The organism is Pseudonocardia sp. CA-107938, from assembly GCF_050936315.1.
Taxonomy (GTDB): Bacteria; Actinomycetota; Actinomycetes; order Mycobacteriales; family Pseudonocardiaceae; genus Pseudonocardia.
In genome coordinates, this window is record NZ_JBNJNA010000001.1 from 614747 (window position 1) to 836886 (window position 222140).

The following is a 222140-nucleotide window of genomic DNA, read 5'->3' on the forward strand; positions in this document are numbered from 1 at the left end:
GCGCATCGCCCGGCGCACCGCCGCGGACCGCGTCATCTCCACCGTCGACCCCGACGCCCGCCATGCCCACAAGACCCGCAACCGGCGCCAGGACGGCTACAAAGCCCACCTCGTGGTCGAACCCGACACCGGGATCATCACCGCCACCGCCCTGACCCCCGCGTCCGGCCCAGACAACTCCGACGCCACCGTCGGGATCGACCTCCTCCACCGCGACCTCGACCAGTCCCCAACAACACCCGAGACCACGCCCGACGCGGTGGAGGTGCTGGCTGACTCTGCCTACGGCACGGGGGACATGCTCGCCGCGCTGGCCAATGCCGGGCACCGCGCGGTGATCAAACCCTGGCCGCTGCGCCCCCCGGTTCCCGGCGGGTTCACCATCGACGACTTCACCATCGATGAGACCACCGGCCTGGTGACCTGCCCCAATGGGATGACCGCTCACATCACCCGAACCCGCAACGTCACCTTCGGCCGCCGCTGCCGCGGCTGCCCCCTCGCCTCGCGCTGCACCACCTCGGCCACCGGACGAACGTTGCGGCTGCACCCGCACGACGCACTGCACCGCGCGCACCGCGCCCACGCCGCTGCTGCCGATTTCGGTGAGATATACCGGCGGCACCGACCCATGGTCGAACGCAGCATCGCCTGGCTCACCCGCGGCAACCGCCGCCTGCGCTTCCGCGGCACCCGAGCCAACGACCTCTGGCTGTCCCACCGCGCGGCCGCGCTCAACCTGCGCCGACTCCTCGCCCTGGGCCTGCACCGCACCACCACCGGATGGGCGATCACCTAAACCCGCCTTGACGGTCACCACCCACACCACCACGCTGCCCACCGGGCGGAGTGACCTCTTGTCGCACCCACGGGTGCTGACCCTCGCAGCCTGACTGCCGAGGCGCCCTGCCCACCGAACCCGCCTTCTTCAGCAGTCTCCTAGGAGGGTCCTATTTCCGGCGCAGGACACTAGCTCCGCTTGAACCAGGCCCGGTAGACGCTGGTGGCGGCCTTGTTGACGGCGCTGATGGCGTCGTAGACGCCGTCGGCGGTGCGGTCGTGCACCTCGCGCACCCGCTCGGACGACTCCCGCGTGGCGCCGAACGAGCCCAGGATGTCGAACGGGATGTCGGAGATCGCGCGGTGCACGTCGCGGACGCCGGTGGTGCCGACGTCGAGCACCGCGGCCAGCTCCTCGGCCAGTTGCGCCTCGGCCTCGGCGGCGTGGACCGCGCGTTCACGCAGGTGCTCGAGCCGTTCTGGCGCGGCCGCGCAGCGGTCCAGGACCGCGGCGAGCCGCGCGTCCACGTCTCGGACGACCACCAGTGCCGCGACTGCCAGCAGCAACCCGAGCACCGCGACGGCGAGCAGGACCGTCATGTCACTGGGGCTTCGCGGGCAGCACCGGCGCGACGACCTTGACCTCCGCCTCGACGCCCTGCGCGCCGAGCTGGCGGCTCATCTGGGTGGCTGCGCGGGCGGCCACCTCACGGACGACGAGCCGCGGCACGAGCGCCCCGAACCGGCGCGCCGCCCAGGACTCGCGGGCGGCGAGCTCGGCCGCGTTGAGGATCTCGACGGACAGCAGCGGGTTCAGCGCACCGCCGGACGGGATGCCGGCGAGCTCCGCCTCCAGCTCCTGCTGGGCCGCCTCGACGGCCCGCATGCGGGCACGCACCCGCCGGACGCTCATCACCAGCAGCACGCCCACGACGAGCTCGAGGACGAGCACCACCAGCACGACGATCTCCATCGAGCGCCTCCGCCGCAGTCCGGGTCTGCGGGAGCGTACCTGCCGGTAGTCAGTCCCGGCGGCGGCCGAGCAAGGCCAGCCCACCCAGCAGGCCCGCCACGGCGCCGGCGCCGAGCAGCCCGGCCGCGGCCCGGCTGCTCGGCCCGTCGTGCACGACGATCTCCGACCTGATCACCGCTGGTCCGGGCACCGGGACGGGGAAGCGGGCCTCGTTCTCCCGCGCGGTCGCCGCCCAGGCCGTCACGAACAGGATGAGCCGCGACACGAAGAACGCGAACACGAGCAGACCGACGAACGGACCGATGAGCCGGCCGGTCGGGGAGTCGACGACGATGCGCAGGTAGATCGTGATGACGTTCTTGAGGACCTCGAACCCGACCGCGCCGAGAACCGCGGCTCGCGCGGCGCTGCGGAACGTGGCGTGCTCCCGCGGCAGGCGCGCGATCACCCACAGGAAGATCAGCCAGTTGGCGACGAGTCCCAGCACGACGCCGAGCACCTGCAGCAGGACCACCGCCCAGGTCTGCTCACCGATCCCGACGGCGTCCAGCACTGAGCTCGCGAAGCCACCGGCGAGGCCCGTGATCGCGAACGAGCCGACCATGGCGACGCCCAGGCCGAGCAGGGTCAGCAGGTCGAAGACGAGCCGCTTGTAGATCGGCGGGGCCTGCGGGACCTGGCCCCACTGCTCCGACAGCGCCTCGCGGAGGCTCGACATCCAGCCGACCCCGGAGTAGATCGCGCCGAGCAGACCGATGATCCCGATCGAGCTCCGGTTCTCGATCGCGTTGTCCACGATCGGCAGCAGCAGCGCGTCCAGCCCGGGTGGGACGTTGTTCTTGATGCCGGTCTTGAGCTGGTCGAGCAGGTCGGGCTGCAGGAACAGCGCGTACCCGAGGCCCGAGACGGCCACCAGGATCAACGGGAACAGGGCCAGCACGCTGAAGTAGGTGATCGCTCCGGCGTAGTGGTCACCGTGCCGTTCGGTGTAGCGCTCACCGGCGCGGACCATGTGGTCGAGCCACAGATGGCGGTCCCGCAGTCGCTGGAACCACGACGGCGGCGCGTCCGCCGCCGTCTCGGCGGTCGTCCCGGAACTCGTCACGCCCTCACCCCCCGCATTCGGCTCGATCGGGCGCCGATCCTCCCGCGAACGGGCCGCGGTGTCGCGTCGGGGATCGCCCTCCGTGCTGCTCGTGCAGATGCACGCTCATGTGTAAACCCGCTTCTTGCCACGTTTCCGCAGGTCAGAGGTTTGTGTCGAGATGGTTACACAGGGTGAGTTACCCCGTAAGGGCCCACTTCCGGATGACTCCGTCCTGAGGCATCCCCGGTTCCGCGCTGCGCCGGTACCGTCACCGTCGGTGCCGGATCTCCGGCACTTCCGTCGAGTGTGCCGACGAAAGGGTGCCGATGCCGCTCGATCAGCCGATCGCGGTCGCCGAGCAGCTCGGATCCGAACCAGGATCCGCCGGCGCGGAGGAGAACCCGTACCTGCTGGGGATCTTCGCTCCGGTCGACACCGAGATCGCGGCCGACGAGCTGGACGTGATCGGCGAGATCCCGCTCGACCTCAACGGCGTCTACCTCCGCAACGGGCCGAACCGGCGGTTCGCGGCCGAGGGCCGCTACCACTGGTTCGACGGCGACGGCATGGTGCACGCGATCTCCTTCGAGGACGGTCGGGCGCGCTACCGGAACCGCTGGATCCGCACCGCCGCCTTCGAGCGCGAGGCCGTGGCCGGGCACGCGCTGTGGACGGGTGTCATGGAGCCGCCGCACGGCAACCCGATCGGCACGGCGCGCGGCCTGCCGTTCAAGGACAGCGCCAACACCGACCTCGTCCACCACGCCGGCAGGGTGCTCGCCACCTGGTACCTGTGCGGGCAACCGGTGGCGCTCGATCCGCTGTCGCTGGAGACGCTGGGCGCGGAGACGTTCCTGGGCACCCTGCGCGGCGACATGATGGCCCACCCGAAGGCCGACGAGCGGACCGGCGAGCTCATGTGGTTCGACTACGGCGCCCGGGACCCGCTGCTGCGCTACGGGGTGGTCGGCCGCTCCGGGCAGGTGGAGCACGAGGTGGCGATCGACCTGCCGGGGCCGCGGCTGCCGCACGACATGGCGATCACGCCGAACTGGTCGGTGCTGATGGACCTGCCTCTGGTGCAGGACCGCGACGCCGCCCGGCAGGGCCGCTACAAGATCACGTTCGACCGGGAGACGCCGTCGCGGTTCGCGGTGCTGCCGCGGCGCGGCGACGCCGCTCAGGTGCGCTGGTTCGAGGCCGACCCGTGCTACATCTACCACGTCGTCGACGCATGGGAGGACGGCTCGACGATCGTCATGGACGTCTGCCGGATGACCCGGCCGGAGCCGCGCCCCACCCGGCCCGGGCCGCTCGGCAAGCTGCTGGGCTACCTGCGACTGGACGCGCGGCTGCACCGGTACGTCTTCGACCTCGCCACCGGCACCTGCACCGAGACACCCCTCGACGACGCGAACGTCGAGTTCCCCACCATCGACAGCCGCCGCACCGGAACGGGCGGCCGCTACGCCTACGCGGCGAGCATCGCCGACGCCGAGACGGTGCTCTTCGACGGGCTGGTGCGCTACGACCGGCAGACCGGTGAGCGCACCCGGCACGACTTCGGGCCCGGCCGGTTCGGCAGCGAGGCCCCCTTCGCACCGCGCGACGGCAGTACCGGCGACGCCGACGGTTACCTGGTCAGCTTCGTCACGGACGCCCGGGACGATCGTTCCGAGGTGGAGATCCTCGACGCCGCCGACATCGCCGCCGGCCCGGTCGCGCGCGTCCGGTTGCCGCAGCGCGTCCCGGTGGGGTTCCACGCCACGTGGGTACGGGCAGATCAGCTGGCGTCGCGGTGATGCGACCGAACGCCGCGACGGCTCCCCTGATCCGGCCCGCTGGCTCGACCGTGCCGGCCCGGGTACGGAAAGATGTGCCGCCGTCGTCGGGGGAGGGGCGGGCGGTCCCGCCGTGGCTGCGTCGCGAGCTGGAGGCGGTGCCGCAGTTCGACACGTTCGCGACGGTCGACGAGATCGCCGAGATGACGTGCCGGATCGCGGCCCAGCACCCCGACGTCGTCTCCCTGCGCCGGGTGGGCACGTCGGCGCAGGGTGAGCAGCTGACCTGCCTCACGATCGAGCCCGGCAGATCGGCGCCGGACGCGCTCGTCGTCGGGCTGCCGCACCCGAACGAGCCGATCGGCGCGCTCACCGCGCTGCACCTGGCCCGACGGCTCGCCGGCGACCCGGAGCTGCGGGCCCGGCTCGGACACCGCTGGCACATCGTCGCGTGCATCGATCCCGACGGGCTGCGGCTCAACGAGGGCTGGTTGAAGGGGCCCTACACCCGCGAGCACTACGCCCGGCACTTCTACCGGCAGGCCGGACCCGAGCAGATCGAGTGGTCGTTCCCGCTGGAGTACAAGGAGGTGTGGTTCGACGCGGTGCTGCCGGAGACGTTCGCGTTGATGCGGCTGATCGACGAGCACCGGCCGGCCCTGCTCGCGTCGCTGCACAACAGCGAGGTCGGGGGCGCCTACTACTACCTCAGCCGGCCAGAACCCGGCCTGCATCCGGTGCTGCAGGCGATCCCCGGCCGGATGGGCATCGAGCTGGACCGCGGCGAGCCGGAGGCCCCGTGGATGCCCGCGATCGACGACAGCATCTTCCCGCTGATCGACGTGCGCGACGCCTACGACCACCTGGAGGAGGTCGGCGCGCTGCAGGCGTTCTCGGGCGGCAACTCCACGGGCGCGTACGCGAGCCGGCACGGCACCCTCACCCTCGTCTGCGAGCTGCCGTACTGGACCCACCCGGAGGCGCTCGACACCACCCCGTCCGACGTCGGGTACGCCGACGCCCTCCGGGCCAACGCCGACGAGCTGCGCACCCTCAGCGACATCCTCAACCGCTCGCTGGCCACGATCAGCCCGCACATGCAGCTGGAGACCCCGTTCCTGCGCGCCAGCCGCTACTACGCCCCGGTCATCGGTGAGCAGGCGAGCGCGACCGCCCGGCGGGCGGCGAAGGCGTCGGCAGCAGCCCGCAAGGCGACCGTGGCGGAGCTGGCGTCGATGGCCGACACCGTGCACATGTTCCGGCTGCGCTACGGCGGCATGCTGCTGCGCGCGCTCGACGCGGAGGTGGCGGGCGGCAACGTCCGTCCCCCGGTGCGCACGGTGCGCCGCGAGCTCGCCGCCCTGCACTCGGCGTGGTGCGCCGCAGCCGCGGGCACGTCGGCGGTCACGCTGCCGCTGCGCTCGCTGGTGGCGGTGCAGTACGGCTCGGTCCTGGCAGCAGCCGCCCACCTGCACACGAAGCGCTGAAACGCGCGGTCGGCCCGTTCACCGCGCGAGTTGCCCGGATCGGGACCGCGAGTTGCCCGGATCGGCACGGCGAGTTGCCCGGATCGGGACCGCGAGTCGGCCGGCCCGCACGAGTGGTCGCCTGCCGAACGGGCCGACTCACCCTGTCGAGACGGCCAACTCGCGGGTCAGTCGTTCGCGTCCGTGTCCTCGTCCGGGGCGGCGGGCGGTCGCCGGTGCACCTGCACGACGTTGTTCTCCAGGTCGATCTCGCCCAGGCGGAAGGGCTGGCCGTCGCCTGCCTCGCTCGACGTGTCCTGGATCTTCCGGCCGGGAAACAGCTCGCCGAGGACGCCCATGCTTGCGAGGCTACGCGCGTGGGGGACGGGGTCGAGGAGTTCTGGCGGGAGTTCTGCGCGGTGTCCGGGACGGATCCGGCGACCCGGCACGACGTCTACGCGTTCGGCGACTCCCCCGCCCTGTCCGACGAGCTGCTCGAGCTGGTGCTGAACGGGCCGAAGCGGGCCACCGCCGGCCTGGTCGTCGAGTACGAGCGGGCCGGGGACCCGCTGCCGGAGGCCGGCACGCTCTCGGTGGTGCTCGACGGTGCCGGGCGGCCGCGGTGCGTGCTGCGAACCACGCAGGTGCAGGTGGCGCCGCTGGGCAGCGTCGACGCCGCGTTCGCGCACGACGAGGGCGAGGGTGACCGCTCGCTGGAGTGGTGGCGAGCGGCGCACGAGCGGTACTTCCGGCGCGCGCTGCCCGCCATGGGGATCCCGCTCGACGGCGTCGACCTGTGGGCGCTGGACTGCGTGTTCGAGCGCTTCGAGCTCTGCTGGGTCAGGCCGGCGCGATCGTCGACGTGATCCGGGGGATCACCGAGCTCCCGCGGCCGGGCTCCCGCGTTGATCATGGGCAGAACGTCGTAGTTCGATCTTGGAGAGCGACGTTCTGCCCATGATCAACGCCATCTGACGCGCCGGGTCAAGCAGGCGTCAACGGCAGCAGCCGGGGTGTGGACCGCAGGGCCGGCTCGAGTCGCGCGACCGGCTCGCGGTAGGTGGTGCTGCGCTGGCGCACCGGGCGGCCGGCCGCGGTCGCGATGGCCGTCAGCTCCGCGACCGTGCGCGCCGACCCGTTCTCCGAACCGGCCATGCGGCTGATCGTCTCCTCCATGAGCGTGCCGCCCATGTCGTCGGCACCCCCCTGCAGGATCCGCGCGGACAGGTCGTCGCCGAGCTTCACCCACGAGCACTGGACGTGGTCGATGCGCCCGTGCAGCGCCAGCCGCGCGAACGCGTGGACGGCGATGTTGTCGCGCCGCGTGGGGCCCGGCCGGGCGAGGCCGGCCAGGTAGATCGGCGCGTTGGTGTGCACGAACGGCAGCGGTACGAACTCGGTGAACCCACCGGTCTCGTCCTGCACGGACGCGAGGGTGCGCAGGTGGCCGAGCCAGTGCCGCGGCTCGTCGACGTGCCCGTACATCATCGTGGACGAGGACGGGATGCCGAGCCGGTGCGCCGTCGACACGACCTCGATCCACTGCGCGGCCGGCAGCTTGCCCTTGGTGAGGACCCAGCGCACCTCGTCGTCGAGGATCTCCGCGGCGGTGCCGGGGATCGAGCCGAGCCCGGCCTCCTTCAGCTCGGTGAGCCAGTCCTCGATCGACACGCCGGCCTTCGCCGCCGCCGACACGATCTCCATCGGGGAGAACGCGTGGACGTGCATGCCAGGCACCGCCTCGCGCACGGCCCGCACCAGGTCGGCGTAGAACGACGTGGGCAGCTGCGGGTCGATGCCGCCCTGCACGCACACCTCGGTGGCGCCGGCCTGCGCCGCCTCCACCGCGCGCTCGGCGATCTCGTCGAGCGAGAGCCGGAACGCGTCGGTGTCGCGCTCGCGCTGCGCGAACGCGCAGAACCGGCAGCCGACGTAGCAGACGTTCGAGAAGTTGATGTTGCGGTTGACCACGTAGGTGACGTCGTCGCCGACCACGTCGCGACGCACCGCGTCGGCGAGCCGGGCGAGCTCGTCGAGCGCGGCCCCGTCGCTGGTCAGGACGGCCATCGCGGCGGCGTGGTTGGCCGGGTCGAGCAGCGCGGCCGGGTCGGAGGCGGCGATGTCGAGGCCGGCGCGCACGTCGGAGTCGAGACGCTCCGGCGCCGACTGCTGCTGGCGGGCCAGCTCCTCCTTCAGCTCGTCCCAGTCGCCGTAGACCTCGGAGAAGTCGCTGCGCCGGTCGTCGGTGCGGCCCGTGGTGTCGATCGTGGAGTTCAGATCGGTGCGGCCGGAGCTGGCGAACCCGCCGTCGGGCTCCTGCCACGGCCGGCCGACTACCGGTGCGTCCTCCCGCGCCAGCCCGGTCTCCGGGTCGGCGAGGGCGGCGACGTGCCCGTGCAGCCGGGTGTCGATCCACGGCGAGCCGGCCAGCACGTACGGCGGGTAGGCGGTGAGCCGCTCGCGCATGGTGAAGCCGGCGGCCGCGGTGTGCGCGGCCAGCTCGTCGATCGCGGGCCAGGGCATCTCCGGGCTCACGTGGTCGAGCGTGACGGGCGAGACGCCGCCCCAGTCGTCGATTCCGGCGCGCAGCATCAGCGCGTACTCGTCGCCGACGAGGTTGGGTGGGGCCTGCACGCGCATCTTCGGGCCCATCACCAGCCGCGTGACGGCGATGGTGGCGGCGAGGTCGTCGAGGTCGGCGTCGGGGTCGTTCGCCATCGCCGTGTCGGGCTTGGCCCGGAAGTTCTGGACGATGATCTCCTGGATGTGCCCGTGCGCGCGGGACGCGCTGCGCATCGCGAAGATCGACTCGGCGCGCTCGGTGCGGTTCTCGCCGATGCCGATCAGGATCCCCGTCGTGTACGGGACGCCGACGCGGCCGGCGTCGGTGATCGCGCGCAGGCGAACCGCCGGCTCCTTGTCGGGGCTGCCGTAGTGAGCGCCGCCCTTCTCGCTCCACAGCCGCTCGGCCGTGGTCTCCAGCATCATCCCCATGCTGGCGGCGACGGGCTTGAGCCGCGTCAGCTCCTCCCAGCTCAGCACGCCGGGGTTGAGGTGCGGCAGCAGCCCCGTCTCCTCCAGCACGGCGATCGCGGACGCACGCACGTAGTCGATCGTCGAGGAGTACCCGCGGGCCTCCAGCCACTCGCGGGCCTGCGGCCAGCGGTCCTCCGGCCGGTCGCCCAGGGTGAACAGGGCCTCCTTGCAGCCCGCCGCCGCGCCCTTGCGGGCGATGTCGAGCACCTCGTCGCGCTCCAGGTACGCGGCCGGCAGGCGGTGGGGCACCGTCGCGAACGTGCAGTAGTGGCAGCGGTCGCGACACAGCCGCGTCAGCGGGATGAACACGTTCTTCGAGTACGTGACCACGCCGGGCCGCCCGGCGGCGACCAAGCCCGCGTCGCGCACGCGCGAGGCGGCCGTCAGCAGTTCGTCGAGCTGGTCCCCGCGAGCCGCGAGCAGCACGGCCGCTTCGGTGACGTCGAGCGTGGCGCCATCGCGGACCCGGCGCAGCGCGCGGCGCAGGGCGGATGGGGAGATGATCTCGGGGTCGGGCACGACTGCACAGTAGGTCGGCAAAAGCAAGCAGGTCGAGGCTCGGCGGGGAGGATCGACGAACCCACCGCGAACGGGAATATCCCGCCGCTCCAGCCTGTTAAGCGACGTCCGCCGCTTGCCCGCCCGTCACGGCGACGAGCTCGTCGAAGGTCGTCGGGAACACCGCGGCCGGGATGCCGCCGGCCGCCCACACCTCGTCGTACGCGGCGAGGGCGCGGTCGACCAGCGTGCGCAGCAGTGCCGGGTGCCCGACCGGCGCGACGCCGCCGATGACCTGACCCGTGGCCTCCTTCACGAACGCCGGCTTGGCGCGGCGGATCTCGTCGGCACCGATCACGGCGGCCACCACGACCGGGTCGACCCGGTGCGCGCCGGAGGTCAGCACCAGCAGCGGCGTCACGGCCTCGCCCGTGACGGCCTCGAAGACCAGCGAGTTCGCGATCTGGCCGACCTCCACACCCAGTGCCTCCGCGGCTGCCGCAGCCGTGTGCACGCCCTCCGGGAGCACCTGCAGGCGGGCGACCCGGGCGGGATCGGCGCCACCGTCGGTGAGGGCGGCGGTCACGCGGGCGACGTTCGGATGGACGGCAGTGGTCATGCCCCGGATTCTGCCGGCCTCTCAGGAGACCAGCCGAGCGCCCGTCAGCTGGCCGCCGTCGTGCGCCTGGAGCAGGCAGATCACGGTGCGGCCGTTGAAGGACCCGCCGGACGACGGGGTGCTGAACTGCTGGTCGCTCGGGACGAGCACGACGACGTCGAGCTTGGCCTTGTCGGCGCCGCCGACGAGCGCGGAGCCGAAGTACAGCTGGCAGGCGCGCTCGCCGTAGTCGGACAGCGGGTCCTCGCCCGGGTACGGGAGGGTGGTGGAGGTGTCGAACGGGGACAGCGCTGCGAAGACCTCGGCGTCGTGCGGCTGGTCGCAGCTGACCGACGCCGACGACGGGAAGGCGCGACCACTGGCGATCCGGCCCTGCACGCAGCCCGTGCTGGTCGACTCGAACTCGGGGATCTGGCCGCCCGTGCCGTAGGTGAAGTGCGCGGGTGCGCGGTCGAGCCCGAGCGCCGCCAGCACCCCGAAGGTGAGCACCGCACCCAGCGCGGCGCCGGCCGCGAGGAGACCGAAGGCGCGGCCCCATCGCCGCCGCGCGGCCGTCGGCTTCGTGATCGTGCTGGTGGGGCCGTAGCCGGGCTGCTGGTCGACGGTCAGCATCGCCGCGGCCTGCGGCCCGGTGAGCCGGGCCTGCGGCGACCGCTGCAGCAGCCCGCCGACCACGGCGCCGAGGACGCTGCGGGTGCGCAGCGGCGGGATCGGGCCGTGCAGCACGGCGGCGATCGTGGCGGGCGTGGTCTCGCGGTCGAACGGGGCTCTGCCGGACAGCGCGTGGTGCAGGGTGGCGCCGAGCGCCCACATGTCGGAGGCGGGGGTGGCCGGTTCCCCGTCGAGCCGTTCCGGGGAGAGGTACGCGGGCGACCCGATGATCGACCCGGTGGTGGTGAGCCGGGGATCGTCGGCGGCCTGGGCGATGCCGAAGTCGGTGAGCTTGACCCGGCCGTCGGCGCGGACGAGCACGTTGCTCGGCTTGACGTCGCGGTGCACCACGCCGTTGTCGTGCGCGGCGCGCAGCGCCGACACGAGCTGGGCGGCCACCGACAGCGCCGCCTGCTCGTCGAGCGGTCCCGACCGGGCGACGACGTCGGCGAGCGTCGGCGCGTCGACGAGCTCCATGACGATGTGGTCGACGCCGCCGTCGGTGACGACGTCGTGGACGGTGACGATGCCGGCGTCCGAGAGGCGGCCGGCCGTGCGCGCCTCGCGCAGCAACCGGTCCCGGAACAGCCGCCGCTCCTCGGCGGGCAGGCCCGCGGGCAGGTGCAGCTCCTTGACCGCGACCTGCCGGTTCATCACCCGGTCCTCGGCCCGCCACACGATCCCCATGCCGCCGCGGCCCAGCTCGGCCAGCACGACGTAGCGGCCGCCGATCACGCGGGTCGGAGCAGCCGGGTGCATCCTGTGAGGATCTCTCAGCCGCAGTCGGTGCCCGACACGAGGGTCAGGTGGTCGGCGGAGGCCCAGTACCCGCCTCTGAGCTGACGGAAGCCGTTGGTCGGTCGGCCGACGGTGTCGACAACGGTGCCGTCGGCGAGGGTGCCGCGGATCGTCCCGTTGGCCTCGGGTGTGGCGCGGACGTTCAGGGACCCCGACGTGGTGACCTTGAACTGGCACCCGGTGGAGCCGTCGGCGGCGGGCACCAGCGGAGTCGGCGCCAGCCGCCCGCTGTCCAGGATCGCGATCGCCGCCAGCACCAGGCCTGCGACCAGCACGAAGAACCAGCTCTTGAACGTGGAGCTGGTCGGCTTCTTGATCTTGATGCTGAGCTTGGCCACCGCGGGCGCCCCCGATGCGAGATGGAGCATCCACCGTAGCGGACCAGGTCCCCACTGCGAGGGGATAGCGTGTCCCACGAGCGCGTTTCCCCGGTCGATCTTGGAGCAGGCAGAGCAATGAAGGTCATCTACACCTACACCGACGAAGCGCCCGCGTTGGCGACGCACTCGTTCCTGCCGGTGATCGAGGCGTTCGCGGGCAAGGCCGGGATCGATGTCGAGACCCGCGACATCTCCCTCGCCGGCCGCATCCTCGCCGCCTTCGACCTCGTACCCGACGCACTGGGCGAGCTGGGCGACCTCGCCACCACGCCCGAGGCCAACATCATCAAGCTGCCCAACATCAGCGCGTCGATCCCGCAGCTCAAGGCCGCGATCGCGGAGCTGCAGGCGGCCGGTCACGCCGTGCCGAACTACCCGGAGAACCCGCAGACCGACGAGGAGAAGAAGGCGCGCGCCGCCTACGACGCCGTCAAGGGCAGCGCGGTCAACCCCGTGCTGCGCGAGGGCAACTCCGACCGTCGCGCGCCCGCGTCGGTGAAGAACTACGCGAAGAAGCACCCGCACTCGATGGGCGCGTGGTCGAGCGACTCCGCCTCCCACGTCTCGACGATGAGCGACGGCGACTTCCGGCACTCCGAGAAGTCGGTCACCATCCCCGCCGCCACCACCCTGCGCATCGTGCACACCGCGGCCGACGGCACGGAGACCGTGCTGAAGGACGGGTTGCAGGTGCGGGAGGGCGAGGTCGTCGACGCCGCCGTCATGCGCACGTCCGCCCTGCGCGCGTTCCTGGCCGAGCAGGTCGCCGACGCCAAGGACAAGGGCGTGCTGTTCTCGGTGCACCTCAAGGCGACGATGATGAAGGTGTCCGACCCGATCCTGTTCGGGCACGCCGTCACCACCTACTTCGCCGACGTCTTCGCGCAGTACGGCGACGACCTGGCCAGCGTCGGCGCGAACCCGCGCGACGGCCTCGCGAGCGTCCTCACCGCGATCGAGCAGCTGCCCGCCGACAAGAAGCAGGCCATCACCGACGCGATCAACGCCGGCTACGAGAGCGGCCCGGCGCTGGCGATGGTCGACTCCGACCGCGGCATCACCAACCTGCACGTCCCCAGCGACGTGATCATCGACGCGTCGATGCCTGCGGCCATCCGCTCGTCGGGGCAGATGTGGAACGCCGCCGGGAAGCTGCAGGACACCAAGTACGTCATCCCGGACTCGTCGTACGCGGCGCTCTACGCCGAGACCGTCGCGCACTGCCGCGAGCACGGCGCGTTCGACCCGTCGACCATGGGCACCACGCCCAACGTCGGGCTGATGGCGCAGAAGGCCGAGGAGTACGGCAGCCACGACAAGACCTTCGAGGTCACCGCCGGCACCGTCCGGGTGCTCGACGGCGAGACCGTCCTGCTGGAGCACGAGGTCGGCGACGGCGACATCTGGCGCGCCTGCCAGACCAAGGACGCCCCGATCCGCAACTGGGTAGAGCTCGCCGTGGGCCGCGCCCGCGCCACCGGCGCCCCCGCCGTCTTCTGGCTGGACGAGACGCGCGCGCACGACGCCGAGCTGCTCAAGAAGGTGCGCGCCCAGCTCGACTCGCTGGACACCGACGGGCTGACCATCGAGATCCTCGACGTCGCCGCCGCTACCCGCTACACGCTGGAGCGGGCCCGGCGCGGTGAGGACACCATCTCCGTCACCGGCAACGTGCTGCGCGACTACCTCACCGACCTGTTCCCGATCATGGAGCTGGGCACGAGCGCCAAGATGCTGTCGATCGTCCCGCTGATGAACGGCGGCGGCCTCTTCGAGACGGGCGCCGGCGGTTCGGCGCCCAAGCACGTGCAGCAGCTGGTCAAGGAGAACCACCTGCGGTGGGACTCGCTGGGCGAGTTCCTCGCGCTGGCCGTCTCGCTCGAGTTCCTGGCCGACGCCACCGACAACCCGCGGGCCAAGCTGCTCGGCCAGACCCTGGACGCGGCCACCGGCGCGCTGCTGGAGAACGGCAAGTCGCCGTCGCGCAAGGTCGGCGAGATCGACAACCGCGGCAGCCACTTCTACCTCGCCCTCTACTGGGCCCAGGCGCTCGCCGAGCAGACCGACGACGCCGAGCTGGCCGGAGTCTTCGCGCCCGTCGCCGAGCAGCTCGCGGCCGCGGAGGAGCAGATCGTCGCCGAACTGGCGGCGGTGCAGGGCGAGCCGGTCGACCTGGGCGGCTACTACCTCGTCGACCGGGCCAAGGCCGACGAGGTCATGCGCCCCAGCGCCACGTTCAACGGGGTGCTGGCCGGGCTCAGCTGAGGCGACCGCCCGCCCACCCACTCGTCGAGAACGACGTTGTGGTGATCAACAAGGCTTTTCGATCACCACAACGTCGTTCTCGACGATCCACCCCAGCAGCTCAGGCAGCCAGCCGGCAGGCAGATCGTGTCGGTGCCGATGTGACACTGCAGGTGCAGCACGTCGCGCCCCCGGCATCCCCGCGGTGGATCCCGTCCCACCACCGACGCGCCTCGGTGCCGACCTCGGCAGCACGCTCGTTCATCAGCTCGTCGCTCGGAGAGCTCAGACGTTGAAGCGGAACTCCACCAAGGTGCGCAGCCGAACAACGTCAGGCAAGAGCAGGGACGAGGAGCGTCCGTTCAGGCAGCGCCTGCACCAGCCCCTCGTCCAGCGTCGCCAACCGCGCGTCGGGTCGACCCGCGGCCAGGCTCACGAGGTAGGCGTCGGTGATCTGCCGATGCCCGCGAACGTGATCCAGGTCCGCAGCTGCGTACGACAGCGAGTCCGGCCAGAACTCGCACGACGGGAGCGCCTGAACTGCGCCGAGCACCTGTCGCGCGACGCCGGCGCTCTCCCCCACACGGACCAGGAAACGAACCAGCGCGCCCTCGACCACGGGACAGATCGCGAACCTCGTGATCCCCGACGCCCACACGGATGCCCGCGCATGGTGCTCGTGATCGGCGACAGTGAGGGCGATCAGCACGTTCGCGTCAAGGAGGTAGGTCGTCACTCCTCGTCCAGCGCAGCCGCGACCTGTTCCGAGGTGACCCGACGACCGATCGAGATGACCGGGAAGCCGGATCGCTCGTCCGTGCCGATCACGACCGGTTGATTGAGCTGCGCCAGACCGCGGACAGTGAGGTCGGCGATGACGGCCGACAGCGACCGGCCGGTGCGCTTGGCGATCTCCACGGCGCGCTTATGCACGGTCGGAGGCAGGTCGACGGTGGTACGCACGTCTGCATCGTACGCGCATCAGCTCTGATGCAGCTACCCGTTGAAGTGGAACTCCACCACGTCGCGTGATCGATCAACACCACCTGCTGCTGCCCATCAGGCGGCGAGCGCCGCAACGAGCAGATCACCGACCAGCCGCACGTCGTCGACGTTCACGTCCCGCCCTTCCGGCACAGCCCGGATCTTCATCAATGATCGGTCGGCCGTCTCATCGAACCACCGCCGAGCGTGGAGGAGCGCATCCGCGCGAAGCTGCGCTTCGGCCGACTCGAGCTGGTCTCTCGACAGCGGTCCACAGTCACGATCGAGCGTGATCCGGAGGATGTCCAGGAGGTCGGTGGCTTCCTTCGCCGCTCCGCGATTCATGATCGACTGCAGCTTCATCGCGATGATCGGACCCGGCTCGGCAACGCGGACGCCGAGCGGATCGATGCCATCCACGCTGATGGTCAGATCGGAGGCTGTCGCCGCAGCCCAAGCATGAGATTGAACGTGCAATCGGTCTGTCGGGTCATCCGGAAGATCGTCGAGCTCAGCATCGGTCACCTCGAGGACGTCGACCTGGACATCACCCCGCGGGGTGCTCACGAGGACTCCGGATGGGCCGCTCGGCACGGCACCGGCCGATACAAGCAGTTCGAGCTGGGGGACCTCCGTGGTTCGCCTGCGGTTCACCATGTCGAGATCGGTCGTGACCCGGTACGGGATCGACAGCCGACACATGACGGCGAGTCCGCCCACCAGCACGACCGCGCGGCCCGTCTGCTCGGTGATCACCGGAATCGCACCCACCAGCCTGGCCATCGCGTCTCCGGCAAGGGAAACGCCCCGAGGCTCACCAGACACGGTTCCACGGCCTCGCCGGCGTCCACGCTTGCAGGATCTCCCGACCGCGCCCCGGATCCTGGGCCAGGTCGAGCGCGACGAACAGCGGGTTCGCCAACGGCCAGGGCTCCCGCGCCCACGAGGTCGCGTCCACTCGGCGGTCACAGACCAGCGGGACCGGAGCCACGCGCACTCGGCAGGCACGCGACGACGCCGATACCGCCGGCCCCAGCAGGTGTAGGGCTCGGCGAGCCGTCGTCTGGTCAGGAACGTAGAAGTCAGGCGGGTGACCAGATCGCATCGAGACCGGCGCGCCGTAGACCGATGCAGCGACCGTGTCGGTCAAGGCCCATCCAAGAGTCGACTCGACGTCGTCGAGCCCCAGGCGAAGCGCATCGTTGTCACGCCCAGGGCCAGGACCAGGGATGCTCGCCAGGTCGTGGCCGACCGGTCGCCAACGCTCAGCGAGCGCCCAGAAGAGATCCGGCACCACAGGCTTGCGTTCCGAGTCGACCAGGCCGGCGGTCAGCATGGCCGTGAACGTTTCGGAGATCGAACTCGGCGCGCGCGACAGGATCGCCGCCGCGGCACGAACCCCGATCCTCCGGGTCGGATCGAGCAGAAGCAGTGCGGCAAGCTCGACCCCGACCCGTCCGTCGAGACCCTGACGATCCGGACCCGGACCTGTCAGCGCAGGGACGTCCGTGTCGACGAAGACGCCAGGTCCCGTCAGCCGGAGATGGCCCCGCAGATCCAGCCAACTCCATCCCGCCTGATTGAGATCGTCCCGCCCGCCGGCCGTGATCCGGTCCGCAACGACGACGCCGACCACATCTCCGGCCAGACCTTCCGACCAACGCCGCCGTTGGCCGGGCGCGCTGTCGGAGGTCACGATCGACGCCGACTTGACCTGGACGGCGATCATCTCGCCGGTCGGAAGGACGACGACGATGTCATCCCTGCGGTCAGCCTCGACGTGGGGTTCGACGCGCGCCTGGAGTCCCACCGACGACACCGCATCGACAAGCGCGTCCGCCGCACCCTGGTCTCTCGGACGGGTACTCATGCCAGCAGGATCACGGCCATTCGGTGTTCGGTCAATACCGAACACCGAACACCCCGTCGCTCGGAGAGCTCAGACGTTGAAGCGGAACTCCACCACGTCCCCGTCGGCCATGACGTAGTCCTTGCCCTCCATGCGCACCTTGCCCGCGGCCTTGGCCGCGTTCATGGAGCCGGCCTCGACGAGGTCGTCGAACGAGACGATCTCGGCCTTGATGAAGCCGCGCTCGAAGTCGGTGTGGATCACGCCGGCGGCCTGCGGGGCGGTGGCGCCGCGCTTGATCGTCCAGGCGCGGGACTCCTTCGGGCCGGCGGTGAGGTAGGTCTGCAGGCCGAGCGTGTGGAAGCCGGCACGGGCCAGTGCGCGCAGGCCGGGCTCCGGCTGCCCGATCGACTCCAGCAGTTCGGTGGCCGACTCCTCGTCCAGCTCGAGCAGCTCGGACTCGACCTTCGCGTCGAGGAACACCGCGTCGGCCGGCGCCACGAGCTCGGACAGCTCCTTGCGCCGCGCGTCGTCGGTGAGGACGGCTTCGTCGGCGTTGAACACGTACAGGAACGGCTTGGTGGTGAGCAGCGACAGCTCGCGCAGCAACTCCCGGTCGGCACCGGCCTGGAACAGCGTCTTCCCGCCGTCGAGGGTGGCGACGGCCTGTTCGGCCGCCTCCAGCAGCGGGCGGCGGTCCTTCTGCATCCGCGCCTCCTTCTGCAGGCGCGGCACCGCCTTCTCCAGGGTCTGCAGGTCGGCGAGGATCAGCTCGGTGGAGATCGTCTCGATGTCGGCGGCGGGATCCACCCGGTCGTCGACGTGGACGACGTCGGGATCGGAGAAGACGCGCACGACCTGGCAGATCGCGTCGGACTCGCGGATGTTGGCGAGGAACTTGTTGCCCAGCCCCTGCCCCTCGGAGGCGCCGCGGACGATGCCCGCGATGTCGACGAACGACACGACGGCCGGCACGATCTTCGCCGAGGAGAACATCTCGGCCAGCTTGTCCAGCCGGGGATCGGGCAGCGGCACCACGCCGACGTTGGGCTCGATGGTGGCGAACGGGTAGTTCGCGGCCAGCACGTCGTTGCGGGTGAGCGCGTTGAACAGCGTCGACTTGCCGACGTTGGGCAGCCCGACGATCCCGAGGGTGAGTGACACGAGGCTCCAGGGTAGTCGGCCCGACCGGTGCGCTCAGTGACCGGGCGCGGGCACGTCCACGACGGCGACGGGCGGCCCCGACTGCGGCGGGATGAGCGTGATCAGCGCCGCACCCGTCACCCCGGCCAGCACGGCGGACGCGACGGCGAGCAGCAGCTTGCGCGGCCCGCTGTCGCGGCGGTGCCGGGCGGCGCGCCGGTGCGCACCGCGCCGGCCGCCGCGCGCGGCACCGGCGAGCTGGCGGGCCACCGTCGCCGCGGACGGGCGCGCGTCCGGATCGGGCTCCGTCATCCCGCGCAGCACGGCGGCGAGGTCGGCCGGCAGGTCGGCGGGCAGCTGCGGGCGCCGGTGCAGCCGCGCCACCGCCGCCTCCACGGCGGTTCCCGGGTACTCCCGCCGGCCGGTCAACGCCTCCAGCAGGACCAGACCCAGCGACCACACGTCCGTCGGCGGGCCGACCACCTCGCCGCGCGCCTGCTCCGGCGACAGGTAGGCGACGGTCCCGACGATGCACCCGGTGTCGGTCGCGACGGTGCCGTCGATGGCGACGGCGATGCCGAAGTCGGCGAGCCGCGCGTGCGTCCCGTCACCGAGCAGCACGTTCGCCGGCTTGACGTCCCGGTGCACCACACCGGCCGCGTGGACGTGCGCGAGCCCGGCGGCCAGCTGCGCGCCGATCCGGCGCACCTCGGCCGGGTCGAGAGCCCCGTCGCGGATGCGCCGGGCCAGCGTCGGCCCCTCCACCAGGTCGGTGACGACGAACGTCTGGTCGCCGTACGCACCGCCGTCGCGCATCCCGACCAGCCCCGGGTGGCGCAGCCGCGCGAGCAGTTCAAGCTCGCGACGCTGCCGGGTGCGGTCCTGCCGCGAGCACTCCGCGTTGAACAGCTTGATCGCGACCAGGTCGCCGTCGCGCAGGTCACGGGCGCGGCGCACCTCGGCGGACGAACCTCGACCCAGCACCCCGCCCAGCTCGTACCGGCCCGCGACGGGCTCGGCGGCATCCGGCGGCTGCTCCGTCGCGGTCACCCCGGCATGTTCCCCCGATACGCCGATTTCACACCTCAACCGCGCCGCATGTGGGGGTCATGGTTCCTGCGGACAGGTGAGGACGGCCGCCGCAGCCATGTCCGAATACCGCCAGTCTGCGGGTGTTCACGGTGGCAGAGTCTTCTGCGTGGTACTCGACACCGACCGTTGCTACCGGGCCGTCGCCTCGCGCGACGCCCGCTTCGACGGGCAGTTCATCACCGCCGTGAAGACGACGGGCATCTACTGCCGCCCGTCCTGCCCGGCGACGACACCGAAGCGCGCGAACGTGGAGTTCCTGCCGACCGCGGGGGCCGCGCAGCAGCGCGGTTACCGCGCGTGCCGGCGGTGCCTGCCCGACGCCGTCCCCGGCTCGCCGGAGTGGAACGTGCGCGCCGACCTGGCCGCCCGCGCCATGCGGCTCATCGCCGACGGGGTCGTGGAGCGCGAGGGCGTGCCGGGGCTGGCGAGCCGGCTCGGGTACTCCGAGCGCCAGCTGAACCGGGTGCTCACCGCCGAGCTCGGCGCCGGCCCGCTCGCGCTGGCCCGCGCGCACCGCGCGCACACCGCCCGGCTGCTCGTCGAGACGACGCCGCTGGCGATGGCCGACATCGCGTTCGCGGCCGGGTTCGCGAGCGTGCGGCAGTTCAACGACACGGTTCGCGAGGTCTACGGCGTCCCACCCACGGTGCTGCGTTCGGAGGCCGAACGCCGCCGCGGCGCGATCGCGGCTGTCGCCGGCACGGTCGTGCTGCGGCTGCCCTACCGGCCGCCGTTCGACGTCGGCGGCCTGTTCGCGTTCTTCACCGCCACCGCGGTGCCCGGCGTGGAGTCGCTGGTCGACGGCGTGTTCCGCCGCACCATGCGGCTGCCGCACGGTGCCGCGACGGTGGCGTTGGAGCCGCGCGACGGGCACGTCGTCGCCACGCTGCGGCTGGCCGACCCGCGCGACCTCGGGCCCGCCGTGGCGCGGCTGCGCCGGCTGCTCGACCTGGACGCCGACCCAGTCGCCGTCGACGAGGCGCTGTCCGCCGACCCGCTGCTGGCCCCCGCGGTCGCGGCCGCGCCGGGCATCCGCATCCCGGGCGCCGTGGACGGGCCGGAGACGGCGCTGCGCATCGTCATCGGCCAGCAGATCTCCACGGCGGCGGCACGCACCGCGTCCGCGCGGCTGGTGGAGGCACTGGGCGAGCGGCTGCCGCCCGCCCTCGCCGCCGACGGGCCCGACCTGCTCTTCCCCACCGCCGAGACGATCGCCGAACGCGGTGCGGAGGTCCTGTACGGGCCGACGCGGCGGATCGCGACGGTGCTCGGCCTCGCCACCGAGCTGGCGGAAGGCCGGCTCGTGCTCGATCCCGGCTGCGACGCCGGTGAGCTGCGCAGACAGCTGGTCGCACTGCCCGGCATCGGGCCGTGGACGGCCGGTTGCGTGGCCATGCGGCTGCTCGGTGACCCCGACGAGCTGCTGGCCTCCGATCTCGCCGTCCGGCGCGGCGCCGGCCTGCTCGGCCTGCCGTCGGATCAGGCGGCGCTCGTCGCCCACGCACAGCGCTGGGCACCGTGGCGGTCCTACGCCGCCAACCACCTCTGGCGCACGTACCTCGAAGGAGTCCCTGCATGAGTACCCACGCGACCATCCAGACCGCCATCGCCCCCTTCACCGCCATCGTCGACGACGACGGCGCCGTGATCGCGGCCGGCTGGACGGCCGACGTCGACGCGCTGCTGCCGGTGATCCACCCGGCGCTGCGGCCCGCGGAGGTCGTCGAAGGGGACATCGGCCCGGTCGCCGACGCGATCGTCCGCTACCACGACGGCGACCTCTCGGCCATCGACGCCGTGCCCGTGCGGCAACGCTCGGGGCCGTTCCTCGAGCACGCGTGGGACGTGCTGCGGACGGTGCCGGCCGGCGCACCCGTCACGTACACGGAGTTCGCGGCGAAGGCCGGGCGACCGGCGGCGATCCGCGCGGCGGCGTCCGCCTGCGCGAAGAACGCGGTGGCGCTGTTCGTCCCGTGCCACCGGGTGCTGGGCACCGACGGCACCATGCGCGGCTTCCGCTGGGGCACGGACGTCAAGCGGGCCCTCCTGGCCCACGAGGCGCAGGCCTGAGGGGTCGGTGGGCCATGGTTGGGCCATGGCCCACCTCACCCTCACCACGATCGTCGTCGACGACTACGACGAGGCGATCGCCTTCTTCACCGACGCGCTGGGCTTCGAGCTGGTCGAGGACTCCCCGTCGCTCACCAACGACGGCCGGCCCAAGCGCTGGGTGGTCGTCCGGCCGGCGGGCGCCGAGACGGGGATCCTGCTCGCCCGGGCCGACGGGGAGCGGCAGGCGGCCGCGGTCGGCCAGCAGCACGCCGGACGCGTCGGGTTCTTCCTCCGGGTCGACGACTTCGCGGCCGCCTACGAGCGCATGCGCGCGGCCGGCGTCACGTTCCTCGCCGAGCCGAGGACCGAGCCGTACGGGCAGGTCGTCGTCTTCCTCGACGTCGCCGGCAACCGGTGGGACCTCCTCGGAGCTAGCCCGGCCGGGTGATCTCCGGCGGGTGTGCGCATCCGTTCGTTCGACGGTCCCGACCACGGGTCACGTGCCGCAACGACCGCTCGAACCGCTGTTCGACCGTTCACCGCATCGGGGCACGTTCCGCGGCGCGCCTGATCGGAACCGTCGGTCCGGCTGTGCACGCTGGCTGCCATGGACATCGCCGCACTGCTGGTCGGCCTGCTGATCGGGCTGGCGCTCGGCTGCGCCGGCGCGTTCCTCGTGTTGGCCGCCCGCAACCGGACGGCCGCTGCCGAGTCCGCGCGAGCGGTCGCGGAGGGCAACGCGATCCTGCGGGCCGACGCGGCGGGGCTGCGCGCCGAGCGCACCAGCCTGCTGGAGCGGCTCGACGAGCTCGGCGAGGCGCACGACCGGGCCGCCGAGCGGCTGCGCCGGGCCGAGTCCGAGGCGGCCGCGGCGCAGGCGGCGCTGCGCGCCGAGCGGGAGGCGGGTGCGCGGCGCGAGGAGCTGCTGGCGCGCCGCGACAGCGAGTTGAAGGAGGCGTTCGCCGCGCTCTCCGCCGACGCGCTGGCCCGCAACAACGAGCAGTTCGTCGCGCTCGCCGAGGCCCGCATCAAGGAGGCCACCACCGCGCTCACGGCGAAGGCCACCGCGGACGACGCGGAGAAGACGCACGCCGTCGGCAAGCTGCTCGACCCGGTGGCGGCCACGCTGGCCCGCGTCGAGGGGCAGCTGCGGGCGGTGGAGAAGGAGCGCGAGTCGGCGTACGCGGGCCTGCGCGAGCAGGTCAGCGCGATGCGCCTGAGCTCGGACCAGCTCAAGAGCGAGACGAAGCAGCTGGTCAACGCCCTGCGCGCACCGCAGGTGCGGGGTCGCTGGGGCGAGCTGCAGCTGGAGCGCATCGTGCAGCTGGCCGGCATGGTGGAGCACTGCGACTTCTCCACGCAGGTCGTCGCGCAGACCGCCGACGGCGGTGTGCGGCCCGACCTCGTGGTGCACCTGGCCGGCGGCAAGCAGGTCGTGGTCGACGCGAAGGTGCCGTTCGCGGCGTACCTGGAGGCCGTCGAGGCGGGCGACCACAAGGTGCACACCGAGCGCCTCACCGCGCACGCCCGGCAGCTCCGCCAGCACGTCGACCAGCTGGCGGCCAAGGAGTACTGGGCGGCGTTCTCGCCGTCGCCGGAGTTCGTGGTCCTCTTCGTGCCGGGCGACCCGTTCCTCGAGGCGGCGCTGCAGGCCGACCCGTCCCTGCTGGAGCACGCGTTCACGCAGAACGTCGTGATCGCCACGCCCACCACGTTGATCGCGCTGCTGCGCACGGTCGCGTACACGTGGCGGCAGGAGGCGCTGGCCCGCAACGCCGCGCAGGTGCACCAGCTCGGCAAGGAGCTGCACGGGCGGCTCGCCACGATGGGCACGCACGTCGCGAAGCTGGGCCGGGGCCTCGACGCGGCCGTCGAGTCCTACAACCGCACGGTGTCGTCGCTGGAGGCGCGCGTGCTGGTCACCGCGCGCAAGCTCACCGAGCTGCACGTCTCCGACGAGGAGCTGCCCGAGCTCGCCCAGGTGGAGCGGTCGCCGCGCCGGCTGTCGGCGCCCGAGCTGATCGCGTCCGCGTCCGAGTCGCTGATCGACCTCCACGGGATCGCCGACGGCACGCACGGCTGATCGCGCCGTGGAGTGACGCGCGCCGCGTCGGCAGCGCGGCAGGCCCCGTCCAGGAACTATCGTGCACCGGTGGCACCCAGCAGCAGCGACCCGTGGACCGTGGGCGAACGCTCGATCGTCCCGTCCGTGCTCGGGCTGTCGTCACTGGTCGCGGTGGCGATCGCGGCCGCTCTGACGCTGCTCGGCGTGCTCGTCGACCTGATGCGGCAGGGCACGCTCGGCTTCGTCTTCACCGTGCTCTACATCGCAGGCTGCGTGCTCGCGATCGCGTGGGTGCGCCGGGACGGGCTGTTCGGCCCGCTCGTGGCGCCGCCGCTGCTGCTCGCCGTCGCCGTGCCGGCGGTGGTGCTGATCGCGGGCGACCCGAAACCCGGCACCGGCATGGCGGAGCGCGCGCTGCAGATCGGGGCGCCGCTGGTCAACTCGTTCCCGATCATGGCGGGCACCACCGCGTTCGTGCTGGTGGTGGGCGTGTTCCGGATGGCGACGCAGAAGCTGCGCCGCACCCCGTCGCTCGACAAGAAGCCGGCGCGCGAACCCGCTAAGCGCGAGCCGGCCGCAGCTCGCGGGGCAGCGAGAAGGTCAACGTCTCCTCGGCGGTCGTGAACTCCTCGACCTCGTCCCAGCCCTGCTCGGCGAGCAGGTCGAGCACGCCCCGCACCAGCACCTCCGGCACCGACGCGCCGCTCGTGACGCCGACGGTGGTGACCCCGTCGAGCCACTCGGGACGCACGTCGCGCGCGTAGTCGATGAGGTGGGACGCGCCGGCGCCGTTCTGAAGCGCGACCTCGACCAGCCGCACCGAGTTCGACGAGTTCCGCGAGCCCACCACGAGCACGAGGTCGCACTGCGGAGCCATCGCCTTCACCGCGACCTGCCGGTTCTGCGTGGCGTAGCAGATGTCGTCGCTGGGCGGGTCCTGCAGCGTGGGGAAGCGTTCGCGCAGCGCACGGACGGTGTCCATGGTCTCGTCGACGGAGAGCGTGGTCTGCGACAGCCAGACGACCTTCTCCGGGTCGCGCACCGTGACGGTGTCGACGTCGGCCGCGGACTCGACGAGCTGGATGTGCTGCGGCGCCTCGCCCGAGGTGCCCTCGACCTCCTCGTGGCCGGCGTGGCCGACGAGCAGGATGTCGAAGTCCTCGCGGGCGAACCGCTTCGCCTCCTGGTGGACCTTCGTGACCAGTGGGCAGGTGGCGTCGATGGTGTGCAGGTTGCGCTCGTCGGCCTGCGCGCGCACGGCCGGCGACACGCCGTGGGCGGAGAACACCACGATCGCGCCCTCGGGCACGTCGGCCGTGTCGTCGACGAAGATCGCGCCACGGGCGGCGAGGGTCTCCACGACGTGGACGTTGTGCACGATCTGCTTGCGCACGTAGACGGGGGCGCCGTGCTTCTCCAGCGCCCGCTCGACGGCCTCCACGGCCCGGTCGACGCCGGCGCAGTAGCCGCGCGGTTTGGCCAGCAGGACGCGCTTGCTGCTCGATCCGGACATGGGTCCCAGCGTACGGACCGCCCCGTCGGCAGGCCCGACGGTGTGCGGAGTGGAACACTGAGGGCCATGACGCCGCTTCCGCTGCCCATCCGGGTCGCCGCCGGTCTCGTCGCGACCGCCGTCGAACAGGCGCGCGACCTGCCCCGTCAGCTGGCCGAGCTGCCGATCACCGCCGTGAGCCAGACGCTGCAGGCCGGGATGCGGGTGCAGCAGAAGGTCACCGAGCTGGCCATCAAGGGTGATCGCGCGCTGTCGGTGCTGCAGCCGGTCGAGGAGAAGCCGAGCTGGGCGACGTTCGACGACGACCTCGATGTCGATTCGGCCGAGTCCTACGGCACCGACCCGTCCGACGCCGCCACCGAGGAGTTCGCCCGCAACGGGGCCGCCCCGTCTCGGCCGCGCACGGTCACGCCGATCGACGTCGCCCGCGAGACCACCCCGCCGCCGGCGCCGGAGCCCGTCGACCGGATCGACGCCGTCGACGACCTGGACTCGCTCGACGACGCCGAGGCACTCGCGCTGATCGAGGACGCCGAGGACGAGGAAGGCGGCGCCGCGCCGGCCACCCCGCCCGCCGGTCCGCCGGCGCTGGCGGAGTACCCGCAGCTCTCGATTCCGCAGCTGCGCGGGCGGCTGCGCTTCCTCACGCTGAACGACCTGCGGTCGCTGCTGGCGTGGGAACAGGCGAACGGTGCGCGTCCGCCGTACGTCACGATGCTGCAGAACCGGATCACCACGGTCGTCGAGGGCGGGTGAGCTCTCCGTCCACCCCGGAGCAGCCGTGGCCGGTCCGCACGGTGGCCCGCAAGATCGCCGAGTGGGTCGACCGGCTGGGCGCGGTGTGGGTGGAGGGACAGCTCGCGCAGGTCGTCGCGCGGCCCGGCACCGGCACCGCATTCCTCACGTTGCGCGACCCGGCTGCCGACGTGTCGTTGCAGCTCACCGCGCCGGTCGCGCTGATCCGCGAGGGCGGGCCCGCGGTGGCCGAGGGCAACCGGGTGGTCGTGCACGGGAAGCCGAGCTTCTTCCTCGGCCGCGGCACGCTGTCGCTGCGGGTCACCGAGATCCGCGCGGTCGGCATCGGTGAGCTGCTCGCCCGCATCGAGCGGCTGCGCCGGCTGCTCGCCGCCGAAGGGCTGTTCGACGCCGCGCGCAAGCGCAGGCTGCCGTTCCTTCCGGCAGGGATCGGGCTGGTCACCGGGCGCGCGTCGGCGGCGGAGCACGACGTCGTCACCAACGCGCAGTCCCGCTGGCCGGCCGTCCGGTTCCGCATCGAGCACGTGGCCGTGCAGGGCGCGCTGGCCGTCCCGCAGATCGTCGACGCGCTGGGCGTGCTCGACCGCGACCCGTCCATCGACGTGATCGTGCTGGCCCGCGGCGGGGGCAGCGTCGAGGACCTGCTGCCGTTCTCCGACGAGACGCTGTGCCGGGCGGTCGCCGACTGCCGCACCCCGGTGGTGTCGGCGATCGGGCACGAACCCGACACCCCGCTCGTCGACCACGTCGCCGATCTGCGCTGCTCCACGCCCACCGAGGCCGGGCGGCGCATCGTGCCGGACGTGCGCGAGGAGACCGCGCGCATCACCGACCTGCGCGGACGCGCCCACCGCGCGCTGGCCGGGTGGGTGGACCGGGAGCTGCGGTTGCTGCAGGCGCTGCGCGCCCGTCCGGTGCTCGCGGACCCCCTGCAACGCCTTTCTCGTCACCACGACGAGATCGAGCGGATGACGGCGGCCGCGCGCGCCGCCGTGCTGCGCGGGCTGGACCGTCGGGACCACGACCTCGAGCACGTCCGCGCCCGGCTGGCCACGCTCGGCCCGGCCGCCACGCTCGCCCGCGGCTACGCGATCGTCCAGCGGATCGACGGCGAGGAACGGCACGTCCTGCGCTCGGTCGGCGAGGTCGCCGAGGGCGACCAGGTGCGCATCCGGGTGGCCGACGGCGCCGTCGCCGCGCGCGTCGAGAGGATGGACGCGTGAAACCGGTGGAGGAGCTGGGCTACGAGGCGGCCCGCGACGAGCTCACCGAGGTCGTCCGCGCGCTGGAGGCGGGCGGGCTCGGCCTCGACGAGTCGGTGGCGCTGTGGGAGCGCGGCGAGGCACTGGCCCGCCGCTGTGAGGAGCAGCTGGCCGGGGCGAGGGAGCGCGTCCAGAAGGTGCTCGACGACGCGTCGAGAACGAACTTGTCGTGATCAACAGGGCTTGTTGATCACCACAAGTTCGTTCTCGACGGATCACCGGGGGGCGACCGGGGCCGCCAGAGCGGCTGCGGCCAGAGCGCGGAAGTCCGCCTCCTCCGCGCTCCCGGTGATCAGGAGGCGGGTGGGGCCGGTGTCGGCGACCCAGATGGGCTCGGTGTCGCCCGTCCCGCCGTAGACGACCCAGCGGGTGCCGCCGACGTCGACGGGGCCGCGGGCACCCACCGCCTTCGTCCCGACCTGGACGCGCAGCATCTGCTCCTCCGGCACGTCGCCCTGCAGCAGGCGGACGAAGCGGTGCCCGGACGTCAGGTACCCGACGCGCACCACGCGTGCGGTGCTACCGCCGCCGACCGGGTCGACGCCGGACGAGTTCGCGCGCCAGCCCGCCGGCACCGCCGGCACCCGCACCGCGAACGGCACCTCCTTGGCGTACCGCGCGAGATCGGCCGGCGCGTCGACGGTGGGCAGCTTGTCCTGGTCGACCTGCGGGCCGCCCGGCGCGAACGCGCACGACCGGCCCAACCCGGCGACGACCAGCGCCAGCACGACCAGCACCCCGACCGCGGCCGCCATGTCCCGCACCGACAGCGCGCTCCGCGGAGGTTTGGACATACTCACAGTTCAAGTGTGTCAGGCCGACAATCTGCGAGGATCGGACCATGACCCCCGGCTCGCAGCGGCGCCGTGAGGCGCCCGACCGCAACCTGGCCATGGAGCTCGTCCGCGTCACGGAGGCGGCGGCCATGGCCGCGGGCCGCTGGGTCGGGCGCGGCGACAAGAACGGCGGAGACGGCGCGGCCGTGGACGCGATGCGCCAGCTGATCGGCACCGTGTCGATGCGCGGGATCGTCGTCATCGGGGAGGGCGAGAAGGACGAGGCCCCGATGCTGTTCAACGGCGAGGAGGTCGGCAACGGCGAGGGTGCCTGGTGCGACGTCGCCGTCGACCCCATCGACGGCACCACGCTGATGGCGAAGGGCATGCCGGGATCCGTCGCGGTGCTGGCGGTGGCCGAGCGCGGCGCCATGTTCGACCCGTCCGCGGTCTTCTACATGGAGAAGCTGGTCACCGGCCCGGAGGCGGCCGGCGTCATCGACATCCGCGAGCCGGTCGCGGAGAACATCCGGCGGGTCGCCGCAGCCAAGCACACCGACGTCAACGACGTCACCGTCTGCGTGCTGGACCGGCCGCGGCACGCCGACCTCGTCAAGGAGATCCGCCGCACCGGCGCGCGCATCCACTTCATCTCCGACGGCGACGTGGCCGGCGCGATCTCGGCGGCCCGTCCGGGCACCGGCATCGACCTGCTGTACGGGATCGGCGGCACGCCGGAGGGCATCATCGCCGCGGCCGCCATGAAGTGCATGGGCGGGGCGATGCAGGGCAGGCTCTGGCCCCGTGACGACGACGAGCGCAAGAAGGCCCTCGACGCCGGACACGACCTCGACCGGGTGCTCGACCAGGACGAGCTGGTCCGCGGCGACAACGTGTTCTTCTGCGCCACCGGCATCACCGACGGCGAGCTGCTGAAGGGCGTGCACTACCGGGCCGGCGGCTGCACCACGCAGTCGATCGTGATGCGGTCCAAGTCGGGCACCGTCCGCATGATCGACGGCTACCACCGGCTCACGAAGCTGCGCGAGTACGCCACGATCGACTTCGACCTCTCCGACGAGCAGCTCGCCGCGGACATCCCGCCCCTGCCCTGACCGCGCGCCCTGTTGCGGTGCGGCCGCGGTGCCGCGATCCTCGACATCCGGGGTTCGGGGGGTCGTCATGCGCGCGATGCGGGTGCTGCTGCTGGTGGTCGTCGTCGGCGTGGTCGCGGCGCTGGTCAGCGGGCCGGGCACACGCCCGGCCACCGTCGGGGGTGCGGCGCGGCCGATCGCGGAGATCGCGCCCGATCTCGGCGCCACGATCAACGCCGCGCTGGCCCCGGTGGCCGACGTCGTCGAGCGGTTCCCCGCCGTCGTGCCCGGCACCCCATGCCTGAGCACGGCCAGGGCGTGCATCGACCTCTCCGCCAACCGGTCGTGGCTGATCTCCGGCGGCAAGGTGGTCTACGGACCGGTGCCGATCACCCACGGCCGCCCCGGCTGGCGCACCCCACCCGGCACCTTCCGCGTCGCGTTCAAGAGCATCAACCACAAGAGCACGATCTTCGACGACGCCCCGATGCCGTTCTCGGTGTTCTTCAACGGCGGCATCGCCTTCCACCAGGGCAGCCTGCGGGTGCCGTCGCACGGCTGCATCCACCTCTCGCCGGCCGCGGCGCGGCAGTACTTCGGCACGCTGCAGCGCGGCGACATCGTGCAGGTGGTGCCCTGACCCGTCGACGTCGACCCAGGTCGGCGAACAGCTCGTCGATCAAGAGGGCGAAGCCGGGGAGGAGGGGGCTGGCGAGCGTGTCGCCGGGGCCCACATCGACGCCGTCGTCGAACGCGGCGCCGTCGGCGCCGCGGCGGAACACCAGCACCGTGCTGGACGGCAGGTCGACCAGCCACAGCTCACGAGTGCCGGACGCCTCGTAGCGGCGCAGCTTGGGGCCCACGTCGAGCGCCCACGTGCTCGGCGAGCGCACCTCGATCGCCAGTTCCGGCGGCCCGGCATGCCGGGAGCCGCGCGGCGGGTGACTCGTCCACCACACGTCGGGCTTGTAGACGTTGCGGTCGGACAGCACCCAGTTGCCCCCGAACCCGGCGCGGCCGAGGGCACGGCCGAGTGCCCAATCGCGAAGCGCAGCCAGCAGGCGCGCACACACCTCCTGGTGGTCGAACGCCGGGTCCATCACGTGCACCACTCCCTCGACGAGTTCGGAGCCCGTCGGGAAGTCGCCCGCGAGGAACTCGTCCGCGGTGATGCGGTGGGGTGCGACGTCGGCCGTCATGGCTGTCATGGTCGCACTGTGGTGGGACCCACCGACAGTTCTGCCCCGAGCAGGACGAGACTGGGAACCATGAGCGACGAGGCTGCCTTCCGCATCGAGCACGACACGATGGGCGAGGTCCGGGTCCCCGCCGACGCGCTGTGGCGCGCGCAGACCCAGCGGGCCGTCGAGAACTTCCCGATCTCCGGCCGCGGCCTGGAGCGGGCACAGATCCGCGCGCTCGGCCTGGTCAAGGGTGCCGCCGCGCGCGTCAACGGGCGGATCGGCGTGCTGGACGGGGCGCTCGCCGAGGCGATCGCCGCAGCCGCGGACCGGGTCGCCGCGGGCGAGGTGGACGACCAGTTCCCGATCGACGTCTTCCAGACCGGCTCCGGCACCAGCTCCAACATGAACGCCAACGAGGTGATCGCCACCCTGGCGAAGCAGGCGGGCACCGACGTGCACCCGAACGACCACGTCAATGCCTCGCAGTCCTCCAACGACGTGTTCCCGACGACCATCCACCTGGCCGCCACGGAGGCGCTGGCCACGGATGTCGTCCCGGCGCTGGAGCACCTGGCGGCGGCGCTGCGGAGGCGCGCCGTCGACTGGGCGGACGTCGTCACCGCCGGGCGCACCCACCTGATGGACGCCGTGCCCGTCACGCTCGGGCAGGAGGCGGGCGGCTGGGCGACGCAGGTCGAGTACGGCGCCGCGCGCGTCACGGACACGCTGCCGCGGCTGGGCCAGCTGCCGATCGGTGGCACCGCCGTCGGTACCGGTCTGAACGCGCCGGACGGGTTCGGTGCGGGCGTCGTCGACGAGCTGCGCGCGGCCACCGGCCTGGACGTGCTGTCCGAGGCGGCCGACCACATCGAGGCGCAGGGCGCCCGGGACGGCCTGGTGGAGGCGTCCGGCGCGCTGCGCACCGTCGCCGTGAGCCTCTACAAGATCGCCAACGACATCCGTTGGCTCGGCTCCGGCCCGCGCACGGGGCTGGCCGAGCTGCACCTGCCGGACCTGCAGCCGGGCAGCTCGATCATGCCGGGCAAGGTCAACCCGGTGATCTGCGAGGCCACGATGATGGTGGCGGCGCAGGTGATCGGCAACGACGCCACCGTCGCGTTCTCCGGCAGCCAGGGCAACCTGCAGCTCAACGTGATGATGCCGGTGATGGCGCGCAACGTGCTGGAGTCGGCGCGCCTGCTGGCCAACGCCGCCCGGCTGCTCGCCGACAAGGTCGTGGACGGTGCAGAGGCCGATCGCGAGCGCACCCGCGAGTTCGCCGAGTCGTCGCCCTCGATCGTCACCCCGCTCAACCGCTACATCGGGTACGAGGAGGCGGCGTCGATCGCGAAGCAGTCGTTGAAGGAGCGCAAGACGATCCGCGAGGTCGTCCTCGAACGCGGGCACGTGCCGGGCAAGCTCACCGAGCAGCAGCTGGACGAGGCGCTCGACGTGCTCGCGATGGCCAGGGGCGGCAAGCGCTGACGGCTTGACCTGAACCCGGCTCGAACGAGCAGGGTCGGGTCCATGGTCTTCACCGACGCCGAACGCTCCTACCTCGCCGCGCGCGATCTCGCGCGCCTCGCCACCGTCGGCCCGACCGGGGCGCCGCACAACCAGCCGGTCGCGTTCTGGCTCAACGACGACGGCACCGTCGACATCGGCGGACCGGCCCTCACCTCGTCGCAGAAGTACCGCAACGTCGTGGCCGATCCGCGGGTGTCGCTGGTGGTCGACGACAACGCCCCCGAGCCGGTGGGGCCGGGCGGGCAGCGCGGACGCGGCATCGAGATCCGCGGGACCGTCGAGGTCGTCCGGCTGCCGGAACCGTTGATCTCCGGCTTCACCCGTGATGTGCTGCGCGTGCGCCCCCGGCGGATCGTGACGTGGAACGTCGGCGAACCGGGCGGTCGCGGCCGCGACGTTCGGGCCTAACGAGCAACTGAACGCGCAGATGTACGTGCAGCTGCACGCATCACCCCTTCAGACCAATTTCGCTCCGAAGCGTCACCAATCCTCGTAGTCGATCATGAAAACCCGCTCGCGCATGGTCCAATGGGCGCGGCCGACCAGCGGGAGGGTGACGATGAGCGAGGACGGGCGCTTCGCCTACGAGCCGCTTCTCGACGTCATCGACGGGCGCCCGGCCGGTGTCGAGGTGCTGCGCCGCCGCGACCGCGACCGCACGGCGCTCCTCGCACCGCGGGTGGTCTGGGGCACCAGGCAGATCGCGGAGTTCGACGCCGGCATCGCGATCACCTCGGTGCTGCACGACCCCAGGTACGACTCGACGGTGCCGCTGCACGTGGACATCTGCGCCGACGCGGTCGTCGCCGCGCGCCCGCGCATCGTCCAGCTGCCCGGTGTCCTGCGGGAACGGATGGACGGGATGCCGATCCCGCCGATCGTGCTGGAGATCGGCCCGGCCGTCTCGGCGGCTCCGGCGCCCGCCTTCGCCGAGGGCGTCGCCGAGCTCCGCGCGGCCGGTTTCGCCATCGCGTTCGACGGGGTGGGGCGCGGGTTCGGCCTGGACCTCGTCGCGGAGCTGCTCCCGCATTCCGTCAAGATCGACGCCGAGCTGGTCGCCCGGCTGGGCGTGGATCCGGCCGCCGACGCCGTGGTCGCCGCGATCTGCGACGTGGCCCGCGCCTGCGGCATCACCGTCTCCGCCGTGGGCGTCACCCACCGTGACGAGCTGGCCGCCTTGCGCGACCACGGCATCACCCGCGCCCAGGGCCCGCTCCTCGCCGCCATGCAGCAGCACCCCGGCGTGGCCGGGCTCGCCATCCCCGTCGAGCTGATCCCGCGGGTGCAGGCCGCTCGCGAGGCCGCCCCGCTGCGGACGGTGCTGCCGTCGGTCGCGTCGATGGCGAAGCCGGCGCTCTCCCTGCCCGACACGGTCACCGCCGACGTCGTGCGAGCCGCGTTCGCTGCGCACCCGCACGCGGGGAGCGTGCTGCTCACCGACTCGGCCCGCCGCCCCACCGGCTTCATCGACCGCAACCGCTTCATGATGGCCATCTCCGGCCCGTACGGGCACGCGCTGTACGGCCGCAGGCGGGCCGACTCGCTGGCCGATCCGCCGCGCACCGTAGGGCCCACCACCGACCTCGCGGCCGCGCTGGAGTACTGCCTGGCCGATCGCTCCCGCGCCTGGGACGACCTGGTGCTGCTCGACGGCTCGCTCTGCTGCGCCGGCGTCGTCCGCGTCGACGACCTCATGCAGGTCGCCACCGGCATGTACACCGAGGCCGACGCCGGCTCGGTGGCCTGAGCCCGGCACCTGCGGTTCCCGTACTGTCGGCGCGGTGCTGAGGGTGGTGCTGGTCGACCTGGTCGACACACTGGTGGTGGACGGCGCGCCCGCGCCCGCCGCCACCGACGCGCTCGCCGTGCTGGCCGAGCTCGACGCCGCCGACGGCGAGCCCTTGCGCGTCGCGGTGCTCGGCGACCCGCAGACCGCGTCCGTCGTCGACGACGCCGGGCTGCGCCGCTACGTCGAGACGGCCCCGTCGGCCGGCTTCGAGGCCGCGCTGGCCGCGTTCGGCGCCGAACCCGCCGACGCGCTCGCCATCACGGCCGTGGCCGAGCGGGCCGCGGAGTCACGCGCGGCTGGGCTGCCGGTGGTGTGCCTGGGCGTGGACGTGCCGGACTGGTCCGGCGTACCCGCCGTCGTCGCCCGCCTCGTCGACCCGGACGGGGTGGAGCAGGCCACGTTCGTCCGGTCGCTGCGCACCCACGGCCAGCTCGCGGAGCCGGGCGCGGACGCCCCGGATGCGACGCACAGCGTCGACGACGAGGGCAGGATCCGCCGCGACCGCTTCCGCTCCATCTAGTGCACCTCGCACAGGACGGTCGGCACTAGGCGAACGCCACCCGCCGCACCTCGCGCCGCCCGTCCCGGTCGACGACGGCGTGCGTGGGCCGCACCTCGGCGGCCGTGGTGGCGTCGAGGGCCAGCTGCCCGTGGTCGATCAGCGTGCGGACGAACCGCTGCGCCTCCTCCGGCGCCACGCCCGCCCGCGGCGCGTGCAGCAGCGCGGCCGTGGCGCCCGACTCGCCCACCAGCGCCGGCACCGTCGCCGGGCAGCTCACGCCGCGCAGGCGGTCGTCGACGTCGTCGAGCGGGACCTCGACCTGGAAGCTGACCTTCGCCACCTGCGTGCCGCCGAGGTCGACGACGCTCACCGACACCGGGGCGTCGGCGCCGGTGTCGAGGCGGCGACGCAGGTCGGCGATGGTGTCGTCGGCGACCTCGACGCCGCGGCCGGGGCCCTGTGCGGCCACGATCCGCGGCGGTTCCCCGGCCAGCGCCAGCTCCGGCGCGACCAACCCGCGCGAGCCCAGCGCCAGGCCGTGCCCCGCGAAGGCCCGCCCGATCGCCGCACCAGCCGGCGTGGACGGGCCCGCCGCGATGACCATCTGACGCCCGATCGACCGGAAGAACCGCGGCACCTCCGGCGCCTCGGCCGCGCCGGCCCAGAACAGCGCGGCCGCCTGCCGGGCCGCGGCCAGCAGACCGGACTCGCCGCGGTCGGCTCCGGCCGTGAACAGCCCCCTGACCAGGTCGTAGAAGCACCCGGACAGGATCCGCGCGATGCTGTGCACCTCACTGATGAGCACGTCGGGGCCGCCGTCGGCAGGCAGGGTCTCCGGCAGCTGCCACCGGAACGTGTTGAGCGCCCGCCGCGGCTTCGCGGCGGGGTGCTTCGAGCCCAGCACGATCGCGACACCGGCCGAGAGGTCCTCCGCCGTGGCCTCGACGAAGTTGGCCGTGCCCAGATCGGGGCTCACGGACAGCAGCTCCTCCCGGGTCTCCCGGTCGGACAGCGCCGTCAGCACGGCCGTGATGTCGCCGAACGCCTCGTGCGCGCCGCCGACCTCGATCAGGTTGGTGTCCCACAGGTCGGGGCGCAGCGCGTCGAGGAGGGCGTGCCCGGTCTCGTGCGCGACGACGTCGGTGCTGGCGCCGGAGTACGTGACGTGGTCGCCGGTCTGCTGGTGGAAGAACGAGATGCCGGTGCGATCGTAGAAGGCGTTCAGGTCGACGCCGGCGTCCGGCCGCACCTGCAGCGGACCCTTCACAGCGGATGCCCAGGACGCGATCGGCCGGCCGAGCGCCGCCTCCCACGCCTGGACGGCGAGGATCGCGGCCTGCCGCGTCTGCCAGCGCAGGAACCCGGCCGTGCCCGGCGGGTACACCCCCTCCGCCGCGCCGCCCGCGACCGTGAACGCTGCAGTGCCAGCCGGGCGGTCGGGTACCGCGGCCACCTCGCGCAGGGGGAGCTCCCCCACGGCCGGGTCGTTGGGGATGAAGTTGATCATGACGTCCTTCGGTCGGCAGACGGGTGCCTCATTCTGGCGACAACCGGACGCGGATGGCGGCCGAACGGCCGGACTCCACCCTCCCAGGCTCCTCCCGTCCAGCTCGAACTGTCGGGGTGGCCTGCCAGGATGGCGCCATGTTGCTCGCCGACGTCGTCGCGGCGTCCGCCGCCGTGGGGGCCACCCGTGCGCGCACGGCGAAGGCCGCCGCGTTGGCCGAGGTGCTGCGCGCGGCTGCGCCGGAGGAGGTGGAGCCGGCCACCGCGTGGCTGTCGGGCGAGACGCTGCAGGGCCGGCTGGGCACGGGTTGGCGCACGCTGGCCGCGCAGGGTGGCCGGGCGGCCGCGGAACCCTCGCTCACGGTGGCCGCGGTCGACGCGGCGTTCACCGCGCTGGCCGGCACGTCCGGCGCCGGGTCGACCGCGCGGCGCGCCGAGCTGCTCGGCGGGCTGTTCGACGCCGCCACCGCGGCCGAGCAGCAGTTCCTGCGCAGGCTGCTCACCGGCGAGATGCGGCAGGGCGCGCTGGAGGGGGTGATGCTGGAGGCCGTCGCGGCGGCGTCCGGCGTGCCGCCCGCCGTCGTGCGCCGCGCGTTCATGCTCTCCGGCCGGCTGCCGGCCACGGCGCGGCTCGCGCTGGAGGGCGGCGCTGCGGCACTGGAGGCGGTCCGGTTGGAGATCGGCCGGCCGGTGCGCCCGATGCTGGCCTCACCGGCGTCGTCGCTCGACGGGGCTCTGGGCGAGCTGGGCACCGAGGTGAGCGTCGAGTACAAGCTCGACGGCGCGCGGATCCAGGTGCACCGCGCCGGCGACGAGGTGCACGTGTGGACGCGCACGCTGCGCGAGATCACCGAGCACGTGCCGGAGCTGGTCGATGTGGTGCGCGGGCTGCCGTGCGAGCAGGTGGTGCTCGACGGGGAGACGCTCGCGCTCGCCGACGACGGGCGCCCGCGCCCGTTCCAGGAGACGATGAGCAGGTTCGGCTCGGAGGTGCACGAGCTGCTGCTGCGGCCGTGGTTCTTCGACTGCCTGCACCTCGACGGCACCGACCTGCTCGACGAGCCGCTCGAAGCGCGCCTGGCCGCGCTGGAGCGGGTGGCCGGCGAGCACGTCATGGCCGGCGTGCGGCGGCCGTCTGCGGAGGAGGCGGCGGCCCTGCTCGACCGGGCGCTCGACGCCGGCCACGAGGGCGTCATGGTGAAGTCGCTCGCCGCCCCGTACGCAGCGGGGCGGCGCGGCAAGGCGTGGCAGAAGGTCAAGCCGGTGCACACGCTCGACCTGGTGGTGCTCGGTGCGGAGTGGGGCTACGGGCGGCGCACGGGCAGCCTCTCCAACATCCACCTCGGCGCCCGCGACCCCGACGGCGGCGAGCCGATCATGGTGGGCAAGACGTTCAAGGGCATGACCGACGAGCTGCTGGCCTGGCAGACGGCCACGTTCCCCGGGCTGGCGCGCAGCGAGGACCGGCACACCGTGATGCTGCGTCCTGAGCTCGTCGTCGAGATCGCGCTCGACGGCGCCCAGCGCAGCACCCGCTACCCGGGCGGGGTGGCGCTGCGCTTCGCGCGGGTCGTGCGCTACCGGCCCGACAAGACCCCGGCGGAGGCCGACACGATCGACGCGGTGCGGGAGCTGCTGCGGGAATGAGCGAGCGCGCGCAGCTCCGACCGAGCGCCGGCGCGGGAGGGCGATGAGCCTGCTGTGGTCGTTCCAGCCGCCGGCCGCGTCGCTGAGCTGGAGCGCGACGGTCGCATCGTGGGCAGGGTGCGGGAGGTCCGGTCGTCGCCGCGTGACCTCGCTGACGTCGACGGGTCGCGGCCTGCATGAACGGGCCGCGCACGCGTACAGTTCTCTTTCCGTGCGCTACCTCGACGGGCAGGACCCCTCCCAGGATCTGACGTACGACGACGTCTTCCTGGTTCCGTGCCGTTCCGACGTGACCTCGCGGTTCGACGTCGACCTCACCGCTCCCGACGGTTCGGGCGCCACCGTGCCGGTGGTCGCGGCGAACATGACGGCGGTGGCGGGGCGGCGGATGGCGGAGACGCTGGCCCGCCGCGGCGCGCTGACGGTGCTGCCGCAGGACGTCGCCACGGACGCGGTCGCCGAGATCGTCGCGTGGATCAAGCAGCGGCACCCGGTGTGGGACACCCCGCTCACCCTCGGCCCGGGTGACGCGGTCGCCGAGGCGCTGTCGCTGCTGCCGAAGCGGGCGCACCACACGGTCGTCGTGGTCGACGACGGCGGGCGCCCGATCGGCACCGTCGACGAGGCGGCGTGCACCGGGGTGGACCGCTTCACCCGCCTCTCCGAGGTGCTCGACCCCGTCGGTGTGGCGTTGCCGCTGAACACGCCGCCGCGGGAGGTGTTCGACGCGCTCGGCGGGCGCGGCGTCGCGCTCGGCGTCGACGCAGACGGGCGGCTGGCCGGCCTGCTCACCGCGCTCGGCGCGCTGCGCGCCGGCATCTACCAGCCCACGCTCGACGCCGAGGGCCGGCTGCGCACCTCGGCGGCGATCGGCATCAACGGTGACGTCGCGGTGAAGGCGAAGGCCCTGCTCGACGCCGGGGTGGACGTGCTGGTGGTCGACACCGCGCACGGCCACCAGGCGAAGATGCTGGAGGCGCTGCGCACGGTGCGCCAGGTCGTCACCGACTCCGGCGCGGCGGTGCCGGTGGCTGCGGGCAACGTCGTGACGGCCGAGGGCGTGCGTGACCTGGCCGCGGCCGGCGCCGACATCGTCAAGGTCGGGGTGGGGCCGGGCGCGATGTGCACCACCCGCATGATGACCGGGGTCGGGCGCCCGCAGTTCTCGGCCGTCCTGGAGTGCGCGGCCGCCGCGCGCGAGCTGGGGGTGGCCGTCTGGGCCGACGGCGGGGTGCGGCACCCCCGCGACGTGGCGCTGGCCGTCGCCGCGGGCGCGTCCGCCGTCATGATCGGGTCGTGGCTGGCCGGCACCTACGAGTCGCCCGGTGACCTGCTGCGCGACGAGGCCGGCCGCCCGTACAAGGAGTCGTTCGGGATGGCGTCGAAGCGGGCGGTGTCGGCCCGCACCCGCGGCGACGGCGGGTTCGACCGGGCCCGCAAGGCGCTGTTCGAGGAGGGCATCTCGGCGTCGCGGCAGCTGCTCGACCCGCAGCGCCCCGGCGTCGAGGACGTGCTGGACGGGATCTGCGCGGGCGTGCGCAGCGCCTGCACGTACACCGGCGCCCGCACGCTGTCGGAGCTGCACGAGCGCGCGGTGGTGGGCGTGCAGACCACGGCCGGGTTCACCGAGGGCACCCCGCACGGCCTGTAGTCAATCGGTCGTGGGCCAGTCCCAGCCCAGCTGCAGGAACATCCCGAGCCGGTCGCTGACGGCCCGGAGCTCGACGATCCGGCCGTCGCGCACCGTGCAGATCCAGATCTGCTCCACCTCGAACACGCGCCCGGTGGGGCGGGGCATGCGCGGGTGCGCCCCGGTGTGGCGGCCGCGCACGATCAGTCGGGCGACCACCGTGTCGCCTTCCGCGATCAGCTGGACGGGCCGGAGTGTGCACTCGCCGAAGGCGGCCAGCTGGGCGCGGAAGGCGTCGAACGCGGCCCCGGGCACGTCGGGCTCGCCGTGAATGACCTGTTGTGGTCGATCACATCGGCGGCCAGGTAGCGCGGCAGGTCGGCGACCCTCCGCTCGGAGAGGGCGGTGAGGAGATCCCGGACGAGCTGCTTGTTCTCCTGGCTCACGGCCACCTCTCTTACAGCGTAAGTGTTGTTGCGGACGATTACTCTTACGGCGTAAGTTTCGACAAGTGGCTCCTCGACGTACCCGCGGCGAGCGCGTCGGTCTCACCCGCGCCCGCGTCATCGACGCCGCACTCGCCATCGTCGATCGCGACGGACTGGCGGCGCTCTCGATGCGCCGCCTCGGCACGGAGCTGGGCGTGGAGGCGATGACGGTCTACCACCACGTCCCCGGCAAGGAGGCGGTCCTCGACGGCCTCGTCGAACGGGTGCTGGCCGGCGCCGGCGAGATCGAGGGCGACGAGTGGTCCGGCGCGCTGCGCACCTACGCCGTGTCCCTGCGCGCGGCCTTGCTGGCACACCCCGGCGTTCTGCCGCTGGCGTTGTCGCGTCCCGCGACGACGCCCGAGGCCCTCGCACTGGTCGAGCGCGGGCTGCACCTGCTCACCACGTCCGGGTTCGAGATCGGCCGCGCGCTCGACCTGCTGAACGCGCTCACGGTGCTGGTCGTCGGACACACCATCGCGGAGGCCGCGATCAGCGACGCCCCTGCCGCGGACTACGCCGACCTTCCCCTGCTCAGACAGGCAGCGCTGATGGGCGTCGGAACGTCGGACGAAGCGCGGTTCCGGTTCGCGGTGGACGCGCTGCTCGCCGGCGCCGCACCGCGACGATGACACCTCACACAGCGGCGGGCCCCTTCACACACGTCCGGACGTGTGTGAAGGGGCCCGCCGGTGTGTGACGTCAGCTTTCGGGGCCCTCCAGCATCTCCGTCACCAGCGCCGCGATCGGGCTCCGCTCGCTCCGCGTCAGCGTCACGTGGGCGAACAACGGGTGGCCCTTCAGTGCCTCGATCACCGCCGCGATGCCGTCGTGCCGGCCGACGCGCAGGTTGTCGCGCTGCGCCACGTCGTGGGTGAGCACGACGCGGCTGGCCGTGCCGAGCCGGGAGAGCACGGTGAGCAGGACGTTGCGCTCCAGGCTCTGCGCCTCGTCGACGATGACGAACGCGTCGTGCAGCGAGCGGCCGCGGATGTGGGTCAGCGGCAGCACCTCGAGCATGCCGCGGGCGATGACCTCCTCGAGGACCTGCTCGCTCACCAGCGCGCCGAGGGTGTCGAAGACGGCCTGCGCCCAGGGCGCCATCTTCTCGCTCTCGCTGCCCGGCAGGTAGCCGAGCTCCTGCCCGCCGACGGCGTAGAGCGGCCGGAACACGACGACCTTGCGGTGCTGCTGGCGCTCCATCACCGCCTCCAGTCCGGCGCACAGCGCGAGCGCCGACTTGCCGGTGCCGGCCCGGCCGCCGAGCGACACGATGCCGACCTCGGGATCGAGCAGCAGGTCGAGCGCCACCCGCTGCTCGGCGGAGCGCCCGTGCAGGCCGAACGCCTCCCGGTCGCCGCGCACCAGCCGCACCCGCTTGTCCGACCCGACCCGGCCCAACGCGGCCGAGCCGCCGCCGGTGAGCCGCAGCCCGGTGTTGGTCGGCAGCTCGCCGGCCGCCGGCAGGTCGACGACGCCGTCGCGGAAGAGCGCGTCGATGTCGGACGCCATGACCTCGACGTCGGCCATGCCGGTCCAGCCGGACGGCACGACGTCCAGCGCGTGGTACTCGTCGGCGGTCAGGCCGACGGATGCGGCCTTGACCCGCAGCGGCACGTCCTTGGTGACGAGGACGACCTCGCCGCGGCCGTCGGCGCACCGCTCGGCCGCGAGGTTGAGCGCGCAGGCCAGTATCCGGCTGTCGTTCGCTTCGGTGCGGAAACCTGCTGGTAGGACGTTCGGATCGGTGTGGTTGAGCTCCACGTGCAAGGTGCCGCCGGCAGTGCCGATCGGGATCGGGCGGTCGAGACGGCCGTGCTGGACGCGCAGCTCGTCGAGCATGCGCAACGCCGTTCGCGCGAACCAACCCAGTTCGGGGTGGTGGCGCTTGCCCTCCAACTCGGAGATGACCACGAGCGGGAGGACCACTTCGTGCTCGTCGAACCGGGTCAGTGACCACGGGTCGGCGAGCAGGACCGAGGTGTCCAGCACGTAGCAGCGGACTTCCGAGGCGGGGGCGTTACGACGATCAGTCACGTGGGCTCCCTCGTGGGCGCGACACCGCGCCCACTCTCTGGTGGGCCGGCCGGCCCTGGCGGGACGTGATCGACGACCTGGAGCTCGCCGCCGATGACGCCCGCGAGGGCCGGGTGCCGGCCCCCTCGGGTGCTAACACCACGACCAGGGCCTCCCCGGGCGGTCCGATCGGGACGGGCCGCCGAGGAGAACGCTACCGGCGGTCACCCGGGTGCGGTCAACTGCAACTCGGTGGACGGTCATGATCGGAAACCGCGAATTAACCCGCGGTTCGTCCGTTCGTCGCGCTAGGCCAACCGCCCAACCTGTCGCCCGTCTGCCGCATGGACGCATGCGCTGAGCCACACGGAGCAGTCGTCGCACGGTCGCCCGCTGGGCCGCACCGGGCACCACCCGCAGAGGTTACGGCTCGATCGGGTGGTTGTCGGCTACGCACGGTCAATACCCGCGCCTCCGCCATTGAATGGCGCCGATTCGTTGTCGCCTCAAGGTGGTAGTAACCGAACCCAACGTATTCGACACACCCGATGGTGGTACGAAGATTGTCTCACCGAGATCACAGAGCTAGCTTTTCCTACCGTCAGCGCCGGCTCCCCCCAGTTGCGCTGATCGTGAAGGAAACGACCGCGGTCGGATCCGCTCGACCCAACAGGAGATAACGTGCTGAAGAAGGCTGGAATCGTCGTGGCCGGCGCCGCCGCCACGCTGCTCGCGGTGAGCCCGCTCGCCTTCGCTGGCGACAAGGGCGGTGACGACCACCACGGTCACCACCACAGCAGCTCGGCCACCAACAACAACGGCAAGTCCTCGAAGGGCGGCCTGCTCAACGTCTCGGACAACCAGTTGGTCGTGCCGATCCAGGCGTGCAACAACGACGTCCCGATCCAGGGCGGGCTCGGCCAGCTCCAGGTGCCGGTCAAGGAGGTCACGGGCGCGCTGAGCGGCGCACTGGCGCTCTTCGGCACCGCGGACTCGGACGTCGTCCAGACGACCGACAACTCGCGTGAGTGCGGCGACAACACGGGCACGGCCGGCGACAACTTCGACCAGGACGTCGACTGACCTCCCGCCACGCCTGAAGAAGGGCGCCGGATCCTCGGATCCGGCGCCCTTTTTCGTGTGTTCCGACCAATGGCGAAGACATATCCGGCCGGACGGCGTCGGGGTACGCGACACGCCGGGGCCGATCGGGGGTTCTCCTGGTCTCCTTGGGGGACCCATCGATCACGCACTGTCGAGGATCCACCCGTGATCGGGCGCCGCCACCCTCGTCCGGGACCGCCCGAACGAAGGCGCATCCGCACGGAAAGTATTTCCTTCACACGAAGGTGGTAATGAACTTGGAACGGCATTGAGAGAGCCGTTACGTTCTTTGCGGTCGACGCGGGCTCCCCACTCGAGCGTCGATCCCGAAAGGAATCCGGCCACGGCCGGGTCCGCTTGACTCAACAGGAGATAACCGTGCTGAAGAAGGCTGGAATCGTCGTGGCCACCGCGGCGGCAGCGCTGCTCGCCGTGAGCCCGCTGGCGTTCGCCCACGACGCCGACACCAACAACAACGGGTCCAACTCCAGCGGCCTGTTCAACGTGTCGGACAACAACGGCGCGTTCGCCGGCCAGGTCTGCAACAACGACGTCCCGATCCAGGGCGGCGTTCTCCAGGGCCAGGTCCCGGTCAAGGAGATCACCGGTGCACTGAGCGGCGCGCTGGGCATCTTCGGCTCCGGCACCGCGGTGACCGACCAGGACACCGACAACTCGCGTGAGTGCGGCGACAACACCGCCGACGCGGGCGACGACGCCACCCAGGACGTCGGCTGATCATCAGCTGATCGCCTGAAAGGGGCGCCCGACCACCAGGTCGGGCGCCCCTTTCGCGTGTGCGGGGTCAGGAACCGAAGCGCCGGTGCCGGGCCGCGTAGTCGCGCAGGGCCCGCAGGAAGTCCACCTTGCGGAACGCCGGCCAGTAGGCGTCGCAGAACCAGAACTCCGAGTGCGCCGACTGCCACATGAGGAAGCCGGAGAGCCGCTGCTCCCCCGACGTGCGGATGACGAGGTCGGGGTCGGGCTGGCCGGAGGTGTAGAGGTTGGCCGCGATGTGGTCGACGTCGAGCACCTCGGCGAGCTCCTCGATCGACGTGCCGCTCTCCGCGTGCTGCAGCAGCAGCTTGCGCACGGCGTCGGCGATCTCCTGGCGCCCGCCGTAGCCGACGGCCACGTTCAGCTCCAGGCCGACGCGACCGGCAGTGCGCTCCGCCGCGGCGGACAGCCGCTCGGCCATCGGCCGCGGCAGCAGGTCCAGCGCACCGACGACGCGCAGTCGCCACCGCCCGTTCGGGCCCGCGAGCTCGTCGACGACGTCGCCGATGATCTCCAGGAGCGGCTGCAGCTCCTCGTCCGGCCGGTTGAGGTTGTCGGTCGAGAGCAGCCACAGCGTTACGACCTCGACGCGCGCCTCCTCGCACCACGCGAGCAGGTCCGCGATCTTCGCCGCGCCGGCGCGATGGCCGTCGTTGACGTCCAGCAGCCCGGCGTCGCGGGCCCAGCGGCGGTTGCCGTCGAGCATGACCGCGACGTGCCGGGGTCGCTCGGCGACGGTGCGCAGCTCCCGTCCGAGTCGACGCTCGTAGAGCGAGTAGAGCAGGTCCCGCGCCGCCACGGTGGACCACACTAGTCGGTGGGTTCCCGGAGCGCGGACGCGCGGATCGTCGGAGGTAGGTCCGGTCACACCCGTGGGCAACCCAGGCGCGGCGCACTACCCTCGCAGGGGTGACCAGCGGGACCATCGACACCGGGACCCCGGTGCTGGTCAAGCCGCGGCTGCGCGGCTGGCTGCACCTGTGGTCCTTCGCCGTCTCCATCGCCGCCAGCGCAACGCTGATATCGCTCGCCGCCTCGCTCGTCGGCGGGGGCGCAGCGCTCGCGACGGCCGTCTACAGCACCACGATCCTGGGCCTGTTCGGGATCAGTGCGGTCTACCACCGCCGGACGTGGCGCACCGAACGCGGGCGCTTCGTGATGAAGCGCCTCGACCACTCGATGATCTTCCTGTTCATCGCGGGCACCTACACCCCGATCGCCGCGCTGGCCATGGCACCCGCGACGGCCCGCTGGGTGCTGATGGTCGTGTGGATCGGCGCGCTCGCCGGCGTGGTGCTGAAACTCCTGTGGCCGCACGCGCCATCGTGGTTCGCCGTTCCCGTCTACATCGCGCTCGGGTGGGTGGCGGTGTTCGTGCTGCCCGACATCCTCACCCACGGCGGGGTGGCGGCCCTCGTGCTGATCCTGGTCGGCGGGCTGGCCTACACCGCCGGCGGGATCTTCTACGCCACCCGCTGGCCGGACCCGTGGCCGCGCGTCTTCGGCTACCACGAGTTCTTCCACGCCGCGACCGTCGTGGCGGCCATCTGCCACCACGTCGCGATCTGGCTGGTGCTGTTCCGCTAGGAGCGTCGGACGGCGCGGGAGAGCACCGCCGTCGCCAGCATCAGCACCGCCGGGATGAACAGTGCGCCGGTCAGGCCGACGAAGCCGACGGCGCCGCCGATGACCGCGGGTGCGACGAAGCTGCCGAGGTAGCCGAGGGTCGTCACCCGGGCCACCGCCACACCCGTCCCGACACCCGGCTGATGGCCCGCCGCGCCGATCGCCAGCGGCAGCATGGTCGACAACCCGAGCCCGAGCAGGCCGAACCCGACGAATCCGGCCGCCACGTCGTCGACGAGCAGCGCGCCGATCAGGCCCGATCCGCCGACGACGGCGCTGACCGCGAAGAGCCGCTGCTCGCCGAGTCGATCGCTCAGGTGGTCGCCGAGCAGCCGGCCGGCGGCCACGGCGGCCAGGAAGACGGTGATCACGGCGGAAGCGACGGCGTTGGGCGAGCCGAGCTCGTCGCGCAGGTAGACCGCACTCCAGTTGCCGGCGGCAGCCTCGGCGAACGTGAGGCAGAACGCCGCGACGCCGAGCAGGAGCAGCGGCCGGGTCCACCCGTGCCGCCAACCGGACGGGGCGGGTTGCGCAGCCGTCCGCGACGGCCGCTGCGCATCGGGCGTCGTCAGGCCCGGGCCGGCGTCCGACTCGAGCACCGGGGGCAGGAGGACGCGAGCGGTCAGCAGCCCGGCGACGACGATCGCCGCGCCGGCGCCCATCAGGTGGGCGGTGCGCCCGACGTCGAGGGCAGCGGCCCCCACGCCCACCGCGGAACCCGCGATGCCGCCGACGCTGTGCATGGCGTGCAGCCGGGAGAGCAGTGGCCGGCGCAGCGCGCGCTGCGCGGCCACTCCCGACGAGTTGATCGCGATGTCGACGACGCTGTTGACCACGGCGAACGGGACGACCGCTGCGGCGAGCAGGAGCAGGTCGGGTGCCAGCCCGAGCAGGGCGAGCGTGCCGCCGAACAGCGGCATCGACCAGCGCAACGCGGCGCGGCTGCCGCTCCTGGGCACGAGCCGCCCACCGAGCTGCAGCCCGAGGACCGCGCCGATCTCCAGCAGGACGAACGCCACCGCGAGCTGGGCGACGGTCAGGCCGAGATCGGTCTTCACCGCCGGGACGCGGCTCGCCCAGGTGCCGTAGCCGAAGCCGGTGAGGAAGAACATCCCCGCCGTCGCCCACGTCGCGCGCACCGTGATCCGGTGCCATCGCCGGGCCCGCTGCTCGCGCAGCGCCGTGACCCGCGCCTCGGACGTGCGCCGATCCACAGCCACGGCTCCCCCACCTCGTGACGGCGATACCCGTCGGGCGGAGCGGCAAACCCTGGCTACTGCGGGTCGGAGTCCCCGGTCGGGCCCTTGCTCCGCAGCTCGTCGACCTTGGCCATGGCCTCGCGCAGCTCCGTGAGCCACTCGTCGGCGTGCTGGCCGACGAGCCGGACGGCCCAGGCGAGCGCGTCGGAGCGGGACCGGGCCACACCGGCGTCGACGAGGGTGTCGAGGACGATCCGCTCCGGCTGGCGCAGCCGGGTCATGACCGGCACCGAGGCCACCGTGAACAGCTCCTCGACGTCGCCGATCCGCGCGCCCCAGGCGACCTTGCGGCCGTAGCGGTGCTCGGCCTGGCGGGCGATCTCGATGCGCTCGTCGCGGGTGGACTCGCGGAAGCGGGAGATGCGGCCGGCCGCGGCCGCTGCTCGTTCGGCGCGTCCGGTGTCGGTGTCGGCGTACTCGCCCTCGACGGGCGCCAGCTCACCGACGATCAGGATCTCCTCGCGGTCGATCGTGACCTCGGGCGCCGAGGTGAACCACCCGTCGGGGAGCCGCCCGGCGAACCACGCCTCGACGTCCTCCGTGCCGGGCAGGTCGGCCTGCTGCCATCCGCCGCGGCCGGGACCGCGTCCGCCGCGCCCGTGTCCGTGCCAGCCCCTGTGCATCCGTCCCGTCATCTCCACGCCTCCCGTATCGCGTGATTACGAGATTACACAGATGCACGCGTAACGGGGCCCCGTTCACCGCAGGCGAACCAGAGCCTCCGCCACCTCGGCCGCGGTCGTCACGGGCCGGTCGCACACGAACCCGCGGCACACGTACGCCGCCGCCACGCCGTCCACGAGCGGGCGCCCGGCGAGCAGCGGCACCCCCGGCTCGTCGGGGTCACCCGCGACGACGACGCTGCCGCCCGGCGCCGCCCGCCGCGCCGCGGCCACCAGGTCCGGGCCCGCCCCGACCACGGCGACCTGCAGCGGCCCCCGCAGCAGCGCTTCCGCCACCGTCAGCCAGTGCCCCGCGAACCGCGGGTGCCGCCCGAGGATCGCCCCGGCACCGCGCAGCGCCGCCTCGGCCCGATCGCGGTAGTGCCCGCCGTCGTGCACCAGCACCGACGCGGTGAGCAGCGCGGACGCCAGCGCCGAGCTGCCGCACGGGGTGGCGTTGTCGGTGATCTCGCGGGGCCGGTGCAGCAGCTCCTCGGCGTCGTCGGCGGTGTCGAAGAACCCGCCCGGCACGTCGGGATCGGCGAACCGCGCGAGGGTGACGTCCAGCAGGTCGGTGGCAGCGGCCAGCCAGCGCCGCTCGCCGGTGGCCTGGTGCAGCGCGAGCAGCGCGTCGGCCAGGCACGCGTGGTCCTCCAGGACGCCCGCCGCGGTGCCGACCCGGCCCTGCCGCGACGAGCGCCGCAACCGCCCGTCCACCAGGTGCAACCGCAATAGCAGCTCCGCCGCCTCGACGGCCGCCGCGACCCACGCCGGGCGCTCCAGCGCCGCGCCTCCCTCGGCCAGCGCCAGCACGGCCAGCGCGTTCCACGCGGTGACGACCTTGTCGTCGCGCGCCGGCTGCGGACGCCGTGACCGCGCGTCCAGCAGCGCGGCCCGCACCCGCTGCCAGCGTGCCGGATCGTCGGGGTCGGTGCGCAGCTGCAGCGTCGACGAGCCGTGCTCGAACGTGCCCGCCTCCGTGACGGAGAGCAGCTCCGCGGCCCAGTCACCGTCGGCGGTGCCGAGCACCTCGCGCAGCTGGGCGGGCGTCCACGCGTAGGTCAGGCCCTCGACGCCGTCGGCGTCGGCGTCGAGCGCGGAGGCGAACCCGCCCTCGGCCGTGCGCAGGTCGGCGAGCAGGAACGCCGCCGTCTCGTCGGCGACGCGCAGAGCGAGCGGGTCGCCGTCCAGCCGCGCCCGGTGCGCGTACGCGCGCAGCAGCAGCGCGTTGTCGTAGAGCATCTTCTCGAAGTGCGGCACCACCCAGCCGGCGTCGACGCTGTAGCGGGCGAACCCGCCGGCGAGCTGGTCGTACATGCCGCCGCGGGCCATCGCGCCCAGGGTGGCGGAGGCCATGTGCAGCGCCGGTTCGGATCCGGTGCGCTCGTGGTGGCGCAGCAGGAACTCGCACGTCATCGACGGCGGGAACTTGGGCGCACCGCCGAACCCGGCCGCCGCGTGGTCGAACTCGCCGGCCAGCGTCTCGACGGCGGTGGCGACGGCGTTCTCGTCGACGGGCGTCGGTGGCAGCGCGGCGCCGGCGTTGTCGGCGAGCCGGCCGGCGATCTGGCCGGCGGCGCCGCGCACGCGCGCACCGTCCTCCCGCCAGGCCCGCGCGATCGCGTCGAGCACCTGCCGGAAGCTCGGCATCCCGTGCCGCGGCTGCGGCGGGTAGTAGGTGCCGCAGTGGAACGGCTCGCCCGCGGGGGTGAGGAAGCAGGTCATCGGCCAGCCGCCCTGGCCGGTCATGGCCTGGGTGGCGGCCATGTAGACGGCGTCGATGTCGGGCCGCTCCTCGCGGTCCACCTTGATCGCGACGAAGCCGGCGTTCACCAGCCGGGCGGTCTCGGCGTCCTCGAACGACTCGTGCGCCATGACGTGGCACCAGTGGCAGGCCGCGTACCCGACGGAGAGCAGCACCGGCACGTCCCGACGCGCCGCCTCGGCGAACGCCTCGTCCGACCACTCCCACCAGTCGACGGGGTTGTCGGCGTGCTGGAGCAGGTACGGGCTCGTGGCGGTGGCCAGCCGGTTCGGCATGCCACCAGCCTCTCAGGAGCCCTTGTGCTCGGCATCCTCGGCGGACTCGCCCTTCTCCGGCGGGTCGAAGCTCTCCGGCAGCCGCTTGATCCGCTTCGTCATGCCCCGGATCAGGAACACGGTGGCCACCGCGAGCAGCAGGATCACCACCAGCGCGACGGGCGAGGCCTTGCCGAACTCCTCGCCCTTGCCGGGCGGCGGCTCCGGGTTCTGCGCAGGGACGAGCACGGTGGTCGCGGCCCACGGGCCGGCGCCGGGCTCGATCGCGACGAGAAGCACCGGGTCAGGGTACGCGGGCCGGGAACAGCTCGTAGACGTGCCCGTCGGGGTCCTGCACGTAGAGCCGCCGGGCGCCGTCGGCGGTGTCGACCTGCCCGTCCCACCCGAAGCCGGGCCCGCGTCCGAACGGGATGCCCGGGCGCTCGGCCAGGAGCGCGAGCGCCGCGTCGAGGACGGCGTCGTCGACGCGGAACGCCCAGTGCCCCGGAGCACCGACCGGGACCCGGTCGTCGAAGTCGAGCGTGGTGTCGGCGTTCACGTCGACCGGGACGAACGGACCGGTGGGCTCGCCGGCGATCAACCCCAGCAGCTCGGCGAGGAAGGCCGCGCCGGCGTGCCGGTCGGTCGTGCGCACGATCGCGTGGTCGAGGGCGATGGCCATGACAGCTCCTTTGCGTGCGTTTCGCACCCAATATACATGCGATCCGCACGCGATAGGCTCGCGTCGTGTCTCGTCCCGACGGCGGCCCCGCCCTGTTCCGCCTGGTCCGCTTCTGGTCCCGCCGCTGGTCGACGCCGCCGTCGCTGGCCGACGAGCGCGTCCGCCACGTGGAGGTGCTCGCCGCCGTCACGGCCGCGGGTCCGCAGCCGACCATCGGCGCCGTCGCCCGACAGCTCGGGATCGACCGGTCGGGAGCCGGCCGGTTCGTCCGCGACGCGGTGGAGGCCGGCCTGCTGGAACGGCGTGCGGCCGACCCCGACCGCCGCCGGGCCGCCGTCGCGCCCACGGCGGAGGGCACCGCCCTGCTCGACGCGGCGCTCGACTGGCAGCGCGCGGCCTTCGCCGAGCTCACCGCCGGATGGGAGCCGGCCGATCGGGACCGGTTCGCGGGCTACCTGCAGCGCCTCGCCGACGAGCAGGGCGCCTGACTCACGGCGCCGCGACGAGCCGGGTCAGCGCGTCCCCGTCGAGGCGCATGACCTCGATCTCGTCCAGCCCGCGGGCGGCGAGGCGGCGGTAGAAGCGCAGCGCCGGCTCGTTGGTGCGCAGCACCCACCACTCCAGCCGGCCACCGCCACGGGCCACCGTCAGCTCGGCGAGGTGGCGCAGCAGCGCCAGCCCGATGCCGGCGCCGCGGAACTCCTCGGCCACGTACAGGTCCTCGAGGTGGATGCCCGGCCGTCCGACGATCGTCGAGTACGTCGGGTAGTGCAGCGCGAACCCCGCCGGAACGCCACCGACCTCGGCGACGACCGCCTCGGCCACCGCAGCCGGGCCGAACAGGGCCGCGGTCAGGCCGTCCGGGCGGGCGGTCACCTCGCCCGGGAACTCCTCGGTCGCCGCGAGCTCCACGACGAACCGGTGCAGGGTCGCGACATCGGACGGCACGGCCGGGCGCAGGATCAGGTCCACGTCGCGATCGTCACACGGGCTCGCCGGCGCGCCTGACCGGGCGTGCAACGCTGAGCCCATGCCGAAGAAGGTCGTCATCGACTGCGATCCCGGACACGACGACGCCATCGCGATCCTGCTGGCCCACGGCAACCCCGAGATCGAGCTCCTCGCGGTGACCACCGTGATGGGCAACCAGACGCTGCCGAAGGTCACGCGCAACGCGCGCGTCGTCGCCACGATCGCCGGGATGACGGGCGTGCCGATCGCCGCCGGCAACGCGCGGCCGCTGGTCCGCGAGCTGGAGGTGGCGGAGTCGATCCACGGCGATTCCGGCCTCGACGGGCCCGTCCTGCCCGAACCGACCGTCCCGCTCGACCCGCGGCACGCCGTCGACCTCATCATCGAGACGGTCATGCGCGAGCCCGCCGGCACGGTGACGATCGTGCCGACGGCGGCACTGACCAACATCGCCATGGCCGCCCGGCGCGAGCCGCGCATCGTCGAGCGGGTGCGCGAGGTGGTGCTCATGGGCGGGGCACTCGCCGGCGGCAACTGGAGCGCCACCGCCGAGTTCAACATCGTCACCGACCCCGAGGCCGCGCACATCGTCGTGCACGAGCCCTGGCCGGTCACGATGATCGGTCTCGACGTCACCCATCAGGCACTGGCCACCCCGGACGTGCGCGAACGCATCGCCGCGATCGGCACGGCGCCGGCCCGGTTCGTCGGCGAGGTGCTGGACTTCTTCGCCGCCACCTACCTCGCAGAGCAGGGTTTCACGCACCCGCCCGTGCACGATCCGTGCGCGGTGGCGCGCGTGATCGACCCCGCGGTCGTCACGACGCGGTTCGCGCCGCTCGACATAGAGCTCTCCGGCCGGCTCACCACGGGCATGACCGTTGCCGACCTCCGCGGTCCGGCCCCGGCCGGCTGCACCACGCAGGTGGGCATCGGGCTGGACCGCGACCGCTTCTGGGACCTCGTCGTCGACGCGCTGGAGCGCATCGGTGAGGTCAGTGCAGCTCCACCGGTCCCGTCGGGGTCTCCAGCACCGCGGTGAACGTGCGCGGGCCGGCCGCCACCGTCAGGTCGGCGCGCACACCGAGCGCGTCCAGCCACGAGGCGACGGCGGCGGGGTCGGGATGAGTGGCGCGCAGGTCGACGAGCCGCGCACCCGGCGCCGCGGACGCCGCCGGGTGCGGGGTGTCGGCCCAGTCGATGAGGAACGGCACCAGCCCGTCCAGCTCGGGGGCGGGCGGCGCGGTGAGCCGCCACGCGAGCCGGACGCCGTCGGGCCGGTCGCGATGCATCTCGTGCGCCGGCCCGGGATCGTGGCCGGCTGCGCGCGCCGCGGCGATCGCGGCGTCGATCCCGTCGACGCGGACCGCCCAGGTGAGCAGCCGCTCGCTGGTCAGCGTGTCGATGCCGAAGGGCCGTGGCCCCTCGGGAACGGGTTGCTCGAGATCAGGTCCGATCACCTCGAGGTAGGCGCCGCCACCGAGATCAGCCAGGTGGTTGCGGGTGCCGAGGCCGACGTGCCGGCCGCCGGGCGAGAGCGCGACGCCGAGCGCGGAGAGCCTGGCGACGGTGCCGGCGAGCTCGGGCGTGCCGTAGACGAGGTGATCGATCACCGATCCAGTCAAGCACCCGCTATCCTTGTCCACGATAGAGACAACGTTGCGGAGGTTGCGATGACCGCGTACCACTTCCTCGGCTCACCTGCCCTCGCCGAGGCGTTCGGCGTGCACCCCGAAGCCGTCGCGACCTGGCGGAAGCGCTACCCCGCCGGCAGCCCGCACGCGTTCCCCGAACCCGACGTCGACATCGACGGCGACCCCGGCTGGGCGCCCGAACGGCTGCCCGAGATCCTCGACTGGCGCGCCCGCCTGCCGCGCCGCACCGAGGAGGTGTTCCCGCTCGTCTCGCAGGGCGCGTACCTCGAGGCCGCCACCGACCGCGGGCTCTACCTCTACGAGGCGACCAACCTGCTGCGCGCGCTGGCCGAGGAGCGACCCGACCTCGGCGAGCAGGAGCTCGCCGGGTGGATCGTCGACCGCTGGAGCTGACGGCTACCGGCGGCGGGCCGGCAGGTGCCGGGCCACCACATCGGCGAGGCAGATGACGACCTGACCGATCACCACGCACGTCAGCACGGCCGCCAGCACCGGCTCCCGGGTGCGCAGCACCAGCGCCACCGCCGCCACGACGGCCACCAGGCCGAGCGTGCCGACCCGCAGCCACACGTCGGCGCGGGCCTGGGAGTCGATCGGGCTCAGGCGACTCTGGAAGAGGCTCATGGTGTCTCCGCAGGGGGCGTCCGGAGCACCAGTGTGGCACGTATCGTCGCGATCATGACCGATGACGGGCTCGTCGAGAGCCTCCGCGCGGCGGAGCGCCGGCTGCAGGCCGCCCAGCTCGCGTCCGACGTCGACGTGCTCGACGAGCTGATCGACGACGAGCTGCTGTTCACCGGGCCGGACGGGAGCCAGCACACCAAGGCCGACGACCTCGCCGCCCACCGGGGCGGACAGCAGCAGCTGGAGCGCGTCGAGGAGGTGGACCTGCGGGTTCGCCTGGCCGGGTCCACCGGCGTCACGTGGTTCCTCGGCGACCTCACCGGCACCCTCGGCGGCGCGCCGTTCGCGGCGCGGCTGCGCTACACGCGCACCTGGGCCCACGGGGACGCGGGCTGGCGGCTCGTCGCCGCGCACGCCACGATCGTGCCGTCGGACGGGTAGCGGGGGCTCTATCGTTCAGCCATGTCGAACCGGGACGCCGTGATCCGCGACCTCGAGCTGGCGGCCACGGCGCTGGAGCGGGCCGCCGCGCACTGCCGCGCGGCCGCCGAGTACCTGCAGCACGGTGACGCGCCGAAGATGGGCGTGCACGCCTTCGCCGCGCACGGCGACGCCCGCCGCGGCCTCGACGCGCTCGGCTGCGCGGCCATGGCGCACGCCGCCACCTCGCGGGTGGCGGGCGACGACTGAGGGGCGTCAGCCTCCGGCGATCGCCAGAGCCAGCTTCCGCATCGCCGAGGCCGCGCTGTCGCTGACCGACGGCCCGAGCACGGCGAGGCTGGACATCAGCGCCGCGATCTCGGGCAGATCCAGGTGCACCGGAACCGGTCGGGTTCCGTGAGCGAGCCGCACCCCGCCGCCGCGTCCCGGCCGGACCTCCAGCGGGACGCCGGAGAGCCGCAACCGCTCCACGTCGCGCGCGACCGTCCGCTCCGACACCCCGAGCTGCTCGGCGAGGGCCCCGGCCGGCAGCAGCCGCCCGTGCGCGGCGTGCAACCGCTCGATGAGCACCTGCTGACGCTCCACCCGGCGCAGGGCGAGATGGCCGTCGCGGGAGCTCGCGGCCAGGTCGGTGCGCGCGTTCATCCCGTCATCAAACACGTCACCGGCGTGGCAGGGTTGCGCCATAGCGTCGCTCCCATGAACGACGACACCGTCACCGAGTTCTTCAGCGCCTACCGGAAAGCACTGCTGGACAGGGACACCCGGGCCGTGACCGGGATGTACGCGGTACCTGCACTGATCGTCTTCCCGGGCAACTCGATCGCGGTGACCGACGCACAGCAGACGGCGGACTTCTTCGCCTCGGCGTGGAAGCAGTACGACGGCGTCGACGACGCCGAGCCCACGATCGCGGTCATGGCGGAGGCGCCCGGAAGCACCTGGGTCGACGTCACCTGGACCCACGGCGGCCGCGCGCAGGAACGCTTCTGCTACCAGCTCGTCGAGGAGGGTGCGGACCTGCGGATCGCCGTGCTCACCCCGATGGCACTCCCCGGCACGTAGATCGCTGACTAGAGTCAAGGAATGATCGACGCCGTGGCGCCGGGCCGACGGTTCGACCGCACGGTCCCCCAGCGAGTCGGCGCCCTCCACTCCGGCCGGTTCGTTGCTGGTGGCGACGCCGCACGGGGCGAGCCGTACGCGCACCACTGGTTCGAGAAGGAGATCTGATGCTGGAGCGCGTCGCCGCCCTCACCACGGCGCACGTCGCCGACGGCTGCGTCCGGGCCGGCGTGCCCGTCCGGTGCGGCCCGGCCGGCCTGCACGCGGTCGTACCCGGCCACCGGGTCGCGGGCCGCGCCTGCTCGGCACGCGGGCAGCGTCGACGTGTTCCTGGAGGCGTACGAGCTGGCCGGACCGGGTGACGTGCTCGTCGTCGACAACGCCGGCCGGTTGGACGAGAGCTGCGTCGGCGACCTCGCCGTGCTGGAGGCGCAGGCGGCCGGGCTGAGCGGCCTGGTGGTCTGGGGGCTGCACCGCGACACCGCCGACGTGCGCGCCATCGGCCTGCCCGTCTTCAGCCTCGGTGCGCTGCCCACCGGCCCGTTGCGGCTCGATCCGCGCCCGGACGGCGCGCTCGTGCAGGCTCAGGTCGGGGATTGGACGGTGACGCGCGACGACGTCGTCATCGGCGACGAGGACGGGGTGCTGTTCGTCCCGCTCGCCCGGCTCGACGAGGTGCTGGGCCTGGCCGAGACGATCCGCGACACCGAGCGCCGGCAGGCCGAGCGCATCCGCGCCGGCGACACCCTGCGCGACCAGGTCCGGTTCGCCGAGTTCCTGGAACGGCGCCGCACCGACCCCGGCTGGACGCTGCGCGACCACCTGCGCGCCGTCGGCGGAGCGATCGAGGTCTGACGCCGTCACCAGCCCAGTGGCTGCTGCCGCCAGCGCCGGTCGTAGCGGTGTTCCCGGTAGGCCTCCGCCAACGGCCGCCACAGCACGGCCACGAGCACTGCGACACCCAGGAGCCACCGCTTGCGTCCGATCAGGGCCACCAGCAGCACGAGGAAGGGCGGCCACGCGGGCAGGCGGTCGTGCGGCGACGGCAACACAGCGCCGCCGTAGAACTGGCGCTCCACCGCCACAACCGCGGAACCGTCCGCCATCCCGTGCCCACTCTCGACCGCCGCGCGAGACCGCGGGGGGCGATCTCCGCGACAGCGTGCCCTGCGCTAAGGCCGGTACGGCCGCTCAGCGGCAGGCTTTTACCGGGAATTTGCCCTGGACGGGCCGCGGCGCCGCGTCCCGCGATCGGCGTCACACAGCGTGACGCCGGCCGGACGGACAGCTGCGGCCGACGCTCACGAGGTGAGGTGGGCCACGAGGCGGACGAGGGCGTAGGCGCCCAGGCAGATGCCGACGACACCGAACCCCAGGCTCTCCGCAGTGGCCATGCGCTTCACGTGCGCGGCGTCGTCGTGACCGAGTGCCAGATCGCCCAGACCAGCGGCGCGATCAGGACGGGCAGAGGACCGCGTACCCGGCCAGGTCCCGCGGATCGACCAGCAGGACGACGGCGACGATGCCGAGCGACGAGACGACGGTCGACAACCACGCGAGACCGGCGTAGACCTCGCCCGGGAACATGTCCACCTGCGCGGCCAGGCGGAACGACGCGACCGCCGCTGCCGCCACGACGACGAGCACCGGGCCGATCCACCAGAGACCGCTCGGGCCGCTGACGGGCGACGTGCCCGCCAGAAACAGGAAGATCGACACGCCGACGCTCCACGCCAGGTCTCACGGCGGGAGTCGGCACACCACACGAGATCGACCCCTGCCCAGCTTCGCGCTGGTCAGGGGCCGATCTCGGAGGTGGTGGCGGGTAGAGGATTCGAACCTCTGTAGCTTTCGCGACGGATTTACAGTCCGCTCCCATTGGCCGCTCGGGCAACCCGCCGGGTGCGCCGTGGGCGCGGGAGCGAGCATACGACAGCCGGTCGAGGGGGTTTTGCAACACCCCCACCGGCAGGGAGGCAGGCATGGCGGATCCGTCGTTCGACGTGGTGAGCAAGGTCGACCGACAGGAGGTCGACAACGCGCTCAACCAGGCCGGCAAGGAGCTGGCGACGCGGTTCGACTTCCGCAACACGGGCAGCGGCATCGAGTGGAGCGGCGAGGAGGCGATCACGATCTCGTCGGACACCGAGGAGCGCGCGAAAGCCGCGATCGACGTCTTCAAGGAGAAGCTGATCAAGCGCGGCATCTCGTTGAAGGCGTTCGAGGTCGGCGAGCCGGCGCTGTCGGGCAAGACGTACAAGGTCACCGGGTCGCTGGTGCAGGGCATCTCGTCGGAGAAGGCCAAGGAGATCTCCAAGGCCATCCGCGACGAGAAGCTGAAGGGCGTGCAGGCGCAGATCCAGGGCGACCAGCTGCGCGTGTCCGGGAAGAAGAAGGACGACCTGCAGGCGGTGATCGCGCTGCTCAAGAGCCGCGACTTCGGCATCGCGCTGCAGTTCACGAATTACCGCTGAGGCGTGCCCGGCCGGCAGCCACGAGCTGGGCCGCGCCGGGTGTCGGGTAGAAAGCAGCGCATGACGGACGGTCCGTGGCAGTGGTCGACGAACGTCCCGCGCGGCACGTCCACGTGGTGCCACGCGTGCGAGGGCAAGGGTGCCGTGCTGATGCCGCGCATGGGCATGGCGGACGGCGAGGCGATCCCGACCGCGCAGATGCAGGAGTGCCGCGTCTGCGACGGCTCCGGGCGACTGGCCGGGTTCCAGGCCCCGGTCTGACGTGCGGAGCATCTTCGCGCGGATGACGTGGCCGTGGCCGCACGGCGCCCTGCACGTCTACGCGCTGCCGGGCGAGCGGTTGCAGGCCGCGCTGGAACCGTTCCACGAGCCGATCGCCGCGACGGGGTTCTGCGCGCCGCAGCCGCCGGAGTTCCTGCACGCGACCATCACCCGCTTCCCCTGGTTCCTGGACGATCCGACGATCCCGGCGATCGCGGACGTCACGGCGGCGGTGGCCGACGTGGCGTCGAGCCATGCCCCGTTCACGGTGGAGCTGAGCGGTCCGGGGATCACCGAGTACGGGGTGGTGGTCGACGCGCCGCCGCCCCCGCAGTGGGACGCGCTGGTCGACGGCGTGCGGGCGATCCCGGCGCGCCTCGACCCGGGCCGGGAGATGCCGAACCGGCCCTACGCGCCGCACGTCAGCGTCGGCTACGGCGTCGCCGAGGGTGACGGCGAGGTGCTGCGCGCCCCGCTCGCCGCGGTGCCGGCGCCGGGCCCGTTCGTGCTGGACGTTCGCGAGGTGCACCTGCTGGCCGTGCGCCAGGAACCGGAGCGCGGGATCTTCAGCTGGGACCCGATCGCGGTGCTGCCGCTGAGCGGGTCCGGCAGCTGAGGTGGTTCCTCGCCTCCGGGATGGCAGCCGACGGAGGGGTAGGGCAGGCGCCGCCCGCAGCGCAGACCAGCCTGGGCGCCGAGATCCCGGACCCTCAACTGCCGGGCCCTCCCCGAGTAGGGAACGCTGACGGGCATGGCCCGGCGCACCAGTTCCCGCAAGGCACCGAAGCTGCGACCGGATCCGCCGCTGGGCCCCGAGGAGTTCGACCCCGCGCCCGCGGAGGTGGAGTCGGGCGCCTTCTGGGACTGCGTCGAGGCCGGCCCGGACCTGGTCGTGCCCGAGCACGTGCCCGGATGGCGGGTGCAGGAGAGCCGGCTGGTGGGCGTCGACCTGGCCGGACGGCGGCTGAGCGGGCTGGTGATGCGCGACACCGAGCTGGTGCGCTGCGACCTCTCCGGCGCCGTGCTCGACGGGGCGGGCCTGGAGCGGGTGGCGTTCACCGGGTGCCGGCTCACCGGCACCGTGCTCTCCGGCACGCGCCTGACGGACGTGCTGATCGCCGACTGCCGGGCCGACCTGCTGAACCTGCGCATGGCGGACGCGTCCTCGCTGGTGGTGGAGGAGTCGAACCTGCGCGGCGTGGACCTCTACGAGCTGACCGCGCAGAACTGCGCGTTCCTCGGCTGCGACCTCACGGGGGCCGTGCTCGACAACGCCAAGCTCACCGGCACCCGCCTGCACCGCTCGACGATCGCCGACGTGCGCGGCGCGCTCGCGCTGCGCGGCTGCGTGATCGGCCCCGACCAGCAGTTGCCGGTGGGTGTGGTGCTGCTCGACGCGCTCGGTATCGATGTGACCGACTGATCAGGCACTCATCGGCGCCACCTTCCGCCGGCACGCCTGCGCGTAGGCGACCGGGGTGAGGCCGATGGCGCGGGTGAAGTCGCGGATGAAGTGCGACTGGTCGAAGTAGCCGAGCTCGGCGGCGACCTCGGCCCACGGCCGGTCGTGGTCCTCCGCGAGCCGCGCGGCCGCCTCGTGCAGGCGGTAGCGGCGCAGCACCCACTTCGGGCTGACCCCGACGTAGCGCGCGAACAGCCGCTGCAGGCTGCGCATCGGGATGCCGAAGCGCTCGGCGACCTCCTCGACGCGGGTGACCTCGCGGTCGACCAGCAGCGAGCGCACGATCCGCTGGACGAGCTCGACCTGCGGGTCGGGCGCCGGCCACCGCGCCGCGAGGAACGCCTCCGCCAGCGCGACCAGGCCGTCGAGCGCCGGTTCGGCATCCAGCGCCACGGCCAGCTCCGCCGCGTCGGGACCCCAGAGCCGTTCGGCCGGCAACGCGCGCCCGAACAGGTCGGCGATCGGCGCACCGAGGAACGGCAGGAACCCGCCGGGCCGGAACTTGATGCCGAAGACGCGTCCGCGGCCGCGGTAGGTGTAGGTGAACCGGTCGTGCGTGACGCCGTAGACGGTGAGCCGGCCCTGGTCGAGCACCACGTTGACGCTGGGGTTGGGCAGCAGGACGACGTCGGCGCTGCGGCCCGCCGGCACGTCCCACGTGACCCGCCAGAAGTGCTCGACGAGCGTGGCGAGCGGCGGGGCGGGCGGCACGCGGTCGAGCGTGAAGTCGACATCGCGAACGCCGAGCACGCCGTACTCGCTCATCGTGCTGAGTTCGGGGTCGGCCACGGCCCCATCATGCCGCGCGGCACCGACGGAACCTGTTGACAAATTTTCTTGTCAATGCGACCGTCGAACGGTGCTCGACCTCGACGTCATCACCGATCCGGCAGCCGCCGGGATCTCGCTCGACCCCGTCCGGGCGCGGATCCTCGCCGAGCTGGCGAGCGCGCCGGGCTCGGCGTCGAGCCTGGCCCGGGCGCTCGGCATCCCCCGCCAGAAGATCAACTACCACCTGCGTCAGCTGGAGGAGCACGGGCTCGTTCGCCTTGTCGAGGAACGCCGCCGGGGCGGCCTCACCGAACGCGTCCTGGAGGCCACGGCGGCCACCTACGTGATCTCCCCCGGCACGCTGCCCGGCGTGGCGCCCGACCCCGACCGGGCCCCAGACCGGCTCTCCGCGCGCTGGCTCGTCGCGGTCGCCGCCCGCACCGTCCGCGAGGTCGGCGAGCTGCTCGCCGGCGCGGCCGCCGCGGGCAAGCGACTGGCGACGTTCACCGCGACCACCGAGGTCCGCTTCGCCAGCGCAGCCGATCGCGCCGCGTTCGCCGAGGAGCTCGCCGCGGCCGTCACGGCGCTGGTCGGGCGCTACCACGACGAGAGCGCACCCGCGGGCCGCCCGCACCGGGTCGTGCTCGCCATCCACCCCACCCCCCACCGAGAGGAGCCCTGATGGGCCGCGAGTTGCGCAAGCAGATCGAGCTGGATGCCACGCCGGAGCAGGTGTGGGAGGCCGTCGCGACGGGTCCCGGCATCGCCACCTGGTTCGTGCCGAGCGCGGTCGAGCCCCACGTCGGCGGCACGGTCGCCCAGGAGTTCGGCGGACAGCTGACCGCCACCGGCACCGTCACCGCCTACGAACCCGGACGCCGGTTCGCCTACGAAGGGCCGGAGACCGACGGCCCGCGGTACGCGTTCGAGTTCCTCGTCGAAGGGCGCGACGGCGGCTCGACGGTGCTGACGTTCGTGCAGAGCGGCTTCCTCGACGGCGCCGACTGGGACGGCGAGTACGACGGCTTCGACAAGGGCTGGGACCTGTTCCTCGGCAACCTGCGCAGCGCGCTGGCGCACTTCCCCAGCCGGCCGGCGCAGACCGTCGTCGCGGTCGTCTCCACCGCGGGCTCGCGGGACGAGGCCTGGCCGCCGCTGCTGAGAGCGCTCGGGCTGGCCGGGATGCCGGCGCTCGGCGACGAGGTCACGCTGGCCGGTCCCCAGCCGGTCACCGGCGTCGTCGACGTAACCACGCCGGAGTTCCTCGGTGTGCGCTCCGCCGAGGCGCTGCACCGCATCGGCGCCGAGGGCGACGACGGCTGCGGGGTCAGCGCCTACCACTACTTCTACGGTGCGCCCATCGACCGCGCCGCCGTGACCGCCGCCTGGCAGGGCTGGCTGGACGGTCTGTTCCCGCAACCGGCGCGGACGTGAGCGAGCCATGGTGGGCCGGTCTGAAGAGCATCACGCTGCAGGTCGCGGGCGAGTCGCCGCGGCTGTGGCCGCCCACTGCGTCGGCGGAGTACCGGGCGGCACGCACCGAGCTGCTGCGCGCCGAGCAGGCCCTGCGCGACCAGGTGGAGGCCGTGGCCCAGCTGCGCCGTGAGCTGCCTCGCGGTGCCGCCGAGCCGGACCGCACGTTCGTCGGCGAGGACGGACCGGTCACCTTCGCGGAGCTCTTCGACGGCCACGACCAGCTGCTGCTCTACCACCTGATGCTGCACCCCGAGGACACCGACGCGTGCGCGGCCTGCTCGATGTTCGTCGACGGCCTGCGCGGCGTGCTGCCGCACCTCGCGCAGCACTGCGGGTTCGCGGTCGTCGCGCCGGCCCCGATCGCGACGCTCGCGGCGTGGGGGCGGCGGCGCGGCTGGGCCGGCGTGCGGCTGGTGTCGGCGCACGGCACCGGGTTCGTCGAGGAGCTGGGGCTGGCCGGCTCGCGGGGCGCGCTGTTCCCCGCGGTCAGCGTGCACGCCCGTGACGACGCGGGCCTCCGCCACGTCGTCACGGTCGCGGCGGACTTCCCCGACGGCACCTGGCGCGGCATGGACCTGCTCAGCCCGGTGTGGAACGCGCTGGACCTGCTGCCGTCCGGGCGCGGGGACTGGGACCCGGGGAACGGTTAGGAGCGCGGGCGGCGGGCCATCTCCTCGAGCCGCCGGATGCGGTCCTCGATCGGCGGGTGCGTGGAGAACAGGCGGGTCAGCTGCTCCCCGGCCCGGAACGGGTTGGCGATCATCAGGTGCGACTGGCTGGCCAGCTGCGGGTCGGGCGGCAACGGCGCGAGCTGGGTGCCGCGCTCCAGCTTGCGCAGCGCGGAGGCGAGCGCGAGCGGGTCGTGGGTGAGCTCGGCACCGCTCGCGTCGGCCTGGTACTCGCGCGACCGGCTCACCGCCATCTGGACGACGCCGGCGGCGATCGGGCCGAGGAACGCGATGAGCAGCGCGGCGATCGGGTTGGGCCGGTCGTCGTCGCTGCCGCCGAACAGACCGGCGAACATCGCCAGGTTGGCCAGCAGCCCGATCATCGACGCCATCGCGCCGGCGACCGACGAGATCAGGATGTCGCGGTTGTAGACGTGCGACAGCTCGTGGCCGAGCACGGCCCGCAGCTCGCGCTCGTTCAGGATGGCGAGCAGGCCGGTCGTGGCGCAGACGGCCGCGTGCCGGGGGTTGCGGCCCGTGGCGAAGGCGTTGGGCGCGTCGGTCGGGCTGATGTACAGCCGCGGCATGGGCTGGTGCGCGGTCTGAGCCAGCTCGCGCACGGCCCGGTACATGGCCGGCGCCTCGGCCTCGGTGACGGGCCGGGCGTGCATGGCGCGCAGTGCGATCGTGTCGGACCGGAAGTACGCGTAGCCGTTCATCCCGATGGCGACGACCGCTGCGATCAGCAGGCCGTTGCGGCCGAACAGCGACCCGAACAGCAGCACCAGGGCGCTCATCCCGCCCAGCAGCAGAGCCGTCTTCAGCCCGTTCATCTGCGAGTGCACGCCGATCCCGACCTCTCCCTCTCGTTCCGGTCAGAAAACGAGCGACGGCCGGGCGGTGTTCCGTAAACGGCTTGTGGTCGACGTGGCGTCAACCACGACGATGGGCCCATGACCAGCATGATCACCGCGCTCGACCGCGACGGGTTCGTCGTGCTCGACGCGCTCCTCGACGCGGGCGAGCTGGCCGCCGTGCACGCCGCGGCGATCACCGCGCTGCGGGCGGCGGCCGACGACGGGCCCACCGGCACCGGCCACGGCATGCCGACCGGTCCGGCGATCGACGCGCTGGTCGCGGCGCCGCGGCTGCGGGCCGCCGTCGAGCACGTCCTCGGGGCCGGTGCGGAGTGCGCGGGCGTCGCCGTGCGGGCGCCCAACCCCGGCTACGGCGGCCAGGCGCTGCACGCGGACCTCGCCGGGCTGCCATCGGAGCAGCCGCAGGCCGTGGTGGCGATCGTGGCGCTCGTCGACGTCACCGAGCGGGGCGGCGCGACGCGGGTGGTGCCGGGCACGCACACCTGGCGCAAGCGCGCGCCCGCGAACACCCACGACCGCGTCCACCCCGGCGAGCGGCGCATCGCGCTGACGGCGGGCTCGGCGCTGGTGTTCAACGCGCACCTGTGGCACTCGGGCACCCGCAACGAGGGTGCGTACCGCCGCGATGCCCTCCAGATCACGTACCGGCGCCCGGCCGCCGACGTCACGTAGGTGGGGTCACCAGCCGCGCAGGTCCACCGCCCAGGTGTCGACGACCTCCTCGCCCTCGACCACCTGCATGCGCTCGTGCAGCGCCACCGTGGGGTCGACGTGCGCGGGCAGCACCCGGATGCGGTCGCCCACGGAGACGGGCTCGGCCGGCGCGAACGTCGTGTGCTCGTCGGAGCAGAACCACACCTGCCCGCCTGGAACGGTCGGGTTGCCGTGGTCCATGCCGAGCGACTTCAGGCCGACGTCGGCCGCCGCCCACCCGTCGCTCACCGAGATCACGGTGGCGAGCACGGTGAGCGCCTGCCGGAACGGGAGCCCTGCCGCGGTGTACGCGGTGTCCATCAGCGCGTACGAGCCGGCCTGCACCTCGTTCACCCAGGTGTTGACGGCGTACGTGCCGGTGCCGCCGCCGGAGATCAGCTCGCCGCCGACGTCGGCGTGCGCGGCCAGCAGCTTCGCCATGCACTCCTCGGTGTGCTTGGCGCGCTCGGCCTCGTCCGGGAACAGCATGAGGTGCCCCTCGTAACCCATCACGCCGCGCACCGTGAGCCCCGCCGCCCGCGCCCGGTCGGCCAGCGCCCCGGCCTTCTCCGGCGCGACTCCGCAGCGCGGGAGGCCCACGTTGACGTCGACGACCACTTCGCGGATCCCGCCCGCGACAGCCGCGGCGAGGGTCTCGTCCGAGTCGATCGCGAGGGTGATCCGCGCGTCGCCTGAATCAAGCAGTGCGCCGAGTCGGCGCGCGTCGAGCACCTCGTTGGCCAGCAGGATGTCGTCGCCGAGGCCGGCAGCGACCATGCCCTCGGCCTCGCGGATCGTCGCGACCGTGAACCCGGGGTGGTGCGCGGCCTGCAGCTTCGCCAGTGCGGTGGTCTTGTGCGCCTTGACGTGCGGGCGGCAGCGCGGGCCGGGCAGCGCGGCTGCCATGTCGGCGAGGTTGGCCGTGAGGTCGGCGGCGTCGACGAGCAGCGCCGGGGTGGTCAGGTCGTGCACCTTCATCCGAGCACTCGTTCCAGGTAGGGGTTGGTGAACCGGCGTTCGGGGTCGAGCCGGTCGCGCAGCGCCACGAAGTCGTCGAACGCGGGGTAGACGGTGCGCAGCTGCTCCGCGGTGCGGGTGTGCAGCTTGCCCCAGTGCGGGCGCCCGGACAGCGCCGTCATCACCGACTCGACGGCACCGAAGTACGCCTCGTGCGGCTGCCCGCGGTGGACGTGGACGGCGATGTAGGCGGTGTCGCGGCCGGACGACGTGGACAGCGGGATGTCGTCGGCGCCGAGGAAGCGCACCTCGACGGGGAACGTCACGGCCTGCCCGTGTCGCTGCGCGGCGGCCCGCAGCCCGGCCATGGCCTCGTGGATGGCGGCACGGGGCACCGCGTACTCCATCTCGAGGAACCGCACCCGGCGCGGGCTGCAGAACACGCCGTACGAGCGGTCGACGTACTCCCCCGCGGCCATCTGCGACGCCACGAGCCGGTTGATCCGCGGGACCAGCCGCGGCGCGGTCTCGCCCAGCTGGCAGGCCAGCGCGAACCCGGCGTTGCCGAGGAGCTCGTCACCGATCAGGCGCGCGGCGCGGCCGCGTTCGGGCCCGGTGGCCTCGGTGCGGTTGTTGCACTTGGTGGTCGCGACGTCCGTGTGCGGGAACCAGTAGAACTCGAAGTGCTCGTTGCCGGAGACGTGCGAGGCGAGGTCGCCCAGCACCGCGTCCAGCGGCAGGGTCTGCTCCACCGCCCGCAGCCGGAACGCCGGCACCGCCTCCAGCGTCACGCTCACGACGACGCCGAGCGCGCCCAGCCCGACCCGCGCCGCGGAGAACAGCTCCGGCCGCTCGGTCGGCGAGCAGTGCACGATCGAGCCGTCGGCCAGCACGATGTCCAGGGCGCGGACCTGCGCGGCGATGCACTGGTAGCCGGCACCGGTGCCGTGCGTGCCGGTGGCGATCGCGCCGGCGACCGTCTGCGCGTCGATGTCCCCGAGGTTCGGCAGCGCCAGGCCGTGCTCCCACAGCAGCGGGTTGAGGCGGCGCAGCGTGAGGCCGGCCGGCACCGTCACCAGCCGGGTCGCGGCGTCGACGCGCACCGAGCGCGGGTCGCCCGGCGCCACGACGGCCGCGCCGTCGGCCACGCCGATCGCGGTGAACGAGTGCCCCGAGCCCAGGGCCTTCACCCGCAGCCCGTCGCGGGCCGCGGCCTTGACGGCGTCGGCCACCTCGGCCGCGTCGCGTGCGACGATCGTGCGCACCGGATCGGTGCGCTGGTTACCCGCCCAGTTCCGCCAGCTCATCGCACTCCCTCGCTCGGGCTCAGGCGAGAGTGCGGCGCCCGCCCGACTTTGTCAAGTGACCAACTTCGAGGGGATCGCATGTACCCGATCGGCACCCCCGGCCGCCCCTGGACCTCGGCGGACGTCGACTCCTGGCGCGCGCTGCAGGCGCCCGTGCGCAGCTACGCGGCGGACGTGCTCACCGCCGTCGAGCGGCTCGGCACGCGTTACGACGTCCTGCAGTACGGCACCGCCGGCGGCCACCCGCTCCGCGCCCTGCGCAGCCGCGACTGGCGCGCCGACGAGCCCGCCGCGCTCGTCACGGGCGGTGTGCACGGCTACGAGACCAGCGGCGTGCTAGGCGCGCTGCGGTTCGCGGAGGAGGAGGCCGGCCGCCCGAACCTCCTCGTCGCGCCCTGCGTCAGCCCGTGGGCGCACGAGCGCGTGCAGCGCTGGAACGCCGACGCCGTCGACCCCAACCGCTCCTTCCGCACCGCGAGCCCGACCCCCGAGGCCGCCGCGCTGACGGCACTCGTCGACGAGCTCGACGTGCCGTGGCTCGTGCACGTCGACCTGCACGAGACCACCGACACCGACGAGTCGGAGTTCCGGCCGGCACTCGCCGCGCGCGACGGGGTCGCGTTCGTGCCCGGCCACATCCCCGACGGCTTCTACCTCGTCGACGACAGCGCGAACCCGCAGCCGGCGTTCCAGCAGGCGATCATCGCCGCCGTCGCGGAGGTCACCCACATCGCGCCCGCCGACGAGCACGGCGAGATCATCGGCTCCCCCGTCGTCGCGCCCGGCGTGATCGAGTACGACTTCGCGAAGCTCGGCCTCTGCGCCGGCATCACCGGCGCCCGCTTCACCACGACGACCGAGGTGTACCCGGACAGCCCGCGGGCCACCCCGGAGCAGTGCACCGCGGCGCAGGTGGCGGCGGCGAGAGCAGCGTTGCAGTACGCGGCGGCGCACACGGGCTGACGACGTCACACACCGCTGGGCCCGTTCACACACGTCCGGACGTGTGTGAACGGGCCCAGGGGTGTGTGACGTGGCTCCGGCCCCATCCCGGCCGGCGACCGGGCAGGATCTGGGCATGGCCAGCTCCGTCAGCGCAGACGTCCGCACCGAGATCCGCGACCGGGTCGCCGTCCTCACCGTCTCCGACCCGGCCCGCCGCAACGCGATGAACCTCGACATCGCCGCGAAGCTCGTCGCCGCCGTCGACGCCGCCGTGGCGGACGACGGGGTCGGCGCGATCGTCGTCACCGGGGAGGATCCGGCGTTCTGCGCCGGCGCCGACCTGGCCGAGCTGGCGGCGGCCGACCCGGACACCCTGCGCGCCGTGTACGGCGGGTTCGTCGCCGTCGCGCAGTGCCCGCTGCCGACGATCGCGGCGGTGAACGGTGCGGCCGTCGGCGCCGGGATGAACCTGGCCCTGGCCTGCGACGTCCGCCTCGCCGGTCCAACGGCGAAGTTCGACTCGCGCTTCCTGCAGATCGGCCTGCACCCTGGCGGCGGCTACACGTGGATGCTCACGCGCGCGGTCGGCGTGCAGCGCGCGGCGGCGATGTCACTGTTCGGCGAGTCGGCGGACGCGGCGGAGGCGGAGCGGATCGGGCTCGTCCACCGCGTCGTCGACGACGTGCTGGACGCGGCGGTCGCGATGGCCGCGAAGGCTGCCGCAGCACCGAAGGAGCTGACGATCGCCACCAAGGCCACCCTCCGCTCGGCAGCGGTGCTGGACACCCAGCAGGAGGTGCTGGAGATCGAGGTGGCCCGCCAGGCGGAGTCGCTGCGGTCGCCGCAGGCGCAGGAGCTGATCGCATCGCTGCGGGCCCGCATCAGCAAGGCCGGCGCGCGGTAACGATCGCGTTGCGCGTCCGCGAACACGTGGCTGTGACCTCCACCGAGCCCAGCGGACACTGCGGGTGTGTGCGAGCTAACCTCGATGTCGAAGGCCGCACGAAGCACGTCCGCCCTCGACCCCAGGACGACCTCGAATGACATCTGACACCGCCGTCGATCCCGCCTCCCCCGGGAGCGACGGAACCGAGGTGCTCCAGCGCGACCGCGTGGTCATCCGGTTCGCCGGCGACTCCGGCGACGGCATGCAGCTGACCGGTGACCGCTTCACCTCGGAGACCGCCGCGTTCGGCAACGACCTGTCGACGCTGCCGAACTTCCCCGCCGAGATCCGGGCGCCTGCCGGCACGCTGCCGGGGGTGTCGTCGTTCCAGCTGCACTTCGCGAACTACGACATCCTGACCCCTGGCGACCGCCCGGACGTGCTCGTCGCGATGAACCCGGCGGCGTTGAAGGCCAACATCGCCGACCTGCCGCACGGCGGCGTGCTGATCGTCAACACCGACGAGTTCACCAAGCGCAACCTGACGAAGGTCGGGTACGAGACGAACCCGCTCGAGGACGGCTCGCTGGAGGAGGCCTACCAGGTCCACCCGGTCGCGATGGCCACGCTCACGCGCGGCGCGCTGGAGGAGACCGGCCTGTCCAAGAAGGACGCGGAGCGGGCGAAGAACATGTTCGCCCTCGGCCTGCTGTCCTGGATGTTCCACCGCCCGTCGGAGGGCACCGAGCGGTTCCTGCGGGAGAAGTTCGCGAAGAAGCCCGAGATCGCCGAGGCGAACATCCTCGCCTTCCGGGCAGGGCACGCGTACGGCGAGACCACCGAGGCGTTCGCCGTCACGTACGAGGTGGCGCCGGCCAAGCTCGACCCCGGCACCTACCGCCAGATCACCGGCAACACCGCACTCGCGTACGGCCTCGTCGCGGCCGGACAGGTCACCGGCCTGCCGGTGTTCCTCGGCTCGTACCCGATCACGCCGGCGTCGGACATCCTGCACGAGCTGTCCAAGCACAAGAACTTCGGCGTCACCACGTTCCAGGCCGAGGACGAGATCGCGGGCGTCGGCTCGGCGCTGGGCGCCGCGTTCGGCGGCGCGCTGGGCGTCACCACCACGTCGGGCCCGGGCATCTCGCTGAAGTCGGAGACGATCGGCCTCGCGGTGGCGCTGGAGCTGCCGCTGCTGGTCATCGACGTGCAGCGCGGTGGCCCGTCCACCGGGCTGCCCACCAAGACCGAGCAGGCCGACCTGCTGCAGGCCATGTTCGGCCGCAACGGCGAGGCCCCGCTGCCGATCATCGCCCCGGCCACCCCCGGCGACTGCTTCAGCGCCGCCATCGAGGCCGCGACGATGGCCGTCACCTACCGCACGCCGGTGATCGTCCTGTCCGACGGCTCGCTGGCCAACGGGTCCGAGCCGTGGAAGGTGCCCGAGGTCCACACGCTGCCGAGCGTCGACCCGAAGTTCGCCACCGAGCCCAACGCTCCCGACGGGTCCGGCGAGTTCTGGCCCTACCTGCGTGACGACGACACCCTCGCCCGTCCGTGGGCGGTGCCGGGCACCCCCGGTCTGGAGCACCGCGTGGGCGGGCTGGAGAAGGCCGACGGGCGCGGCGCGATCTCCTATGACCCCGACAACCACGACCGCATGGTCCGGCTGCGCGCCGCCAAGATCGACGGCATCCCGGTGCCGGATCTCGAGGTGGACGACCCCGACGGCGACGCCGAGCTGCTCGTCCTCGGCTGGGGCTCCACGTACGGGCCGATCGGCGCCGGCTGCCGCCGCGTCCGCGCGCTGGGTCATTCGATCGCCCAGGCCCACCTGCGCAACCTCAACCCGATGCCGGCCAACCTCGGCGAGGTTCTCGGGCGCTATCGGCGGGTACTGGTCCCGGAGATGAACCTCGGCCAGCTGGCGCTGCTGCTGCGCGGGCACCACCTGGTCGACGTCAAGAGCTACACCAAGGTCTCCGGCCTGCCGTTCAAGGCCGAGGAACTCCAGGACCTGTTCCTGGACCACCTGGCAGGAGTGCACGCATGACCGCGCTGGATCTCGGGATCCCGTCCATCGGGGGTCTCGACGGCGTCCCGACCACCGACGAGAAGCAGACCGCCAAGGACTTCACCTCCGACCAGGAGGTGCGCTGGTGCCCGGGCTGCGGCGACTACGCCGTTCTCGCCGCCGTGCGCCAGTTCCTGCCCACCCTGGGGATCAAGCGGGAGAACACCGTCTTCGTCTCCGGCATCGGGTGCAGCTCGCGGTTCCCGTACTACCTCAACACGTACGGGATGCACTCCATCCACGGTCGCGCCCCGGCCATCGCGACGGGTCTCGCGGTCACCCGGCCCGACCTGTCGGTGTGGGTCGTCACCGGTGACGGCGACGCGCTCTCCATCGGCGGCAACCACCTGATCCACGCGCTGCGCCGCAACGTGAACCTCAAGATCCTGCTGTTCAACAACCGGATCTACGGCCTCACCAAGGGCCAGTACTCGCCCACCTCCGAGGAGGGCAAGGTCACCAAGTCGACGCCGTACGGGTCGGTGGACCACCCGTTCAACCCGATCTCGCTGGCGCTCGGTGCCGAGGCGACGTTCGTGGGCCGTGCGCTCGACTCCGACCGCAAGAGCCTCACCGCCGTGCTGCAGGCCGCCGCCGAGCACCGCGGCACCGCCCTCGTCGAGATCTTCCAGGACTGCCCGATCTTCAACGACGGCAGCTTCGACCTGCTCCGCAAGCCGGAGACCAAGGAGCAGCGGCTCATCCCCGTCACCCACGGCGAGCCGATCCGCTTCGGCCCTGCGCTCGACGACGGCCTGGGCTCGTACGCCGTCGTCCGCGAGGGCTTCGGGCTGGGCATCGCCAAGGTCGACGAGGTCGACGAGGCCGACATCGTCGTCCACGACCAGACCGACCACAACCTGGCCTTCGCGCTCTCCCGGCTGTCCGACCAGGACCTGAACCACACCGTCACGGGCATCTTCCGCAACGTCGTCCGCTCCACCTACGACGACGCCGCACGCGCCCAGGTCCAGCACGAACGCGACACCCGCCCGGCCGACCTCCAGGCGCTGCTCAACGGCCGCGACACCTGGACGGTCGTCGGCTGACCGACGTCACACAGCGCGCGGCCCCCTCACACGTCAGAACATGTGTGAGGGGGCCGCGCGCTGTGTGCGGTGGTCTCAGCCGGTGCGGTCGACCATGTACGTCGTGAGCGCCGACATCGCATCCACCGCGGGGCAGGCGGGGAGCTTGCCGAGCTCCGCGCGGGCCGCGGTGGCCTCGTCGGCGAGCGTCTCCCGGGCCTGCTCGATGCCGGTGCCCGTGCGGAGGATCGTCAGGGCCTCCTCGACCTCGGCGTCGTCCGTCAGCGGCTGCACCAGCAGCTCACGCAGCCGCTCGGCGCCCGCGTCGGTGCCGCGCAGCCCGTACAGGATCGGCAGCGTGTGCACGCCCTCGCGCAGGTCCGTGCCGGGGGTCTTGCCCGAGCTGTCGGAGGGCGAGGCGATGTCGATGATGTCGTCGGAGATCTGGAACGCGGTGCCGATGATCGCGCCGAACCGCTGCAGCGAGTCGATCTGCTCGGCCGTTGCGCCGGAGAACATGCCGCCGAACCGGCCGGACGTGGCGATCAGCGAGCCCGTCTTCTCCGCGATGACGGCGAGGTAGTGCGCGATGGGATCGTCGTCGGGCTTCGGGCCGCGGGTCTCCCGCATCTGCCCGGTGACGAGCTCGGCGAACGTCTCGGCGATGATCCGCACCGCGTCCGGGCCGAGGTCGGCGAGCAGCCGCGACGCGTGGGCGAACAGGAAGTCGCCGGTCAGGATGGCGACGCTGTTGTCCCAGCGCTGGTTGGCGCTCTGCGCGCCGCGCCGCATCGTGGCGGAGTCCATGACGTCGTCGTGGTAGAGCGTGGCCAGGTGCACCATCTCCACCGCGGCGGCGGCCGTGATGACGTCCGGCGACGCGGCCCGCGGGCCGACGTGCGCGGCGAGCAGCGTGAACAGTGGCCGGAACCGCTTCCCGCCCGCGTCGATGAGGTGCAGCGACGTCTCGGTGACGAAGTCGTACCCGGCGTGCACCTCGCGGTGCATCAGGTCCTCCACCGCCGTCATCCCGGCCCCGACGGCCGCGGCGAGCTGAGGATCGCCGAGCTCGACTCCTGCCACTGCGCTGTTCACACCGTCTAACCTACAAACCCGCCGGCGCCTGCCCAGCCCAAGGCCAGTGTGGGCAGGATCCCCAGCACCAGCGTGACGAGCACGCCGAGGGTGATGGCGGCCGTCGTGAACGCTCCCGGCACCACCACGGCCGGCCCGTCCTCCAGCGGTTCGCTGAAGTACATGAGCACCACGAGCCGCAGGTAGAAGAACGCCGCGATGGCGCTGGCCACCAGCGCGATGACCACCAGCACCGACATGCCGTCGCCCAGCGCAGCGGCGAACACCGCGAACTTGGCGGTGAAACCGCTGGTCAGCGGGATGCCGGCGAGGGCGAGCAGGAGGAACGTCATCACCCCGGCAACGACGGGCGAGCGCTTCGCGAGCCCCGCCCACGACGCCATGGTGGTGGCCTCGCCGTCGGCGTCGCGCACCAGGCTGATCACGCCGAACACCGCGACGGTGGTGAAGCCGTAGGCGAGCAGGTAGAACAGCGTGCTCGACGTGCCCTCGGCTGTGATGGACATCGCACCGAGGAGCAGGAAGCCGGCGTGCGCGATCGACGAGTACGCGATCATCCGCTTGACGTCGGACTGGGTGAGCCCGAGCACGGCACCGACCACCATCGAGACGATCGCGACGGCCCAGAGCACCGGCCGCCAGTCCCACCGCGCGTCGCCGAACGCGACGAACAGCACGCGCGCGATCCCACCGAACGCCGCCACCTTCGTGCACGCCGCCATGAACGCCGTGACGGGCGTGGGCGCGCCCTGGTAGACGTCGGGCGTCCAGGTGTGGAACGGGGCGACCGAGCCCTTGAACAGCAGGCCCACCACCAGCAGGGCCAGCCCGCCGAACAGCAGCGCGTCCGAGCGCGGCGAGGTGGCGAGCGCGGCGCCGATCTCGCCGAACCGCACCGAGCCCGCGTAGCCGTAGATCAGCGCGAGGCCGTAGAGGAAGAACGCCGAGGCGAACGCGCCGAGCAGGAAGTACTTGACCGCCGCCTCCTGCGACAGCAGCCGGCGGCGCCGCGCGAGCCCGCACATCAGGTACAGCGGCAACGACAGCACCTCGAGCGCGATGAACATCGTCAGCAGGTCGTTGGCCGCGACGAACGTCATCATGCCGCCGAGCGCGAACAGCACGAACGGGAAGACCTCGGTCTGCATCGTCGGCGCCTGGTCGGGCGAGCCGTAGCCGTGGTCCTCCGCATCGCCGGAGGCGGCGCTGATGGCCCGGCCACCGGCCGCGGCCCGCTCCATCGCGGACGCCACGAACGCGCCGCCGGGCTCCACCGAGCGGTCGGCGATGAGCAGGATGCTGCCCAGGCCGAGCGCCAGCAGGGTGCCCCACAGGAACATCGTCGGCCGGTCGACCGACAGCGCGCCGCCGATCGTGACCGCGTTGGTGTCGCCGACGGCGGTGAGCCCGTCCGCGGTGGCGGTGCTCGCGTGCACGCCGAGCGCGACCCCGGCGACGGCGATCGCGACGACCGACAGCGCCACCTGCACGGGCCAGCGCTGGTGGCGCGGCAGGAACGCCTCCACCAGCACCGCGGCGCAGGCCGCGCCGAGGATGATCAGGATCGGCAGCAGCGCCCCGTAGTTGATCGCGGGCGCGGTGAGCGGCGTCATCGGGTGGCTCCCACCGGGTCGACCAGACCCACTTCGGTCAGCGTGGACTGCACGGACGGGGTGATCACGTCCAGCACCGGGCCGGGGAAGAACCCGAGCAGCAGGATCAGCGCGATCAGCGGGGTCAGGACGGCGATCTCGCGCTTGCCGAGATCGGTGAACGCGGAGCCCTTCTCGGCGGCGACCGGGCCGAGCACCGAAACTCGGCCATCTGCCTGGTCCCGGGGGATGGAAGCCGGCGGAGCTTGCGGAGCCGGCGGGGTGGGTAGGAATGGTCCCTGCATCGTGCGCTGGTAGAGCCACAGCACGTACAGGGCGGCGACGATGATGCCGACGGTCGCGATGATCGCGAACACGGGCTCGCGCGGGAACGAGCCGATCAGCACCAGGAACTCGCTGACGAACGAGTTGGTGCCCGGCAGTGCCAGCGACGCGAGCACGGCCACGAGGAACGTACCGGCGAGCAGCGGCGCCACCTTGTGCACGCCGCCGTAGTCGGCGACCAGCGTGGAGCCGCCGCGCGCGATGAGCAGGCCGATGACGATGAACAGCATGCCCGTCGAGATGCCGTGGTTGACCATGTAGAGCGTCGAGCCGGCGAAGGCCTGCGTGGAGAACGCGAAGATGCCCAGCGCGATGTACCCGAAGTGGGCGATCGACGTGTACGGCACGAACCGCTTCATGTCCTTCTGGCCGACCGCCAGCAATCCCGCGTAGATGATGCCGATCACCGCGAGGACGAGCACCAGCGGCGCGAGCCGCTGCGAGGCCAGCGGGAAGAGCGGCAGGCAGTAGCGCAGGAAGCCGAACGTGCCGACCTTGTCGAGCACGCCCACCAGCAGCACACCGGCGCCGACGGGGGCCTGCTCACCGGCGTCGGGCAGCCAGGTGTGGAACGGCACCAGCGGCGCCTTGATCGCGAAGGCGACGAAGAAGCCGAGGAACAGCCAGATCTGCGTGGACTCCGGCAGGCTCGCGGCCAGCTGCTGCAGCTCGGTCCAGGTGAACGTGCCCTTGCCGAGGCTCTGCCCGCTCACGACGAACAGCCCGATCACCGACGCGAGCATGATCAGCCCGCCGAGCAGCGAGTACAGGAAGAACTTGATCGCCGCGTACTGCCGGCGCGGCCCGCCGAAGCGCCCGATGAGGAAGTACATCGGGATCAGCATGGCCTCGAAGAACACGTAGAACAGGAAGACGTCCGTGGCGGCGAACACCCCGACGAGCAGGCCCTGGGTGGCCAGGATCAGGGCCATCAGGCCCGACACCGTGCGGCCCTCGGGGAGCTTCTCCTCCCACGAGAAACCGAGCACGATCGGCACGAGCACCGCGATCAGCGCGAGCATCACCAGCGCGATGCCGTCGACGCCCAGGGCGAAGCGGGTGCCGAACGCGGGGATCCAGTCGACGGCCAGCTGCAGCTGGAACCGGGTGCCGGACGCGGCGGCGCCCACCGAGTAGGAGAACCACGCGACGGCCGTCAGGACCAGCTCGACGATCGCGAAGGCGAACGCGGTGAGCTTCGCGGCGCGCTGGTTGCCCGCCATCGACGCCACCACCGCCGCCCCCACCAGGGGGAGCAGCAGCAGGATCAGGAGCACGATGCCTCCGTTCATGCGAACCGCACCGCCAAGAGCGCCACGACGACGAGGAGCGAGCCCCCGAGCATCGACAGCGCGTAGGAGCGGACGAACCCGGTCTGCAGCTTGCGCAGCACCCCGGAGCTGCCGGTCAGCACCGACCCGGTGCCGTTGACCAGCCCGTCGACGCCGCGGTCGTCGGTGGCGACGAACCCGGCGGTGAGGGCGAGCCCCGGCTTCTCGAACAGCGCCTCGTTGATGGCGTTGGCGTAGAGGTCCCGGCGCGCCGCGCGCACCGGCCACGACACCGTCGCGGGCCGCTCGACCGGGGTCGGGCGGCGCCCGACGACCAGGTAGGCGATCAGCGCGCCGAGCGCGGAGAACCCGACGACGACCCACGGGACGATCGTGTGCGGCAGCGTGCCGGCGCTCGCCTCCGGTTCCTGCAGCTCACCGAGCGACGGCGTCAGCCAGTGCGCGAGCAGCTCGCCGTTGGTGAGCACGAAGCCGGCGAACACCGAGCCGACCGCCAGCAGGATCATCGGCACCGTCATCGACGCCGGCGACTCGTGCGGGTGGTAGTCGTGACCGTCCGGGCTCTTGAGGTCCTTCCAGCGCTCCTCGCCGAAGAACGTCATGAGCACGAGGCGCGTCATGTAGAACGCGGTCAGGCCGGCGGCCAGAGTGGCGGCGCCGCCGAACACCCAGCCCTGCCAGCTGCCCGTGTCGAACGCGGCCTCGATGATCGCGTCCTTGGAGAAGTAGCCGGACAGGAACGGGAAGCCGATCAGCGCCAGGTAGCCCAGCAGGAACGTGATCGACGTGATCTTCATGTGCTTGAAGAGCCCGCCGTAGTGGCGCATGTCGACGTTGTCGTTCATGGCGTGCATGACCGAACCGGCGCCGAGGAACAGCCCCGCCTTGAAGAAGCCGTGCGTGAGCAGGTGCACGATGCCCAGCGCGTAGCCGGCCGGGCCGAGACCCACCGCCAGGATCATGTAGCCGATCTGGCTGACCGTGGAGTACGCGAGCACCTTCTTGATGTCGTCGTAGGCGCAGCCGATGATCGCCCCGATCAGCAGGGTGATCACGCCGATCAGCGCGACGACCAGCCGTCCGGTCTCGGTGAGGTTGTAGATCGGGTTGGCCCGCGCGATCAGGTAGACGCCGGCGGTGACCATCGTCGCCGCGTGGATGAGCGCGGAGACCGGGGTCGGGCCCTCCATGGCGTCCGGGAGCCAGGCCTGCAGCGGGAACTGGCCCGACTTGCCGCACGCGCCGAGCAGCAGCATCACCGCGATCGCGACGATCACGCCGGGGCTCAGTTCACCGGCGCGGGCGAAGACCTCGGTGTACTGGACGGTGCCGAGGTTCGTCCACAGCAGGAAGATCGCGATCGCCAGGCCCACGTCGCCGACGCGGTTCATGATGAACGCCTTCTTCGCGGCCGTGGCGGCCGAGGGGCGGTCCTGGTAGAAGCCGATCAGCAGGTACGACGCCAGACCGACGCCCTCCCAGCCGAGGTAGAGCATCACGAAGTTGTTGCCGAGGACGAGCACGAGCATCGCCGCGACGAACAGGTTCAGCTGCGCGAAGAACCGCCGCCGGCCGGGGTCGTGGCCCATGTAACCGGTGGAGTAGATGTGGATCAGGGATCCGACACCGGTGATGAGCAGCACGAACGTCAGCGACAGCGGGTCGAGCCGTAGGCCGAAGTCGACGTGCAGCCCGGCCACGCCGATCCACTGGAAGAGCGACAGCTCACGGCTGCGCTGCGCCTCCGGCAGGCCGGTGGTCTCCAGGAAGATCAGCAGGCCGACGACGAACGATGCGACGACCGTCAGCACGCCCAGCCAGTGGCCCCAGCGGTCGGCCCGCCGGCCGAGGACGAACAGCACCAGCGCGCCCAGCGCCGGCAGCACGAACAGCAGCCAGGCCAGCGAGGCGACGCCTGTCGCGGCGCCGATCTCGGGAAGCTCAGTCGGCGGCACGGGCCACCCCCAGTTCGTTGATCAAGGGCAAAACGTCGCTAGTCGATCTCCACGGACGACCATTTGCCCTTGATCGCCGCAACATCGGGGAGCTGTGCACCGGATCGTCCTTAGTACTTCAGGAGGTTCGCGTCGTCGATCGACGAGGACCGACGCGTACGGAAGATCGACATGATGATCGCCAGGCCGACCACGACCTCGGCGGCGGCCACCACCATCACGAAGAAGGCCATGACCTGGCCGTCGAGGCCGCCGTTCATGCGGGAGAAGGTGACCAGGGTCAGGTTCACCGCGTTCAGCATCAGCTCGATGCACATGAACACGACGATCGCGTTTCGGCGCACCAGCACGCCGACGGCGCCGATGGAGAACAGCAGCGCCGAGAGCAGCAGGTAGTTCGCGTGACTCACTGCTCGACCTCCTTACGGCCGGTCAGGGCGTGCGCGTCGGGCAGCTGCTCGTCGAACGGCTCGATCGGCGTGGCGTCGATGATCGACGAGATGGACTCCGGCGCGATCGACCCGTCCGGCAGCAGGGCCGGCACGGCCACCGAGTTGCCGGTGGCGAAGACGCCGGGGCCGGGCAGCGGGGAGATGCGGTCGTGCTCGCCGCGCAGCCGCGCGATCACGGTGGCGCGCTGGCCGCGCTTGTTGCGGCCCTTCGTCTGCGCGAACGCCAGCACCATCGCGCCGAGCGCCGCCGTGATCAGCAGCGCCGAGGTGAGCTCGAACGCGAACAGGTACTGGGTGAAGATCAGCGCGCCCAGGCCCGTGACGTTGCCGCCCGCGCCGGCGTCGGCGGGCAGCCCGGCCGACGGCGCGGTGAACAGCGCCCCGCCGATCGCACCCACCAGCACCACCGCGAATGCGAGCCCGACGACGAGCGCGGCGAGCTTCTGCCCGCGCAGGACCTCGACGACCGAGTCGGAGCTGTCCCGGCCCACGAGCATGAGCACGAACAGGAACAGCATCATCACGGCGCCCGTGTAGACGATGATCTGCACGAACCCGAGGAACGGCGCGTTCTGGATCATGTAGAGCACGGCGAGCGAGAGCATCGTGCCGGCCAGGCAGAGCGCCGAGTGGATGGCGTTGCGGGCGAACACCATGCCCAGCGCACCGAGCAGCGCCAGCGCGCCCATGATCCAGAAGGTGATGGTCTCGCCGAGGCCGATGGTCTCGCCGGCGGCCTGGGCCAGGATGGGATTCACTTGACCTGCTCCCCCACCGGATCGGACTTGTGCCCGGCCTTGGCGAGCTGCGGACCCTGCACGTAGTAGTCCTGCTCGCTGTCGCCGAGCCGCATCGGGTGCGGCGGCTGCTCCATGCCCGGCAGCAGCGGCGCCATCAGCTGTTCCTTGGTGTAGATCAGGTCCTGCCGGTTGTCGTCGGCCAGCTCGTAGAAGTTGGTCATCGTGAGCGACCGGGTCGGGCAGGCCTCGATGCACAGGCCGCAGCCGATGCAGCGCAGGTAGTTGATCTGGTAGATCGCGCCGTAGCGCTCACCCGGGGAGTAGCGCGCCTCCTCGGTGTTGTCGCCGCCCTCGACGTAGATCGCGTCGGCCGGGCAGGCCCAGGCGCACAGCTCGCAGCCGACGCACTTCTCCAGCCCGTCCGGGTGCCGGTTGAGCTGGTGGCGACCGTGGTAGCGCGGTGCGGCCGGCGGGAAGTTCTCCGGGTACTCCTCGGTGACGACCTTCTTGAACATCGTCGAGAAGGTGACGCCGAAGCCCTTGAAGAACTCAAACATCGTCGTTCTCCTTCGCGGATGCGCCGACGGCGGCGGGTTCCGGCGCCGCGGCGTCGACGGCCGTGACGCGCGGCTTGCGCTTCTTGCGGTCGGGCACCGAGAGGTCGATCGGGGGCACCGGGAAGTCCGAGGCGAGCTCGATCACCGGCTCCGCGTCGACCTGCCGGTCCGGCACCGCGAACGCGATCGCCAGCACGATCACCAACGCGATCCCAACCGTGATCAGAACGCCGGTGACGCCGAACCCGGACTGGCGCATCGTGCGGATCGCGAAGATCGCCAGGATCCACAACAAGCTGCCCGGCACCAGCACCTTCCAGCCCAGGCGCATGAACTGGTCGTAGCGCAACCGGGGCAGGGTGCCGCGCAACCAGATGAACACGAACAAGAACACGAACGTCTTGACCAGGAACGCCAGGAACTGGAACCAGCCCGAGTTGAACCCGTCCCACAGCAACGGCAACCACGGGATCTGCCCGCCACCCAGGAACAGCGTGGTGGCCATCGCCGACACCGTCACCATGTTCACGTACTCGGCCAGGAAGAACAGCGCGAACTTCAACGAGCTGTACTCGGTGTGGAACCCACCCACCAGCTCCGACTCCGCCTCCGGCAGGTCGAACGGTGCCCGGTTCGTCTCGCCGACCATCGAGATGACGAACACGACGAAGCTCGGGGCGAGGAGCAGCGCGTTCCAGCCGGACGCCTGCCCGGCCACGATGTCGGCCGTGGACAGCGACCCGGAGTACAGGATGACCCCGACGATCGACAGGCCCAGCGCGATCTCGTAGGAGATCACCTGCGCGGCGCTGCGCAGCGCGGCCAGCAACGGGTACGGGGAACCGGAGGCCCAGCCGCCCAGCACGATCCCGTACACGCCGATCGAGCTGCAGGCCAGCACCACCAGCACACCGACCGGCAGGTCCACCAGCTGGAGGACCGTCTCCTCGCCGAAGATCGAGACCTTGCCACCGAACGGGATCACCGAGAACGCCACGAACGCCGGGATCGTGGAGATGACCGGCGCGATGAAGAACACGCGCTTGTCGGCCATCACCGGCATGATGTCTTCCTTGAACGCGAGCTTCAGCCCATCGGCGAGGCTCTGCAGCCAGCCGCCAGGGCCCACCCGGTTCGGGCCGGGACGCTGCTGCATCCGGCCGACCACCTTGCGTTCCAGGTTGATCATGAAGAGCGTCAGCAGCACGCCGATGGCGAACAGCGCGACGACCTTCAGCAGGATCAGCCACAGCGGGTCGTCGGCCAGCAGCCGCTGGGTCTCGCTGATCCCGTCGACCGGCGCCTGCGCCAGCCACTGGGTCGCGTTCACGCGCTCACCCCCACCAGGTCACCGTGGCCGGCGCCGAGGGTGGCGCGGACGCGGGAGTTCTCGGCGTTGGCCGGTAGCCACACCACGCCGTCCGGGAGGTCGGCGAAGGCCACCGGCAGCGTGATCGCGCCGCGCTCGGTGCGCACCGTGGCCGGCTCGCCCTCGGTGAGGCCCAGCCGCTCGGCCGTCGCGGCGTTGACGCGGACGACCGCGGGCCGGGCCGTGCCGGCCAGCGCGGGCTCGTCCACCGACAGCGTCGAGGCGTCGATCAGCTGGCGCCAGGTCGCCAGCACCGCCTGCCCGAAGCCGGGCACCGCGGGCGACGAGGCCTCGATCGTCGGGGCCGCCCCGCTGCGCGCGACACCGCCGAGCCGGGCCAGCTCGCCCGCGGCCGCGGCCGGGGTCTGCGTGAAGAGGTCGGCGTCCATCTCGACGGCCAGCGTGTCGAGCACGCGGCAGTCGGGCAGCACGCCGCTCGCGTCCAGGGCCGGCGCCCACTCGCGACGGCGGCCCTCCCACGAGATGTAGCTGCCGGCGCGCTGCGCGTCCGGCGCCACCGGGAGCACCACGTCGGCGAGCTCGGTGACCGCGGAGGTGTGCAGCTCCAGGCTGACCAGGAAGCCGACCTCGCGCAGCCCGTCGAGGGCGGCGGCCGGGTCGGCCAGGTCGTTCGGGTCCAGCCCGCCGACGACGAGGGCGGCGAGGTCGCCGATCGCGGCCGCGGCGAGGATCTCGTCGGTGTCGCGGCCGACCGTCGCGGGGATCGTGCCGGCCGGGACGCGCCAGGCCTGCTCGATCTCGGCGCGGGCCGCGGCGTCGGTGACGGAGCGGCCACCGGGCAGCAGGTTCGGCGCGGCACCGGCCTCGAGCGCCCCGCGCTCACCGGCGCGGCGCGGCACCCAGCCGACCTTGGCGCCCGTGCGACCGGCCAGCGCCGACACCGCCGAGTACAGGCCGGAGACCTCGGCGGCGCGCTCGCCGACGAGGATCACCGCACCCGGCTCGCCGAGCGCCGCCGTGACGTGCTCGGGGAGGTCGGCGAGCACCGCCGCCTCCGCGCCCGGCACCGACGGCACCAGGTTGTCCTTGGCCGCCGGCGCAGCCGCACCCGTGGAGAGCGACGTGCGCTCCACGGCCGGCGTGGTCCACTGGCCCAGGTGGTAGACGCGCTGGCCGTGCTTGCGGGCCGCCTTGCGCAGCCGCAGGTAGACGATCGGCGCCTCCTCCTCCGGCTCCAGCGCCACCAGCAGCACCGCCGGGGCGGCCTCCAGGGCGGTGAAGCTGAGGTGGTCGGGCGTCGTGCCCACGACGTGCGCGGCGAGGAAGTCCAGCTCCTCCGCCGAGTGCGGCCGGGCCCGGAAGTCGACGTCGTTGGTGCCGGCGGCGACGCGGGCGAACTTGGCGTACGCGTAGGCGTCCTCGACGGTGAGCCGGCCGCCGGCCAGCACCCCGATGCCGCCGGGCTTCGCCGCGGCAAGGCCCTCGGCGGCGACCGTGAGCGCCTCGGTCCAGGAGGTCTCGGCCAGCTGCCCGTCCGCACGGCGGACCATCGGCCGGGTGATCCGGCCGGCGGACTGCAGGTAGCGGAACGCGAAGCGCGACCGGTCGTCCAGCCACTCCTCGTTGACCTCGGGGTCGTTGCCCGCGAGGCGCCGCATCACGGTGCCGCGGCGGGTGTCGACGCGGATCGCGGAGCCGCTGGAGTCGAACTCGCTGATGCCCGGGGTGGACTTGAGGTCGAACGGCCGCGACCGGAACCGGTAGGCCGCGCTGGTGAGCGCGCCGACCGGGCAGATCTGGATCGTGTTGCCGGAGAAGTAGCTCTGGAACGGCTTGTCGGCCGCGACGCCGATCTGCTGCTTCGCGCCCCGTTCGAGCAGCTCGATGAACGGGTCGCCGGCGATCTCCTCGGAGAACCGCGTGCAGCGCTGGCAGAGCACGCAGCGCTCGCGGTCCAGCAGCACCTGCGTGGAGATCGGAAGCGGCTTCGGGAACGTCCGCTTCGTGTCGACGAACCGCGAGTCGGTGCGCCCGCTCGTCATCGCCTGGTTCTGCAGGGGGCACTCGCCGCCCTTGTCGCAGATCGGGCAGTCGAGCGGGTGGTTGATCAGCAGCAGTTCCATCACGCCCTGCTGCGCCTTGTCGGCGACGGGCGAGGTGTGCTGGGTCTTGACGACCATGCCGTCGGCCACCGTCATCGTGCAGCTGGCCTGCGGCTTCGGCATCGGCCGGCCACCCATCTCCACCTCGACCAGGCACTGGCGACACGCGCCGGCCGGGTCGAGCAGTGGGTGGTCGCAGAACCGCGGCACGATGATCCCGAGCCGCTCGCACGTGCGGATCAGGATCTCGCCCTTGGGCGCGTCGACCTCGCGGCCGTCGATCGTCAGCCGCACGTACCCGTCCGGGACGGGTGCCTTCTTCTCCTCGGGCGCGAGAGTCATGCCCGCACCCCCGTCGAGAACGACGTTGCGGTGATCAACAGGGCCTTTCGATCACGACAACGTCGTTCTCGTCGCGTCAACCGGGGGGTCATGCCGATGCTCCCGACAGCTCGGCCAGCTGCTCCGGGCGCGCGACCGCGGGCTGCGCCGCGATCAGGTCCAGGAACTCCTGGCGGAAGTACTTGACCGCGCTGGTGATCGGGCTCGTCGCACCGTCACCGAGCGCGCAGAACGAGCGGCCGAGGATGTTGTCGCAGATGTCGACCATCGTGTCGATGTCGGACTCCGTGCCCTCGCCGTGCACCATCCGCTCCAGGATCTGCACCAGCCAGTAGGTGCCCTCCCGGCACGGCGTGCACTTGCCGCAGCTCTCGTGCTTGTAGAACTCGGTCCACTTCATGACCGCCCACGGCACGCTGACGGTCTCGTTGAAGATCTGCACCGCGGTGGTGCCCAGCATCGAGCCGGCCGCCGCCGCGCCCTCGAAGTCCAGCGGCACGTCGAGGTGCTCCGCCGTGAACAGCGGCGTGGACGAGCCACCCGGCGTCCAGAACTTCAGCGGGATGCCGTCCTTCATGCCGCCGGCCATCTCCAGCAGCTGCCGGAGCGTGACGCCCAGCGGGGCCTCGTACTGGCCGGGCCGCTCGACGTGGCCGGACAGCGAGTAGATCTTCGGGCCGGGGCTCTTCTCGGTGCCCATCGACCGGAACCAGTCACTGCCGCCGGCCACGATGAAGGGAACGGACGCGATCGTCTCGACGTTGTTCACGACGGTGGGCGACGCGTACAGGCCGGACGTGGCCGGGAACGGCGGCTTGAGCCGCGGCTGGCCGCGCCGGCCCTCCAGCGAGTCGAGGAGTGCCGTCTCCTCGCCGCAGATGTACGCGCCAGCACCGGCGTGCACCACGATGTCGAGGTCGAACCCTGAGCCGAGGATGTCCTTGCCCAGGTAGCCCTTGGCGTAGGCCTCCTCGACGGCGTTGCGCACCCGGCGGATGCAGTGCAGCGCCTCACCGCGGACGTAGATCGCGCAGAAGTTCGCGCGGATCGCGTAGCTGGTGATGATGCAGCCTTCGACCAGCGAGTGCGGGTCGGCCATCATCGTCGGGATGTCCTTGCAGGTGCCCGGCTCGCCCTCGTCGGCGTTGATCACGAGGTACTTGGGCTTGGCGCCGGCACCGTCGGGACCCTGCGGGATGAAGCTCCACTTCATGCCCGTCGGGAAGCCCGCGCCGCCGCGGCCGCGCAGACCGGAGTCCTTCACCAGCGCGATCAGCTGGTCGGGGTGCGCGGTGAGCGCGTGGCGCAGCGGCTGGTAGCCACCGGCCTCCTCGTACGCCGCCATCGACCAGGAACGCTCGGCTCCCCAGTTGCGGGTGAGCACCGGGACCAGTGGATCACTCATGACTTCTTCTCCGGGAGCGCCGGGAACGCGGGCATCTCGTCGGGCTGCGCCGGGGCCGTCCAGCCGCGCTCGGCGGCCAGCTCGACGCCGCGCAGCGTCTCGGGCGCCGCGGACGGGCCCGTGACGCTGTTCGCGAGGTCCGGGAAGATCCCGGCCAGCTCCAGCTCGACCGTGCGGAAGTCGGTGAGCGGAGCGCCCCGGGTGGGCGCCGGCTTCTCGCCGCGCTGCAGCGCGTCGACCAGCGCCTCCGCCGACTCGACGGTCTGGTTGTCGAAGAACTCGTAGTTGACCTGCAGCATCGGCGCGAAGTCGCACGCCGCCAGGCACTCGGCCTTCTCGATCGTGATCGAGCCGGGGGTACCGGGTTCGCCGGCCGTCTCCTCGTGCCCGACGCCGAGCTTCTCGGAGATGCGCTCGTAGATCGCGTCGCCACCGAGAGCCGCGCACAGCGTGTTGGTGCAGACGCTGACCAGGTGCTCGCCGCACGGCGTGCGCTTGTACATCGTGTAGAACGTCGCGACCGCGGACACCTCGGCGGTGGTCAGCTCCAGCGCGTCCGCGCAGTAGCGGATCCCGTCCTGGCTGACGTGCCCCTCCACCGACTGCACGAGGTGCAGCAGCGGCAGCAGCGCCGACCGCGACTGCGGGTACCGCGCGATGATCTCCTTGGTGCGCTGGCGCGTGACCTCGTCGAACACCGGGGAGACGATCGGCTGGTCGGCCGGGCCGGTGAACACGACCTCCTCCGGGGCCACGGCCCGCGGCGCGTTGATCTCCGGGTTGCCTTCAGGGAGCGTCACCGGTCCACACCTCCCATGACGGGGTCGATCGACGCGACCGCGGCGATGACGTCGGCGACCATGCCGCCCTCGCTCATCGCGGGCATCGTCTGCAGGTTCACGAAGCTGGGTTCGCGCACGTGGACGCGCAGCGGGCGGGTGCCGCCGTCGGACACCAGGTGGAAGCCCAGCTCGCCGCGCGGCGACTCGACGACCGAGTACGCCTGCCCCGGCGGCACGTGGAAGCCTTCGGTGACCAGCTTGAAGTGGTGGATCAGCGACTCCATCGACTGACCCATGATCTTGCGGACGTGCTCGAGCGAGTTGCCCATTCCGTCGCCGCCGATGGACAGCTGCGCGGGCCAGGCGACCTTGCGGTCCTCCACCATCACCGGGCCGGGGTTCTCCTGCAGCTTCGCCGCGGCCTGCTCGATGATCTTGAGCGACTCGTGGATCTCCGCGAGGCGCACCCGGTAGCGGGCGTAGCAGTCGCCCTCGGCAGCCACCGGAACCTCGAAGTCGTACTCCTCGTAGCCGCAGTACGGCTCCGTCTTGCGCAGGTCCCACGGCAGGCCGGCCGAGCGCAGGATCGGGCCGGTGGCGCCCAGCGCCAGGCACCCGTCGACGGGCAGGTAGCCGACGTTCTCCAGCCGCTGCCGCCAGATCGTCTGGCCGGTGAGCAGCTTGTCGTACTGCGGCAGCCGCTCCCGCATGAGCGCGACGAAGTCGGTGACCCGCTCGAACCAGCCATCGGGGAGGTCCTGCGCGAGCCCGCCCGGCCGCACGAACGCGTGGTTCATGCGCAGCCCGGTGAGGAACTCCAGGAGGTGCAGCACCTCCTCGCGCTCGCGGAACCCGGCCGTCATGCCGGTGAGCGCGCCCAGCTCCATGCCGCCGGTGGCCAGGCACACCAGGTGCGAGCCGATCCGGTTGATCTCCATCAGCAGGACGCGGCCGATCGTGGCGCGCTTCGGCGGCTCGATCCCGAGCAGCTTCTCCACCGCGAGGCAGTAGCCGACCTCGTTGAAGATCGGCGACAGGTAGTCCATGCGCGTCACGAACGTGACGCCCTGGGTCCAGTTGCGGTACTCGCAGTTCTTCTCGATGCCGGTGTGGAGGTACCCGATCACCGAGCGGGCCTGCTGGACGGTCTCCCCCTCCAGCTCCAGCACCAGGCGCAGCACCCCGTGCGTCGACGGGTGCTGCGGACCCATGTTGATGACGATGCGGTCGTCGTGCTCCTCGTCGATCAACGTGTCCCAGTCGCCACCGGTGACCGTGTAGACGGTGCCCTCGGTGGTCTCGGTCTCCTGGGCGGCGTAGACGTCGTTCTCAGTGCTCATGAGTACGCACGCCTTTCGTCCGGCGGCGGGATCTCCGCGCCCTTGTACTCGACGGGGATGCCGCCGAGGGGGTAGTCCTTGCGCTGCGGGTGCCCGTCCCAGTCGTCCGGCATGAGGATGCGGGTGAGGGCCGGGTGGCCGTCGAAGACGACGCCGAACATGTCCCAGGTCTCGCGCTCGTGCCAGTCGGCCGTCGGGTAGACCTCCACGACCGACGGGACGTGGGCGTCGTCGACGTCTACCGCGACCTCCAGCCGGATCCGGCGGCGGTGCGTCATCGACAGCAGGTGGTAGACGACGTGCAGCCGCTGCGGCACGTCCACCCCGTAGTCGACGCCGGAGATCGACGAGCACAGCTCGAACCGCAGGTACTGGTCGTCGCGCAGGGTGCGGCAGATCTCGACGATCGACTCGCGGCGCACGTAGAAGGTGATCTCGCCGCGGTCGACGGTGATCTGCTGGATGGCCGAGCGGCCGATGCCGCGCTCGTCGAGCGCGGAGGCGAAGTCGTCGGCGAACTCGTCGAACCAGCCACCGAACGGGCGCTCCGCGGGCGCCGGCGCGTAGCCGGGCAGCTGCAGACCGCCGAAACCGGACGTGTCGCCGGTGCCCGTGACACCGAACATGCCCTGGCGGCTGCGCGCGGGCGGGGCGGGCACGCGGGTGCCGCCCTCGGTGGGCGCGGCCTGCTCGACCTGGCCGGCCTCCGGCGCCTCGCCACCCGCGGCCCGCTGGGCGGCCGTGTCGGCGCCGCTCGCCTCGGCCGAGGACTGGGCACCGCCGGTCGGCTCGGCCGACTCCTTCGACGTGCCCCCCGTGTCGGTCACTTCTCCCCCTCCAGCGGCGGCAGCAACGCGGCCCGGCGCTTCTCGTCGACCTGACCCTTGGGCGCGAACTTGACCGACGACGGCACCAGCTCGGTCTTGTGGCCCGACTCCGCCAGCGCCGCGGCGCGCTTCGCGCCCAGCGGCTCGTCCATGATCTTGGCGTGGATCTTGAGGATCGCGTCGATCAGCATCTCCGGCCGCGGCGGGCAGCCCGGCAGGTACATGTCGACGGGCACGACGTGGTCGACGCCCTGCACGATCGCGTAGTTGTTGAACATGCCGCCCGACGAGGCGCACACGCCCATCGCCAGCACCCAGCGCGGCTCAGGCATCTGGTCGTAGATCTGGCGCAGCACCGGCGCCATCTTGTTGCTGACCCGGCCGGCGACGATCATCAGGTCGGCCTGGCGCGGTGAGGCCCGGAAGACCTCCATGCCGAAGCGCGCGAGGTCGTAGCGCGGGGCACCGGTCGTCATCATCTCGATCGCGCAGCACGCCAGGCCGAACGTGGCCGGCCACAACGACGACTTCCGCGTCCAGTTGACCAGCTTCTCGACGCTGGTCAGCAGAACGCCGTTGGGCAGGTGTTCCTCGAGTCCCATGTGAGTTACCTAGTTCCAGTCGAGCCCGCCGCGGCGCCACACGTAGACGTAGGCGAAACCGACGGTGACGATGAAGAGCACGATCTCCACGAGGCCGAACAGGCCGAGCCGGTCCGCGCTCACCGCGAACGGGTAGAGGAAGACCATCTCGATGTCGAACAGGATGAACAACATCGCGGTCAGGTAGTACGCCACCGGCATGCGCCCGCCGCCGACCACCGGGTCCGGCGAGGGCTCGATGCCGCACTCGTAGGAATCCAGCTTGGCGCGGTTGTACCGGCGCGGACCGACGTACGGCGCGGCCGTCACGGAGAACAGCGCGAATGCCCCGGCCAGCGCGAACAGGAACACCAGAGGCAGGTAGGAGTCGAGCAATCCAGGCACCTCTTCTTCGATATGCCGACCAGCGGTTCCGACCCTAAATAGCGACTACGACCGCAGCCGAGTCAGGCAACCCTTACTTGAGACTCGGCGTCAGCTTCGTCATCGCGACGATGATGCGGTCGCTGACCGACCCGTCGCGGGGGTCGTACAGGTTCGCGAGCAGCTTGAGGATGAACCGCATCAGCGTCTCGCGCGGCAGCCCGTACTTCGTGGCCGTGGCCATGATCGTCGGGTTGCCGATCAGCTTCGAGAACAGGTTGCCGATGCGGTAGTAGCTGCCCAGCGCGTCGCTCATCGCCGCCGGGTAGCCGGCCAGTGCCGCCTCCGCCGACGCGCCCGAGCGGGCCAGCGCCTGCACCGCCACCCGCGACGCGATCGCCGCGGACTCCATCGCGTAGGCGATGCCCTCACCGTTGAACGGGTTGACCATGCCGCCGGCGTCGCCGACCAGCAGCAGGCCCGGCCGGTAGTGCGGGGTGCGGTTGAAGCCCATCGGCAGAGCGGCGCCGCCGACCGTGCCGACGGCGTTCTCGTCGCGGTAGCCCCACTCGTCGGGCGTGCCGTCGAGCCACGACTTCAGCAGCGCCCGGTAGTCGGTCGTGCCGTACGCCTTCGACGTCGAGAGGATGCCCAGGCCCACGTTCGACGTGCCGTCGCCCATGCCGAAGATCCAGCCGTAGCCGGGCAGCAGCTTCGGGTTCGCCGGGTCCGAGCGGTCCCAGAGCTCGAGGTGGCTCTCCAGGAAGTCGTCGTGCGTGCGCGGGCTGGTGTAGTACCGGCGCACCGCGACACCCATCGGGCGGTCGTCGCGCTTCACCATGCCGAGGGAGAGGGCCAGCCGGGCGCTCACGCCGTCGCAGGCGAGGGTGAGCGGGGCGCGGTAGCTCACGGGCTGCTTGTCCTTGCCCTTGCCCACGTGGCCCGAGACGCCGATGACGCGGCCGGCGTCGTCGAGGATCGCCTCCGAGACGGTGGTGTCCTCGTGCAGCCGTGCGCCCGCCTTCTCGGCGTTGCGCACCAGCAGCTCGTCGAAGTCCTGGCGCGGGCGGACCGCGCCGAAGTTCGGGAAGCTCGCCAGCGTCGGCCAGTCCAGCTCCAGGGTCACCCCGCCGCCGACGACGCGCAGGCCCTTGTTGTGCAGCCAGCCGTTCTTCTCCGAGCAGTCGATGCCCAGGTCGATGATCTGCTTCATCCCGCGCGGCGTGAAGCCGTCACCGCAGACCTTCGGGCGCGGGAACGTCGACTTCTCCAGCAGCAGGACGTCCAGGCCGGCGCGCGCCAGGTAGGCGGCAGCGGTCGACCCGGCAGGGCCGGCACCGACGACGATGACGTCGGCCTCCCCGTCGGACGTGGTGGGTACGGGTAGCGCCACAGCGGCTCCTTGTGAAGGAATTCACGAAGTCCGCCGTGAGTCTAAACACCGAGGTACGGGCCTCGTCTACCCGGTGCGGACCGCGCGGTGCAGCGCGACTGCTCCCCCGACCAGGTCCCGCCAGGCCACCTCGCCCCACCCGGCGGCGGCGATCTTGGCCGCGAGCTGCGGCTGGGCCGGCCAGTCCCGGATCGACTCGCCCAGGTACCGGTAGGCCTCCGGGTTGCTCGACACGGCGTCGGCCACCGCCGGCAGGATCCGCTCCAGGCCCAGGTAGTACGCGGCGCGGAACGGCGCCCACGTCGGGCGGGAGAACTCGCACACCACCAGCCGCCCGCCCGGCTTCGTCACCCGCGCCAGCTCGCGCAGGGCGCGGTCGGTGTCGGCGAAGTTGCGGATCCCGAACTGGACGGTCGCCGCGTCGAACACGGCGTCCGCGAACGGGAGGTGGAGCGCGTCGCCGGCCACCCGCGGCACCTCGCGGTACGCGCCGGCGCGGAGCATCCCGAGGGAGAAGTCCGCGGCCACGCACCACGCGCCCGAGCGCTGCAGCTCCACCGTCGACACGGAGGTGCCGGCCGCGAGGTCCAGCACCCGGTCGCCGGGACCGATCCGCAGCGCCTCCCGCGTCAACGCGCGCCACCGGCGGTCCAGCCCGCCCGTCAGCACGGTGTTGGTCAGGTCGTACCGCTGCGCCACCCCGTCGAACATGGTGGCGACGGCGTGCGGATCCTTGTCCAGCTCGGCCCGGCTCACGAGACGACCCTACGTCCCCGCGAGTTGCCCCGATCAGGACGGCGAGTTGCCCGCCGCGGGACCGCGAGTTGGCCATCTCAGCAGGGTGAGTTGGCCCGATCGAGAGGCAGCCGCGACGGCTGGACCGGCCAACTCGCCGTCCCGAGACGGGCAACTCGCGGTCCCGAGCCGGGCAACTCGCCGTCCCGAGCCGGGCAACTCGCCGACCCGAGGCGGGCAACTCGCGGTCAGTCGAGGTCGGTCAGGACCTCGTGCAGGCCTCTCAGGTAGTCCGCGCGGACCTGTTCCGCGATCGCCGGCCACTCCTCCTCCGGACGGCTCAGGGGTGCGCCGGGGTCCACGCCGAAGGCGCCCATGCCGTGGAGGTTGATCCAGCGGTGGTCGTAGTCGTGCGGGGTGGCGCGGTCCCACGCCACCGCGCGTTCGACGATCACCTTCAGCCGGGCCCTGGCCTCGGTGAACGCCCAGCGGTTGATCGGCTCGCCGTAGCGCTCGCGCAGGATGGCGACGGCGCCCCCGACGGTCGGGTCGGCGCAGCGCATCACGTCGAAGCGGGCGCGCAGCTGCGCCGCGTAGAACCAGGTGGCGCCCTCCTCGTGGCGTCCGCCGGCGAACAGGGCCGCCGCCAGCGCGCAGAGGACGGGTGGGGTGTGGCGCTGCGGGGCCGCCAGCACGGCCTCGACGGCTGCGGCCGGATCGGGTCCGTGCAGCGCGGCGATCGTCTCGGCCTGGCCGGCGACGTCGATCTCGGCGTGCTCGCCCGTCGGCTCGTGGGAGAAGGGATTCCGCACGCGGCCAGCGTGCCGGGGCTCGGCCGCTCCACCATCCGTGCTCCTACGCAGCTCCGAGCGTGGTCAGCATGCCGCTGACCGCGGACGGCCAGTCGTAGCGTTCGGCGCGTGCCCTCGCGGCCGCGCGGCGCACGGCCTCCTCCGCGGCGAGCACGCTGGTCACGCCGGCGGCGAACGCGTCGGGCGAGTCGAGCGCGGACAGGGCCGGGCCGACGATCTCCGGCAGCGCCGACGACGCCGACACCACCACCGGGGTGCCGCTGGCCAGCGCCTCCAGGGCGGAGAGCCCGAACGTCTCGTGCGGGCCAGGAGCGAGCGACACGTCGGCGGACGCGAGCAGCGCGGCGAGCCGCGGCCGCTCCGGCACGAACCCGAGGAACGTGACGGGCAGCCCGGCCGCGCGGCGTTCGAGCGCAGGTCGCCGCGGCCCGTCCCCGGCGACGACGAGCCGCACGCGGTGCCCCGCTCCGGTCAGCGCGGCGACGGTGTCGACGCTGCGTTCGGGGTGCTTCTCCGGCGAGAGCCGCCCGCAGTGCACGAGCAGGGCCTCGGCCCCGTCGGCGAGGTCGGCGCGCAGGGCGGGGTCGCGGTGGCGCGGGGAGAACGCGGCGAGGTCGACGCCCAGCGGCACCTGGACGACGTTGCCGGCGCCGATGCGGTCGAACTCGGCCCGCGCGAACGACGTGGTCGCGACGACCGTGTCGTAGGCGGCGGCCATGCGCGCGTTGGCGCGGTCGGCGACCGCGCGCGCCGCCCACTCCGGCAGCAGGAACTGGGCCAGCAACCGGTCGAGCCGCTCGTGCGAGATCACGACGCTCGGCACGCCGCGCCGGCCCGCCCACGCGCCGAGCCCGCGCAGGGTGAGCCGGTCGGAGACCTCGATCGCGTCCGGCCGCAACCGTTCCAGCAGCCGTTGCACCCGCCACGGGTCGACCGCGCGGTAGCCCCCGGTGCCCGGCAGCAGCGGCGCGGGCACCGTGATCCGGTGGATCCCGCCGGGCAGCCGCTCACGCCTGGCGCGCGGCCCGGGCACGACCAGCACCACCTGGTGCCCGCGCGCGGCGTACCCGGCGCCGAGGTGGTGCAGCGCCGTGCGCAGCCCGCCCGAGCGCGGCCCGTAGAAGTTGGCGAGCTGGACGATCCGCACGTCAGGCGGCCCGCCGGGCGATCGCCTGCTGTCCGACCACCTCCGCGTAGTGCACGACGAGCTCGTCGCACACCGCCGACCACGTGCGCCGCAGCACCGACTGCCGCGCGGCGGCACCGAACCGGCGGCGCAACGCGGGATCGGTCAGTGCGGCGACGGCCGCGCGCAGCTTCGCGTCGGCGGCGACAGCGGTGGCGTCCGGCGGCTCGACGCCCTCCGGCCGCGGCGGCACCAGGTAGCCGGTGCGGCCGGGGAGCACCAGGTCCCGGGGGCCACCGGCGTCCGGCGCCACCACCGGCAGACCGGACGCCAGCGCCTCCTGCACGGCCTGGCAGAACGTCTCGGACGGGCCGGTGTGCACGAACACGTCCAACGACGCGTACACCTTCGCCAGCTCGTCGCCGTCGCGGAACCCGAGGAAGTGCGCGTCCGGCAGCGCGGCCTCCAGGCCCGGCCGGCTCGGCCCGTCGCCGACGACGACCAGCCGCACCCCGGGCAGCCCGCGCAGCGCGGTCAGCCGCTCCACCTGCTTCTCCGGCGCGAGCCGGCCCACGTACCCGACGAGCAGCTCCCCGTTCGGCGCCAGCCGTGCGCGCAGCTCCGCGTCGCGCTTGGACGGGGTGAAGCGCCGCGTGTCGACGCCGCGCGCCCACTGGTGCACGCGCGGCACGCCGCGGGTGCGCAGCGCCTCGGTCGCCCACGTCGACGGCGCCAGCGTGCGGTCGGCCTGCGCGTGCAGCCGGCACGTCCACCGCCACGCGGCCCGCGCGGTCAGCCCGAGCCCGTACGACGAGGCGAAGCCGGCCACGTCGGTCTGGTAGATCGCGACGGTCGGCACACCGAGTCGGCGCGCGGCGAGCAGCCCCCGGTAGCCGACGACGAACGGCGCCGCCAGGTGCACGACTTCCGGCCGGAACCCGCGCAGCGCGGTCAGCACCCGGCGGCTGGGCACGCCCACCGGCATCGACGAGACGACGGGCAGGTCCACCGACGGGATCCGCACGACCGGCGCCCCCCGGTACTCCGCCGGCCCGTCCATCCCGGGCGCGACGACCATCGCCTCGTGGCCACCGGCGGTCAGGTGCTCGACGACGCGCAGCACCGAGTTGGTGACGCCGTTGACCACGGGCAGGAAGCATTCCGAGACGATCGCGACGCGCACGACGTGACGGTCCCCCACGCGCGGACCCCGCTCGGGTCGCCCGGTTGGCGGGTTGCCGAACAGGGAACCAACTCTTGCCTCCGGCGCGGGTCAGCCCCGCTGAGCGGCGACGACGTCGGCGAGACCGGCCGCGACCGATCCGAGCTCGCCCATCACCTCGCGCTGGATGTCGGCGAGCGATCGCTCCTCGCCGTCCGCGATCCACTGGAGGAACGCCACACCGAAGACGGTGATGCACGCCCCGGCCGCGAGCGCCGCGGCCCGTTCCTCGACACCGCGTGCACGCAGCGCCTGTGCCACCGACGTCTCCAGCGCTGCCATCTTCAGCAGCTCCCGCTCCTGCAGTGCCGGGTTCGCGGCGATGACGGACTGGCGGCGGCGCGACCACGACCGCCGCTCGTCGTCGAAGAAGCCGGCTGCGGTGGCGAGGGCCGACGCGACGGTCTCGAGCGGCGTCGCATCGGCCGGGGCGGCGGCTACGGCGTCGAGGAATCCCTGCTGGAGCCCGTGCTGCGGGTCGAACAGGACCTCGCGCTTGTCGGCGAAGTGCCGGAAGAAGGTGCGTTCGGTCAGGCCGACGGCGCGCGCGATCTCCTCGACCGTCGTCTGCTCGAAGCCCTTGGTCACGTAGAGCTCGAGCGCGGCCGCCTGCAGGCGCTCCCGCGTGCCCGGCTCCCATCGCGCCATGGGACAAGCATAGTGATGACAGTGGCTGACGTCCCGTGCTACGTTCGATGTCAGGAACTGACATCAACGGAAGAAGAGTTGCCATGCGCGTCTTCGTCACCGGAGCCTCCGGCTGGATCGGCTCCGCCACTGTCGACGAGCTGATCGCCGCCGGTCATCACGTGGTTGGCCTCGCCCGCTCCGCGACCTCGGCCGCCGCACTGGAGGCGAAGGGCGTGGAGGTCCGCCGCGGCGACCTCGACGACCTCGACGGCATCCGCGCCGGCGCCGCCGACGCCGAGGCCGTCATCCACCTCGCCAACAAGCACGACTTCAACAACCCGGCCGTCTCCGCCAGCGCGGAGCGGGCCGCGGTGCAGACGATCGGGGAGGCCCTCGCGGGCAGCGGCCGGCCGTTCCTGGTCGCGTCCGGTCTCGTGCTGGGTGTCCAGGGGCGGCCCGCCACGGAGGAGGACGAGTCGCCCTTCCACGGCCCCGACTCCGCCCGCGGCGGCAGCGAGAACCTCGCACTGAGCTTCCTCGACCGCGGGGTGCACCCGGTGGCGCTGCGGTTCGCGCCGACCGTCCACGGCACGGGCGACCACGGCTTCGTCGCCGAGCTGGTCCGCGTCGCGCGCCGGACGGGCGTCGCGGGCTACATCGACGACGGCGCGAACCGCTGGCCTGCGGTCCACCGCTCCGACACCGCGCGGCTGATCCGCCTCGGGCTGGAGAAGGCGCCCGCGGGGGCACGCCTGCACGCGGTCGCCGAGGAAGGCGTCCCGGCGCGGGTGATCGCGGAGGCGATCGGTCGCGCCGTCGGTGTCCCCGCTGCCTCGATCGCGGCGGACGACGCACCGGCCCACTTCGGCTGGATCGGGCGCTTCTTCGGGATCGACGCCCGGGCGTCGAGCGCAGGTACGCAGGAGCTGCTCGGCTGGCGTCCCGAAGGGCCGACCCTGATCGAGGACCTCGACGCGGGCGCCTACGCCCACGCCTGACGCGGGCCGATTTCCACGGGTGATCCACGACACGTCATCTGGGAGTCGCACCGGCGACACCGGGGGCGGTGACGCTCGGTACGCATGACGGTCCAGCAGTCCCCGGATGCGCCCGCCCCGCCACCCGTGGATCCCGGTTTGCTCTCCCGCGCGCTCGAAGTGGCCGGGCGGCTCGCGAACGACGCCGCCGAGGTGATCACCGCCACCGCGGGCCGCGACCGCCGGACCGGCCCCGACTACCCGTACGACTGGGTCACCGACACCGACCACACGCTCGAACGGCACACCCGCAGGGTGCTGGCCGCCGAGTTCCCCGACGTGCCCGTCGGGGAACCGGTGCCGAGCACGCCGTTCCACTGGCTCGTCGCGCCCGTCGACGGGGTCGCGAACTACGTCGCGGGCCTGCCGTGGTGCGCGTACAGCCTGGCGCTCGTGGACGCGTTCGGCCCGGTCGTCGGGGTCATCGCCGACCCCAGCCGGGCGCACATCTACGCGGCGGCGCGCGGGCGCGGGGTGCGCGCCAACGGCGTCCCGGTGCAGGTCGCGGCCCGCCCGGCCGCGGGCGGGCTGGTGTGCACCGAGTTGCTGCCGTCGACGGCGGCGCGGTTCGCGCAGGTCGTCGCCGGGCACGTCGGGCTGCGGGTGCTCGGGTCGGCGGCGCTCGCCATCACCGAGGTGGCGCTGGGCCACGCCGTCGCCGCCGTCCTCGACGGCTACCGCGACCGTGACGTCGCCGGTGCCGTGTGCCTGGCGCGCGAGGCCGGCGCGCTCGCCGTCGAGGAGCCGGACGGGCTGGTGGTGGCCGTGCCGGGCGCGGTCGAGGAGGTGCTGGGCTGGTGGCGGGCGGGGTGAGCGATCACCCGCGCCGGCGCCGCCGCAACCAGAACGCCAGCGGCCCCAGCACCAGCCACGTGACCAGCACCCCGATGGCGAGCGGGCCGGACTGGCCCAGCGCCGTGCGGCCGGCGACGCGGACGCGCTGTGGGTCGGAGGAGCTGTACTCGACGGGCACCGAGTCCCCGGCCTGCAGGCCGCGCGGGTACGCCACCCCGTTCTCGGGGACGACCGTCTCGCCGCGAGCGGTGGAGAACCGCACCAGCGTGCGGGTGAACGTGGAGCCGTCGAGCACCTGCGCCTCGGCGACGGCGCGGTTGGCGTCGATCGCGCGGTCGTCGACGATCGCACCGGCCACCGCGAACACGGCCAGTGCCGTGACCAGCACCGCGAGGCCGGCCACGAACTCGGCGCAGCGGGTGCGCAGCAGGTTGGCGACGGGATTGAGCAGGTCGGCGAGCTCGTCGGCCACCTTCGTCACGGTGGCGCCGGTGCTCGGCGGACCCACCTGCGTCCCTGTCACGCCGGGTGACTCTAGTCGCCCCCCACACCGGGGCTGTGGTCAGCGCCTCGTGGGCCGGGCGCGCATTCGCCGACGCTCCCTCCTACCCTCGGTAACGTGACGATCGCCCCGTTACCCGCCAGGTTGGGCGTCCGTACCAGGCTCGTCGACGAGCCCGGCCGGCTGCTCGACCTGCTTCCCGACGCGCAGAACCCCCTGTGCTGGCTGCGCGACGGCGACGGCGTCGTCGGGTGGGGCGAGGTCGCCCGGTTCTCCGGCACGGGCCCGTCGCGCTTCGCCGACGCCGACGCGTGGTGGCGCCGTTTCGTCTCCCGCCTCGACGTCCGCGACGAGGTGGGCGCACCGGGCAGTGGGCCGCTCGCGTTCGCCTCGTTCACGTTCGCGGACGACTCGCCGGGCTCGGTGCTGGTGGTGCCGCGGGTCGTCGTCGGGCGACGGGACGGGGTCTGCTGGGTCACCGAGTTCTCGGCGGGCGAGGGCCCGTCGGCGGTGCGGTCGGTGAGCCCCGTGCAGCCCACCGGCACCGTTCGGTACGCCGACGGCGACCTGTCGGTGGCCGGCTACCGCTCGGCGGTCGCCGAGGCCACCCGGCGGATGCGCCGCGGCGAGCTGGACAAGGCCGCGCTGGCGCACGACCTGCTGGCGGTCGCCGACCGCCCGCTCGACGGCCGGTTCCTGCTCGCCGGCCTGGCCGACCGCTACCCGACGTGCTGGTCGTACGCCGTCGACGGGCTAGTCGGGGCGACCCCGGAGCTGCTGATCCGCCGGCACGCCGGCACCGTGTCGGCGCGGGTGCTGGCGGGCACGAGCTGGCTCGGCGAGGGCGGCGCGGCCGACGCCGACGCCGTCGCGGCACGGCTGCTGGGCTCGGCGAAGGACCGCCACGAGCACGCCATCGCGATCGACTCGCTGGCCGCGTCGCTGCGCCCGCTCTGCGCATCACTGGACGTGCCCGATGTGCCGTCGGTGGTGGCGCTGCGGAACGTGTCACACCTGTCCAGCGACGTGCGCGGCACCCTGCCCGACGACGACCCGGCGTCCCTGCTCCTGCTCGCGGCGGCCGTGCACCCGACCGCCGCCGTCGGCGGCACGCCGCGCCGGGCTGCGGTGGCGTTGATCGCGGAGCTCGAGCAGATGGACCGCGGCCGCTACGCCGGGCCCGTCGGCTGGGTGGACGCGGACGGCGACGGCGAGCTGGGCATCGCGCTGCGCTGCGCGCAGCTGGAAGGCCGCTTCGCGCGGCTGTACGCGGGCTGCGGCATCGTCGCGGAGTCGGACCCGGACACCGAGGTGCGCGAAGCCGCCGCCAAGCTGCTGGCCGTCCGCGAGGCCCTCGAAGAGCGGGGGTAACGGCTGCAGCGGCGCCGCCGAGTCCCCCGGGCACCACACAGCTGGGGGGTCACCACGGCGAGGAGGCCGGGCATGCCCATCGCGTTCATCTTCGACTCCGACAAGGTCGGCGAAGCCGAGTACGACAACCTGATGAAGGCGCTCGGGCTCGAGTCGCTCGACGCACCCACGCCGCCCGGTTCGATCGCGCACCTCGCAGGCCCCAAGCCCGACGGCGGCTGGCGCGTCGTGGACGTGTGGGAGAGCGAAGAGGCCGCCAACGCGTTCTACGGCTCCCCGGAGTTCGCTCCCGTGTCGGGCAGCGCCGAGGAGATGGGGATCACCACCACCCCGTGGCGGCTGCACCGGACCCAGGTCTCCGCGCTGGTGGACCTGCTCGGCTGAGCCGGTCCGGGCGACGTCACACAGCGCACGGCCACGTCACACAGGTTGTGCGCTGTGTGCGGTGGCCGCTAGCTGTGTGACGTCGTGTGGGCCGAGCGCTGGACGGGCAGTTCCAGCGTCGCGACGCAGCCGCCGTCGGCCGAGGTGAGGGTGAACGTGCCGCCGTAGCGGCCGACGATCTCGGCCGTCGCCGCGAGGCCGTGGCTGCCGTCGCGGAGCACGTCGGGGGCGGCGCCGTCGGGGAGGCCGGGGCCGTCGTCCGCGACCTCGACGCGGGCCAGGTCCGCGTGCCGGCGCGCACGCAGCCACACCCGCGCGCCGGGGGCGTGCTTCTCGACGTTGACCAACAGGTTCGTGATGACCTGGCCGAGCGCCCAGTGGTCCATGCCGACGCGCAGGTCGGGTTCGACGTCCAGCTCGACGGCGAGCCCCGACGAGCGGTGGACGACGGCGAGGTCGCGCAGCAGCGGGGCGACGGCGGCGCCGCCGGGCGGGCCCTCGCGCTCGTCGAGCAGGTGCCGCAGCTCGCTGGCGGCCGCGCCGGGGAGCGCGGCGACCGCGGCCCGCAGCTCCTCCTCCCGCTCGGCCGCCGCACCGAGGGCGGCCTCGGCCGCGGCGAGCCGGGCGCGCACGCCGTGCACCGTCGAGGCCAGGAACGCGGCGCCGGTGCCGACCAGCATGACGGTGGCGCCGAGCTCCAGCACGCGCCCGACGGGACCTTCGACAGACCCCGGCGCGGTGCCCGTGACCAGCGCGATCGCGTGCGCCGCGGCGAGCGTGGCGAACGCGAGCCCGACCCGGCGCGGCAGCCGGCGGTCGTGCTGCAGCCCGGCCGCGACGACCAGCAGGCTCGTCGCGCCGGCACCCGACCACGCGAGCATGCCGGCGGCCAGCACCAGCCACGACGGCGGCGGCGCGGCCGGCACGACCGACCGGGCGACGAGCACCGCGACCACGGCCGCGGTCACCACGCCGGCCAGCACGAGCGGGGCGCGGTCGCGGCGGCGCGGCCGGCCGCGCAGGGCCAGCGCGAGCATCCCCACACCACCCAGCGCGGCCAGGCTCGCGGCGAGCAGCCACGACGGGTGCGGACTGCCGTGCAGCAGGAACGGGACCGGCACGTACATCGCCACGGCGGCCGCGACCAGCCGGGCCCGCGGCTGCGGGGCGGTTGCGGCGGCGGCCCCGATCAGCGCGGCGGCGACGGCGGCGAGGTCGGCCGGCAGCTGGTCGAGCACGCGGGCACCGACCGGGTCTTCCGGCAGCACCAGCACGACGACCGCGGCGAGGGCGAGACCGGCGACGAGCGCCGCCGTCTCTGCGGCGAGACCACGGACCGTGATGGACAACCGAACCGACCCCTGACGACAACATCGACGGCGCGGCGGACCGGCCGGGCGCTGGGGAGCTCCATCTGGCTGTCGACCGGATCACGTCCGTCGTTACGCGCCGTGGGCGACCGCCTCCGCAACGGACGCACCGATCGCCTTTCGTAGCTCTCCGTGTGCAGAGCGCAGCATTGCGCGGTCGGCCGGCACCTCGATCACGCGGACGCCGGGTGCCGGTTCGAGCACACCGGCGAGATCGGCGGGGGCGACGGCGGTGTGCGCGACCCCGATCGCGGCGCACAGCGCCGCCAGGTCGACGGTGTGCGGGGTGCCGAACACCCGCTCGAACGCTCCCGCGTGCTCGGGCGCGCCCTGCTCGAGGAGACCGAAGATGCCGCCGCCCCGGTCGTTCAGCACGACGATGGTGAGGTCGGGGCGGGGCTCGTCCGGGCCGGTCATCAGGCCGGTGACGTCGTGCAGCAGCGTGAGGTCGCCGAGCAGGGCGTAGCCAGGGCCGCCGCCGGCGAGCGCGAACCCCGTCGCGGTCGAGACCGTGCCGTCGATGCCGGCGACGCCGCGGTTGGTCAGCACGGTGATCCCGGAGCGGGGGCGGGCGGCCAGTGCGATGTCGCGCACCGGGTTGGACGAGCCGATGGTCAGCGCCGACCCGGGTGGCAACCCGGCCACGAGCTCCCTGGCCAGCCGCATCCCCGCCGGGGCGAGGCCGATGTCGAGGGCCGCGTCGAGCGTGGACGCGGCGGCGCGGTCGGCGGCCTTCCAGGTCGCGAGCCAGACCGGGTCGGGGATCATCTGCGGGAGCGCACCGACCGCCCGCACGGTGCCCGGCACGTCCGGCCACGGCGCTGCCCCGGCCAGCGCGTACACGGCGACGTCCGGGTCGGCCAGCAGCCGCTGCACCGAGCGGTGCAGGGTCGGCCGGCCGGCGACGACGACCTGCGCCGGGCGCAGGGCCTGGTCGTCGAGCAGCCACGGTCCGGCGCGCAGCGCGTGCGGCCACGCGGCCGAGCCCGGCTCGGCGACCACGGGCAGGCCCGCGTAGGCCGGCGCCGGGTCGCCGGTGCCGGCGAGCACCAGGGTGGGCGCGATCGGGTCCAGCGGCAGCGGGGGCGCGACCTGCGCGGACGGCGGAGCCGACGTCCACGGCTGCCCGGCCGGCCGACCGGCCGGCCACACGTCGTCGTCGGGGACGAGGGGTTCGGTGAACGGGACGTTGAGGTGCACCGGGCCCGCCCACGGACCGGCCGCGGCGGCCAGCACCCGGCACACCTGCGCGCGGACGCGGCGGTCGTCGGTCGCGGCGGTGACCGCGAGGCGCACCGCGCCGCCGAAGATGCCCGTCTGGTCGACGGTCTGGCTGGCCCCGGTGCCGATGAGCTCGGCGGGCCGGTCGGCGGTCAGCGCGATCACCGGCACGCCGGCGTGCGACGCCTCCAGCACCGCGGGGTGCAGGTTGGCCACAGCGGTGCCGGACGTGGTGCACACCGGCACCGGCCGGCCCGACCCGCGGGCCAGCCCCAGCGCGAGGAACCCGGCGCCCCGCTCGTCGATGCGCACGTGCAGGCGCAACCGGCCCGCCGCGTCGGCGGCCTGCAGGGCGAACGCGAGCGGCGCGTTGCGCGAGCCGGGGCACAGCACCGCGTCGGTGACGCCGCCGCGGACCAGCTCGTCGACGACGGCCCTCGCCTGCCGGGTGGACTGCCCGGTCACAGCGCGAACAGCTCGAACGTCGTGGCCAGGGTGGCGCCCGGCAGGCGCGTTGCGGCCTGCTCGGCGACCCGGCGCAGGAACGGCTCCGGCTCGGCCATGTCGCCGCCGAGCGCGGCCAGGTAGGCCCGGTGCGCCTCCAGCGACGCGACGGCCCGGTCGAACACCGGCCCGATGTCGACGGCGTGCGTGCTCTGCGGCGAGCCGGCGACGGCGATCCAGCGCACCCCCGTCCACGGCTCGCCGACCTCGCGGAACAGCCACCGGTTGGCCGCGTCGCGGACGGCGTCGATCGTCGCCGCACCGACAGCGACGTGGTCGGCCTGGTTCAGGAACCCACCCGGCCACGTCTCGCGGTGGTTGCTGGTGACGACGAGCTGCGGGCGGTGCCGGCGGATCGCCGCCGCGATGTCGCGGCGCAGCGGGAGCCCGTAGGTGAGCAGCCCGTCGGGGTGGCCGAGGAACTCCACGCCCGTCTCGGGGTCGACGCCGACCGCGGCTGCCGCCGCTCGCTGCTCGGCCTCGCGCAACGGCCCGCACTCGGCGGGATCGAGCGTGTCGATCCCGGCCTCGCCGCTGGTGGCGAGCACGTAGGTGACGCTGCGGCCCGCCGCCGTCCACGCGGCGACCGCACCGGAGCCGCCGTACTCCAGGTCGTCGGGGTGGGCGACGACGACGAGGGCCCGCTCCCAGTCATCGGGCATCGGCGCGTACGACGGCTCGCTCATGGGCACATCCTGCCCGGACCATGGTCAGGGGCGCGTCTCCGGCCGGGTACCGAGCGCCGCGTCGGCGGCGGAGCGCAAGGTGCACGGCCACACGGACCGGCCCGACTGGCCGCCGTTCACGCAGACGCGGCAATGCCCCGTCCCATCGTCGACGTGGTCGGCGGCCAGTCGTTCGGCCACGCCGGGCAGTACGGCGAGTGCGGCGGCGAGGGGCGTCACCGGGTCGGCCTACGGAGAAGTCTGCGCCACAGTCGCTGCCACCACGGACGTCGACGGCGTCGATCGCGAACCAGCATGAGCTAATGATGCACGATTGACCAATGCATGACAACCTTGCGTCACTGTGCCATGGCATGCCACCCTGTGGTCCATCCGAGATGAGCGAAGGGGACAGCCATGCGGATCACCGGCGTGCTGCGCAGCGACTGCGATGAAAGGCCCGACTGCCACCGGGTCATCGACACCGACGACCCGGACCACGTACTCGCGCAGGGCGACCGGGTCACGGACCAGGATCTCCTCGAGAAACTCCACATCCCGCCGCACGAGACGGTCGTCAAGATCCAACGCAGGTTCGTCGACGGGACCCCTCGCGTCATGCCTCGCGACGAGTGGCACGCGTGGTACTACGCGCACCTCACCCAAGACCACTTCCGGCTGGAAACACTGCCCTACTACGACCCCGACCGGATCAGCTTCGCGGAGTGGCAGCGCGGCGACTACGAGTCGTACCGGCAGCGCGGGTTGTCATGGCGAACGAAGGTCCGCGAGGAGCGGGATGCCGGCCTCCTTCGGCGCCGGGTGCGCATCGTGCGCGGGCCGCTCACCGACTACGAGCGCTTCGAGTGCCAGTGGGGCTACAACACGCTCACCGAGTACGGCGAGGAGATCCGCATCCTCGACCTCACCGTCACACCGTTCCCGCTTGCCCCGATCGGCGATTTCGGGGTGTTCAACGGCACCGAGGTGGTGCGCATGCACTACGACGAGGGCGGCGCCATCCTCGGCGCGTCGGTCGTCGAGCGCGACGTCGAGTTCTTCGTCGCCGTGCGGGACATGCTGTGGCACCTCGCCGAACCGTTCCCGGCCTGGTGGGCGGCCCACCCCGAGCACCACCGGAAGGGCACATACCCTGACTGACATGTCCGACGGCTCCGCCGCGGCCGAGCTGGCCGCCACGCTGCGCAGACTGCGTGGCGACGCCGGCATCACCGGGGCGGAGCTCGGCGCGCGCATCGGCGCCTCGCAGGCGACGATCTCGCGCTTCGAGTCCGGCCGGCTCCGCCCGTCACCGCTGGTGGCCGGGCGGATCGGCCTCGCACTGCGCCTGCCGAGGCCGGCCATGCGGCGACTGATCGAGCTCGCCCGGGATGCCGCGGAGGAGCAGGTCGGCATCGTCACCAAGCGGGTGCTGCTGCAGCAAGGCGTGGCCTCGCTGCAGCGGCGCCTCCGCCATCGTCAACGCAGCGCCACTCATGTCGCCACCTTCTGCGGCACCATCGTGCCTGGCCTGCTCCAGTGCGAGGCGTACGCGCGAGCGCTCATCGCCGATCGCCCGATCTCCGATGGGGAGCGGGAGGACTGGGTGCGGGAGCGGATGGGCCGCCAGCTGCACATGGTGCAACCAGGTCGCTCCGCGACACAGATCATGGCCGAATCGGCTCTGCATTGGGGCGGCACGGGACCCGCGGTGATGGCCGAGCAGTGTGACCACCTCGCGTGGCTCGCCACGAATCGGCCGGAGTGGCACATCGGGGTCATCCCGCGGCGGTTACCAGCGGGCACGTCGCCGTCGTACATCACGAACGACTTCAACATCCACGACAGCTCGACGGTCCTGCTCGGCACCACCGCCGGCAACGCGATCATCACCGATCCGCAGATCGTCGCCGATCACGTCGAGCTGTTCGGGAAGCTGCAGAAGCTGGCGATCTTCGGGGCGGAGGCGGCGGCGCTGTTCACCGAGATCGCCGAGCTCTACCGCGCCGAGATCCCCCGGTAGCCTCAGCCTTGTCATGAGTGTGACCCTCCAGGCCACGGGCCTGTCCGCCGGGCACGGCGCCCGGGTCCTGTTCTCCGGTCTCGATCTCGTCGTGGCGCCGGGTGACGTCGTCGGGCTGGTCGGCGCGAACGGCGCCGGCAAGTCCACGTTGCTGCGCCTGCTGGCCGGCGAGGACGTGCCGGAGGAGGGCAAGGTCACGGTCAGTCCGCCGACGGCGACGGTGGGGCACCTGCCGCAGGAGCCGGAACGGCGGCCCGGCGAGACCGTGGCGGCGTTCCTGGCACGGCGCACCGGTGTGGCCGCCGCGCAGGAGACGATGGACGCCGCCGCCGCCGCGCTCGCCGACGGCGGACCCGACACGTACTCCGAGGCTTTGGAGCGCTGGCTCGCCCTCGGCGGCGCGGACCTCGACGAACGCGTCGGCGCGGTGCTGGCCGAGGTGGGTCTGGCGGTCGATCTCGACACCCCGATGACGGCGCTCTCCGGCGGGCAGGCCGCCCGCGCGGGCCTGGCCGCACTCCTGCTCTCCCGCTACGACGTGCTGCTGCTCGACGAGCCGACCAACGACCTCGACCTGGCCGGGCTGGAGCTGCTGGAGCGGTTCGTGCAGAACCTCCGGTCCCCGGCCGTGGTGGTGAGTCACGACCGGGAGTTCCTCGCCCGCACCGTCACGACGGTCGTGGAGCTCGACCTCGCCCAGCAGCAGATCGGCGTCTACGAGGGCGGCTACGAGGCCTACCTGCACGAACGCGAGGTGGCGCGCCGGCACGCCCGCGAGGCGTACGAGCAGTACGCGGAGCGGCTCGACGACCTCAAGGACCGCGCCCACATGCAGCGCAACTGGGCGACGGTCGGCGTGCGCAACGCCCGTCGCAAGATCAAGGACCCGGACAAGATCGGCAAGAACGCGCGCATCGAGAGCAGCGAGAAGCAGGCCGCGAAGGCCCGCCAGACCGAGCGGATGATCGAGCGGCTGGAGGTGGTCGAGGAGCCGCGCAAGGAGTGGGAGCTGCGGATGTCGATCGCCGCCGCGCCCCGTTCCGGCGCGGTGGTGGCCACGCTCTCGCACGCGGTCGTGCGGCGCGGCTCGTTCACCCTCGGCCCGATCGACGCGCAGGTCGACTGGGCCGACCGGATCGCGATCACCGGCCCGAACGGCTCCGGCAAGTCGACGCTGATCGGCGTGCTGCTGGGCCGCATCCCCGTCGACGAGGGCAGCGCGAGCCTCGGTGCGAGCGTGCGGATCGGGGAGATCGACCAGGCCCGCGGGCTGTTCCTCGGTCCCGACCCGCTGGCCCGCGCGTTCGGGGACGCGGTGCCGGACTGGTCGGAGTCCGACGTGCGGACGCTCCTCGCGAAGTTCGGGCTGACGAAGGAGCACGTGCCCAGGCCGGCCGCGTCGCTCTCACCGGGAGAGCGGACGCGGGCGGCCCTGGCGCTGCTGCAGGCCCGCGAGGTGAACCTGCTGGTGTTGGACGAGCCGACGAACCACCTCGACCTGCCCGCCATCGAGCAGCTGGAACAGGCGCTCGACAGCTTCGGCGGGACGGTCCTGCTGGTGACGCACGACCGCCGCATGCTCGACACGGTCCGCACCACCCGCCGCTGGTCGCTGAGCGGCGGGCAGCTCACCGAGTAGCCCCCGTGCCGGGGCGGTCAGTCGGCGATGGGCGCCTGCGGGGCGATGGCGAAGCGCAGCTCCTGGCCGCCGTCGGGGGCGGGGGCCTGCTGCACGTCGAGCACCTTGTCGTCGAGCACCTGGGCCGCGGCCGGCTCCAGGAACACGCTCACGCCGTCGCCGGCGAGCACGACGTCGTTCTCGGCCGGCTGCCCGGCCAGGGTGAGTTCGAGGCCTTCCTGTGGATCGGGCGCGGCGATGCGCAGGCCGCCGCCCTCGGGGAGCTCCGCGTCGGTGGTCAGGGTCTTGATGGCGTCGGCCGCCAAGTCGGTGATTGCCAACATGGGCGTCCACGCTAGGGCCGAACGGGCGACCTCGCAGCGCGGAGCAGATCGGATCGGGCCGAGATCACCAGCAGCACCGCCGCCGCGAGGGCGAGCACGGCGGCCGTGAGCTGCAGGTATGCGCCGGGCCCGAGGATCAGGTCGGTGCGGATCCCGCTGTCGGGTTGCCGCTCGGCGATGTCGCGGGCGACGGAGCGGAGCCAGTCGATCAACGCGACCCAGGACTGCACCACCACGCCGACGAGCAGCGCTGCGGCGCCCACGCCCACCGAGCGGCCGAGTGCCCGACCGTCGGGCCGGCGGCCGCCGGTGAGCAGCACCACGACGGCGACGAGCAGGACGAGGACGCAGACGACCAGCAGATACCCGTCCAGCGGCTGGTCGAGGCGCAGCTCGTCGTCGGGCGGATCGGCCTGGACGCGCCACGAGTTCGCGATGTACGTGGTCGGCGACGGCGACCCCGACGGGCCGACGTAGTCGTAGGTGTAGAACGACGTCGGCGCGAAGCTGCCGCCGAGCGTCAGCGCCGCGGCGAGCACGAGCAGCAGCACCGCGGCGATGCGCAGCCCGGACCCCGTCCGCGGCGGCGGTACGGCCCCCCACATGCGCGGAACTATCGCACCGCGGCGCTCAGCCGAACGTGTCCGGGTCCGGTCCGAGGCGCAGCTCCCGCTCCAGCGTGGCGATGGTGGCCAGGTCGTCGTCGGCCAGCTCGAAGCCGAACACGTCGATGTTCTCCCGCACCCGCTCCGGGGTCACCGACTTGGGGATGACGACGTTGCCCACCTGCAGGTGCCAGCGCAGCACGACCTGCGCGGTCGTCCGGTCGTACTTCTCGGCGAGCGCGCCGAGCTTGTCGTCCTGCAGCAGCTCGCGGCCCTTGCCGAGCGGGCTCCACGCCTCGGTGGCGATGCCGTGGTCGCGGTGGTAGGCGCGCAGCTCGGTCTGCTGCAGGTAGGGGTGCAGCTCGATCTGGTTCACCGCCGGCACCGTGTCGGTCTCGGCGGCGAGCCGCTGCAGGTGGGCCGGCTGGAAGTTGGAGACGCCGATCGCGCGGGCCTTGCCGTCGGCGAGGATCTGCTCGAAGCCCTGCCACGTCTCGACGTACTTGTCCGCGGCGGGTCGCGGCCAGTGGATCAGGAACAGGTCGACGTGGTCGAACCCGAGCCGTTCCAGGCTCTCGTCCAGCGCGCGGCGGGCCTCGTCGCGGCCGTGGCGGGAGTTGTCGAGCTTCGTGGTGACGAAGACCTCGTCGCGGTCGAGGCCGGACTTGCGGATCGCCTGGCCGACCTCCGTCTCGTTGCCGTAGCCCTGCGCGGTGTCGATGTGCCGGTAGCCGGCCTCCAGCGCGGTGGTGACGGCCGTGACGGTGTCGTCTCCCTGCGGGATCTGGAAGACGCCGAACCCCAGCTGGGGGATCTCGACGTCGTTGTTCAGTCGGACGGTGGGGATGTCAGGCATGTCGAAGGCGTACCCGACGGCCTGTGCGACCTAACGCTGGGCCAACCACGAGCGCAGCGGCACGGGCGGCGGCGCGGTGGAGGCCAGGCGGCGGTGATCAAGGGCAGAATGTTGCTCGGCAAGATCGAACTACGACATTCTGCCCTTGATCACCGGCGAGCCCGGACCGCCGCGTGCCTGCGCAGCGGCCAGTCCCCCCGCACGACGCCGGCCCCGCGTGGAACTGGTCGACAGCGTGATCAAGGGCAAAAGGTCGTCAGTTGATCTCCGCCAACGACACCTTGCCCTTGATCACCGCCGTGCCCGGCCCCCGATCAGCCGGACCAGACGGCCCGCACCGCGTCGAGGACCGCAGCCGCCTGCGCGCGGCCGGCCCGGGCCGCAGGCGCCCGGCGGGCGGGGTCCAGGACGTTGCGTCCGAACGCGGCGAGCGCTTCGGCGTCGGGGCTCACGAGCACCACCCGGGCCTGCGCGCGCAGCCGCGTGACCTGCGCCCCGGCGCCGGTGCCGCGGCCGAACCCGCGCACCATCGGCGCGAGCACCACCACCCGCTCGTACCCGGCGGCGAGGTCGGCGTTGACGGGCGAGCGGACGCCGCCGTCGATCCAGCGGCGGCCGTCGGCCGTGACGGGCGGCCACACCCCGGGCACCGCGCAGCTGGCGGCCACGGCCTGCACGAGCGGCACCCCGGACGTCCGGTCGAATGCGCGGAACTCGCCGGTCACGGCGTCGACGGCGGTGACGCGGAGCTCCCGTTCCGGCCACTCGCGCACGGGCAGCCGATCGGCGATGACGGCGATGCGGTCGGCCTCCGGCACCGTCGGGGTGCGCAGCGCGATGCGGCCCACGCGGGCCCGGAACCGCTGCGGCGCAGGCGAGCCGAGCAGGGCCGGTGCCATCCGCAGCAGCGCACCCGCACCCAGCGCCGCGCCGATCTCGCCGTCCGGCGGCACGAGCTGGGCGGCGTAGCGCTCCTCGGGGTCGAGCGCGTGCGCGACCGAGGCGCCGACGACCGAGCCTGCCGACGTGCCGACGACGAGGTCGGCGTCGCGCAGGTCGACGCCCTCCTCGGCGAGCCCGGCCATGACTCCCCACAGCCACCCGATGCCGGTGAGCCCACCGCCGCCGAGGACGAGCGCGCGTCGCGTCATGCGGTGATCGTGGCAGCCGGCTGCTGCCGGACCGTCCACACCCCGAGCGCCACGACGGCGGCGACGAGCGTCAGCGCGAGACCGCGTTCCATCAGCCCGAGCGGCCACACCTGCCACCACGGTCGACCCAGGACGGGCCCGAGCGGGATGCCGGCGAGGATCGCGGCCATCCAGGCGAGCGTGCCCGCGCCGAGCGCGGCGACCCAGCGCGCCCGCAGCGCACGGCCCATGAGCAGCACGGCCAGCGGGAGCGCCACGAACACCAGCAGGCTCGACCAGCGGTGGATGGTGCCCGAGAGGCTCGGGCCGACCGCCCAGTTCGTCTTCTCGAACGCAACCACCAGCACCAGCCCGAGCACGCCGACGCCGTACAGCAGGACGGCCGGCGACAGCACGCGCACCCGGCCCGTGCGCACCAGCGCCACCAGCACGGCCGCGGCGCCGGCGGCCAGCGCCAGCACCCCGACGTCGAAGAGCCAGCCGTGGTCGCCGAGCGCGTATTCGCTGATCGTGCGGCGGATCGGGTCGACGGTGGAGGCGGCGAGGAGGTGCAGCGCGCCGATCGTCAGCACCGCGACGGCGGCCCCCGCCAGCCCGAGGGCGGCGAGCAGCCGGCCGTCGGCGCGCACGGGGCTCGGCGTCAAGGTGTCCACGGTGGAGGAACGCGATGTGCGGCGGAAGTAGTTCCCGGGGCACATCGACGTCACACACGGTTGGGCCCGTTCACACATGTCCGGACGTGTGTGAACGGGCCCAGCGATGTGTGACGTGCTCAGGCGAGGCCGGCGACCACCTTCTCCGCCGGGCCGAACATGGCGCGCGCGGTCTTGCCGTCGTGGAAGTCGCCGATCGCGGTCATCTCCCACGCGTCGCCGGCCCGGCGCAGCACGCTCATGATCACGCCGGTGCGCGGCTCGGAGTCGGTCAGGTCGAACCGGACGAGCTCGGCGCCGGTGTCCCGGTCGAGCAGCCGGCAGTACGCGCGTGCGACGTCGGTGAACTTCTGCCCGCGGAACGAGTTCACCGTGAACACGACGGCCACGATGTCGGCGGGCAGCCGGCCGAGGTCGACCTCGATGGTCTCGTCGTCGCCCTCGCCGGCGCCGGTGAGGTTGTCACCGGAGTGCTCGACGACGCCGCCGTAGGCGCTCTTGCTCATGAACCAGACGGCGTCGGACTTGCGGCCACGCTGGTCGATCAGGATGGCCGACGCGTCGAGGTCGATGTCGCGGCCGCCGCGCGCCGGGTCCCAGCCCAGCCCCATCGCGACCCGGCGCAGCGCCGGCGCACCGGTCTTGACCAGCGACACCGTCTCCCGCTTCTTCAGCGACACCCGGCCCTTGTCCAGGTTGACCTTGGTCGGCGCGGGCGGCGGGGTCGCGGCCTGCGGCGCCGGCTCGTCGTCGACGGTGATGCCGAAGTCGGTCGCGATGCCGGCGAGCCCGTTCGCGTAGCCCTGACCGACGGCCCTGACCTTCCACTGCGCGTCGCGGCGGTAGATCTCCACGCAGAGCAGCGCGGTCTCGGCGCCGAGCCCGTCCGGCGTGAACGCCACGGTCGGGACGCCCCCGACGGCGACGTCCAGCCGCAACCCGCCGAGCTGCCCGAACGTGGCCGGCCCGCGCCCGTCCAGGCTCGCCGTGACGACGACCTTCGCGATCGCCGGCTCCACCCCCGCCGGGTCGACGTCGACGCCGTCGGGCCGATAGCGCACGCCCGCTGCCTGCGGCTGGTTGTAGAAGACGAAGTCGTCGTCGCTGCGGACCTTGCCGCCGTCCGTGACGAGCAACGCCGAGATGTCGACGGGCGCCGCCGCCACCACGGTCACGGCGACAGGGCCGGCAGGGAGGGTCGCGTTCGCCCCTTTGGGTAACGTCTGCACGGTTTCGATCCTGCCAGTCAGGCGGGCTCGCGCCGCGCCAGCGCGAGCGCGCCCGCGCCGATCGCCAGCCCGAGCATCGAGAGCCCGCCGACCGGCCAGTAGATGTGCGCCTGCAGGAACGGCACGGCGGCGGCCACGAAGACGACCGCGCCCGGCACCGCCGCGCGCCCGTCGCGGCGGACGAGCGCGATGCCCGTCGCGATCGCGGCGACGAGGAACGCGTGCACGCCGTAGGTCGCCAGGTCGTTGCCCATGTTCAGCAGGTCGCGCACCGCCGGCACGGGCCCGCCCGCCCGGTCGGTGACGTAGCCGGCGCCGATCCCGGCGAGCACGTCCAGCCCCGTGTAGAAGACCGCGTAGACGTACGCGGCGATCCGCGCGATCCAGGAGACCCAGCCCCGCTCGCCGCGCAGCAGCAGCACGATCACGCCGCCGAGCAGCGGGAACACCGGCAGCAACCAGATGTGCAGCTGCCACCACGTCGGCGCCGTCGCCACCGTCAGGTCGGTGGGATGGAACAGTCCGGCGATCGCGAGCACGATCCCGGGCGTCGCGGCCAGCGCCGCCGTCGACCACCGCATGGAAATAAACATAGGGTGATCAGGTGGCCGAGCAGCAGGTGTCCGAGACGTTCGATCCCAAGGCGTGGGAGCCCGTCCCGGGCTTCGCCTTCACCGACATCACCTACCACCGCGCCGTCGACGTCGGCGCGGTGCGGATCGCGTTCCACCGGCCCGAGGTGCGCAACGCGTTCCGGCCGCACACCGTCGACGAGCTCTACACGGCGCTCGACCACGCCCGGCAGACCTCCGACGTGGGCTGCGTGCTGCTCACCGGCAACGGCCCGTCGCCGAAGGACGGCGGATGGGCGTTCTGCTCCGGCGGCGACCAGCGGATCCGCGGCCGCACGGGCTACCAGTACGCGTCCGGCGAGACCGCCGACACCGTCGATCCCGGCCGGGCCGGCCGCCTGCACATCCTGGAGTGCCAGCGGCTCATCCGGTTCATGCCGAAGGTCGTCATCGCCGTCGTCAACGGGTGGGCGGCCGGGGGCGGGCACTCCCTGCACGCCGTGGCCGACCTGACGCTCGCCAGCGCCGAGCACGCCCGCTTCAAGCAGACCGACTCCGACGTGGGCTCGTTCGACGGCGGGTACGGCTCGGCGTACCTGGCCAAGCAGGTCGGGCAGAAGTTCGCCCGCGAGATCTTCTTCCTGGGCCGCACCTACACCGCCGAGCAGATGCACGCGATGGGCGCGGTGAACGCTGTGATCCCGCACGCCGACCTCGAAGCCGAGGCGCTGCAGTGGGCCCGCGAGATCAACGGCAAGTCGCCGCAGGCCCAGCGCATGCTCAAGTACGCGTTCAACCTGACCGACGACGGGCTCGTCGGCCAGCAGCTGTTCGCCGGTGAGGCGACGCGGATGGCCTACATGACCGACGAGGCAGTGGAAGGCCGGGACGCGTTCCTGGAGAAGCGCGCCCCCGACTGGTCGGGGCACCCGTGGCACTACTAGCCGGGCAGATCACCGCGGGCGGGCGCCACCAGCAGGCCCTGCTCGACCTGCCGGCATCGGTGCCCGAGCTGATGGCGGCCGTGCAGGGGTTGCTGATCCATCGCGACCTCACCGGGATGTACGACGTGCCGCGCACCGAACGGCACGACGTCACCAGCAACCTGCGGACCGTCGAGGAGATCCTCGACCACCTGCTGGCCGACGGCCGTCCGATCACGCAGGCGCGTCCGCCGGCCGAGCGGGTGGCCGGGACGTGCCGCGACTTCACCGTGCTCACCGTCGCCGCGCTGCGCGCGCACGGCGTGCCGGCCCGTGCGCGCTGCGGCTTCGGGGCCTACTTCCCGAGCGACGCCATGGAGGACCACTGGGTCGCCGAGTACTGGGACGGCCGATGGGTGCTCGCCGACGCCCAGCTCGACGACCGCCAGCGCGCCGCGTGGAGCATCGGCTTCGACACCGCCGACGTGCCGCGCGACCAGTTCGTCGTCGCCGGGCAGGCGTGGCGGCGGTGCCGGTCCGGCGCGGACGACCCGGGCCGCTACGGGCTCAGCCCCCTCGGCGAGTTCGGCGACTGGTGGATCGCAGCCAACCTGGTCCGCGACGTCGCCGCGCTCGCCGAGCGCGAGCTGCTCCCCTGGGACGTCTGGGGCGTGATGCCCGAGCCCAACGAAGAGATCACCCCGGACCTCGTCGCCCTCTTCGACGAGCTCGCCGCGCTGACGGCCGACCCCGACTCGGCCGACGCGGCCCGCGCCGTCCACGACCGCGACGAGCGCATCCGCGTGCCGGCGACCGTGCTGAACATGGAGCGCGGCGGGCGGGAGGAGACCCTCCCGTGAACGGTCAGTGCGGCCGGTTGACCTCGGCGCGCCACGCGACCAGCAGCCGCACGAGCGGGTCGGTCACGGCCGGCGGCACCCGATCCCGGCGCACCAGCTCGATCAGCTCGTCGTCAGCGCGGAGGGCGGCGACGTTCAGCGGGTCCCGACGGGTCGCCGCGCACGGACGCAGGCGGGCCGCCGCCCCACCGCCGCGTCGTCCGTCCACAGAGGCCATGTCTCATGGTCCCCGAACTGCGACGATTCCAAACGCAGGCGGTCGGGTGGTGTCGAACGATGGCATGATCACCGATCGTCACGGGGTCCTCCGATCAGGTGGCCCTACGTGACGCCGGCGCGTTGGGTACCGCTCGACGGGTCACCCGCCGCGATCGAGTCGTTCACCCGGGCGCTCGAAGGGGCACTGAACGGCGGCACGCCGGTCCTGCCGGCCACCACCGATTCGGGCCCGCTCGGCGACGCCGGCGGGGCCGCGCTCGTCATCGCCACGTCCGGTTCGACGGGGCGGCCGCGGCACGTCCTGCTGTCCGCAGCGGCGCTGCGGGCCTCGGCGCAGGCGACGGCGGCCCGGCTCGGCGGCCCCGGCCGCTGGCTGCTCGCGCTGCCCGCCGAGCACGTCGCCGGCGCCCAGGTGATCGTCCGTTCGCTGCTCGCGGGCCACCCGCCGGCCGTGCTGGACCTGCGGCCGGGGTTCCGGCCGGACGCGTTCGCCGCCGCGGTCGCGCAGCTGCCGGCCGGACGGCGGTACACGAGCCTCGTCCCGACCCAGCTCGCCCGCATCCTCGACGACGGGGGTGCCGGCCTCGACGCGCTGCGCAGCTTCGACGCCGTCCTGATCGGTGGCGCCGCGCTGCCGGCGCCGCTGCGCGCCCAGGCCGGCGCCGCCGGCGTCCGCGTCGTCACGACGTACGGGATGAGCGAGACGGCGGGCGGCTGCGTCTACGACGGCACACCGCTCGACGGCGTCACCGTCGAGCTGGAGGGCGGGCGGATCGTCCTCGGCGGGCCGACGCTCGCCGACGGCTACCTCGGCCTGCCTGAGGAGACGGCGACGGTGTTCCGCGACGGCCGGTTCCGCACCAGCGACCTCGGCCGCATGGTCGACGGGCGGCTCGAGGTGCTCGGGCGGCTCGACGACGTGATCGTCACGGGCGGGGAGAAGGTCGCGCCCGCGGCGGTCGAGGCGGTGCTGACGGCGCAGCCGGGGATCCGCGCGGCCTGCGTCGTCGGCGTGCCGGACGCGGAGTGGGGCCAGGTCGTCGCGGCCGCGCTGGTGGTCGCGCCCGGGGCCGATCCCGCCGCAGCGGTCGCTGCAGTGCAGGCATCGCTGGGCCGCGCCGGCGTACCCCGGCGGGTGCGGACGGTCGCCGGGATTCCGCAGCGTGGCATCGGCAAACCCGATCGGGCGGCCGTCGCCGCGCTCTTCCACCCCAGCAGGTGACCAGCGGATACACACCATGGGCTTGCTCACCCTGCGTTGATTGACCATTACTCACCCGTGCGATGTGCTGCGCCCCATCAAGCACTCCAGTCACAGCAGTCACACGGGGGTCGGCGGCATGCGGACGTTGCTCGGCGCTGCGACAGCGCTCGCGCTCGCGGCCGCGCTGCTCGGCGCCGGCACCGCGGACGCCGCCGAGCCTGCGGACACCACGTGGTCGGCGGACCTCGGCACGGCGGAGGCCGCCGGCGTCACCGTCACCGGCGGCACGGCACGGCTGGCCGGCGCCGGTGCCTTCCGCGCCCCGGCCACCGAGGGAGCGGCCGACGGCCCGCTCCTCCCGACCGGACTGCTCACCTTCCCCGCCCGGGACCTGCCCGCCCCGACCGATCAGGTGCAGGCCGACCTCGACGGCGACCCGGGCGGTGCCACCGTCGACGTCCGGGGACAGCGCGCGGGCGGCGGCTGGACCGAGTGGCTGCCCGCGGACGCCGCGGGCGCCGTGCAGCTCCCGCAGGCCACGGACCGGGTGCAAGCGCGGCTCGTGCTGACCGGTGGCGCCGCCGTCCGGGGTGTGACGCTGTCCGCCCGCCCGGCCGCCCAGAGCGTCGAAGGCGCGGCCGACGGCCCGCCGCGGTCCTACCGCGTGTTCGCCACCCGCGAGGGGCTCGTCGGCGGCACAACGTCCAACGGGCACGTGATCACCGACCGGGACGTCTTCGTCGCGCTGCCGTCGCGCCGGGCGCTCTCGACCAACGGCAGCAGCGACTACTCCGTCAAGGTGTGCGCCCCCAACGGCCGCTGCGCCTTCGCCCCCGTGTGGGACGTCGGGCCGTGGAACACCCGCGACGACTACTGGAACCCCGCCGACGTGCGCGAGGAGTGGGGCGACCTCCCGCAGGGCCTCCCGCAGTCGCAGGCCGCGTACCGCGACCACTACAACGAGGGCAAGGACCAGTTCGGCCGCGACGTCCTCAACCCGGCCGGCATCGACCTCGCCGACGGCGTCTTCTGGGACGCGCTCGGCCTCACCGACAACTCCTGGGTCACCGTCGAGTACCAGTGGACGGGCACGTCCGCGCAGCTCACGCGGGTCGTGAGCGACGTCGCCGCCAAGGTGCTCGCCGCGCCGGACGCCGCCGCGCGGGTCGTCGGGCTCGCGGCCGGCAAGTCCACCGTGCCCGTCCAGTGCCGGCTGACCTCCGCCGTCGGCGCGTTCCTGCAGATCGGCGTCAACCAGTTCCTCGACGCCGCCGCCGTCCCGGACGCGGCGAAGGTCGCCCCGTGCCCGGGCGCCCCCGCCCGGGAGGCCGCGTCCCGCTCCCCCACGAAGGCCCCGCCCGGCTGAGTCCCGGATCAGCCGGCCCACCGGCGCGGCGGGTCGGGCACGTAGCTGCACGTCGTCCCGGTGCGCACGCCCTCGCGCAGGTGGTGGGCCAGCTCGGGGTGGACGCGCTCGATCCGGCGAACCGCGTCCTTGATGCGGGCGGTCACGGTCTTGCGCGCGCGTTCGGTCTCGTCGCCGAGCCGGCGGGCCCGCCCGCCGAGCCCGGTCGCGGCGCGCAGCTCGGCGATCAACGCCTCGCGTTCGGCAACGGCTCGCTCGGCGTTGCCGCCATCTGGCTCGGCGATCTCGTCGTCCAGCTCGGTCAGCCGCCGCCGGTAGTCGGCGACGGCCCTGCGGTCGAGCACCGGGTCGGCGCCCGTCGCGGGGGCTTCGCGGCCGAGCAGCGTGAACACGTGGACGGGTCGGCCGGGAACGGCCAGCAGAGCCGCGATGTCGCCGAGCCCCTTCGCGTCGGGCAGATGCACCTCACGACCGTCGAACGTGAGCTGCCACATGCCGTCCACCAGGCGGAACGCGTCGCGCGCCCGCTCGGCGGGGCGCAGTTGCCCCAGCGCCGTCCTGCTCAGCTCCGCCCAGGCAGCGGTGCCGAGCCGGTCGTGCTGGGCGATCGCGCTGGTGAAGTGCTCGATCGCCGCCGCGGTGCGGCCGAGCGCCACCTCGAGCATGCCGAGGTGGTGGTCGACGGCGCCGTGGTAGGCCGCGCAGCCCCCGACGACGACGTGCAGGCCGGAGTGCGGAGCGAGCATGCGATGGACCCATTCGCGCTGCTCGGTGCTGCCGACGGCGGAGAACACCACCGCGGCCGCCGCCGCCATCTCCAGGTCGTAGGCGTCGGGAAGCGCCTGCAGGGAGAACCCGCGGACCGCCGCCGCCGCGGCGGCGCGGTCACCGGCGCTGACGTGGTGCCACGCCTGCATCAGCGGGTACATCGGCCACAGCGGGTCGGCAGCCGGCAGGAACTCGGCGATCGGAGTCAGGGGGCCGCCCAGCGCCCACAGCGATCCGCGCAGCGTGGAGAACACACCGTCGGCGTCAGGCAGCCCGATCGCCTTGCCCAGCTCCAGCGCCTCCGCCGAGGCCGCGGCCGCCTCCTCCACCCGTCCCGAGAGCTCCGCGAGCGTCGCCCGCCTGCTCAGCGCTCCCCACCGGCCCCTGGCGTGGCCGAGCCGCTCCGCGAGCCGCACGTACCGACCGAGCTCGGCCAGCCCGTCCGGGTCGCCCTGCTCGATCAGCGCGCCGGCCCGCAGCAGCACCGCCTCGGCGGCGAGATCCTGGTCGCCCGCCCGTTCGGCCGCCGCGAGCAGCTCGTCGAGGATCGGCAGTCGCATCGAGCCGGTGCCAGCAGCCCACATGACGTCGTGCCTGGCGAACAGGGCGTGAGCCCGCGCGGTCGGGTCACCGCCGGCGACATCGACCGCCTCGGCAGCGACGGCGGCGGCGCGCGCGAGGGCCTGCTCCGGCGCGCTGTGGAACACGGCACGAGCGAGCGCGGAGAGCACCCTGGAGCGCAGGGCGGCGTGGTCGCCGTCCGCCAGTAACCGGGCGGTCTCCTCCAGCAACCCGATCCCGACCGGATCGTCGGTGCCGGAGCGCGCGCCGAGCGCGGCGATGCCCAACGCCGCCGCGGCGAGTGCGGCCGGGTCGGCGCAGCGCCGGGCCAGTGCGGCGGCCCGCAGGTAGGCCTCGCGGGTGGCGTCGGGCTCGCCGGACCGGGCCCTGGCGTCGGCCAGCCCGAGCAGCAGCTCCACGCGCCGGCCCGGATCGGCCTCGACGTCGCGCAGCAGGCCGAGCGCCGTCGTGTAGTGGCGGGCGGCGTCCGCGTGCCCCAGTCGCGCCGTCGCCTCCTGGGCCGCCAGCACCGACCAGTGCAGGGCTTGGTCCGCAGCGGCGGGCCCCGCGGCGACGAAGTGCGCGGCCAGCCGCGCAGCCCCGCCGACGGCGGCCGGGTCGGCCCCGCCTGCCGAGAGGGCGAGCAGGGCGCTCCCGACGACGCCGTGCAGTTCGGCGCGCCGGGCAGGCGCGACGTCGGCCAGCACCGTCTCGCGGTAGAGGTCGTGCGCGAACCGCCACCGCCGGTCGGTCGCGACGAGGACCCGCGCGTGCTCGGCCTCCTCCAGCAGGACGGCGACGGCCATCAGGTCGTCGGGACCCACCTCCGCCAGCACCGCAGGATCGACGTCGAGACCTGCGACGGCGGCCAGCTCCAGGAGGCCGAGGCACGCCGGGGAGAGCAGCTTCAGGCGCATCCGCAACGTGTCGCGCACCCCGGCCGGGACCGCGTTCCTCTCTGCGACGGCGGCCGCCGACCAGCTCCCGCTCGCGACCAGCAGCCGCGTCAGCTCCCGGACGAAGAACGGGTTGCCGCCGCACCGCTCGCGCACCGCCGCGGCCAGCTCGGCGTCGGGCACCGGCCCGGCGACCACGGCCATGAGCGCCGCGACGCCGTCGGCGTCGAGGCCGGCCAGCGGCAACGCAGGCGTCGACGCGGCCAGCGCCCGCAACGACGGACCGGCCTCCCCGTCGCGGTAGGCGCCGAGCAGCAGCACCCGCTCCGCGGTCAGCCCCCGGCTCAGCAGCTCCAGGAAGCGCAGCTCGTCGTCGTCGACCCACTGCAGGTCGTCCAGCACGACGAGCAACGGCGCAGCCGTGACGAGCGCCGTGCGCACGGCCTCGAAGAGCCGGAACCGGGACTCCGCCACGTCGCCGCTGGTGGTGTGCTCGAAGAGACCGGTCGCGGTGGGGTCGAGATCGCGCAACACCTGCGTCCACAGCCAGTACGGCGGGGCACCGGCACCCTCCCAGCCGACGCCCCGAAGCACCCGCACGCCGTTGGCGGCCGCCCGCCGCGCCTGCTCGGCGAGCACCGCGGACTTGCCGATGCCCGGCTCGCCGGCCACCAGCAGCAGCCCACCGGACCCGTCGAGCGCGTCCGCGACCGCGGCACCGGTCGTGGCCAGCGCCGTCTCCCGGCCGACCAGCCGGGCGGACTGCAGGGTCCCCATAGGACGCCCATCATCGACCCGTCAGGGGCGCAGCTCCAGAACCAGGTTCAGCGGTGCCTCGACAGGCACCCTGCGCACGCGGGTGAACCCGGCAGCCGCCGCGGTCTCGCGCAGCAGCGCCTCGCCGGCCTGCGTGCCCAGCGGCGCCGGACCGGCGGTGCCGACGGTCTGGGAGACGGCGTTGGGGGTGCAGATCAACGTGGACACCGCGTAGAACATCCGGCCGGACGGCGTCAGGTTGTCCTCGACGCGGTCGGCGGCGAGTGGCTCGACGAGCAGCACCGCGCCGTCGGGGTCGAGCGCGGCGCGCGCCTGGACCAGCGCGCCGACCGGATCGCCGAGATCGTGCAGCGAGTCGAAGAACGTGATGAGGGTGTAGCCGGATCCGGGCAGGTCGGTGGCCGTCCCCACCTCGAACCGCACCCGGTCGGCCACACCGGCGTCCGCCGCGGCCTTGCGCGCGTGCGCCACCGATGCCTCGTGGTAGTCGATGCCGAGCACCCGCGCAGCAGGGAAGTGCCCCGCGACGGCGAGCGTCGGCGTGCCGTAGCCCGCGCCGACGTCGATCACGGAACCACCGGCGGCCAGCGCGGCCGTCACGGACCCGAGCTGGTCGAGCGCGGCACCGATCAGTTCCGGCGGCAGCGCGACCCGGGTCAGCGCGTCGCTGCCGTGCCAGAAGAGCGCGTCGTGGCGGTGCCAGCCGAAGCCGCGACCGCCGGCGAACGCGGCGGCGAACTCGTCGAAACCGGCGCCCATCGAGCGGAACATGTCGGTGCAGGCGTCGACCATCGCGAGACCGGGACCGTGCAGCAGCGCGCCCGCCACCCCGTCGGGCAGCGTGAACGTCCCGCCCTCCGGCTGGTAGGTGAGGTAGCCGCCGGCCGCCTGCGCCCGGCACCACTCGCGCACCAGCGGCTCGGCGACCCCCGTGCGGCCGGCCAGCTCGGCCGGCGTCACGGGCCCGGCGCCGGCCAGCTCCTTCCACAGCCCCGCGCGCGTGCCGAGCGCGACGAGCAGCACGCCGAGCGAGCCCGCCAGCTCGTCCACGAGCTGGCCGACCACGGCGTCGGGTGTCCGTTCCTCGATCGCGGTGTTCATCGTGCACCTCCGGTTCGGTCGTCCGTCCTCTCTGCGGCGCGAGATCGGGCCTCGCGGGCCGCTAGGCCGGAACTCGCGCCTGCCAGGTGAACCCACCGGAAGAAGGAGAGAAGACCATGTTCCTCAGCGCGTACCACTTCGACGGCGACCCGATGACGCTCGTCCCCGCCTACGACCGGATGCGGGAGGGCTTCCCGCCCGACATGTTCGACCTGCACGCCTGCGTCGTCACGGGCTCCGGCATCACCGTCTACGACGGCTGCCCGACCAGGGAGGACTTCGAAGGATTCTCCGTCAGCGCCGACTTCCGCTCGGCCGTCGCGGCAGCGGGGCTCCCGCAGCCGCGGATCGAGCCGCTGGGCGAGGTCCACCACGCCGTCGCCGGGAAGGCGGTGCTGCAATGACCCTCGGCACCGACGTCGCCGGCCTCGACGCGACCGCGCAGGCCGAGCTGGTGCGCCGCCGCGAGGTCTCGGCGGCGGAGCTCGTCGAGGCGGGGATCGAGCGCATCGAGCGGCTGAACCCGCAGCTCAACGCCGTGGTCGTGCCCTTGTTCGAGCACGCGCGGGACGCCGTGCGGACCGGCGTGCCCGGCGGCCCGTTCGCCGGGGTGCCGTACCTGCTCAAGGACCTGGTCGCGGAGATCGAGGGCACGCCGTTCCACGAGGGCTCGCGGTTCCTGCGCGACAACGTGTCCACGTACACGTCCGAGCTGGTCACGCGGCTGCGCCGGGCCGGGCTCGTGGTGCTCGGCAGGACCGGCACGCCCGAGTTCGGCATGGCCCCGACGTGCGAGTCCACCCTGTACGGCCCCACGCGCAACCCGTGGGACCCGGCGCACTCGACGAGCGGGTCGAGCGGCGGTTCGGCCGCGGCCGTCGCGTCCGGGATGGTGCCGATGGCGCACGGCAACGACCTGGGCGGGTCGCTGCGGTTCCCGGCCGCGGCGTGCGGGCTGTTCGGGCTCAAACCGACCAGGGCCCGCGTCCCGCTCGGTCCCGAGTACGGCGACGCGGTGAACGGGTGGGCCGTCGAGCACGCGCTCACCGTCTCCGTGCGCGACAGCGCGGCGCTGCTCGACGCCACCGCAGGCCCCATGATCGGCGATCCCTACCCGGCGCCGCCGCTCGCGAGGCCGCTGCTCGCCGAGGTCGGGGCCGATCCGGGCCGGCTCCGCATCGCGTACAGCCGGCGGACGCCCGGCGGAGCACCCGGTCACCCCGACTGCGTCGCGGCGCTCGACGACGCGGTGGCGCTCTGCGCGTCGCTGGGGCACGAGCTCGTCGAGGCCGACCTGCCCGGGCTCGACGGGACCGTGGGTGCCGCGATCGGCACCGTCTTCAACGCGGCGACGGCGTGGATCGTCGGCTACTGGGTCCGGCGCCTCGGCCGCCGACCTGGCCCCGACGAGCTCGACCCGCTCACCCGCGCCTACTGGGAGCGGGGCGAGCAGGTCAGCGCGGCCGACCACCTCCTCGCGGTGACGGACCTCCAGGCCTTCGCCCGCACGGTCGCGCGGTTCCTCACCGGCTTCGACGCCTGGCTCACCCCCACGATGTCCGAGCCGCCGGCGCTGCTCGGCGAGATCACGTCGACGCCGGAGGAACCGTTGCGCGCGGCCAGGCGCGGGGCCAGCACCGTGGCGTACCCGCTGGTCGTCGCGAACATCACCGGGAACCCGGCGATGTCGGTGCCGCTGCACCGGAACGCGGCGGGCCTACCGATCGGCGTCCACTTCCTGGGCCGGTTCGGGGACGAGGCGACGCTCCTGCGCCTGGCCGCCCAGCTGGAGGAGGCGCGGCCGTGGGCGCACCACCGGCCGCCGATCCACGCAACAGACATCAGGAGTGCAGGGCGTCGCCCGACTGCTCGTGCGCGGTGTTCGGTGCCCAGCGCGTGACCAGCACGACCAGCACCACCAGTGCGGCACCCAGCCACAGGACGCTGCGCGTTCCCATCGCGTCCACGACCAGTCCGCTGGCCGCCGCCCCCAGCGCGATCGCGATGTTGAAGACGAAGCAGTAGACGGCGGTCGCGGCCTCGGCCGACGCGGGTGCCGCCGTCAGCACCCAGGTCTGCAGGGTCACCGGGGCTGCGCCGTAGGCGAGTCCCCACACGAGGAGGAGCGCCGTGCCGCTCCACGGGGTGGTGCCGATCAGCGGGAAGCAGGCGAGCGTGACGGCCAGCACGAGGGCGGCGACGGCGGCCGTTCGGCCAGGTTGGCGTGCGGCCCGTGGCCCGGCGATCACGTTGGCGACCATGCCGAGCACCCCGTAGCCGAGCAGCAGCACACCGATCGTTGCACCGGCGACGCCGGAGATCTCCAGCAGCGCCGGGCTGACGAACGTGTAGGCCCCGTAGTGCCCGGCGACCAGCAGCCCGGTCGCGACGATGCCGGCGACGAGCGACCTGTTGCGCAGCTGCGCGCGCAGGGTCGGCAGGCGCACGGGCTCGGCGGCGGGCAGTCTCGGGAGCAGCGCGAGCGCAGCGACCAGCACGAGTGCGCTCAGCCCGGCCAGCGCACCGAAGGCGGCCCGCCAGCCGAGCCACTCGCCGACGATCGTGCCGGCCGGCACGCCGAGCACGGCGGCGGCGCCCACCCGCCGAAGATCAGGACCATGGCGCGCGGAACCTGCGGACCGGGGACCAGCCGCACGGCGAGGCTGCCGGCGATCGCCCAGAACCCGCCGATGGTGATGCCGACGAACAGGCGCGAGGCGAGGAGCACGGGGTAGGTCGGCGCCAGCGCCGACACCGTGCTCGCGACGGCCATGATCGCCAGCAGCGCGGCCAGCAGCGCTCGTCGGTCGATCCTTCCGACGACGAGCGGCAGCCCCACCGCCGAGAACGCGGCGACGACGCCGGGCACGGTCACGGTCTGGCCGGCGACACCGGTCGACACGGCGAGCTGGTCCGCGATGGCCGGGATGAGCCCCACCGGCAGTTGCTCGGCGGTGATCATCGAGAAGATGCCGGCGGACACGGTCAGCACGCCGAGCCACGTGCGCAGCGTCGATCGCCGGGTACCAGGACTGACGGATGTGGACATGACAGCTCCCTTTTCCGGGCAGCACGAATCGCCGTCGTGCTGCGACGAAGGCCCCCACGGGGCAGCGGTCATCGCCCGACGGGCGGCCCGCCCATCGGGTGGTCAGCAGGGAGGAGCAGTCAGGCGAGTGGTGTTCGAGCCTGCGGGCCGGCCAGGTCGGCCGACGCCGGTTCGAGGGGGATCCAGCGGTCCGCCCACCTGCTGAGGGCGTAGACCGCATCGTGCAGCTCGCGGCCCTTCTCGGTGAGCCGGTACTCGATCCGCACCGGGACCTCGTCGAGGACGACGCGTTGCACGATGCCCTCCTCCTGCAACTCCTTGAGCCGCTCGGTGAGCAGCCGGTCGCTCAGGCCCGGCACCACGGCGCGCAGGTCGGCGAACCGGCTGACATCGAGCAGCATGGCGCGCAGCACAGCCCCGGTCCACCGCTTCCCGATGAGCTCGACGGCTCGGTGGTAGCGAGGGCAGAAGGCGGTGTCGGTCGCATCCACGGCCACAAACTAACAAAAGGTAAGTGGACCCACAAGAAGTAAGTTGGCGGGTACGCGGGCGGACCGGCGCGGCAGTTACCGTGCACCCGTGGCGACGGTCGCGGAGTGGATCGAGGGGGCGCGGCCGCGCACCCTGCCGACGATGGTGGCGCCTGTGCTCGTCGGGTGCGGGGCGGCGATCGGCGGCAACACGTTCAGCCCGGTGCGGGCGCTGCTCGCCCTGGTCGTGGCGATGGGGTTGGGCGTCGGCGTCAACTACGCCAACGACTACTCCGACGGCATCCGCGGCACCGACGACGAACGGGTGGGCCCGCTGCGCCTCGTCGGGTCGCGGGTGGCGACGCCGCGGGCGGTGCGCAACGCCGCGTTCGTCAGCTTCGCGGTGTCCGCCCTGGCCGGGCTCACGCTCGTGTCGCTGTCGCGGCAGTGGTGGCTGATCGCGGTGGGCTCGGTGTGCGTGCTGGCCGCGTGGTTCTACACCGGCGGCAAGCACCCGTACGGCTACCTGGGGTTCGGCGAGATCGCGGTCTTCGTCTTCTACGGCCCCGTGGCGGTGCTCGGCACCCTGATCACCCAGAACGGGCCGGTGAACGGGCCGGCGGTGGTGTCGTCGGTCGGGGTCGGGCTGCTGGCGTGCGCGGTGCTGGTGGCCAACAACCTGCGCGACATCCCCACCGACACGGACGTCGGCAAGCGCACGCTCGCCGTGCAGCTGGGCGCCCGCGACACGCGCCGGCTCTACACGGCGATGGTGGTGGCGCCGTTGCTGGCGTCGATCGGGATGGGCGTGGTCGCCTGGCCGCTGCTGTTCGGCCTGATCGCGACGCCGCTGTCGGTGCTGGTGGCCCGCACGGTGCTGCGCGGCGCCACGGGGGCCGACCTCATCCCGGTGCTGGCGAAGACCGGGATCCTGCTGCTCGTGTGGTCAGTCGGTACGGCCGTCGGGCTGGCCGTCGCCCCCTGGGTCTGACCGGGTTGCGGCGACCTCGTCCTCGCCGCGCAGCCGGGCCCGCAGGGCCGACCGTTCGGCGCGCCGCCGGGTGAGGGACGTCTCGAGCGCGGCATCCAGTCGCGCGCGGAGGCCCCGGAAGAGCACCATGGAGAGGGGCATGGCGACCAGCAGGCCCGCCAGCACCGCGATCACCAACGGCACCCCGAGCGCCGCAAGCACGCCCGCCACCACGGCGACCAGACCCAGTCTGGCCAGCGCGTACAGCGCGAACGTGGCGGCCAGACCGTGATCGCCGTCGTGATCGCCCCGGCTCTCGTCCATGGACGAGAGGGTAGCCCGACGACCCGGGCCGTCGAACTGTCCGGTTCGTCCTTTAGGAGCCCTTTACCTGGACCCAACCGTTCGAGTACCTGGGGTCCCAGGTGTCACGATGGCCCGGATAGCGCATCCACCAGTGGAGGGCCCAGCATGACCATCACCGCCGGCAGCAGCGAGCGGCTCCTCACCCCGGGCGAGGTCGCCGCCCTCTTCCGCGTCGACCCGAAGACCGTCACGCGATGGGCCTCCGCCGGTCGCATCGGCTCGATCCGCACCCCCGGTGGCCACCGCCGCTTCCGCGAGTCCGAGGTGCGCAGCATGCTGGCCGATCTCACCAGCGAGGCCACCATCCCGCCCGTCCGTCCCTGACGCGCGGATCGGTCAACTCACCCCGTCCCCACCCCGGACGAGCTAGTCTCGGACCCTGGAGGTGGTTCGACCATGCTGATCCTCGTCGCATTCATCGGTGCAGCCATCGTGGCGCTCGTGCTGTGGCGCGCGATGAACTCGGCTCGCGCCGGCATCTCGGAGCCGCCGCCCCGCCGTCAGGCCACCGGCCCGGTCCGGCGCATCGCCGGCCCCGACGACGACCCGGAGTTCCTCCGCAGGCTCGCCGAGCAGGTCCGCCGGCGGGACGAGCCGCCCGCCACCTGACCGCAGGGTCAGTGCGCGGGTCGCTCGCGCGCAGCGCTGCCTGCACGAAGGAGCAGCGCACGTAGGAAGGCAGCGCGTCAGAGCGCGCGAGCCCGCCGACCGGCAGGACGGCGATCAGGCACTGGCTTCGAACGCGTCGGCCACGACGGCGGCGAGTTCGAGCAGCGCTAGCCGGGTCGCCGGCTCAAGCCGGTCCAGGTCGACCTCAGCACCCTCCTCCAGGTGCGCGTCGAACGGGATCCGCACGACCGCGCGGCAGCGGGCCGCGAAGTGCTCGGCCACCCGGTCGAGGTCCACGCCGCCGGACCGCCGGTGCACCGAGTTGATCACGGCGACGGCGTTGGACACCAGGTCGGTGTGCCCGTGCGCGTCGAGCCAGTCCATCGTCGCCGACGCGCTGCGCGCCCCGTCGATCGAGCCGGACGAGACGATGATCAGCTGGTCGGCGACGCCCAGCACGCCGTACATGGCCGAGTGCATCAGGCCGGTGCCGCAGTCGGTGAGCACGATGTTGTAGAAGTGCTCGAGCAGGTTGACCGTGCGCCGGTAGTCCTCCTCGGAGAACGCCTCCGACACGGCCGGGTCCTGCTCGCTGGCCAGCACCTCCAGCCGTGACGGGCCCTGCGACGTGTAGGCGCGCACGTCGGTGTAGCGGCGGACGCGCTGGGCGTCGCGCAGCAGGTGGCGCACGGTGGCGCTGGTCTCCAGGGGGATCTTCTGGCTGAGCGTGCCGCGGTCCGGGTTGGCGTCGACGGCGACGACCCGGTCGCCGCGCAGCGACGCGAACGTGGCGCCGAGCGTCGCGGTCACCGTGGTCTTGCCGACGCCGCCCTTGAGGCTCAGCATCGCGATCTTGTGGCAGCCCAGCAGCGGCTGGTTCACCCGCGCGGTGAGCTCGCGGCGGCGCACGTCGGCCGGGCTCTCGCCGGGGTTGATCAGGCGCGCGGTCAGGAGGTACACGGCGCGCCGCCAGCCCGACTGCGGCGGACGCTTCACCGTGCGCAGCAGCCGCGCCGACGACAGGTCGGTGCCCGGCACGTCCGCGTGGCCGTTGGCCCGCGCGCGCTGCGCCTGCTGCGCCGCGACGGCGCCCGGATCGGTCCAGCGGGCGGTGCTGCGCGGGATCCCGGACGACGGGGTCGCCGGTGGCGCCTCGGGCTCGTCACCTGCCCGGGTGACGGGGTCGAGCGGCGAACGAGTACCCCCTGGCGGGGTCAGCGAGTGCCGCCCCGACGGCGGCTCGTCGGGCTGGGCGGCCGGGATGCCGCCGGCCGGGGTCTGTCCCCACCGCTCGCGCACGTAGCGGCCCACGGACCCGTCGGGGTAGTCGTCGGCCCGTCCGGGCCGGTCGACAGGTCCCTCGGAGGTCTCACTCTGGGTCATGCACTCATCCCGCCGGTCGCATCACGTAGACCGCTCAACCCGTCCACGAACGCCGACGGTAGTCGCGCCGTGGCCGCGGGTCGAGCCGTCGCGGCCTAACCCACCCCTGCGTAGGAGTGCAGCCCGGCGACCACGAGGTTGATGAAGAACAGGTTGAAGATCATCGTAGCGAAGCCGGCGACGTTGACCCATGCAGCCCGTCCGGTGCGCCATCCGGCCGTCGCGCGCGCGTGCAGGTACGCCGCGTAGATCACCCAGGCGACGAAGGCGACGGTCTCCTTGGGGTCCCAGCCCCAGAACCGGCCCCACGCCGACTCGGCCCACACCGCGCCCGCCACGACGGCGAACGTGTAGAGCGGGAAGGCGACGATCATGATGCGGTAGGCGACCCGGTCGAGCACGTCCGCCGAGGGCAGCCGCTCGGTGAGCGCCGCCGGCACCCGGTCCCAGCTGCGCAGCAGGAACAGCACGCTCGCCATGCCGGAGACCAGCAGCAGACCCGACGAGAGCGCGATCGCCGTGACGTGCACGGGCAGCCAGTACGACTTCAACGCCGGCATGACCGGCCCGGCCGGCGTGTAGATGGCGGTGCCGCCGATCGTCATCAGCACCACGATCGGCAACAGCACCCACGGCGCGGCGGCGCGGGCCGCCGGCGTGCGGCGCAGCATGACCAGCCACGTCACCACCGCCGCGAACGTGATCATCGAGATGAACTCGTACATGTTGCCGAGCGGCCACCGACCCGTCGCGAGCCCGCGGGAGGCGATCGACGCCACGTGCAGCAGCGCACCCAGGACGGCGACGGAGCCGCCCATGCCGGCGAACCGGTCGGTGCCCGCCGGCTCGACCGGCTCCTCGGGGCCGCCGGCCGGCACGGCGACGCGCGTCCGCAACGAGGCCTGCGCGTAGGCGTGCAGCACCATCGCCAGCACGTACACGACGACCGCGGCGATGAACAACCAGTCGGAGTACTGGGCCAGCATCAGCCGTCCTTCCTCTCGGGGTGCAGCAGTTCCGCCTGCAGGCGGTCGAACTCCTCGCCGTACCCGGCGCGGTCGGTGCGGGCGAGCCCGCCCAGCTCCACGACGGTACGGGCGCCGTCGGCGCCCGGTCGCAGGCGGACCCAGAACCGGCGGCGGCGCACGGTCAGCGACAGCGTGATGCCGATCAGCATGGTGATCGCGAAGCCGAACACCCAGACCTGGCCGGGGTCGTGGCTGAGCTGCACCGCCACCCACTGGTTCACGCCGTCGAACCGGACGACGGTGCCGTCGTCGAGGGTGACCGACTGGCCGGGCACCAGGTTCGCCCTGGCCACCCGCTTGAGCGCGCCCGAGTCGAGCTGCCGCTGGTCCACCTCGAAGATCGACTGGCCGCGACCGTCGTCGAGGCCGAGATCGCCGCGCAGCACGTCGATCGCCACCTCGGGGTCGCGCAGCGCGGGGAAGACCGAGGTCACGACCTTGCCGCCGGAGCTGGTGGGGGCGAGCAGGCCGGTGATCGCGAGCTGGGAGGTGCGGCGCACGTTGTCGTCGGTGATCCCGGGGCGCTCGAACTTCGTCGCGCCCTGGGAGAGCAGCGTGTTGCGGTCCACCGGGCGCCACTGGATCTCGCCGGTGCGCTGCTGCCCGTCCGGGAAGGTGACGGTGAACCGCGGGGCGTAGCCGTGGTCCTGCAGGTAGACGCGCAGCCCGTCCGCGCGGAGCGGGCTGTTCACGGCGAGCGGGTAGGGCTGCCACACGTCGGTGCGGCCGGCCGCGAGGTCCTCCGCGGTCTGGTAGCTGATCGAGGCGAGGAAGTCCGACGCCTGCCCGTTCGACTGGTAGGTGGCCCGGAAGTCGTCGACGCGCAGGCAGAACGGCTCCAGGTCGGTGCCGTCGATGCGCAGCCCGGCGCGGAACGAGTCGTAGTTCGCGATGCCGCTGTTGCAGAACTGGCCGCCCGTCGGGACGATCACGTTGCCCTCGTACCCGTACAGCTTGCCGGCGGCGAAGCCCACGAGCAGGCCGATCAGGCTCAGGTGGAACACCAGGTTGCCGGCCTCGCGCAGGTAGCCCTTCTCGGCGGAGAACTCCCCCGGCGCGGTCTGCACCATCCGCCAGCCGCGCAGCAACCCGCGCACGCGGGTGGCGGCCTCGTCGACCGGCACGTCGAGCGCGCCCTCCGCGTGGTGCGGCAGGCGGCTCAGGTTGCGCGGGGTGGCGACGGGCGGGGTGCGCAGCGCGCGGGCGTGCTCCAGCGCGCGCGGCAGCACGCAGCCGATCAGCGACACCATCAGCAGCAGGTAGACCGCCGCGAACCACGGCGTGGCGAACACGTCGAACAGGCCGACGCGGTCCATCAGCGGCGCGAGAGCCGGGTGGTCGGTGAAGTACTGGTCGACGAGGCGCTGGTTGAGCGAGCGCTGCGGCAGCAGCGCGCCGGGCAGGGCGGCGAGCGCCAGCAGGAACAGCAGGACCAGCGCCGTGCGCATCGACGTGAGGCCGCGCCACGTGTTGCGCAGCACGGCCAGCGGCGACGTGCGCACGGGAGCCGGACGTTCCGGGGCGTCGACCACTACAGCACCGGCACGAAGCCCGCGATCGCGACCTGCATGCTCGCGATCAACCGCCCCCACACGCCGCTGACCAGCAGCAACCCCACCACGACGAGCAGCGCGCCGCCGGCGACCTGGATGGCCCTGGTGTGCCGGCGCAGCCAGCCCAGCGCCGTGACGGCCCGCGACGCGCCCAGTGCGACGAGCACGAACGGCAACCCCAGTCCGGCGCAGTACGCCAGCACCAGCACGACCCCGCGCAGCGAGCCACCGCCCGTCCCGGCGGCGACGGCGACCACTCCCGCCAGCGTCGGCCCGATGCACGGCACCCAACCGAGGCCGAACACCGCGCCCAGCAGCGGTGCGCCCCACACGCCGGCGCGCGGCACCCAGTGCACCCGCTTCTCCCGCTGCAGGAACGGCACCAGCCCGACGAACGCCAGCCCCATCACGACCATCACCACACCGCCGATGCGCTGCAGCAGCTCCTGGTTGACCAGCAGCACGTCCGACAGCCACACGACGCCGACCATGATCGCGCCGAACACCACGGTGAACCCGGCGACGAACAGCGCCGCCGCACCCGCGACCCGGAACCGGCCGCGGTCCTGCATCGGCGCGTCCACGCCGACCAGCCCCGCCAGGTACGCGAGATAGCCCGGCACCAGCGGCACCACGCACGGCGACGCGAAGCTCACGGCGCCCGCCAGCACGGCGACGGCCGCTGCGAGCAGCAGCGGGCCGGAGACCGCGAGCGCGGTGGCGGGATCCATCGGGTCAAGGGTAAACGCCCAGGCAGAACGGCAAACGACCGGGTTCTACAAGCCGTAGTGGATGGGGCGTCACCTCAACCGGGCGCCGGGGCTCCTGGCTCCGCCGCCAACCGGTCCAGCAACGGCCGCAGCTGCGCCTGCTTCACCGCTGCCAGGTAGACCGCCGCCACCCGGTGCTGGCGGTCGAACACCAGCGTCGACGGGACGACGTTGCGCGGGAAGCCCTTCAGCGCGAGCAGGCTGCGTCCGGCGGGGTCGAAGATCGAGTCGTAGCGGATGCCGCGGGCGGTGAGGAAGTCGGCGGCGTCGGTGCGGGAGTCCTTGATGTCGACGCCGAGGACGGTGACGCCGGCGCCGGCGAGCTGGTCGGCCATGGCCTGCAGCTCGTGCACCTCCTCGCGGCACGGGCCGCACCACGAGCCCCAGATGTTGACGACGACGACGCGGCCGGCGTAGTCGTCGAGGCCGACGGTGGCGCCGTCGCGCAGCAGGCTGTCGCCGCGCAGGCCGCTCACGGTGCGGCGGTCGGCCGGCGGGTCGTAGGTGATCGTGGTCTGCCCGCCCGGCGCGACGAACTGGAACTCCTGGTTCTGCTCGACGGCGTCGGACCCGACCCCGCACCCGGCCAGCAGCAGCGCCGCCAGCAGCGCGACGACGAGCCGCTTCATGCGCCCGTGGCCCGCGGGTCGCTGGCCCCGGCGGGTTCGGTGTAGCGCACCTGTTGCAGCTCGGTGCCCGCGAACACCAGCGACGTCAACGACGCGAGCGCGCACTGGCGGCGGCGCGGGTCGTGCCAGAGCCGCTGCCCGGTGACGTAGCGGCGCAGCGTCCAGATCGGCAGCTGGTGCGACACGCACAGCACCTCGTGCCCTTCGCCCAGCTCGCGGGCGCGGTGCACGGCGGCCAGCATGCGTTCGGCGATCTGCAGGTACGGCTCGCCCCACGACGGCCTGAACGGGTTCCGCAGCAGCGGCCAGTGCCGCGGGCTGCGCAGCGCCCCGTCGCCGACGGCGACGCGCTGCCCCTCGAACGCGTTGGCGGCCTCGATCAGCCCGTCGTCGGTGACGATGTCGAGCCCGTGCGCCTTCGCCGTCGGGGTGGCGGTCTGCTGCGCTCGCTCCAGCGGCGACGCGACGACGGCGGCGAGGTCGTGGTCGGCCAGGTGCTCGGCGACGATCTCGGCCTGCCGCTCGCCCAGCATGGAGAGCCGGTAGCCGGGCAGGCGGCCGTAGAGGATCTTGTCCGGGTTGTGCACCTCGCCGTGGCGAAGGAGGTGGACGATCGTGCGGGTCATGGTCGAACCGCTGCCGCTGCGGCCTGAGCGGCCGCCGGGAGGGCCGCCTCGATCACGGCGAACGCGTCGTCGTCGAGCGCGGCGGAGACGAACCACGCCTCGAACGCGCTCGGCGGCGGATAGACACCGCGTTCGAGCAGCGCGTGGAAGAACGGCGGGAAGCGCCAGGTCTGCGCGGCCTTCGCACCGGCGTAGTCGTGCACCGGGCCGTCGGTGAAGAACACCGAGAAGAGGTTGCCGGCCAGCTGGATGTGGTGCTGCACGCCGGCTGCGCTCAGCGCGTCGCCGACGAGCCGGGCGAGGCGGGCGGCGTTCGCGTCGAGCGCGGCGTAGACGGCGGCGTCGGCGGCCTGCAGCGTGGCCAGCCCGGCGGCGACGGCGACGGGGTTCCCGGAGAGCGTCCCGGCCTGGTAGACGGGCCCGGCCGGGGCGAGGTGGGCCATGTGCGTGGCCGGCCCGCCGAAGGCCGCTGCCGGCAGACCACCGGACATGACCTTGCCGAACGTGTACAGGTCGCCGGCGACGCCGTCGATGCCGAACCAGCCCGCGGGCGAGACGCGGAACCCGGTCATCACCTCGTCCATGACGAGGAGCGCGCCGTGCGCGTGGCAGAGGTCGCGCAGGCCGGCATTGAAGCCGGGCAGCGGCGGCACCGCGCCCATGTTGCCGGCGGCCGCCTCGGTGATGACGCAGGCGATCTCGCCACCCCGCTCGGCGAAGGCGGCGCGCACGGCGTCGAGGTCGTTGTAGGGCAGCACGACGGTGTCGCCGGCCTGCGCGCCGGTGACGCCCGGGCTGGTCGGCAGGCCCAGCGTCGCGACCCCGGAGCCGGCCTCGGCCAGCAGCGCGTCGACGTGGCCGTGGTAGCAACCCGCGAACTTGACCACGACGCTGCGCCCGGTGATCCCGCGCGCCAGCCGGATCGCGCTCATCGTCGCCTCGGTGCCGGAGTTGACCAGCCGCACCTGCTCGACGGGCCGCACCCGCGCGATGATCTCGCGCGCCAGCTCCACCTCCGCCGGTGTCGGCGCCCCGAACGAGAGGCCGTGCCCGGCCGCGGCCCGCACCGCCTCGACGACGGCCGGGTGGGCGTGCCCGAGGATCATCGGACCCCACGAGCTGACCAGGTCGACGTAGCGGTTGCCGTCGGCGTCGGTGAGCCAGGCGCCCTGCGCCGAGGTGATGAACCGGGGGGTGCCGCCGACGGCCGCGAAGGCCCTGACCGGCGAGTTCACCCCGCCCGGGATCAGGGCGGAGGCCTCGGCGAACAGGCGCGCCGAAGCGCCGGTTGCTGGTGTCACGGTCGGGCTGCCCACGCCCGCCAGTCTCACATCCGCCCGCGAGCGCCCGCGAACCAGGCGGAGACCGGCCCGGTGAACAGCAGCGCCGTGCCGACGACGGGCAGCACGAGCAGCACCGCGAACACCAGCGACGCGGACGTGACCAGCAGGAATCCGAGCGTCAGGACCAGCACGCCCGTGAACGCGACGAGCGCCGCGCGCGCCCACCTCCGCCGCCGGTGGACGAACACGACGAGCACGAGCACGACCAGCGCGACCGCCAACGCACCCGCGGCCACCCCGCGCACCAGCGTCGACAGCTGCTCGGCCGTCCACCCCGCCAGCGGCGAGCCGGCGAGCGTGCCCCCGTCGATCACGCGCTGCACGTTGATCGGCAGGAACGTGAACGCCGCGCCGAAGAGCAACCACGGCACGGCGCTCAGCACCAGCACCGCGACGGCGACGTGCAGCAGCCCGGGGCGGCGCGCCGGCTCCCGGCGGGGGGTGAGCGGGGTGCTGCGCCGTTGCGGGGCACCGTAGGGGTTGTAGCCGCCCTCCTGCGGGGATGTCACGGCGTCAGGGTAGGAGCGGGGACCCTCCCGGAGAACGGTCGACGCCGGCCACGAACGGGTGTCGTGACCGGCGTCGGGGTGGAGCTGATCAGTGGAAGTAGGCGTTGTTCGACGCCGGGCGGAACATCAGCACGAGGATCGCGACGCACAGGGCCAGCGTGAGCAGCGAGAACACCAGCGTGAGGATGCCGAGGAGCGGCACGAACGCGATGACCACGAACGAGCCGAACACGCCGAACAGGTTGGCCAGCGCGCCGATGCCGGCCAGCACCGCCAGCACGATGCGCGCCCAGTTGAACCCGGCGCGCATCTGGATGCCGAGCCAGAGGCCGATGGCCCCGACGATCACCCAGACGACCAGCTGGCCGATCATGCTGCCGATCCCGCCGCTGTACCCGTAGGCGATGCCGGAGAAGAGCGCGGCGGTCAGGATCCCCGACAGGATCGTGCCGACGAGGTTGAGGCCGATGATGCCCACCAACGCGAGGAACGCCTGGTGGACCTGCTTCGGCGGCTGGCTCTGCGCGTACTGCCGCTTGATCCCGTCCGGCGTGAACTCAGGCTTCGGGCCCACACCCTGCGGCGGGCCGTACCCCTGCGGCGGCTGCCCGTACCCGGGCGGCGGCTGGCCGTAGCCGGGGGGCGGCTGCTGGCCGTAACCAGGAGGCGGCTGCTGGCCGTATCCCGGGGGCGGTCCCTGCTGCTGGGGAGCCTGGCCGTAACCCTGCTGGCCGTATCCGGGCCCCGGTGGGGGCTGCTGACCCGGCCACTGCGGGTCGGAAGGCGACGTCATGAGCCGGAACGTAGGCCCGCTACTGCATCCGTGTCCAGCACGTTCCGACAACGGCGATATCACCCTATGCGTACAAGGGTCACTGTGCGTGGTCCAGCCGGTTCGCGAGCTCCGTGGCCCAGTACGTGAGCACGATGTCCGCACCTGCCCGGCGGATCGATGTGACGGTCTCCACGATCGCGCGGTCCCGTTCGATCCACCCGTTGGCCGCCGCGGCCTCGACCATCGCGTACTCACCCGACACCTGGTACGCCGCCACGGGCACGTCCGCTGAGTCGGCGAACGTCCGCACGATGTCGAGGTACGACATGGCCGGCTTCACCATGACCATGTCGGCGCCCTCCTCGAGGTCGAGGGCGAGCTCGCGCAGCGCGTCGCCGGCGTTGCGGAAGTCCTGCTGGTAGGTCATGCGGTCACCGGTGAGCTGCGACTCCACCGCCTGCCGGAACGGCCCGAAGAACGCCGACGCGTACTTGGCGGTGTAGGCGAGGATGCCGATGTCGGTGTGGCCGGCGGAGTCGAGCGCCGCGCGGATCGCGCCGACCTGGCCGTCCATCATCCCGCTGGGGCCGAGCATGTGCGCCCCGGCCTCGACCTGGGCGAGTGCCAGCTGCACGTAGCGGTCGAGCGTGGCGTCGTTGTCGACCCGGCCCTGCGCGTCGAGGACGCCGCAGTGGCCGTGGTCGGTGAACTCGTCGAGGCAGGTGTCGGCCATCAGGACGGTCGCGTCGCCGACCTCGGCGCGGACGTCGCGCAGCGCGACGTTCAGCACGCCGTCCGGGTCGATGCCCGCCGATCCCGTCGCGTCGTGGGTCTCGGGCACGCCGAAGAGCATGAGCCCGCCCACCCCCGCGGCGACCGCCTCGACGGCGGCTTTCCGCAGGCTGTCCCGGGTGTGCTGCACCACGCCGGGCATCGAGGCGATCGGCACGGGCTCGGTGGCGCCCTCCTTCACGAACATCGGGAGGACGAGGTGTCGCGGCGCGAGATCCGTCTCGGCGGCGAGCCGGCGCATGGCCGGAGTGGTGCGCAGCCGCCGCGGGCGGTGTTGCGGGAAGCCCATGTGCCGGACCTTACGCCTCACCCTTCGAGGCCCGATCTTGACAATGTCTAGATTCGCGTTATCTTGACATCGGCAAGATCTGGGAGGAGTCGAGATGCAGGCAACCGTTCCGGCCCCGCTGGTGCGGGGGCTCTGGCAGGTGCTCGAGCCCGTCCACGCGGTGCTCTACTACGCCCCCGAGGTGACGGCCGAGGCCGCCGCGCTGGGCTACGCCACCGGCACCCGGTGGCCGTCGTACTTCCCGCTGCGCTCCGCGCCGCTCGGGCGGCCAGGAGCCACCGTGGTCGCGGCGGCGTTCTACAGCTTCGCCCCCGAGTTCGTGGCGGAGCACATGGACGCGGCGTGGACCACCGCAGAGCCGTCCGACGTGCTGGCTGCCCGCGAGCGCGGCGTCGCGGCGGCGTTGCACGCACTGCTGCCCGACGCGCCCGGCATCGTCGAGGCCGCCGGGATCGCGCGCCGGGCAGCGGAGGCGGCGGTCACCGCCGGGCGTCCGCTCGCCGCGGGGAACGCCGCGCTGCCCTTCCCGGACGACCCACTGCTGCAGCTGTGGCACGCGGCCACGATCCTGCGCGAGCACCGCGGCGACGGGCACGTGACGGCGCTCCTGGACGCCGGACTCGACCCCGTCGAGTCGCTGGTGTCGTTCGCCGCGATCGGTGCGGCACCGCGCGCCACGTTCGCCAGCCGCGCGTGGACCGACGAGGCGTGGGACGCGGCCGTCGACCGGTTGCGCAGCCGTGGCCTGCTCGACGCCGACGGCACCGCCACCGACGCCGGACGGGCCCTCCGGGATCGCGTGGAGGAACGCACCGACGCGCTGGCCGCGCAGCCCTGGGCGGCGATCGGCGTGCCGGAGGCGGCGAAGCTGGCCCAGCTGGTCGGCCCGCTGACGGCGAGGATCGCGGGATCGGGCCTGCTCCCGGCGGTCAGCACGCTGGGCATCCGCCGCCCCACCTGACCACACAGTGACATGGTCGGCCGGGGCCGACGGGCGAGCCCGCCCCGCACCCTGATGGGTGCGGGGCGGTTCGCGCATCTGCGCTGCACCGCGTGGCCTCGGGCCGACGCGCTGCTCAGCGGCGGCGGGCCTTCACCTTCCGCGGCGGGGGCAGTGCACCCTCCGCGCGGAGCTTCGCCGCGTGCGCCGCGAGAGCGTCGACCAGGGCGGGGACGCGGGCCTGCTCCGGCTGCACGTCGACGCGCAGGCCGAACTCGCGGGCGGTCTCCGCGGTCTGCGGGCCGATGCATGCGACGATCGTGCGGGCGTGCGGCTTGCCCGCGATCCCGACGAGGTTGCGCACCGTGGACGAGCTGGTGAAGCACACCGCGTCGAAGCCACCGGTCTTGATGGCCTCGCGGATCGGGGCGGGCGGCGGCGCCGCGCGCACCGTGCGGTACGCGGTGACGTCGTCGATCTCCCAGCCGCGCTCGCGCAGACCGGCCGCGAGGGTCTCGGTGGCGATGTCGGCCCGCGGGAGCAGCACGCGGTCGACCGGGTCGAGCACGTCGTCGTAGGGCGGGAAGATCGACAGCAGGCCCTCGGACGACGTCTCTGCCGGGTCGGTCTCGTCCGGCACGACCTCGGGGTTGATCCCGAACGCGCGGACGGCGTCGGCGGTGGCCGAGCCGACGCAGGCGATCTTCACGCCGGAGAACGCGCGGGCGTCGAGCCCGAACTCGCCGAACTTCTCCCACACCGCACGCACCGCGTTGGTGCTGGTGAACACGACCCACTGGTAGCGGCCGTCCACGAGGCCCTTGACGGCGCGCTCCATCTGCGCGGGCGAGCGCGGCGGCTCGACGGCGATGGTGGGCACCTCCTCGGCGGACGCGCCGTGCACGGCGAGGCGATCGCTCATCGCGCCCGCCTGGTCCTTGGTGCGCGGCACCAGCACGCGCCAGCCGTACAGCGCGCGCGACTCCCACCAGGACAGCTCGCCGCGCAGGCCCACCTCGTCGCCGATGGTGAGGACGAGCGGGCCCTCCAGGTCGGAGCCGGCCGACGCCAGCTGCGCCAGCGTGGTCTCGACGGTCTTCTGCGTGGTGAACGTGCCGTTCACCGTGATCGCGACGGGCGTCTGCTCGGCGATGCCGTTCTGGGCGAGCCCGGCGGTGACCTCCTGCAGGAGGTTCGCCGTGGCGTGCAGCACGAGCACGCCGGGGGCGGCGGCGAGCGCGGCCCAGTCGACCCCGGCGCGGACGTCGGCCTCGACGTGCGCCGAGCCGACCGGCACGCCCGCGTACGCGGGGACGGCCGAGCCGGCGGGCACACCGGGCACCACGTCGAACGCGACGCCGGCCTTGGCGACGGCGACGGCCTCGGCGACCACCGAGTCGGTGGTCATGGGGTCGCCGGTGACCAGGCGGACGGCAGTGCGCCCGTCGGCCACCACGGCCAGCAGGTCGCGGGCGACGTCGGCCGGGTCGCCGACGGCGGGGCGCACGTCGGCGCCCTCTGCGGCGAGCGCGAGGACCTGCTCGGGCACGTCGACGTCGTGGACGACGACGGGCGCGCCGGTCAACGCCGTGCGCGCGCGGACGGTCAACAGCCCGGGGTCGCCGGGCCCGGTGCCGACGAAGGCCACTCGGCCCGGGGGTGCGGTTGGTGCAGTCATCTTCAGGGAGCTCCCGATCCAGCGGTCCTCTGCGGCGGTGTCGACGTCAACGCGTCGCCGCCCATGTCGAGCAGCTCGGCGGCCAGTGCCGCCCCGAGCTTCTCGGCGTCGTCCATCTCTCCGGTGATCGAGGCGCGCAGGAGCGCCCCGTCATTCGTGCCGACCACAGCTCGCAGGGAGATGCGGTCCACAGCCCGGCCGTCGTCGTCGAGGTCGGACACGACGTCGGCGAGCGCGCCGATGATCGCGTCGCAGTCGGCCTCGAGGCCGGCCAGCAGGGCCCGTTCGGCGGCCACGGCCGCCCGCGTGTACTCGTCCTCCAGCACGGCGGCGAGCTCTCCGACCAGCTCGACGTCGCCCTTGCGGCACTCCACGGCGAGCGCGCCCTGCGCGGCCGCCGGCAGCATCTGCAGGGGGTCGATCAGCTCGGTGGCCTCGTCGACCCGGCCGAGCCTGCGCAACCCCGCCGCCGCGACGACGACGGCGTCGAGCTGGCCGGAGGCGACCTTCCCGACGCGGGTGTCGACGTTGCCGCGGATCGGCACCACCTCGATGCCGAGGCCCAGCGCCTGCAGCTGGGCGGTGCGCCGCGGCGAACCGGTGCCGACGCGGGCGCCGGCGGGCAGCTCGCCGAGCACGAGCCCGTCGCGGGCGACGAGCGCGTCGCGGGGGTCCTCCCGCGGCGGCACGGCGGCCAGCACCAGCCGGGGATCCGGGGCGCTGGGCAGGTCCTTGTAGGAGTGCACCGCGATGTCGACCTCGCCCGCGGCGAGCGCGTCGCGCAGCGACGACACGAACACCCCGACGCCGACCTCGGCGATCGGCGCCGCCGAGCGGTCGCCCGGCGTGGAGACCTCGACGAGCTCGACCTCGTGTCCGGCGGCCCGCAGCTGGTCGGCCACGATGCCGGACTGGGCCATGGCGAGCTTGCTGGCCCGCGTTCCGATGCGCAGCTTCATCAGCTCTCCTCCCGTTCCATCCGGGCCTCCAGCGCGGCGATCACGTCGCCGCTGCGCTGGACGGCCACGGCGGCGGGCGCCTGCGGGTCGAGCTCGAACAGCGTGCGCAGCGCGGCGGCGTAGCTGTCGCCGTCGGGGCCTTCGGCCAGGCGCTTCACCTGGACCGTCGGGGTGTGCAGCAGCTTGTCGACGACCCGGTGGACGCTGCGCGCGAACTCCTGGCGCAGCTTGTCGTCGATGTCGGGCAGGCGCGAGTCCAGCCGCAGCAGCTCGGCGTCGATGACCTCGGCGGCGCGCTTGCGCAGCGCCGTGACCGTGGGGGTGACCTCGGCCGAGCGCTGCGCGGCCAGGTAGGCCTGCGCCTCCTCGGCCACGATGTCCTGCGCCATCGTGACGGACGCGCCGCGCGCGCCGTCGGACAGCCGCTCCTGCAGCGTCGCCAGGTCGACGACGGTGACGTCGGCCAGCTCGCCGACCGACGCCTCGACGTCGCGGGGCAGGCCGAGGTCGCACACGACCAGCGGGCGCCCGGCCCGATCGCCGACGGCGTCGCGACCGACGACGCTGCCGACCGCGCCTGTGCAGGCGACGAGCAGGTCGGCGTCGGCGAGCTCGGCGGCGAGCACGTCGAGGGTGCCGGCGCGGGCCGGGGTGCCCTGTTCGGCGGTGAGGGCGGCGAGCCGCTCGGCCCGCTCGCCGCTGCGGTTGAGCACGACGATCTCGCCGGCCCCGGCGCGGCGCAGGTGCGCGGCTGCGAGCCCGCCCATCGCGCCGGCGCCGACCAGCACCGCGCGGATGCCGGTGAGGGATCCGCCGAGCCCGTGGGCCGCGTCGGCCAGCGCCTCCGAGACGACGGACGCGCCGGCGGCGTCGATGCCGGTGCGGGCGTGCACCAGCTTGCCGACGCGCAGCGCGTGCTGCGCCAGCTCGTGCAGCACCCGGCCCGCGGTGCCCGCCTCCTGCGCGGTGGCGTACGCCGCGCGCAGCTGGCCCAGGATCTGCGCCTCGCCGACGACCATCGAGTCGAGCCCGGCCGCGACGGCAAACAGGTGCTGCACCGCCGATCCGGCGTAGTGCACGTACAGGTGCTCGGTGAGCTCCAGCAGCGGCAGGCCGGCGTGCCGCGCGAGGGCCTCGCCGACGTCGGCGAGCCCGCCGTGGAACGCGTCGACGACCGCGACGACCTCGATCCGGTTGCACGTCGACAGCAGCACGACCTCGGAGACGTGCGAGCCGCGCATCAGCTCGTCGAGCAGCTTCGGCACGTCCTCGGCACCGACGACGGCCCGCTCCAGCACGCCGACCGGGGCACTGCGGTGCGACAGCCCCACCACCAGCACGCTCATGACAGCAGCCCTCCCGCCCCGTTGACGGCGTGGCCGTTCACGGTGGACTCCAGATGCCGCCGCGCGACGTGGAAGGCGAGGATCTGCAGCTCGACGGCGAGGTCGACCTTGCGCACCTCCACCTCGTCGGGCACCTGCAGCACGACGGGCGCGAAGTTGAGGATGCTGCGCACCCCGGCGGAGACGAGCTGGTCGCACACGGTCTGCGCGGCAGGCGCGGGCGTGGCCACGATGCCGATCGTGACGCCGCGCTCGGCGCACACGCGCGGGATCTCGCGGACGTGCTCGACGAGGATGCCGTTGATGTGGATGCCGACCAGGTCGGGGTCGACGTCGAACAGGGCGGTGACCGGGAAGCCGGTGCCGCTGAACCCGCCGTAGCCGGCGAGCGCGTGGCCGAGGTTGCCGATGCCGACCAGCGCCACGGACTGGGCGTGGTTCTGGCCCAGCGCCTCCTCCAGCTGGTGGCGCAGCGGCGCGATCTCGTAGCCGACGCCGCGGGTGCCGTACGAGCCGATGTAGGAGAGGTCCTTGCGGAGCTTCGCCGGGTTGACGCCCGTGGCGACCGCCAGCTCGTCGCTGGAGACGGTCTCGGCGCCCTGCTCGGCCAGCTCGCCGAGCATCCGCAGGTAGACCGCGAGCCGGGCGACGCTCGCCTCGGGGATGGCCCGCCGGGTGGCGGTGGGCCCCTCGGCGGCGGGCTCCGGCGGCGCGGTCACGTCCTCGTACTCCTCGCTCGGCTGTGCCGGTGGTGGGCGGGCGCAGCGGCACGAGGGGCCGCGCGTTCCGAGGCCGTCGAGCGACCCCGGGAACGGGGTGTTGACGGCGACTGGCAACCACGGTAGCTGCTTGTGAACACAGGCACAAAGTTGCGATCTTGATCGGGAACGTGCTCGGACCGCGCCTGTCCGGACGGGAAACCGGTGGTCGTCGCGAGTGGCCCGCTCGTCGCAGCCGGTACCGCCGGGTACGCAGGTGAGGACCCTCACGTCCGCCTCTCGACGCGCCGAGCCGTCCGATGGCGGGCGCCGGGACGTGGAGAGCCGCCGCGGGGCCGTGCGGCGTGCGGTCAGACCTTCGGCATCAACACTTTGTCGATCACGAAGACGGTGGCGTTCGCGGTCGGGATGTTGCCGCACAGCACCTTCGCCGTGGTGCCCTGCGGATCGGTCACCGTCGGCGCTTGCGCGGTGCCGCCGATGGTCAGCTCGGCGCCGGTCAGGGAGTGCACGGTCTTCGCGGACTGCAGGCCCGCCGCGTCGTAGCGGGTGCCGACGACGTGCAGCGCCAGCACGTTCGTCACGGCGTGGCTGTCGGCGAGCATGGCGGCGTACCGCTCGGGGCCGAGCGCGACGCGCACCTCCTCGAACGCGGCGTCGTCGGGCGCGAAGACGGTGACCGACTGCTGCTGGTCGAGGGTCGCGGCCAGCCCGGCGGCGCCGATGATGGAGCCGAGCTGGGACAGCGGCGGGTTGGCGCCCAGCGCGGTCGCCACGGGCTGGCGGGCCATGGTCGCGAGCGAGCCGGGGACGTCACCCTGCGGCAGCCGGCTGCAGCCCGGGCCGAACACCTGGCCGTTGCTCGTGGCCGGCGCCGACGTCGTGGGCACCGGCGTGGCCGTGGTGGTCGCGGGCGGCGGCACGGGCCCGGCCGTGCAGCCGGCGAGGACGGCGGCCAGCGCGGCGCAGCACAGGAGTTTCCGCACGGTGTTCCTCTCTCGACGCCCGGCGATCGCCCCCGATCCTTGCCCACCCGCGCTGGGTGGGGTGCGTCAGCCTGCGGTGAACGAGAACGCCGGCCAGCCCGACGCCCCGTCCGGGACCGGGTCGGCGCGCACCTGCGTCTGGACGACGCCGTGCGCGTCCGTCGCCCGCACCTCGGCCTGGTGCGCGCCGGGCGCCACGTCGACGGTCGTGCGCCACATCCGCCACGCGTCCCGGCTCACCTCGGTGGACAGCTCGGCGTCCTGCCACGGCCCGTCGTCGACACGCAGCTCGACGCGGCTGATACCGGTGTGCTGCGCCCACGCGACCCCCGCGAACGTGACGCGGCCGGGCGGCACCGGGGCGAACCCGCGCGGCACGTCGATCCGGCACTCCGTCTTGATCGGCCCGCGCTCGGCCCACCCGCGCTCGAGCCAGTACGCCTGCCGCGCGGCGAACGTGGTGGCCTCGAGGTCGACCACCCACTTCGTCGCCGACACGTACCCGTACAGGCCCGGGACGACCATCCGCACCGGGAACCCGTGCTCCGGCGGCAGCGCCTCCCCGTTCATGCCGACGGCCAGCAGCGCACCCCGGTCGGGTTCGAGCAGCACGTCCAGCGGGGTGCCGGTGTACCAGCCGTCGACGCTGCGGCTGAACAACTGGTCGGCGCCGGGCCGGATGCCCGCCTCCAGCAGCAGCGGCCGCAGCTCGACGCCGACGAACCGCGCCGTCGAGATCAGGTCGCCGCCGACCGGGTTCGAGACGCAGGTCAGCGTGACGTCGCGTTCGACGAGCGGGCGGGCCATCAGGTCGGCGAAGGTCAGCGTCAGCTCCCGGTCGACCATGCCGTGCAGGCGCAGCGACCAGTCCGCCGCCTGCATCGACGGCACCCGCAGCGCCACGTCGATCCGGTAGAAGTCGGCGTTCGACGTGTGGAACGTGGGCGTGCCGAAGTCGGCCCGCGGGGGAAGCGGCGGCAGGGTCGCGGTCCGCGCGGCCCGCAGCATGGCGGTGACCTGCGCGCGTGAGTCCACCACCCCACGGCCCAGCGCCCAGCCGCCGACGCCGCCTGCCACCGCCGCGAGCCCGACCCCACCGGCCGCGCCGACCAGCACGGTGCGCCGCGACGGCCCGTCCGCGGCGGGCTCGTCGACGCGGCGCGCGAGACCGTGCAGCCAGTGGAACACCCCGACGCCGGCCCCGAGCGCCGCCAGCGGCGCGGCCAGGTCCAGCGGCGCGAACGTCGGCGCGAAGAGGACGGCGGCGAGCCCGACCAGCCCGAGCCCGATCACGACGCGCACGCCGCGGCGGGGCGCGGTCCGGGACAGCAGCCCGGCCGTCACGGCCAGCGCGAGCAGCACCACGGCCACGCCCAGCTGCAGGACCAGCTTGTCCCGCTCCGGGCCCAGCGACTTCCCGAACTCCGTCAACCACTGCGGCGACAAGCGGATCACGGCGTCCGCAACGGCGACGAACGGCGCCGAGCCCGGCCCGAGCAACCCCGCGACCAGCTGGCCTGCGCCCACTGCTGCGGCCACGGCCAGCACGCCGACCAGGGCCGCCACCGGGCGCGAGAGCGGCGGGGTCGACACCGGACGGGCCGCTGTGGTGCTCACACCCACATCTTCGACCGCCGCGAGCGTGCCCGGGTGCACGGAACCCTTACCGGTCGGTGACGCCGGCCGATGAGGTGGGGTTGATCATGGGCAAGACGTCGTCAGTCGATCTCCACGAGCAACGTTTTGCCCATGATCAACGCCAACCTCGCCTGCCGCCTCACCCCGCCAGCGCCGCCCGCAACCGCGGCTCCTCCACCCGCCAGAAGCCGTGCTCCTTGCCGTCGACCTCGATCACCGGGACGCGGTCTCCGTACTCCGCGCGCAGCTCCGGGTCGGTGTCGACGTCGACCGCCGACCAGCCGACGCCGAGCTCGCCGCAGATCCGCGCGACGTCCTGCTCGGCCGTGACGCACAGGCCGCACCCGACGCGGGTGTAGACGACGACCCGGCTCACGCGTTCCCCCCGGCGAGGACGCGCCGCGCGACCTTTCCCGTGGGCGTGCGCGGCAGCGCGTCCACGAACTCGATGACCGCCGGCACCTTGAACCGCGCCAGCCGCGCGGCGCAGTGCGCGCGCACGGTCGCCTCGTCCAGGTCGGTGCCTGGTTCGCGCACCACGACGGCCTTCACGACCTCGCCCAGCCGCTCGTCCGGCGCCCCGACGACGGCGGCCTCCGACACGCCGTCGAGCTCGGCGAGCACCTGCTCCACCTCGTGCGGGAAGACGTTGAACCCGCTCACGATCACCACGTCCGACGAGCGGTCGACCAGGTGCAGGTCGCCGTCCGCGTCGAGGAAGCCGACGTCGGCGGTGCGGAACCAGCCGTCGGCGTCGGGTCCGCCGGCGCGGTCGGGCCAGTAGCCGGAGAAGAGGTTGGGTCCGCGGACGGCGACCAGGCCGGTGTCGTCGGCGGGGTCGTCGTCCCAGTCGTCGTCCTCGGCACCGGCGTCGAGCGGCTGCCCGTCGACGTCGACGAGCCGCAGCTCCACACCCGGCAGCACCCTGCCGACCGAGCCCGGCTTCGGCGGCCGGTCGAACGCGTTGGTGGCCACGACCGGGCCGGCCTCGGTGAGCCCGTACCCCTCGACGATCCAGTGCCCGGTGGCGTCGTGGAACGCCGCCAGCCACTCCCCAGGCAGGGGCGCGCCGCCGGACGTGCAGACGCGCAGCCCGGCCGTCGCCGCGCGCAGCCGCTCGCCGGGCAGGTCGAGCAGCGCCCGGTACATCGACGGGACGCCGCCCAGCGCGCTGATCCGCTCGCGGCCGAGCACGTCGACGACCGTCTCGGCGTCGGCGTTGTCGGCCAGCACGACGGTGGCGCCCGCCCAGCACGCCTGCAGCACCCCGGCGGCGAAGCCGAGCACGTGGAAGAGCGGCATCGTGAGCAGCACCCGATCCACGGGCGCCACGGGAGCAGGCCGCAGGGCCGCCGCCTGGGCCCGGTTGGCGAGCACCGCGCGGTGGGAGAGGCACACGCCGCGCGGGGTGCCGGTGGTGCCCGACGTGTAGATCAGGAGGGCGATGTCCTCGGGGTCGCCGGCGGGGGTGTCGCCGGGCTCCGCAGGCGGACCGCTCGGCGCGTCGGACGGGGGCGGGCCGAGCACCGTCGCGCCCACCGCGTCAGCACTCCCCACAGCCGCGTCGTCACCCTCCGCAGCCACCACGACCCGTGGCCGACAGTCCGCGAAGACGATGTCGAGCTCGCGCCGGACGGCCACCGGGCCGTACGGAACGGCCACTGCGCCGGCCCGCAGCGCACCCAGCACCGCCACGCAGAAGCCGGCACCGCCGGGCAGCCGGACCACGACCCGTTCGCCGGGTGCGGCCCCGGCTGCGCGCAACCGGGCCGCCTCGCCGTCCACGGCCCGGTCCAGTGCCGCCCAGGTGAGGGTGTTTCCGCTGGTCACGTCGATGATCGCGGGCTGGTCGGGGGTCCGGCCGGCCGCAGCCGTCACAAGATCGGCGATCCGCACGGGACGGCCGTCGGCGAGGGTCGGTGGCGTGCTGTCCACGGGGCTCCAGTGGTCGTCTGCGATGGCGTCCGGCACTCGGATGCGTCCGAGTCTTTCACGACCGACGGGCCCTGCGGAGCCCGTCGGCGGGCGGCATGCGACACGCCGACACGCCCAATTCGTTACGTTGACCGCGCGTAGTCGGCCGCTCACCGGAACCGATGCGCGTCGGGGCGCAACCGCGTGCCTTCCGACACCACCCCGCCCGTATGCTCCGCCGCTACAGACAGATCGACGCGACGACGCTCCGGGACGTCGCACTTACTCACCCGAGGGAGTGGCATGCAGCCTCTGTGCAGAGCACCGCGAGCCGACCCTCGGCGAGGTGTCCAGCACCCACGCGAAACCAGCCCGGAGTCATGACTCGTCCGATGCGACCGCACCGGCTTCTCCGTCCCGATGCCAGCACCGACACCACCCGTTCCCCGGCGGGTGGGGAGGTACCGATGACACCGACGACCGCAGCACCGGTCGGGCCGCCCCAGGGCTCGATCGGCTCGGCCCGGCAGGCGCTCCCCGGTGGCCCCGCGCTCCCCCGGCCCCGCACCGCCTACCCCACCAACGGACACCCCGGCGCGGGAGTTCCCCGACCCGACGCCGCCGCGTACGAGCACCCCGTCGAGTCGACGGTGACGTTCCCGCAGCCGAACCTGCCGGTCGACTCCCTCGACCACGGCGGCGACCAGCCCAGCGAGCCCGACGACGAGTCGACCGGCGGCTGGACGCTCGTCAAGGCGGCGCAGGACGGCGACATGGCCGCCTTCGGCGAGCTGTTCGACCGGTACTACGACGTCGTCTTCCGCTTCGTGCTGTTCCGGGTCGGCGACCGCACCCTCGCCGAGGACATCACCTCGGAGACGTTCGTCCGCGGGCTGCGCCGGATCAGCTCGGTCAGCTACATGGGCCGCGACATCGGCGCGTGGTTCATCACGATCGCCCGCAACCTGATCTTCGACCACGTCAAGTCCAGCCGCTACCGGCTGGAGCAGGCGACGAGCGACATCGTCGACCTGTCGCCCAGCACGAACGGTCCCGAGCAGCAGGTGCTCGACGGGGCGACGAACGAGGAGCTGCTGCGGTGCGTCCGCAAGCTCAACCCGGACCAGCAGGAGTGCATCCAGCTGCGGTTCCTCCAGGGACTCTCCGTCGCCGAGACCGCGCAGATCATGGATCGCAACGAAGGGGCGGTGAAGGCGCTGCAGCACCGAGCGGTGCGCCGCCTCGCCCAGCTCCTCCCGGAGGGGTTGCGATGAGGGGATCTCCCAATATCGACTCGGTTGCTCTGGTTGTTACAGGAGCGACGAATGAACGACTCGATGCGGTGAACGGTCCCCGGGCCGTAACCTGCGCGGCCGAGGTTCGTTGTGCGGGTGGACGAACAAGGTTCGGACGCCCGCGGCGACAGCACGCAGGCGCTCCGAAGAGCGCAGGACTGCAGTGAGGACGGCCAACATGCCCGCCGGACGGGGCAACGACGCAGAGCGGTTCGCCGCGGCGCTGGAACAGGGGCGATCCCCCGGGTACCACGCCGACGCCGAGCTCGCTCATGAACTCGAGATCGTGGCGATGCTGCGTGCCTCGGGGTCGGCCTACGCGCCGTCTCCCGATGCCAAGGCGCGTTCGCGGGCTCGGGTGCTGGCGGCACTCGCCGCCGAGAACGGGGCGGGAGAGCTCGCGCCGACGGCCATGGAGATGACCTTACCGATCTCCGACAGCCGCCTCGCACCTACCCCCCGTAACCGGTCGGACGCACTGCGTGACCAGGAGGAGGCGCCCGCGGAGATCACCTCCCGGATCGCGCCCATCGAGGAGCCGGCGTTCGAGGACGAGTCGTACGACTACGACGATTCCTACGACGACTCGTACGAGGACGATTCGTACGACGACCACGACGAGCCCGAGGTCGAGGAGCGCAGCTCCTCCGCCCACGGCGCCGTGCGCTCGCGCAGCGGCCGCCGCGTGGGGCGGCACACGATGCCGAGCCGGCCCGCCAGGCTGGCCGGGTCGGCCCGTCCCGGCCGTCGCAGCCGCAGCCCGTTGCGCCGCATCGCCGTCACCGCGTCCTTCGCGCTGCTCGCGCTCGTCGCCGTCGCGGGCGGCGGCATGTTCGCCAGCCGCGACGCCCTGCCCGGCGACACGCTCTACGGCGTGAAGCGGGTCGCGGAGTCGGCCGGCACTGCACTGACCTTCGACGACGCCGCGCGCGCCACCCGTCACCTCCAGCTGGCGAGCACCCGGCTCAACGAGGTCGAGCAGCTCGTCGACCACAAGCGCACCACGCAGGCCGACCCGGCGCTGCTGTCGGACGCGATCCTGGACTTCGACTCGGCCACCGGCGAGGGATCCACGCTGATCCTCACCGAGGACGAGGCCCACGATCCGGCGCGGCTCGCCGACCTGCAGGCCTGGGCGGCCGAGCAGGTGAGCCGCCTGTCCACGCTGCGGTCGGGCCTGCCGGTCTCGGCGCAGACCGAGGTCGACCACTCCATCGAGCTGCTCGACAAGCTGCGCCAGCGCGCCGCCGAGCTCGAGGACCGGGCGTCCTGCGAGGACGTCACCTCCGGGCACACGGACGACGTGGGGCCGATCCCGGCCACCACCGACTGCGACCCGTCGGCCGGCGACGACGACAGCAAGCCGTCGACGCAACCGTCCCGCAGCGGTGGCTCGGGTTCCGGCACGAGCGGCGGGCCCACCAGCGGCCCCAAGGGGCTGCTGCCCGGCCTCCTCGACGGCAGCTCGTCCCCGTCGGCCAGCAGCGACGACGACGACGCCACGGACGGCACGTCCAGCGCCGCGCCCACCACGTCGGCGTCGATCAACGTGCCGCTGCCCCTGCCGCTGCTGCCCCCGATCAACCTGCCGCCGCTGCTGCCGGGTGGCCGGGGCATCACCATCGGCTGAGCACACGGACCAGCCCGCCAGTTGAGGCCGTCGCGGTTCCACCGCGGCGGCCTCGACTGTTCGAGCGGCCGTTCGGACTACGCTGGACATCTCAGGAGCATCAGGTCGGAGGGGCCGCACGCGTGGCTGAAGCAGAACCACTCGCCGGCGCTGCCGGCGAGCCCGAGGGCACGGAGCGGTCACGCATCGCGGGCGAGGCGTCTGCAGCCGCCGCTGTCGCCACCAGTGACGTCGCCGAGCAGGGTCCGGCCGAGGCGCCGCAGGCCGACCTCACCGCCGCTGCGTTCTTCGATGTCGACAACACGATGATGATGGGCGCGTCGATCTTCCACTTCGCCCGCGGCCTGGCGGCGCGCAAGTTCTTCACCACGTCCGACCTGCTCGGCTTCGCGTGGGAGCAGGTCAAGTTCCGGGTCGGCGGCCGCGAGACCGACGTCGCCGGCCACCGCGACACCGCGCTGTCGTTCGTCGCCGGCCGCAACGTCGACGAGATCGTCTCGCTCGGCGAGGAGATCTACGACGAGCTCATGTCCGACCGGATCTGGGCCGGCACCCGCGCCCTCGCCCAGATGCACCTCGACGCGGGCCAGCGCGTCTGGCTGGTCACCGCCACCCCCGTCGAGCTGGCGCTCATCATCGCGCGCCGGCTCGGCCTCACCGGGGCGCTCGGCACCGTCGCGGAGAGCGTCGACGGCGTCTACACCGGGCGGCTCGTCGGCGAGATCCTGCACGGGCCGGCGAAGGCGCACGCCGTCCGCGCGCTGGCCGTACGGGAGGGGCTGGACCTGCGCCGGTGCAGCGCGTACTCCGACTCGGTCAACGACGTGCCGATGCTCTCCGCCGTCGGCACCGCGGTCGCCGTCAACCCCGACTCGGAGCTGCGCGACATCGCCAAGGACCGGGGCTGGCAGATCCGCGACTTCCGCACGGGCCGCAAGGCCGCCCGCATCGGCGTCCCCTCCCTGCTCGGCGCCGGCGCCATCGCCGGCGCCGTGGCCGTCGGGTACGCGTACCGCAAGCGCTGACGGGCCCGCCGCGCCGCGGTTCCGGCGCCCGCGAGTCGTGGCTCCGGTACCCGCGAGTCGTGGTTCCGGCGTGGGCGAGTCGCGGAAGTCATGACACCGAGATGCGGATTCCGGTCACGCGGCCAGGCCTCCCGGGATCCCCATCTCACCGTCGCGAGAGCTACGACTCGCGCGCGCCGGAACCGCGACTCGCCGGGCCAGGCGGCCGGTTCGGGGCGCGTACGTCTCGCACTCGCGCCGCCGGTTCCCCGTCGAGGGCGCGCAAGAGCTAACCGAGGAACACGTTCCGGCGCTGCGCGAGCAGCCGGTAGAGGGTGTGCTGGATGGTCTCGCGCACCTGGTCGGTGAGGTTGAAGACCGTCATGGGGTCGTCGGCCTCGGCGGGGTCGATGGTGTCGGTGCGGATCGGCTCGCCGAACTCGATGTACCACTTGGACGGCAGCGGGACCGCCCCGAGCGGCCCGAGCAGCGGGAACGTGGGCGTGACCGGGAAGTACGGGGCTCCGAGCAGCCGCGCGAGGGGCTTGATGTCGCCGATCTTCGGGTAGATCTCCTCCGCGCCCACGATGGACGCCGGGATGATCGGCACGCGGGTGCGCAGCGCCGCGGAGACGAAGCCGCCGCGGCCGAACCGCTGCAGCTTGTACCGGTCGCGGAACGGCTTGCCGATGCCCTTGAAGCCCTCCGGCCACACGCCGACGAGCTCGCCGCTGCGCATCAGCCGCTCCGCGTCGGGCGTGCAGGCGAGCGTGCTGCCGCCCTTGCGCGCGAGCACGCCGACGCCGGGCAGCCGGAACATCAGGTCGGCGCCCAGCATGCGCAGGTGGCGCTGCGCGGGGTGGTCGTCGTGCAGGGCGACGGCCGTCATGAGCGAGTCGACGGGCAGCGTGCCGGAGTGGTTCGCCACGACGAGGGCGCCGCCGACGTCGGGGACGTGGTGCATGCCGATCGTCTCGACGCGGAACCAGCTGCGGTACAGCGGCCGCAGCAGGGGCAGGAGGACGTTGTCGGTGAGGTCGACGTCGAAGCCGAACTCGTCGACCGCGTACTCGCCCTCCAGGCGCCGGCGCAGGAACTCCAGCGCGGACGCCAGGGTCTCCTCCCACGCGGCCGGTTCCGGCTCCGGCGACGGCTCCTCGTGCAGCCGGACGGGTTCCTCGGGCAGCGGTGCCGACGCCTCGGGGCGGCGGACGGTCGGTCCTGGGCCGCCGAGCCGCCAGCGGGTGCGGCTGCCCGAGTCGTCGGCGTGCAGCGGGATGACGCGGGCTCGCGTCTCCGTGTCGGTCACGTCGGATCCTCCACGTGAGCTGGAATGGTCCGTGGCCCGCGCCCGGGCCCGGCTGGCGGCGACGTTGCGGCGGCGTCGCTGCACGGCCGGATGTTCCGGGGTCATCGCTGACCCCCCACTGCGGTCAGGAGGCGGTCGACCTGCCGGCCGACGGTGATCCCGCGTTCGAGGACGAGCCGTTCGAGCGCCTCCACGCGGTCCGGCGGGATGACGGGACGCAGGGCGGAGCCGCTGACGAAGTCGTCGAACGCCTGGGTGGTGGTCCAGCGCGGGGTGAAGCCGAACTGGCGGCGCAGCCGGGTGGTGTCGACGACGCGGCCGAAGTTCAGCAGGCGCATCTGCTCTGGTGAGAAGTCGACGATGCGGGCGCCGCGGAACAGCTTGCTGACCGGGCCGACCGCGAGCCCCGGCACGGGCAGCGGGAGCCGGCCGGCACGGCGGATGGCCTGCGACAGCATGAGCACGCCGTCAGCGGCCACGTTGAACGCGCCGGGGATCTCCTCGCTGGTGGCGCGCTCCAGGACGGCCAGCGCGTCCTCCTCGTGCACGAGCTGCACGCGCGCGTCGTAGCCGAGGATGGTGGGCACGACGGGCAGCGCGAAGTAGCGGGTGAACACGGTGTCGATGTGCGGGCCGATGAAGTTGGCGAACCGCAGCACCGTGACGGAGACGTCGGGCCGGCGCCGGGCGAAGCCGCGCAGGTAGCCCTCGATCTCGACGGCGTCCTTGGCGTAACCGCCGGACGGCAGGTCCTTCGGCGTCATCGACTCGTCGAAGAGCGCGGGGTCGCGCGGGCTCGACCCGTACACGGCCGTGGTGGAACGCAGCACCATGCGCCGCACCGACGTGGCCTTCTGGCACGCGGCGAGCAGCTGCATCGTGCCGATGACGTTCATCTCCTTCATCGCGGTGCGGCCGCCCGAGCTGGCGGGGTTGGCCATCAACGCGGAGTGGACGACGGTGTCGACCGAAGCCCTGGAGATGATCTTCGAGATGAGCGGGTTGCGGATGTCGGCGCGCACGAACTCGGCGCGTCCCATGCGACGGAGCAGGTCACGTGACGGCGGAACGGTGTCGACGCCGAGCACGCGGTCGATGTCGGGGTTGGCGGCGAGCCGAGCAGCCAGATGGCCGCCGAGGAATCGGCTCACCCCGGTGACGAGCACGACGGATGGGGGCACGGACCACCCCTGCGAATCGGAAGAGGATGCGACGGGTGCCCGATGCTAGTCCCCGGGGCGACCCCCGGTCACTCGTTGCACGCGATGAGTGACCGGACGCACCCCGGGGCGCAGGCGGCTTACTTGCCGAGCTTGCGACGCTGCACGCGGGTCTTGCGGAGGAGCTTGCGGTGCTTCTTCTTCGACATCCGCTTGCGGCGCTTCTTGATGACGGAACCCATGCGTGACCTTCTCGATCTGCTTGCGGTACGACTGCGGAAAGGTGCCCCGCCCGTGGACGCGCGAACGCGCGCACGACGGGACGACGACCGGCTGCCCATCCTACCGGCAGGTTCCCGCCTGTCCGTCCGGGGCCGCGTCGTTGCGGTGACCAGCAGGGCTGGTGGCCCGCAGCCCCGCCAGCAGGATGGCGAGGGCGTAGCCGAAGTCGTCGGACACGGTGGCACCCGCGGCGTGCCGCTCGCGGAGGCCGCGGGCCATCAGCGGGAACGGGATCGTCTCGATCGCCGCGGCTTCCGCGGCGGGGCTGGGCCGGCCCTGGTCCTCGACGGCACGGCCGAGCACGAAGTGCACCAGCACGCCGGCGGCCCGGGTGGCATCGGTGAGGGGGAAACCCGCGCCGTGGAGGACCTCGACCACACGTTCGGCGAACTCACCCAGCGCGAACGCGACCGTGAGATCAGCGCCGATCGCCACCCGCGCGCCGTCACGGTGGTCGAGCAGCGCGGCGTGCAGGGCGGTCGCGGCGTTCTCCAGCCAGCTCAGCCATGAGCCGCCGGCGGGCGGCAGCCCGGCCACGACCGGTGCCACCATCGCGTCGGTCATGCGGTCGAGCAGCGCGCGCTTGTTGCTGAAGTGCCAGTACAGCGCGGGCGCCTGCACGCCGAGCTCCGCAGCGAGGCGGCGCACGGTGAGCTTGTCGAGGCCCTCCGCGTCCAGCAGCTCCAGCGCGACGCGCACCGCGTCCCGAACCTCGATGGGCATGCCGCCTCCTTGACGCTTTAACAAGTTAAGGGCAGCCTAGCGCTTAACTTGTTAAGGAGGCAGGGTATGGACAGCGACGTCATCGTCGTGGGGGCCGGACCGGTCGGGCTGCTGCTCGCCGCCGAGCTGCACCTCGCCGGGGCACGAGCCGTGATCCTGGAGCGACGGGACACCCCGTCCCAGGACACCAGGGCCCGCGGCATCGGCGTCCTCGCCACCGAGGCGTTGACCCGCCGCGGGCTCGGCCCGCAGCTGGCCGACGTGCATCGTCGGGGCACGCAGGACCTCGCGCGCGACCACGGCAGCACGCTCGGCCACTTCGCGAACATCCACAAGCTCGTCCCGGACCCGGAACGCCACGGCACCAACATCTGGCAGCCGGAGCTGGAACGCCTGCTCACCGAGCACGCCCTGCAGCTCGGCGTGCGGATCCTGCACGGTCACGACGTCGTCGGGATCGAACCCGACGCGGACGGAGTCACCGTCAGGACGGCGGACGGGGAGCTGCGCGCGCCGTACGTTGTCGGTTGCGACGGCGGCCGCAGCACGGTCCGCACACTCGCCGGGTTCGGCTTCCCCGGCAGCCCCGCGCTGCTGCGCACCATCGCCGCGAGGACGCGGTTCGTCGGTGACGTCCCGCCGTCGGGACGCTACGCCGCCGGCACGTTCCTGCACCGCGGCGACATGGCCGGTGTCATCGAGCCCGCTGCCGCCGCCGCCGACGGGCCGGTGACCAGAGCGGAGCTGGCCGCGGCCATCCGTCGGGTCACCGGCGCCGACGTCGTCGTCGACGACCTGCACGACGCCCGCCGGTTCAGCGACCACGCCGGCCAGGCCGACACCTATCGCCGGGGCCGGGTCCTGCTGGCAGGCGACGCCGCCCACGTCCACTCACCGAGCGGCGGACAGGGGCTCAACCTCGGGCTGCTGGACGCGACGAACCTGGGCTGGAAGCTGGCCGCCGTCGTGCGCGGCGACGCGCCGGAAGGCCTGCTCGACACGTACACGCGGGAGCGGCACCCGGCCGGGGCGGCGGTGCTGCGCAACGCCATGGCGCAGTCGGCGCTGCTGGCGCCCGGTGTCCACGTCGACGCGCTGCGGGAGATCATCGCGGAACTGATGGACATCCCGGCCGCGAACCGGTACTTCACCGAGCTGCTGTCGGCGGTGAACCTGCGCTACGACCTCCCCTACCCGGCCGAGGACCCGGCCGGACGGTACTGCGCGGACCTCGAACTCGTCGACGACGGCGGCGCGGTGTCCCGGCTGCACGAGCACGCGCTGTCCGGACACTGGTTGCTGCTGCTCACGCCGCCGATGCGGGCGCTCGCCGCCTGCGCGACCGAGCTGGTCGACGTCATCCCGGTGACGAACACCGATCCGCTCCTTATCCGGCCCGACGGCGTCGTGGCGTGGGCGCGTGGCGACCGCGCGTCGCTGGGGACGGCGCTGAGCTGGTGGCGGAGCGAGGTGGGAACCCACTTCCCGGCGTCCCGTGTCACGATGGGTCACTGATCGGTCGCAGGGGGAGGGCACGTGCCGCACCGGAAGGGCAACGGACGGCAGCGTCAGCTCGGCCGGCGGCTGCGCCGCATGCGCGAGAACGCGGGCCTCACCATCGAGGCCGCCGCGATCGGGCTGGAGTTCTCCACCAGCAAGCTCAGCCGCATCGAGAACGCCGACCAGGGTGTCGACATCCACACCGTCAAGAGCATGCTCGACCTCTACGACATCGGCGGCGACCGGTGGGACGAGACCCTTCAGCTCACCCGGGACGCCAAGGAGAAGCCCTGGTACGCCGGGTACCTGGCACTGGGCGACTACGGCTACGTGGGCTACGAGGCGGACGCCGACCAGGTCCAGGACTGGGCACCGAACTACGTCCCTGGGCTCCTGCAGACCGCGGATTACGCCCGAGCGATGTTCTTGTCCGAGGTGATCGAACGCACCCCGGCCAGGGTGACGACCAGCGTCAAGGTCCGCGTGCTCCGCCAACGGCGCCTCACCGACCACGAGCATCCACTGCGCCTGGTGGCCATCACCAGCGAGAACGCTCTGCGCACGCCGTTCGGAGATCCAGCGATGATGCGAGCGCAGATCGCACACCTGATCGCGGCGTCCGAGCTGGCTTCGGTCACTCTGCAGGTGGTGCCCGCCCACACCGCGCCGCACGCGTCGCTGTCCTCGGGGTTCGCCGTACTCAGCTTCGGCAACCTCGGCGAGCCCGACCTCGCCTACGTCGAGCACTCGCTTGGCGCCAACTTCCTGGAGCGCGCCGACGACGTCCTGCTGGCCAGGTTGAAGTTCGACCAGCTGCGTACGATGGCGCTCACCCCGGCGGCGACGCTGGAGCTGCTGCGGGAGATCGCCGCGGCGATGTAGGAGTTCGGAGGACCACGCCATGGACGTCGAAGGACTCGCCTGGCGCACCAGCACCTTCAGCGGCGGCAACGGCAACGGTTGTGTCGAGGTGGCCCCGCTCCCCGACGCCGTGGCGGTGCGCGACACGAAGGACCGCACCCGCAGCCCGCACGTCTACTCCCGCGCCGCCTGGGCTGCGCTGGTGGCGGGGGTGCGCGCGGGGGACTACCCGGCGTCGAAGTAGGCGCTGCGCAGGTAGTCCTCGACCGCGTTGCGCGGAACGCGGAACGACCGTCCGACCCTGGCCGCGGGGAGCTCCCCGGAGTGCACCAGCCGGTAGACGGTCATCTTGGACACACGCATCATCGCCGCGACCTCGGCCACCGTGAGGAACTGCACCTGGGCGAGGTGGATCTCGGGCTGCTCGGACGCCATCCGGTCACCGCTTTCGGGTCTCACCGAGCCCGGTCGCTCGACCGGGTGCGGGCGTGCCAGGTGAGTCTAGCGGGGCCCGTGTGACGACCACGAGCGGCCACTCCACTCGGCGGAGGAGTCAAGGCGCGCGTCAGGGTGAGACGGGTAGTCCGATCGGGCCCCTGATCGTTCGGCCGTGGGTTCTAGTGCTTCGTGAGGGATGGTTGGTGCCCTTATCGGTGGATCCAGGCGTTCGCCGGCAAGGCGCCGGTCCGTGACTCGTACCTGGCGTACTCGAACGGGCCGGCAACGCCGCCGGCGGGCGGCTGGGCCGCCGAGAAGGGTGCCGACCGTCCCTCACGGAGCACTAGTGCTTGCCGAGCTCGACCGAACGGTCGCGGGCGGCCTCGATCGCGGCGATGAGTGCGGCGCGCACGCCGTGTCGTTCCAGCTCGCGGATGGCCGCGATCGTGGTACCCGCGGGAGAGGTCACGGCCTCGCGCAGGATGACGGGGTGGTCGTCGGACTCGCGCAGCATGCGGGCCGCGCCGAACGCCGACTGGACGATCAGGTCGGCCGCCACCGCGCGCGGCAGTCCCAGCAGGATGCCCGCGTCGATCATGGCTTCGACCAGGTAGAAGAAGTAGGCGGGGCCGGAGCCGGAGAGCGCGGTGACGGCGTCCTGCTGCGACTCCGGCACGCGCACCACCCGTCCGACGGCGCCGAGCAGCTTCTCCACGGTGGCCAGTTGCTCGTCGGTGGCGTGGGTGCCCGCGGAGATGGCACTCATCGCCTCGCCGACCAGCATCGGGGTGTTCGGCATGACCCGCACGACGGGGGTTCCGGCCGGCAGCGCCGCCTCGTAGAGCGCCGTCGGGAGGCCGGCGCAGAGGGACACCACGAGCGTCTCCGGGCGCAGGGCGGGGCCCAGCTCGGCGAGCACGGGGTCGATGTCCTGCGGCTTCACCGCGACCACGACGATGTCGGCCGTCGCTCCCGCCGTGGCGACGTCGACGGCCTCCACGCCGAGCCGGGCCGACAGCTCCTGCGCCCGCTCCGGGTAGCGCTCGGTGAACACCAGCTCGGCCGGGGCGTGCCCGGCGCCGAGCAGGCCCGCCAGCAACGCCTCCCCGATCTTCCCCGCGCCGACCACCGCGATCCGTGTCATGCGACGACGGTACTGCGCGCAGTCTCCACGCCGGCAACGCGTCGAGAACGAACTTGTGGTGATCAACAGGGCCTGTTGATCACCACAAGTTCGTTCTCGACGACTACCCCCGGGGAGCCAGGGCGAACTGTCGGGCCTGGCAGACGAGGCGGCCGGCCGAGTCGACGACCGTGACGTCGTTGTCGAACCGTTCGCCGCCGACGGTCGCCGACCGCGAGTCCAGCCGCAGCCAGCCCGGCGCCGGGCGGGCGCGCAGCAACGCCGTCAGCTGCACGGTGGGCGACCAGCCGAACCGGCCCAGCAGGTTGAACAGCGGCGGCGGCAGGATGTCGCCTGCGAGCAGCGCGAACAGCACGTCCGGCTCCTCGCCGAGGGGGCGCACCCAGCCCTGGACGATCGGCGGTCCGGCCTCCCCGCGGATGAACGCCATCGTCGAGCGCACGTACCGCAGCTCGCACGAGGAGGCGATGCCCTTCGACGCGCGGTCGTTGTTCGGCGCGAGGGCGTCCGGCGGCGGCTCGGCGGGCAGGTCCGGCAGCTCCGCCCAGTCCGGCTCCGCGTCGGGCAGCCGGCCGGCGGTGACGGACGCCGTCAGCATGGTCCGGCCGTCCTGCGCCATCCGCACGGCCGCCACGGACACGGTGCGCCCGAGCTTGACGACGTCCGTCTCCAGATCGACGGGGCCGGGGTCGGGCGCGCGGAGGAAGTCGGCGGCCACGACCAGCGGATCCGGCGCCGCTCCCGGCGCCTCGTCGGCCAACCGGGCCAGCGCGGCCTTCGCCATCAGCACCATGAGCAGGCCGCCGTGGGCCTTGGGACCCACCGTCCAACGCGTGCCCAGCTCGGCCCGGAAGCGTCCGGCGCCGACCGGTTCGACGTCGATCGCGCCGCTGAACGGCGGGGCCGTCGGTGGTGATCCCATCAGCGAGGTCTATCACCCGCCGGACGGCCGGTGCTGCCACCGGGGGCGGATCTCACACGACGACCGGGGCGCCGTCGGCGGTCGGCTGCAGGTGCAGGCGCGCGAAGAGCAGGGACTCCGCCAGCATGGTCGCCCGCTCGTAGCGGGTGCGGCAGCGGCGCGTGCTCACCTCCAGCACGACGACGCCGGCGAAGCCACGCTCGACCAGCCGCGCGCACACCTCCGCGCAGGGCTGGCCGCCGCGTCCGGGCGGCAGGTGCTCGTCACGCGGGCCACCGCTGCCGTCCGCCAGGTGGACGTGGGCGAGCCCGTCGCCCATGCGGTCGAGCAGCGCCAACGCGTCCTGGCCGGCCGCAGCCGTGTGCGACAAGTCCAGCGTGTAGTGCTCGTGCCCGACCTCGGTCGGATCGAAGCCCGGCTCGTACGGCACGGTGCGGACCCGGCCACGGACGACCGGGAACATGTTCTCGACGGCCACCGCCACGCCGGAGTCGGCGTCCGCGGCGGCGACCTCGTCCGCGAACAGCGAGGCGTACTGCCGCTGCCAGCGGAACGGCGGATGCAGCACGACCGTGCGCGCGCCGAGGATCGACGCCGCCTGCACCGACCGCCGCAGCCGCACCACCGGGTCGGCACCCCACACCCGCTGCGTCACGACCAGGCACGGCGCGTGCACCGCCAGCACCGGCACCCCGTAGGTGCGGGACAGCCGCTCGACGGCGGCCACGTCCTGGCTCGGCCGGTCGGCCCACACCATCAGCTCGACACCGTCGTAGCCCAGCTCGGCCGCCAGCTCGAACGCAGCCGCTACCGGCTCCGGGTAGACCGAAGCCGAGGACAACGCGACCGGCGGCCCGTTCACTTCCCCAGCAGGATGAGGACCACCGGCGACACGGTCAGCAGCAACCCGACGCCGACGGCCAACGCCGTGGTGCGGGTGTCGGTGGTGCGCAGCAGATGCCGGACACCGAGCACCAACCCGGCCGTGACCAGGATCGACGCGAAGATCGCGACCACCAGCAGGTCGCGCCAGAGGAAACGGAACGCCACCCACAGCAGCGCACCGGCGATGGCGCCGATGATCCACTGCGCGACGATCGCGCCCCACGACTGCGCGGCCACGGGCTCGTCGTCACGCTGCCGCCGGCGCGCCGGGCGCTCGTCGGCCTCGTCGTCGAACTCGTCCTCGTACTCGTCGAGGTCGTCGTCGCGATCGTCGTCGACATCGGCGCGACCGCCGCGGAGACCGGCGACTCCGCGGGCACGGCGAGGATCGTCGTCGTAGCCGTCGTCCTCGTCGTACTCGTCGTCGTACTCGTCGCTCTCGTCGTCGTAGTCCGCGTCGTAGTCGTCGTTGCGGTCGCGGTAGTCGTCGCGGTAGTCGTCCTCGTACTCGTCGTCGTAGTCGTCGTCGAGGTCGAGGGGCTTGCCGGCCTGCGTGGGCGGGCCGCCGTCGTCGGGGCGCTGGTCAGCGCGGGCACGCTGCCACGGCTCGGCAGCGGCGGGCGCACCGTTCATCGGGCGCGGCGGTGCCTCGGCCATCGGAGGGCGCTGCGGGCGGGACGGCGGGGCCATCGGCGGCGGCGGGGGCTCCGCGAACCGCTGCGGAGTCCGCTCCGGGATGCGCGGCATCCGGTCGGTCGGGATATCGGGGGGCCTCTGGTACGCCGACGGGCGGTGCGGCTCGGGCGCGCGGTACGGCGGGTCGTCCTGCGGGACGGGCTCGCGGAGGATGCGGCGGTCCGGCGCGGCGGGCGGCGCGTAGTCGTACGGCGGGCGGCTCGGCGGACTCGGGGCACTGGGGGCGCTCGGGGCGTAGCCGCCGTCGTAGGACTCGACGTCGTCGGGACCGTCGGCGGCCCGCCGCCGGCGGCGACGGCCGGTCGCTGCGCTGTCGCCGCCGTGGGCGGCAAGCAGCTCAGCGACCGTGCGCTGGCGGGGGTGATCGGTCTCGGAAGTCATCCGCTACACCGTGCCTGGTTTTCCGTCAAGGGGCCAAGAGCACTTGGGGCGTCGTGCGCCGAGCGGTCGCTCTGGGCCGTCCCATCGAGCAGATCGAGCCTGCGCAGGATCACCCCTTCGCGCAACGCCCACGGGCAGATCTCGAGCTCGCTCACGCCCAACGCCCGCATCGCGGACTCCGCGACGAGCGCGCCGGCGACCAGCTGGTGCGCCCGGCTCCCGCTCACGCCCTCGAGTTCCGCCAGGTCGGTCGAGGACATGCGGGTGATGAAGGAGGCCAGCTGGCGCAGGCCGGTGTCGCTCAAGGTGCGGCGCACCCGCAGGCCGGCAGCCGACGGCGCCGCACCCGTGAGCCGCGCCAACGACCGGAACGTCTTCGACGTGCCCACGGCCAGATCCGGTACACCGCGGCGGCGCAACCGCCGGGCGACCGGGGCCAGCTGCTCGTCGAGGTGGGCGCGCAGCGCGTCGATCTCCTTGCGGCCCGGCGGGTCGGCCGAGAACCACTCGCGGGTCAGCCGGCCGGCGCCGAGCGGCAGGGACGCCGCGGCGGCCGGGTGCTCGTCGACCCCCGTCGCGAGCTCCAACGAGCCGCCGCCGATGTCGAGGACCAGCAGCTGCCCCGCCGACCAGCCGTACCAGCGGCGCACCGCGAGGAACGTGTAGCGCGCCTCGTCGTCGCCCGGGAGGACCTGCAGGGAGATGCCCGTCTCGGCGCGGACGCGCGTCAGCACGGCGGCCGAGTTCGTGGCGTCGCGCAGGGCGGAGGTGGCGAAGGCGAGGAGGTCCGCGCACCCGGCCGCCGCGGCCGCGTCCCGCGCCCGCTCCACGGCCCCGATCAACGCATCCGCCCCGGCGGTGGTCAGCGCCCCCGACCGGTCCAGGTGCTCGGCCAGCCGCAGCTCACTCTTCTCGGAGGTCATCGGGGTCGGGTGGCCGCCGCGCAGCGCGTCCACCACGAGCAGGTGGACGGTGTTGGAGCCCACGTCGAGCACGCCCAGCCGCACGGGGGAACAGTACTCGGGGGGAGGCCCGGGGGCAGCGAGAGAAAGCACACCGGGGCAGGGGGTTTGCGGTGATCAAGGGCAAAATGTCGTTACGCGATCTTGAACAGCGACATTTCGCCCTTGATCACCGCAACTAGCACACGGCCGCCGATCTCGCCGGCGCGTCCTGCTGGTTGTCCACATCGGTGCTGGGTTGTCCACAGGTCCGCAACACTCCCACCGAACTCGCTTTGCGCGACCCACGCTGGGCCCATGCGATCACCCCTCCGCCAGTTGGCCGCGGCCCAGCACGGGGCCTTCAGCACTGCACAGGCTCTGCTCTGCTACTCACCCGGCGAGGTCAGGGCACGGCTCGCCGGAGGTCACTGGGTCCAGGTCTTCTCCGGCAGCCACCGGCTCGCCCGCGCCGAACCCAACGCCCGCCTCCGCACGTCCGCGGCCGGGCTGTCGCTGGGCCGGGAGGTGCCCGCGTGCCTGCACACGGCGGCGGAACTGCACGGCTTCGGCGTCCTGCTCGATCCCGTCACGCACGTCGCCGTCCCAGGTTCGGCTCCGCTCCTGCACCGCGCCGGACTGTGGCCGCACCAGCTCGCCCTCGGCGACGACGACCTCACCCGGCTGCGCTGCGGCATCGTCGCCACCACCGCCGAACGCACCGCCGTCGACCTCGCGCGAACACTCCCCCGCCTCGACGCGCTACCCGTGCTCGATGCGGCGCTGGCCGCTGGCGTCTGCACGCAGGAGTCGCTCGCCAGTGAGGTGAGCCGGCACGCCGGCCTGCGCGGAGTGCGGCAGGCGCGCGAGCTCGTCCCGCTGGCGTGCGAAGGGCCGGAGTCGCCGCCCGAGTCGCGGCTGCGGCTGCTCTGCCACGACGCGAAGCTGCCCCCGCCGACGGTCCAGCACCTCGTCACCGACGGACGCGCCCGCCGGTGGATCGACCTCGCCTGGGAGGAGGCGATGGTGGGCCTGGAGCACGACGGCGAGGTGCACGACGGCCCGGATCGTCGACGCTCCGACCGCCGGCGGCACAACTGGTTCCAGAACCTCGGCTGGACGATGTTCTACGCGACGGACGCCGACACGTACGGCGACCCGGCGCGATTGCTGGCTCAGGTGGCCGCAGCGGTGGGTCGTCGATCAAGGGCAAAACGTCGTTCCGCGTGATCGACTGGCGACATTTTGCCCTTGATCAACGCACGACCGCGCCGCCCCCGACCTCAGCTCTCGAACTTGTACCCCAGCCCCCGCACCGTGACGAGGTGCTTGGGTGTGCTGGGGTCCTGCTCCACCTTCGAGCGCAGGCGCTTGACGTGCACGTCGAGGGTCTTGGTGTCGCCCACGTAGTCGGCGCCCCAGACGCGGTCGATGAGCTGGCCGCGGGTGAGGACGCGGCCGACGTTGCGGAGCAGGTACTCCAGCAGGTCGAACTCCTTGAGCGGCAGCGGGACGTCGGCGCCGTTCACCGACACCACGTGCCGCTCCACGTCCATCCTGACGGGCCCCGCCTCCAGCACGCCGGGTGAGCCGTCGGCCTCGGCCGCGCCCTCGCCGCCGCGGCGCAGCACGGCGCGCACGCGGGCGATCAGCTCGCGCGCCGAGTACGGCTTGGTGACGTAGTCGTCGGCGCCCAGTTCCAGGCCGACGACCTTGTCGATCTCGCTGTCGCGGGCCGTCACCATGATCACCGGGACGGACGAGCGCGTGCGCAGCGCCTTGCAGACGTCGGTGCCGCTCATGCCGGGGAGCATGAGGTCGAGCAGCACGATGTCGGCGCCGTTGCGGTCGAACTCCTCCAGGGCGTCCTGCCCGGTGGTGGCGACGGCGGTCGTGAAGCCTTCCTTGCGCAGCAGGAAGGCCAGCGGGTCGGCGAAGGACTCCTCGTCCTCGACGATGAGCACCCTGGTCATGTCGTCCCTCCGATGGCGGCCGGTTCGGCCTGATCGACGGTGAGCGCGGCCGCGGCGGGGAGCCGCATCGTGAACGTGGATCCGGTGCCGGGGCGGCTCCACAACCGCACCTCGCCACCGTGGTTGGCCAGCACGTGCTTGACGATCGCGAGCCCGAGGCCCGTGCCGCCGGTCGCGCGGGACCGGGCCGGGTCGACGCGGAAGAACCGCTCGAACACGCGCTGCTGGTGCTCGGGGGCGATGCCGATGCCGCGGTCGGTGACCGCGATCTCCACCCAGTCGTCGACGAGGCGCCGGCTGACCGACACCGACGCATCCGAGCGGGAGTACGCGACGGCGTTCTCCAGCAGGTTCGACAGCGCGGTGACCAGCAGCTGCAGGTCGCCCTGTACCTCGAGCCCGCTCGGCTCGTCGACGGTGAACGCGATGCCGGCGGCCTCGGCGGAGAGCTTGGCGCGCGCCAGCGACTCGTTGACGACCTCGTCGATCTCCACCGTCTGCATCTCGGGGAGCCGTTCGGCGCCGGTGAGCCGGGAGAGCGCGATCAGCTCGGTGACGAGGTTGCCCATGCGCGTCGACTCGTTGAGGATCTTGGTGCCGAAGCGGCGCACCTCGTCCGGGTCGTCGGCCGCGTCCAGCACGGCCTCGGCGAGCAGGCCCATCGCACCGACGGGCGTCTTCAGCTCGTGGCTGACGTTGGCGACGAAGTCACGACGGGTGTTCTCCAGCCGCACCGCCTCCGACGTGTCGGCGGCCTCGACGACCGCGAAACCGTCACCGAGCGGGCGGACCTGCGCGAACACCGCGGACGGGCGGCGGCCGCGCCGATCGAGCGGCGAGAGGTCGACGGCGAGCGGGTTGCCGTCGCGCTCGACCCGCTCGGCCGCAGCGGCGGCGCGGCTGTCGATGCGGCCGTCGCCGACGAGCCCGAGCTCGACGGCGCGCGCGTTGTGCAGCACGACGTCGCTGTGCTTGCTCAGCACGGCGAGTCCCTGATCGGTGGCGTGGAAGACCCGCTGCAGCAGGTCCGCGATGGTGGGGCGGGGAGCGGGGGCGGCCGTGCGGGCCGGGGCGGCGGCGCCGCGGCGGGCGGTCCGGCGACCGATGAGGAACCCGATCACCAACCCGCACACCGCGAGCAGGATGCCGACCAGTGCGGTCATGTCGTCATCGTAAGCAGCAGGACCCGTCATCGATCCAGCTCAGACGGCCTGTCGTGATGCTGGTGACGTCCCTGAGCGGCAGTATTCGACGGCCGTTCACGCCACGTTCACCCGGAGGGGTGTCAGCGCCCCTGTGCGGCGACCGCGGCCGCCGCGGTGGCCGCCGCCTCCGGGTCGAGGTACTCGCCACCGGGCACCGTGGGCGCCAGCGCGTCGTCCAGCTCGTAGCGCAGGGGCATGCCCGTCGGGATGTTGAGCCCTGCGATGTCGGTGTCGGAGATCCCGTCGAGGTGCTTGACGAGCGCGCGCAGCGAGTTGCCGTGCGCGGCGATCAGGACGACCTTGCCGGCCCGCAGGTCGGGCACGATCGCCTCCTCCCAGTACGGGAGGAACCGCTTCACGACGTCCGCGAGGCACTCGGTGGCCGGCATGTCGGCGCCCAGCCCGGCGTAGCGCGGGTCGGCGTCCTGCGAGAACTCGCTGCCGGGCTCGATGGGCGGAGGCGGGACGTCGTAGCTGCGGCGCCAGAGCATGAACTGCTCCTCGCCGAACGCCTCCAGCGTCTGCTTCTTGTTCTTGCCCTGCAGCGCGCCGTAGTGCCGCTCGTTGAGCCGCCAGTCGCGACGGACGGGGATCCAGTGCCGGTCGGCGGCGTCGAGGGCGAGGTTCGCCGTCGAGATCGCCCTGCGCAGCAGCGAGGTGTGGACGACGTCGGGCAGCAGCCCGGCGGAGCGCAGCAGCTCGCCGCCGCGGCGCGCCTCCTGCTCGCCGGTCTCGGAGAGCGGGACGTCCATCCAGCCCGTGAACAGGTTCTCCGCGTTCCACACGCTCTCGCCGTGACGCAGCAGCACGAGGGTCGACATGGCGCCCACTCTGTCATCCCGACCGCGGGTCACGACGCGAAGGTCAGCGATGCCACTGCCGCACTCAGCCGCGCCTCGTACTCGGCCCAGTCACCGGCCGCCGTCGTCGCGGTGACGGCGAACGCCTTGCCGCCGTGCACGGTGAAGAGCTGCAGGTTGCGCAGGTCCAGACCGCGGGCGGCGTCGCGGTAGGTGCCGCCGAGCAGGTGCGCCGGGGTGCCGTCGGTGAGCGTGATCGGCTGGTCGGTCGTCGAGGTGTACGCCGTGAGGCCGGTCAGCTCGGAACGGGCCCCGGCCACCGTCTCCGCGAGCGGGAGTCCCGAGTCCACGACGAACACCGAGATCCCCGGGGTGAACGGCCCGGTCCGCGCCGTCGGGGAGAACAGCACCGCGATCCCCGAGTTGGAGCTGGTGCCCACCCGCCAGTCGGCGGGCGGCGTGATGCGGAACCGGCCGCCGGTGTCGGTGTACGGGGTGCCCAGGATGCCCGGGGCCGGGCTCGGCGGCGGCGCAGCGGTGGTCGGCGGCGGGCCGGGCGCGGCCGTCGGGCTGCCGGCGACGGTGCCCGAACAACCGGCGAGCAGCAGACCCGCGACGACGCCGATGATCGCCAGCAGCGGGGAGCGCACGAAGATCAGCCTAGGACAGACCGAGCTGCCGCGCGGGTTCCGTCGGGTCGGTGAACTCGGACGTGAGGCCGGTGCGGATCCGGTCGGTGATGGCGGTGAGCTGCTCGACCTGCTCCGGGGTGAGCCGGTCGAAGAGGTACTTGCGAACCGTGGCGACGTGCCCCGGCGCGGCCGCCGCGAGCACCGCGAAGCCCTCGTCGGTGAGTGTGGCGAAGGTCTGTCGGCGGTCGTGGTCGCACGTGTGCCGGCGGACCCAGCCGCGCTCCTCCAGCCGGGCGACCGCGTGCGACATGCGGCTGTGCGAGCTCTGCGTGCGCTCCGCGAGCACCCCCATGCGCAGGGTGCGGTCGGCGTTCTCCGACAGCATCACCAGGATCTGGTAGTACGCCATCGGCATACCGGCGTCGCGCTGCATCTGACGGTCGAGCGCGGCGTCCAGGAGCGACGTGGCAGCGATCCACGTCAACCAGGCCTCCCGCTCCTCCGCGTTCAGCCAGCGTGGCTCACCGTCGTCCATTCCAACGATCCTAACTGCGCAAACCCGGATCAACCGACGCGATAACCCTCGGCGGCGGAGAACCGGGCGGTGACGCCGAACCGGTCGGCGCGCACGAGCGTCTGCCGCCACTCGACCGGCCGGTCGGCCGCGAGGCCCAGCCGGTCGATGGTCAGCGCCGCGACGTCCGGGCCGATGCCGAGCATCCGGCGCTGCGCGGCGTCGGGGACGACGGCGCTGATCCGCTCGCTGCCGCCGGTGACGCGGATGCCGCAGCGGTTCGCGTACTCGGCGTAGAGGCCGGTGCGGCTGAAGTCGACCTCCAGCAGCGGCGCGGCGAGCTGCTCGGGCAGCCACACGCGGTCGACGGCGAGTGGGATGCCGTCGGCGAGCCGGAGCCGTTCGAGGTGGAACAGCGGCGTCGACTCCTCGAGACCCAGCCGGGCCGCCACCACCCCGTCGGCGCGCACGTCCAGGGTGTGGACGACGCTGCGCTGCACCTGCCCCGTCGCCTCGACGGCGGTGAACAGGCTGTACGGCTCGCCGAGCTGCTGCTCGATCGTGCCGGGCTCCGCTCGGCGCGGGGTGCGGCCGCGGCCGGCGATCACCAGGCCTTCGTCACGCAGCCGCCGGACGGCCTCGCGGACGGTGTGCCGGCTCACCCCGTACTCGGCGACCAACGCGAGCTCGCCGGGGAAGGACTCGCTGAACTCGTCGAGGTCGAGCCGGCGCCGCAGGTCGGCCAGCAGCTGTTCCCAGAGCGGACGGGCGCCCAGTCGGTCCAAGGGCTGGGCGGTCATGGGTTCACCGTACCGACGTGCGGAAATCCGGCGCAGGACGGCGGGATCTCGCTGGTCGCGCCCCGCTGTGATCGGCTTGGATCCCGATGTGGACTTCGCACAGACCCCCGAGCCGCCGTACACCGCGGTGATCTTCACGTCGCTCCGTACCGACGGCGACGACGGCTACGGCGCCATGTCCGCCGCGATGGCGGAGCTCGTCGTGCAGCAGCCGGGATACCTGGGCATGGAAGCCGCGCGCGACGGCCTCGGCATCACCGTCGCGTACTTCCGCGACGAGGCGAGCGCCCGAGCCTGGAAGAACGTGGCCGAGCACCGGGAGGCGCAGCGGCTGGGACGCGAGCGGTGGTACCAGGGCTACCGCGTGCGGATCGCCACCGTGACCAGGGACTACGGATGGGACCGGTGATCGGCGAGCTGCAGGTGCTGGTGCTCGACTGCCCGGAACCCACCGCGCTGGCGCGCTTCTACCAGGGCGTGCTCGGCGGCGAGGTGGACCGGCGGGACCGGCGGTGGGCGCTCAGCACCGATTGGTCGACGCTGCACCTCGACTCGGGTCAGGTGCTCGCGTTCCAGGGAGTGGCCGACCACCGGCCGCCCGTCTGGGGCGATCCCGCGCGACCGCAGCAGAGCCACCTCGACGTCGCCGTCCGGGATCTGGAGGCGGCGCACGAGGAGGTGCTGGCGCTGGGTGCCACGCTGCTGCACGCGCCGGCGAACGGGGTGTGGCGGGTCTACGCCGACCCGGCCGGGCACCCGTTCTGCCTGGTGCGGCACTGAGGTCAGGCCGCGCGCACCCCGCGCTGCCCGACGGCGCCGCGCAGGCCGACGCACCCGACGCAGCCGATGCAGTCCACGCAGTCGATGCACCCGACACAGGCGATGCAGCGCCGGCACCCGATGCAGGCGACGGACCCGATGCACTGCCGGATCCCGGCCGACAGGAACGTCGCGATGCTGGCCAGCACGCCGACGCTGCCGGACGTCGCGACGCTCGCGACCACGCCCGCGCTGCCGGACACGGCCACGCTGCCCACGACTCCCGCGCTGCCGGCGACGGCGACGCTGCCCGCGACACCAGCAGCGCCGGCGACGGCGATGCTCCCGGCGACGGCCGTGCTGCCCGACACCGATCGGCTCGCGACCACCGGACCGTTCGAGTCGGGGTCGATGACGGTGTCGGGGCGCAACGGGGTGACCGTGGCCCGCGCGTTCTGCTCCATGTGCGGAGCCTCCCGCACGGGCGGACGCCCCGCCACCCCCGGGCTCACTCGTACCAGGTGCCGAAGCTCCAGAGGTTGTCCTCGGGGTCGAGCACGATGAACTGCCGGCTGCCGTACTCGGTGTCCTCCGGCGCCCGCACCACCGTGGCTCCACCGGCGACGGCCTGCTCGAACAGCGCGTCCGGAGTGCCGGTGACGACGTGCGCACAGCCGTGGCCGATCCGCTTCGGGTCGCCGCCCTCGCCGAACATCACCCCGCCGACGGAGGTGCCGTCCGGGCCGGTGAACGTCAGCTCGGCGTGGACGAGGCGGTCGCCGTCGCGGTGCACGGCCCGTTCCGTGAAGCCGAACGCGCTGGTCAGGAAGGCGAGCGCAGCCTCATGGTCGTGGTAGGTGAGGGTGGTCCAGACTGCGGGAACGGTGGTCATGCGCCCACCCTCGCGGGTCGGGCCGCCGCCGTCTTGGACGAAAGGGAGGACGCCGTGGCCGAGGTGCTGCTGTTCCACCACGTGCTGGGACGCACCGCGGGGGTCGAGGCGCTGGCCGACGACCTGCGCGCCGCCGGGCACACCGTGCACGTGCCCGACCTGTACGGCGGTCGCACGTTCACCAGCATCGAGGACGGCTTCGCGTACGGACAGACCGTCGACCAGGCCGCGCTCGCCGACGCGGCAGCCGCCGAGCTGCCCGCCGACATCGTCCACGCCGGCATCTCGGCGGGCGTCATGCACGCCCAGCGACTCGCCCAGACCCGCACCGGCGCCCGCGGCGCCGTCCTGATCGAGGGCTGCCTGCCGCTGACCGGGGAATGGGCCGTCGGGCCGTGGCCGGACGGGGTGCCCGTGCAGATCCACGGCAAGGACGCCGACCCGTACTTCGCCGGCGAGGGCGACCTCGACGCGGCCCGCGAGCTCGTGGAGACCGTCGGACCCGACGCGGAGCTGTTCCTCTACCCCGGCGACGGGCACCTGTTCGTCGACCGCTCCCTGCCGACGTTCGACGCCGGCGCGACGCAGCTGCTCGTCTCGCACGTCGTCGAGTTCCTCGACCGGCTCTGACCGCCCGTCCCCGGCACTCTTACTCCCCCTGCTCACTCCTCCACGTTCAGGCGTCCAACCTGGGGAGCGTGGGCCACCGGTCGGCGGCCCAGGCCGGCCAGCTGTCGAACGGTGCTGGCGGCGGAGGCAGCGGGCTGCCGTCCAGCTCGGCGGGCGTGGGCGGCGTGAACGCGGCGAGGAACCGGTCGTGGTCGGCGTCGGTCATCGCGAAGGTCTGCTCAGGAGCCTCGCGCCAGCGCACCGTCGCCCGTCGCCTGCGCTCGTCCTCGGGGAGGGTCACGTGGTGCAGCTCGAAGTCCGCCCCCGCGAGCTCGGCGATCGCCCGCAGCGCGTACCGCTCCTCGCTCGACCAGCAGCCGAAGTCCAGGATCACCGAGCCGCCCACGCGCAGCACGTGGTGGGCGACCCAGATGAGCCGGCCCTCGAGAACGTCTCGCTTGTTCCCGAAGTCGACCCACCGGACGCCGAACAGCGGCAGCATCCACTCGTCGGGCGTCAGCCGCAACGCCCCGGACGCCCGCTCCAGCTCGCGGGCGAGGCTCGTCTTGCCCACGCCGGGCAGGCCGACGGTGAGGTGCAACGTCGGCCCGGCCGCAGCGGTGGTCAGGCCTTCGCCGCCTCTCGCGCCCGAAGGTCCTTGCGCAGGATCTTCCCCGACGCCGACTTGGGCACGACGTCGATGAACTCCACCCGGCGCACCTTCTTGTGCGGCGCGATCCGGTCGGCGACGTACGTCATCACCTCGTCCTCGGTGAGGTCCTCCGCACCCGGCTGCTTCACGACGAACGCCTTCGGGATCTCCTCGCCGTCGTCGTCGCGCACGCCGATGACGGCGGCGTCGGCGATCCGCGGGCTGGTCAGCAGCAGCGCCTCCAGCTCGGCCGGCGGCACCTGGTAGCCCTTGTACTTGATCAGCTCCTTGACGCGGTCGACGATCGTGTAGACGCCGTCCTCGGTGACGACGGCGACGTCGCCGGTGTGCAGGAAGCCGTCGGCGTCGAGCGTGGCGGCGGTGGCCTCGGGGTTGTTGAGGTAGCCGCGCATCACGTTGGGGCCCTTGACCCACAGCTCGCCGCGCTCGCCGACGCCGACCTCCTGGCCGGTCTCGGGGTCGACGAGCTTGCACTCGACGTTGGGGATGGCGACGCCGACGCTGTTCAGATCGACCTCGCGGTCGGCCGGGTGGGTGTGGCTGACCGGGGAGAGCTCGGTCATGCCGTAGCCCTGCAAGACCTTGCAGCCGAGCCGCTTGGCCACGGCGTGGCCCAGCTCGGCGTCGAGCGGCGCGGCGCCCGAGAAGATCGTCTCGATGCAGGAGACGTCGAACTGGTCGACCAGCGGGTGCTTGGCCAGGAAGACCGCGACCGGCGGCGCGATGTAGACGTAGTCGACGCGGTGCTCGGCGATGACGCGCAGGAACTCCTGCGGGTCGAACTTCGGCATCGTGACGACGGTGCAGCGGTTGTGCAGCCCGTTGTTCATCAGCACGGTCATGCCGTAGATGTGGAAGAACGGCAGCACCGCCAGCAGCCGGCGGTCCGGCGTCAGGGTGATCACCGGCTCCACCTGGCAGAGGTTCGCGACCAGGTTGTAGTGGGTGAGCACCACGCCCTTGGCGAGCCCGGTCGTGCCCGACGAGTACGGCAGCACGGCGACGTCGTCGTGCCCGACCTCGATCGCGGGCGCTGCCGCGTCGGTGGCGGCCAGCTCGGCGAGCGACGTGCGTCCCTCGGTCGCGTCGAGGGTGATGATCGCGTCGTCGGCGATGCCGACCTCGGCCGCCGCCGCGCCGGCGCGGTCGAGGAACGGCGAGACCGTGATGATCATCCGGGCGCCCGAGTCCTTCAGCTGGTGCACCAGCTCGGACGCGGTGTAGAGCGAGTTCGCGCTGGTCACCGTGGCGTTCGCGCGCAGGATGCCATGGAACGCCGCCACCCAGTACGGGTTGTTGGGCGCGAAGAGCGATACCACGTCACCCTTGCCGATCCCGCGTGCCGCCAGGCCGGCCGCGACCTTGTCGACGAGCCCGTGCAGCTGGGCGAACGTGATCGCGTTCCCGCTGCTGCCGTCGATCAGCGCGGGCGCGTCCGCACGGTCCCCGAAGTCGGTGAACAGGAACTCGTAGAGCGTCGACTCAGGGATCTCGACGTCGGGGTAGGTGCTGCGGAAGGACACGGGACGCGCTCCCTTGCGGACGGCCGATCGGGTCGGAACATGCTACGGACATCCGATCACCGAGCCGACCTGCGCGTAACACCCGGACGAGTTAGTCCGAAAGGGTTGTCCCGGCCCGCGGCTGCTGCGATCGTGTCACGAGCCGCAGGCCGGGTGCGGGTCGTCGCCCCCTCCTCGACCCGCGCCAGGCCGGCACGACGCCCCCGATCGTGCCGCCCTACGCACGGCCGTGGCTTCGGCGGGGCGGTCCGGGACTACGAATCCCCCTCGGTTCCCGGGCCGCCCTGACCGCCGGCCAGCGCCGGTGTCGCGCGTCGCGGCCGGTTGCGCCGGATCGCCCAGACGATCCCGACGATGATCGCCACGACGGGCAGGTACGGCAGCAGGAAGCCGAGCACCGCGCCGGCCACGATCGCGACCCGGACCAGGCTGTTCCAGCCGGCCGCGATGCCCGAGAGGAACCCGGGGGTGTCCGACGGCGGCGGCAGCGCGTTCGGGCCGTTGATGCTGATGGTGAGGGTCGACAGCGCCACCTTGCCCTTGAGCGCGGCGAGGCGGTTCTTCAGCGAGTCGAGCTCGCCCTCGCGCTGCGCCAGCTGCGACTCGATCGACGCGATGTCGCTGATCGACTCCGCCCGCGCGAGCAGCAACCGCACCCGGTCCACGCTGGCCTGCTGGCTCGCGACCCGGGCGTCGAGGTCGACGACCTGGTCGGTGACGTCGGTGGCCTGGCTCCGCCGCTCGGTGACCGTGCCGAGCGCGGCCACCTGGTCGATCACGCGGTCCAGCGCCGGCGCCGGCACCCGCACCGTCAGTGAAGCGCCGCTGCTGCCGTACTCGTTCTCGTTCGCGATCAGGCCGTCGGCGGTCTGCGCGATGGCCCGCACCTGGCGCACGGCGCTCGACACATCCGCGGCGTCGAGGCTGAGCGACGCGTTGCGGACCACCGACCGCTCGGTGCCGATCGGCTGCGCCGGCACGTCCGGCGGAGCGGACTTCTCCGCCGGCGGCGCCATCGCCGGGGCCGGCCCGGCCAGCGTGTCCGCCTGCCCGGGTGCCGCGGCGACCCCGCGTTCCGCCGCGGCACCCGAAGACGACGACGCAACCGAACCGCCGCCGCACGAGACCCCGGCCACCAGCACGATGGCGGCGGCCCCCATAGTGGCCGCGAGCCGGTACCGACGCACAACCATCTCCGCCTCCCCGTGTTCCCCCCGGTGGCCGGGGATCTCGAACGTGAGACGGACCCTCTACCGAACCGGTTGCACGGGTTCGGAACTAATTCTCGATGAGGTGCTCGAAGGCCTTCAGGTTCGCCAGCGACTCGCCGCGATCGGTGCGCCACGCCCACTCCCGGCGGATGGACGTGGCGAACCCCAGCTCCAGCAGGGTGTTGAAGTCGCCGTCGGCGGCTTCGAGCACCTGGCCGAGCACCCGGTCGAGCTCGGCGGCGTCGAGCGCGGCGAACGCGATGCGGCCGATCAGGTGGATGTCGCCGATGCGGTCCAGCGCGTAGCGCACCCCGTACAGGCGGGCGTTGCGCTGCAGCAGGAAGCGGTAGACGCCCTCGTGGTTCTCGTCGGGCTTGCGGCACACGAACGCCTGGACGAAGACGGCGTGCTCGCGCACCAGCACCCAGCAGTTCGTCTGCAGGCGGGCGGTGCCGGGCAGGGTGACGAGGAACTGGCCGGACTCGCGGCGCCGGAAGTCGACCTCCAGCTCGGTCAGCGCCGCGTCGAGCTGCGCGTCGAGATCGTTCACGACACTCCTTCGCTCTGGCGGGTGCGGAACTCCGCGGCCGCGTCGACGTAGGTCGCGAGGAGGCGGTCGACGGTGTGGTCCCAGGAGAACGTTCCGGCGTGCGCGACCGCGGCGCGGGCAAGGACGTCGCGGCGGTGCGTGACATCGGCGAGCGCGTCGGCCCACTGCGCGCTGCCGTGGCCGGCCACCAACAGCCCCGTCCGCCCGTCGACGACGGCCACGGGGAGCCCGCCGACCGCAGCCGCCACCACCGGTGTGCCGCACGCCTGCGCCTCCAGCGCCACCAACCCGAACGACTCGTTGTGGCTCGGCACCGCGACGACGTCGGCGGCGCGGTAGACGTCCACCAGCGCGGCGCCGGCCTGCGGGGGCAGGAAGCGCACGACGTCGGTGATGCCCAGCCGATGGGCCAGCTCCTGCAGCGACTTCGGCTCGGCCAGCCCGCTTCCCGACGGGCCGCCGACGACCAGCACGACCAGCCGCGCCCGCAACCCCGGATCGCGGACCAGCAGCTCCGCGGCCGCACGCAGCAGCACGTCGGGGGCCTTGAGCGGCTGGATGCGGCCCACGAACGTGAGCACGACCGCGTCGACGGGCAGGCCGAGCGCGGCACGCGCGGCGCTGCGGTCGCCCGGGGTGAAACGGTCCAGGTCCACGCCCGGCGGGACGGTCACGGTGCGCCGCGGATCGGCCCCGTACAGCTCGACGAGCTCGCGCGTCTCCTCCGCGGTGTTCGTGATCAGGCGGTCGGCCTCCGCCACCACCTGGTCCTCGCCGATGACGCGCACCATCGGCTCCGGCTCGTCGCCGTCGGCCAATGCGGCGTTCTTCACCCTGGCCAGGGTGTGCGCGGTGTGCACGAGCGGCACCCCCCAGCGGTCGCGGGCCAGCCACCCCACCTGGCCCGACAGCCAGTAGTGGGAGTGGATCAGGTCGAAGTAGCCGGGATCGTGCCGGGCCTCCGTGCGCAGCACCCCCGCCGTGAACGCGCACAGCTGGCTGGGCAGATCGTGCTTCCCCAAACCCTCGAACGGGCCGGCCGCCACATTGCGCACCCGCACCCCCGGCACCATCTCGACCACCGGGTCCAGCTCCGACGACGTGGCGCGCGTGAACACCTCCACCGCGACCCCGCGCTCGGCCATCCGGCGTGACGTCTCCGCGACGTACACGTTCATGCCGCCGGCGTCACCGGTGCCCGGCTGCTCCAGCGGAGACGTGTGCACCGACAGCACGCACACCCGTCGAGGAAGGGAACCCACGCCCGCCTGTGTAGCACGGCCTCACGGCCGTCACCCCTCGGACAGGCAAGTACCACATCGTCCGCGAACCCGGCCAACTCGCCCACCCGAGAGGGCCAACTCGCGGTCCCGAGCGGGACAACTCACCGTCCTTCCCTGGGCAACTCGACGTCCCGATCGGGGCAACTCGCACGGGACCCACCGCGAGTTGCCCCGGCCGGGACCGCGAGTTGCCCGGGCCGGGACCGCGAGTTGCCTGGGTCAGGACCGCGAGTTGCCCGGATCGGGACGGCGAGTTGGTCGGGTCAGGCGGCGAGGAGGGCAAGGAGGGCGCGGATCGGGTCCTCCGCGTGCCAGGTCGCGTCGGCGCGCCACACCGGGACGCGGCGCCGCGTCTGTTCCGGTCGGGTGAGCTGCACCCACAGCTCGTCGTGCACGACGAGCTCGCCCGCCGGGACGTCGACGCCGAGCGTGTCGCACGTCACCACGATCTCGGGCAGGGCGCGCCACGGGGTCGGCGTGCCGGCGCCCTCGACGGAGCCGGCGACGACCGCGCTGGCCAGCGGCAGGTCGAGCAGCTCGGCCAGTGCCTCGGGGTCGCCGCCGATCACCAGCTCACCGGCCGGGAGCACGGCCGCGGGCCACGGCTCGTCGAGCACGACGGCGACATCGACATCGGCGACCGACCCGTCGAGCGCCCGCACCCGGTCGGGCAGCGCGAGGTCGTCGGCGTCGACGTGCCCGGCGGCGACGGCGTCGGCGAGGGCGGCGTGCGCGGCCGAGGTGAGTGCGGCGTCGGGGGTGCGGGCCGGGTCGGCGAGGCGTTCGAGCAGGTCGTCGGCCGCGTCGCGGTCGTCGACGGCGAGCCCGGCGCGGACCCCGCACGCCACGAGGAGAGCCTCGTCGACGTCCGCGGGGACGGGGTCGTACAGGCCGGACAGCTCCGTCGCCGAGGCCAGCCGCCAGTGCGCCGGTCGCTGCCCGCCGAACCGGGCGTGCCGGGCCAGCCACCAGCCGGCGTGCCCGCCGGGCAGGAGCACCGCGGCGCGGGTGCCGCGGTCGGCGCTGAGCACAGCGAGCGCGGCGGGCCACGCGTCGTCCGCGACGAGGTCGAGGTCGCGCACCGCGAGCACGCGGGCAGGCGGCTCCGGCGCGGCGTCCCACCACTCGTCCTCGCCGTCGAGGTCGTGGTCGGGGCCGGTGGGCTCCTCGTCGACGACGACGGTGAAGCCGTCGAGCACGCCCACCGCGACCAGCGCGGCCCGCGACACCCGGCCGGCCAGCTTCGGGTCGACGGCGTCGACGGGCACGTCCGGCGCCAGGAGCGGGCGCAGCGCGGCGTCGGGCAGCATCAGCTCGTCGGCGCGGGCGGGGCGGCCCTCCTCGTCGGGCAGGGCGAGCGCGCGGAAGCCGTCCGGCGCGGTGCCGACCCGCTCCACCACGCCCAGCACCGCCTCGGCGAGCGGGAGCGGGTCGAGGCCGGCCTCCGCGTCGTCCAGCGAGCGCTCGACGGCCTCGGCCAGGGCGGGGTGCTCCAGCAGCGCCGCCGGCTCGGCCGGCACGGCGCCGAGGCGCGCGAGCAGCGGATGGGTCAGCGCGGCGACGTGCAGGCCGGGCAGTCCCAGCGCCGCGACCGGGCCGACGACCGCGGCGTCCGACTCGTCGGGCGGCAGCAGGACGGTCGCCGGGCCGGCAGCGATGCGATCCGCCGCGAGCGGCACGGGCAGCGCGCGCAGCTCGTCGACCAGGCCGGGCACGTCCTCGGCGGAGCGCGCCAGCTCGGTGTACAGCTGCGCCCACCACGCGGGCGGCTGCTCGGGTCCGAAGAGCCGCTCGACGAGCTCGGCCGCGCTGACCCGGCGCACCCCCAGCTCCGCGAGCGGCGCCGGGTCGGCGACGGGCAGCACGATGCGGTCGAACCCGGCCTCGGCGAGCAGCTCGACCATCCGCGGATCGGCGCCGGGGACGTCGAGCCACTCGGCCCGGGCCGGGGCCAGCTCGCCACCCGGAGCGGGCAGCCACGCGGCGGTGCGGAGGCCGGCGAGCAGCAGGTCCCGCAGCCGACCGTCGAGCGGCGAGCGCGGGAAGCCGCGCTCGGGCACCAGGGCGAGCCGGTGCTGCGGCGCGGTGGCGGCCACCAGCTCGAGGTAGGCGGCGACCGCGCCGGCCAGCACGACATCGGTGGCGCGGCCAGGCCGCACGCGGCGGCGGTCGGGCTCGAGCGGCAGCGTGGCGATCAGGCGGGCCGGCAGCGACAGCCGCTCGGTGGTGGCGGTCGGCGCGTGCGCGACGTCCTCGCCGAGCGGGAGCGGCACCCCGTCGGCGTCGACGGGCAGTGCCCACGTCACCGTCCAGCGAGCGCGTTCGCGCTGCTCGGCGGCGCGGTCGCGGTCTGTGGCGGCGAGCTCGCCGGAGCTGCGGACCAGCCGCCAGTGCCGGTCACCGATCGTCACGCGATCGTCCCCGGTGCGGCGCACCGGCTGCCCGTCGATCTCGATCTCGACGAGGCCGGGCAGGGCGAGCAGGAGGTCGGCGGCGGTCGCGCGGGCCCGTTCGAGCAGGTCGGCGGCGTCGAGGCCGGGGCGGAGCGGCAGCCGCACCTCGGTGCCGGCGATCGGTGCCTCGTCGGTGGGCCACACCAGCCGCAGCACGGGCGGCGCGTCCCGGCGGGCGAGCTCGGCCGCGGCCACCGGGATCGTGGCGACCTCCGCGCGGGTGCGCTCGGCGGAGAACGCGACGCCGCCGCTCGGGCTCACGATCCGCGGTGCGTCGCTGATCGCGAGCACCGCGGCGAAGCCGACGCCGAACCGGCCGACCGAGCCCTCGTCGTCCCGCTTGGCCGACGCCCGCAGCGACGCCAGCGCGGCCACCCCGGCCGCGGTGAGCGGCGCGCCGTTGTTGGCCACCCGCAGCTCGCCGTCCACGACGGCCACGCGCAGCGACGTGGCACCGGCGTCGGCGGCGTTCTGGGCCAGCTCGACGAACCAGGTGTCGGCGTAGCCGCCAAGGACCAGGTCCTCCTCCGCGTTGGCGTCCTCGCGGAACCGCGTGGGCGACTCCGCCCACGACCGCAGCACCGCAGCACGCAGCGCGGCGGTGCCGAAGGGATCGTTCAGGAGGTCACCTTGGCCGGGTCGGGCACGAGCTCCATGTCGACGCCGTCGTCGTAGACCAGCTCGGCGACCGCCACGGGGGACGTCTGCTCCACCTGCACGTCGGAGTGCGCGCCGCAGCCGAACCCGACCTCGACGACCGCGCCGTCGGCGGGAGAGTAGGCGTTGCCGCAGACCCCGAACGCCGCGCGCAGCGACCCGGCCAGCGGCAGGAAGAACCCGCAGGTGCCGCACCGGCCGGGCGCGGAGCGCGCCATCTCGGAGCCGGGGCCGTGCGGGCCGTCGTGCCAGCGCGCCGCGGCGTCCTCCCGGCCTTCGCGGGACAGCACCCGCGCCCGGCCCAGGCCGATCTCCGTCGCGACCTCCTCGACCGCCGGATCGTCGCTCTGCACGTAGCCGGGCACGAGGCGGGTGTCGTCGGGGCTCATCGGCAGGAGGTCGCCGACGCCGAGGTCGCCCGGCCGGATCCGCTGCTCCCACGGCACCCACGCGGGCGCCACGAGCGCGTCGGCACCGGGCAGGAGGACGACCTCGCTGACCGTGACCGGGTCGCCGCCGGCCAGCGTGACCGACCACCGCCAGCCGCGGTAGCCGACCTGCTCCGCCGCGAACTGGTGGGTGACGGCGCCACCCTCCTCGACGATCACGTCGAGGTGCTCGCCGACGGCGGTGGCCGCGGCCGTGACCCCGAGATCGGCCGCAGCATCCTCGACGGCCGCGGCCCGCGCCTGCTCCACCGCAGCGGTGAGCACGGCATCGGGTGAGGTGTCAGAGGCGGGAGGCACGGCTGGATTGTGCCACCCTCTCCGAGGTGCGACCCAGGTCGGTGGCCCCGCTCGTGGCCGTGGTGCTGGCGGTCGCCGGGTGCGCGCCGGCCGACGACGGGGCCGAGCACCTGCGCGTGGAGGTGCTGGCCGAGCAGCCGCACGACCCGACGGCCTTCACCGAAGGGCTCGAGCTCGCCGACGGCGTCGTCTACGAAGGGACCGGACTGGCCGGGCACTCGCAGCTGCGCGAGCTCGACCCGGCGACGGGTGCGGTGCGCCGCGCCGCCGACGTGCCCGACGGCCTGTTCGGCGAGGGCGTCACCGTCGTCGGCCCGCGGCTCTGGCAGCTCACCTACCAGGACGGCGTCGCGCTGGAGTGGGACCGCGCCACGCTCACGGTGCTCCGGCGGGTCCCGATCACCGGCGAGGGCTGGGGCCTGTGCTTCGACGGGCGACGCCTCGTGCGCACCGACGGCACCGCGCAACTGCGCTTCCACGACCCCGCCACGTTCGCCGAGACGGGCAGTGTCCCCGTCACTCTGGACGGCGAGCCGCTGCCGGAGATCAACGAGCTGGAGTGCGCCGGCGGGCGGGTGTGGGCGAACGTGTGGAGGACCGACCGGATCGTCGCGATCGACCCGGCCGACGGCCGCGTCACCGCCGTCGTCGACGCGTCCGGGCTGCTGCGGGCGGCCCAGCGCGTCGGGGTCGACGTGCTGAACGGGATCGCGGCCGTCGCTCCTGGGGAGTACCTGCTGACCGGCAAGCTCTGGCCGACGAGTTTCCGGGTGCGGTTCGTGGCGCGGTAGCGCGGCCCGGGGTGGGGTTGATCATGGGCAAAACGTCGCTGCCGGAGATCGACCAACAACGGTTTGCCCATGATCAACGCAACTCCCGCCCGGCCGGCCGCGGCCCGGCGCCGGCTCGGTGATCAAGGGCAGAATGTCGTTCTGGATCGATTGACCGACGACCTTTTGCCCTTGATCACCGAACCCCCGTGCAGGCCGCTGAGGTGCACCGGATCGGGGTCCGGACGTGGGTGCGTCGAGCCCGGCGAAGAGGCCCGCCGATGGGCCAGAATGGGGAGGTGCCCAGCCAGCAGCCACCCGGACCGCGCCGCAGGCGCCGGTCCTGGCTGCCCGGCACCGCGGCGCCCCCGCCGGCCCAGGAGCCGAAGCCGCCGACCCGGCGCCTGCCCGTGCCGGAGCGCGACTGGTCGGATCCCACCGAGTACGCGCCCCGGCGGCGCTACCCGTGGCACGACGACCCCGACTACGACCCGGCCGCGCACCGCCGCCTCCCGCCACCGCAGCAACCGTGGACGCCGCCACCCGGCATCCCCCGCCAGCCGCCTCCCCCGCCGGAGCCGCCGCCCGAGGAGCCGACGGAGGAGCGTCCTGGCCCGAAGATGCCGCGGAAGCTGACCGTCACGCGCGTGGCGGCGATGCGCAGCCGCCAGATCACGCAGAACGGCATCCGCGCCTTCCACCGCGCCACCACTGCGGACGGGGCCGACCGCTCCGGGCTCACCGCGCTGACCTACACGAACATGTTCGACTACGCCGTCGACGCCGCGGTGGCGGTCGCGCTGGCCAACACGCTGTTCTTCGCCGCCGCGACGGCGGAGAGCAAGACCAACGTCGCGCTCTACCTGGCGATCACGGTCGCGCCGTTCGCGATCGTGGCGCCGGTGATCGGGCCGCTGCTCGACCGCCTGCAGCGCGGCCGGCGGGCCGCGATGGCGGTGTCGTTCGCCGGGCGAGGCGTGCTCGCCGTCGTCATGGCGCTGAACTTCGACACGTGGGCGCTCTACCCGGCGGCACTGGGCGCGATGGTGCTGTCGAAGTCGTGCACGGTGCTGAAGGCCGCGGTCACGCCCCGGGTGCTGCCGAGGGCGATCACGCTGGTCACCACGAACTCGCGGCTGACGGCGTTCGGGCTGGTGTCGGCGGCCGTGTTCGGCGCCCTCGCCGGCGGCGTGAGCTGGCTGTGGGGATCGGCCGGGGCGCTGTACTTCACCGCCGCGCTGTGCGTGGTCGGCGTGTGGTTCTGCCTGCGCATCCCGCGCTGGGTCGAGTCGACGGCCGGCGAGGTGCCCGCCACGGTCGCGCTGCACCGCGGCAAGACCCCGATGAGCCACGCCGTGGTGGTGGCGCTGTGGGGCAACGGCGCGATCCGCGTGCTGACCGGGTTCCTCACGCTCTTCGTCGCGTTCGTGGTGAAGGCCCAGCCCGGGATCGACGCCGGCACCCAGCTGTCGCTCATCGGGCTGGTCGGCAGCGCAGCCGGGCTCGGGGCGTTCGCCGGCAACTTCGCCGGCTCCCGCATGCGGTTCGGCCACTCCGACACGGTGATCGTGTGCTGCATCGCGGCCGGCGTGGCCGCCACGGTGACCGCGGTGTTCCTGCCCGGCATCGCGCTCGCCGCGGTCGTCGCGCTGGTCGCCGCCAGCACGAGCGCGCTGGCGAAGGTCTGCCTCGACGCGGTGATCCAGCGCGACCTCCCCGAGGAGTCTCGGGCGTCGGCGTTCGGCCGGTCGGAGACGGTGCTGCAGCTCGCGTGGGTGTTCGGTGGCGCGCTCGGCGTGCTCCTGCCGCACGACGGCTACCCGCTCGGGTTCGCGATCGTCGCCGCCGTCGTCGGGCTCACCGGCGTGCAGACCGGGCTGGTCGCGCGGGGCCACGCGCTGCTGCCGTTCCTGCGGCACCGGGCGCCCGACACCGGCCCGACCGCCCGGGTGGGAAGCTGACGGGGTGCGTCGCGCCCTGCTCCTGATCGTCCTCGCGCTGTCGGTGACGGCGTGCAGCTCCGCGCCGGACGGGCCGCCGCAGGTCACGTTCACCGCCAACGGGCAGTCGGCCACCGCCCGACCGACCCAGTACTGCGACGCCGCGTTCGCCGACTGCCGCAACGACGCCGAGGCCCCGGTGGAGCTGCGCGTACCGCCCGGCACGCCGGTGCAGGTCAGCGTGCCGGCGGAGATCTCGTCGACGCCGTGGCTGATCGTGTTCACCACGGTCGCGACCGACGGCACCCGCACCGACGGGCGCACCCCGCTGTTCACCCCGGCCCACCCGACCAGCACCTACGAGCTGACCCTGCCCCAGCCGACCGACCGGCTCCTCACCGCGCAGGTGCAGCAGCTCGGGGCGCCTCCGCAGGCCAACGAGGACAACGGCGGCGTCGACTTCCCCGCCCGCGCAACCTGGGTGCTGACCACCACGCTCTGACGGCAGGGTGGAGGCATGCGACCGTTCCGCTTCGGCGTCAACCTCCTCGACCCCACCGTCGACTGGACCGCCACCAGCCGGCGCGTCGAGGAGCTCGGCTACGACGTGCTCCTCGTGCCCGACCACCTCGGCTTCCCCGCACCGTTCCCCGCGCTCGTGGCTGCGGCGGCCGCGACCGAGCGTGTCCGGCTCGGCACGTTCGTGCTCAACGCCGCGTTCTACAACGCGACCGTGCTGGCCCGCGACGTCGCCGCCACCGACGCGCTCACCGGCGGCCGGTTCGAGCTCGGCCTGGGCGCGGGCTACGTGAAGACCGAGTTCGACGCGGCCGGGATCCCGTTCGGCAGCGGCGGCACCCGGCTCGACCACCTCGCCACCGTGACCCGACGGGTGCAGGAGCTGCTGGCCGACCCCGAGCACCGGCCGGCCCCGGCCCAGCGGCCCGTTCCGCTGCTGCTGGGCGGACAGGGCAACCGGATGCTGCGGCTGGCCGCCACCACGGCCGACATCGTCGGGTTCACCGGGCTGTCGTCCGACGCCGAGGGCAACCTGCAGGTCCAGCCGGCCGCCGCGCTCGACGAGCGGGTGGCGTTCGTGCGCGCCGCCGCCGGGGAGCGCTTCGAGCAGTTGGAGCTCAACCTGCTCGTCCAGGTGGTCGACACGTCGGCGTCGCCCGATCAGGGCCCGGCCGCCCTCGCCGAGCAGTACGGGACGTCGATCGACCCCGCGACGCTCGCCGAGGTGCCCACGTTCCTGTTCGGTCCGCCGGAGCAGCTCGCCGAGGAGCTGACGGCGGCCCGCGACCGGTACGGGATCAGCTACTTCACGGTGCTGAGCCCGTTCATGGAGCAGTTCGCGGAGGTCGCGAAGCTGCTGCGCTGAATGGCGGCGGACGTCACACAGCGGGTGGCCACGTCACACATGTTCTGACGTGTGTGAGGTGGCCGCGCGCTGTGTGAGGTCCCGCCCGGCCGGGCCGAAACCAAGATTTCGTCTGCACAGATGGGGTCCGGCGCAGTAGGGTGGCCGGGCGCGTCCCGGTGTGTCGCCGGGGCGCGTTCGTCGTGTGACCCGCTGTGGCGTCCGCGGCGATGGACGACGATCGAGGAACGGGTGAGCACGGTGCCGACCGGCAGGGTCAAGTGGTACGACGCCGAGAAGGGTTTCGGCTTCCTCGCTCAGGACGGCGGCGCGGACGTGTACGTCCGCAAGACCGCGCTGCCCAACGGGGTGGAGTCGCTGAAGCCTGGTCAGCGGGTCGAGTTCGGCATGGCCGAGGGCCGCCGCGGGCCGCAGGCGCTGCAGGTGAAGCTGGTCGACGCGCCCCCGTCCGTCCACGAGGCCACCCGACGTCCGGCGGAGGACCTGCACAGCCTCACCGAGGAGCTCATCCGGCTGCTGGAGACCAAGATCCAGCCGGACCTGCGGCGGGGCCGCTACCCGGACCGCAAGACCGGCAAGCTCGCGGCCGAGGTGCTGCGCGCGGTCGCCCGCGACCTCGACGGCTGACGAGCTGCGACCTCACACACCGTACGGCCACCGCACACAGGTTGTGACCTGTGTGCGGTGGCCGCGCGCTGTGTGACGTCGCCCTGTCACGCGTTCCTGACCGCCGCCGCCTCGCCCAGGTCCAGCAGCTCCACGCTCTTCTCCCGCATCTCCACCTTGCGGACCTTGCCGGTGACCGTCATGGGGAACTCGTCGACGATCACCACGTACCGCGGGATCTTGTAGTGGGCGAGCTTGCCGGTGGCGAACTCCTTCACCGCGGCCGCATCCAGCGGAGCGGCGCCCTCGCGCAGCTTGATCCAGGCGCACAGCTCCTCGCCGTACTTGGCATCCGGGACGCCGATGACCTGCGCGTCGAGCACATCGGGGTGGGTGTAGAGGAACTCCTCGATCTCGCGCGGATACACGTTCTCCCCGCCGCGGATGACCATGTCCTTGATGCGGCCGGTGATGTTGACGTAGCCGTCGGCGTCCATCGTGCCGAGGTCGCCGGTGTGCATCCAGCGGGCCCGGTCGATCGACTCCGCGGTCTTCTCCGGCTCCTCCCAGTAGCCGAGCATCACCGAGTAGCCGCGGGTGCACAGCTCGCCGGGTTCGCCGCGGGGCACGGTCAGCCCGGTCTCCGGGTCGACGATCTTGACTTCGACGTGCGGCATGACCCGCCCGACCGTCGACACGCGCAGCTCCAGGGGGTCGTCGGCGCCGGTCTGGGTGGAGACGGGCGAGGTCTCCGTCATGCCGTAGCAGATCGTGACCTCCTCCATGCCCATCCGCGCGACGACCTGCTTCATCACCTCGACGGGGCACGGCGAGCCGGCCATGATCCCGGTGCGCAGGCTGGACAGGTCGTAGGACTCGAAGTCGGGGTCGTTCAGCTCGGCGATGAACATCGTCGGCACCCCGTAGAGCGACGTGCAGCGCTCCTGCGCGACGGCCGTGAGGGTGGCCTTCGGGTCGAAACCCTGCCCGGGGATGACCATGGTGGCGCCCACCGAGGTGCACGCGAGGTTGCCCATCACCATGCCGAAGCAGTGGTAGAAGGGCACCGGGATGCACACCCGGTCCTCCGGCGTGTAGCCGCAGCCGCGGCCCACGAAGTAGCCGTTGTTGAGGATGTTGTGGTGGGAGAGCGTCGCGCCCTTGGGGAAGCCCGTGGTGCCGGACGTGTACTGGATGTTGATCGGGTCGTCGGGCGAGAGCTCGGCCTGCACGCGCGCCAGCTCGGCAGCATCGCCGTCGGCCCCGGCCAGCTCGTCCCACTCCGGGCTGCCGATGAAGACGACCCTGCGCAGGTTCGCGCACCGCGGCCGGACGTCGGCGACCATGGCCGCGTAGTCGGACGTCTTGAAGCTGGTCGCCGACACCAGCAGCGAGATGCCGGCCTGGTTGAGCACGTACTCCAGCTCGTGCGTGCGGTACGCCGGGTTGATGTTGACGAGGATCGCGCCGATCTTCGCCGTCGCGTACTGGGTGAGCGTCCACTCGGCCACGTTCGGCGCCCAGATCCCGACCCGGTCGCCCTTGGCGACGCCGTCGGCGAGCAGGCCGTGCGCCAGCTGGTCGACGGCGGCTCGTAGCTGCGTGTACGTCCAGCGCCTGCCAGTCGGCACCTCGACGAGCGCCTCGCGGTCGGGGTGGGCGGCGACCGTGCGGTCGAAGTTGTCGCCGATCGTGTCGCCCAGCAGGGGCACGTCGGACACACCGGACGCGTAGGACGGGACTGCTGGTGCGGACACGCCTCTCACCTCTCGTCGGCGATGACAAGGACCCCAACCTCCCACCGGCCGTGATCGCCCACCACCTCCCTTTGGGTGGGCGGCCCGAAAAACGTCTCCCACCAGCCGATACGCTCTGCACATGCACGATCCACGCGTCCTGCTCGATCCCGCAACCGATGCCGTGCGCAAGCTCGCGCGGCGTGGCTTCGTCCTCGACGTCGCCTCCGTGGAGTCGCTGCTGGCCGCGCGGAACTCCGCGATCCAGCGGGGTGATGCGGCCCGGGCGGAGGGCAAGCAGGTCGCGGCCGCCGTCAAGGGGGCGAGCACCGAGGAGCGGCCGGCGCTGGTCGAGCGGGCCCGCGAGCTGAAGGCCACCGCGGCCGCCGAGGACGAGGCGCAGCAGGCCGCCGAGAAGCAGCTGAACGACCTGCTGCTGGGCATCCCCAACCTCCCCCTCGACGAGCTGCCCGACGGCGCCACCGACGCCGACGCCGAGCTGGTGCGGGTGTGGGGCGAGCAGCCCACCTACGACTTCACCCCGCTCGACCACGTCGACCTCGGCGAGCGGCTCGACGTGCTCGACCTGCCCCGCGCGGTGAAGCTGTCGGGTCCGCGGTTCTCGGTTCTGCGCGGCCAGGGCGCCAAGCTGCACCGCGCGCTCGGCCAGTACTTCCTGGCCTGCGCGGAGGAGCACGGCTACACCGAGGTCGTGGTGCCGACGCTGGTCAACGCGACCACGATGACGGGCACCGGCCAGCTGCCGAAGTTCGAGGAAGACCTGTTCAAGACCGGCGTGGGCGACCGTGACCTGTACCTGATCCCGACGGCCGAGGTGCCCGTCACCAACCTGCACGCCAAGGAGACGCTGGCGCTGGAGGAGCTGCCGCTGGCCTACACGGCGCTCACGCAGTGCTTCCGCTCGGAGGCGGGCTCGTACGGCCGCGACACCCGCGGGCTGATCCGCCAGCACGAGTTCACGAAGGTGGAACTGGTGCGGTTCGTCGACCCGGCGCGTTCGCGCGAGGAGCTGGAGGTGCTGCTCGGGCACGCCGAGGCGGTGCTGCGCGGGCTGGGGCTGCACCACCGCGTCGTCAAGCTCGCCGCCGGCGACATCGGGTTCTCGTCGCAGATCACCTACGACATCGAGGTGTGGCTCCCCGGCCAGCAGGCCTACCGCGAGATCGCCTCGGCGTCCGACTTCGGCACGTTCCAGGCCCGCCGCGCCGGCATCCGCACCAAGGCCAAGGACGGGTCGCGCGGGTTCGCCGCCACGCTCAACAGCTCGGGACTGCCCCTCGGGCGCACGCTCGTCGCGATCCTGGAGCAGAACCAGCAGGCCGACGGTTCCGTGCGGATCCCGGACGCGCTCGTGCACTGGACGGGCTTCAGCGAGCTGAAGCCCTCCTGAGCGACGGTGCTCTGCCGCTCGTCCGCCCGTCGGCTCGGCGGGCGGACGGGCGGTTCGGCGAGCGGCACCTGAGAGCCCGACTGAGCCGAACAGCCGTATCGGCACGGACGACCGGAGGCATTCGGGACCGCTCGTCGCGACGGTGACCGGTGTCCGGGCACCGTTCGCGAGCCTGGTCTCTCAGGTTCGACAACCGTGATCGTTTGACGTGATTCCTTGTGCGGCATGACTTCCCCGCACCACCGGGCAGCCGTCGACCGCGTCGGACAGCGCGCCGCCGGCCGCCGCCGGATCATCGGCGCCACCGCGGCGACCGCAGCCGGAGGCGCGGCGCTCGCCGTCGCGTTCGGCACGGTCTTCGCCCAAGGCGCCGCCGCCGACACCGCCGCGCCCGCGGCGAAGCCGCCGGCGACCGAGCAGTGGACCGCGCCGGCGGCCGCGGTGCAGGTCAAGCCCGCCGCGCCGACCGCGACGCCCAAGGCAGCCCCGAAGCCGGCGGCCAAGCCCACCACCACTGCGCCGGCCCCGCCGCCCGCCCCGCCGGCCGCCGCTCCCCACGACGAGACCCCGGCCGGCTCGACGGGCGGGTCGTGACCACGCCCGTCGCCCGGCCGGCCGACCGCGTCGTCGTCCCCGCGCTCGGCACGACCGCCCTGCTCGCCGTCACCGACCCGGCCGCGCTCCCCACGGCCGAGGTCGTGCTGCGCAGCGAGCTCGCCGCGATCGACGCTGCGTGCAGCCGCTTCCGCCCCGACTCGGAGATCTCCCGGCTGCACGAGCAGGCCGGCCGGGCGGTGCCGGTCGGGCCGCTGCTGGCGGAGGCGCTGGCCGTGGCGCTGCAGGCCGCCGAGCGCACGGGCGGGCTCGTCGACCCGACGGTCGGCGCGGCCGTCCGCGGGCTCGGCTACGACCGCACCTTCGCCGAGCTCGACCTCGACGAGCCCACTCCGGCCGCCCCCGCCGTGCCCGCGCCCGGCTGGTGGCGGGTGAGCCTGGAACCGGTGACCCGCACCGTCCTGCTCCCCCGCGGTGTCGAGCTCGACCTCGGCGCGACGGCGAAGGCGCTGGCCGCCGACCGCATCGCCGCGAGCGTCGCGTTCGCGACGGGCTCCGGCGTGCTCGTCAGCCTCGGCGGGGACGCCGCCGTCGCCGGCCCCGCGCCCCACGGCGGCTGGCCCCTCGCCGTCGGCGACGACCACGAGCGGGCGCTCACCAGCCCCGACGCCGTCGTCACGATCGCCGCGGGCGGGCTCGCCAGCTCGGGCACGACCCGCCGGGCATGGCGGCGCGCCGGCCGCGACCTGCACCACATCGTCGACCCGCGCACGGGCGACGTCGCTCCCCCGCACTGGCGGACGGTCACCGTCGCCGCCGCCGACTGCGTCGACGCCAACACCGCGTCGACCGCAGCGATCGTCCTGGGCCCGGACGCCCCCGGCTGGCTCGCCGAGCGCGAGCTGCCGGCCCGACTCGTCGCCGCCGACGGTGCCGTCACCACCGTCGCCGGGTTCCCGGAAGGAAGGTAGAAGCCCAGATGGACCAGGCGCTCTGGTTCGCCAGCCGCGGCACCGGCCTGGTGTCGCTGATCCTGCTCACCGGCACGGTGGTGCTCGGCGGCGCGCACGCCGGCCGGGCCGCCTGGGCGCGCTGGCCGCGGTTCACCGTGCACGCCGTGCACCGCAACCTCGCGCTGCTCGCCGTGGCGTTCCTCGCCGTGCACATCGGCACCGCCATCGCCGACTCGTACGCCGGCATCCGCGTGATCGACGCGTTCGTGCCGTTCGTGTCGTCGTGGAAGCCGTTCTACCTGGGGCTGGGCGCGATCGCGCTGGACCTGATGGTCGCCGTGATCGTCACGAGCGCGCTGCGCACACGGCTGCCGCTGAACGTCTGGCAGTGGGTGCACCGCGCCGCGTACGCGATGTGGCCGGTCGCCGTCGTCCACGGACTCGGCGCAGGTGGCAAGGACTCCAACCTGCTCTGGGTGCAGGTGATCAACGTGCTGTGCGTGGCCGCCGTCGCCGTGACGGGCTGGCAGCGCCTCGCGCAGCGCCGCCGACCGGTGCCGGTGCCGCAGCCGCGGCGGACCCGAGCCCGGGCAGGTGTGCGATGACGCAGGTCACCGGCTCGATGGTGGCCGCCGACGCGCTCGTCTCCGGCCCGCTCTCGACGATCACCCCGCTGCACGACCACCCCATCCCGCATGCCGAGGTCGTCCGGCTGCTCGCCGCGTGGATCGACGACGGCCGCGCCGACACGCTCCGCGAGCACGAGCAGCGCTACGGGCGGCTGCCGCTCGTCGGTACGGGCGGCGGGGTGGGCCGGCACCTGCTCATCGACTCGGTGCGCCGCGCCGGGCTGCGCGGCCGCGGCGGCGCCGGGTTCCCGACGGCCGACAAGCTCGCCGCCGTCGCCGCGACGAAGGGCCGTGCCGTCGTCGTCGCCAACGGTTGCGAGGGCGACCCCACCAGCTCCAAGGACCACACGCTGCTGCAGCTCTCCCCGCACCTCGTCCTCGACGGGATCGCGCTGGCCGCCTACGCCCTCGACGCCGACGACACCGTGCTGTGCGTGCACCGCGACAGCCCAGCGCTCGAACCGGTGCGGGCTGCGCTCGCCGAGCGGCGCGACCCCGTCCCCGTCACGGTGGTGGAGGTGCCGCACCGCTACACCGCGAGCGAGAGCTCCGCGCTGGTCAACTTCCTCACCACCGGCGCGGCGCTGCCCACCACCGGCCCGCGCGCCGCCGAACGCGGCGTCAAGGGTCGTCCGACGCTCGTCGACAACGTGGAGACGCTCGCCCACCTCGCGCTCATCGCCCGGTACGGCGACGAGTGGTACCGCGAGGCGGGCACCGAGTCGTCGCCGGGCAGCACGCTGCTCACCGTGGGCGGGGCGGTCACCTGGCCCGGGGTCTACGAGGTCGAGTTCGGCATCCCGATCAGCGATGCGCTGGAGCTCGCCGGCGGGGAGAGCGAGTCGCTGCAGGCCGTCGCCGTCGGCGGGCTGGGCGGCACCTGGTTGCCGATGGCGCTCGCCGCCGAGCTGCCGCTGACCCATGAGACGTGCGCAGAGCTGGGCATCCCGCTGGGCGTCGCGTCGCTCGTCGCGCTGCCGGCGCAGGCGTGCGGCATCGCCGAGACCGCGCGCGTCCTGCGCTACCTCGCCGACCAGTCCGCCGGGCAGTGCGGGCCGTGCATGTTCGGGCTGCCCGCGGTGGCCGCCGACCTCGCCGACCTCGCCGCGGGCCGGCGCGACCGCGACCTGCTGCCCCGGCTCTGCCGGCGGCTCGGCGTCATCCCCGGCCGCGGCGCGTGCTCGCACCCGGACGCCGCCGTCCGGTTCGCGGCCAGTGCCCTGAGCACGTTCGCCGAGGACGCGGCCGAGCACGCCAAGGGCCGGCCCTGCGCGTGGGCGCAGCAACCGTCGTGGACGACGCTGCCGGAGGGAGTCGCGTGAGCCGCTACACCGGACCGTCGGTCGCGATCGACCCGATCGCCTGCACCGCGCACGGGCTGTGCGCCGAGCTGCTGCCGGAGATCGTCGAGCTCGACGAGTGGGGCTACCCGATCATGATCGACGGGCCGGTGCCGCCGGCGCTGCGGGCACAGGCGCGGGCCGCGGCGACGGCCTGCCCAACGCTCGCGTTGAAGATCTCGCGGGGGTAGCAGCTCGCCCGGGCACCCCGCCAGGCCACCACCCGGTCGGGGCGGACCAGCACCGCCTCGCCGTCCGCCAGCCACGGCACGTCCACCCGGTGGACGGGCACGTCCGACGGCCACTCGCCGTCCCCGGCGACCAGGAGCGCCCAGCCGGGTCCGACCAGGTCCAGCGTCGAGCGGCCGTCGGGCAGCCACGCGTGCGGCACCCGCACGCCGACGCGTCCGGCGGGGGCGAACTCGGTCACCGGTTCCGGTTCGGTGACGCCGGGCAGCGGGTACTGCAGCCCGCCCGTGGCCAGCACGAACGGGTGCACCTCGCCCGTGCCGCGCATCCGCCGGACCGACTCCTCCGCCACGAGCGTCGCGACGGGCCGGCGTTCGGCGTCGTAGCTGTCGAGCAGCTCGGGCGCAGCCTCCGCGCGCAGCACCGCGGCGAGCTTCCAGCCGAGGTTGGCGACGTCGGCGATGCCGGTGTTGGCCCCGGCTGCGGCCCATGGCGGCATGACGTGCGCGGCGTCGCCGGCCAGGAACACCCGTCCGTCGGCGAACCGCTCGGCGACGCGCATCTCCGGCTGCCACTCCATGACCGAGAGCAGCTCCAGCTCCGGCGCCGGCACGCCGAGCGCGGTGCGCAGGTAGGCGGGCCAGTCGGCGTCGCGCGCGGTGGTCATGAGCAGCCACCGCCCGGCGCCGATGGACGCGATCGTGCCGGGCGCGTCGGGGTGCTCGATGGTGCACAGGTTGAACTCGCGGCCGCGCAGCAGCTCGGTGAGGTCGGCGCGGAAGTAGACGTTGACGATGCGGTCGCCGAGATCCCCTGCGCCGGTGCGCGTGATGCCGAGCGCCTCGCGGATCGGGCTGCGCGACCCGTCCGCCGCGATCACGTACTCGGCCCGCAGGTCGCCGTCCGGCAGCGGGACGGTGACGCCGTCGGTGTCCTGCCGCGGGATGCCCGCGCGAGTGCCGAACCGCACGTCGGCCCCGGCCTCGACGGCGGCGGCGCGCAGCACCGGCTCCAGCACGTCCTGCGCGACGAGGACGGGCTGCTCGGGGCTGATCTCGGGCACGTCGCCGGTGAGCCAGGCGGGCGCGGGCAGCCACGCCGACTCGGCGAGCGTGCGGCCGCTCGACATGCGGTGGTGCGGCGACAGCTCGCGGGCGGCGTCGGCGACGCGGTTGGCGAGCCCGAGCTCGCGGAACACCTCCATCGTCGAGACCTGGAAGCGCCGCGCCTTGGGCTGCGGCGAGGTGCCCCGGTGCTTCTCGACGACGGCGACGTCGAGCCCGTGGTGACGCAGGACGAGCGCCGCGGTGAGCCCGGTGAGACCACCGCCGACGACCACCACCGATGTACGTTGTACACGCATATGTACGTTGTACACGGCCGGCTAGGATCGAGCAATGCAGTCCCACGGAGTCGTGTGGTTCGACGAGCCAGGGCCGCCCACCGGACGCCTGTCCCGCGAGCGGATCGTGGCGGCGGCGATCGAGCTCGCCGACGCCGACGTGCGCGGCGAGATCACCATGCGCGCCGTCGCGGCCCGGCTCGGCTCCAGCACGCCGATGTCGCTCTACCGCTACGTCGGCAGCAAGGACGGCCTGACCGATCTCATGCTCGACCGGGTCACGGCCGAGATCACCGTCCCCGCCGAAGGCACCTGGCAGGAGCGGCTGCGCGGGCTCGCACTCTCCGCGCGCGCGGCCGTGCAGCGGCATCCGTGGTTCGCCCGGCTCACGTTCAGCCGGCCACCGCTCGGTCCGCACTCGCTCGCGATGTTCGACGACGCGCTGGCCGCGCTCGAACCGCTCGACCTCGACGCTCCCACCCGCATGGGCTTCGTCTCGACGGTGCTCGGGCACGTCTACGCCACCGGGCTCGCCGAGCTGGAGGAGGCGGCGATGCGCCACCGCATCGGCGTCACCGACGAGGCCCAGCTCGCCGCGGCCGCCGAGCCCTACCACCGGCGGATCGCCGAGCAGGGCAGCTACCCGCACTACATCCGCTGGTCACAGGACCCGCAGCGGATGCAGCCGCCGCCGTTCGGGTTCGAGGAGACCCTCGACTGGCTGATCGCCGGGCTCAGCTCGGTGGCGGCACGCTGAGCCGCAACGCCGTCCAGGTCTCCTCCGGGGTACCGCCCGCCGGGACGGCGACGTGCGCGCGGCCTGCCGCGAACGCGAGCACGCGGTCGTAGAGGGCGCCGATCTCCTCGAGATCGGGCTCGGGCGCCTGCCCGTGGACGGGATCGACGCCGTCCCGCCACCGCTGCGCGTAGCGCCGCAGCGACTCCGCGCGGGGCAGCGTCAGCACGACCTCCACGTAGCCGTCCCCGGCGAGTGCGGCGAGGCGGTCGGGGAACTCCGGGCGGGCCAGCAGCTGCGGGACGACCACGTCGTGGCCCTCCGCGAGGTGCGATGCCGCGGTCGCCGCGGCGATGTCCCGGGCCGCACGCCCGGCGGCCTGCGGATCCGCCCGCCAGTCGCCGAGCTGCTCCCGCACGACGTCGACGTCGATGGCCAGAGCAGCCGGATGCGTCTCGACCCACCGGCGGGCCAGCGTGGACTTGCCCGCTGCGGGTGGACCGTTGATCACGATGAGGCGCGGCACGACGGCATGGTCGCACCCCCGCTGCGACCCTGCCGCCGTGCCGTTCAGGACCGGTGACCGGCCCGTACGCGACGGGCGACGAGCGTGGCGATCCCCCCGGCCGCCACGAACCCGCCCACGCAGAAGAACAAGGGTGCGACCATGCCCGGGTCCGCCAGCGCCGGATCGCGGTGGTCCGACGCGCATCCGCGCTCCGGGAGGGCACCGGCCGAGCAGCCCGGTGCGGCGCCCTCCCCCAGCAGGAGCAGCCAGAACCCGAGGCCGATGATCGCGATCCCGACGCCGATCACGATGCGCGCCACCGTCGCCACGGGCTCGAGCGCCATGACCGGCACTACGACCGGCCGCAGGCCCCGCGGCCCGGCCTGCAGCCGCCGCCGGTCCCCCCGCCGCCCCCGCCGCCGCTGCCGCCGCAGGCGATGACGAGGGAACCGGTGGGCCGGTCCGCCCCGAGCGGCTGGACGTGCGCCACCGGTGCGACGTTGCCGTCGTCGCGGCAGATCGCGACCGTCGCCGATCCGGTCGGTGCGGGTTGCAGTCCCTGGACCAGCCAGGGCGCCACCAGCACTGCCGTGGCGGCTGCGTAGGCGAGCAGGCGTCTCATCGGGTCCTCCGTGCGGTCGGTGCCTGTTGCCGATCGATCGTGACCGGCGCGGGCCGGCACGGCGTCGGACCACGGGAGGACTTCGCGGGTCCTACCGCGGTCGGACGCGCCGGCGGCCCGGCTGCGCGAAGCTCGGGCGATGACCGCACCCCGCGCGCCGCGGCAGGCCGTGATCGACGCGGTGGCTACGCTGCGGACGGCGGTCGGCACCGGTGGGACCACCGCACCGACTCCGGGGGGACTCGCGGTGGACACGCACACGCAGGCCGGTCCCGACCGGCGCGATCGCCGGCTGCTGGTGGACGTGCTGCTCGCCGTCGGCGGCTGCGTGCTCGACCTCGTCGCGTTCTCCACGCTGGTCGCGGGGACGTTGCCGGGCTGGCTCATCGGGTACGCGGTGGTGGGTTTCGCGGCGCTGCTGTGGCGGCGCCGCTTCCCGCGGACCGTCTTCGCGATCCTGTGGCTGCACACGCTCTACGCGTCGACGTTCACCGACACCTACGGGCCGGTCGTCGGCATCGCGATCGCCGTCTTCACGGTCGCCGAGCTCTGCTCCGCGCGCACCGCGCTCGGCGCACTGGTGCTGACGTTGATCCCGATCGGTGTCATCGCCGCGGCGGAGTCCGCGGGTGTAGCGCCTGCGCTGGCGGTCAGCGCGGCGGTCGCGTCGTTCACGATCCTGTCGATGGTCGACGTCGGCGCCTGGGCACTGGGCCGCTGGTCCCGGGCGCACCGGGCCGAGCTGGCACTGGCGCAGGAACAGCGGCGCGCCGAGGCCGCGCGGGCGGTGGCGGCCGAGCGGGTCGCGATCGCGCGCGACCTGCACGACGTCGTGTCGCACTCCGTCGGGGTGATGACGCTGCAGGCCGCGGGAGCGCGGACGGTCCTCGCAGCAGGCAAGGCCGAGCGCGCGACGCAGGCGTTGACCGACATCGAGGACGCCGGCGGGCGCGCGATGGTCGAGCTGCGCCGGATGCTCGACATCCTGCGCGCACCCGGCGCCGAGGAGCCTGGTGACCGCCGTGCGCACCCGACGCTGGGCGATCTCGAGGCGCTCGTCGACGAGGTGCGCGCATCCGGCGTCCCGGCCCGGATGGCGGTCGTCGGGCAGCCGCGGGAGCTGCGGGCCAGTTCCGAGCTGGCGATCTACCGGGTGGTGCAGGAAGCGCTGACCAACGTCCTCAAGCACGCCGGCCCCGGCACCCCCACCGTGGTGGAGCTGCAGTGGTCGGACGCCGGCCTCACCGTGCAGGTCAGCAACACCGCGCCGACGGGTCGCGGCAGCGGCAGCGGCAGCGGCTACGGCCTGATCGGCCTGCGGGAGCGGATGGAGTCCGTCGGCGGGACGCTCACCACCGCCGCCGAACCGGACGGCGGCTTCCGGGTCACGGCGACCGTCCCGCGCGAGTCGTGATCCGCATCGTCGTCGCCGACGACCAGCCGCTCATCCGCAGCGGGCTCGCGATGCTGCTCGACTCCGCCGACGACATCGAGATCGTGGCCGAGGCCGGCGACGGCGCCGAAGCGGTGGCGCGGGCCGCGGAGCTGCAGCCCGACCTGGTGCTGATGGACGTGCGGATGCCGGTCATGGACGGCGTCGAGGCCACCCGCCGGATCACCGCCGACGGGTTCGGCGCCGATCCCGACGCGCCGGTGAAGGTGCTGGTGCTGACCACGTACCACGTGGACGACACCGTCGTGGCCGCCCTGCGGGCAGGCGCGTCCGGGTTCATGCTGAAGGACGCGGCGCCGGCCGAGCTGCTGGCCGCCGTCCGCGCGGTCGCCGCCGGCGAGGCGTGGCTGCAGCCGGCGGTGGCGCGCGGCCTGCTCGCCGAGTTCGCCGCCCGGCCCGAGCCGCGGGCACCCGAACGGGCGCTGCTCGACCGGCTCACCCCGCGCGAGCAGGAAGTGCTCGTGCTCATCGCGGAGGGCCTCACCAACGGCGAGATCGCGGCGCGGCTCGTCGTCGGTGAGGTCACCGTCAAGACGCACGTCGGGCGGCTGCTCATGAAGCTCGAGCTGCGCGACCGGGTGCACGCCGTGATCGCGGCCTACGAGTACGGGCTCGTCGTGCCCGGGGTGCGGGCGGCGAACGGCGTCGACCGCCCGCCGCCCTGACCGGCTACTGCGTGCAGGCCCGCGTGATGTAGCACCAGCCGACCGGGTCCCCCGGGTCGGTGTTCGCCGCCAGCACCGCGCCCTGCTGCGGTGCGGCCGTGGTGGCCTGCAGCGTGGCCAGGGTGCCGAACACCGCCAGGCCGGCGATCAGCAGAGCCACCGACCGTCGTGCCGCATCCTCGATCATTCCGTCGTCCCCCCGGTCGTCCACACAGCGCGTTCCCTCTACAACGGTCATCGAGCCGGGTGGTCGGCCGTTACGGGATGATCAGGACTCGACCCGATCGGGTCCGGTCCTCCAGCGCCTCGTGCGCCTTCGCCGGCTCCGAGAGCGGGACGGTGACCGCGACCGCCGTGCGCAGCCGCCCGGCGGCGGTGTGCTCGGCGATCTCGGCCAGGTGCGCGCGGGCTTCGTCGGGGAACGCGGCACGGAACCCGAGCAGCCCGAACCCGGTGACCGACCGCAGCGCCAGCAGCTCCCGGACGGGCAGGTCCGGCAGCTCGTTGCCGGCCGCGCCGTAGACCACGAGCCGCCCGCGCGGTGCGATCAGTCCGAGGGTGGTCGCGGTGGTGGCGCCGCCGACGCTGTCGAGCGCGACGTCGATCCCGTCCGGCGCCGCGGCGCGCACCTGCTCGGCCCAGTCGGCGTCGGCAAGGCTGACGACGGTGTCGGCGCCGTGCGCCAGCACGAAGTCGCGCTTGGCCGCCGACCCGACCGTCGCGATCACCCGGCCGGCCCCCTCCAGCTTCGCGAGCTGAGTGGCGAGGTGCCCGATGTTGCCGGCGGCGGCGTGGACGAGCACCGTCTCGCCCGTCGCGACCTGCCCGGCGCGCAGCGCGAGCAGCGCCACCGGGCCGGGCATCGCGAGGTTGCTGGCCGGCGCCGCATCCACCCCGTCCGGGACGGGGGCGAGCCAGTCGGCGTCGGCGACGACGAGGTCGGCGTACGCGTCCGCCGCGACGAGCGCGGCTACGCGGCGCCCCGTCCACGACGGGTCGACGTCCGGTCCGACCTCCTCGACGGTGCCGACGACGTCGCCGTGTGGGCTGCCGGGCAGCGGCGGCTGGCCGAACGTGCTGGTGCCGGCCCGCATCGCGGTGTCGACGAAGCTGCCACCGATCACCTCGGTGCGGATCAGGACCTGCCCCTCGCCCGGGACGGGCGGCTCGACCTCCTCGACGGTGAGCACCTCGGGACCGCCGTACTCGTGATAGCGCACCCTGCGCATGACTCCCCATTCGTTGGTGGCGCCAATATTGGTGACGCCAACGCTAGCACGACCGTGGGTGCGACCAACGACATCGGTAGGATCGAACCGTGCACGGAGACGACGAGGGGTGCGGCCACGACGCCGACCGCGCCCCCGCACGCCTGCGCGGCACCGCGTTCTGGCTGCTCGGGCGCGCCGCCCTGATCGCGCAGAAGCGGACGAACGAGCGCCTCGTCGAGGCCGGCCTGCAGCGCGGCTTCTACGGCGTGCTCGCCACGCTCGTCGAGTTCGGGCCGGCGGCGCAGGCCGAGATCGGCCGGCGGCTGCGCATCGACCCCAGCGACATGGTCGCGATCGTCACCGCGCTCGTCGCCGAAGGCCTCGTCACCCGCGAACGCGACCCGGACGACCGCAGGCGCAACCTCGTCACCCCCACCCCCGCCGGCCGCGCCAAGCTCGACCACTTCGATGCCGCCATCGCCGCGGAGGAGGACGCACTGCTCGACCGGTTCACCCCCGCCGAGCGCGCGCAGCTGCTGGAGCTGCTGCACCGGCTGACCTGAGGTCGCAACGGGCCGTCGCGAGTTCCCCAACTCGCCGTCCCGAGAACCACGACTCGCGCGCGCGGTTTCCACGACTCGCCGACACGAGATCCACGACTCGCGGGCACGTGAACCACGACTCGCGGGCACGTGAACCACGACTCGCGCCACACCCGACGGTCACCACCCAGGCCCGCCCTCCCCCGCGAGTCGTGGTTTCGGCGCCGGCGAGTCGCGGTTCCGGCGCGCGCGAGTCGTGGTTTCAGTGCGCGCGAGTCGTGGTTCCGGTCCAGGCGAGTTGCCCGTCTCGGGACGGCGAGTTGGCCGGTTGCGGGGTGGGCGCGTCAGAGACCGCCGGTGTTGAGCAGCAGGTTCGGTGTGCCGCCGACGCTGCCGCCCTGGACCACCCCCGGTACGGCGTGCTGGAGGATCCACGTCGACACCGTCGCGCTGGGCAAGTCGCCGTACGTCTGCTTCAGCAGCGCCGCCACGCCGGCGACGTGCGGTGCGGCCATCGAGGTGCCTGTATAGGACGCGGTGTCGCCGCCCGGCACCGTCGAGACGATGCGGGTGCCGGGTGCGTAGAGGTCCACGCAGGCGCCGGTGGAGGAGGTCTCGTTGCGCTCGTCGTCGACCGTGGAGTTGGCCACCACCATGACGCCGCGGACGGCGCGTGGAGCAGCCGTGCAGTCGTCGGCGCCGGTGTTGCCGGCTGACGCTGCGACGAACACCCCCTGCGTGACCAGCGACGACACCGCCGACAGCAGCACGTCGGACGCCCCGTAGCTCCACGACATCACCGCCACCGAGGGGCCCTGCGCGTGCTGGGCGACGTAGTCGACGCCCGACAGCAGCGACGACAGCGTGCCCGAGCCGGAGCAGTCGAGCACCTTCACCGACCGCACGGTCGCACGCTTCGCCACCCCGTAGTCGCGGGAGGCGGCGATGCCGGCGACGACGGTGCCGTGGCCGTCGCAGTCGTCGGTGCGGTTGTCGATCGTGTCCGCGGCGAACGACGCCCGGCCCTCGAACTCGGGGTGGGTGACGTCCACGCCGGTGTCGAGCACCCAGACGGTCACGCCGGCGCCGGTCGCGCGCGTGGTGTAGCGGCCGTCGAGCGGGAGGTTGCGCTGGTCGATGCGGTCGAGGCCCCAGTTCTGCGGGTCGTCCTGGACGGCCTCGGTGCGCGCGGTCGCGCGCGGGTCGACCAGCGCGACCCGCCGGTCCTCCTCGACGCCGACGACCCCGGGCCGGGTCCGCAGCTGCGCGGCCTGCTGCGGGGTGAGCTGCGCGGCGAAGCCGGCGAACGACCGGCGGTACGTCGCCGTCGGCACCGCCCCGACGGCGGTCGCCGCAGCGTCGGCCGAAGCGGCGGTGTCGGCGTGCACGACGTACCCCGTGAGGGGTGCGGCGGCCGCCTCGCCGGCCCCGGCGAGGCCCGCCAGGATCTGGAGCGCGATCACCACGGGGGCGAACCGCACGACGAGCCGCATCACGGGGAGCGACGCTACGGAGCTGTGACGGGCGGGAACAGAGACACGATCGTGGCTGGTGTGACGTGAGTGAACGATGGGGTGACAGGGCGTGCTCCCGCTTGACGAGCCGGGCGCCGGGGTTTGCGGTGATCAAGGGCAAAAGGTCGCCGTTCAAGATCAACCAACGACCTTTTGCCCTTGATCACCGAACCCTGCCGGGCCGCGCCGCTCACCGCGCCGGGTACACCGCCGTCTCCGCGGCCTTCACCGCGAACCACAGCTGCGTGCCGGGTTCCGCGCCCAGGTCGGCCACGGCGGCTGGGGTGACGTCGGCGGCCAGGCCGTCCAGCCACGCCGGGGCGCCGGGCGGTGCCGCGGCGCGCAGCCGCACCACGTCCTCGCGCGGTTCGATCGCGGCCAGGAGCACGCGGAAGACGTTGCGGGGGCTGCCCTTCGGTTCCTCCGCGAACACCGCCACGGCGGACGGCGGGAAGACGGCCACCGCTGGTTCACCGGCAGCCACCCCGTCCACGCGGCCCGCGACGGACGTGCCGTCGGCGGTGCGCAGGCCGTCGACCGCGGCGACGCCGGGCACCAGGTCGAGCCCTGCGATCCGCGCCGTGAACGCGCTGCGCGGCCGCGCGAGCACCTCCCGGGTCGGGCCCTGCTCGACGACCCGGCCGTCGGTCAGCACGACGACCCGGTCCGCCAGCACCAGCGCGTCCAACGCCGAGTGGGTGACGAGCAGCGCGGTCTGCTGCTCGTCGCGCACCATGCGCCGCAGCAGGGACCGCATCGCAGGGGCCGCGTCGACGTCCAGCGCGGCCAGCGGCTCGTCGAGCAGCAGCAGGTCCGGCCGCGGCGCCAGCGCCCTGGCCAGCGCCACCCGTTGCTGCTGGCCCCCCGACATGCGGGCGGGCCGCCGGTCGGCGAGCTCCGCGAGGTCGACGGCCGCCAGCAGCTCCCGGGCGCGGGCCTCGGCCTGCCGCCGCGGGACCCCGTGCGCGCGCGGCCCGAACGCGACGTTCGCTGCGGCCGTCAGGTGCGGGAACAGCAGCGCCTGCTGGGCGAGCAGCCCGACACTGCGCCGGTGCGGTGGCACGTGCAGGCGCGGCGCGGTGACGGTCCGGTCGCCGATCCGCACCTCCCCGCCGTCGGGCACGAGCAGCCCGGAGAGCACCCCGAGCAACGTCGACTTGCCGGCCCCGTTCGGCCCGACGACAGCGACCACCTCGCCGCGCTCGGCGGAGATCTGCACGTCGAGGGTGAAGGCGGGGCGACGGACCAGCACGTCGGCTTCGAGCCAACTCATGCGCTGCCCTCCACACCGCGCGGCCTCGCCACCGCGATCACCACGACGGCGACGACGACGAGCAGCAGCGACAGCGCGACGGCCGCGGACGTGTCGGTCTCGCGTTCGAGGTAGACCAGCAGCGGCAGGGTGCGGGTGACGCCCTCCAGGCTGCCGGCGAACGCGATGGTGGCGCCGAACTCGCCGAGGCAGCGGGCGAACGCGAGGATCGCGCCGGACGTGAGCCCCGGCAGCACCAGCGGCACCGTGATCCGGCGGAAGGCGAGCCACGGGGTCGCGCCGAGCGTGGCGGCGACGGCCTCGTAGCGGTCGCCGGCCGTGCGCAGCGCCCCCTCCAGGCTGACGACGAGGAACGGCAGCGCCACGAACGTCTGCGCGAGCACGACGGCGGCGGTCGTGAACGGGATCGTGACGCCGAACCAGGCGTCGATCACCCGGCCGAGCAGCCCGAGCCGGCCGAGCAGGAACAGCAGCGCCAGCCCGCCCACGACCGGCGGCAGGACCAGCGGCAGCAGCACGACCGAGCGCAGCAGCCGCAGCCCGCGGACCCGACCCCTGGCCAGCACGGCCGCGAGCGGCCCACCGAACACGATGCACAGCACCGTCGAGACGGCGGCCGTCTCCAGCGACAGCCGCAGCGCGGCCAGCGCCGAGTCCGAGAGCAGCAGCTCCGGCATCCGCGGCCAGTCCGCGCGCAGCGCCAACCCGACGACGGGCAGCGCGATCAACGCGAACGCGACACCGGCCGGCACCCACAGCAGTGCCGGCAGCCCGACGCCCCGGGCGTGCTCGTCGGACCGACGAGCACGGGGCGCGGACAGCTCTAGCACGGCAGGATCACGGCGCCTGGAAGCCCGCCGCCTGCAGCACCTTCTGCCCGTCCGCGCCCGTGACGAGCGCCTCGAACTTCTGCGCGAGCGCCGCCTGCTTCGAGCTCTTGACGACCGCGATCGGGTAGTTCGTGACGGCCTGCGCCGCCTCCGGGAAGGCGATGCCCTGCACCGCGCCCTTGGCAGCGGCGATGTCGGTGACGTAGACGAGGCCGGCGTCGGCATCGCCGGACTGGACCTTCGACAGCGTCGACTTGACGTCCGGCTCCTCGCTGACCGGCTTGACGTCGATCCTGGTCGCTGCCTCGACCTTCAGCGCGGCGTCGCCGCACGGCACGCCCTTCGCGCACACGACGACCTTGAGCCCGGGCTGGGCCAGGTCGGCGAAAGCGGAGATGCCCTTCGGGTTGCCCGGTGCCACCGCGATCTGCAGCGCGTTCTTCGCGAACGGGGTGGCCGGCGCTGCGGTCTGGCCGGCATCGCCGACGGCCTTCATCGTGGCGTCGCTCGCGGCGGCGAACACGTCGGCCGGGGCACCCTGCACGATCTGCTGCGCGAGGTCGGAGGAGCCCGCGAAGTTGAAGGTGACCTTCGTGCCCGGGTTGGCGCTCTCGAACTGCTTGCCGAGCGCGGTGAACGTGTCCTTCAACGATGCGGCGGCGAAGACGGTGAGGGTGGTGCCGCCGTCCGGGGCTGCTGTGACGGCGCCGTCGGACGCAGGGCCGGCGGCGTGCTGGCCGGTGCCGCATCCGGCGAGCAGCGCCGCGCCGGCGACGGCGGCGAGGACGCGACGCTTCACGAGAGCCCTCCGGGGGTTTCCACGACGACGTTCGTCGACTTGACGACGGCCACCGCCAGTACCCCGGGTTCGAGGCCGAGCTCGCGCGCGGCCTCGCTGGACATCAGCGACACGACGCGGTGCGGGCCGCACTGGATCTCCACCTGCGCCATGACCGTGTCGGTGATGACGTTGGTGACCAGCCCGACGAAGCGGTTGCGCGCCGAGCGCTGCACTCCGGACGGGTCGGGGGCGGCGTTCGCGTGGCTGCGCGCGAACTCGGCGAGCGCGGCGCCGTCGATGACCTTGCGGTTCGACGCGTCGGGCTGCACGGGGAGGGCGCCGGCCTCGACCCAGCGGCGCACGGTGTCGTCGCTGACCCCGAGCAGCTTGGCGGCGTCGGCAATCCTGAACTGCGGCACGAGCGGGAGCCTAGCTCCGCGCCTGCGACGAAGACCAGGGAACTGACCGGCGGGTCACCAACTGGGTGGCGATCAAGAGCAGAAGGTCGTTCCTCGACCGGTCAAGAACGACCGTTTGCCCTTGATCACCGAACACCGCGGCCGGCCGGCTGGCCGAGTGGGCAGGTGTCCGACAGCAGGTGCGCCCCGGTCGGGGGTGATCCCTCCGCGGATGCGGTGTCGCGCTGTTCGCGCAGGTCGGGGCCCGGGTTCGCCGTGCGATGGCCGGTTACGCTCGTGTGGTGACCCCCACCGAGCTCGGCCTCCCCGCCTTGCGACGGTCGGCAGGGCAGGCCACCGACCGGCCGGCCGATCCGCGCCTGATCGACACGTTCGGTCGGGTCGCGACCGACCTGCGCATCTCGCTGACCGACCGCTGCAACCTGCGCTGCACGTACTGCATGCCCGCCGAGGGCCTGGACTGGATGCCGCGCGAAGAGCAGCTCACCGACGCCGAGCTGCTGCGGCTGATCACGATCGCGGTGCGCGACCTCGGCATCCACGAGCTGCGCTTCACCGGCGGCGAGCCGCTGCTGCGCCGCGGCCTGGAGGAGCTGATCACCGCCGCGGCCGCGCTCGAGCCGCGCCCGGACATCTCGCTCACCACCAACGGCATCGGGCTCGCGCGCCGGGCCGAGGCGCTCGCCGCGGCCGGGGTGAACCGGCTCAACGTCTCGATGGACACGGTCCGCCCCGAGCGGTTCGCCACGATCACCCGCCGCGACCGGCTCTCCGACGTGCTGGCCGGGCTCGCCGCGGCCCGCACCGCCGGCCTGGACCCCATCAAGATCAACGCCGTGCTGCTGCGCGGCGTCAACGACGACGAGGCCGTCGACCTCCTCCGCTTCGCCGTCGACGGCGGCTACCAGCTGCGGTTCATCGAGCAGATGCCGCTCGACGCCCAGCACGGCTGGGAGCGCGCCGAGATGATCACCGCCGGCGAGATCCTGCAGCTGCTGGGCGAGGGCTTCACGCTCACACCCGACCCCACCGAGCGCGGCGGCGCGCCCGCGGAGCGCTGGCTGGTCGACGGCGGTCCGGCCGTCGTCGGCGTCATCGCGTCGGTGACCCGGCCGTTCTGCGGCGCTTGCGACCGCACCCGGCTCACCGCCGACGGCCAGGTCCGCACCTGCCTCTTCGCGCGCACCGAGACCGACCTGCGGGCCATGCTGCGCGGCGGCGCCTCGGACGCGGAGATCGCCGACGCCTGGCGCGTCGCGATGTGGGGCAAGCTCGCCGGCCACGGCATCGACGAGCCCGGCTTCCTGCAGCCGGACCGGCCGATGAGCGCGATCGGGGGATGACGATGGAGTCCGTGCAGTACACGGTGGTCACCGTCGCCGTCCGGTACTTCGCCGCCGCCAAGGCCGCGGCCGGCGTCGAGACCGAGACGTTCGACGTGCCGCCGTACGCCACCGTCGACGACGTGCTGGCCGCCGCCCGCGCCCGGCACGACACCGAGTTCGCCCGCGTGCTGGAGCGCTGCAGCTTCCTGCTCGACGAGGTGGCGGTGCGCGACCGCGCCCACGCGGTGCACGCCGGCGCCACGCTGGACGTGTTGCCCCCGTTCGCCGGCGGCTGACCCGAAGCGGTCATCCAGGCAGGTCGAACAGCGCACCCTGGCCCGGTTCGCGGGCCTCCGGGACGTCGACGGCGCTCGCGCTGCCCGACGTCGGCGCGCGGACCAGGATCGGCGCAACAGCAACGTCCAGCTCGGTTCCGCGGATGGTCCGCGCATGGTTGCAGATGTTGACCCTGCTGAAGAACGGCAGGCCGCGCGGCAGGGGACGGAGTCGGTCCAGGCCGATGGCGTAGACGATGGTCGGCGACGCGGGGCGGCGACCCGGCCAGCGCTCCACGAAGCGTCTGTCGACGAACACCCGATAGTCCCGGTGGTCGGCGTAGAGCGTCGCCGAGACGCTGCCCTGGCTGAACAGGTGCGACATGTCCCCGGCGCCGCGCATCTTCTTCACACAGAGGAAGTCCGACCTCGGGGTGATCAGATCGGCCACCTCGACCCGGTCGCGCTGTCGGACCACCCCCTCGAAGTTGCGGCGGTCCATGTGCAGCCATCGACGGTCGCGCGCAGTCAGGGCGTTGTACGTCTGCTCGCTGTGCTGCGGGTCCCAGTCGGGCATGTCCAACCGGTTCCAACTCCACGCCGGGATGCGGCCGAGCTGCCGGTCCAGGCGCTGGAGGTAGTCATCGGAGACAGCGAACCAGCGGCCGTCGGCCAGCACGAACGTGTCGCCGTGGTCGTCGACGAGCTGCGCAGCCAGGAACTCTCGCAAGCGGCGCCGCTGTCCGATCGGATGTCCGTCCGCGTCGATGGTCTCGACCTGACGTTGGAGGGCCTGCGCACCGACGTCGCGGACCGTGTGCCGCACACCGAGGACATCCAGCGCGCGGCGTCTGTTCCGACCAGCGACGATGCGGTGTGCGAGGCGCACCTCGTCGTCCGGTTGCACCAGCGGGGTCAGGATCGAGAAGTCCGCGACCCCCGTGACCAGCTCATGGGCGAGCCGGGCGTCGAGATCGGCGACGCGTGCGTCCGATCGGTCGATCGGCTGCAACCAGTCCAGATAGGGGTACCACTGCTGGTAGTCGGTGGCCCGGTAGCGGCCGAGCAGGAACACGAGCAACTCGTGCAGGTCTCCGAGCCGGTGGCCCTCCGGCACCTCGACCAAGAGGGAACGGGATCCGGTCATCCCGGTCACGAGGTGCTGGTCGGACTCGCCGCCGAGCGACCGCACCCACTCCCCTTCCAGATCGACGTCGAACGCACCGAGTCGACTGGGCACGGAGATCCGCTGTTGCGTGTGGCGGACCGCGCTACCGAGTCGCATGGTGGCCATCGACCGCAGGCGACCGGGGTCGACCGTGTTCGCGGTGACGCGCAGTCCGAAGTCCATGACCAGCGCGGCTTCGTCGAGGTAGTGCCGGCCTTGCCCGAAGGTCACGGCGAACCAACGGTCCCCGGCCTTGGCCAGCAGTACGAACGCCCGGCTGACGCTGTTCGGCCAGGTCACGTCGAAGTGGTCGTCGAGGTAGCTCGCCCACACGGGTCGTCCCTGTGCGCGGAAAACACCGGCCGCGACGCATTCGAAGTCGAGCGGCAGGCGGGGCTGGAGCGGTTCGCAGTCGTCGGGAAGCCTCAGCATCTCGGTCGGCGATTCGACCTGTGCGCCGAACATATGGATCGCGAGCTGCATCACGTTCCCCCACGCCGTGACCACCTGCGTACCCAGCGTGACACGCGGCCGTCAGTGCGCACAACCGGCATGAAGCCCAGGGGGCCTCACCCCAATCGGGCGGCGTCCCGGTACGCCGTCCACGAGCCTCCCGGTGTCTGCACCGACGTGGCCGCCAGCACCCCGTGCACCACGGCGCGGGTGACGACGTCGGCCGCGGCCGCCTGCAGTTCGAAGAGCTGCAGGAACTCCGGGGCCGGGCGGGCGGCCGTGGACAGGCCGAAGATCACGTCGCCGTCCACCACCGTGTGGACGGGGGTGATGGCGCGGGCGAGGCCGTCGTGGCCCATGGTGGCGAGGCGGGCGCAGCCGGCCTTGTCGAGCGTCGCGTCGGTGGCGACGACGGCGAGCGTGGTGGCGATGCCGGGGGTGGGCCGGATGGCCGGGGCCTTCGCGGCCTCGACGGCGGCAGCGTCGACGGGCGCGTCGGGGAACTCGCCGGGCAGGCCGTAGCGGGCGCCCAGCAGCGTGCCGGTGGCGGGGTCGACGGCCGAGCCGGCCGCGTTGACGATGGCGAGCGCGGCGACGGTCGTGCCGTCGTCGAGCACGGCACTCGCGGTGCCGACACCGCCCTTGAGCCCGCCGACGACCGCACCGCGGCCCGCGCCCACGCACCCGACGCCCACGTCGGTCGTGGCCGCGGCCACCGCCGCCGCGCCGGTCGCGGGGCCGGGGCGTTCGCCGTCCGGGCCGCCGCGGCCCAGGTCGAAGACCACCGCGGCCGGCACGATCGGGACGATCCCGCCCGGCGTCTGCAAGCCGGTGCCGGCGGCCTCCAGCGCGTCCATCACGCCGGACGCGGCAGCGAGCCCGAACGCGCTGCCGCCGGAGAAGACGGTCGCGTGCACGCGCTGGACCAGGTTGCCCGGTTCCAGCAGGTCGGTCTCGCGGGTGCCGGGCGCGGCGCCGCGCGCGTCGACCCCCGCGACGGCGCCGTCGCCGTCCGCCAGCACGACGGTGGCGCCGCTGAGCCCGCGCTGCACGTCGGCGTGCCCGACGCGCAGCCCGGCGATGTCGGTGAGTGCGTTGCGCGGGCCGGTTCGCATCCCGTCATCCTGACCGAATCCCGCCAGCGCGCCACCGCCGCGGCGGGCAGCCTGGGGTGATGGACGACACCCTGGCTGCCCGCATGGACGCCGACGGTGTGGCGGTCGTCGAGTCGGTGCTGACGGCCGCGGAGTGCGCGGAGGTCAGCAGCTGGTTCGACGAGGACGAGCGCTTCCGCTCGACCGTCGACATGGCCCGCCACGCGTACGGCCGCGGCCGCTACCGCTACTTCGCCGACCCACTCCCGCCGCTGGTGGCGCAGCTGCGCACCGAGCTGTACCCGCCGCTGGCCGAGGTGGCGAACGCGTGGGCGGAACGGCTCGGCGAGCGCACGTACCCGACGACGCACGCCGAGCTCCGCGCCGAGTGCACGGCCGCCGGCCAGCGCCGCCCGACACCGTTGCTGCTGCGGTACGGCCCCGGCGACCACAACCGCCTCCACCAGGACGTGTACGGCGACCTGACCTTCCCGCTGCAGCTGCTCGTGATGCTGAGCCGGCCGGACGAGGACTTCACCGGCGGCGAGGGCGTGTTCGTGGAGCAGCGGGCCCGCCAGCAGTCGCTGCCGCGGGTGCTGCGGCCCCGCCAGGGCGACGCCGTGGTGTTCCCCGTGCACCACCGCCCGGAACGCGGGGCCCGCGGCGACCACCGCGTGCAGGTGCGGCACGGCGTGAGCCAGGTGCACGACGGGCGCCGCGACGTCCTCGGCATCATCTTCCACGATGCCCCCTGACCAGCTGTTCCCCCGCGAGCGCCGGGTGCTCGCGCCCGGCGCGGTGCACGTGCCCGACTGGCTCGACCTCGACGCGCAGCGCGCGCTGGTGGCGGCGTGCCGCGAGTGGGCCGGGGACGGGCCCGGGATCCGGGCCGCCCGGATGCCGAACGGCGGAGTGATGACCGTGCGCAGCTTCTGCCTCGGCTGGCACTGGTACCCGTACCGCTACTCGCGCACCCGCGACGACCAGGACGGGAGCCCGGTCCTGCCGTTCCCGGAGTGGCTGGGTGATCTCGGCCGGGCCGCGGTCGCCGACGCGTACGACGACCCGGCTCGCGGAGCCGCGTACCGGCCGGACATCGCGCTGGTCAACCACTACTCCGGCGACGCGCGGATGGGCCAGCACCAGGACAAGGACGAGCGGTCCCGCGAACCGGTGGTGTCGCTGTCGATCGGTGCGCCGTGCGTGTTCCGCTTCGGCAACACCGAGCACCGCGGCCGCCCGTGGACGGACGTGGAGCTGCGCTCGGGCGACCTCGTCGTGTTCGGGGACGCGAGCCGCCTCGCGTTCCACGGGGTACCGCGCCTGCTCCCCGACGACGGCCCCGACACCGGGCTGGCGGGCGGCCGGCTGAACGTCACCCTGCGGGTGTCGGGGTTCGATCCCGCAGCTCCAGCGCCGTCTCGACCAGCCGACGCGTGACGGCGCCGGTCGGCCGTCCCGCCGGCACGGCGAGCGAGATGCGGAAGAGGGGCGCGTCGGTGAGCGGCACTGTGGTCACCGACGCCACCGGATCGATCATCCCGGGCGGGAGGATGGCGACGCCGAGACCGCTCTGCACGAAGGCGGCGACGCCGCCGAGGTCGCCGATCTCGTAGCGGATCTCCCTGGCCAGCCCGGCCGCGCTGTAGGCGAGGTCGCTGAAGATGCGCGTGCCCCAGTGCTCGGGCGTGTCCACGAACGGCTCGCCGGCGACGTCCGCGAGCGTGAGCGCGGCCCGTCCGGCCAGCGGGTGGTCGGGCGGGCAGACGAACACCATCGGTTCCTCGCTCAGGCCGTGCAGCGTGAGCCCGGCCTGCTGCGACGGCAGCGCGAGGTAGGCCGCGTCGAGCCGGCCGTGGCGCACGTCGTCGGCCATGACGGCGCTGCCGGCCTGCCGCGGCTCGACGGCGATGCCGGGGTGCCGGGCGTGGAGCGCGGCGATCACGCGGGCGGCGCTGACCGGGTGGTCCCGCAGGACCTGCAGGATGCCGAGGTGGATCGTGCCGCGCAGCCCGCCGCGCTGCTGCTCCACGGCGTGCCGCGCTTCCTGCGCCGCGGCGAGCGTCGCGCGGGCCTCCGGCAGCAGCACCCGCCCGGCGTCGCTGAGCGCGACGTGGTGGGTGGACCGGATCAGCAGCTCGGCACCCAGCTCCCGCTCCAACGTGCGCACCGCGGCCGACACCGCGGACTGGACGACCGACAGCCGGGCCGCGGCACGGGTGAAGCTCAGCTCCTCGGCGACGGCGACGAAAACGGCCAGCTGGCGTAGCTCCACCCCGCCATCCTGTCATCTCGATTGGAGATGACCGATAGCTCAGATCTTCGCTTCACTCGACAGCAGGCGCGGCGCATGGTGGACCGCGTGACCACCTCGCTCGCCCGCCCTGCCACGACCGGATCCACGCGCCACGGCGCCGGCTTCTGGATCGTCGCGCTGGGCTTCCTGTCCGTGATGGGGCTCTCCGCGGCCGCGTCCCCGCTCTACCCCGCCTACCAGCAGCTCCTGCACTTCTCGACGTTCACGGTCACGCTCGTCTTCGCCGCGTACGCCGTCGGTGTCGTGGCCAGCCTGCTCACCGCAGGCCACCTCTCCGACGTGCACGGCCGGCGCCGGGTGCTCGTGCCCGCCGTCGCGCTGAGCGTCGCCAGCGCCGTCGCGTACCTGCTCTGGCCGACCCTGCTCGGGCTGTACGTGGCGCGGCTGCTGAACGGCTTCTCCGTCGGCATGGTGACGGCGACGGCCACGGCGTGGCTCACCGAGCTGCACGCCGCGCACCGGCCGGCGGCCTCGCCGGCCCGCGCGCAGGTCGTCGCCGCGATCGCGAACCTGGGCGGGATCGGGCTCGGGCCGCTGGTCGGCGGCCTGATCGCGGAGCACGCGCCGGAGCCGCTGGTGACTCCGTACGTGGTGTTCCTCGTGCCGCTGGTGGTGAGCACGGTGGCCCTGCTACTGGCGCCGGAGACGCGCCCGGCCACCGTCCCGCGGCCGCGGTACCGGATCCAGCGCGTCGCCGTGCCGCCGCAGGGCCGGGTGCAGTACGCCGCCGCGGCAGCGGCCGCATTCCTCGGACTCGGCGTGCTGGGCCTGTTCACGGCCCTCACCGCGACGTTCCTGGCCGGCCCGCTGCACACACCCGGTCCGGCCCGCACCGGCGAGGTGATCTTCGTGGTGTTCGCCGCCGGCACGGTGACCCAGCTGGTGGCGAGCCGGTTCCCGCCGCGGCGGCGGCTCGCCGCCGGCATGCCCGCGATCGTCGCCGGGCTCGCCGTCCTGACGGTGTCGGTGTGGCTGCCGACGCCGAGCCTCCTGCTCTTCGTCGCCGGTGCGCTGGTGTCCGGCGTGGGGGCGGGGCTGCTGTTCTCCGGCGGGCTCGGGCTCGTCGCGCAGGTGGCGCCGCGGGAGTCGCTCGCGGAGGCCCAGGCCGGGCTGTTCCTGGCGGGTTACCTCGGGCTGATCGTGCCGGTCGTCGGGGTGGGCGTGGCGCTGCTCGTGCTGAGCCCGCAGCTCACCCTCACCCTGTTCGCCACGCTGGTGGCGGCCGGGACGGCGACGACGGCGTTCCTGCTGCGCGGCCGCTGAACGGTCGGTGCAGCAAAGCCACTTCCCCGCACGAGATCGCGTGGAAGTGGCTTTGCTGCGTCACCCCGGCCCTCAGGCCGCCGATCGGTTCCGGCGGATCGCCAGCAGGATCAGCAGCACCAGGACGCCGCCGATCACCGGGGCGAGGCGCTTGAGCACCGGGGCGCCGGCGGTGTCGAGCAGGTCGATGGCGTCGACGTCGCTGCGCATCGGCGGCTTCGGCTGGACCGCTGCCGGCTTCGTGATCGGCTCCGGTGTGGTGGTGGTCGGGACGTCGCTGGTGGAGACGGCGGCGCCGTTGGTGGCGGCCGTGGCCGCGGCCGGCTCCTCCGCGGGCTCCTCCGCCGCGGCCTCGCCGGTGTCGTCGGTCAGCTTCTCCGCGACACAGGCCGCGAACTGGCCGATGATCTTGTTGGCGACGTCGTTGATCACGCCCCGGCCGAACTGCGCCGGCTTCCCCGTGATCGTCATGTCGGTGACCATCGTGACCGAGGTCTTGTCCGGCCCGTCGGCCACGAGCGTGCCGGTGACCAGCGCGCTCGCCGTGCCGTTGCCGCGGGAGTCGCGCCCGCTCGCGTCGATGACGACCCTGTGGTTGGCGTCGTCGCGCTCCTTGTAGACGCCCTTGCCCTTGTACGTGAGCGAGATCGGGCCGAGCTTCACCTTGACGGTGCCGCTGAACTCGTCGCCCTCGTACTCGGTCAGCGTCGCGCCGGGGAAGCACGGGGCGACCGTCTCGGGCGTGTTGAGCGCCTTCCACGCCTTGTCGATGGGCGCGGCGATGGTGAACGTGTTCTCCAGCTGCATGGTCGTGCAGTCTCCCTCGAAACGACGCGGACGCCTGCCCCCACCGGAGGCAGGCGTCCGCGTTTCTACCGTCTGTCAGCCCGCGGCCGCCAGGACCGCACGACCGGTGAGCACCCTGGCCAGGTGCTCACGGTAGTCCGCCGCGGCGTCCGCGTCACTCGGAGCCGACGTGCCTTCGGCCGCGTGCTCGGCCGCGGCCTTCGCCACGTCCGCGCTCGCCTGCTGTCCGACCAGCGCCTGCTCGACCGCGGTCGCCCGGATCGGCCGGTCGCCCATGTTGGTCAGCCCGACCCTGGCCTCGGCGATCGTGCCGCCGTCGACCCGCAGCGCGACGGCCACCGCGCACATCGACCACGCCTGCGCGGTGCGGTTGAACTTCTCGTAGTGCGTGCCCCACCCGGTGAACTTCGGGAAGCGGATCTCCGTGAGGATCTCCCCGTCGCCGATCGCGGTGGTGAACAGGCCCTGGAAGAAGTCCGCCGCGGCCACCGTGCGAGTGCCGTCGGCGCCCGCGATGACCAGCTCGGCGTCCAGCACGAGTGCCGGCGCGCCGAGGTCACCGGCCGGGTCGGCGTGCGCGAGCGCGCCGCCCAGGGTGCCGCGGTGGCGCACCTGGTTGTCCGCCACGGTCGCGACGGCCTGGGCCAGCAGCGCGAGGTGCTCCTTGACCAGGTCGTCGCGCAGGATGTCGTGGTACGGCGTCATCGCGCCGACCACGATCCGGTCACCGTCCTCGCGGATGCCGCGCAGCTCGGCGATCCCGCCGAGATCGACGACCAGCGCGGGAGCGGCGAGCCGCAGCCGCAGCACCGGCAGCAGGCTCTGCCCGCCGGCGATGATCTTGGCATCGTCCCCGGCCTGCTGCAGCGCCGTGACGGCGTCGGCGACCGACGCCGGCTTGACGTAGTCGAACTTGGCCGGGATCACTGGTCCCCTCCCTGCGGGTCGATCGAGCCGAGTCCGGCGCCCGGCGCGTGGGTGTCGGTGGGCGTCTCCTGGGTGGATCGGCCCTTGGCCTCCTGGATGGCCCGCCACACCCGCTGCGACGTGCACGGCATCTCGATGTGCGTGACGCCGAGGTGGCGGATCGCGTCGAGCACGCCGTTGACGATCGCCGGGGTGGAGGCGATCGTGCCGGCCTCGCCGACGCCCTTGACTCCCAGCGGGTTGGAGGTCGCCGGGGTCTCGGTGCGGTCGGTGACGAAGCTGGGCAGGTCGGCCGCCGACGGCAGCGTGTAGTCGACGAAGGTGCCGTTGACCAGCGTGCCCTGCTCGTCGTAGTTGGCTTCCTCGAACAGGGCCTGCGCGATGCCCTGGGCGAGTCCGCCGTGGATCTGCCCCTCCACGATCAGCGGGTTGACCACGGAGCCCACGTCGTCGACGCAGACGTACTTGCGGATGCCGACCCTGCCGGTCTCGGTGTCGACCTCCATCGCGGCCAGGTGCGTGCCGTGCGGGAAGGAGAAGTTCTCCGGGTCGAACGTGTACTCCGAGTCCAGCGACGGCTCGACGCCCTCGGGGAAGTTGTGCGACAGGAACGTCGCGAACACGACCTCCTGGATCGCCAGCCCCTTGTCGGTGCCGCGCACGGAGAACCGGCCGGACGCGAACTCGATGTCGCTCTCGTCAGCCTCCAGCAGGTGCGCCGCGACCTTCTTGGCCTTCTCGACGACGCGCTGCGCGCACTTCACCACGGCCGTGCCGCCGACCGGCAGCGAGCGCGAGCCGTAGGTGTCCATGCCCTTCGGTGACACCTGCGTGTCGCCGTGCAGCACCTCCACGTCCTCGAAGGGGACGCCGAGCTGGTCGGCCACGATCTGGCTCCACGCCGTCTCGTGGCCCTGCCCGTGCGCGGACGAGCCGGTGACGACCTCGACCTTGCCGGTGGGCAGCATGCGGATGGCCGCGTGCTCCCAGCCGCCCGCGCCGGCGCCGAGCGCGCCGAGCAGCCGCGACGGCGCGAGCCCGCACATCTCGGTGAACGTCGAGACGCCGATGCCCAGCTGGACCGGGTCGCCGCTCTGCTTCCGCTCCTCCTGCTCGCGGCGCAGCCCGGCGTAGTCGAACAGCTCCATGGCCTTCTGGGTGGCGGCCTCGTAGTTGCCCGAGTCGTAGGTCAGCCCGCCCGCGTTCGTGTACGGGAACTCGTCGTGCTTGATCCAGTTCTGCTCGCGCAGCTCCAGCGGGTCGCGGCCGAGCTCCACGGCGAGCTCGTCGACGATGCGCTCGACGGCGAAGGTGACCTCGGGACGGCCGGCGCCGCGGTAGGCGTCGGTCGGGGTCTTGTTGGTGAAGACGTCGGTGAAGACGGCCATGTAGGACGGGAACTTGTAGATGGCCGGCCCGATGAACGCGCCGAACACCGGGATGGCCGCGGTGAACAACCCGAAGTAGGCGCCCATGTCCGCGGTGATGTCGAACTTCAGCGCGGTGAACGTGCCGTCCTTCTTCGCGGCGATGGTGATCTTCTGGATCTGGTCGCGGCCGTGGTGGGCCGACACCAGCGACTCCGACCGGGTCTCGGTCCACTTCACCGGCCGGCTCAGCTTGTTGGCCACGAGGATCGAGAGGATCTCCTCGGGGATGAGCTGCAGCTTGCCGCCGAACCCACCGCCCACGTCGGGCGCGATGACGCGCAGCTTGTGCTCCGGCAGCCCCAGCGTGACGCCGAGCATCGTGCGCAGCACGTGCGGGATCTGCGTGGCCGACCACACGGTGAGCTGCTCGCCGGTGGGGTCGACGACCACCGAGCGGGGTTCCATGAACGCCGGGATGAGCCGCTGCTGGCGCCAGGTGCGGGTGACGACGACCGAGTCGGGGTCGGCCTCGGCGGCCGCGATCGCCTCCTCCGCGGACGGGCCCGAGGTGGCCCCGGCCGCCACCGAGTCGAAGGGGAAGGTGACCCACTTGTTCGTGCCGAGGTCGGCGTGGATCACGTTCGCGTCGGTGAGGGCGTCGTTCATGTCGAGCACCGGGTCGAGGGGCTCGATGTCGAAGTCGACGGCCTCGACGGCGTCCTTCGCCTCCGCGGCGCTGCGCGCCACGACCACGGCGATGATCTCGCCGGCGAAGTTGACCTTGTCGACGGCGATCGACACGTGCCGCGGCGGGGTGGCGTCGGCGTTGATCGGCCACGCGCAGGGGATCCCGCCCTGCTCGGCGTCGAGGTCGGCGCCGGTGAAGACGGCGACGACACCGGGCAGCTTCCGCGCCTCGGTGGCGTCGACGTTCGAGAGCCTGCCGTGCGCGACGGGGCTGCGCACCATCGCGAGGTGCAGCATCCCGTTGAGCGTGATGTTGTCGGTCCACCGGGTCCGGCCGGTGATGAGGCGCGCATCCTCCTTGCGGGTGCGCGCCCTGCCGACCTCGGACGTGGGTTCAGCGGTGGTCGTCACTTACTGACCTCCTCCGGCGACGGCGGCCGGTGCCGGAGCGTCGGCCCTCGTGTCGGTGCTGGCTCCCGGCTTCATCTTCTGGGCGGCGTCCTGCACGGCACGCACGATGTTCTGGTAGCCCGTGCAGCGGCAGAGGTTGCCCTCCATGCCTTCCCGGACCTCCTGCTCGTCGGGATCGGGGTTGTCGCCGAGCAGGTCGATGGCCTGCATGATCATCCCTGGCGTGCAGTACCCGCACTGGAGCGCGTGGTTGTCGTGGAAGGCCTGCTGCACGGGGTGCAGCTTCCCGTCGCGGGCGATGCCCTCGATCGTGGTGATCTCGGCACCGTCGGCCTGAACGGCCAGCACCGAGCAGGACTTCACGCTCTGCCCGTTCAGGTGGACGGTGCAGGCACCGCAGTTGCTGGTGTCGCAGCCGACGACCGTGCCCGTCTTCCCGAGGCGTTCCCTCAGGTAGTAGACGAGCAGCGTGCGGGGCTCCACCTCGTCGGCGTACTCGACGCCGTCGACGGTGACCCGGACCTGTGTCATGACGTCTCTCCTCGGCGAGAAATGTGCTGCGAGAATGTGGCGGCCACCACATCACACCGCCGGTGATCTACCGGCGCAACAGGCCCGTAACCTGCGGGTACAGCAATTTCCCGCGCTTCGGACAAGATTCCGCAGACGCGGACTCAGAGCCGTCGTGACACCGCAGGCTCGGGTTGAGCCGAGCCTGCCCTAACACCCTTTCGGAGCAACCCCGAAGGACGGTTGCCTCCTGTGGAGACCATTACGGGCAGCAACGGTGCGAGTGTGCGGTTGCGCATCGCCCCCCACCACAGCCCGGTCCCGTAGCCGAGGTCGTCCAGCAGCCGCGCCCCGACGTAGGAGGGGAGATCGGGCCGCACCCGGGGATCGCGGCGGCGGTGTCGGGCCCAGTCGATCGTCGCCGAGGCGAGGGCGATCGCCACCACCCGGCGACGGGCGCGGCGCGAGCAGAGCGCGGCCACCGCCGCGAGCGGCCAGTGGTGCCGGGTCACCGCGTCGGCGGTCTGCGCGGCCGCCCCGACGGCGCCGAGCGCGACCAGGCGGGCGGCGACCGCGCGCGGGTGCTCCAGCCGGTCGAGCCGGCGCGCCAGCCGCTCCCCCGCCACGACGCTCGCCACCACGGCGGCAGCTGCCGCCCACGGCCGCGCCACCAGCACCGCCGCCCCGACGCCCGCCGCCCACGGCGAGAGCACCATCGGCGGCACCGAACCCGGATGCCGCAGCGCGAGAGGCGCCGCGCCCGTGCCGTAGAAGGCCTTGCGCCGCCACCACGCGGCGACGGTCGTGCGGTGGTCGTGCGCCACCCGCGCCGACGGGACGTAGCGCAGCCGCCATCCCTCCGCGTGCAGCCGCAGCACCAGGTCGACGTCCTCGGCGACGTGCATCGACTCGGCGAACCCCGCGCCCACCGCCGTCACGCGCACCAGCAGCGCCGCGCTCGGCACGTACGCGACGCGGGTGCGGGGCACGATCAGCGCCGGATCGGGCCCCAGGTCCAGCGACGACCGGACGGCCTCGTAGCGGCCCAGCCGGCCCGTGATCGGCTCGAGCGCGACGATCCGTGGCGCCGCCAGCGCCACCTCGGGGTCGGCGAACGCCTCCAGGAGCGGGCCGAGCCATCCCGGCTCCGGCACCACGTCGGAGTCCAGGAACGCCACCAGCGGGGTGGTTGCTGCGGCCAGCCCGGTGTTGCGGGCGGCGGCCGGACCGCGGGAGCGCTCGTGCCGCAGCACCCGGGCCGCGTGCTCGGCCGCCACCGCGGCCACCGCGCCAGGATCGGCCGAACCGTCGTCCACGACGAGCACCTCGCCCAACCCGGCAGGCAGTGCCGCGAGCAGCCGGGCCAGCCCGCCGGCCCGGTCCTTCACCGGCACGACCACCGTCACCGCGGACGCGCCGGGCACCGCGGACGGCGGCTCGTACTCCGGGTGCGCGGCCCCCGCGTCGAGCAGGCGGCGGGCCAGCTCCTGCGACGGCCCGTCGGTGATCGTGACGGCACGGTGGTGGCCGAGCACCGCCTGCGCGGTGGGTGACAGGTGCATCAGCCGGGGCGGCGCACCGCCGAGCAGCGCGCGCCCGCCGTCGAGCACGCGGACCGAGCGGTCCAACCGCACCCGCATCCCGTCGGGCAGCTCGCGCACCAGCCCACGCTAACCCGTCGAGAACGAACTTGTGGTGATCAACAGGGCCTGTTGATCACCATAAGTTCGTTCTCGACGCGGTGCTCAGCCTGCCTGGCACCGGACGACCGTCATGTCGTCGTCCGCCACCCCTTGCTCCGACCGCGCTCGGCCGATCAGCGCCCGGACCTGCGCGGCGCTGCCGCCGACGAGTACGTCCCAGACCGGCTCGCCGACCTCGTAGCGGCGCAGCGCCCACCGGGCGAGCTCGTCGCTCATCAGCAGCCACGCGTCGCCCGCAGCCGCCGTCCCGTCGATGGAGCGGACGGGCGGGCGGCCGTCGCCCTCGCTCGACAGCAGCACCGGGTTCTGCGGGAAGGACGCGCTGTGGTCGACCGGGAACGCGGTGACGATCGGCGGGCCGTCGCCGTCGGGGCGCAGGTGGACGAGCACGCAGTCGCCCACCGCGGTGGCCCGCCAGACCAGTCCCTGCTCGGCCCGCAGCACCGCGAGCCCGACGAACGCGGCGTGCGCCCCGCGGCGGGCGGCGTCGGCGCTCCACCAGTCCGCGCCGTCACCCGTCGGTCTCACGAACGCGCTGGTGGCCGCGCCGATCCAGGACGCGGACGCGGGACCGTCCAGCGGCCGCTGCGCCACGAACGTCTCGCACAGCGTCCGCGCCCAGTCGGCGGCCCCGAACGACGCCGAGGCACCGTCGGCGACGGCCGCGTACCCGGCGTCGGCGTCGACCGCGTACGCGTCCTCGTTCTCGCCGCCCGTGGCGCTGATCTTCGGCACCGACACCGCCGAGGCACGCAGCGCCACCTCGCCGACCTGCTCGGCTGCCGCCGTCCCGGCCACGACGGGCAGCGGACGCCGGGCCGGCGCGGGCGAGCGCAGCAGGAACGGGACCGCCGCCACCAGCGCCGAGAGCACGAGGAACGGCCAGTACTGGCGCAGCGTCGCGCTCACGGTGACCAGCGCGACGAACACGACCACCAGCACGACGCCGACGCCGACCGGCGCCCACCACCTCCGCGACACCGTTCCCGAACTCATCGCTCTCCCTCGCCGGCGCTCGGTCGGCGCTTCGCGCAGGCGCTGTATCGACGGTTCGCTCCGCAAGCTCCGCTCACCGCGCCACCCGTCCGATGCTGGTCCCGACGTTCATGAACGCGGCGAGTGCCTTGATGTCGGCGTTGTAGGCGAAGCCGTGCGCGCCGGGCCGGACCGCGATGCCCTGCGCCCGCGCCATGTCGAGCATCGGCGGCGGCAGCGGGCTCGACATGTGGAACAGCTTCGCCGCGTACGGGCCGAGCCCGTCGGTCGTGGACGGGAAGATTCCCCCGGCCGTCGTGTCGGCGGAGAGGCTGAGGTTGAACAGCAGCACCTGCCCGTCCGACGTGGCGAGGCTGCGCAGCCGGCTCGCCCACACCGCGGGATCGCCGTCGGTGGCCTCGCCGTCGGTCAGGTTGACGATCACCGGCGGGAACGCGTCGGGGTGCCGCCCGACCCATTCCGCCGCCAGCCGCCCCGCCTGGTCGAACGCCCCGCACATCGGCGTGCCGCCCCGGGCGATCGGCTCCACCCAGACCGGAGAGTTGACCATCCCGCCCGCGGCGCCGGCCCGGTTCTCGACCCGCAACGGCTTCGCGGCGAGGTCGGTCGTGGACAGGGCGCCACCGAAGGCCGGCTCGACGATCGGGTCGCCGTGCTGCGTCGTCGAGTAGCCGATGACGCTCACGAAGAAGTAGGGCCGCGGGGCCTCGCGGGCCGACTTCACGCAGCGCAGCACGAGCTCGTAGACAAGGGTGTTCAGCTGGTCGGCGACGGCCTGGGCCTTCGACGTGGTGCCGCCGCCGATCGCCTCGCTCATCGACTCCGACTGGTCGACCAGGATGATGATCAGCGCAGGGCTCAGCCGGTCGATGCGGCGCTGGTAGCTCATGCGTCGTCGTCCGCTTCGTCGGCACCGGGGTCGGCACCGTCGTCTGTGCCGTCGGAGTAGCCGTCCTGGTAGCCCTGCTCGTACCCGCGCCGGTAGCTGTCGGCGCGCGACGGCGGGCGGGGCGGCGCGGCGGTGGGGCGTGGCGGCGCCTCCACCGGTGTGGCCGACGGGACGGTGGTCGTCGGGATCGCGGCATGCGTCGACGGCGCGACCGGCGCCGCGGTGGGCAGCGCCGCCGTGGCCGCCACGGGCGGTCGATCCGCCGCCGACGGTCCCGCGACCACGACGATCGCGACCGCCGTGGCGATCATGGCGGCCAGCCCGGCCAGCAGGCCGGTGACCAGGTTGGCAGCTGTCAGCCGTGCCATCACGTGTTGTCCCGTTGTTCGAACCGGATGAACGAGCCGCCGATGCGCAGGACGTCACCGCTGGTCAGCGGGATCGGTGCGGGGCTGGTGACCCGGCGCCCGTTGACGTCGGCGGCGGCGCGGCAGATCACGACGTACCGGTCGTCCTGGCCGACGAGCACGGCGTGGTGGGGCGCGACCCCCGGGTCACCGACGATGCGCAGGGCGGCGGATCCGGCGGTGCCGATGTGGGTCTCGCGGCGGTCGAGGATCAGCTCCCGCCCGCGCAGGCCGCCCTCGATGACGGTGAGCCATGAGCGGCGGCGCAGGCGGTCGACGATGCCGATGGCCAACCCCATGACGGCGCACGCGATGACGATCGCGAGCACCGTCAGCGGGGCCGTCACGTCGATCTCCAGGTACACGAACTTCCCGGGGCCGACGTACATCGGCCCGGACGCCAGGTGGACCAGCCCGCTGACGAACCCGCCCACGAGGCCGCCGACGACACCGCTGACCACCGCCCGGCCGGAGCCGCGGAGGATCCCGGCCGCGACGCCGATCGACGTGGCGACAACCAGCCACGCGAGCACGAGCATGCCGTCGGCCCGGCCGTCGGTGACGGTCTGGTAGGTCAGCAGGGTGTAGATCCCGAGCCCGACCGCCGACAGTGCGCCGCCGAGCGCGGCCCCGCCCAGCGCGAGCTTCGCCGCGCTCCCCCAGGCCCCCATCGTCGCGCGGGGGACACCGGCGAGGCCCGCGGTGAGCAGCGCACCGGCCGACAGGACGAGCACCGGCGCGGCGGCCTGTGGCGGGACCGCGGAGCCGAGGACCAGCTGGATCAGGATGACGAGCACGGCGCTGAGCAGCCCGGCGGTCAGGCCGGCCAGCACGGTGTTGCGGGCCATCCAGTTGCCGGAGCGCTCGCGGACCGGTGCCGGTGCGTCCGGTATCTGGACGGCCGTCCCTTCGCTCCACCAGCGGTCGGTGCCGGGCGCCACCGGTGGCGGCGCGAGGGCAGGCGGCGCGGGCGGCAGCGCGGCCGGTCGCAGCTGCCCGAGGATCTCCGGTGTCCGTGGCGGCGTCGGCGCCGCGCACACCCGTGCCAGCAGGTCCGTCAGCCGCACGACCTCGGGATCCGTGCTGCCGCGCAGGCGCGCCCAGATCGGGGTGCCGTCGGGGCGCACGAAGTCCTCGCGGGACAGGATCAGGTTCTCCGCGGAGTTGAACCGCCACAGGTCGCGGTCGGCGGCCAGCGCGCGCAGGCCCAGGTGGATGACGAGGATGCTGAACCCGTCCATGCCGGGGCCCCAGTCGCCCGCGGACCGGCGCGGGTGCTGGAAGTCGGGGTGCCCCAGCTCGGCGGGTGGCCCGAGACCGGGCAGGAAGAAGCCGTCGTGGTCGACGAGGTGCATACCGCCGGCGTCGTCGACCAGCACGTTGCCGCACTGCAGGTCGCCGTGGGCGAGCCCGGCCGACGCCAGCGCGGACACGGTCTCGAGCCAGGTCTCCGACATCGCGCGCAGCTGGTCGGGCTGGTCGAGCAGGTCCTCGACGGCAGCCCCCAGCGGCGTCCCCGGCACCCAGGGCATGACGACGGCGGGCCAGCGCCGGTCGCCCACCTGGAGCGCCGACTCCGCCCATCGGGCCGGCACGACGGCGTCGCAGTCGGACCGCTCCAGCACGGCGGCGAGGGCGCGGTAGCGCTGGGCCGCGTCCTGCGGAGAGCGGGTGAAGCAGCGCAGCGCGAGCCCGGCGCCCTCGTGCCCCATCTCGAAGACGACGGCGTTCTGGCCGCTCGACGTGGCCGGCATGCCCATGGCGTCGCGGACCAGCCAGGCACCGGGCAGACCGGCCTCGGCAAGCGGGCGCGGTGTGGCCTGGACGGCGCGGACGTAGTCGGTGGCCGTCGGCCACGCGTTCCCGTGCGGCCGCGACGGCGTCGGGTCGACCTCGTAGAACCACCTCGGCCACCGGTGCTTGTGCAGCGGGACCGGCGGCGGGGCGGGAGGGGTCGGCGCGAGCGCCGCCTCCGCGGCGGCGGCCAGCTCGCCGGCGCTGCGGTACCGGGCGGCCGGGTCCTTCTCCATGCTGCGCCGCACCACCGCGTCCAGCGCGGGCGGGACCTCGGACCGCAGCGCGCTCGGCCGCGGCGGCGGCTCGTTGACGTGCTTGTAGAGCAGCCCCAGCACCTCGTCGCCGACGAACGGCTTGCGGCCCGTCAGCATCTGGTAGAGCAGGCAGCCGAGCGAGTAGATGTCGGAGACGTGGTCGACGACGCCCGAGGTGAAGCGCTCGGGGGCCATGTAGTCGGGCGTCCCGATCGCGGCACCCGTCAGCGTGATGCGGGCCGAGGTGCGGCCCGCGCTCTCCCGGGCGATGCCGAAGTCGGCGAGGTAGACCGAGTCGCCGAACGCGCCGCCACCGCCGGCCAGCAGGATGTTCGCCGGTTTGACGTCGCGGTGGACCAGGCCCGCCCGGTGCGCGGCGTCCAGCGCGGCCGCGACCTGCCCGAGGATCCGCACGGCCCGTCGCATCTCGAGCGCGCCCTCGCGGGCGAGCAGAGAGCCCAGGTCCTCGCCGTCGACGAGGCGCATGTCGATGAACAGCCGGTTGTCGATCTCGCCGTAGCGGTGGATCGGGATGATGTGCTGCTCGCGCAGCCCCGCGGCGATGCGTGCCTCCCGCTCGAACCGGGCGCGGTACTCCGGGTCGGCCGACAGCGATTCGAGCAGGAGCTTGATCGCGACCTCGCGCTGATGGCTCGTGTCGTACGCGCGGTACACCTCGCCCATGCCGCCACGTCCGAGCATGCGGTCGAGGCGGTACGGACCGAACTCCGTGCCGACCACAGGCACTCCCCCATTGCAACGACGACCCGACGGCCGTTCCTCGACCGCCCCCCGGCTGTCGTTACCCCGACCGGACGCTACCGGACCTCATGACCCGCGCCGACGTGGGAGGGTTGGGGCGTGCTGCTCCCCGAGTACGGCGTGCGCTCGCTCGCCGAGGTGCTGCCGGCCGCGCTGCGCGCGCTGGGACTGCCGGCGCGCGCGGACGGGCTCGAGCTGGCGCCGTCCCGGGCCGTCGCCCTCCTGCTCGTCGACGGGTTGGGGGCGCAGCTGCTGCGCGAGCACGCGGCGGACGCCCCGTTCCTCGCCGGGCTCGCCGACCTCGGCCCGCTGACGGTCGGGTTCCCGTCCAGCACCCCGATCAGCCTCGCCTCGCTCGGCACGGGCCTGCCGCCGGGGGCGCACGGGATGCTCGGGGTGTCGTTCCGCGCGCCCGGCGGCGAGCTGCTCGACAGCCTGAAGTGGACGACCGCGGGCACGGCCGACCCGATCGACCTGATCGGGGCCGAGCCGCCGGAGCGCGTGCAGCCGCAGCCGACGGCGTTCGAGCGGGCGGAGGCGGCCGGGGCGCGGGTCACGGTGGTGTCGAAGCGGGAGTTCGCGGGCTCCGGGCTGACCAGGGCCGCACTGCGCGGCGGACGTTTCCGGGGCGCGTTCGCGCTGGGTGATCTGGCCGCGGAGATGGTGGACGCGCTCGACGGTCCGGGCCCCGCACTCTGCTACGGCTACACCGCCGACCTCGACGGACTGGGGCACCTGCACGGCCCGGGCAGCCTCGCCTGGCGCATGCAGCTGCGGCAGGTCGACCGGCTCGCCGCCGACATCGCCGAACGCGTTCCGCCGGGTACGACGCTGCTCGTGACCGGTGACCACGGCATGGTCACCGCCACCGTCCGGTTCGACGCCGACACCGACCAGGAACTGCAGCGCGGCGTCGCGGCGCTGGGTGGCGACCCGCGGGCCCGGCACGTGTACGCGCGGCCAGGTGCACAGGCGGACGTCCTCGCCGCCTGGCAGGCGCGGCTCGGCGAGCACGCGTGGGTCGTGTCGGGCGAGCAGGCGATCGCGGACGGCTGGTTCGGGCCGGTCACCGACGGCATGCGGCCGCGGATCGGCGACGTGGTGGCCGCGATGCGCGGCACGGCGTGCGTGGTGCGGTCGGAGGCCGAGCCGGTGCTGGCGCGGCTGCCCGGGCAGCACGGGTCGCTGACGGCAGAGGAGCAGCTGGTGCCGCTGCTGGTGCACGTCAACCTTGATATGTCGGAAGTTTCCGACGTAAAGTTGCGTCGTGCCCGATGACGCCGTCTTCCTCGCGCTGGCCAACCCGGTGCGCAGGCGGCTGCTCGAACTGCTCGCCGAACGCCCCCGCACCGCCGGGGACCTCGCCGCGCAGTTCGAGCTGAGCCGGCCCGCCGTCGCCGAACACCTGCAGGTGCTGCGGCGCGCCGAGCTCGTCCGCGACGTCGCCGAGGGGCGCACCCGCACCTACCACCTCACCACCGACCCGCTGGCCACGGTGAGCGAGTGGCTGCATCCGTTCGAGAAGTTCTGGCGAGCCCGACTGCGGGCGTTCGCCGACGTCGTCGAAGATCCCGAGGAGGACGAATGAGCACCGGCACGATCACCGTCGACCAGTACGTGGCCGCCCGGCCCGCCGCGGTGTGGCGCGGCCTCACCGATCCCGATCAGCTCGCCCGCTGGTGGGCGCCCGGCGACATCGCCGCCGCCGTCGGACATCGGTTCACCATGCAGATGCCCGGCTGGGGCGCCATCCCCTGCGAGGTGCTCGAGGTCGACGAACCGGAGCTGTTCGTCTACACGTTCGGCGACTGGACGCTCAGCTGGCGGCTGGTCGCGGAGGGCCACGGCACGCGGCTGCTGCTCGAGCACAGCGGCTTCGACCTGGACGACAAGCGGGCGCGCGCGGCGTTCGACCGCATGGGACCGGGCTGGCGGGAGACGGTCGTCCCTCGGCTGGTGGCGCTGGTCGAGCAGAGCCGACCTCAGGGCGCGGTGAGCACCGCGTAGGCGAGCCGGCTGGCCTCCGCGGCGACGACCTCGACCGGGATCTGGCGGCCGCGCACCACCCACTCGATCACCAGCTCGTTGACCGCGCCGATGAACGCGATCGCGGAGAGGCCGAAGTCGCGCTGGTGCGCCTCGCCGCGCCCGATCGCCCGGCCGACCTCGATCAGGGCGAACTCGACGAAACGCGTGCGCCACTGCAGCCGGTGCTGCTCGACGGCGGAACTCACACCGAGCACCTCGGCGAACGCGATCCGCGCCGCCTTCGGCTCGGCGCCCACGGCCTCCAGGAACGCACCGACGATCACCTCGATGCGGCGGCGGATCGGCACGTCGCCCACCGTGGCGGCAGCCTCCGCCGTCGCGCTCAGGATCCGGGTGACGACCTGGTCGAAGAGCGCGATCAGCAGGTCCTCACGACCACTGAACTCTTCGTAGAACGCGCGCGTGGAGACCCCGGCCGCAGTGCACAGCGCCTCGATGGAGGTGTTGCGATAACCCTGACCGCCGAACAGGTCCTGACCCGCTGCGAGCAGTCGACTCCGCCGATCCTCACGCCGTTGCTGCGCGGAACGGCCGGCATAGACGCGTGCGGATGCCATCAGTTGCCTGTACAGAGGGCGGACGAGGGCACCGAGCCACCGTAGCGGCGGTCGCCCGACGACGCCATAACAACGTTCAAGGCCACGGACGGGTGTGGTGTGCGTCACTGTGAGCGAGCTCCGCCGGAGCGGCGGACGTTCAGGCTCGGCCCGCACTCAGGTCAGGATCGGCGATCCGGCGGACCGCGTGCTTCCGGCCGACCTCCATCAGGGATTCGTCCTCCCGGACCGCGCCCCGCAGCACCGCCTTCGGCACCCCGAACGTCCGCATCAGTTGCTGGTAGGTGAGCTTCCCGTCGCCCACGACCGCCGCGATCTGCCGACCGAGGTCCGCGATGTCCAGCACG

Annotated in this window: 236 protein-coding genes, 1 tRNA gene and 4 pseudogenes (2 of these 241 running past the window's edge); 95 read left to right on the forward strand and 146 right to left on the reverse strand. The window is 73.3% G+C overall.

Annotated elements, in window-relative coordinates:
• Window positions 1-799, forward strand: partial view of an IS1182 family transposase gene (locus ACQEVB_RS03065; RefSeq protein ID WP_432964610.1) — the 3' portion only. The gene continues 782 nt to the left of window position 1, outside the view; only the last 799 of its 1581 coding nucleotides appear in the window; its start codon lies off the left edge, out of view; its stop codon occupies window positions 797-799.
• 170 nt (window positions 800-969) lie between these two features.
• Here ACQEVB_RS03065 and ACQEVB_RS03070 read toward each other — a convergent pair whose 3' ends face one another.
• From ACQEVB_RS03070 to yhjD, 3 genes are read right to left on the reverse strand one after another with little or no spacing between them, the layout of a single operon-like run.
• A complete protein-coding gene (locus ACQEVB_RS03070; RefSeq protein ID WP_432964613.1) occupies window positions 970-1380 on the reverse strand; it encodes a hypothetical protein in 411 nt (136 codons plus the stop codon).
• A gap of 1 nt (window position 1381) precedes the next feature.
• Window positions 1382-1753, reverse strand: a complete 372-nt coding sequence (locus ACQEVB_RS03075; RefSeq protein WP_432964615.1) for a hypothetical protein — start codon at window positions 1751-1753, stop codon at window positions 1382-1384.
• 49 nt (window positions 1754-1802) lie between these two features.
• Window positions 1803-2858, reverse strand: a complete 1056-nt coding sequence (yhjD, locus tag ACQEVB_RS03080; RefSeq protein WP_432964618.1) for an inner membrane protein YhjD — start codon at window positions 2856-2858, stop codon at window positions 1803-1805.
• Between the two features lie 308 nt (window positions 2859-3166).
• Here yhjD and ACQEVB_RS03085 point away from each other — a divergent pair, with 308 nt between their 5' ends.
• A complete protein-coding gene (locus ACQEVB_RS03085; protein ID WP_432964621.1) occupies window positions 3167-4642 on the forward strand; it encodes a carotenoid oxygenase family protein in 1476 nt (491 codons plus the stop codon).
• Between the two features lie 74 nt (window positions 4643-4716).
• The gene (locus ACQEVB_RS03090) at window positions 4717-6108 is read left to right on the forward strand and encodes a M14 family zinc carboxypeptidase (protein WP_432964624.1); all 1392 of its coding nucleotides are present in this window, start codon (window positions 4717-4719) and stop codon (window positions 6106-6108) included.
• A 167-nt stretch (window positions 6109-6275) separates the two neighbouring features.
• Here the strand turns inward: ACQEVB_RS03090 and ACQEVB_RS03095 are convergent, their stop codons facing one another.
• Window positions 6276-6446 carry a hypothetical protein gene (locus ACQEVB_RS03095; RefSeq protein WP_432964626.1) on the reverse strand — a complete coding sequence of 57 codons (171 nt, stop codon included), beginning with the start codon at window positions 6444-6446 and terminating at the stop codon, window positions 6276-6278.
• 18 nt (window positions 6447-6464) lie between these two features.
• Here ACQEVB_RS03095 and ACQEVB_RS03100 point away from each other — a divergent pair, with 18 nt between their 5' ends.
• Entirely contained in the window at window positions 6465-6953 is a 489-nt protein-coding gene (locus tag ACQEVB_RS03100; protein WP_432964629.1) for an ASCH domain-containing protein, read from the forward strand.
• A gap of 118 nt (window positions 6954-7071) precedes the next feature.
• On the opposite strand, the gene ACQEVB_RS03105 is transcribed toward ACQEVB_RS03100, so the two are convergent.
• The 4 genes from ACQEVB_RS03105 to ACQEVB_RS03120 all read right to left on the reverse strand — a co-directional run bounded on the left by ACQEVB_RS03105 (window position 7072) and on the right by ACQEVB_RS03120 (window position 12057).
• A complete protein-coding gene (locus ACQEVB_RS03105) occupies window positions 7072-9642 on the reverse strand; it encodes a bifunctional FO biosynthesis protein CofGH (RefSeq protein WP_432964632.1) in 2571 nt (856 codons plus the stop codon).
• Window positions 9643-9739: 97 nt separating this feature from the next.
• The gene (locus tag ACQEVB_RS03110; protein ID WP_432964635.1) at window positions 9740-10240 is read right to left on the reverse strand and encodes a YbaK/EbsC family protein; all 501 of its coding nucleotides are present in this window, start codon (window positions 10238-10240) and stop codon (window positions 9740-9742) included.
• A 21-nt stretch (window positions 10241-10261) separates the two neighbouring features.
• Window positions 10262-11650: a serine/threonine-protein kinase gene (locus ACQEVB_RS03115; protein WP_432964638.1), complete on the reverse strand. Its 1389-nt coding sequence runs from the start codon at window positions 11648-11650 to the stop codon at window positions 10262-10264.
• Between the two features lie 14 nt (window positions 11651-11664).
• Window positions 11665-12057, reverse strand: coding sequence for an SH3 domain-containing protein (locus ACQEVB_RS03120; RefSeq protein WP_432964641.1), 393 nt, complete (start codon window positions 12055-12057; stop codon window positions 11665-11667).
• An 87-nt stretch (window positions 12058-12144) separates the two neighbouring features.
• Between ACQEVB_RS03120 and ACQEVB_RS03125 the strand changes: the two genes are divergently transcribed.
• Entirely contained in the window at window positions 12145-14334 is a 2190-nt protein-coding gene (locus ACQEVB_RS03125) for an NADP-dependent isocitrate dehydrogenase (RefSeq protein ID WP_432964644.1), read from the forward strand.
• Window positions 14335-14644: 310 nt separating this feature from the next.
• On the opposite strand, the gene ACQEVB_RS03130 is transcribed toward ACQEVB_RS03125, so the two are convergent.
• The 6 genes from ACQEVB_RS03130 to ACQEVB_RS03155 form a co-directional block, all read right to left on the reverse strand.
• Window positions 14645-15049 (reverse strand): TA system VapC family ribonuclease toxin, encoded by a 405-nt coding sequence (locus tag ACQEVB_RS03130; RefSeq protein ID WP_432964647.1) that lies wholly within the window; start codon window positions 15047-15049, stop codon window positions 14645-14647.
• Complete coding sequence (locus tag ACQEVB_RS03135; RefSeq protein ID WP_432964650.1) at window positions 15046-15276, reverse strand: hypothetical protein; 231 nt, start codon at window positions 15274-15276, stop codon at window positions 15046-15048. The genes ACQEVB_RS03130 and ACQEVB_RS03135 overlap by 4 nt, the downstream gene beginning before the upstream one ends.
• A 96-nt stretch (window positions 15277-15372) precedes the next feature.
• Window positions 15373-16080 carry a hypothetical protein gene (locus ACQEVB_RS03140; RefSeq protein ID WP_432964653.1) on the reverse strand — a complete coding sequence of 236 codons (708 nt, stop codon included), beginning with the start codon at window positions 16078-16080 and terminating at the stop codon, window positions 15373-15375.
• Between the two features lie 31 nt (window positions 16081-16111).
• Window positions 16112-17167, reverse strand: a complete 1056-nt coding sequence (locus tag ACQEVB_RS03145; protein ID WP_432964656.1) for a hypothetical protein — start codon at window positions 17165-17167, stop codon at window positions 16112-16114.
• Window positions 17168-17236: 69 nt separating this feature from the next.
• Window positions 17237-18310: a redox-regulated ATPase YchF gene (gene ychF, locus ACQEVB_RS03150; RefSeq protein WP_432964659.1), complete on the reverse strand. Its 1074-nt coding sequence runs from the start codon at window positions 18308-18310 to the stop codon at window positions 17237-17239.
• A 33-nt stretch (window positions 18311-18343) separates the two neighbouring features.
• Window positions 18344-19339, reverse strand: a complete 996-nt coding sequence (locus ACQEVB_RS03155) for a serine/threonine-protein kinase (protein ID WP_432964662.1) — start codon at window positions 19337-19339, stop codon at window positions 18344-18346.
• Between the two features lie 97 nt (window positions 19340-19436).
• Here ACQEVB_RS03155 and ACQEVB_RS03160 point away from each other — a divergent pair, with 97 nt between their 5' ends.
• The 5 genes from ACQEVB_RS03160 to ACQEVB_RS03180 all read left to right on the forward strand — a co-directional run bounded on the left by ACQEVB_RS03160 (window position 19437) and on the right by ACQEVB_RS03180 (window position 24122).
• Window positions 19437-20960 carry an AlkA N-terminal domain-containing protein gene (locus ACQEVB_RS03160; RefSeq protein ID WP_432964665.1) on the forward strand — a complete coding sequence of 508 codons (1524 nt, stop codon included), beginning with the start codon at window positions 19437-19439 and terminating at the stop codon, window positions 20958-20960.
• On the forward strand, window positions 20957-21451 hold the full coding sequence (locus ACQEVB_RS03165) for a methylated-DNA--[protein]-cysteine S-methyltransferase (protein WP_432964668.1): 495 nt from the start codon (window positions 20957-20959) through the stop codon (window positions 21449-21451). The genes ACQEVB_RS03160 and ACQEVB_RS03165 overlap by 4 nt, the downstream gene beginning before the upstream one ends.
• Before the next feature lie 25 nt (window positions 21452-21476).
• Complete coding sequence (locus ACQEVB_RS03170; protein WP_432964671.1) at window positions 21477-21881, forward strand: VOC family protein; 405 nt, start codon at window positions 21477-21479, stop codon at window positions 21879-21881.
• Window positions 21882-22040: 159 nt separating this feature from the next.
• Entirely contained in the window at window positions 22041-23516 is a 1476-nt protein-coding gene (locus tag ACQEVB_RS03175; protein ID WP_432964674.1) for a DNA recombination protein RmuC, read from the forward strand.
• A gap of 69 nt (window positions 23517-23585) precedes the next feature.
• On the forward strand, window positions 23586-24122 hold the full coding sequence (locus ACQEVB_RS03180; RefSeq protein WP_432964677.1) for a DUF6542 domain-containing protein: 537 nt from the start codon (window positions 23586-23588) through the stop codon (window positions 24120-24122).
• Here ACQEVB_RS03180 and ACQEVB_RS03185 read toward each other — a convergent pair.
• Window positions 24058-25011, reverse strand: coding sequence for a 4-hydroxy-3-methylbut-2-enyl diphosphate reductase (locus ACQEVB_RS03185; RefSeq protein WP_432964680.1), 954 nt, complete (start codon window positions 25009-25011; stop codon window positions 24058-24060). The two genes, ACQEVB_RS03180 and ACQEVB_RS03185, sit on opposite strands and share 65 nt — an antisense overlap.
• A gap of 66 nt (window positions 25012-25077) precedes the next feature.
• Between ACQEVB_RS03185 and ACQEVB_RS03190 the strand changes: the two genes are divergently transcribed.
• Genes ACQEVB_RS03190 through ACQEVB_RS03200 form a run of 3 tightly spaced genes read left to right on the forward strand, consistent with a single transcriptional unit; the run spans window position 25078 to window position 27202 of the window.
• Entirely contained in the window at window positions 25078-25767 is a 690-nt protein-coding gene (locus tag ACQEVB_RS03190) for a lipid droplet-associated protein (RefSeq protein ID WP_432964683.1), read from the forward strand.
• A complete protein-coding gene (gene xseA, locus ACQEVB_RS03195) occupies window positions 25764-26990 on the forward strand; it encodes an exodeoxyribonuclease VII large subunit (protein WP_432964686.1) in 1227 nt (408 codons plus the stop codon). Before ACQEVB_RS03190 ends, xseA begins: the two co-directional genes overlap by 4 nt.
• A 5-nt stretch (window positions 26991-26995) precedes the next feature.
• Window positions 26996-27202 (forward strand): exodeoxyribonuclease VII small subunit, encoded by a 207-nt coding sequence (locus ACQEVB_RS03200; RefSeq protein WP_432980098.1) that lies wholly within the window; start codon window positions 26996-26998, stop codon window positions 27200-27202.
• A gap of 42 nt (window positions 27203-27244) precedes the next feature.
• Here the strand turns inward: ACQEVB_RS03200 and ACQEVB_RS03205 are convergent, their stop codons facing one another.
• A complete protein-coding gene (locus tag ACQEVB_RS03205) occupies window positions 27245-27823 on the reverse strand; it encodes a DUF4245 domain-containing protein (protein ID WP_432964689.1) in 579 nt (192 codons plus the stop codon).
• A 47-nt stretch (window positions 27824-27870) separates the two neighbouring features.
• On the opposite strand from ACQEVB_RS03205, the gene glpX reads away from it, so the two are divergent.
• Together glpX and ACQEVB_RS03215 are read left to right on the forward strand one after the other, a co-directional pair.
• Complete coding sequence (gene glpX, locus ACQEVB_RS03210) at window positions 27871-28920, forward strand: class II fructose-bisphosphatase (RefSeq protein ID WP_432964692.1); 1050 nt, start codon at window positions 27871-27873, stop codon at window positions 28918-28920.
• Window positions 28921-28987: 67 nt separating this feature from the next.
• On the forward strand, window positions 28988-29539 hold the full coding sequence (locus tag ACQEVB_RS03215) for a L,D-transpeptidase (protein WP_432964694.1): 552 nt from the start codon (window positions 28988-28990) through the stop codon (window positions 29537-29539).
• A gap of 55 nt (window positions 29540-29594) precedes the next feature.
• Here ACQEVB_RS03215 and ACQEVB_RS03220 read toward each other — a convergent pair.
• Window positions 29595-30107, reverse strand: a pseudogene (locus ACQEVB_RS03220) (Uma2 family endonuclease); the annotation flags it as partial.
• A 60-nt stretch (window positions 30108-30167) separates the two neighbouring features.
• Between ACQEVB_RS03220 and ACQEVB_RS03225 the strand changes: the two are divergent.
• The 4 genes from ACQEVB_RS03225 (at window position 30168) to ACQEVB_RS03240 (ending at window position 33919) form a co-directional block, all read left to right on the forward strand.
• Entirely contained in the window at window positions 30168-31568 is a 1401-nt protein-coding gene (locus tag ACQEVB_RS03225; protein WP_432964697.1) for a class II fumarate hydratase, read from the forward strand.
• A gap of 42 nt (window positions 31569-31610) precedes the next feature.
• Window positions 31611-32018, forward strand: a complete 408-nt coding sequence (locus ACQEVB_RS03230) for a PPOX class F420-dependent oxidoreductase (RefSeq protein ID WP_432964700.1) — start codon at window positions 31611-31613, stop codon at window positions 32016-32018.
• Window positions 32019-32169: 151 nt separating this feature from the next.
• The gene (locus ACQEVB_RS03235) at window positions 32170-33357 is read left to right on the forward strand and encodes an EAL domain-containing protein (RefSeq protein WP_432964703.1); all 1188 of its coding nucleotides are present in this window, start codon (window positions 32170-32172) and stop codon (window positions 33355-33357) included.
• Window positions 33358-33391: 34 nt separating this feature from the next.
• Window positions 33392-33919, forward strand: coding sequence for a hypothetical protein (locus tag ACQEVB_RS03240; protein ID WP_432964706.1), 528 nt, complete (start codon window positions 33392-33394; stop codon window positions 33917-33919).
• 25 nt (window positions 33920-33944) lie between these two features.
• Here ACQEVB_RS03240 and ACQEVB_RS03245 read toward each other — a convergent pair whose 3' ends face one another.
• Entirely contained in the window at window positions 33945-35408 is a 1464-nt protein-coding gene (locus tag ACQEVB_RS03245; protein WP_432964709.1) for a hypothetical protein, read from the reverse strand.
• 137 nt (window positions 35409-35545) lie between these two features.
• Here ACQEVB_RS03245 and ACQEVB_RS03250 point away from each other — a divergent pair, with 137 nt between their 5' ends.
• Window positions 35546-37054 carry an ATP-dependent DNA ligase gene (locus tag ACQEVB_RS03250; protein ID WP_432964712.1) on the forward strand — a complete coding sequence of 503 codons (1509 nt, stop codon included), beginning with the start codon at window positions 35546-35548 and terminating at the stop codon, window positions 37052-37054.
• 211 nt (window positions 37055-37265) lie between these two features.
• A complete protein-coding gene (locus tag ACQEVB_RS03255; protein ID WP_432964715.1) occupies window positions 37266-38705 on the forward strand; it encodes a GuaB1 family IMP dehydrogenase-related protein in 1440 nt (479 codons plus the stop codon).
• On the opposite strand, the gene ACQEVB_RS03260 is transcribed toward ACQEVB_RS03255, so the two are convergent.
• On the reverse strand, window positions 38706-38999 hold the full coding sequence (locus ACQEVB_RS03260; protein ID WP_432964717.1) for an ester cyclase: 294 nt from the start codon (window positions 38997-38999) through the stop codon (window positions 38706-38708).
• A gap of 196 nt (window positions 39000-39195) precedes the next feature.
• Here ACQEVB_RS03260 and ACQEVB_RS03265 point away from each other — a divergent pair, with 196 nt between their 5' ends.
• Complete coding sequence (locus ACQEVB_RS03265; protein ID WP_432964720.1) at window positions 39196-39804, forward strand: TetR/AcrR family transcriptional regulator C-terminal domain-containing protein; 609 nt, start codon at window positions 39196-39198, stop codon at window positions 39802-39804.
• 70 nt (window positions 39805-39874) lie between these two features.
• Here the strand turns inward: ACQEVB_RS03265 and ACQEVB_RS03270 are convergent, their stop codons facing one another.
• Window positions 39875-41209: a PhoH family protein gene (locus tag ACQEVB_RS03270; protein ID WP_432964723.1), complete on the reverse strand. Its 1335-nt coding sequence runs from the start codon at window positions 41207-41209 to the stop codon at window positions 39875-39877.
• A gap of 660 nt (window positions 41210-41869) precedes the next feature.
• Here ACQEVB_RS03270 and ACQEVB_RS03275 point away from each other — a divergent pair.
• Window positions 41870-42271, forward strand: a complete 402-nt coding sequence (locus tag ACQEVB_RS03275; RefSeq protein WP_432964726.1) for a hypothetical protein — start codon at window positions 41870-41872, stop codon at window positions 42269-42271.
• A 399-nt stretch (window positions 42272-42670) separates the two neighbouring features.
• Window positions 42671-43030 carry a hypothetical protein gene (locus ACQEVB_RS03280; protein ID WP_432964729.1) on the forward strand — a complete coding sequence of 120 codons (360 nt, stop codon included), beginning with the start codon at window positions 42671-42673 and terminating at the stop codon, window positions 43028-43030.
• A 67-nt stretch (window positions 43031-43097) separates the two neighbouring features.
• Here ACQEVB_RS03280 and ACQEVB_RS03285 read toward each other — a convergent pair whose 3' ends face one another.
• A complete protein-coding gene (locus tag ACQEVB_RS03285; RefSeq protein ID WP_432964732.1) occupies window positions 43098-43868 on the reverse strand; it encodes an isoprenyl transferase in 771 nt (256 codons plus the stop codon).
• Between the two features lie 110 nt (window positions 43869-43978).
• Between ACQEVB_RS03285 and trhA the strand changes: the two genes are divergently transcribed.
• Window positions 43979-44656, forward strand: coding sequence for a PAQR family membrane homeostasis protein TrhA (gene trhA / locus ACQEVB_RS03290; protein ID WP_432964735.1), 678 nt, complete (start codon window positions 43979-43981; stop codon window positions 44654-44656).
• Here trhA and ACQEVB_RS03295 read toward each other — a convergent pair.
• The 5 genes from ACQEVB_RS03295 to ACQEVB_RS03315 form a co-directional block, all read right to left on the reverse strand.
• The gene (locus tag ACQEVB_RS03295; RefSeq protein WP_432964738.1) at window positions 44653-45915 is read right to left on the reverse strand and encodes an MFS transporter; all 1263 of its coding nucleotides are present in this window, start codon (window positions 45913-45915) and stop codon (window positions 44653-44655) included. The two genes, trhA and ACQEVB_RS03295, sit on opposite strands and share 4 nt — an antisense overlap.
• A gap of 53 nt (window positions 45916-45968) precedes the next feature.
• Window positions 45969-46577 carry a hypothetical protein gene (locus ACQEVB_RS03300; protein WP_432980101.1) on the reverse strand — a complete coding sequence of 203 codons (609 nt, stop codon included), beginning with the start codon at window positions 46575-46577 and terminating at the stop codon, window positions 45969-45971.
• A gap of 75 nt (window positions 46578-46652) precedes the next feature.
• Window positions 46653-48656 carry a thioredoxin domain-containing protein gene (locus ACQEVB_RS03305; RefSeq protein ID WP_432964741.1) on the reverse strand — a complete coding sequence of 668 codons (2004 nt, stop codon included), beginning with the start codon at window positions 48654-48656 and terminating at the stop codon, window positions 46653-46655.
• A gap of 12 nt (window positions 48657-48668) precedes the next feature.
• Window positions 48669-48935 carry a hypothetical protein gene (locus ACQEVB_RS03310; protein ID WP_432964744.1) on the reverse strand — a complete coding sequence of 89 codons (267 nt, stop codon included), beginning with the start codon at window positions 48933-48935 and terminating at the stop codon, window positions 48669-48671.
• 4 nt (window positions 48936-48939) lie between these two features.
• The gene (locus ACQEVB_RS03315; RefSeq protein WP_432964746.1) at window positions 48940-49317 is read right to left on the reverse strand and encodes a VOC family protein; all 378 of its coding nucleotides are present in this window, start codon (window positions 49315-49317) and stop codon (window positions 48940-48942) included.
• 65 nt (window positions 49318-49382) lie between these two features.
• On the opposite strand from ACQEVB_RS03315, the gene ACQEVB_RS03320 reads away from it, so the two are divergent.
• Window positions 49383-49805: a MarR family winged helix-turn-helix transcriptional regulator gene (locus ACQEVB_RS03320; RefSeq protein WP_432964748.1), complete on the forward strand. Its 423-nt coding sequence runs from the start codon at window positions 49383-49385 to the stop codon at window positions 49803-49805.
• A 1-nt stretch (window position 49806) separates the two neighbouring features.
• On the opposite strand, the gene ACQEVB_RS03325 is transcribed toward ACQEVB_RS03320, so the two are convergent.
• Window positions 49807-50289, reverse strand: coding sequence for an N-acetyltransferase family protein (locus tag ACQEVB_RS03325; RefSeq protein WP_432964751.1), 483 nt, complete (start codon window positions 50287-50289; stop codon window positions 49807-49809).
• A 58-nt stretch (window positions 50290-50347) separates the two neighbouring features.
• Between ACQEVB_RS03325 and ACQEVB_RS03330 the strand changes: the two genes are divergently transcribed.
• Window positions 50348-51331 carry a nucleoside hydrolase gene (locus tag ACQEVB_RS03330; RefSeq protein WP_432964754.1) on the forward strand — a complete coding sequence of 328 codons (984 nt, stop codon included), beginning with the start codon at window positions 50348-50350 and terminating at the stop codon, window positions 51329-51331.
• Here the strand turns inward: ACQEVB_RS03330 and ACQEVB_RS03335 are convergent.
• Window positions 51285-51902 carry a VOC family protein gene (locus ACQEVB_RS03335; protein ID WP_432964757.1) on the reverse strand — a complete coding sequence of 206 codons (618 nt, stop codon included), beginning with the start codon at window positions 51900-51902 and terminating at the stop codon, window positions 51285-51287. The genes ACQEVB_RS03330 and ACQEVB_RS03335 overlap by 47 nt on opposite strands.
• A gap of 60 nt (window positions 51903-51962) precedes the next feature.
• Here ACQEVB_RS03335 and ACQEVB_RS03340 point away from each other — a divergent pair, with 60 nt between their 5' ends.
• The gene (locus ACQEVB_RS03340) at window positions 51963-52337 is read left to right on the forward strand and encodes a hypothetical protein (RefSeq protein ID WP_432964760.1); all 375 of its coding nucleotides are present in this window, start codon (window positions 51963-51965) and stop codon (window positions 52335-52337) included.
• A gap of 3 nt (window positions 52338-52340) precedes the next feature.
• Here ACQEVB_RS03340 and ACQEVB_RS03345 read toward each other — a convergent pair whose 3' ends face one another.
• Window positions 52341-52568, reverse strand: coding sequence for a hypothetical protein (locus ACQEVB_RS03345; protein ID WP_432964763.1), 228 nt, complete (start codon window positions 52566-52568; stop codon window positions 52341-52343).
• Window positions 52569-52622: 54 nt separating this feature from the next.
• On the opposite strand from ACQEVB_RS03345, the gene ACQEVB_RS03350 reads away from it, so the two are divergent.
• Both ACQEVB_RS03350 and ACQEVB_RS03355 read left to right on the forward strand, forming a co-directional pair.
• Window positions 52623-53009 carry a nuclear transport factor 2 family protein gene (locus ACQEVB_RS03350; RefSeq protein WP_432964766.1) on the forward strand — a complete coding sequence of 129 codons (387 nt, stop codon included), beginning with the start codon at window positions 52623-52625 and terminating at the stop codon, window positions 53007-53009.
• A 21-nt stretch (window positions 53010-53030) separates the two neighbouring features.
• On the forward strand, window positions 53031-53258 hold the full coding sequence (locus ACQEVB_RS03355) for a hypothetical protein (protein WP_432964769.1): 228 nt from the start codon (window positions 53031-53033) through the stop codon (window positions 53256-53258).
• A gap of 6 nt (window positions 53259-53264) precedes the next feature.
• On the opposite strand, the gene ACQEVB_RS03360 is transcribed toward ACQEVB_RS03355, so the two are convergent.
• Entirely contained in the window at window positions 53265-53654 is a 390-nt protein-coding gene (locus ACQEVB_RS03360; protein WP_432964772.1) for a helix-turn-helix transcriptional regulator, read from the reverse strand.
• A 54-nt stretch (window positions 53655-53708) separates the two neighbouring features.
• On the opposite strand from ACQEVB_RS03360, the gene ACQEVB_RS03365 reads away from it, so the two are divergent.
• From ACQEVB_RS03365 to ACQEVB_RS03375, 3 genes and pseudogenes are all read left to right on the forward strand, one after another.
• Entirely contained in the window at window positions 53709-54074 is a 366-nt protein-coding gene (locus ACQEVB_RS03365) for a hypothetical protein (protein ID WP_432964775.1), read from the forward strand.
• Between the two features lie 21 nt (window positions 54075-54095).
• Window positions 54096-54242, forward strand: coding sequence for a hypothetical protein (locus ACQEVB_RS03370; protein ID WP_432964778.1), 147 nt, complete (start codon window positions 54096-54098; stop codon window positions 54240-54242).
• Window positions 54242-54929 (forward strand): annotated as a pseudogene (locus ACQEVB_RS03375) (RraA family protein). The gene ACQEVB_RS03370 and the pseudogene ACQEVB_RS03375 overlap by 1 nt, the downstream one beginning before the upstream one ends.
• A 5-nt stretch (window positions 54930-54934) precedes the next feature.
• Here the strand turns inward: ACQEVB_RS03375 and ACQEVB_RS03380 are convergent.
• The 3 genes from ACQEVB_RS03380 to ACQEVB_RS03390 form a co-directional block, all read right to left on the reverse strand.
• Entirely contained in the window at window positions 54935-55180 is a 246-nt protein-coding gene (locus tag ACQEVB_RS03380) for a hypothetical protein (protein WP_432964781.1), read from the reverse strand.
• Window positions 55181-55529: 349 nt separating this feature from the next.
• Window positions 55530-55793, reverse strand: a complete 264-nt coding sequence (locus ACQEVB_RS03385; protein WP_432964784.1) for a hypothetical protein — start codon at window positions 55791-55793, stop codon at window positions 55530-55532.
• Window positions 55794-55890: 97 nt separating this feature from the next.
• Window positions 55891-55974 (reverse strand) — tRNA-Tyr (locus ACQEVB_RS03390).
• 82 nt (window positions 55975-56056) lie between these two features.
• Here ACQEVB_RS03390 and ACQEVB_RS03395 point away from each other — a divergent pair.
• The 4 genes from ACQEVB_RS03395 (at window position 56057) to ACQEVB_RS03410 (ending at window position 58232) form a co-directional block, all read left to right on the forward strand.
• The gene (locus tag ACQEVB_RS03395) at window positions 56057-56548 is read left to right on the forward strand and encodes a YajQ family cyclic di-GMP-binding protein (RefSeq protein ID WP_432964787.1); all 492 of its coding nucleotides are present in this window, start codon (window positions 56057-56059) and stop codon (window positions 56546-56548) included.
• A gap of 60 nt (window positions 56549-56608) precedes the next feature.
• A complete protein-coding gene (locus ACQEVB_RS03400; protein WP_432964790.1) occupies window positions 56609-56809 on the forward strand; it encodes a hypothetical protein in 201 nt (66 codons plus the stop codon).
• Between the two features lie 22 nt (window positions 56810-56831).
• Window positions 56832-57425, forward strand: a complete 594-nt coding sequence (locus ACQEVB_RS03405) for a 2'-5' RNA ligase family protein (protein ID WP_432964793.1) — start codon at window positions 56832-56834, stop codon at window positions 57423-57425.
• Window positions 57426-57560: 135 nt separating this feature from the next.
• On the forward strand, window positions 57561-58232 hold the full coding sequence (locus tag ACQEVB_RS03410) for a pentapeptide repeat-containing protein (RefSeq protein ID WP_432964796.1): 672 nt from the start codon (window positions 57561-57563) through the stop codon (window positions 58230-58232).
• Here ACQEVB_RS03410 and ACQEVB_RS03415 read toward each other — a convergent pair whose 3' ends face one another.
• Entirely contained in the window at window positions 58233-59060 is an 828-nt protein-coding gene (locus tag ACQEVB_RS03415; protein ID WP_432964799.1) for a helix-turn-helix domain-containing protein, read from the reverse strand. It lies immediately after the preceding gene.
• A 70-nt stretch (window positions 59061-59130) separates the two neighbouring features.
• Here ACQEVB_RS03415 and ACQEVB_RS03420 point away from each other — a divergent pair, with 70 nt between their 5' ends.
• The 3 genes from ACQEVB_RS03420 to ACQEVB_RS03430 are packed head-to-tail and all read left to right on the forward strand — an operon-like array spanning window position 59131 to window position 61168.
• Window positions 59131-59724, forward strand: coding sequence for an ArsR/SmtB family transcription factor (locus ACQEVB_RS03420; protein WP_432964802.1), 594 nt, complete (start codon window positions 59131-59133; stop codon window positions 59722-59724).
• Window positions 59724-60476, forward strand: coding sequence for an SRPBCC family protein (locus ACQEVB_RS03425; RefSeq protein WP_432964805.1), 753 nt, complete (start codon window positions 59724-59726; stop codon window positions 60474-60476). Before ACQEVB_RS03420 ends, ACQEVB_RS03425 begins: the two co-directional genes overlap by 1 nt.
• Window positions 60473-61168, forward strand: coding sequence for a DUF899 family protein (locus tag ACQEVB_RS03430; protein ID WP_432964808.1), 696 nt, complete (start codon window positions 60473-60475; stop codon window positions 61166-61168). Before ACQEVB_RS03425 ends, ACQEVB_RS03430 begins: the two co-directional genes overlap by 4 nt.
• Here the strand turns inward: ACQEVB_RS03430 and htpX are convergent.
• Window positions 61165-62031 (reverse strand): zinc metalloprotease HtpX, encoded by an 867-nt coding sequence (gene htpX, locus ACQEVB_RS03435; protein ID WP_432964811.1) that lies wholly within the window; start codon window positions 62029-62031, stop codon window positions 61165-61167. The genes ACQEVB_RS03430 and htpX overlap by 4 nt on opposite strands.
• A gap of 108 nt (window positions 62032-62139) precedes the next feature.
• On the opposite strand from htpX, the gene ACQEVB_RS03440 reads away from it, so the two are divergent.
• Window positions 62140-62736 carry a phytanoyl-CoA dioxygenase family protein gene (locus ACQEVB_RS03440; protein WP_432964814.1) on the forward strand — a complete coding sequence of 199 codons (597 nt, stop codon included), beginning with the start codon at window positions 62140-62142 and terminating at the stop codon, window positions 62734-62736.
• Between the two features lie 6 nt (window positions 62737-62742).
• On the opposite strand, the gene ACQEVB_RS03445 is transcribed toward ACQEVB_RS03440, so the two are convergent.
• Window positions 62743-63735: an alanine racemase gene (locus ACQEVB_RS03445; RefSeq protein WP_432964817.1), complete on the reverse strand. Its 993-nt coding sequence runs from the start codon at window positions 63733-63735 to the stop codon at window positions 62743-62745.
• The gene (locus ACQEVB_RS03450; protein ID WP_432964820.1) at window positions 63732-65021 is read right to left on the reverse strand and encodes a D-arabinono-1,4-lactone oxidase; all 1290 of its coding nucleotides are present in this window, start codon (window positions 65019-65021) and stop codon (window positions 63732-63734) included. The genes ACQEVB_RS03445 and ACQEVB_RS03450 overlap by 4 nt, the downstream gene beginning before the upstream one ends.
• A gap of 78 nt (window positions 65022-65099) precedes the next feature.
• Between ACQEVB_RS03450 and ACQEVB_RS03455 the strand changes: the two genes are divergently transcribed.
• From ACQEVB_RS03455 to ACQEVB_RS03470, 4 genes are all read left to right on the forward strand, one after another.
• On the forward strand, window positions 65100-65984 hold the full coding sequence (locus ACQEVB_RS03455) for a M14 family metallopeptidase (RefSeq protein ID WP_432964823.1): 885 nt from the start codon (window positions 65100-65102) through the stop codon (window positions 65982-65984).
• 115 nt (window positions 65985-66099) lie between these two features.
• Complete coding sequence (locus tag ACQEVB_RS03460; RefSeq protein ID WP_432964826.1) at window positions 66100-66870, forward strand: enoyl-CoA hydratase; 771 nt, start codon at window positions 66100-66102, stop codon at window positions 66868-66870.
• Between the two features lie 136 nt (window positions 66871-67006).
• Window positions 67007-68908 (forward strand): 2-oxoacid:acceptor oxidoreductase subunit alpha, encoded by a 1902-nt coding sequence (locus tag ACQEVB_RS03465; RefSeq protein ID WP_432964829.1) that lies wholly within the window; start codon window positions 67007-67009, stop codon window positions 68906-68908.
• Entirely contained in the window at window positions 68905-69978 is a 1074-nt protein-coding gene (locus ACQEVB_RS03470; RefSeq protein WP_432964831.1) for a 2-oxoacid:ferredoxin oxidoreductase subunit beta, read from the forward strand. Before ACQEVB_RS03465 ends, ACQEVB_RS03470 begins: the two co-directional genes overlap by 4 nt.
• Window positions 69979-70053: 75 nt before the next feature.
• On the opposite strand, the gene ACQEVB_RS03475 is transcribed toward ACQEVB_RS03470, so the two are convergent.
• From ACQEVB_RS03475 to ACQEVB_RS03575, 21 genes are all read right to left on the reverse strand, one after another.
• Entirely contained in the window at window positions 70054-70986 is a 933-nt protein-coding gene (locus tag ACQEVB_RS03475; RefSeq protein ID WP_432980104.1) for a polyprenyl synthetase family protein, read from the reverse strand.
• A gap of 71 nt (window positions 70987-71057) precedes the next feature.
• Window positions 71058-72665 (reverse strand): NADH-quinone oxidoreductase subunit NuoN, encoded by a 1608-nt coding sequence (nuoN, locus tag ACQEVB_RS03480; RefSeq protein WP_432964834.1) that lies wholly within the window; start codon window positions 72663-72665, stop codon window positions 71058-71060.
• Window positions 72662-74281 carry an NADH-quinone oxidoreductase subunit M gene (locus ACQEVB_RS03485; RefSeq protein ID WP_432964837.1) on the reverse strand — a complete coding sequence of 540 codons (1620 nt, stop codon included), beginning with the start codon at window positions 74279-74281 and terminating at the stop codon, window positions 72662-72664. Before ACQEVB_RS03485 ends, nuoN begins: the two co-directional genes overlap by 4 nt.
• Window positions 74278-76236, reverse strand: a complete 1959-nt coding sequence (gene nuoL, locus ACQEVB_RS03490) for an NADH-quinone oxidoreductase subunit L (protein WP_432964840.1) — start codon at window positions 76234-76236, stop codon at window positions 74278-74280. The genes ACQEVB_RS03485 and nuoL overlap by 4 nt, the downstream gene beginning before the upstream one ends.
• A 110-nt stretch (window positions 76237-76346) precedes the next feature.
• Window positions 76347-76646: an NADH-quinone oxidoreductase subunit NuoK gene (gene nuoK / locus ACQEVB_RS03495; protein ID WP_432964843.1), complete on the reverse strand. Its 300-nt coding sequence runs from the start codon at window positions 76644-76646 to the stop codon at window positions 76347-76349.
• Window positions 76643-77446 (reverse strand): NADH-quinone oxidoreductase subunit J, encoded by an 804-nt coding sequence (locus tag ACQEVB_RS03500; protein ID WP_432964846.1) that lies wholly within the window; start codon window positions 77444-77446, stop codon window positions 76643-76645. The genes nuoK and ACQEVB_RS03500 overlap by 4 nt, the downstream gene beginning before the upstream one ends.
• Window positions 77443-77985, reverse strand: a complete 543-nt coding sequence (nuoI, locus tag ACQEVB_RS03505; RefSeq protein ID WP_432964849.1) for an NADH-quinone oxidoreductase subunit NuoI — start codon at window positions 77983-77985, stop codon at window positions 77443-77445. The genes ACQEVB_RS03500 and nuoI overlap by 4 nt, the downstream gene beginning before the upstream one ends.
• Window positions 77978-79273 (reverse strand): NADH-quinone oxidoreductase subunit NuoH, encoded by a 1296-nt coding sequence (gene nuoH, locus ACQEVB_RS03510; protein ID WP_432980107.1) that lies wholly within the window; start codon window positions 79271-79273, stop codon window positions 77978-77980. The genes nuoI and nuoH overlap by 8 nt, the downstream gene beginning before the upstream one ends.
• A 38-nt stretch (window positions 79274-79311) precedes the next feature.
• Window positions 79312-81759: an NADH-quinone oxidoreductase subunit G gene (locus ACQEVB_RS03515; RefSeq protein WP_432964852.1), complete on the reverse strand. Its 2448-nt coding sequence runs from the start codon at window positions 81757-81759 to the stop codon at window positions 79312-79314.
• Window positions 81760-81847: 88 nt separating this feature from the next.
• Entirely contained in the window at window positions 81848-83164 is a 1317-nt protein-coding gene (gene nuoF, locus ACQEVB_RS03520) for an NADH-quinone oxidoreductase subunit NuoF (protein ID WP_432964854.1), read from the reverse strand.
• Window positions 83161-83964, reverse strand: coding sequence for an NADH-quinone oxidoreductase subunit NuoE (gene nuoE, locus ACQEVB_RS03525; protein ID WP_432964857.1), 804 nt, complete (start codon window positions 83962-83964; stop codon window positions 83161-83163). The genes nuoF and nuoE overlap by 4 nt, the downstream gene beginning before the upstream one ends.
• Window positions 83961-85286, reverse strand: a complete 1326-nt coding sequence (locus tag ACQEVB_RS03530; protein WP_432964860.1) for an NADH-quinone oxidoreductase subunit D — start codon at window positions 85284-85286, stop codon at window positions 83961-83963. Before ACQEVB_RS03530 ends, nuoE begins: the two co-directional genes overlap by 4 nt.
• Entirely contained in the window at window positions 85283-86113 is an 831-nt protein-coding gene (locus ACQEVB_RS03535; RefSeq protein WP_432964863.1) for an NADH-quinone oxidoreductase subunit C, read from the reverse strand. Before ACQEVB_RS03535 ends, ACQEVB_RS03530 begins: the two co-directional genes overlap by 4 nt.
• Window positions 86110-86715: a NuoB/complex I 20 kDa subunit family protein gene (locus ACQEVB_RS03540; RefSeq protein ID WP_432964866.1), complete on the reverse strand. Its 606-nt coding sequence runs from the start codon at window positions 86713-86715 to the stop codon at window positions 86110-86112. The genes ACQEVB_RS03535 and ACQEVB_RS03540 overlap by 4 nt, the downstream gene beginning before the upstream one ends.
• 9 nt (window positions 86716-86724) lie before the next feature.
• Window positions 86725-87090 carry an NADH-quinone oxidoreductase subunit A gene (locus ACQEVB_RS03545; RefSeq protein WP_432980110.1) on the reverse strand — a complete coding sequence of 122 codons (366 nt, stop codon included), beginning with the start codon at window positions 87088-87090 and terminating at the stop codon, window positions 86725-86727.
• 82 nt (window positions 87091-87172) lie between these two features.
• Window positions 87173-88471 (reverse strand): geranylgeranyl reductase family protein, encoded by a 1299-nt coding sequence (locus ACQEVB_RS03550; protein ID WP_432964869.1) that lies wholly within the window; start codon window positions 88469-88471, stop codon window positions 87173-87175.
• Window positions 88472-88537: 66 nt separating this feature from the next.
• A complete protein-coding gene (locus ACQEVB_RS03555) occupies window positions 88538-89227 on the reverse strand; it encodes a demethylmenaquinone methyltransferase (protein ID WP_432964872.1) in 690 nt (229 codons plus the stop codon).
• A gap of 227 nt (window positions 89228-89454) precedes the next feature.
• On the reverse strand, window positions 89455-90018 hold the full coding sequence (locus ACQEVB_RS03560; RefSeq protein ID WP_432964875.1) for a hypothetical protein: 564 nt from the start codon (window positions 90016-90018) through the stop codon (window positions 89455-89457).
• Window positions 90019-90061: 43 nt separating this feature from the next.
• Window positions 90062-91165, reverse strand: coding sequence for a glycosyltransferase (locus ACQEVB_RS03565; RefSeq protein WP_432964878.1), 1104 nt, complete (start codon window positions 91163-91165; stop codon window positions 90062-90064).
• 1 nt (window position 91166) lies between these two features.
• A complete protein-coding gene (locus ACQEVB_RS03570; RefSeq protein ID WP_432964881.1) occupies window positions 91167-92327 on the reverse strand; it encodes a glycosyltransferase family 4 protein in 1161 nt (386 codons plus the stop codon).
• A gap of 90 nt (window positions 92328-92417) precedes the next feature.
• Window positions 92418-93014 (reverse strand): TetR/AcrR family transcriptional regulator, encoded by a 597-nt coding sequence (locus ACQEVB_RS03575; RefSeq protein WP_432964884.1) that lies wholly within the window; start codon window positions 93012-93014, stop codon window positions 92418-92420.
• A gap of 83 nt (window positions 93015-93097) precedes the next feature.
• On the opposite strand from ACQEVB_RS03575, the gene ACQEVB_RS03580 reads away from it, so the two are divergent.
• Both ACQEVB_RS03580 and ACQEVB_RS03585 read left to right on the forward strand, forming a co-directional pair.
• Window positions 93098-93994, forward strand: a complete 897-nt coding sequence (locus tag ACQEVB_RS03580) for an SDR family oxidoreductase (protein WP_432964887.1) — start codon at window positions 93098-93100, stop codon at window positions 93992-93994.
• A gap of 84 nt (window positions 93995-94078) precedes the next feature.
• On the forward strand, window positions 94079-94846 hold the full coding sequence (locus ACQEVB_RS03585) for an inositol monophosphatase family protein (RefSeq protein ID WP_432964890.1): 768 nt from the start codon (window positions 94079-94081) through the stop codon (window positions 94844-94846).
• A gap of 4 nt (window positions 94847-94850) precedes the next feature.
• On the opposite strand, the gene ACQEVB_RS03590 is transcribed toward ACQEVB_RS03585, so the two are convergent.
• On the reverse strand, window positions 94851-95351 hold the full coding sequence (locus ACQEVB_RS03590) for a DUF3592 domain-containing protein (protein ID WP_432964892.1): 501 nt from the start codon (window positions 95349-95351) through the stop codon (window positions 94851-94853).
• A gap of 96 nt (window positions 95352-95447) precedes the next feature.
• Here ACQEVB_RS03590 and ACQEVB_RS03595 point away from each other — a divergent pair, with 96 nt between their 5' ends.
• Entirely contained in the window at window positions 95448-96701 is a 1254-nt protein-coding gene (locus ACQEVB_RS03595; protein ID WP_432964895.1) for an isochorismate synthase, read from the forward strand.
• Between the two features lie 72 nt (window positions 96702-96773).
• A complete protein-coding gene (locus ACQEVB_RS03600; protein ID WP_432964898.1) occupies window positions 96774-97085 on the forward strand; it encodes a hypothetical protein in 312 nt (103 codons plus the stop codon).
• Window positions 97086-97153: 68 nt separating this feature from the next.
• Here ACQEVB_RS03600 and ACQEVB_RS03605 read toward each other — a convergent pair whose 3' ends face one another.
• From ACQEVB_RS03605 to ACQEVB_RS03620, 4 genes are all read right to left on the reverse strand, one after another.
• Window positions 97154-98434 carry a sensor histidine kinase gene (locus tag ACQEVB_RS03605; RefSeq protein ID WP_432964901.1) on the reverse strand — a complete coding sequence of 427 codons (1281 nt, stop codon included), beginning with the start codon at window positions 98432-98434 and terminating at the stop codon, window positions 97154-97156.
• A gap of 93 nt (window positions 98435-98527) precedes the next feature.
• The gene (gene menD / locus ACQEVB_RS03610) at window positions 98528-100141 is read right to left on the reverse strand and encodes a 2-succinyl-5-enolpyruvyl-6-hydroxy-3-cyclohexene-1-carboxylic-acid synthase (protein ID WP_432964904.1); all 1614 of its coding nucleotides are present in this window, start codon (window positions 100139-100141) and stop codon (window positions 98528-98530) included.
• Window positions 100138-100866: a PIG-L deacetylase family protein gene (locus ACQEVB_RS03615; RefSeq protein ID WP_432964907.1), complete on the reverse strand. Its 729-nt coding sequence runs from the start codon at window positions 100864-100866 to the stop codon at window positions 100138-100140. Before ACQEVB_RS03615 ends, menD begins: the two co-directional genes overlap by 4 nt.
• Window positions 100867-100890: 24 nt before the next feature.
• Entirely contained in the window at window positions 100891-101085 is a 195-nt protein-coding gene (locus ACQEVB_RS03620; protein WP_432964910.1) for a hypothetical protein, read from the reverse strand.
• A 177-nt stretch (window positions 101086-101262) separates the two neighbouring features.
• On the opposite strand from ACQEVB_RS03620, the gene ACQEVB_RS03625 reads away from it, so the two are divergent.
• The 3 genes from ACQEVB_RS03625 to ACQEVB_RS03635 are packed head-to-tail and all read left to right on the forward strand — an operon-like array spanning window position 101263 to window position 104507.
• A complete protein-coding gene (locus ACQEVB_RS03625; protein ID WP_432964913.1) occupies window positions 101263-102006 on the forward strand; it encodes a DUF6879 family protein in 744 nt (247 codons plus the stop codon).
• Window position 102007: 1 nt separating this feature from the next.
• Window positions 102008-102868: a helix-turn-helix domain-containing protein gene (locus ACQEVB_RS03630; RefSeq protein ID WP_432964916.1), complete on the forward strand. Its 861-nt coding sequence runs from the start codon at window positions 102008-102010 to the stop codon at window positions 102866-102868.
• A gap of 13 nt (window positions 102869-102881) precedes the next feature.
• The gene (locus ACQEVB_RS03635) at window positions 102882-104507 is read left to right on the forward strand and encodes an ABC-F family ATP-binding cassette domain-containing protein (protein WP_432964919.1); all 1626 of its coding nucleotides are present in this window, start codon (window positions 102882-102884) and stop codon (window positions 104505-104507) included.
• A 17-nt stretch (window positions 104508-104524) separates the two neighbouring features.
• On the opposite strand, the gene ACQEVB_RS03640 is transcribed toward ACQEVB_RS03635, so the two are convergent.
• The 7 genes from ACQEVB_RS03640 to ACQEVB_RS03670 form a co-directional block, all read right to left on the reverse strand.
• The gene (locus tag ACQEVB_RS03640) at window positions 104525-104830 is read right to left on the reverse strand and encodes an adhesin (RefSeq protein ID WP_432964922.1); all 306 of its coding nucleotides are present in this window, start codon (window positions 104828-104830) and stop codon (window positions 104525-104527) included.
• 11 nt (window positions 104831-104841) lie between these two features.
• A complete protein-coding gene (locus ACQEVB_RS03645; RefSeq protein ID WP_432964925.1) occupies window positions 104842-105435 on the reverse strand; it encodes a hypothetical protein in 594 nt (197 codons plus the stop codon).
• A gap of 25 nt (window positions 105436-105460) precedes the next feature.
• Window positions 105461-106291, reverse strand: a complete 831-nt coding sequence (locus tag ACQEVB_RS03650) for an aldo/keto reductase (protein WP_432964928.1) — start codon at window positions 106289-106291, stop codon at window positions 105461-105463.
• Window positions 106292-106605: 314 nt separating this feature from the next.
• Window positions 106606-107442 (reverse strand): patatin-like phospholipase family protein, encoded by an 837-nt coding sequence (locus tag ACQEVB_RS03655; protein ID WP_432964931.1) that lies wholly within the window; start codon window positions 107440-107442, stop codon window positions 106606-106608.
• Complete coding sequence (locus ACQEVB_RS03660) at window positions 107439-108086, reverse strand: DUF998 domain-containing protein (protein ID WP_432964934.1); 648 nt, start codon at window positions 108084-108086, stop codon at window positions 107439-107441. Before ACQEVB_RS03660 ends, ACQEVB_RS03655 begins: the two co-directional genes overlap by 4 nt.
• A 128-nt stretch (window positions 108087-108214) precedes the next feature.
• Window positions 108215-109270: a TerD family protein gene (locus ACQEVB_RS03665; RefSeq protein WP_432964937.1), complete on the reverse strand. Its 1056-nt coding sequence runs from the start codon at window positions 109268-109270 to the stop codon at window positions 108215-108217.
• A gap of 71 nt (window positions 109271-109341) precedes the next feature.
• On the reverse strand, window positions 109342-109905 hold the full coding sequence (locus tag ACQEVB_RS03670) for a hypothetical protein (RefSeq protein ID WP_432964940.1): 564 nt from the start codon (window positions 109903-109905) through the stop codon (window positions 109342-109344).
• A 23-nt stretch (window positions 109906-109928) separates the two neighbouring features.
• On the opposite strand from ACQEVB_RS03670, the gene ACQEVB_RS03675 reads away from it, so the two are divergent.
• On the forward strand, window positions 109929-110840 hold the full coding sequence (locus ACQEVB_RS03675) for a 1,4-dihydroxy-2-naphthoyl-CoA synthase (RefSeq protein WP_432964942.1): 912 nt from the start codon (window positions 109929-109931) through the stop codon (window positions 110838-110840).
• On the forward strand, window positions 110828-111679 hold the full coding sequence (locus ACQEVB_RS03680) for a transglutaminase-like domain-containing protein (RefSeq protein ID WP_432964944.1): 852 nt from the start codon (window positions 110828-110830) through the stop codon (window positions 111677-111679). The genes ACQEVB_RS03675 and ACQEVB_RS03680 overlap by 13 nt, the downstream gene beginning before the upstream one ends.
• Window positions 111680-111683: 4 nt before the next feature.
• Here the strand turns inward: ACQEVB_RS03680 and ACQEVB_RS03685 are convergent, their stop codons facing one another.
• On the reverse strand, window positions 111684-111896 hold the full coding sequence (locus tag ACQEVB_RS03685; protein ID WP_432964946.1) for a hypothetical protein: 213 nt from the start codon (window positions 111894-111896) through the stop codon (window positions 111684-111686).
• A gap of 108 nt (window positions 111897-112004) precedes the next feature.
• Here ACQEVB_RS03685 and menE point away from each other — a divergent pair, with 108 nt between their 5' ends.
• Window positions 112005-113120: an o-succinylbenzoate--CoA ligase gene (menE, locus tag ACQEVB_RS03690; protein ID WP_432964948.1), complete on the forward strand. Its 1116-nt coding sequence runs from the start codon at window positions 112005-112007 to the stop codon at window positions 113118-113120.
• Window positions 113121-113238: 118 nt separating this feature from the next.
• The gene (locus ACQEVB_RS03695; RefSeq protein WP_432964950.1) at window positions 113239-114468 is read left to right on the forward strand and encodes a hypothetical protein; all 1230 of its coding nucleotides are present in this window, start codon (window positions 113239-113241) and stop codon (window positions 114466-114468) included.
• 8 nt (window positions 114469-114476) lie between these two features.
• Here the strand turns inward: ACQEVB_RS03695 and ACQEVB_RS03700 are convergent, their stop codons facing one another.
• Window positions 114477-117470, reverse strand: coding sequence for an ATP-binding protein (locus ACQEVB_RS03700; RefSeq protein WP_432964953.1), 2994 nt, complete (start codon window positions 117468-117470; stop codon window positions 114477-114479).
• Between the two features lie 21 nt (window positions 117471-117491).
• Window positions 117492-118571: a class I SAM-dependent methyltransferase gene (locus ACQEVB_RS03705; RefSeq protein WP_432964956.1), complete on the reverse strand. Its 1080-nt coding sequence runs from the start codon at window positions 118569-118571 to the stop codon at window positions 117492-117494.
• 116 nt (window positions 118572-118687) lie between these two features.
• Between ACQEVB_RS03705 and ACQEVB_RS03710 the strand changes: the two genes are divergently transcribed.
• Both ACQEVB_RS03710 and ACQEVB_RS03715 read left to right on the forward strand, forming a co-directional pair.
• Window positions 118688-118975 (forward strand): hypothetical protein, encoded by a 288-nt coding sequence (locus tag ACQEVB_RS03710; RefSeq protein WP_432964959.1) that lies wholly within the window; start codon window positions 118688-118690, stop codon window positions 118973-118975.
• Window positions 118972-120471 carry an amidase gene (locus ACQEVB_RS03715; protein WP_432964961.1) on the forward strand — a complete coding sequence of 500 codons (1500 nt, stop codon included), beginning with the start codon at window positions 118972-118974 and terminating at the stop codon, window positions 120469-120471. Before ACQEVB_RS03710 ends, ACQEVB_RS03715 begins: the two co-directional genes overlap by 4 nt.
• Here the strand turns inward: ACQEVB_RS03715 and ACQEVB_RS03720 are convergent.
• Both ACQEVB_RS03720 and ACQEVB_RS03725 read right to left on the reverse strand, forming a co-directional pair.
• Window positions 120413-121692 (reverse strand): annotated as a pseudogene (locus tag ACQEVB_RS03720) (MFS transporter). The gene ACQEVB_RS03715 and the pseudogene ACQEVB_RS03720 sit on opposite strands and share 59 nt — an antisense overlap.
• 47 nt (window positions 121693-121739) lie before the next feature.
• A complete protein-coding gene (locus ACQEVB_RS03725; RefSeq protein ID WP_432964964.1) occupies window positions 121740-122111 on the reverse strand; it encodes a winged helix-turn-helix transcriptional regulator in 372 nt (123 codons plus the stop codon).
• An 88-nt stretch (window positions 122112-122199) separates the two neighbouring features.
• Here ACQEVB_RS03725 and ACQEVB_RS03730 point away from each other — a divergent pair, with 88 nt between their 5' ends.
• On the forward strand, window positions 122200-123081 hold the full coding sequence (locus tag ACQEVB_RS03730; RefSeq protein ID WP_432964967.1) for a 1,4-dihydroxy-2-naphthoate polyprenyltransferase: 882 nt from the start codon (window positions 122200-122202) through the stop codon (window positions 123079-123081).
• On the opposite strand, the gene ACQEVB_RS03735 is transcribed toward ACQEVB_RS03730, so the two are convergent.
• Window positions 123037-123384 (reverse strand): DUF4229 domain-containing protein, encoded by a 348-nt coding sequence (locus tag ACQEVB_RS03735; protein ID WP_432964970.1) that lies wholly within the window; start codon window positions 123382-123384, stop codon window positions 123037-123039. The two genes, ACQEVB_RS03730 and ACQEVB_RS03735, sit on opposite strands and share 45 nt — an antisense overlap.
• Window positions 123385-123531: 147 nt before the next feature.
• Here ACQEVB_RS03735 and ACQEVB_RS03740 point away from each other — a divergent pair, with 147 nt between their 5' ends.
• Together ACQEVB_RS03740 and ACQEVB_RS03745 are read left to right on the forward strand one after the other, a co-directional pair.
• The gene (locus tag ACQEVB_RS03740; RefSeq protein WP_432964973.1) at window positions 123532-123750 is read left to right on the forward strand and encodes a BldC family transcriptional regulator; all 219 of its coding nucleotides are present in this window, start codon (window positions 123532-123534) and stop codon (window positions 123748-123750) included.
• Between the two features lie 72 nt (window positions 123751-123822).
• A complete protein-coding gene (locus ACQEVB_RS03745; protein ID WP_432964976.1) occupies window positions 123823-124035 on the forward strand; it encodes a hypothetical protein in 213 nt (70 codons plus the stop codon).
• A 114-nt stretch (window positions 124036-124149) separates the two neighbouring features.
• On the opposite strand, the gene ACQEVB_RS03750 is transcribed toward ACQEVB_RS03745, so the two are convergent.
• The 10 genes from ACQEVB_RS03750 to hemB form a co-directional block, all read right to left on the reverse strand.
• Window positions 124150-125418: a MinD/ParA family ATP-binding protein gene (locus ACQEVB_RS03750; RefSeq protein WP_432964979.1), complete on the reverse strand. Its 1269-nt coding sequence runs from the start codon at window positions 125416-125418 to the stop codon at window positions 124150-124152.
• A gap of 95 nt (window positions 125419-125513) precedes the next feature.
• Window positions 125514-126404: a c-type cytochrome biogenesis protein CcsB gene (ccsB, locus tag ACQEVB_RS03755; protein WP_432964982.1), complete on the reverse strand. Its 891-nt coding sequence runs from the start codon at window positions 126402-126404 to the stop codon at window positions 125514-125516.
• Complete coding sequence (gene resB, locus ACQEVB_RS03760; protein WP_432980113.1) at window positions 126404-127894, reverse strand: cytochrome c biogenesis protein ResB; 1491 nt, start codon at window positions 127892-127894, stop codon at window positions 126404-126406. Before resB ends, ccsB begins: the two co-directional genes overlap by 1 nt.
• A gap of 83 nt (window positions 127895-127977) precedes the next feature.
• On the reverse strand, window positions 127978-128730 hold the full coding sequence (locus ACQEVB_RS03765) for a cytochrome c biogenesis CcdA family protein (protein ID WP_432964985.1): 753 nt from the start codon (window positions 128728-128730) through the stop codon (window positions 127978-127980).
• Window positions 128731-128804: 74 nt separating this feature from the next.
• Window positions 128805-129398: a TlpA family protein disulfide reductase gene (locus ACQEVB_RS03770; protein WP_432964987.1), complete on the reverse strand. Its 594-nt coding sequence runs from the start codon at window positions 129396-129398 to the stop codon at window positions 128805-128807.
• Entirely contained in the window at window positions 129395-130024 is a 630-nt protein-coding gene (locus ACQEVB_RS03775; RefSeq protein WP_432964990.1) for a histidine phosphatase family protein, read from the reverse strand. The genes ACQEVB_RS03770 and ACQEVB_RS03775 overlap by 4 nt, the downstream gene beginning before the upstream one ends.
• The gene (gene hemL, locus ACQEVB_RS03780; RefSeq protein ID WP_432980116.1) at window positions 130021-131325 is read right to left on the reverse strand and encodes a glutamate-1-semialdehyde 2,1-aminomutase; all 1305 of its coding nucleotides are present in this window, start codon (window positions 131323-131325) and stop codon (window positions 130021-130023) included. Before hemL ends, ACQEVB_RS03775 begins: the two co-directional genes overlap by 4 nt.
• Window positions 131326-131351: 26 nt before the next feature.
• On the reverse strand, window positions 131352-131876 hold the full coding sequence (locus ACQEVB_RS03785; RefSeq protein ID WP_432964993.1) for a hypothetical protein: 525 nt from the start codon (window positions 131874-131876) through the stop codon (window positions 131352-131354).
• Window positions 131877-131964: 88 nt separating this feature from the next.
• Window positions 131965-132669: a hypothetical protein gene (locus tag ACQEVB_RS03790; protein ID WP_432964996.1), complete on the reverse strand. Its 705-nt coding sequence runs from the start codon at window positions 132667-132669 to the stop codon at window positions 131965-131967.
• Window positions 132670-132748: 79 nt separating this feature from the next.
• Window positions 132749-133732, reverse strand: a complete 984-nt coding sequence (gene hemB, locus ACQEVB_RS03795) for a porphobilinogen synthase (protein ID WP_432964999.1) — start codon at window positions 133730-133732, stop codon at window positions 132749-132751.
• 94 nt (window positions 133733-133826) lie between these two features.
• Between hemB and ACQEVB_RS03800 the strand changes: the two genes are divergently transcribed.
• Window positions 133827-134693, forward strand: a complete 867-nt coding sequence (locus tag ACQEVB_RS03800; RefSeq protein WP_432965002.1) for an SCO6745 family protein — start codon at window positions 133827-133829, stop codon at window positions 134691-134693.
• Window positions 134694-134808: 115 nt separating this feature from the next.
• Here the strand turns inward: ACQEVB_RS03800 and ACQEVB_RS03805 are convergent, their stop codons facing one another.
• The 8 genes from ACQEVB_RS03805 to ACQEVB_RS03840 all read right to left on the reverse strand — a co-directional run bounded on the left by ACQEVB_RS03805 (window position 134809) and on the right by ACQEVB_RS03840 (window position 143933).
• Entirely contained in the window at window positions 134809-136350 is a 1542-nt protein-coding gene (locus ACQEVB_RS03805; protein WP_432965005.1) for a uroporphyrinogen-III synthase, read from the reverse strand.
• Between the two features lie 2 nt (window positions 136351-136352).
• Entirely contained in the window at window positions 136353-137309 is a 957-nt protein-coding gene (gene hemC / locus ACQEVB_RS03810) for a hydroxymethylbilane synthase (protein WP_432965008.1), read from the reverse strand.
• Window positions 137309-138655, reverse strand: coding sequence for a glutamyl-tRNA reductase (locus tag ACQEVB_RS03815; protein WP_432965011.1), 1347 nt, complete (start codon window positions 138653-138655; stop codon window positions 137309-137311). The genes hemC and ACQEVB_RS03815 overlap by 1 nt, the downstream gene beginning before the upstream one ends.
• Window positions 138652-139374: a redox-sensing transcriptional repressor Rex gene (locus ACQEVB_RS03820; RefSeq protein ID WP_432965014.1), complete on the reverse strand. Its 723-nt coding sequence runs from the start codon at window positions 139372-139374 to the stop codon at window positions 138652-138654. Before ACQEVB_RS03820 ends, ACQEVB_RS03815 begins: the two co-directional genes overlap by 4 nt.
• A 350-nt stretch (window positions 139375-139724) precedes the next feature.
• Window positions 139725-140360 (reverse strand): fasciclin domain-containing protein, encoded by a 636-nt coding sequence (locus ACQEVB_RS03825; protein ID WP_432965017.1) that lies wholly within the window; start codon window positions 140358-140360, stop codon window positions 139725-139727.
• Window positions 140361-140426: 66 nt separating this feature from the next.
• On the reverse strand, window positions 140427-141977 hold the full coding sequence (locus ACQEVB_RS03830) for a molybdopterin-dependent oxidoreductase (RefSeq protein ID WP_432965020.1): 1551 nt from the start codon (window positions 141975-141977) through the stop codon (window positions 140427-140429).
• Between the two features lie 160 nt (window positions 141978-142137).
• A complete protein-coding gene (locus ACQEVB_RS03835) occupies window positions 142138-142374 on the reverse strand; it encodes a glutaredoxin family protein (RefSeq protein ID WP_432965023.1) in 237 nt (78 codons plus the stop codon).
• The gene (locus ACQEVB_RS03840; protein ID WP_432965026.1) at window positions 142371-143933 is read right to left on the reverse strand and encodes an AMP-binding protein; all 1563 of its coding nucleotides are present in this window, start codon (window positions 143931-143933) and stop codon (window positions 142371-142373) included. Before ACQEVB_RS03840 ends, ACQEVB_RS03835 begins: the two co-directional genes overlap by 4 nt.
• A gap of 629 nt (window positions 143934-144562) precedes the next feature.
• On the opposite strand from ACQEVB_RS03840, the gene ACQEVB_RS03845 reads away from it, so the two are divergent.
• The 3 genes from ACQEVB_RS03845 to ACQEVB_RS03855 all read left to right on the forward strand — a co-directional run bounded on the left by ACQEVB_RS03845 (window position 144563) and on the right by ACQEVB_RS03855 (window position 147862).
• A complete protein-coding gene (locus tag ACQEVB_RS03845; RefSeq protein WP_432980119.1) occupies window positions 144563-145186 on the forward strand; it encodes a sigma-70 family RNA polymerase sigma factor in 624 nt (207 codons plus the stop codon).
• A 199-nt stretch (window positions 145187-145385) separates the two neighbouring features.
• On the forward strand, window positions 145386-146837 hold the full coding sequence (locus ACQEVB_RS03850) for a DUF5667 domain-containing protein (protein ID WP_432965029.1): 1452 nt from the start codon (window positions 145386-145388) through the stop codon (window positions 146835-146837).
• 122 nt (window positions 146838-146959) lie between these two features.
• A complete protein-coding gene (locus ACQEVB_RS03855; RefSeq protein WP_432965032.1) occupies window positions 146960-147862 on the forward strand; it encodes an HAD family hydrolase in 903 nt (300 codons plus the stop codon).
• A 268-nt stretch (window positions 147863-148130) separates the two neighbouring features.
• On the opposite strand, the gene ACQEVB_RS03860 is transcribed toward ACQEVB_RS03855, so the two are convergent.
• The 4 genes from ACQEVB_RS03860 to ACQEVB_RS03875 all read right to left on the reverse strand — a co-directional run bounded on the left by ACQEVB_RS03860 (window position 148131) and on the right by ACQEVB_RS03875 (window position 151315).
• Window positions 148131-149150 (reverse strand): lysophospholipid acyltransferase family protein, encoded by a 1020-nt coding sequence (locus ACQEVB_RS03860; protein ID WP_432965035.1) that lies wholly within the window; start codon window positions 149148-149150, stop codon window positions 148131-148133.
• 101 nt (window positions 149151-149251) lie between these two features.
• Window positions 149252-150331, reverse strand: coding sequence for an NAD-dependent epimerase/dehydratase family protein (locus ACQEVB_RS03865; protein WP_432965038.1), 1080 nt, complete (start codon window positions 150329-150331; stop codon window positions 149252-149254).
• Window positions 150332-150450: 119 nt separating this feature from the next.
• Window positions 150451-150552, reverse strand: coding sequence for a 30S ribosomal protein bS22 (locus tag ACQEVB_RS03870; RefSeq protein ID WP_010241351.1), 102 nt, complete (start codon window positions 150550-150552; stop codon window positions 150451-150453).
• A gap of 100 nt (window positions 150553-150652) precedes the next feature.
• Window positions 150653-151315: a TetR/AcrR family transcriptional regulator C-terminal domain-containing protein gene (locus ACQEVB_RS03875; RefSeq protein ID WP_432965045.1), complete on the reverse strand. Its 663-nt coding sequence runs from the start codon at window positions 151313-151315 to the stop codon at window positions 150653-150655.
• 48 nt (window positions 151316-151363) lie between these two features.
• On the opposite strand from ACQEVB_RS03875, the gene ACQEVB_RS03880 reads away from it, so the two are divergent.
• From ACQEVB_RS03880 to ACQEVB_RS03890, 3 genes are read left to right on the forward strand one after another with little or no spacing between them, the layout of a single operon-like run.
• The gene (locus tag ACQEVB_RS03880) at window positions 151364-152830 is read left to right on the forward strand and encodes an FAD-dependent oxidoreductase (protein WP_432965048.1); all 1467 of its coding nucleotides are present in this window, start codon (window positions 151364-151366) and stop codon (window positions 152828-152830) included.
• Window positions 152831-152851: 21 nt separating this feature from the next.
• Window positions 152852-153697: a helix-turn-helix domain-containing protein gene (locus ACQEVB_RS03885; protein ID WP_432965051.1), complete on the forward strand. Its 846-nt coding sequence runs from the start codon at window positions 152852-152854 to the stop codon at window positions 153695-153697.
• 19 nt (window positions 153698-153716) lie between these two features.
• Window positions 153717-153920 carry a DUF397 domain-containing protein gene (locus ACQEVB_RS03890; RefSeq protein ID WP_432965054.1) on the forward strand — a complete coding sequence of 68 codons (204 nt, stop codon included), beginning with the start codon at window positions 153717-153719 and terminating at the stop codon, window positions 153918-153920.
• On the opposite strand, the gene ACQEVB_RS03895 is transcribed toward ACQEVB_RS03890, so the two are convergent.
• The 6 genes from ACQEVB_RS03895 to ACQEVB_RS03920 all read right to left on the reverse strand — a co-directional run bounded on the left by ACQEVB_RS03895 (window position 153902) and on the right by ACQEVB_RS03920 (window position 159149).
• A complete protein-coding gene (locus tag ACQEVB_RS03895) occupies window positions 153902-154111 on the reverse strand; it encodes a helix-turn-helix domain-containing protein (RefSeq protein ID WP_432965057.1) in 210 nt (69 codons plus the stop codon). The genes ACQEVB_RS03890 and ACQEVB_RS03895 overlap by 19 nt on opposite strands.
• Window positions 154112-154457: 346 nt before the next feature.
• Window positions 154458-155258, reverse strand: a complete 801-nt coding sequence (gene proC, locus ACQEVB_RS03900) for a pyrroline-5-carboxylate reductase (protein WP_432965060.1) — start codon at window positions 155256-155258, stop codon at window positions 154458-154460.
• A 103-nt stretch (window positions 155259-155361) separates the two neighbouring features.
• The gene (locus ACQEVB_RS03905; RefSeq protein ID WP_432965063.1) at window positions 155362-156180 is read right to left on the reverse strand and encodes a thioesterase family protein; all 819 of its coding nucleotides are present in this window, start codon (window positions 156178-156180) and stop codon (window positions 155362-155364) included.
• A 52-nt stretch (window positions 156181-156232) separates the two neighbouring features.
• On the reverse strand, window positions 156233-157042 hold the full coding sequence (locus ACQEVB_RS03910; protein ID WP_432965066.1) for a sugar phosphate isomerase/epimerase family protein: 810 nt from the start codon (window positions 157040-157042) through the stop codon (window positions 156233-156235).
• The gene (locus tag ACQEVB_RS03915) at window positions 157039-158142 is read right to left on the reverse strand and encodes a hypothetical protein (RefSeq protein ID WP_432965069.1); all 1104 of its coding nucleotides are present in this window, start codon (window positions 158140-158142) and stop codon (window positions 157039-157041) included. The genes ACQEVB_RS03910 and ACQEVB_RS03915 overlap by 4 nt, the downstream gene beginning before the upstream one ends.
• The gene (locus tag ACQEVB_RS03920) at window positions 158139-159149 is read right to left on the reverse strand and encodes a hypothetical protein (protein ID WP_432965072.1); all 1011 of its coding nucleotides are present in this window, start codon (window positions 159147-159149) and stop codon (window positions 158139-158141) included. The genes ACQEVB_RS03915 and ACQEVB_RS03920 overlap by 4 nt, the downstream gene beginning before the upstream one ends.
• 252 nt (window positions 159150-159401) lie before the next feature.
• On the opposite strand from ACQEVB_RS03920, the gene ACQEVB_RS03925 reads away from it, so the two are divergent.
• Window positions 159402-160313 (forward strand): hypothetical protein, encoded by a 912-nt coding sequence (locus ACQEVB_RS03925; protein WP_432965075.1) that lies wholly within the window; start codon window positions 159402-159404, stop codon window positions 160311-160313.
• 53 nt (window positions 160314-160366) lie between these two features.
• On the opposite strand, the gene ACQEVB_RS03930 is transcribed toward ACQEVB_RS03925, so the two are convergent.
• The 6 genes from ACQEVB_RS03930 to ACQEVB_RS03955 all read right to left on the reverse strand — a co-directional run bounded on the left by ACQEVB_RS03930 (window position 160367) and on the right by ACQEVB_RS03955 (window position 165007).
• A complete protein-coding gene (locus ACQEVB_RS03930; protein ID WP_432965078.1) occupies window positions 160367-161056 on the reverse strand; it encodes a response regulator in 690 nt (229 codons plus the stop codon).
• Window positions 161053-162219, reverse strand: coding sequence for a sensor histidine kinase (locus ACQEVB_RS03935; protein ID WP_432965081.1), 1167 nt, complete (start codon window positions 162217-162219; stop codon window positions 161053-161055). Before ACQEVB_RS03935 ends, ACQEVB_RS03930 begins: the two co-directional genes overlap by 4 nt.
• A gap of 122 nt (window positions 162220-162341) precedes the next feature.
• A complete protein-coding gene (locus tag ACQEVB_RS03940; RefSeq protein WP_432965084.1) occupies window positions 162342-163082 on the reverse strand; it encodes a phosphoglyceromutase in 741 nt (246 codons plus the stop codon).
• A gap of 29 nt (window positions 163083-163111) precedes the next feature.
• Window positions 163112-163711 carry a hypothetical protein gene (locus tag ACQEVB_RS03945; RefSeq protein WP_432965087.1) on the reverse strand — a complete coding sequence of 200 codons (600 nt, stop codon included), beginning with the start codon at window positions 163709-163711 and terminating at the stop codon, window positions 163112-163114.
• 10 nt (window positions 163712-163721) lie between these two features.
• Window positions 163722-164228 (reverse strand): MarR family winged helix-turn-helix transcriptional regulator, encoded by a 507-nt coding sequence (locus ACQEVB_RS03950; protein ID WP_432965090.1) that lies wholly within the window; start codon window positions 164226-164228, stop codon window positions 163722-163724.
• 29 nt (window positions 164229-164257) lie between these two features.
• Entirely contained in the window at window positions 164258-165007 is a 750-nt protein-coding gene (locus tag ACQEVB_RS03955) for a GntR family transcriptional regulator (RefSeq protein WP_432965093.1), read from the reverse strand.
• 88 nt (window positions 165008-165095) lie between these two features.
• Here ACQEVB_RS03955 and ACQEVB_RS03960 point away from each other — a divergent pair, with 88 nt between their 5' ends.
• Both ACQEVB_RS03960 and ACQEVB_RS03965 read left to right on the forward strand, forming a co-directional pair.
• On the forward strand, window positions 165096-165416 hold the full coding sequence (locus tag ACQEVB_RS03960) for an antibiotic biosynthesis monooxygenase family protein (RefSeq protein ID WP_432965096.1): 321 nt from the start codon (window positions 165096-165098) through the stop codon (window positions 165414-165416).
• Window positions 165404-165787, forward strand: a complete 384-nt coding sequence (locus ACQEVB_RS03965) for a VOC family protein (RefSeq protein ID WP_432965098.1) — start codon at window positions 165404-165406, stop codon at window positions 165785-165787. The genes ACQEVB_RS03960 and ACQEVB_RS03965 overlap by 13 nt, the downstream gene beginning before the upstream one ends.
• A 2-nt stretch (window positions 165788-165789) precedes the next feature.
• Here the strand turns inward: ACQEVB_RS03965 and ACQEVB_RS03970 are convergent, their stop codons facing one another.
• Complete coding sequence (locus ACQEVB_RS03970; protein WP_432965101.1) at window positions 165790-166230, reverse strand: hypothetical protein; 441 nt, start codon at window positions 166228-166230, stop codon at window positions 165790-165792.
• 44 nt (window positions 166231-166274) lie between these two features.
• Window positions 166275-166658, reverse strand: a complete 384-nt coding sequence (locus ACQEVB_RS03975; protein WP_432965104.1) for a VOC family protein — start codon at window positions 166656-166658, stop codon at window positions 166275-166277.
• A gap of 54 nt (window positions 166659-166712) precedes the next feature.
• On the opposite strand from ACQEVB_RS03975, the gene ACQEVB_RS03980 reads away from it, so the two are divergent.
• Complete coding sequence (locus ACQEVB_RS03980; protein ID WP_432965107.1) at window positions 166713-167288, forward strand: dienelactone hydrolase family protein; 576 nt, start codon at window positions 166713-166715, stop codon at window positions 167286-167288.
• A gap of 46 nt (window positions 167289-167334) precedes the next feature.
• Here ACQEVB_RS03980 and ACQEVB_RS03985 read toward each other — a convergent pair whose 3' ends face one another.
• The 7 genes from ACQEVB_RS03985 to ACQEVB_RS04015 form a co-directional block, all read right to left on the reverse strand.
• The gene (locus tag ACQEVB_RS03985; RefSeq protein ID WP_432965110.1) at window positions 167335-167868 is read right to left on the reverse strand and encodes an AAA family ATPase; all 534 of its coding nucleotides are present in this window, start codon (window positions 167866-167868) and stop codon (window positions 167335-167337) included.
• Window positions 167869-167891: 23 nt separating this feature from the next.
• Complete coding sequence (locus ACQEVB_RS03990) at window positions 167892-169463, reverse strand: AMP-binding protein (RefSeq protein ID WP_432965112.1); 1572 nt, start codon at window positions 169461-169463, stop codon at window positions 167892-167894.
• Between the two features lie 254 nt (window positions 169464-169717).
• A complete protein-coding gene (locus ACQEVB_RS03995; RefSeq protein WP_432965115.1) occupies window positions 169718-170656 on the reverse strand; it encodes a DUF4349 domain-containing protein in 939 nt (312 codons plus the stop codon).
• Between the two features lie 85 nt (window positions 170657-170741).
• Complete coding sequence (locus ACQEVB_RS04000) at window positions 170742-171224, reverse strand: YbjN domain-containing protein (protein ID WP_432965117.1); 483 nt, start codon at window positions 171222-171224, stop codon at window positions 170742-170744.
• Window positions 171221-172486, reverse strand: a complete 1266-nt coding sequence (gene mshA, locus ACQEVB_RS04005) for a D-inositol-3-phosphate glycosyltransferase (protein WP_432965120.1) — start codon at window positions 172484-172486, stop codon at window positions 171221-171223. Before mshA ends, ACQEVB_RS04000 begins: the two co-directional genes overlap by 4 nt.
• Window positions 172487-172770: 284 nt before the next feature.
• Entirely contained in the window at window positions 172771-175542 is a 2772-nt protein-coding gene (locus ACQEVB_RS04010; protein ID WP_432965123.1) for a sacsin N-terminal ATP-binding-like domain-containing protein, read from the reverse strand.
• 35 nt (window positions 175543-175577) lie between these two features.
• Window positions 175578-176363 (reverse strand): DUF3027 domain-containing protein, encoded by a 786-nt coding sequence (locus ACQEVB_RS04015; RefSeq protein WP_432965126.1) that lies wholly within the window; start codon window positions 176361-176363, stop codon window positions 175578-175580.
• Between the two features lie 26 nt (window positions 176364-176389).
• Between ACQEVB_RS04015 and ACQEVB_RS04020 the strand changes: the two genes are divergently transcribed.
• From ACQEVB_RS04020 to ACQEVB_RS04040, 5 genes are all read left to right on the forward strand, one after another.
• On the forward strand, window positions 176390-177154 hold the full coding sequence (locus ACQEVB_RS04020; RefSeq protein ID WP_432965129.1) for a glutaminyl-peptide cyclotransferase: 765 nt from the start codon (window positions 176390-176392) through the stop codon (window positions 177152-177154).
• A 260-nt stretch (window positions 177155-177414) separates the two neighbouring features.
• Complete coding sequence (locus tag ACQEVB_RS04025; RefSeq protein WP_432965132.1) at window positions 177415-179094, forward strand: MFS transporter; 1680 nt, start codon at window positions 177415-177417, stop codon at window positions 179092-179094.
• 4 nt (window positions 179095-179098) lie between these two features.
• The gene (locus ACQEVB_RS04030; protein WP_432965135.1) at window positions 179099-179575 is read left to right on the forward strand and encodes a DUF2771 family protein; all 477 of its coding nucleotides are present in this window, start codon (window positions 179099-179101) and stop codon (window positions 179573-179575) included.
• 15 nt (window positions 179576-179590) lie between these two features.
• Window positions 179591-180457, forward strand: coding sequence for a TIGR03621 family F420-dependent LLM class oxidoreductase (locus ACQEVB_RS04035; RefSeq protein WP_432965138.1), 867 nt, complete (start codon window positions 179591-179593; stop codon window positions 180455-180457).
• Between the two features lie 240 nt (window positions 180458-180697).
• Entirely contained in the window at window positions 180698-181084 is a 387-nt protein-coding gene (locus ACQEVB_RS04040; RefSeq protein ID WP_432980122.1) for a cold-shock protein, read from the forward strand.
• 86 nt (window positions 181085-181170) lie between these two features.
• Here ACQEVB_RS04040 and ACQEVB_RS04045 read toward each other — a convergent pair whose 3' ends face one another.
• Window positions 181171-182820, reverse strand: a complete 1650-nt coding sequence (locus tag ACQEVB_RS04045) for an AMP-binding protein (RefSeq protein WP_432965141.1) — start codon at window positions 182818-182820, stop codon at window positions 181171-181173.
• Between the two features lie 121 nt (window positions 182821-182941).
• Here ACQEVB_RS04045 and serS point away from each other — a divergent pair, with 121 nt between their 5' ends.
• The 6 genes from serS to ACQEVB_RS04075 all read left to right on the forward strand — a co-directional run bounded on the left by serS (window position 182942) and on the right by ACQEVB_RS04075 (window position 187878).
• The gene (serS, locus tag ACQEVB_RS04050) at window positions 182942-184210 is read left to right on the forward strand and encodes a serine--tRNA ligase (protein ID WP_432965143.1); all 1269 of its coding nucleotides are present in this window, start codon (window positions 182942-182944) and stop codon (window positions 184208-184210) included.
• A gap of 225 nt (window positions 184211-184435) precedes the next feature.
• On the forward strand, window positions 184436-184804 hold the full coding sequence (locus ACQEVB_RS04055; protein ID WP_432965146.1) for a hypothetical protein: 369 nt from the start codon (window positions 184436-184438) through the stop codon (window positions 184802-184804).
• Window positions 184801-185736, forward strand: coding sequence for an FAD:protein FMN transferase (locus ACQEVB_RS04060; RefSeq protein WP_432965149.1), 936 nt, complete (start codon window positions 184801-184803; stop codon window positions 185734-185736). Before ACQEVB_RS04055 ends, ACQEVB_RS04060 begins: the two co-directional genes overlap by 4 nt.
• A gap of 8 nt (window positions 185737-185744) precedes the next feature.
• On the forward strand, window positions 185745-186323 hold the full coding sequence (locus ACQEVB_RS04065; protein WP_432965152.1) for a ferric reductase-like transmembrane domain-containing protein: 579 nt from the start codon (window positions 185745-185747) through the stop codon (window positions 186321-186323).
• Window positions 186320-187669: an NADH-ubiquinone oxidoreductase-F iron-sulfur binding region domain-containing protein gene (locus ACQEVB_RS04070; protein WP_432965155.1), complete on the forward strand. Its 1350-nt coding sequence runs from the start codon at window positions 186320-186322 to the stop codon at window positions 187667-187669. Before ACQEVB_RS04065 ends, ACQEVB_RS04070 begins: the two co-directional genes overlap by 4 nt.
• Complete coding sequence (locus ACQEVB_RS04075; protein WP_432965158.1) at window positions 187639-187878, forward strand: ferredoxin; 240 nt, start codon at window positions 187639-187641, stop codon at window positions 187876-187878. The genes ACQEVB_RS04070 and ACQEVB_RS04075 overlap by 31 nt, the downstream gene beginning before the upstream one ends.
• On the opposite strand, the gene ACQEVB_RS04080 is transcribed toward ACQEVB_RS04075, so the two are convergent.
• Window positions 187773-189218, reverse strand: a complete 1446-nt coding sequence (locus tag ACQEVB_RS04080) for an FAD-dependent monooxygenase (protein WP_432965161.1) — start codon at window positions 189216-189218, stop codon at window positions 187773-187775. The two genes, ACQEVB_RS04075 and ACQEVB_RS04080, sit on opposite strands and share 106 nt — an antisense overlap.
• Window positions 189219-189273: 55 nt before the next feature.
• On the opposite strand from ACQEVB_RS04080, the gene ACQEVB_RS04085 reads away from it, so the two are divergent.
• Window positions 189274-189975, forward strand: a complete 702-nt coding sequence (locus tag ACQEVB_RS04085) for a TetR/AcrR family transcriptional regulator C-terminal domain-containing protein (protein ID WP_432965164.1) — start codon at window positions 189274-189276, stop codon at window positions 189973-189975.
• Here ACQEVB_RS04085 and ACQEVB_RS04090 read toward each other — a convergent pair.
• Genes ACQEVB_RS04090 through ACQEVB_RS04100 form a run of 3 tightly spaced genes read right to left on the reverse strand, consistent with a single transcriptional unit; the run spans window position 189953 to window position 191084 of the window.
• The gene (locus tag ACQEVB_RS04090) at window positions 189953-190480 is read right to left on the reverse strand and encodes an AAA family ATPase (protein WP_432965167.1); all 528 of its coding nucleotides are present in this window, start codon (window positions 190478-190480) and stop codon (window positions 189953-189955) included. The genes ACQEVB_RS04085 and ACQEVB_RS04090 overlap by 23 nt on opposite strands.
• Window positions 190481-190524: 44 nt before the next feature.
• Window positions 190525-190806 carry a hypothetical protein gene (locus tag ACQEVB_RS04095; RefSeq protein ID WP_432965170.1) on the reverse strand — a complete coding sequence of 94 codons (282 nt, stop codon included), beginning with the start codon at window positions 190804-190806 and terminating at the stop codon, window positions 190525-190527.
• Window positions 190807-190814: 8 nt separating this feature from the next.
• Window positions 190815-191084, reverse strand: a complete 270-nt coding sequence (locus tag ACQEVB_RS04100; RefSeq protein ID WP_432965173.1) for a hypothetical protein — start codon at window positions 191082-191084, stop codon at window positions 190815-190817.
• A gap of 139 nt (window positions 191085-191223) precedes the next feature.
• On the opposite strand from ACQEVB_RS04100, the gene ACQEVB_RS04105 reads away from it, so the two are divergent.
• Both ACQEVB_RS04105 and ACQEVB_RS04110 read left to right on the forward strand, forming a co-directional pair.
• A complete protein-coding gene (locus tag ACQEVB_RS04105; RefSeq protein WP_432965176.1) occupies window positions 191224-192498 on the forward strand; it encodes a sensor histidine kinase in 1275 nt (424 codons plus the stop codon).
• The gene (locus ACQEVB_RS04110; RefSeq protein WP_432965179.1) at window positions 192495-193202 is read left to right on the forward strand and encodes a response regulator; all 708 of its coding nucleotides are present in this window, start codon (window positions 192495-192497) and stop codon (window positions 193200-193202) included. Before ACQEVB_RS04105 ends, ACQEVB_RS04110 begins: the two co-directional genes overlap by 4 nt.
• Window positions 193203-193206: 4 nt before the next feature.
• Here ACQEVB_RS04110 and ACQEVB_RS04115 read toward each other — a convergent pair whose 3' ends face one another.
• Both ACQEVB_RS04115 and ACQEVB_RS04120 read right to left on the reverse strand, forming a co-directional pair.
• The gene (locus tag ACQEVB_RS04115) at window positions 193207-193362 is read right to left on the reverse strand and encodes a hypothetical protein (RefSeq protein WP_432965182.1); all 156 of its coding nucleotides are present in this window, start codon (window positions 193360-193362) and stop codon (window positions 193207-193209) included.
• Window positions 193363-193459: 97 nt separating this feature from the next.
• Complete coding sequence (locus ACQEVB_RS04120; protein ID WP_432965185.1) at window positions 193460-194431, reverse strand: quinone oxidoreductase family protein; 972 nt, start codon at window positions 194429-194431, stop codon at window positions 193460-193462.
• A gap of 89 nt (window positions 194432-194520) precedes the next feature.
• Here ACQEVB_RS04120 and ACQEVB_RS04125 point away from each other — a divergent pair, with 89 nt between their 5' ends.
• Window positions 194521-194976, forward strand: a complete 456-nt coding sequence (locus ACQEVB_RS04125) for a MarR family winged helix-turn-helix transcriptional regulator (protein ID WP_432965188.1) — start codon at window positions 194521-194523, stop codon at window positions 194974-194976.
• A 323-nt stretch (window positions 194977-195299) separates the two neighbouring features.
• Here the strand turns inward: ACQEVB_RS04125 and ACQEVB_RS04130 are convergent, their stop codons facing one another.
• From ACQEVB_RS04130 to ACQEVB_RS04155, 6 genes and pseudogenes are all read right to left on the reverse strand, one after another.
• Window positions 195300-196448 (reverse strand): S8 family peptidase, encoded by a 1149-nt coding sequence (locus tag ACQEVB_RS04130; protein WP_432980125.1) that lies wholly within the window; start codon window positions 196446-196448, stop codon window positions 195300-195302.
• 211 nt (window positions 196449-196659) lie between these two features.
• A complete protein-coding gene (locus tag ACQEVB_RS04135; RefSeq protein WP_432980128.1) occupies window positions 196660-197226 on the reverse strand; it encodes a TOBE domain-containing protein in 567 nt (188 codons plus the stop codon).
• Between the two features lie 39 nt (window positions 197227-197265).
• Window positions 197266-197742 (reverse strand): annotated as a pseudogene (locus ACQEVB_RS04140) (ATP-binding cassette domain-containing protein); the annotation flags it as partial.
• The gene (locus ACQEVB_RS04145; RefSeq protein WP_432980131.1) at window positions 197739-198512 is read right to left on the reverse strand and encodes an ABC transporter permease; all 774 of its coding nucleotides are present in this window, start codon (window positions 198510-198512) and stop codon (window positions 197739-197741) included. The pseudogene ACQEVB_RS04140 and the gene ACQEVB_RS04145, both read right to left, overlap by 4 nt.
• A gap of 67 nt (window positions 198513-198579) precedes the next feature.
• On the reverse strand, window positions 198580-199371 hold the full coding sequence (modA, locus tag ACQEVB_RS04150) for a molybdate ABC transporter substrate-binding protein (protein ID WP_432965191.1): 792 nt from the start codon (window positions 199369-199371) through the stop codon (window positions 198580-198582).
• Window positions 199368-199772 (reverse strand): TOBE domain-containing protein, encoded by a 405-nt coding sequence (locus ACQEVB_RS04155; protein WP_432965194.1) that lies wholly within the window; start codon window positions 199770-199772, stop codon window positions 199368-199370. Before ACQEVB_RS04155 ends, modA begins: the two co-directional genes overlap by 4 nt.
• 281 nt (window positions 199773-200053) lie before the next feature.
• Between ACQEVB_RS04155 and moaA the strand changes: the two genes are divergently transcribed.
• Window positions 200054-201115, forward strand: coding sequence for a GTP 3',8-cyclase MoaA (gene moaA, locus ACQEVB_RS04160; RefSeq protein WP_432965197.1), 1062 nt, complete (start codon window positions 200054-200056; stop codon window positions 201113-201115).
• Window positions 201116-201117: 2 nt separating this feature from the next.
• Entirely contained in the window at window positions 201118-201393 is a 276-nt protein-coding gene (locus tag ACQEVB_RS04165) for a MoaD/ThiS family protein (RefSeq protein WP_432980134.1), read from the forward strand.
• Between the two features lie 10 nt (window positions 201394-201403).
• Here the strand turns inward: ACQEVB_RS04165 and ACQEVB_RS04170 are convergent, their stop codons facing one another.
• Together ACQEVB_RS04170 and ACQEVB_RS04175 are read right to left on the reverse strand one after the other, a co-directional pair.
• Window positions 201404-203023 (reverse strand): DUF6119 family protein, encoded by a 1620-nt coding sequence (locus ACQEVB_RS04170; RefSeq protein ID WP_432965200.1) that lies wholly within the window; start codon window positions 203021-203023, stop codon window positions 201404-201406.
• A gap of 86 nt (window positions 203024-203109) precedes the next feature.
• Entirely contained in the window at window positions 203110-204108 is a 999-nt protein-coding gene (locus ACQEVB_RS04175; RefSeq protein ID WP_432965202.1) for a P1 family peptidase, read from the reverse strand.
• A gap of 59 nt (window positions 204109-204167) precedes the next feature.
• Between ACQEVB_RS04175 and ACQEVB_RS04180 the strand changes: the two genes are divergently transcribed.
• Entirely contained in the window at window positions 204168-204842 is a 675-nt protein-coding gene (locus ACQEVB_RS04180; protein WP_432965205.1) for a 2OG-Fe(II) oxygenase, read from the forward strand.
• Entirely contained in the window at window positions 204832-205527 is a 696-nt protein-coding gene (locus tag ACQEVB_RS04185) for an alpha-ketoglutarate-dependent dioxygenase AlkB family protein (RefSeq protein WP_432965208.1), read from the forward strand. Before ACQEVB_RS04180 ends, ACQEVB_RS04185 begins: the two co-directional genes overlap by 11 nt.
• On the opposite strand, the gene ACQEVB_RS04190 is transcribed toward ACQEVB_RS04185, so the two are convergent.
• Entirely contained in the window at window positions 205463-206362 is a 900-nt protein-coding gene (locus ACQEVB_RS04190; protein WP_432965211.1) for a LysR family transcriptional regulator, read from the reverse strand. The two genes, ACQEVB_RS04185 and ACQEVB_RS04190, sit on opposite strands and share 65 nt — an antisense overlap.
• Before the next feature lie 87 nt (window positions 206363-206449).
• Between ACQEVB_RS04190 and ACQEVB_RS04195 the strand changes: the two genes are divergently transcribed.
• Window positions 206450-207667, forward strand: coding sequence for an MFS transporter (locus ACQEVB_RS04195; protein ID WP_432965214.1), 1218 nt, complete (start codon window positions 206450-206452; stop codon window positions 207665-207667).
• A gap of 72 nt (window positions 207668-207739) precedes the next feature.
• Here the strand turns inward: ACQEVB_RS04195 and ACQEVB_RS04200 are convergent, their stop codons facing one another.
• The 9 genes from ACQEVB_RS04200 to ACQEVB_RS04240 all read right to left on the reverse strand — a co-directional run bounded on the left by ACQEVB_RS04200 (window position 207740) and on the right by ACQEVB_RS04240 (window position 219166).
• Window positions 207740-208474, reverse strand: coding sequence for an SRPBCC family protein (locus ACQEVB_RS04200; protein ID WP_432965217.1), 735 nt, complete (start codon window positions 208472-208474; stop codon window positions 207740-207742).
• Between the two features lie 75 nt (window positions 208475-208549).
• Window positions 208550-209401: an FAD binding domain-containing protein gene (locus ACQEVB_RS04205; protein WP_432965220.1), complete on the reverse strand. Its 852-nt coding sequence runs from the start codon at window positions 209399-209401 to the stop codon at window positions 208550-208552.
• Entirely contained in the window at window positions 209398-211869 is a 2472-nt protein-coding gene (locus ACQEVB_RS04210; protein WP_432965223.1) for a xanthine dehydrogenase family protein molybdopterin-binding subunit, read from the reverse strand. The genes ACQEVB_RS04205 and ACQEVB_RS04210 overlap by 4 nt, the downstream gene beginning before the upstream one ends.
• The gene (locus ACQEVB_RS04215) at window positions 211870-212400 is read right to left on the reverse strand and encodes a (2Fe-2S)-binding protein (protein WP_432965226.1); all 531 of its coding nucleotides are present in this window, start codon (window positions 212398-212400) and stop codon (window positions 211870-211872) included.
• 143 nt (window positions 212401-212543) lie between these two features.
• Complete coding sequence (gene mftF / locus ACQEVB_RS04220) at window positions 212544-214040, reverse strand: mycofactocin biosynthesis glycosyltransferase MftF (protein ID WP_432965229.1); 1497 nt, start codon at window positions 214038-214040, stop codon at window positions 212544-212546.
• Window positions 214041-214124: 84 nt separating this feature from the next.
• The gene (locus tag ACQEVB_RS04225) at window positions 214125-215078 is read right to left on the reverse strand and encodes a hypothetical protein (RefSeq protein ID WP_432965232.1); all 954 of its coding nucleotides are present in this window, start codon (window positions 215076-215078) and stop codon (window positions 214125-214127) included.
• Between the two features lie 73 nt (window positions 215079-215151).
• Window positions 215152-215967: a vWA domain-containing protein gene (locus tag ACQEVB_RS04230; RefSeq protein WP_432965235.1), complete on the reverse strand. Its 816-nt coding sequence runs from the start codon at window positions 215965-215967 to the stop codon at window positions 215152-215154.
• Window positions 215964-216335: a hypothetical protein gene (locus tag ACQEVB_RS04235; protein WP_432965238.1), complete on the reverse strand. Its 372-nt coding sequence runs from the start codon at window positions 216333-216335 to the stop codon at window positions 215964-215966. Before ACQEVB_RS04235 ends, ACQEVB_RS04230 begins: the two co-directional genes overlap by 4 nt.
• On the reverse strand, window positions 216335-219166 hold the full coding sequence (locus ACQEVB_RS04240) for a protein kinase domain-containing protein (protein WP_432965241.1): 2832 nt from the start codon (window positions 219164-219166) through the stop codon (window positions 216335-216337). The genes ACQEVB_RS04235 and ACQEVB_RS04240 overlap by 1 nt, the downstream gene beginning before the upstream one ends.
• 120 nt (window positions 219167-219286) lie before the next feature.
• On the opposite strand from ACQEVB_RS04240, the gene ACQEVB_RS04245 reads away from it, so the two are divergent.
• From ACQEVB_RS04245 to ACQEVB_RS04255, 3 genes are read left to right on the forward strand one after another with little or no spacing between them, the layout of a single operon-like run.
• Window positions 219287-220465 (forward strand): alkaline phosphatase family protein, encoded by a 1179-nt coding sequence (locus tag ACQEVB_RS04245; protein WP_432965244.1) that lies wholly within the window; start codon window positions 219287-219289, stop codon window positions 220463-220465.
• Window positions 220455-220775 (forward strand): metalloregulator ArsR/SmtB family transcription factor, encoded by a 321-nt coding sequence (locus tag ACQEVB_RS04250; RefSeq protein ID WP_432965247.1) that lies wholly within the window; start codon window positions 220455-220457, stop codon window positions 220773-220775. The genes ACQEVB_RS04245 and ACQEVB_RS04250 overlap by 11 nt, the downstream gene beginning before the upstream one ends.
• Window positions 220772-221194, forward strand: coding sequence for an SRPBCC family protein (locus ACQEVB_RS04255; RefSeq protein ID WP_432965250.1), 423 nt, complete (start codon window positions 220772-220774; stop codon window positions 221192-221194). Before ACQEVB_RS04250 ends, ACQEVB_RS04255 begins: the two co-directional genes overlap by 4 nt.
• Here ACQEVB_RS04255 and ACQEVB_RS04260 read toward each other — a convergent pair.
• Both ACQEVB_RS04260 and ACQEVB_RS04265 read right to left on the reverse strand, forming a co-directional pair.
• Entirely contained in the window at window positions 221170-221901 is a 732-nt protein-coding gene (locus ACQEVB_RS04260) for a TetR/AcrR family transcriptional regulator (protein ID WP_432965253.1), read from the reverse strand. The genes ACQEVB_RS04255 and ACQEVB_RS04260 overlap by 25 nt on opposite strands.
• 31 nt (window positions 221902-221932) lie before the next feature.
• A protein-coding gene (locus ACQEVB_RS04265) for a DUF4781 domain-containing protein (RefSeq protein ID WP_432965256.1) crosses the window boundary here: on the reverse strand, window positions 221933-222140 show its final stretch. 29336 nt of this gene lie beyond the right edge of the window; 208 of the gene's 29544 nt are visible here — the last part of the coding sequence; its start codon lies beyond the right edge, outside the window; it ends in the stop codon at window positions 221933-221935.

Bases quoted from the DNA above. Each gene is read 5' to 3' on its own strand.
- ACQEVB_RS03575 (WP_432964884.1), bottom strand. From the start codon at position 93,014: ATGGCGCGATGGGAGCCGGGCACGCGGGAGCGCCTGCAGGCGGCCGCG.
- ACQEVB_RS03905 (WP_432965063.1), bottom strand. From the start codon at position 156,180: ATGGGATCACCACCGACGGCCCCGCCGTTCAGCGGCGCGATCGACGTC.
- ACQEVB_RS03460 (WP_432964826.1), top strand. From the start codon at position 66,100: ATGGCCAGCTCCGTCAGCGCAGACGTCCGCACCGAGATCCGCGACCGG.
- ACQEVB_RS03360 (WP_432964772.1), bottom strand. From the start codon at position 53,654: ATGAACGCGCGCACCGACCTGGCCGCGAGCTCCCGCGACGGCCATCTC.
- ccsB (WP_432964982.1), bottom strand. From the start codon at position 126,404: ATGCTGGCCCAGTACTCCGACTGGTTGTTCATCGCCGCGGTCGTCGTG.
- ACQEVB_RS04105 (WP_432965176.1), top strand. From the start codon at position 191,224: ATGACCGCACCCCGCGCGCCGCGGCAGGCCGTGATCGACGCGGTGGCT.
- ACQEVB_RS04230 (WP_432965235.1), bottom strand. From the start codon at position 215,967: ATGAGCTACCAGCGCCGCATCGACCGGCTGAGCCCTGCGCTGATCATC.
- ACQEVB_RS03110 (WP_432964635.1), bottom strand. From the start codon at position 10,240: ATGACCACTGCCGTCCATCCGAACGTCGCCCGCGTGACCGCCGCCCTC.
- ACQEVB_RS04185 (WP_432965208.1), top strand. From the start codon at position 204,832: ATGCCCCCTGACCAGCTGTTCCCCCGCGAGCGCCGGGTGCTCGCGCCC.
- ACQEVB_RS03955 (WP_432965093.1), bottom strand. From the start codon at position 165,007: ATGACCGCCCAGCCCTTGGACCGACTGGGCGCCCGTCCGCTCTGGGAA.
- ACQEVB_RS04100 (WP_432965173.1), bottom strand. From the start codon at position 191,084: ATGAGACGCCTGCTCGCCTACGCAGCCGCCACGGCAGTGCTGGTGGCG.
- ACQEVB_RS03710 (WP_432964959.1), top strand. From the start codon at position 118,688: ATGTTCCTCAGCGCGTACCACTTCGACGGCGACCCGATGACGCTCGTC.
- ACQEVB_RS03330 (WP_432964754.1), top strand. From the start codon at position 50,348: ATGCCGAAGAAGGTCGTCATCGACTGCGATCCCGGACACGACGACGCC.
- ACQEVB_RS03895 (WP_432965057.1), bottom strand. From the start codon at position 154,111: ATGGCGTCCGAGCAGCCCGAGATCCACCTCGCCCAGGTGCAGTTCCTC.
- ACQEVB_RS03405 (WP_432964793.1), top strand. From the start codon at position 56,832: ATGACGTGGCCGTGGCCGCACGGCGCCCTGCACGTCTACGCGCTGCCG.
- ACQEVB_RS03190 (WP_432964683.1), top strand. From the start codon at position 25,078: ATGACGCCGCTTCCGCTGCCCATCCGGGTCGCCGCCGGTCTCGTCGCG.
- ACQEVB_RS03475 (WP_432980104.1), bottom strand. From the start codon at position 70,986: ATGACGGCGGTGGAGGACCTGATGCACCGCGAGGTGCACGCCGGGTAC.
- ACQEVB_RS03805 (WP_432965005.1), bottom strand. From the start codon at position 136,350: ATGACTGCACCAACCGCACCCCCGGGCCGAGTGGCCTTCGTCGGCACC.
- ACQEVB_RS03750 (WP_432964979.1), bottom strand. From the start codon at position 125,418: ATGACCCAGAGTGAGACCTCCGAGGGACCTGTCGACCGGCCCGGACGG.
- ACQEVB_RS03410 (WP_432964796.1), top strand. From the start codon at position 57,561: ATGGCCCGGCGCACCAGTTCCCGCAAGGCACCGAAGCTGCGACCGGAT.
- ACQEVB_RS03930 (WP_432965078.1), bottom strand. From the start codon at position 161,056: ATGACCAGGGTGCTCATCGTCGAGGACGAGGAGTCCTTCGCCGACCCG.
- ACQEVB_RS03165 (WP_432964668.1), top strand. From the start codon at position 20,957: ATGAGTACCCACGCGACCATCCAGACCGCCATCGCCCCCTTCACCGCC.
- ACQEVB_RS03765 (WP_432964985.1), bottom strand. From the start codon at position 128,730: ATGGATCCCGCCACCGCGCTCGCGGTCTCCGGCCCGCTGCTGCTCGCA.
- ACQEVB_RS03670 (WP_432964940.1), bottom strand. From the start codon at position 109,905: ATGCGGTGGTCGACGGCGGCGCTGGCCGCGACGCCCGGGATCGTGCTC.
- nuoN (WP_432964834.1), bottom strand. From the start codon at position 72,665: ATGACGCCGCTCACCGCGCCCGCGATCAACTACGGGGCGCTGCTGCCG.
- nuoI (WP_432964849.1), bottom strand. From the start codon at position 77,985: ATGTTTGAGTTCTTCAAGGGCTTCGGCGTCACCTTCTCGACGATGTTC.
- ACQEVB_RS03315 (WP_432964746.1), bottom strand. From the start codon at position 49,317: ATGGCCATCGCCCTCGACCACGCGATCGTGCGCACGACCGACCGGCAC.
- ACQEVB_RS03530 (WP_432964860.1), bottom strand. From the start codon at position 85,286: ATGAGCACTGAGAACGACGTCTACGCCGCCCAGGAGACCGAGACCACC.
- ACQEVB_RS03580 (WP_432964887.1), top strand. From the start codon at position 93,098: ATGCGCGTCTTCGTCACCGGAGCCTCCGGCTGGATCGGCTCCGCCACT.
- ACQEVB_RS03450 (WP_432964820.1), bottom strand. From the start codon at position 65,021: ATGAGCTGGCGGAACTGGGCGGGTAACCAGCGCACCGATCCGGTGCGC.
- ACQEVB_RS03870 (WP_010241351.1), bottom strand. From the start codon at position 150,552: ATGGGTTCCGTCATCAAGAAGCGCCGCAAGCGGATGTCGAAGAAGAAG.
- ACQEVB_RS03745 (WP_432964976.1), top strand. From the start codon at position 123,823: ATGCTGATCCTCGTCGCATTCATCGGTGCAGCCATCGTGGCGCTCGTG.
- ACQEVB_RS03075 (WP_432964615.1), bottom strand. From the start codon at position 1,753: ATGGAGATCGTCGTGCTGGTGGTGCTCGTCCTCGAGCTCGTCGTGGGC.
- ACQEVB_RS03630 (WP_432964916.1), top strand. From the start codon at position 102,008: ATGTCCGACGGCTCCGCCGCGGCCGAGCTGGCCGCCACGCTGCGCAGA.
- ACQEVB_RS03540 (WP_432964866.1), bottom strand. From the start codon at position 86,715: ATGGGACTCGAGGAACACCTGCCCAACGGCGTTCTGCTGACCAGCGTC.
- ACQEVB_RS03800 (WP_432965002.1), top strand. From the start codon at position 133,827: ATGCAGGCAACCGTTCCGGCCCCGCTGGTGCGGGGGCTCTGGCAGGTG.
- ACQEVB_RS04165 (WP_432980134.1), top strand. From the start codon at position 201,118: ATGGAGTCCGTGCAGTACACGGTGGTCACCGTCGCCGTCCGGTACTTC.
- ACQEVB_RS03455 (WP_432964823.1), top strand. From the start codon at position 65,100: ATGTACCCGATCGGCACCCCCGGCCGCCCCTGGACCTCGGCGGACGTC.
- ACQEVB_RS03145 (WP_432964656.1), bottom strand. From the start codon at position 17,167: ATGAGTACCCGTCCGAGAGACCAGGGTGCGGCGGACGCGCTTGTCGAT.
- glpX (WP_432964692.1), top strand. From the start codon at position 27,871: ATGACCCCCGGCTCGCAGCGGCGCCGTGAGGCGCCCGACCGCAACCTG.
- ACQEVB_RS04215 (WP_432965226.1), bottom strand. From the start codon at position 212,400: ATGACACAGGTCCGGGTCACCGTCGACGGCGTCGAGTACGCCGACGAG.
- ACQEVB_RS03225 (WP_432964697.1), top strand. From the start codon at position 30,168: ATGAGCGACGAGGCTGCCTTCCGCATCGAGCACGACACGATGGGCGAG.
- ACQEVB_RS03995 (WP_432965115.1), bottom strand. From the start codon at position 170,656: ATGGTTGTGCGTCGGTACCGGCTCGCGGCCACTATGGGGGCCGCCGCC.
- ACQEVB_RS04120 (WP_432965185.1), bottom strand. From the start codon at position 194,431: ATGCGCAGGGTGCGCTATCACGAGTACGGCGGTCCCGAGGTGCTCACC.
- ACQEVB_RS03215 (WP_432964694.1), top strand. From the start codon at position 28,988: ATGCGCGCGATGCGGGTGCTGCTGCTGGTGGTCGTCGTCGGCGTGGTC.
- ACQEVB_RS03685 (WP_432964946.1), bottom strand. From the start codon at position 111,896: ATGGCCTCTGTGGACGGACGACGCGGCGGTGGGGCGGCGGCCCGCCTG.
- ACQEVB_RS04035 (WP_432965138.1), top strand. From the start codon at position 179,591: ATGCGACCGTTCCGCTTCGGCGTCAACCTCCTCGACCCCACCGTCGAC.
- ACQEVB_RS03140 (WP_432964653.1), bottom strand. From the start codon at position 16,080: ATGGCCAGGCTGGTGGGTGCGATTCCGGTGATCACCGAGCAGACGGGC.
- ACQEVB_RS03445 (WP_432964817.1), bottom strand. From the start codon at position 63,735: ATGAAGGTGCACGACCTGACCACCCCGGCGCTGCTCGTCGACGCCGCC.
- ACQEVB_RS04085 (WP_432965164.1), top strand. From the start codon at position 189,274: ATGCAGTCCCACGGAGTCGTGTGGTTCGACGAGCCAGGGCCGCCCACC.
- ACQEVB_RS04065 (WP_432965152.1), top strand. From the start codon at position 185,745: ATGGACCAGGCGCTCTGGTTCGCCAGCCGCGGCACCGGCCTGGTGTCG.
- ACQEVB_RS03875 (WP_432965045.1), bottom strand. From the start codon at position 151,315: ATGCCCATCGAGGTTCGGGACGCGGTGCGCGTCGCGCTGGAGCTGCTG.
- ACQEVB_RS03965 (WP_432965098.1), top strand. From the start codon at position 165,404: ATGGGACCGGTGATCGGCGAGCTGCAGGTGCTGGTGCTCGACTGCCCG.
- ACQEVB_RS03370 (WP_432964778.1), top strand. From the start codon at position 54,096: ATGATCGACGCCGTGGCGCCGGGCCGACGGTTCGACCGCACGGTCCCC.
- ACQEVB_RS03340 (WP_432964760.1), top strand. From the start codon at position 51,963: ATGACCGCGTACCACTTCCTCGGCTCACCTGCCCTCGCCGAGGCGTTC.
- ACQEVB_RS03470 (WP_432964831.1), top strand. From the start codon at position 68,905: ATGACCGCGCTGGATCTCGGGATCCCGTCCATCGGGGGTCTCGACGGC.
- ACQEVB_RS03940 (WP_432965084.1), bottom strand. From the start codon at position 163,082: ATGTCGACCCTCGTGCTGCTGCGTCACGGCGAGAGCGTGTGGAACGCG.
- ACQEVB_RS03440 (WP_432964814.1), top strand. From the start codon at position 62,140: ATGACCAGCATGATCACCGCGCTCGACCGCGACGGGTTCGTCGTGCTC.
- ACQEVB_RS03345 (WP_432964763.1), bottom strand. From the start codon at position 52,568: ATGAGCCTCTTCCAGAGTCGCCTGAGCCCGATCGACTCCCAGGCCCGC.
- ACQEVB_RS03185 (WP_432964680.1), bottom strand. From the start codon at position 25,011: ATGTCCGGATCGAGCAGCAAGCGCGTCCTGCTGGCCAAACCGCGCGGC.
- ACQEVB_RS03775 (WP_432964990.1), bottom strand. From the start codon at position 130,024: ATGACCCGCACGATCGTCCACCTCCTTCGCCACGGCGAGGTGCACAAC.
- ACQEVB_RS03230 (WP_432964700.1), top strand. From the start codon at position 31,611: ATGGTCTTCACCGACGCCGAACGCTCCTACCTCGCCGCGCGCGATCTC.
- proC (WP_432965060.1), bottom strand. From the start codon at position 155,258: ATGACACGGATCGCGGTGGTCGGCGCGGGGAAGATCGGGGAGGCGTTG.
- ACQEVB_RS03600 (WP_432964898.1), top strand. From the start codon at position 96,774: ATGCCCATCGCGTTCATCTTCGACTCCGACAAGGTCGGCGAAGCCGAG.
- ACQEVB_RS03915 (WP_432965069.1), bottom strand. From the start codon at position 158,142: ATGACTTCCGAGACCGATCACCCCCGCCAGCGCACGGTCGCTGAGCTG.
- ACQEVB_RS03365 (WP_432964775.1), top strand. From the start codon at position 53,709: ATGAACGACGACACCGTCACCGAGTTCTTCAGCGCCTACCGGAAAGCA.
- ACQEVB_RS03305 (WP_432964741.1), bottom strand. From the start codon at position 48,656: ATGCCGAACCGGCTGGCCACCGCCACGAGCCCGTACCTGCTCCAGCAC.
- ACQEVB_RS03585 (WP_432964890.1), top strand. From the start codon at position 94,079: ATGACGGTCCAGCAGTCCCCGGATGCGCCCGCCCCGCCACCCGTGGAT.
- ACQEVB_RS03640 (WP_432964922.1), bottom strand. From the start codon at position 104,830: ATGTTGGCAATCACCGACTTGGCGGCCGACGCCATCAAGACCCTGACC.
- ACQEVB_RS04025 (WP_432965132.1), top strand. From the start codon at position 177,415: ATGGGCCAGAATGGGGAGGTGCCCAGCCAGCAGCCACCCGGACCGCGC.
- ACQEVB_RS03700 (WP_432964953.1), bottom strand. From the start codon at position 117,470: ATGGGGACCCTGCAGTCCGCCCGGCTGGTCGGCCGGGAGACGGCGCTG.
- ACQEVB_RS03770 (WP_432964987.1), bottom strand. From the start codon at position 129,398: ATGAAGCGGCTCGTCGTCGCGCTGCTGGCGGCGCTGCTGCTGGCCGGG.
- ACQEVB_RS03740 (WP_432964973.1), top strand. From the start codon at position 123,532: ATGACCATCACCGCCGGCAGCAGCGAGCGGCTCCTCACCCCGGGCGAG.
- ACQEVB_RS03655 (WP_432964931.1), bottom strand. From the start codon at position 107,442: ATGACGCGACGCGCGCTCGTCCTCGGCGGCGGTGGGCTCACCGGCATC.
- ACQEVB_RS03705 (WP_432964956.1), bottom strand. From the start codon at position 118,571: ATGAACACCGCGATCGAGGAACGGACACCCGACGCCGTGGTCGGCCAG.
- ACQEVB_RS04130 (WP_432980125.1), bottom strand. From the start codon at position 196,448: ATGCGGCTCGTCGTGCGGTTCGCCCCCGTGGTGATCGCGCTCCAGATC.
- ACQEVB_RS04135 (WP_432980128.1), bottom strand. From the start codon at position 197,226: ATGCGGTCCCTGCTGCGGCGCATGGTGCGCGACGAGCAGCAGACCGCG.
- ACQEVB_RS03170 (WP_432964671.1), top strand. From the start codon at position 21,477: ATGGCCCACCTCACCCTCACCACGATCGTCGTCGACGACTACGACGAG.
- ACQEVB_RS03205 (WP_432964689.1), bottom strand. From the start codon at position 27,823: ATGTCCAAACCTCCGCGGAGCGCGCTGTCGGTGCGGGACATGGCGGCC.
- ACQEVB_RS04200 (WP_432965217.1), bottom strand. From the start codon at position 208,474: ATGCAGCTGGAGAACACGTTCACCATCGCCGCGCCCATCGACAAGGCG.
- ACQEVB_RS03400 (WP_432964790.1), top strand. From the start codon at position 56,609: ATGACGGACGGTCCGTGGCAGTGGTCGACGAACGTCCCGCGCGGCACG.
- ACQEVB_RS03380 (WP_432964781.1), bottom strand. From the start codon at position 55,180: ATGGCGGACGGTTCCGCGGTTGTGGCGGTGGAGCGCCAGTTCTACGGC.
- ACQEVB_RS03395 (WP_432964787.1), top strand. From the start codon at position 56,057: ATGGCGGATCCGTCGTTCGACGTGGTGAGCAAGGTCGACCGACAGGAG.
- ACQEVB_RS03235 (WP_432964703.1), top strand. From the start codon at position 32,170: ATGAGCGAGGACGGGCGCTTCGCCTACGAGCCGCTTCTCGACGTCATC.
- ACQEVB_RS03695 (WP_432964950.1), top strand. From the start codon at position 113,239: ATGCGGACGTTGCTCGGCGCTGCGACAGCGCTCGCGCTCGCGGCCGCG.
- ACQEVB_RS03970 (WP_432965101.1), bottom strand. From the start codon at position 166,230: ATGGAGCAGAACGCGCGGGCCACGGTCACCCCGTTGCGCCCCGACACC.
- ACQEVB_RS03175 (WP_432964674.1), top strand. From the start codon at position 22,041: ATGGACATCGCCGCACTGCTGGTCGGCCTGCTGATCGGGCTGGCGCTC.
- ACQEVB_RS04225 (WP_432965232.1), bottom strand. From the start codon at position 215,078: ATGAGTTCGGGAACGGTGTCGCGGAGGTGGTGGGCGCCGGTCGGCGTC.
- ACQEVB_RS03890 (WP_432965054.1), top strand. From the start codon at position 153,717: ATGGACGTCGAAGGACTCGCCTGGCGCACCAGCACCTTCAGCGGCGGC.
- ACQEVB_RS03160 (WP_432964665.1), top strand. From the start codon at position 19,437: ATGTCCGAATACCGCCAGTCTGCGGGTGTTCACGGTGGCAGAGTCTTC.
- ACQEVB_RS03425 (WP_432964805.1), top strand. From the start codon at position 59,724: ATGGGCCGCGAGTTGCGCAAGCAGATCGAGCTGGATGCCACGCCGGAG.
- ACQEVB_RS03925 (WP_432965075.1), top strand. From the start codon at position 159,402: ATGCGATCACCCCTCCGCCAGTTGGCCGCGGCCCAGCACGGGGCCTTC.
- ACQEVB_RS03635 (WP_432964919.1), top strand. From the start codon at position 102,882: ATGAGTGTGACCCTCCAGGCCACGGGCCTGTCCGCCGGGCACGGCGCC.
- ACQEVB_RS03850 (WP_432965029.1), top strand. From the start codon at position 145,386: ATGCCCGCCGGACGGGGCAACGACGCAGAGCGGTTCGCCGCGGCGCTG.
- serS (WP_432965143.1), top strand. From the start codon at position 182,942: ATGCACGATCCACGCGTCCTGCTCGATCCCGCAACCGATGCCGTGCGC.
- hemB (WP_432964999.1), bottom strand. From the start codon at position 133,732: ATGGGCTTCCCGCAACACCGCCCGCGGCGGCTGCGCACCACTCCGGCC.
- ACQEVB_RS03615 (WP_432964907.1), bottom strand. From the start codon at position 100,866: ATGAGCGAGCCGTCGTACGCGCCGATGCCCGATGACTGGGAGCGGGCC.
- ACQEVB_RS03715 (WP_432964961.1), top strand. From the start codon at position 118,972: ATGACCCTCGGCACCGACGTCGCCGGCCTCGACGCGACCGCGCAGGCC.
- ACQEVB_RS03300 (WP_432980101.1), bottom strand. From the start codon at position 46,577: ATGCACAGGGGCTGGCACGGACACGGGCGCGGCGGACGCGGTCCCGGC.
- ACQEVB_RS04070 (WP_432965155.1), top strand. From the start codon at position 186,320: ATGACGCAGGTCACCGGCTCGATGGTGGCCGCCGACGCGCTCGTCTCC.
- ACQEVB_RS03790 (WP_432964996.1), bottom strand. From the start codon at position 132,669: ATGACGTCGCCTTCCGACCCGCAGTGGCCGGGTCAGCAGCCCCCACCG.
- ACQEVB_RS03950 (WP_432965090.1), bottom strand. From the start codon at position 164,228: ATGGACGACGGTGAGCCACGCTGGCTGAACGCGGAGGAGCGGGAGGCC.
- ACQEVB_RS04180 (WP_432965205.1), top strand. From the start codon at position 204,168: ATGGACGACACCCTGGCTGCCCGCATGGACGCCGACGGTGTGGCGGTC.
- ACQEVB_RS03650 (WP_432964928.1), bottom strand. From the start codon at position 106,291: ATGCCTGACATCCCCACCGTCCGACTGAACAACGACGTCGAGATCCCC.
- ACQEVB_RS03355 (WP_432964769.1), top strand. From the start codon at position 53,031: ATGTCGAACCGGGACGCCGTGATCCGCGACCTCGAGCTGGCGGCCACG.
- ACQEVB_RS04235 (WP_432965238.1), bottom strand. From the start codon at position 216,335: ATGGCACGGCTGACAGCTGCCAACCTGGTCACCGGCCTGCTGGCCGGG.
- ACQEVB_RS04170 (WP_432965200.1), bottom strand. From the start codon at position 203,023: ATGCAGCTCGCGATCCATATGTTCGGCGCACAGGTCGAATCGCCGACC.
- ACQEVB_RS03515 (WP_432964852.1), bottom strand. From the start codon at position 81,759: ATGACTCTCGCGCCCGAGGAGAAGAAGGCACCCGTCCCGGACGGGTAC.
- ACQEVB_RS03095 (WP_432964626.1), bottom strand. From the start codon at position 6,446: ATGGGCGTCCTCGGCGAGCTGTTTCCCGGCCGGAAGATCCAGGACACG.
- ACQEVB_RS03250 (WP_432964712.1), top strand. From the start codon at position 35,546: ATGTTGCTCGCCGACGTCGTCGCGGCGTCCGCCGCCGTGGGGGCCACC.
- nuoF (WP_432964854.1), bottom strand. From the start codon at position 83,164: ATGAGTGATCCACTGGTCCCGGTGCTCACCCGCAACTGGGGAGCCGAG.
- ACQEVB_RS03115 (WP_432964638.1), bottom strand. From the start codon at position 11,650: ATGCACCCGGCTGCTCCGACCCGCGTGATCGGCGGCCGCTACGTCGTG.
- ACQEVB_RS03485 (WP_432964837.1), bottom strand. From the start codon at position 74,281: ATGAACGGAGGCATCGTGCTCCTGATCCTGCTGCTGCTCCCCCTGGTG.
- hemC (WP_432965008.1), bottom strand. From the start codon at position 137,309: ATGAAGCTGCGCATCGGAACGCGGGCCAGCAAGCTCGCCATGGCCCAG.
- ACQEVB_RS04055 (WP_432965146.1), top strand. From the start codon at position 184,436: ATGACTTCCCCGCACCACCGGGCAGCCGTCGACCGCGTCGGACAGCGC.
- ACQEVB_RS04255 (WP_432965250.1), top strand. From the start codon at position 220,772: ATGAGCACCGGCACGATCACCGTCGACCAGTACGTGGCCGCCCGGCCC.
- ACQEVB_RS03070 (WP_432964613.1), bottom strand. From the start codon at position 1,380: ATGACGGTCCTGCTCGCCGTCGCGGTGCTCGGGTTGCTGCTGGCAGTC.
- ACQEVB_RS04095 (WP_432965170.1), bottom strand. From the start codon at position 190,806: ATGGCGCTCGAGCCCGTGGCGACGGTGGCGCGCATCGTGATCGGCGTC.
- ACQEVB_RS03120 (WP_432964641.1), bottom strand. From the start codon at position 12,057: ATGCTCCATCTCGCATCGGGGGCGCCCGCGGTGGCCAAGCTCAGCATC.
- ACQEVB_RS03935 (WP_432965081.1), bottom strand. From the start codon at position 162,219: ATGACCGCACTGGTCGGCATCCTGCTCGCGGTGTGCGGGTTGGTGATC.
- ACQEVB_RS03465 (WP_432964829.1), top strand. From the start codon at position 67,007: ATGACATCTGACACCGCCGTCGATCCCGCCTCCCCCGGGAGCGACGGA.
- resB (WP_432980113.1), bottom strand. From the start codon at position 127,894: ATGCGCACGGCGCTGGTCCTGCTGTTCCTGCTGGCGCTCGCCGCCCTG.
- ACQEVB_RS03085 (WP_432964621.1), top strand. From the start codon at position 3,167: ATGCCGCTCGATCAGCCGATCGCGGTCGCCGAGCAGCTCGGATCCGAA.
- ACQEVB_RS03975 (WP_432965104.1), bottom strand. From the start codon at position 166,658: ATGACCACCGTTCCCGCAGTCTGGACCACCCTCACCTACCACGACCAT.
- ACQEVB_RS03125 (WP_432964644.1), top strand. From the start codon at position 12,145: ATGAAGGTCATCTACACCTACACCGACGAAGCGCCCGCGTTGGCGACG.
- ACQEVB_RS03350 (WP_432964766.1), top strand. From the start codon at position 52,623: ATGACCGATGACGGGCTCGTCGAGAGCCTCCGCGCGGCGGAGCGCCGG.
- ACQEVB_RS03245 (WP_432964709.1), bottom strand. From the start codon at position 35,408: ATGATCAACTTCATCCCCAACGACCCGGCCGTGGGGGAGCTCCCCCTG.
- ACQEVB_RS03625 (WP_432964913.1), top strand. From the start codon at position 101,263: ATGCGGATCACCGGCGTGCTGCGCAGCGACTGCGATGAAAGGCCCGAC.
- ACQEVB_RS03735 (WP_432964970.1), bottom strand. From the start codon at position 123,384: ATGGACGAGAGCCGGGGCGATCACGACGGCGATCACGGTCTGGCCGCC.
- ACQEVB_RS04175 (WP_432965202.1), bottom strand. From the start codon at position 204,108: ATGCGAACCGGCCCGCGCAACGCACTCACCGACATCGCCGGGCTGCGC.
- ACQEVB_RS03645 (WP_432964925.1), bottom strand. From the start codon at position 105,435: ATGTGGGGGGCCGTACCGCCGCCGCGGACGGGGTCCGGGCTGCGCATC.
- ACQEVB_RS03815 (WP_432965011.1), bottom strand. From the start codon at position 138,655: ATGAGCGTGCTGGTGGTGGGGCTGTCGCACCGCAGTGCCCCGGTCGGC.